General features: G+C 36.9%; 215 protein-coding genes, 2 pseudogenes and 2 riboswitches (1 of these 219 cut by a window edge). Of the genes and pseudogenes, 154 read left to right on the top strand and 63 right to left on the bottom strand.

The window, feature by feature from the left end:
- Positions 1-137: 137 nt before the first annotated feature.
- From NiCM35_RS13440 to NiCM35_RS13460, 5 genes are all read right to left on the bottom strand, one after another.
- On the bottom strand, positions 138-1,283 hold the full coding sequence (locus tag NiCM35_RS13440; RefSeq protein ID WP_095329412.1) for a fused response regulator/phosphatase: 1,146 nt from the start codon (positions 1,281-1,283) through the stop codon (positions 138-140).
- Between the two features lie 207 nt (positions 1,284-1,490).
- Positions 1,491-2,336, bottom strand: a complete 846-nt coding sequence (locus NiCM35_RS13445) for a hypothetical protein (protein WP_433779766.1) — start codon at positions 2,334-2,336, stop codon at positions 1,491-1,493.
- 313 nt (positions 2,337-2,649) lie between these two features.
- On the bottom strand, positions 2,650-3,633 hold the full coding sequence (gene guaC, locus NiCM35_RS13450) for a GMP reductase (RefSeq protein WP_095329414.1): 984 nt from the start codon (positions 3,631-3,633) through the stop codon (positions 2,650-2,652).
- 275 nt (positions 3,634-3,908) lie between these two features.
- Positions 3,909-4,559, bottom strand: coding sequence for an SIMPL domain-containing protein (locus tag NiCM35_RS13455; RefSeq protein WP_163188375.1), 651 nt, complete (start codon positions 4,557-4,559; stop codon positions 3,909-3,911).
- Between the two features lie 23 nt (positions 4,560-4,582).
- Complete coding sequence (locus NiCM35_RS13460; protein WP_235850236.1) at positions 4,583-5,020, bottom strand: MarR family winged helix-turn-helix transcriptional regulator; 438 nt, start codon at positions 5,018-5,020, stop codon at positions 4,583-4,585.
- A gap of 109 nt (positions 5,021-5,129) precedes the next feature.
- Here NiCM35_RS13460 and NiCM35_RS13465 point away from each other — a divergent pair, with 109 nt between their 5' ends.
- Positions 5,130-5,711 carry an NAD(P)H-dependent oxidoreductase gene (locus tag NiCM35_RS13465; RefSeq protein ID WP_095329417.1) on the top strand — a complete coding sequence of 194 codons (582 nt, stop codon included), beginning with the start codon at positions 5,130-5,132 and terminating at the stop codon, positions 5,709-5,711.
- Positions 5,712-6,226: 515 nt separating this feature from the next.
- Here NiCM35_RS13465 and NiCM35_RS13470 read toward each other — a convergent pair.
- From NiCM35_RS13470 to NiCM35_RS13485, 4 genes are all read right to left on the bottom strand, one after another.
- Positions 6,227-8,233, bottom strand: a complete 2,007-nt coding sequence (locus tag NiCM35_RS13470; protein ID WP_433779769.1) for a catalase — start codon at positions 8,231-8,233, stop codon at positions 6,227-6,229.
- Positions 8,234-8,361: 128 nt separating this feature from the next.
- A complete protein-coding gene (locus NiCM35_RS13475; RefSeq protein ID WP_095329418.1) occupies positions 8,362-9,801 on the bottom strand; it encodes an NAD(P)-binding domain-containing protein in 1,440 nt (479 codons plus the stop codon).
- 228 nt (positions 9,802-10,029) lie between these two features.
- Positions 10,030-10,482 carry a hypothetical protein gene (locus NiCM35_RS13480; RefSeq protein ID WP_095329419.1) on the bottom strand — a complete coding sequence of 151 codons (453 nt, stop codon included), beginning with the start codon at positions 10,480-10,482 and terminating at the stop codon, positions 10,030-10,032.
- Positions 10,479-11,237 carry a hypothetical protein gene (locus NiCM35_RS13485; RefSeq protein ID WP_095329420.1) on the bottom strand — a complete coding sequence of 253 codons (759 nt, stop codon included), beginning with the start codon at positions 11,235-11,237 and terminating at the stop codon, positions 10,479-10,481. The genes NiCM35_RS13480 and NiCM35_RS13485 overlap by 4 nt, the downstream gene beginning before the upstream one ends.
- A 460-nt stretch (positions 11,238-11,697) precedes the next feature.
- On the opposite strand from NiCM35_RS13485, the gene NiCM35_RS13490 reads away from it, so the two are divergent.
- Together NiCM35_RS13490 and NiCM35_RS13495 are read left to right on the top strand one after the other, a co-directional pair.
- Complete coding sequence (locus NiCM35_RS13490; RefSeq protein ID WP_095329421.1) at positions 11,698-12,141, top strand: hypothetical protein; 444 nt, start codon at positions 11,698-11,700, stop codon at positions 12,139-12,141.
- A complete protein-coding gene (locus NiCM35_RS13495; RefSeq protein WP_047940899.1) occupies positions 12,129-12,416 on the top strand; it encodes a YxcD family protein in 288 nt (95 codons plus the stop codon). The genes NiCM35_RS13490 and NiCM35_RS13495 overlap by 13 nt, the downstream gene beginning before the upstream one ends.
- A gap of 63 nt (positions 12,417-12,479) precedes the next feature.
- On the opposite strand, the gene NiCM35_RS13500 is transcribed toward NiCM35_RS13495, so the two are convergent.
- Both NiCM35_RS13500 and NiCM35_RS13505 read right to left on the bottom strand, forming a co-directional pair.
- Positions 12,480-13,517, bottom strand: coding sequence for a PTS sugar transporter subunit IIC (locus tag NiCM35_RS13500; RefSeq protein WP_095329422.1), 1,038 nt, complete (start codon positions 13,515-13,517; stop codon positions 12,480-12,482).
- 280 nt (positions 13,518-13,797) lie between these two features.
- Positions 13,798-15,258, bottom strand: a complete 1,461-nt coding sequence (locus NiCM35_RS13505; RefSeq protein WP_095329423.1) for a sugar porter family MFS transporter — start codon at positions 15,256-15,258, stop codon at positions 13,798-13,800.
- Between the two features lie 629 nt (positions 15,259-15,887).
- On the opposite strand from NiCM35_RS13505, the gene NiCM35_RS13510 reads away from it, so the two are divergent.
- The gene (locus NiCM35_RS13510; RefSeq protein WP_433779773.1) at positions 15,888-16,268 is read left to right on the top strand and encodes a hypothetical protein; all 381 of its coding nucleotides are present in this window, start codon (positions 15,888-15,890) and stop codon (positions 16,266-16,268) included.
- Positions 16,265-16,705: a hypothetical protein gene (locus NiCM35_RS13515; RefSeq protein WP_433779775.1), complete on the top strand. Its 441-nt coding sequence runs from the start codon at positions 16,265-16,267 to the stop codon at positions 16,703-16,705. The genes NiCM35_RS13510 and NiCM35_RS13515 overlap by 4 nt, the downstream gene beginning before the upstream one ends.
- 76 nt (positions 16,706-16,781) lie before the next feature.
- Here NiCM35_RS13515 and NiCM35_RS13520 read toward each other — a convergent pair whose 3' ends face one another.
- The 6 genes and pseudogenes from NiCM35_RS13520 to NiCM35_RS13545 form a co-directional block, all read right to left on the bottom strand.
- Positions 16,782-17,465 (bottom strand): rhamnogalacturonan acetylesterase, encoded by a 684-nt coding sequence (locus tag NiCM35_RS13520; protein WP_095329424.1) that lies wholly within the window; start codon positions 17,463-17,465, stop codon positions 16,782-16,784.
- A gap of 37 nt (positions 17,466-17,502) precedes the next feature.
- Positions 17,503-18,240 carry an alpha/beta hydrolase gene (locus NiCM35_RS13525; RefSeq protein WP_164464024.1) on the bottom strand — a complete coding sequence of 246 codons (738 nt, stop codon included), beginning with the start codon at positions 18,238-18,240 and terminating at the stop codon, positions 17,503-17,505.
- Positions 18,221-19,636, bottom strand: a complete 1,416-nt coding sequence (gene uxaC / locus NiCM35_RS13530) for a glucuronate isomerase (protein WP_095329426.1) — start codon at positions 19,634-19,636, stop codon at positions 18,221-18,223. Before uxaC ends, NiCM35_RS13525 begins: the two co-directional genes overlap by 20 nt.
- Positions 19,637-19,842: 206 nt before the next feature.
- Positions 19,843-21,321 (bottom strand): annotated as a pseudogene (locus tag NiCM35_RS13535) (UxaA family hydrolase); the annotation flags it as partial.
- Between the two features lie 36 nt (positions 21,322-21,357).
- Positions 21,358-22,770 (bottom strand): annotated as a pseudogene (locus NiCM35_RS13540) (tagaturonate reductase); the annotation flags it as partial.
- A 28-nt stretch (positions 22,771-22,798) separates the two neighbouring features.
- Complete coding sequence (locus tag NiCM35_RS13545; protein ID WP_433779778.1) at positions 22,799-23,806, bottom strand: LacI family DNA-binding transcriptional regulator; 1,008 nt, start codon at positions 23,804-23,806, stop codon at positions 22,799-22,801.
- Positions 23,807-24,063: 257 nt separating this feature from the next.
- Between NiCM35_RS13545 and NiCM35_RS13550 the strand changes: the two genes are divergently transcribed.
- Entirely contained in the window at positions 24,064-26,283 is a 2,220-nt protein-coding gene (locus NiCM35_RS13550; protein WP_433779780.1) for a helix-turn-helix domain-containing protein, read from the top strand.
- A gap of 189 nt (positions 26,284-26,472) precedes the next feature.
- Here NiCM35_RS13550 and NiCM35_RS13555 read toward each other — a convergent pair whose 3' ends face one another.
- Positions 26,473-27,360 carry a carbohydrate ABC transporter permease gene (locus NiCM35_RS13555; protein WP_123258549.1) on the bottom strand — a complete coding sequence of 296 codons (888 nt, stop codon included), beginning with the start codon at positions 27,358-27,360 and terminating at the stop codon, positions 26,473-26,475.
- A gap of 558 nt (positions 27,361-27,918) precedes the next feature.
- On the opposite strand from NiCM35_RS13555, the gene NiCM35_RS13560 reads away from it, so the two are divergent.
- The 9 genes from NiCM35_RS13560 (at position 27,919) to NiCM35_RS13600 (ending at position 37,530) form a co-directional block, all read left to right on the top strand.
- Entirely contained in the window at positions 27,919-28,848 is a 930-nt protein-coding gene (locus NiCM35_RS13560) for an ABC transporter permease (RefSeq protein WP_213084020.1), read from the top strand.
- Positions 28,849-28,872: 24 nt separating this feature from the next.
- Positions 28,873-29,520: a YesL family protein gene (locus tag NiCM35_RS13565; RefSeq protein ID WP_095329432.1), complete on the top strand. Its 648-nt coding sequence runs from the start codon at positions 28,873-28,875 to the stop codon at positions 29,518-29,520.
- A 134-nt stretch (positions 29,521-29,654) separates the two neighbouring features.
- Positions 29,655-31,151, top strand: coding sequence for an extracellular solute-binding protein (locus NiCM35_RS13570; RefSeq protein WP_433779783.1), 1,497 nt, complete (start codon positions 29,655-29,657; stop codon positions 31,149-31,151).
- A 141-nt stretch (positions 31,152-31,292) separates the two neighbouring features.
- Positions 31,293-32,414 carry a glycoside hydrolase family 88/105 protein gene (locus tag NiCM35_RS13575; RefSeq protein WP_433779784.1) on the top strand — a complete coding sequence of 374 codons (1,122 nt, stop codon included), beginning with the start codon at positions 31,293-31,295 and terminating at the stop codon, positions 32,412-32,414.
- A 12-nt stretch (positions 32,415-32,426) separates the two neighbouring features.
- Positions 32,427-33,758, top strand: a complete 1,332-nt coding sequence (locus tag NiCM35_RS13580; protein ID WP_095329434.1) for a glycoside hydrolase family 28 protein — start codon at positions 32,427-32,429, stop codon at positions 33,756-33,758.
- Positions 33,759-34,655 carry a dienelactone hydrolase family protein gene (locus NiCM35_RS13585; protein WP_433779785.1) on the top strand — a complete coding sequence of 299 codons (897 nt, stop codon included), beginning with the start codon at positions 33,759-33,761 and terminating at the stop codon, positions 34,653-34,655.
- The gene (locus tag NiCM35_RS13590; RefSeq protein ID WP_095329517.1) at positions 34,652-35,512 is read left to right on the top strand and encodes a pectinesterase family protein; all 861 of its coding nucleotides are present in this window, start codon (positions 34,652-34,654) and stop codon (positions 35,510-35,512) included. Before NiCM35_RS13585 ends, NiCM35_RS13590 begins: the two co-directional genes overlap by 4 nt.
- Positions 35,513-35,537: 25 nt before the next feature.
- Positions 35,538-36,005 (top strand): DUF4064 domain-containing protein, encoded by a 468-nt coding sequence (locus NiCM35_RS13595; protein WP_061796987.1) that lies wholly within the window; start codon positions 35,538-35,540, stop codon positions 36,003-36,005.
- Positions 35,962-37,530 (top strand): glycoside hydrolase family 43 protein, encoded by a 1,569-nt coding sequence (locus tag NiCM35_RS13600; RefSeq protein ID WP_433779787.1) that lies wholly within the window; start codon positions 35,962-35,964, stop codon positions 37,528-37,530. The genes NiCM35_RS13595 and NiCM35_RS13600 overlap by 44 nt, the downstream gene beginning before the upstream one ends.
- Before the next feature lie 200 nt (positions 37,531-37,730).
- Here NiCM35_RS13600 and NiCM35_RS13605 read toward each other — a convergent pair whose 3' ends face one another.
- The 3 genes from NiCM35_RS13605 to NiCM35_RS13615 are packed head-to-tail and all read right to left on the bottom strand — an operon-like array spanning position 37,731 to position 40,675.
- Entirely contained in the window at positions 37,731-38,603 is an 873-nt protein-coding gene (locus NiCM35_RS13605) for a glycine betaine ABC transporter substrate-binding protein (RefSeq protein ID WP_433779788.1), read from the bottom strand.
- 48 nt (positions 38,604-38,651) lie between these two features.
- Positions 38,652-39,482: an ABC transporter permease gene (locus NiCM35_RS13610; RefSeq protein ID WP_433779790.1), complete on the bottom strand. Its 831-nt coding sequence runs from the start codon at positions 39,480-39,482 to the stop codon at positions 38,652-38,654.
- Entirely contained in the window at positions 39,479-40,675 is a 1,197-nt protein-coding gene (locus NiCM35_RS13615) for a quaternary amine ABC transporter ATP-binding protein (RefSeq protein WP_163185075.1), read from the bottom strand. The genes NiCM35_RS13610 and NiCM35_RS13615 overlap by 4 nt, the downstream gene beginning before the upstream one ends.
- Positions 40,676-41,292: 617 nt before the next feature.
- On the opposite strand from NiCM35_RS13615, the gene NiCM35_RS13620 reads away from it, so the two are divergent.
- A complete protein-coding gene (locus NiCM35_RS13620; RefSeq protein ID WP_095329440.1) occupies positions 41,293-42,375 on the top strand; it encodes an NAD(P)/FAD-dependent oxidoreductase in 1,083 nt (360 codons plus the stop codon).
- Between the two features lie 97 nt (positions 42,376-42,472).
- Here the strand turns inward: NiCM35_RS13620 and NiCM35_RS13625 are convergent, their stop codons facing one another.
- Positions 42,473-43,021 (bottom strand): hypothetical protein, encoded by a 549-nt coding sequence (locus tag NiCM35_RS13625; RefSeq protein ID WP_433779793.1) that lies wholly within the window; start codon positions 43,019-43,021, stop codon positions 42,473-42,475.
- Between the two features lie 14 nt (positions 43,022-43,035).
- Positions 43,036-43,827: a hypothetical protein gene (locus NiCM35_RS13630; RefSeq protein ID WP_172859209.1), complete on the bottom strand. Its 792-nt coding sequence runs from the start codon at positions 43,825-43,827 to the stop codon at positions 43,036-43,038.
- 478 nt (positions 43,828-44,305) lie between these two features.
- On the opposite strand from NiCM35_RS13630, the gene NiCM35_RS13635 reads away from it, so the two are divergent.
- The 6 genes from NiCM35_RS13635 (at position 44,306) to NiCM35_RS13660 (ending at position 49,460) form a co-directional block, all read left to right on the top strand.
- Positions 44,306-45,478 (top strand): ABC transporter substrate-binding protein, encoded by a 1,173-nt coding sequence (locus tag NiCM35_RS13635; protein ID WP_095329442.1) that lies wholly within the window; start codon positions 44,306-44,308, stop codon positions 45,476-45,478.
- Between the two features lie 168 nt (positions 45,479-45,646).
- Entirely contained in the window at positions 45,647-46,522 is an 876-nt protein-coding gene (locus NiCM35_RS13640; RefSeq protein WP_047940874.1) for a branched-chain amino acid ABC transporter permease, read from the top strand.
- A 12-nt stretch (positions 46,523-46,534) separates the two neighbouring features.
- Positions 46,535-47,470, top strand: coding sequence for a branched-chain amino acid ABC transporter permease (locus NiCM35_RS13645; protein ID WP_433779796.1), 936 nt, complete (start codon positions 46,535-46,537; stop codon positions 47,468-47,470).
- The gene (locus NiCM35_RS13650; protein ID WP_123258541.1) at positions 47,463-48,245 is read left to right on the top strand and encodes an ABC transporter ATP-binding protein; all 783 of its coding nucleotides are present in this window, start codon (positions 47,463-47,465) and stop codon (positions 48,243-48,245) included. Before NiCM35_RS13645 ends, NiCM35_RS13650 begins: the two co-directional genes overlap by 8 nt.
- On the top strand, positions 48,245-48,952 hold the full coding sequence (locus NiCM35_RS13655; protein ID WP_061796971.1) for an ABC transporter ATP-binding protein: 708 nt from the start codon (positions 48,245-48,247) through the stop codon (positions 48,950-48,952). The genes NiCM35_RS13650 and NiCM35_RS13655 overlap by 1 nt, the downstream gene beginning before the upstream one ends.
- A gap of 181 nt (positions 48,953-49,133) precedes the next feature.
- Positions 49,134-49,460 carry an MGMT family protein gene (locus tag NiCM35_RS13660; RefSeq protein ID WP_123258540.1) on the top strand — a complete coding sequence of 109 codons (327 nt, stop codon included), beginning with the start codon at positions 49,134-49,136 and terminating at the stop codon, positions 49,458-49,460.
- Between the two features lie 85 nt (positions 49,461-49,545).
- On the opposite strand, the gene NiCM35_RS13665 is transcribed toward NiCM35_RS13660, so the two are convergent.
- Positions 49,546-50,496 (bottom strand): L-lactate dehydrogenase, encoded by a 951-nt coding sequence (locus NiCM35_RS13665; RefSeq protein ID WP_095329446.1) that lies wholly within the window; start codon positions 50,494-50,496, stop codon positions 49,546-49,548.
- Between the two features lie 358 nt (positions 50,497-50,854).
- Positions 50,855-50,954, top strand: a riboswitch (TPP riboswitch).
- 117 nt (positions 50,955-51,071) lie between these two features.
- Here NiCM35_RS13665 and tenA point away from each other — a divergent pair.
- From tenA to pgmB, 11 genes are all read left to right on the top strand, one after another.
- Entirely contained in the window at positions 51,072-51,758 is a 687-nt protein-coding gene (gene tenA / locus NiCM35_RS13670) for a thiaminase II (protein WP_095329447.1), read from the top strand.
- Entirely contained in the window at positions 51,755-52,351 is a 597-nt protein-coding gene (locus NiCM35_RS13675) for an ECF transporter S component (RefSeq protein WP_095329448.1), read from the top strand. Before tenA ends, NiCM35_RS13675 begins: the two co-directional genes overlap by 4 nt.
- A complete protein-coding gene (locus NiCM35_RS13680; protein ID WP_433779906.1) occupies positions 52,329-53,942 on the top strand; it encodes an ABC transporter ATP-binding protein in 1,614 nt (537 codons plus the stop codon). Before NiCM35_RS13675 ends, NiCM35_RS13680 begins: the two co-directional genes overlap by 23 nt.
- The gene (locus NiCM35_RS13685; protein WP_433779907.1) at positions 53,908-54,642 is read left to right on the top strand and encodes an energy-coupling factor transporter transmembrane component T family protein; all 735 of its coding nucleotides are present in this window, start codon (positions 53,908-53,910) and stop codon (positions 54,640-54,642) included. The genes NiCM35_RS13680 and NiCM35_RS13685 overlap by 35 nt, the downstream gene beginning before the upstream one ends.
- Before the next feature lie 278 nt (positions 54,643-54,920).
- Positions 54,921-56,354 carry a PTS system trehalose-specific EIIBC component gene (gene treP, locus NiCM35_RS13690; RefSeq protein WP_095329451.1) on the top strand — a complete coding sequence of 478 codons (1,434 nt, stop codon included), beginning with the start codon at positions 54,921-54,923 and terminating at the stop codon, positions 56,352-56,354.
- A gap of 316 nt (positions 56,355-56,670) precedes the next feature.
- Positions 56,671-57,930, top strand: a complete 1,260-nt coding sequence (locus NiCM35_RS13695; RefSeq protein WP_095329452.1) for an extracellular solute-binding protein — start codon at positions 56,671-56,673, stop codon at positions 57,928-57,930.
- 231 nt (positions 57,931-58,161) lie between these two features.
- Entirely contained in the window at positions 58,162-59,463 is a 1,302-nt protein-coding gene (locus tag NiCM35_RS13700) for a sugar ABC transporter permease (RefSeq protein WP_123258536.1), read from the top strand.
- Position 59,464: 1 nt separating this feature from the next.
- Complete coding sequence (locus tag NiCM35_RS13705) at positions 59,465-60,301, top strand: sugar ABC transporter permease (RefSeq protein WP_047940863.1); 837 nt, start codon at positions 59,465-59,467, stop codon at positions 60,299-60,301.
- Between the two features lie 108 nt (positions 60,302-60,409).
- Positions 60,410-61,282 carry a DUF1189 family protein gene (locus NiCM35_RS13710; RefSeq protein WP_123258535.1) on the top strand — a complete coding sequence of 291 codons (873 nt, stop codon included), beginning with the start codon at positions 60,410-60,412 and terminating at the stop codon, positions 61,280-61,282.
- Between the two features lie 12 nt (positions 61,283-61,294).
- Positions 61,295-63,571 carry a glycoside hydrolase family 65 protein gene (locus NiCM35_RS13715; protein WP_095329455.1) on the top strand — a complete coding sequence of 759 codons (2,277 nt, stop codon included), beginning with the start codon at positions 61,295-61,297 and terminating at the stop codon, positions 63,569-63,571.
- Between the two features lie 103 nt (positions 63,572-63,674).
- Positions 63,675-64,334 (top strand): beta-phosphoglucomutase, encoded by a 660-nt coding sequence (gene pgmB / locus NiCM35_RS13720; protein ID WP_095329456.1) that lies wholly within the window; start codon positions 63,675-63,677, stop codon positions 64,332-64,334.
- 276 nt (positions 64,335-64,610) lie between these two features.
- Here the strand turns inward: pgmB and NiCM35_RS13725 are convergent, their stop codons facing one another.
- A complete protein-coding gene (locus tag NiCM35_RS13725) occupies positions 64,611-66,380 on the bottom strand; it encodes an alpha-glycosidase (protein ID WP_433779802.1) in 1,770 nt (589 codons plus the stop codon).
- A 277-nt stretch (positions 66,381-66,657) separates the two neighbouring features.
- Here NiCM35_RS13725 and NiCM35_RS13730 point away from each other — a divergent pair, with 277 nt between their 5' ends.
- Positions 66,658-67,614 carry a LacI family DNA-binding transcriptional regulator gene (locus NiCM35_RS13730; protein ID WP_095329458.1) on the top strand — a complete coding sequence of 319 codons (957 nt, stop codon included), beginning with the start codon at positions 66,658-66,660 and terminating at the stop codon, positions 67,612-67,614.
- Positions 67,615-67,800: 186 nt separating this feature from the next.
- Here the strand turns inward: NiCM35_RS13730 and hxlB are convergent, their stop codons facing one another.
- The 7 genes from hxlB to NiCM35_RS13765 form a co-directional block, all read right to left on the bottom strand.
- Complete coding sequence (gene hxlB, locus NiCM35_RS13735; protein ID WP_095329459.1) at positions 67,801-68,349, bottom strand: 6-phospho-3-hexuloisomerase; 549 nt, start codon at positions 68,347-68,349, stop codon at positions 67,801-67,803.
- The gene (gene hxlA / locus NiCM35_RS13740; protein WP_095329460.1) at positions 68,342-68,959 is read right to left on the bottom strand and encodes a 3-hexulose-6-phosphate synthase; all 618 of its coding nucleotides are present in this window, start codon (positions 68,957-68,959) and stop codon (positions 68,342-68,344) included. The genes hxlB and hxlA overlap by 8 nt, the downstream gene beginning before the upstream one ends.
- Before the next feature lie 127 nt (positions 68,960-69,086).
- Positions 69,087-70,091 (bottom strand): LacI family DNA-binding transcriptional regulator, encoded by a 1,005-nt coding sequence (locus NiCM35_RS13745; protein WP_123258532.1) that lies wholly within the window; start codon positions 70,089-70,091, stop codon positions 69,087-69,089.
- Between the two features lie 92 nt (positions 70,092-70,183).
- Positions 70,184-71,464: an MFS transporter gene (locus NiCM35_RS13750; protein ID WP_095329462.1), complete on the bottom strand. Its 1,281-nt coding sequence runs from the start codon at positions 71,462-71,464 to the stop codon at positions 70,184-70,186.
- Positions 71,461-72,426, bottom strand: a complete 966-nt coding sequence (locus tag NiCM35_RS13755; protein WP_433779805.1) for a sugar kinase — start codon at positions 72,424-72,426, stop codon at positions 71,461-71,463. The genes NiCM35_RS13750 and NiCM35_RS13755 overlap by 4 nt, the downstream gene beginning before the upstream one ends.
- Positions 72,413-73,198, bottom strand: coding sequence for a hypothetical protein (locus tag NiCM35_RS13760; RefSeq protein WP_163185101.1), 786 nt, complete (start codon positions 73,196-73,198; stop codon positions 72,413-72,415). Before NiCM35_RS13760 ends, NiCM35_RS13755 begins: the two co-directional genes overlap by 14 nt.
- Positions 73,199-73,471: 273 nt before the next feature.
- A complete protein-coding gene (locus tag NiCM35_RS13765; protein WP_095329465.1) occupies positions 73,472-74,827 on the bottom strand; it encodes an MATE family efflux transporter in 1,356 nt (451 codons plus the stop codon).
- A gap of 299 nt (positions 74,828-75,126) precedes the next feature.
- On the opposite strand from NiCM35_RS13765, the gene NiCM35_RS13770 reads away from it, so the two are divergent.
- From NiCM35_RS13770 to NiCM35_RS13860, 19 genes are all read left to right on the top strand, one after another.
- Entirely contained in the window at positions 75,127-76,326 is a 1,200-nt protein-coding gene (locus tag NiCM35_RS13770) for an MFS transporter (protein ID WP_095329466.1), read from the top strand.
- 478 nt (positions 76,327-76,804) lie between these two features.
- Positions 76,805-77,824 carry a PTS sugar transporter subunit IIC gene (locus NiCM35_RS13775; RefSeq protein ID WP_095329467.1) on the top strand — a complete coding sequence of 340 codons (1,020 nt, stop codon included), beginning with the start codon at positions 76,805-76,807 and terminating at the stop codon, positions 77,822-77,824.
- 83 nt (positions 77,825-77,907) lie between these two features.
- A complete protein-coding gene (locus NiCM35_RS13780) occupies positions 77,908-79,431 on the top strand; it encodes a PucR family transcriptional regulator (RefSeq protein WP_123258528.1) in 1,524 nt (507 codons plus the stop codon).
- A 135-nt stretch (positions 79,432-79,566) separates the two neighbouring features.
- Positions 79,567-80,196: an aspartate/glutamate racemase family protein gene (locus NiCM35_RS13785; RefSeq protein WP_433779807.1), complete on the top strand. Its 630-nt coding sequence runs from the start codon at positions 79,567-79,569 to the stop codon at positions 80,194-80,196.
- A 221-nt stretch (positions 80,197-80,417) separates the two neighbouring features.
- Positions 80,418-82,043, top strand: coding sequence for an OPT/YSL family transporter (locus NiCM35_RS13790; protein WP_163185110.1), 1,626 nt, complete (start codon positions 80,418-80,420; stop codon positions 82,041-82,043).
- An 11-nt stretch (positions 82,044-82,054) separates the two neighbouring features.
- On the top strand, positions 82,055-83,110 hold the full coding sequence (locus NiCM35_RS13795; RefSeq protein ID WP_433779808.1) for an S-methyl thiohydantoin desulfurase family protein: 1,056 nt from the start codon (positions 82,055-82,057) through the stop codon (positions 83,108-83,110).
- An 18-nt stretch (positions 83,111-83,128) separates the two neighbouring features.
- Positions 83,129-84,079, top strand: coding sequence for a DUF1177 domain-containing protein (locus tag NiCM35_RS13800; RefSeq protein WP_095329472.1), 951 nt, complete (start codon positions 83,129-83,131; stop codon positions 84,077-84,079).
- Positions 84,080-84,162: 83 nt separating this feature from the next.
- Positions 84,163-84,831: an AroM family protein gene (locus tag NiCM35_RS13805; protein WP_123258525.1), complete on the top strand. Its 669-nt coding sequence runs from the start codon at positions 84,163-84,165 to the stop codon at positions 84,829-84,831.
- An 11-nt stretch (positions 84,832-84,842) separates the two neighbouring features.
- A complete protein-coding gene (locus NiCM35_RS13810) occupies positions 84,843-85,790 on the top strand; it encodes an aminopeptidase (protein WP_249877493.1) in 948 nt (315 codons plus the stop codon).
- A gap of 16 nt (positions 85,791-85,806) precedes the next feature.
- On the top strand, positions 85,807-86,667 hold the full coding sequence (locus NiCM35_RS13815; protein ID WP_123258524.1) for an NADPH-dependent oxidoreductase: 861 nt from the start codon (positions 85,807-85,809) through the stop codon (positions 86,665-86,667).
- Between the two features lie 14 nt (positions 86,668-86,681).
- Positions 86,682-87,215, top strand: coding sequence for a nitroreductase family protein (locus tag NiCM35_RS13820; RefSeq protein WP_433779811.1), 534 nt, complete (start codon positions 86,682-86,684; stop codon positions 87,213-87,215).
- Complete coding sequence (locus NiCM35_RS13825) at positions 87,196-87,501, top strand: DUF6092 family protein (protein WP_095329520.1); 306 nt, start codon at positions 87,196-87,198, stop codon at positions 87,499-87,501. Before NiCM35_RS13820 ends, NiCM35_RS13825 begins: the two co-directional genes overlap by 20 nt.
- Before the next feature lie 359 nt (positions 87,502-87,860).
- The gene (locus NiCM35_RS13830) at positions 87,861-89,219 is read left to right on the top strand and encodes an FAD-dependent oxidoreductase (RefSeq protein ID WP_095329477.1); all 1,359 of its coding nucleotides are present in this window, start codon (positions 87,861-87,863) and stop codon (positions 89,217-89,219) included.
- Positions 89,220-89,316: 97 nt separating this feature from the next.
- A complete protein-coding gene (locus NiCM35_RS13835) occupies positions 89,317-89,925 on the top strand; it encodes a DNA-3-methyladenine glycosylase (RefSeq protein WP_204259824.1) in 609 nt (202 codons plus the stop codon).
- Between the two features lie 99 nt (positions 89,926-90,024).
- Positions 90,025-91,938 (top strand): BglG family transcription antiterminator, encoded by a 1,914-nt coding sequence (locus tag NiCM35_RS13840; protein WP_123258522.1) that lies wholly within the window; start codon positions 90,025-90,027, stop codon positions 91,936-91,938.
- Positions 91,939-92,108: 170 nt separating this feature from the next.
- Positions 92,109-93,416, top strand: coding sequence for a PTS sugar transporter subunit IIC (locus tag NiCM35_RS13845; protein WP_095329480.1), 1,308 nt, complete (start codon positions 92,109-92,111; stop codon positions 93,414-93,416).
- A 167-nt stretch (positions 93,417-93,583) separates the two neighbouring features.
- Entirely contained in the window at positions 93,584-95,020 is a 1,437-nt protein-coding gene (locus tag NiCM35_RS13850) for a glycoside hydrolase family 1 protein (RefSeq protein ID WP_095329481.1), read from the top strand.
- A 15-nt stretch (positions 95,021-95,035) separates the two neighbouring features.
- Positions 95,036-95,356 (top strand): PTS sugar transporter subunit IIB, encoded by a 321-nt coding sequence (locus NiCM35_RS13855; protein WP_123258521.1) that lies wholly within the window; start codon positions 95,036-95,038, stop codon positions 95,354-95,356.
- Positions 95,357-95,373: 17 nt separating this feature from the next.
- Positions 95,374-95,709 carry a PTS sugar transporter subunit IIA gene (locus NiCM35_RS13860; protein ID WP_249879551.1) on the top strand — a complete coding sequence of 112 codons (336 nt, stop codon included), beginning with the start codon at positions 95,374-95,376 and terminating at the stop codon, positions 95,707-95,709.
- 251 nt (positions 95,710-95,960) lie between these two features.
- Here the strand turns inward: NiCM35_RS13860 and NiCM35_RS13865 are convergent, their stop codons facing one another.
- Entirely contained in the window at positions 95,961-96,932 is a 972-nt protein-coding gene (locus NiCM35_RS13865) for a bile acid:sodium symporter family protein (protein ID WP_123260261.1), read from the bottom strand.
- A gap of 371 nt (positions 96,933-97,303) precedes the next feature.
- Here NiCM35_RS13865 and NiCM35_RS13870 point away from each other — a divergent pair, with 371 nt between their 5' ends.
- The 4 genes from NiCM35_RS13870 to thiW all read left to right on the top strand — a co-directional run bounded on the left by NiCM35_RS13870 (position 97,304) and on the right by thiW (position 100,918).
- On the top strand, positions 97,304-98,071 hold the full coding sequence (locus NiCM35_RS13870; protein ID WP_095329485.1) for an ABC transporter ATP-binding protein: 768 nt from the start codon (positions 97,304-97,306) through the stop codon (positions 98,069-98,071).
- Between the two features lie 18 nt (positions 98,072-98,089).
- Entirely contained in the window at positions 98,090-98,908 is an 819-nt protein-coding gene (locus NiCM35_RS13875) for an ABC transporter permease (RefSeq protein WP_095329486.1), read from the top strand.
- A 190-nt stretch (positions 98,909-99,098) separates the two neighbouring features.
- Positions 99,099-100,094, top strand: coding sequence for an ABC transporter substrate-binding protein (locus tag NiCM35_RS13880; protein WP_235973207.1), 996 nt, complete (start codon positions 99,099-99,101; stop codon positions 100,092-100,094).
- A gap of 54 nt (positions 100,095-100,148) precedes the next feature.
- Positions 100,149-100,258, top strand: a riboswitch (TPP riboswitch).
- Between the two features lie 162 nt (positions 100,259-100,420).
- Entirely contained in the window at positions 100,421-100,918 is a 498-nt protein-coding gene (gene thiW / locus NiCM35_RS13885) for an energy coupling factor transporter S component ThiW (protein WP_047940833.1), read from the top strand.
- Between the two features lie 302 nt (positions 100,919-101,220).
- Here thiW and NiCM35_RS13890 read toward each other — a convergent pair whose 3' ends face one another.
- Positions 101,221-101,946: a GntR family transcriptional regulator gene (locus NiCM35_RS13890; RefSeq protein WP_371000312.1), complete on the bottom strand. Its 726-nt coding sequence runs from the start codon at positions 101,944-101,946 to the stop codon at positions 101,221-101,223.
- Between the two features lie 243 nt (positions 101,947-102,189).
- On the opposite strand from NiCM35_RS13890, the gene NiCM35_RS13895 reads away from it, so the two are divergent.
- From NiCM35_RS13895 to NiCM35_RS13935, 9 genes are all read left to right on the top strand, one after another.
- Positions 102,190-102,498: a PTS sugar transporter subunit IIB gene (locus NiCM35_RS13895; RefSeq protein ID WP_047940831.1), complete on the top strand. Its 309-nt coding sequence runs from the start codon at positions 102,190-102,192 to the stop codon at positions 102,496-102,498.
- A 4-nt stretch (positions 102,499-102,502) separates the two neighbouring features.
- Positions 102,503-103,861 carry a PTS sugar transporter subunit IIC gene (locus NiCM35_RS13900; protein WP_433779818.1) on the top strand — a complete coding sequence of 453 codons (1,359 nt, stop codon included), beginning with the start codon at positions 102,503-102,505 and terminating at the stop codon, positions 103,859-103,861.
- Positions 103,862-103,879: 18 nt separating this feature from the next.
- On the top strand, positions 103,880-104,224 hold the full coding sequence (locus NiCM35_RS13905; protein WP_047940829.1) for a PTS sugar transporter subunit IIA: 345 nt from the start codon (positions 103,880-103,882) through the stop codon (positions 104,222-104,224).
- The gene (locus NiCM35_RS13910; protein ID WP_123258517.1) at positions 104,221-105,558 is read left to right on the top strand and encodes a 6-phospho-beta-glucosidase; all 1,338 of its coding nucleotides are present in this window, start codon (positions 104,221-104,223) and stop codon (positions 105,556-105,558) included. The genes NiCM35_RS13905 and NiCM35_RS13910 overlap by 4 nt, the downstream gene beginning before the upstream one ends.
- Positions 105,559-105,606: 48 nt before the next feature.
- Positions 105,607-106,302: a chitin disaccharide deacetylase gene (gene chbG / locus NiCM35_RS13915; protein WP_095329490.1), complete on the top strand. Its 696-nt coding sequence runs from the start codon at positions 105,607-105,609 to the stop codon at positions 106,300-106,302.
- Positions 106,303-106,555: 253 nt separating this feature from the next.
- Positions 106,556-107,797, top strand: coding sequence for a PucR family transcriptional regulator (locus NiCM35_RS13920; RefSeq protein WP_095329491.1), 1,242 nt, complete (start codon positions 106,556-106,558; stop codon positions 107,795-107,797).
- Between the two features lie 162 nt (positions 107,798-107,959).
- Positions 107,960-109,096, top strand: a complete 1,137-nt coding sequence (ald, locus tag NiCM35_RS13925) for an alanine dehydrogenase (RefSeq protein ID WP_123258516.1) — start codon at positions 107,960-107,962, stop codon at positions 109,094-109,096.
- A gap of 289 nt (positions 109,097-109,385) precedes the next feature.
- Entirely contained in the window at positions 109,386-110,327 is a 942-nt protein-coding gene (locus NiCM35_RS13930) for an ABC transporter ATP-binding protein (RefSeq protein ID WP_095329493.1), read from the top strand.
- On the top strand, positions 110,324-111,310 hold the full coding sequence (locus NiCM35_RS13935) for an ABC transporter permease (protein WP_095329494.1): 987 nt from the start codon (positions 110,324-110,326) through the stop codon (positions 111,308-111,310). Before NiCM35_RS13930 ends, NiCM35_RS13935 begins: the two co-directional genes overlap by 4 nt.
- 276 nt (positions 111,311-111,586) lie before the next feature.
- Here the strand turns inward: NiCM35_RS13935 and NiCM35_RS13940 are convergent, their stop codons facing one another.
- Positions 111,587-111,724 (bottom strand): hypothetical protein, encoded by a 138-nt coding sequence (locus NiCM35_RS13940; RefSeq protein WP_162837571.1) that lies wholly within the window; start codon positions 111,722-111,724, stop codon positions 111,587-111,589.
- Positions 111,725-111,973: 249 nt separating this feature from the next.
- Between NiCM35_RS13940 and NiCM35_RS13945 the strand changes: the two genes are divergently transcribed.
- The 5 genes from NiCM35_RS13945 to NiCM35_RS13965 all read left to right on the top strand — a co-directional run bounded on the left by NiCM35_RS13945 (position 111,974) and on the right by NiCM35_RS13965 (position 116,475).
- Entirely contained in the window at positions 111,974-112,300 is a 327-nt protein-coding gene (locus NiCM35_RS13945) for a MerR family transcriptional regulator (protein WP_047940823.1), read from the top strand.
- Positions 112,301-112,587: 287 nt separating this feature from the next.
- Positions 112,588-113,352, top strand: coding sequence for a threonine/serine exporter family protein (locus NiCM35_RS13950; RefSeq protein WP_095329495.1), 765 nt, complete (start codon positions 112,588-112,590; stop codon positions 113,350-113,352).
- Between the two features lie 15 nt (positions 113,353-113,367).
- Complete coding sequence (locus tag NiCM35_RS13955) at positions 113,368-113,826, top strand: threonine/serine exporter family protein (RefSeq protein ID WP_095329496.1); 459 nt, start codon at positions 113,368-113,370, stop codon at positions 113,824-113,826.
- A 263-nt stretch (positions 113,827-114,089) separates the two neighbouring features.
- On the top strand, positions 114,090-115,421 hold the full coding sequence (locus NiCM35_RS13960; protein WP_095329497.1) for a 6-phospho-beta-glucosidase: 1,332 nt from the start codon (positions 114,090-114,092) through the stop codon (positions 115,419-115,421).
- A 151-nt stretch (positions 115,422-115,572) separates the two neighbouring features.
- Positions 115,573-116,475, top strand: a complete 903-nt coding sequence (locus tag NiCM35_RS13965; protein WP_095329498.1) for an NAD(P)/FAD-dependent oxidoreductase — start codon at positions 115,573-115,575, stop codon at positions 116,473-116,475.
- A gap of 57 nt (positions 116,476-116,532) precedes the next feature.
- Here NiCM35_RS13965 and NiCM35_RS13970 read toward each other — a convergent pair whose 3' ends face one another.
- Positions 116,533-117,255 (bottom strand): class I SAM-dependent methyltransferase, encoded by a 723-nt coding sequence (locus NiCM35_RS13970; protein WP_163185134.1) that lies wholly within the window; start codon positions 117,253-117,255, stop codon positions 116,533-116,535.
- 155 nt (positions 117,256-117,410) lie between these two features.
- Here NiCM35_RS13970 and ybaK point away from each other — a divergent pair, with 155 nt between their 5' ends.
- Positions 117,411-117,887: a Cys-tRNA(Pro) deacylase gene (gene ybaK, locus NiCM35_RS13975; protein WP_095329500.1), complete on the top strand. Its 477-nt coding sequence runs from the start codon at positions 117,411-117,413 to the stop codon at positions 117,885-117,887.
- 161 nt (positions 117,888-118,048) lie between these two features.
- Here the strand turns inward: ybaK and cydC are convergent, their stop codons facing one another.
- From cydC to NiCM35_RS13995, 4 genes are read right to left on the bottom strand one after another with little or no spacing between them, the layout of a single operon-like run.
- Positions 118,049-119,770 carry a thiol reductant ABC exporter subunit CydC gene (gene cydC, locus NiCM35_RS13980; protein WP_433779825.1) on the bottom strand — a complete coding sequence of 574 codons (1,722 nt, stop codon included), beginning with the start codon at positions 119,768-119,770 and terminating at the stop codon, positions 118,049-118,051.
- A 17-nt stretch (positions 119,771-119,787) separates the two neighbouring features.
- Positions 119,788-121,488, bottom strand: a complete 1,701-nt coding sequence (gene cydD, locus NiCM35_RS13985) for a thiol reductant ABC exporter subunit CydD (RefSeq protein WP_123258512.1) — start codon at positions 121,486-121,488, stop codon at positions 119,788-119,790.
- On the bottom strand, positions 121,488-122,504 hold the full coding sequence (gene cydB, locus NiCM35_RS13990) for a cytochrome d ubiquinol oxidase subunit II (RefSeq protein WP_123258511.1): 1,017 nt from the start codon (positions 122,502-122,504) through the stop codon (positions 121,488-121,490). The genes cydD and cydB overlap by 1 nt, the downstream gene beginning before the upstream one ends.
- Positions 122,497-123,900 carry a cytochrome ubiquinol oxidase subunit I gene (locus tag NiCM35_RS13995; RefSeq protein ID WP_123258510.1) on the bottom strand — a complete coding sequence of 468 codons (1,404 nt, stop codon included), beginning with the start codon at positions 123,898-123,900 and terminating at the stop codon, positions 122,497-122,499. Before NiCM35_RS13995 ends, cydB begins: the two co-directional genes overlap by 8 nt.
- A 262-nt stretch (positions 123,901-124,162) precedes the next feature.
- Between NiCM35_RS13995 and NiCM35_RS14000 the strand changes: the two genes are divergently transcribed.
- The 4 genes from NiCM35_RS14000 (at position 124,163) to NiCM35_RS14015 (ending at position 127,229) form a co-directional block, all read left to right on the top strand.
- Entirely contained in the window at positions 124,163-124,363 is a 201-nt protein-coding gene (locus NiCM35_RS14000) for a hypothetical protein (RefSeq protein ID WP_141231332.1), read from the top strand.
- 175 nt (positions 124,364-124,538) lie between these two features.
- Positions 124,539-125,393 carry a Cof-type HAD-IIB family hydrolase gene (locus NiCM35_RS14005; RefSeq protein WP_095329505.1) on the top strand — a complete coding sequence of 285 codons (855 nt, stop codon included), beginning with the start codon at positions 124,539-124,541 and terminating at the stop codon, positions 125,391-125,393.
- 183 nt (positions 125,394-125,576) lie between these two features.
- Positions 125,577-126,026 (top strand): SRPBCC family protein, encoded by a 450-nt coding sequence (locus NiCM35_RS14010; RefSeq protein WP_095329506.1) that lies wholly within the window; start codon positions 125,577-125,579, stop codon positions 126,024-126,026.
- 252 nt (positions 126,027-126,278) lie between these two features.
- Positions 126,279-127,229, top strand: coding sequence for an alpha/beta hydrolase (locus NiCM35_RS14015; RefSeq protein WP_123258509.1), 951 nt, complete (start codon positions 126,279-126,281; stop codon positions 127,227-127,229).
- A 299-nt stretch (positions 127,230-127,528) separates the two neighbouring features.
- Here the strand turns inward: NiCM35_RS14015 and bshB2 are convergent, their stop codons facing one another.
- From bshB2 to pdxK, 3 genes are all read right to left on the bottom strand, one after another.
- Positions 127,529-128,194: a bacillithiol biosynthesis deacetylase BshB2 gene (gene bshB2 / locus NiCM35_RS14020; protein ID WP_095329508.1), complete on the bottom strand. Its 666-nt coding sequence runs from the start codon at positions 128,192-128,194 to the stop codon at positions 127,529-127,531.
- Between the two features lie 49 nt (positions 128,195-128,243).
- A complete protein-coding gene (locus tag NiCM35_RS14025) occupies positions 128,244-128,591 on the bottom strand; it encodes a YojF family protein (RefSeq protein ID WP_095329509.1) in 348 nt (115 codons plus the stop codon).
- Between the two features lie 107 nt (positions 128,592-128,698).
- On the bottom strand, positions 128,699-129,520 hold the full coding sequence (pdxK, locus tag NiCM35_RS14030) for a pyridoxine/pyridoxal/pyridoxamine kinase (RefSeq protein WP_123258508.1): 822 nt from the start codon (positions 129,518-129,520) through the stop codon (positions 128,699-128,701).
- 290 nt (positions 129,521-129,810) lie between these two features.
- Here pdxK and NiCM35_RS14035 point away from each other — a divergent pair, with 290 nt between their 5' ends.
- From NiCM35_RS14035 to NiCM35_RS14045, 3 genes are read left to right on the top strand one after another with little or no spacing between them, the layout of a single operon-like run.
- A complete protein-coding gene (locus tag NiCM35_RS14035) occupies positions 129,811-130,272 on the top strand; it encodes a molybdenum cofactor biosynthesis protein MoaE (RefSeq protein ID WP_095329511.1) in 462 nt (153 codons plus the stop codon).
- A complete protein-coding gene (gene moaD / locus NiCM35_RS14040; protein WP_123258507.1) occupies positions 130,269-130,502 on the top strand; it encodes a molybdopterin converting factor subunit 1 in 234 nt (77 codons plus the stop codon). Before NiCM35_RS14035 ends, moaD begins: the two co-directional genes overlap by 4 nt.
- Before the next feature lie 17 nt (positions 130,503-130,519).
- The gene (locus tag NiCM35_RS14045) at positions 130,520-131,542 is read left to right on the top strand and encodes a MoeB/ThiF family adenylyltransferase (protein ID WP_123260272.1); all 1,023 of its coding nucleotides are present in this window, start codon (positions 130,520-130,522) and stop codon (positions 131,540-131,542) included.
- A gap of 316 nt (positions 131,543-131,858) precedes the next feature.
- Here the strand turns inward: NiCM35_RS14045 and NiCM35_RS14050 are convergent, their stop codons facing one another.
- Entirely contained in the window at positions 131,859-132,182 is a 324-nt protein-coding gene (locus NiCM35_RS14050) for a YflT domain-containing protein (protein ID WP_047940799.1), read from the bottom strand.
- Positions 132,183-132,378: 196 nt separating this feature from the next.
- Between NiCM35_RS14050 and NiCM35_RS14055 the strand changes: the two genes are divergently transcribed.
- From NiCM35_RS14055 to NiCM35_RS14075, 5 genes are all read left to right on the top strand, one after another.
- On the top strand, positions 132,379-133,128 hold the full coding sequence (locus NiCM35_RS14055; protein ID WP_123258505.1) for a DUF4230 domain-containing protein: 750 nt from the start codon (positions 132,379-132,381) through the stop codon (positions 133,126-133,128).
- 13 nt (positions 133,129-133,141) lie between these two features.
- A complete protein-coding gene (locus NiCM35_RS14060; protein ID WP_433779833.1) occupies positions 133,142-133,810 on the top strand; it encodes a uracil-DNA glycosylase in 669 nt (222 codons plus the stop codon).
- A 107-nt stretch (positions 133,811-133,917) separates the two neighbouring features.
- Positions 133,918-134,091 carry a uracil-DNA glycosylase gene (locus tag NiCM35_RS14065; RefSeq protein WP_095329523.1) on the top strand — a complete coding sequence of 58 codons (174 nt, stop codon included), beginning with the start codon at positions 133,918-133,920 and terminating at the stop codon, positions 134,089-134,091.
- 1 nt (position 134,092) lies between these two features.
- Entirely contained in the window at positions 134,093-134,383 is a 291-nt protein-coding gene (locus tag NiCM35_RS14070) for a YwdI family protein (RefSeq protein WP_123258504.1), read from the top strand.
- Positions 134,384-134,480: 97 nt separating this feature from the next.
- Positions 134,481-134,852: a DUF423 domain-containing protein gene (locus NiCM35_RS14075; RefSeq protein ID WP_095329525.1), complete on the top strand. Its 372-nt coding sequence runs from the start codon at positions 134,481-134,483 to the stop codon at positions 134,850-134,852.
- 147 nt (positions 134,853-134,999) lie between these two features.
- On the opposite strand, the gene gerQ is transcribed toward NiCM35_RS14075, so the two are convergent.
- The gene (gene gerQ / locus NiCM35_RS14080) at positions 135,000-135,473 is read right to left on the bottom strand and encodes a spore coat protein GerQ (RefSeq protein WP_095329526.1); all 474 of its coding nucleotides are present in this window, start codon (positions 135,471-135,473) and stop codon (positions 135,000-135,002) included.
- A 263-nt stretch (positions 135,474-135,736) separates the two neighbouring features.
- Positions 135,737-136,489: a hydrogen peroxide-dependent heme synthase gene (hemQ, locus tag NiCM35_RS14085; RefSeq protein ID WP_095329527.1), complete on the bottom strand. Its 753-nt coding sequence runs from the start codon at positions 136,487-136,489 to the stop codon at positions 135,737-135,739.
- Between the two features lie 347 nt (positions 136,490-136,836).
- Here hemQ and pta point away from each other — a divergent pair, with 347 nt between their 5' ends.
- A complete protein-coding gene (gene pta, locus NiCM35_RS14090; protein ID WP_095329528.1) occupies positions 136,837-137,814 on the top strand; it encodes a phosphate acetyltransferase in 978 nt (325 codons plus the stop codon).
- 324 nt (positions 137,815-138,138) lie between these two features.
- Positions 138,139-138,984: an octanoyl-[GcvH]:protein N-octanoyltransferase gene (gene lipL / locus NiCM35_RS14095; RefSeq protein ID WP_163185150.1), complete on the top strand. Its 846-nt coding sequence runs from the start codon at positions 138,139-138,141 to the stop codon at positions 138,982-138,984.
- Between the two features lie 323 nt (positions 138,985-139,307).
- Here lipL and NiCM35_RS14100 read toward each other — a convergent pair whose 3' ends face one another.
- Positions 139,308-140,129, bottom strand: coding sequence for an RsfA family transcriptional regulator (locus NiCM35_RS14100; RefSeq protein ID WP_095329530.1), 822 nt, complete (start codon positions 140,127-140,129; stop codon positions 139,308-139,310).
- A 204-nt stretch (positions 140,130-140,333) separates the two neighbouring features.
- Entirely contained in the window at positions 140,334-141,668 is a 1,335-nt protein-coding gene (locus tag NiCM35_RS14105; protein ID WP_341182498.1) for an MFS transporter, read from the bottom strand.
- Between the two features lie 278 nt (positions 141,669-141,946).
- Here NiCM35_RS14105 and NiCM35_RS14110 point away from each other — a divergent pair, with 278 nt between their 5' ends.
- From NiCM35_RS14110 to NiCM35_RS14120, 3 genes are all read left to right on the top strand, one after another.
- Positions 141,947-142,171, top strand: a complete 225-nt coding sequence (locus NiCM35_RS14110; protein WP_095329532.1) for a YuzB family protein — start codon at positions 141,947-141,949, stop codon at positions 142,169-142,171.
- A gap of 208 nt (positions 142,172-142,379) precedes the next feature.
- Positions 142,380-143,681 carry an HD domain-containing protein gene (locus NiCM35_RS14115; protein ID WP_095329533.1) on the top strand — a complete coding sequence of 434 codons (1,302 nt, stop codon included), beginning with the start codon at positions 142,380-142,382 and terminating at the stop codon, positions 143,679-143,681.
- Positions 143,682-143,722: 41 nt separating this feature from the next.
- Positions 143,723-144,229 (top strand): YwgA family protein, encoded by a 507-nt coding sequence (locus NiCM35_RS14120; protein ID WP_047940787.1) that lies wholly within the window; start codon positions 143,723-143,725, stop codon positions 144,227-144,229.
- A 57-nt stretch (positions 144,230-144,286) separates the two neighbouring features.
- Here NiCM35_RS14120 and thmT read toward each other — a convergent pair whose 3' ends face one another.
- Complete coding sequence (thmT, locus tag NiCM35_RS14125; RefSeq protein ID WP_095329534.1) at positions 144,287-144,472, bottom strand: 2-hydroxymuconate tautomerase; 186 nt, start codon at positions 144,470-144,472, stop codon at positions 144,287-144,289.
- A gap of 222 nt (positions 144,473-144,694) precedes the next feature.
- On the opposite strand from thmT, the gene NiCM35_RS14130 reads away from it, so the two are divergent.
- From NiCM35_RS14130 to NiCM35_RS14145, 4 genes are all read left to right on the top strand, one after another.
- Positions 144,695-145,333, top strand: coding sequence for a site-2 protease family protein (locus NiCM35_RS14130; RefSeq protein WP_095329535.1), 639 nt, complete (start codon positions 144,695-144,697; stop codon positions 145,331-145,333).
- Positions 145,334-145,436: 103 nt separating this feature from the next.
- Positions 145,437-145,946 carry a YwhD family protein gene (locus NiCM35_RS14135; RefSeq protein WP_095329536.1) on the top strand — a complete coding sequence of 170 codons (510 nt, stop codon included), beginning with the start codon at positions 145,437-145,439 and terminating at the stop codon, positions 145,944-145,946.
- 394 nt (positions 145,947-146,340) lie between these two features.
- Entirely contained in the window at positions 146,341-148,269 is a 1,929-nt protein-coding gene (locus NiCM35_RS14140; RefSeq protein WP_123260278.1) for an endonuclease MutS2, read from the top strand.
- On the top strand, positions 148,251-148,871 hold the full coding sequence (locus NiCM35_RS14145) for a hypothetical protein (RefSeq protein ID WP_433779841.1): 621 nt from the start codon (positions 148,251-148,253) through the stop codon (positions 148,869-148,871). Before NiCM35_RS14140 ends, NiCM35_RS14145 begins: the two co-directional genes overlap by 19 nt.
- Positions 148,872-149,063: 192 nt before the next feature.
- On the opposite strand, the gene NiCM35_RS14150 is transcribed toward NiCM35_RS14145, so the two are convergent.
- Positions 149,064-151,127 (bottom strand): transglycosylase domain-containing protein, encoded by a 2,064-nt coding sequence (locus NiCM35_RS14150; protein WP_095329538.1) that lies wholly within the window; start codon positions 151,125-151,127, stop codon positions 149,064-149,066.
- Between the two features lie 287 nt (positions 151,128-151,414).
- Here NiCM35_RS14150 and speE point away from each other — a divergent pair, with 287 nt between their 5' ends.
- The 5 genes from speE to argS all read left to right on the top strand — a co-directional run bounded on the left by speE (position 151,415) and on the right by argS (position 156,981).
- Positions 151,415-152,266 carry a spermidine synthase gene (gene speE / locus NiCM35_RS14155; protein ID WP_341161033.1) on the top strand — a complete coding sequence of 284 codons (852 nt, stop codon included), beginning with the start codon at positions 151,415-151,417 and terminating at the stop codon, positions 152,264-152,266.
- Between the two features lie 35 nt (positions 152,267-152,301).
- Positions 152,302-153,174, top strand: coding sequence for an agmatinase (gene speB / locus NiCM35_RS14160; protein ID WP_095329540.1), 873 nt, complete (start codon positions 152,302-152,304; stop codon positions 153,172-153,174).
- Positions 153,175-153,608: 434 nt separating this feature from the next.
- Entirely contained in the window at positions 153,609-154,709 is a 1,101-nt protein-coding gene (locus tag NiCM35_RS14165; RefSeq protein ID WP_095329541.1) for an SH3 domain-containing protein, read from the top strand.
- Positions 154,710-154,855: 146 nt separating this feature from the next.
- Positions 154,856-155,308, top strand: coding sequence for a YwiB family protein (locus tag NiCM35_RS14170; protein WP_235850238.1), 453 nt, complete (start codon positions 154,856-154,858; stop codon positions 155,306-155,308).
- Positions 155,309-155,310: 2 nt separating this feature from the next.
- Positions 155,311-156,981 carry an arginine--tRNA ligase gene (gene argS, locus NiCM35_RS14175; protein WP_123258498.1) on the top strand — a complete coding sequence of 557 codons (1,671 nt, stop codon included), beginning with the start codon at positions 155,311-155,313 and terminating at the stop codon, positions 156,979-156,981.
- Positions 156,982-157,250: 269 nt separating this feature from the next.
- Here argS and NiCM35_RS14180 read toward each other — a convergent pair whose 3' ends face one another.
- The 8 genes from NiCM35_RS14180 to NiCM35_RS14215 form a co-directional block, all read right to left on the bottom strand.
- Positions 157,251-158,633 carry a HAMP domain-containing histidine kinase gene (locus tag NiCM35_RS14180; RefSeq protein WP_433779845.1) on the bottom strand — a complete coding sequence of 461 codons (1,383 nt, stop codon included), beginning with the start codon at positions 158,631-158,633 and terminating at the stop codon, positions 157,251-157,253.
- Complete coding sequence (locus NiCM35_RS14185; RefSeq protein WP_095329545.1) at positions 158,624-159,286, bottom strand: response regulator transcription factor; 663 nt, start codon at positions 159,284-159,286, stop codon at positions 158,624-158,626. The genes NiCM35_RS14180 and NiCM35_RS14185 overlap by 10 nt, the downstream gene beginning before the upstream one ends.
- 17 nt (positions 159,287-159,303) lie before the next feature.
- Positions 159,304-160,068 (bottom strand): lantibiotic immunity ABC transporter MutG family permease subunit, encoded by a 765-nt coding sequence (locus NiCM35_RS14190; RefSeq protein ID WP_095329546.1) that lies wholly within the window; start codon positions 160,066-160,068, stop codon positions 159,304-159,306.
- Position 160,069: 1 nt separating this feature from the next.
- Positions 160,070-160,825, bottom strand: coding sequence for a lantibiotic immunity ABC transporter MutE/EpiE family permease subunit (locus NiCM35_RS14195; protein ID WP_095329547.1), 756 nt, complete (start codon positions 160,823-160,825; stop codon positions 160,070-160,072).
- Positions 160,822-161,538, bottom strand: a complete 717-nt coding sequence (locus NiCM35_RS14200; protein ID WP_095329548.1) for a lantibiotic protection ABC transporter ATP-binding protein — start codon at positions 161,536-161,538, stop codon at positions 160,822-160,824. Before NiCM35_RS14200 ends, NiCM35_RS14195 begins: the two co-directional genes overlap by 4 nt.
- 13 nt (positions 161,539-161,551) lie before the next feature.
- Entirely contained in the window at positions 161,552-162,046 is a 495-nt protein-coding gene (locus NiCM35_RS14205) for a NisI/SpaI family lantibiotic immunity lipoprotein (protein ID WP_095329549.1), read from the bottom strand.
- A 540-nt stretch (positions 162,047-162,586) separates the two neighbouring features.
- Complete coding sequence (locus NiCM35_RS14210) at positions 162,587-163,744, bottom strand: ABC transporter permease (protein ID WP_123260285.1); 1,158 nt, start codon at positions 163,742-163,744, stop codon at positions 162,587-162,589.
- A complete protein-coding gene (locus tag NiCM35_RS14215; protein WP_095329551.1) occupies positions 163,734-164,486 on the bottom strand; it encodes an ATP-binding cassette domain-containing protein in 753 nt (250 codons plus the stop codon). Before NiCM35_RS14215 ends, NiCM35_RS14210 begins: the two co-directional genes overlap by 11 nt.
- 234 nt (positions 164,487-164,720) lie before the next feature.
- On the opposite strand from NiCM35_RS14215, the gene NiCM35_RS14220 reads away from it, so the two are divergent.
- Positions 164,721-165,419: a LytR/AlgR family response regulator transcription factor gene (locus NiCM35_RS14220; protein WP_095329552.1), complete on the top strand. Its 699-nt coding sequence runs from the start codon at positions 164,721-164,723 to the stop codon at positions 165,417-165,419.
- 10 nt (positions 165,420-165,429) lie between these two features.
- Positions 165,430-166,428, top strand: coding sequence for a sensor histidine kinase (locus NiCM35_RS14225; protein WP_095329553.1), 999 nt, complete (start codon positions 165,430-165,432; stop codon positions 166,426-166,428).
- Between the two features lie 224 nt (positions 166,429-166,652).
- Here NiCM35_RS14225 and cls read toward each other — a convergent pair whose 3' ends face one another.
- Positions 166,653-167,855 (bottom strand): cardiolipin synthase, encoded by a 1,203-nt coding sequence (gene cls / locus NiCM35_RS14230; protein ID WP_433779849.1) that lies wholly within the window; start codon positions 167,853-167,855, stop codon positions 166,653-166,655.
- Positions 167,856-168,065: 210 nt separating this feature from the next.
- On the opposite strand from cls, the gene NiCM35_RS14235 reads away from it, so the two are divergent.
- From NiCM35_RS14235 to pyrG, 3 genes are all read left to right on the top strand, one after another.
- Positions 168,066-168,263, top strand: coding sequence for a hypothetical protein (locus NiCM35_RS14235; protein ID WP_095329555.1), 198 nt, complete (start codon positions 168,066-168,068; stop codon positions 168,261-168,263).
- A gap of 232 nt (positions 168,264-168,495) precedes the next feature.
- Positions 168,496-169,065 (top strand): DNA-directed RNA polymerase subunit delta, encoded by a 570-nt coding sequence (gene rpoE / locus NiCM35_RS14240; protein WP_095329556.1) that lies wholly within the window; start codon positions 168,496-168,498, stop codon positions 169,063-169,065.
- A gap of 242 nt (positions 169,066-169,307) precedes the next feature.
- Positions 169,308-170,912 carry a CTP synthase gene (pyrG, locus tag NiCM35_RS14245; RefSeq protein ID WP_095329558.1) on the top strand — a complete coding sequence of 535 codons (1,605 nt, stop codon included), beginning with the start codon at positions 169,308-169,310 and terminating at the stop codon, positions 170,910-170,912.
- A gap of 96 nt (positions 170,913-171,008) precedes the next feature.
- On the opposite strand, the gene NiCM35_RS14250 is transcribed toward pyrG, so the two are convergent.
- The gene (locus NiCM35_RS14250; RefSeq protein WP_163187503.1) at positions 171,009-171,539 is read right to left on the bottom strand and encodes a DUF2529 domain-containing protein; all 531 of its coding nucleotides are present in this window, start codon (positions 171,537-171,539) and stop codon (positions 171,009-171,011) included.
- Between the two features lie 193 nt (positions 171,540-171,732).
- Between NiCM35_RS14250 and NiCM35_RS14255 the strand changes: the two genes are divergently transcribed.
- The 9 genes from NiCM35_RS14255 to NiCM35_RS14295 all read left to right on the top strand — a co-directional run bounded on the left by NiCM35_RS14255 (position 171,733) and on the right by NiCM35_RS14295 (position 181,658).
- A complete protein-coding gene (locus NiCM35_RS14255; protein ID WP_095329560.1) occupies positions 171,733-172,095 on the top strand; it encodes a response regulator in 363 nt (120 codons plus the stop codon).
- Between the two features lie 413 nt (positions 172,096-172,508).
- Positions 172,509-173,366 (top strand): class II fructose-bisphosphate aldolase, encoded by an 858-nt coding sequence (locus NiCM35_RS14260; RefSeq protein ID WP_047940761.1) that lies wholly within the window; start codon positions 172,509-172,511, stop codon positions 173,364-173,366.
- Between the two features lie 525 nt (positions 173,367-173,891).
- Positions 173,892-175,178: a UDP-N-acetylglucosamine 1-carboxyvinyltransferase gene (murA, locus tag NiCM35_RS14265; RefSeq protein WP_095322022.1), complete on the top strand. Its 1,287-nt coding sequence runs from the start codon at positions 173,892-173,894 to the stop codon at positions 175,176-175,178.
- A gap of 744 nt (positions 175,179-175,922) precedes the next feature.
- Positions 175,923-177,197, top strand: a complete 1,275-nt coding sequence (rho, locus tag NiCM35_RS14270; RefSeq protein ID WP_095329561.1) for a transcription termination factor Rho — start codon at positions 175,923-175,925, stop codon at positions 177,195-177,197.
- A gap of 208 nt (positions 177,198-177,405) precedes the next feature.
- Positions 177,406-177,606, top strand: coding sequence for a 50S ribosomal protein L31 (gene rpmE, locus NiCM35_RS14275; protein ID WP_047940758.1), 201 nt, complete (start codon positions 177,406-177,408; stop codon positions 177,604-177,606).
- Between the two features lie 322 nt (positions 177,607-177,928).
- Complete coding sequence (locus NiCM35_RS14280) at positions 177,929-178,546, top strand: thymidine kinase (protein ID WP_047940757.1); 618 nt, start codon at positions 177,929-177,931, stop codon at positions 178,544-178,546.
- A gap of 250 nt (positions 178,547-178,796) precedes the next feature.
- Positions 178,797-179,183 carry a MerR family transcriptional regulator gene (locus NiCM35_RS14285; protein WP_433779855.1) on the top strand — a complete coding sequence of 129 codons (387 nt, stop codon included), beginning with the start codon at positions 178,797-178,799 and terminating at the stop codon, positions 179,181-179,183.
- Positions 179,184-179,222: 39 nt separating this feature from the next.
- A complete protein-coding gene (locus tag NiCM35_RS14290; protein ID WP_433779857.1) occupies positions 179,223-180,536 on the top strand; it encodes a hemolysin family protein in 1,314 nt (437 codons plus the stop codon).
- A gap of 60 nt (positions 180,537-180,596) precedes the next feature.
- Positions 180,597-181,658, top strand: a complete 1,062-nt coding sequence (locus NiCM35_RS14295) for a hemolysin family protein (protein ID WP_095329564.1) — start codon at positions 180,597-180,599, stop codon at positions 181,656-181,658.
- A 115-nt stretch (positions 181,659-181,773) separates the two neighbouring features.
- On the opposite strand, the gene NiCM35_RS14300 is transcribed toward NiCM35_RS14295, so the two are convergent.
- Positions 181,774-182,661, bottom strand: a complete 888-nt coding sequence (locus tag NiCM35_RS14300; protein WP_095329565.1) for an STAS domain-containing protein — start codon at positions 182,659-182,661, stop codon at positions 181,774-181,776.
- Between the two features lie 174 nt (positions 182,662-182,835).
- Here NiCM35_RS14300 and prfA point away from each other — a divergent pair, with 174 nt between their 5' ends.
- From prfA to NiCM35_RS14505, 41 genes are all read left to right on the top strand, one after another.
- Positions 182,836-183,909, top strand: a complete 1,074-nt coding sequence (gene prfA, locus NiCM35_RS14305; RefSeq protein ID WP_095329566.1) for a peptide chain release factor 1 — start codon at positions 182,836-182,838, stop codon at positions 183,907-183,909.
- Complete coding sequence (prmC, locus tag NiCM35_RS14310) at positions 183,902-184,765, top strand: peptide chain release factor N(5)-glutamine methyltransferase (protein ID WP_123258492.1); 864 nt, start codon at positions 183,902-183,904, stop codon at positions 184,763-184,765. The genes prfA and prmC overlap by 8 nt, the downstream gene beginning before the upstream one ends.
- Before the next feature lie 336 nt (positions 184,766-185,101).
- Positions 185,102-185,806, top strand: a complete 705-nt coding sequence (gene spoIIR, locus NiCM35_RS14315; RefSeq protein ID WP_095329568.1) for a stage II sporulation protein R — start codon at positions 185,102-185,104, stop codon at positions 185,804-185,806.
- A 211-nt stretch (positions 185,807-186,017) separates the two neighbouring features.
- Complete coding sequence (locus NiCM35_RS14320) at positions 186,018-186,947, top strand: metal ABC transporter solute-binding protein, Zn/Mn family (RefSeq protein WP_433779859.1); 930 nt, start codon at positions 186,018-186,020, stop codon at positions 186,945-186,947.
- Between the two features lie 2 nt (positions 186,948-186,949).
- Positions 186,950-187,684, top strand: coding sequence for a metal ABC transporter ATP-binding protein (locus NiCM35_RS14325; RefSeq protein WP_095329570.1), 735 nt, complete (start codon positions 186,950-186,952; stop codon positions 187,682-187,684).
- Positions 187,684-188,592, top strand: a complete 909-nt coding sequence (locus NiCM35_RS14330) for a metal ABC transporter permease (RefSeq protein ID WP_095329571.1) — start codon at positions 187,684-187,686, stop codon at positions 188,590-188,592. The genes NiCM35_RS14325 and NiCM35_RS14330 overlap by 1 nt, the downstream gene beginning before the upstream one ends.
- A complete protein-coding gene (locus tag NiCM35_RS14335) occupies positions 188,592-189,485 on the top strand; it encodes a metal ABC transporter permease (protein WP_095329572.1) in 894 nt (297 codons plus the stop codon). The genes NiCM35_RS14330 and NiCM35_RS14335 overlap by 1 nt, the downstream gene beginning before the upstream one ends.
- 301 nt (positions 189,486-189,786) lie before the next feature.
- On the top strand, positions 189,787-190,701 hold the full coding sequence (locus tag NiCM35_RS14340) for a proline dehydrogenase family protein (RefSeq protein WP_095329573.1): 915 nt from the start codon (positions 189,787-189,789) through the stop codon (positions 190,699-190,701).
- Positions 190,702-190,786: 85 nt separating this feature from the next.
- Positions 190,787-192,361, top strand: coding sequence for an L-glutamate gamma-semialdehyde dehydrogenase (gene pruA / locus NiCM35_RS14345; protein WP_123258490.1), 1,575 nt, complete (start codon positions 190,787-190,789; stop codon positions 192,359-192,361).
- A 277-nt stretch (positions 192,362-192,638) separates the two neighbouring features.
- Entirely contained in the window at positions 192,639-194,312 is a 1,674-nt protein-coding gene (locus tag NiCM35_RS14350; RefSeq protein ID WP_095329575.1) for a sigma-54 interaction domain-containing protein, read from the top strand.
- A 72-nt stretch (positions 194,313-194,384) separates the two neighbouring features.
- The gene (locus NiCM35_RS14355) at positions 194,385-194,840 is read left to right on the top strand and encodes a GNAT family N-acetyltransferase (protein ID WP_095329576.1); all 456 of its coding nucleotides are present in this window, start codon (positions 194,385-194,387) and stop codon (positions 194,838-194,840) included.
- A gap of 173 nt (positions 194,841-195,013) precedes the next feature.
- Positions 195,014-196,054, top strand: a complete 1,041-nt coding sequence (locus tag NiCM35_RS14360) for an L-threonylcarbamoyladenylate synthase (RefSeq protein WP_095329577.1) — start codon at positions 195,014-195,016, stop codon at positions 196,052-196,054.
- 103 nt (positions 196,055-196,157) lie between these two features.
- On the top strand, positions 196,158-196,712 hold the full coding sequence (locus NiCM35_RS14365; protein ID WP_095329578.1) for a manganese efflux pump MntP: 555 nt from the start codon (positions 196,158-196,160) through the stop codon (positions 196,710-196,712).
- Between the two features lie 245 nt (positions 196,713-196,957).
- Complete coding sequence (locus tag NiCM35_RS14370; protein WP_095329579.1) at positions 196,958-197,407, top strand: low molecular weight protein arginine phosphatase; 450 nt, start codon at positions 196,958-196,960, stop codon at positions 197,405-197,407.
- A 30-nt stretch (positions 197,408-197,437) separates the two neighbouring features.
- A complete protein-coding gene (locus NiCM35_RS14375) occupies positions 197,438-198,739 on the top strand; it encodes a methyl-accepting chemotaxis protein (RefSeq protein WP_172859365.1) in 1,302 nt (433 codons plus the stop codon).
- A gap of 80 nt (positions 198,740-198,819) precedes the next feature.
- A complete protein-coding gene (locus tag NiCM35_RS14380; protein WP_095329581.1) occupies positions 198,820-199,392 on the top strand; it encodes a TIGR01440 family protein in 573 nt (190 codons plus the stop codon).
- Positions 199,393-199,813: 421 nt separating this feature from the next.
- Entirely contained in the window at positions 199,814-201,055 is a 1,242-nt protein-coding gene (gene glyA, locus NiCM35_RS14385; RefSeq protein WP_433779865.1) for a serine hydroxymethyltransferase, read from the top strand.
- 230 nt (positions 201,056-201,285) lie between these two features.
- Positions 201,286-201,915, top strand: a complete 630-nt coding sequence (gene upp / locus NiCM35_RS14390; RefSeq protein WP_095329583.1) for a uracil phosphoribosyltransferase — start codon at positions 201,286-201,288, stop codon at positions 201,913-201,915.
- A 241-nt stretch (positions 201,916-202,156) separates the two neighbouring features.
- Complete coding sequence (locus NiCM35_RS14395) at positions 202,157-204,364, top strand: S8 family serine peptidase (RefSeq protein WP_235850239.1); 2,208 nt, start codon at positions 202,157-202,159, stop codon at positions 204,362-204,364.
- 320 nt (positions 204,365-204,684) lie between these two features.
- Positions 204,685-205,080: an ATP synthase subunit I gene (locus tag NiCM35_RS14400; protein WP_095329584.1), complete on the top strand. Its 396-nt coding sequence runs from the start codon at positions 204,685-204,687 to the stop codon at positions 205,078-205,080.
- 2 nt (positions 205,081-205,082) lie between these two features.
- A complete protein-coding gene (atpB, locus tag NiCM35_RS14405; RefSeq protein WP_163187495.1) occupies positions 205,083-205,796 on the top strand; it encodes a F0F1 ATP synthase subunit A in 714 nt (237 codons plus the stop codon).
- 66 nt (positions 205,797-205,862) lie between these two features.
- Positions 205,863-206,069 carry a F0F1 ATP synthase subunit C gene (gene atpE / locus NiCM35_RS14410; protein ID WP_016204791.1) on the top strand — a complete coding sequence of 69 codons (207 nt, stop codon included), beginning with the start codon at positions 205,863-205,865 and terminating at the stop codon, positions 206,067-206,069.
- Between the two features lie 232 nt (positions 206,070-206,301).
- A complete protein-coding gene (atpF, locus tag NiCM35_RS14415; protein WP_095329586.1) occupies positions 206,302-206,820 on the top strand; it encodes a F0F1 ATP synthase subunit B in 519 nt (172 codons plus the stop codon).
- On the top strand, positions 206,817-207,353 hold the full coding sequence (locus NiCM35_RS14420; protein ID WP_095329587.1) for a F0F1 ATP synthase subunit delta: 537 nt from the start codon (positions 206,817-206,819) through the stop codon (positions 207,351-207,353). The genes atpF and NiCM35_RS14420 overlap by 4 nt, the downstream gene beginning before the upstream one ends.
- A gap of 26 nt (positions 207,354-207,379) precedes the next feature.
- Positions 207,380-208,888 (top strand): F0F1 ATP synthase subunit alpha, encoded by a 1,509-nt coding sequence (gene atpA / locus NiCM35_RS14425; RefSeq protein WP_095329588.1) that lies wholly within the window; start codon positions 207,380-207,382, stop codon positions 208,886-208,888.
- A gap of 33 nt (positions 208,889-208,921) precedes the next feature.
- The gene (gene atpG / locus NiCM35_RS14430; RefSeq protein WP_095329589.1) at positions 208,922-209,782 is read left to right on the top strand and encodes an ATP synthase F1 subunit gamma; all 861 of its coding nucleotides are present in this window, start codon (positions 208,922-208,924) and stop codon (positions 209,780-209,782) included.
- A 72-nt stretch (positions 209,783-209,854) separates the two neighbouring features.
- Positions 209,855-211,270 (top strand): F0F1 ATP synthase subunit beta, encoded by a 1,416-nt coding sequence (gene atpD / locus NiCM35_RS14435; protein ID WP_095329590.1) that lies wholly within the window; start codon positions 209,855-209,857, stop codon positions 211,268-211,270.
- A gap of 20 nt (positions 211,271-211,290) precedes the next feature.
- On the top strand, positions 211,291-211,698 hold the full coding sequence (locus NiCM35_RS14440; protein ID WP_047940726.1) for a F0F1 ATP synthase subunit epsilon: 408 nt from the start codon (positions 211,291-211,293) through the stop codon (positions 211,696-211,698).
- Positions 211,699-212,009: 311 nt separating this feature from the next.
- On the top strand, positions 212,010-212,246 hold the full coding sequence (locus tag NiCM35_RS14445) for a DUF1146 family protein (RefSeq protein WP_095329591.1): 237 nt from the start codon (positions 212,010-212,012) through the stop codon (positions 212,244-212,246).
- Positions 212,247-212,448: 202 nt separating this feature from the next.
- Positions 212,449-213,198, top strand: coding sequence for a YwmB family TATA-box binding protein (locus NiCM35_RS14450; protein WP_433779870.1), 750 nt, complete (start codon positions 212,449-212,451; stop codon positions 213,196-213,198).
- A gap of 33 nt (positions 213,199-213,231) precedes the next feature.
- Positions 213,232-214,539 carry a UDP-N-acetylglucosamine 1-carboxyvinyltransferase gene (murA, locus tag NiCM35_RS14455; protein WP_123258487.1) on the top strand — a complete coding sequence of 436 codons (1,308 nt, stop codon included), beginning with the start codon at positions 213,232-213,234 and terminating at the stop codon, positions 214,537-214,539.
- Positions 214,540-214,889: 350 nt separating this feature from the next.
- On the top strand, positions 214,890-215,903 hold the full coding sequence (spoIID, locus tag NiCM35_RS14460; RefSeq protein WP_095329594.1) for a stage II sporulation protein D: 1,014 nt from the start codon (positions 214,890-214,892) through the stop codon (positions 215,901-215,903).
- Between the two features lie 415 nt (positions 215,904-216,318).
- The gene (locus NiCM35_RS14465) at positions 216,319-216,564 is read left to right on the top strand and encodes a hypothetical protein (RefSeq protein ID WP_433779872.1); all 246 of its coding nucleotides are present in this window, start codon (positions 216,319-216,321) and stop codon (positions 216,562-216,564) included.
- A gap of 196 nt (positions 216,565-216,760) precedes the next feature.
- On the top strand, positions 216,761-217,606 hold the full coding sequence (gene spoIIQ / locus NiCM35_RS14470) for a stage II sporulation protein SpoIIQ (RefSeq protein ID WP_095329596.1): 846 nt from the start codon (positions 216,761-216,763) through the stop codon (positions 217,604-217,606).
- A gap of 767 nt (positions 217,607-218,373) precedes the next feature.
- Positions 218,374-218,646: a sporulation transcriptional regulator SpoIIID gene (spoIIID, locus tag NiCM35_RS14475; RefSeq protein WP_016204804.1), complete on the top strand. Its 273-nt coding sequence runs from the start codon at positions 218,374-218,376 to the stop codon at positions 218,644-218,646.
- 684 nt (positions 218,647-219,330) lie between these two features.
- Positions 219,331-220,332, top strand: a complete 1,002-nt coding sequence (locus NiCM35_RS14480; RefSeq protein ID WP_095329597.1) for a rod shape-determining protein — start codon at positions 219,331-219,333, stop codon at positions 220,330-220,332.
- Positions 220,333-220,686: 354 nt separating this feature from the next.
- Entirely contained in the window at positions 220,687-221,499 is an 813-nt protein-coding gene (locus tag NiCM35_RS14485; RefSeq protein ID WP_095329598.1) for a flagellar hook-basal body protein, read from the top strand.
- 35 nt (positions 221,500-221,534) lie between these two features.
- Positions 221,535-222,362: a flagellar hook-basal body protein gene (locus NiCM35_RS14490; RefSeq protein WP_123258485.1), complete on the top strand. Its 828-nt coding sequence runs from the start codon at positions 221,535-221,537 to the stop codon at positions 222,360-222,362.
- A gap of 14 nt (positions 222,363-222,376) precedes the next feature.
- Positions 222,377-222,661 carry a DNA-directed RNA polymerase subunit beta gene (locus NiCM35_RS14495; RefSeq protein ID WP_095329600.1) on the top strand — a complete coding sequence of 95 codons (285 nt, stop codon included), beginning with the start codon at positions 222,377-222,379 and terminating at the stop codon, positions 222,659-222,661.
- 205 nt (positions 222,662-222,866) lie between these two features.
- Positions 222,867-223,304 carry a 3-hydroxyacyl-ACP dehydratase FabZ gene (gene fabZ / locus NiCM35_RS14500; RefSeq protein ID WP_047942697.1) on the top strand — a complete coding sequence of 146 codons (438 nt, stop codon included), beginning with the start codon at positions 222,867-222,869 and terminating at the stop codon, positions 223,302-223,304.
- 176 nt (positions 223,305-223,480) lie between these two features.
- Positions 223,481-223,786 (top strand): hypothetical protein, encoded by a 306-nt coding sequence (locus NiCM35_RS14505; protein WP_095329601.1) that lies wholly within the window; start codon positions 223,481-223,483, stop codon positions 223,784-223,786.
- A 62-nt stretch (positions 223,787-223,848) separates the two neighbouring features.
- Here the strand turns inward: NiCM35_RS14505 and NiCM35_RS14510 are convergent, their stop codons facing one another.
- A complete protein-coding gene (locus NiCM35_RS14510; RefSeq protein ID WP_433779876.1) occupies positions 223,849-224,283 on the bottom strand; it encodes a YwpF family protein in 435 nt (144 codons plus the stop codon).
- 512 nt (positions 224,284-224,795) lie between these two features.
- Between NiCM35_RS14510 and NiCM35_RS14515 the strand changes: the two genes are divergently transcribed.
- On the top strand, positions 224,796-228,590 hold the full coding sequence (locus NiCM35_RS14515; protein WP_433779878.1) for a S8 family serine peptidase: 3,795 nt from the start codon (positions 224,796-224,798) through the stop codon (positions 228,588-228,590).
- 157 nt (positions 228,591-228,747) lie between these two features.
- Here the strand turns inward: NiCM35_RS14515 and NiCM35_RS14520 are convergent, their stop codons facing one another.
- Positions 228,748-230,686: the 3' portion of a DEAD/DEAH box helicase gene (locus NiCM35_RS14520; RefSeq protein WP_095329602.1), read on the bottom strand. The gene runs 908 nt beyond the window's last position; the window shows 1,939 of its 2,847 coding nt (coding positions 909-2,847); its start codon lies beyond the right edge, outside the window — the gene reads right to left on this strand; it ends in the stop codon at positions 228,748-228,750.

A 230,686-nucleotide genomic window follows, 5' to 3' on the forward strand; every position in this document is an offset into this window, starting at 1 on the left:
GATAATAGAAGAATTAACACGAAAAAATAGAGAAAGGTGAATTTGAGTGGACTCAAATTCACCTTTCTCTTTATTAGAGGCTAGTTATGTCCCAGCCTCTTTTTTATTTATTTATGTAAATAATCAACAATACTATGTCAGTTACTTGCTTTTGCCTGGATCATTAAGACACACATATCATCTGGTTGATTAGACTGCTGTTCTTTTGTAAGTAAATAATCCATTACAGAACTAGTATGTTCCCATCTTTTGGAGGAAATAGAGCGGATTTGTTTTTCTGCCTCGAATTCACAAGGGCCTATCGCTTCCAATACTCCATCTGTATAAAGAATGATTTGGACATCTTTCTCAAAGGAAATCTCCTTTGTATTAATTTCCATTTCGTCAAAAAATCCTACTGCACAAGTACTTTGTTCTAAGGCAACAACATCATTTTCATCAACTAGCATATAGCCATAAGGGTGCCCAGCATTAACATACTTAACTGTCTTCTCCTTTGTGTCAATTACTAGATAAATAGCTGTAAAGTAAAAAGGCAGCCCTTCTTTATCATTTTTTAGTAAAGTCATATAGCGATTTAATTCTTTTATAACAAGGTCAGGCTCTACTAATTGTTTAACGGATTCTCTTAGGACAGAGGAGATAAACATGCATACTAAAGAGGCAGAAATGCCGTGCCCCATCATATCTAAAAGGATAATGGCATATTTATCTTCATCTATTTTATGCCAATAATACATATCACCTGCAAGGTTAAAAGAAGGCAGGTAAGAAACTTCAATATGCATATGCTCGTCTTGTAAAGGTGAGCTTAATAGGCTTCTTTGTACATGAGTGGCTAAGTCTAATTCATATTGAATCTTTTTTTCATGTTGGGTATGCCAATCCAGTTCGGCTTTTAATCGCAATGCAACGCGTATTCTTGCGAGGAGTTCAATTTTATTTAGAGGTTTTGTGATATAATCTACGCCGCCAATATCTAACGCTTCTGCGAGTTTATTTTTATCTTCTAATGCTGTGACAAAGATAATCTGAATATCTTTGAGATTTTCCACTTTTTTAATGCGTTTACAAGCTTCAATGCCATCAATCTCTGGCATCATAATATCAAGTAATATTAAGTCCACACTATTCCCTGTGGAGTTAGGAGCATCAAGTTGTAGATAATGAAATAATTCATTAGCTGAGGTTAGCGAGACGCAATCATCGTAACCAGCATTTTTAAGTATTTTTTCCATTACAAATAGATTGACAGTATTGTCATCTACTAAAAGAATAGTCATAATTCTTATAACTCCTTGTCTATTATGATGATAAGAAAACTTATGTATATCTTATTAATTAACAACCATCAATTATGTATAATAATAATTATAACGTTATTTATTAGATAATAATAATTATACGTCCTATATAAAGAGAAGAAATAATGGAGAAAAAATAAAAACATCGGAGCATATGTATTTTCTTTGCCTCGATGTTTTTATTTTTTAATTTTCTCTTAAAGTTAAATATCTCTTGGCTCGCATTGGATACACCCCTGCTGTAAGAAGCAGTGACCATGATGAATGTCCTTCTAAACGACCGATGGAACCATGAAGAATCAGCCCCAGAAATTTCTCTTCAATCGGAAAATTATTTACCTGAAATTGTTTCTTTGTGTGGAGATTAGAAAAATAAACGGTATCTCTTCTATCTATAGTGTTTATTTGAAAGAAATTATCCTCCACCTCTGTACATTTCTCTAGGAGCTGGCTAACTCTTGATAAATCTTTTTGATAATCCCAATCTGAAGCAAAAAATCGAGGATACATTTGTAGATATAATCTATTTAACAATTCCTCACATAACTTTAGCTCATGAAATGTCTGTTCATAAGAAGCTAACCTTTTTGTCCACATCGTTTTTTCCTTGTGATCCAGCCATATGGAAAAGTTTTTAAATTCAGATATAAAGTGCTGCATGCTATTACGTTCTTTGGAAATTTTTAAGGCATTGGGTAGGTGAATAAGGAGGAGTAACTCGATAAAAGATTTCTTACATTTATGCCAAGATGCAGGCATGTTATCTTCAAGATAGTCAGTGAGATAACTGGAGAATGTTCGAAGAAATTCATTGCGGAAATAATCAGTAGGATTTTCCTTTTTATATGCTATTAAATCATCTCCGTAATATTCATACAGTCCTCGATAACGCATATTAAATTGGGAGCTGATTTCTATTTTCTTTAGTATTTCACTTCTGCTTTGGGTGCCGGTAAGAGGAATCAGTTTAATTCTTGTTTCTGGAGATTTTTCTCGTTTGCGATGGTTTGTGTGGAAGGAAAAGCTCTTCATAAAAATACAATCAACCTTTCTTTTTCTATTTTATTTTTGGGGATACAGGAGGATTAATCTAGAGGTTAGTTATATTATACCTGGGATTTTAACCTATGTCACTCTCTTAATTGGCTGTTTTTGTAAAATCAGAGAGAGTGGGACAAATGAAAGTATAGAATGGATAAAGACGAACAGTCTTTAAGTTATTAGTGAAAAAGTGGAATGTCCTTCGCTCCTTTCCACTCCGTGTTTAATCAAAAAGCCCAAACACTTATACGAAAAATTTTACTAGCATCTCCGTAGAAGGTTTGGGGTTATTTATATGCTAATTTTAATACACTTTATCTCCATTAAAAATAGAGTTTTTTACGATAACATAATCTACATTGCGAATGGCATCTAATTTGTTTCCACCAGCATAAGAGATAGAGGATTGAAGATCTTGTTCCATTTCTGTTAACGTATCTTGCAAGTGACCTTTATGCTCTACATACATTTTTTTGCCTTCCACGTTTTTCTTTTCTCCCTTTTGAAACTCAGAAGCAGAACCGAAATACTCCTTATAAAGCTTTCCATCTTTTTCAATTGTTTCTCCTGGAGATTCTTCATGTCCAGCGAAAAGAGAGCCAATCATAACCATTGTTGCCCCAAAGCGAACGGATTTTGCAATATCCCCATGTGTGCGGATACCACCGTCTGCAATAATAGGTTTGCTTGCAGCTTTTGCACACCAACGCAATGCAGCTAACTGCCAGCCGCCTGTTCCAAAACCTGTTTTAATTTTGGTAATGCAAACTTTACCAGGGCCGATACCTACTTTCGTTGCATCTGCACCAGCATGTTCAAGCTCTCTTACTGCTTCAGGAGTTCCCACATTACCAGCAATAACGAAGCACTTTGGTAAGTGCTTTTTGATGTGTTTAATCATGGCAATGACTGCATTAGAATGACCATGAGCAATATCGATTGTAATAAATTCAGGAACCAAGTTTTCTTCTGCTAATTGTAATATAAAGTCGTACTCTTCCGTTTTTACCCCAACGCTGATAGAAGCAATTAATTCACGAGATTGCATATCACGGATAAAAGCCTTGCGCGTTTCTGGCTGGAAACGGTGCATAATATAGAAATAGCCATTTTCAGCTAAGTATACAGCGATTTTTTCGTCGATGATAGTTTGCATATTGGCAGGAACGACGGGAAGTTTAAATGTGTGACCGCCTAGTGTAACGGTTGTATCACATTCTGAACGACTATCCACAATACATTTAGCGGGAATTAATTGTATATCTTCGTAATCAAACACGTTATCCATTAAATACACTCCTAAATACGAATATTAAGGTCGGTTTGTTTAATAAACGTTCGACCATTAGGTACTTTACATTATTTTGATCAGGATGTCAAAGATTTTTCATATAATGGGGAAATTTTTATTGAAACGTTATCATTTTGAAGAGGATATATTACATAAAGGAATGGGACGAAAAAATGCCTTTTATCAGAAGATAGAAGGCATTTTCAAGTGTAAGGATCTGATTTATAACGGGAAATACAGCTCATAGCTAGGTGGGAGGGAGAGAAATGTGTTTAGTAAGAAAATTTGACCTCAACCGTAGCATCAATGGTTAGCTGTCCTGGTTCTAGATTAGTAGAAACTCCTCCAATCTCCGCAAATGACATTTTTGCTAATGGCATAGGAATACTAGAACCAGATGGGATTTCTATAACCTTTACAGGGATAGGATCGATGGTTATACGCAGAGTTTCAGCAATGGCTCTTGCCTTTGACAAAGCATCTTTAATTGCTCCTTGAAGTGCTCGTTCGTAATGTTCGGAACGATTGCTGACATCAAAGTGAATACTCATGACTTGATTAGCGCCATTTTGTACGGCTGTATCAATAACCGTACCTGCAAGCTGAATGGTTTCGACAAGAATAGCTAGCAGATGGGTTACTCTATAATTTTTGAATACTTGTTGATTTTCCACAAAGTCATATTGCGGAAAAATAGTATAGTCTATTGTTTGGATATTGGAGGAAGGAATGCCTAAACCTAAAATAGCTGTAATAACCTGTTGATGGAGACGGGCATTTTCTTGCTGTGCAGTTGTTACATTTTTCGATTCTGTATTAATACCAAGCGTTATTTTACAAATATTTGGTTCCAGCGACAATTTACTATTTCCATATACCGTTAAGCTTCTTTTAGGTGGTAAAAAGGAGGAGGGCTGGTACATGATTATTCACCTCTGTATATTTATTAAAAAAACACTTTGCCTTGTAATAATGCCATCGCAGTATTTATTTCCTCTAATTCTTCAGCAGAAAGGTGGTCTATTCGTTTCTTTAACTTATTTTCAATTTCAACAAAAACGTGATTCATTACCTTTTTTCCTTCATCTGAAAGCGACATATATTGTTTTCTGCGATCCTTTTCATTTGTAAATTTCCTAATTAGATTTTTTTCTGTTAATTTCTTTAATTCTCGGCTTGTATTTGGTAGTGATATTTGCAGACAGTTGCTGATTTCACTTAGGATAACGGGCTGATTAATGGAAACATATTCAAGAATACTATACTGAATGGGAGTTAAATCATTTGGTCTTAAATCATTGGTTAACGCATGCTTTAGTTGGTAAACAGAAGCAGTAAATGTTATAACTTTTTGAAAAAATTGCTCTTCGTTCAAAAAAATCACCTCAAAGGTAAGATAGCATAAAAAGTTATCAAATAACAATTATCAATTGATAACTAGTTTGTTAGATGGTAGTATAGTTATCAAATGACAACTATGTGGGAGGGGTTTTATGAACGTATTAATTGTCTTTACTCATCCAAACAAGGAAAGCTTAAATGGCGCCTTTTTGAAAAATGTAGTAAAAGGATGCAAGGAAAACGGCTTAATAAAAGATATACAGCTTTTAGATTTATATGAAGAAAATTTTAATCCTATCTTATATTTTGATGAAAAGAATAAAAGACGCCATATGCATAAAAATCCTGTTTTTGCTAAATATAGAGAGCTGTTATTATGGGCGGATAAAGTGGTCTTTATTTATCCAATTTGGTGGGGGAGGCCGCCAGCTATGTTACTTGGATACTTTGATCAAGTTTTCTCAGCTCATTTTGCCTATAAGAATACAGGTAAATATACAGCGAAGGGGTTATTAAAAGGAAAGTCGGTCATTTGTATCTCCACGATGAAAGGACCGAGAATGTATCCATTCTTCCTTTTACATAATGTTCATAAAAATCTCATGAAAAAAGCCGTATTTCAATTTGTAGGAATGAAGAAAGTAAAGTTTTTTGAATTTGGAAACATGGAAGCATCCGGACAAGCGAAAAAGCTAGAAAGGATTTATCGATACTTTAGAAAGATGAATAGTTGAACGGTGGAATTGATTCTATTTTATAAAAATAAGACAGCCTTTTTCTTCTAAAAGTTAGATAATCTATGGACTTGTCTACGGGATAAAAGGATGGTTTGCAACATGGAGAGCTTATAAATATAAAGATGGAGGGAAATAAAAAAGAGGGAGAGACATAAGTGCTTCAATCAAATATAACCACGAACAATTATACATACACACTAATAAATATTGGTATAATTGTTCGCGGTTTAATTAACTTTAAGAAAGAAGGTTTGGGGTGATCACCCGCAGTCTGAATACACTTCGCTTTCCATGGGGCGAGCGCCAAGCCTCCTCGTTCCTGCGGGTGTTTGGACTTTCTCGAGTCTATGTGTATTTAGTCTGCTCCGTTTTTTTCCTAGTAATTTTAGTTTGCTTAAAAATTAAATAATCTTTAAAAACGGAGTGAAATGGAATGAATTGGTTTCACCACTAAAGTAGAGATTGTTCATCTTTATCTATTAAAAATTTTGTTTTGTCCCAGTCGCTTTTTATTATATAGTTCTATTCCAGAATCGAGCTTCCGCTATACCTGTAATAAAGTCATTAATCGTATTTTTAGCAAGATCGAATATACCTGGTTCATGTATTGTTATGCGGCTCTTTTCTAATACCGCATAATTATTAAGGGAAATACCTAAAGGTTTATAATGATTAAAAGTCATTTCGATAAATTCAATAGCTTTCGTTTCCAGCTTCGTACTGGTGCTAATAAGTAGTGCAGCATCAAATAGGCTCGCATCAGCAGTATCGTATGTGTCCGTTACTTTTAATTCTCCGTCTATCGTACGCAGATTTTTATCCACGATGCTGAAATTCACTTTATTCGCTGCTAATGTTTGAACCCATTGAAGTAATTGGGCGTTGTCCGGCTCGCCGTTTAAAAGAATTGCTACACAACGAGTGTCAGGTTTCTTTATGGTATTCGCCATGCTTAAGGCTGGAGATTTCTTAGCTGACTTTACTTCTAGGTTTTCTTGAGGTAATGCTGCTCCAATGTTTTTGGCCACTTCTTCCGCAATACTGCGATCAATTCGATTAAGGAGAGCGACTGCATTGTTTTTCACCGCTTCTGATTTACACTTTCCAAGTTCAAAGCTAAAAGCATCTTTTAGATGTTGTTGTTCAAATGGTGCTAAGCTATTATAAAAAAGTTTAGCTTGTGAATAGAAATCAAGGAAACTTTCACTACGGCCTCTAACTTTTCTACCATCTACTTTTTCTTGGTAGTGTTCATAACCGCCTTGCTCAACAGATACTGGTTCTGGCTGATTATTATTCAAGGCATTCTTATGATAGCTTGTTTGTCCATGGTGGATGGTCATTTGATGCATACCATCCCGTTGGTTATTGTGAAAAGGACAAACTGGTTGGTTAATCGGAATTTGGTGGAAATTAGGTCCGCCAAGTCTAGACAATTGCGTATCTGTGTAAGAGAATAGACGTCCTTGTAATAATGGATCATTAGAAAAATCGATTCCTGGAACAACATGCCCAGGATGGAAAGCAACTTGTTCTGTTTCCGCAAAGAAATTATCGACATTTCGATTTAAGGTTAGCTTTCCAACGATTTTAACAGGAACCTCCTCTTCTGGCCATATTTTTGTAGGATCTAATATATCGAAATCAAAGGCAAATTCGTCTTCTTCAGGAATGAGTTGCAAACCGAGCTCCCATTCAGGATAGTCGCCCTTATCGATCGCCTCGTATAAGTCTTGGCGGTGGAAATCGGGATTTTTTCCAGCAGCCTTTTGTGCTTCATCCCAAACCTGTGAATGAATGCCGAGCTTTGGTTTCCAATGAAATTTAACAAAATGAGCTTGCCCCTCTTTATTTATAAGGCGGAAGGTATGTACTCCGAAACCTTCCATCATGCGGAGGCTACGCGGGATAGCACGATCGCTCATTGCCCACATCACCATATGGGCTGATTCATGATTTTGACCAATGAAGTCCCAAAATGTGTCATGTGCACTTGCTCCTTGTGGAATTTCATTATGTGGTTCAGGTTTTACAGCATGCACAAAATCAGGAAATTTAATGGCGTCTTGAATGAAGAAGACGGGAATGTTATTGCCAACTAAATCATAATTCCCTTCATCTGTATAGAATTTAACAGCAAATCCTCGTACGTCTCGAACGGTATCATTAGAACCTCTAGATCCTTGGACAGTAGAAAAACGAACAAATACAGGTGTAGTTTTATTTGTATCATTTAAGAAGTCAGCTTTCGTGTAGGCTTCAAGGGATTCATATAATTGAAATACGCCGTGTGCACCAACTCCTCGGGCGTGAACAATGCGCTCAGGAATTCGTTCATGGTCAAAGTGAGTCATTTTTTCTCGAAAGTGAAAGTCCTCCATTAAAGTGGGACCTCTTAATCCTGCCTTTAAAGAGAATTCATCTTCTGCCATTTTTAAGCCTTGATTGGTTGTTAACCCTGCATTTTGTTCATTATCAATGGTGTATTTTTTTAACTGGTCTATTTTTTTATTTTCCATTTCAATACCCCCTAAATGATAGTATGTATCAGTTATAATCGTTATTTTTAATTAATACCCAGCATCCTGTATTTAAAACACGGCAAAATAAACAAGCTAAGACTGCATAAAAGAGTCTTAGCTTGTTATTAAATAACTTTAGAGGGATCCTTTTGGTTCACAGGCCATTCTCCAGTGAATTCTTCTGTATCGTATTCAAAAAAATCTTTTAAATTCATGTCTCTATCATCGAGAAATAGTTCATCCGTAACGGCTTTAACAATACGGGGAATGCCATATCTCATGCCAGATAATGCAGAAGCAGATAAACCACAGCTAATAAGGGCAGCATAATTAAACGAGTATATACCGTGAAGCAATGCTTCTCCTTCTGTGTCACGGCTAATGAAAGAAAAGCCATAGCTTAAATAAGGATGTGCATCAAGCATAGGAGATGCTATTGCCTCCGGGGCTTTATAGCGATCTTTCCAACGGGCTATATGCTTTTCGATTAAACGTAGTTCTGGCCGCAGTTTGGGATCTGTTAATAAACCTGTGCTAATGATTAAGTAATCAAATAAAAACCTTCCCTTTGGTGTAGTTACTTCTGCTTGCTCTCCTTTTTGGGCTACTTTCAGCCAGGGAGAACCGAGATGCAAATGGAAACCAGGCCAGGAAGACGCTCGATTAAAAGTATCATTTGTTGGTGGTTGGTTATGCTGGAAAAAATGGGCCATGCCAGCATATTTTTCGTCATCTGCTAAGGCAGGAAAATGTTCAATCATTCCAGATGCTTCCATTTGCCTAATCGGATTAATGCGTTGCATTTTATGACGGCGAACATATACATGTGCTTGGGCTACCCCCTGTGATAAAGCGAAGTTGGCATTGTCAAATGCAGATGCACCTCCACCTAAAATGGCAATCTTTTTTCCTTTTAAGGAAGAGAAGTCGATGGATGAAGAAGTATGAGTATATAAAGAAGAAGGTAGATTGTCGGATATCATGGCTGGGACATGCCATTCCCCTCCACCTTGGATGCCGGTTGCTAGAATTATCTTTCGAGTGAGTAAGGAAGATGAAATAGTCCCCTTTCTTTTAATATGGAGTCGGTGTATCCCTTTTTCTAATGGTTCAATTAAAGTCAATTTAACTTCATTTTGAACAGGTAATTGCAGAATGTTACGATACCATCTCAGGTAATTCATCCATTCCCCACGAGGGATTTTGTCGATTTTTTCCCATCCTTCTCTACCAAATTGTGCCTCCCACCAGGATCGAAAGGTAAGAGAAGGGATACCAAGGTCGATGGAAGTTAAATGTTTAGGAGTACGTAAGGTAACCATACGAGCATAGGTTTTCCATGGTCCTTCCCATCCTTCTTTATTCTCATCGATAACAAGAATGTTCGATACTCTTTCGCGTAAAAGACCAAATGCAATCCCTAGGCCAGATTGTCCACCCCCAACGATGACTACATCGAAAACATGTCCCTCTGCGTGAATTTTTGGACGAACCCAGTTTTCTCCTCCGTAATTAAGATAAGCTAGATCTGTTTGTACACGTTTATTTAAGTCATCTAAGCTCATTTTACATTCCTTCCCCCTTTCACAATTGATGTAAGGATTCCTTACATTAACATACCATGCCAATATATTAACATGTTCTTTTGCATTTTGTATGGATAAAATATCTAAATTTTCTAAAATATTTTGGTCAATTCGTTTAAAAAAGATGTTCACCAAAAAAACGAATAGCAACAAAAGCTGAAAACCTTACTAATTAGATTTTTGGCTTTTGTTATTATTCGTTTCTTTTTATAATCTTTTTCTCATTCCAACGCTTAGTGCTTTATGTTTCCATAAAATCTCCTTAATTAATGGAGCAACTTCTTTTGTGCTTTGAATAAGCACAATGATTTCAGGCAAGCTTTGAGACAGCTTGTTCTTTTTCTTCCGATGGAAAAGATAATACAGAGAATAACCACAAAAAAAACCGATAATAGCAGCGAGAAGACCACTAAAAATAGGTCCTAAAATTAATTTAAAGCCAATACTAGCACCAATGACAGCCATACCTGTAGCAAAAGCAATACCAATTTCAAAAGAAGAAACATGGATATCGGCAGAAGCCTTTTTTTTCCTACTAATAGGAGGGAACTCATTCATATATAGGACCATCATTTCTTCTGGTGGAACACCTAGTGCTTCCATTTCAGAAAGTGCACGTTCAATTTCAATAGATGGCTGGAAAGTTCCGACAATAATCATCCCTTTACACCTCTTATGCTAAATTTGGAACCGACATATCTGTCTGTTAAGCGTTTTTGCTGTGATTCTTTTGCAAGAATATTATGTTGGACGCAGGTTATATAGGAATGATAAACGGCTCCACCTAATACGGAAGGCATAAAAAGTAGCCAATGTGGGTGTAATATAGCAGTAGAATAAGCAAAATCACCAGTAATGGTCAGAATTATAGCTTTATGTGCATGTGATAATAAAATATATATCCACCACCAGAATATTGCATAAAATCCTAAAAATATTCGGTGATTGTACAATTGGCCCAATCCAGGAAAGAAAAGTGAGTAGAAGACACCTAAAAGAGGGCTCTTATTTTGTAAATATTGTATTTCAAATGGGAATATCTCTACGCTGGCTAAATCAGGTGTGGATAATTCAATATACTTATTTAACTGTACAGCAGAGCGGTAACTATCGCCTATTGTTATTAAATAGATCACAATATATCCAATCATCCAATCTAAATGAATAACGGATCTTGCTAATTCTATTTCTCCACAAAAAGAGTAAACCATCGCTTCATTAATATTAGCACCTGTATTAATAATTACTTCTAAAACAGTCAGCAATGTTGCACGGGCATACTGATTAAGAAGATAATGTCCAAATCCAGGGAAAACAGCAGACCACCAAGCAACAATACTTGGCTTTTGATACATTAAATAGGTGATACCTGCTGTGCTATATTTTGCTTTTGGAAAGGTTAATGTTGCGCTCATTTACATACCTACTTACTAATTTTGGAATTATATATATAGGGTGTGAAAATAAGTTAATCCTATACATTGATTTACAAAAAATAGGAGGTTTAATTTTTAGTAGTTAGCGGAATCTCAGGAAACATGGGTGAAGAGGCTTACACCATATAAGTTGACTAGACAAGTTGTTTATATTAAAATGTATATATATTTAAAAATTGTATACTCCAAAGGGGAGTAGCTTACAGTTACGTCGTCAATACGCGATTAAATCGCCGGCTTAACTGGCAACGAGATGTTGTTTGCGAGACCTTTGCCGTTCTTGGTAAAGGGATAAATAGATAGAAATTTAGAAGCCTTTACCAAATCAATGGAAGGGCTTTTTATTTTTCTTGCAAATACTAAGGAAGCAAGGAGAATGATAAAGTCTATAAATTAGTATGTCAATTTCAAAACAATTTTTTAGGAGGAATAGAAAAACATGAAGAAAATTTTGTCAGCAATTCTCACGTTAGGTTTAGTTTTATCTCCAGTAAGTATAGTATTTCAAGACTCTGTAACAACAGTAGAAGCAAAGTCTTATAAATCTGGGAAACGAAGCTTCAATAACAACAATAATAGTAATACAAATTCATTTTTCCAAAAGAAAAATAATACAAATGATACGTCAAAATCTAATCAATCAACGACAGCGAAAAAATCTGGTGGCTTCTTCTCAGGTGGAGGCTTAATGAGAGGGTTAATGGTTGGAGGACTTGCCGGTCTGTTGTTTGGCAGCCTTTTCGCTAATATGGGAGCATTTGGGTCTATATTAGGGCTTTTCATTAATGTTCTTGCGATTGTATTAGTATTCAATTTAATTAAAAGGATATTTACTTTCTATCGAAACAAAAAAAGAGAGGAAGCAAATAATTGGAGAAATTAATCATTCCAGAACAGGATATTATCAATGCAATCTGCGTCTATGTAGCACGAAAAAAACAAGTGCGACCAGAGGAAGTAGAAGTAGAGCTAATGTATGATGATGATTATGGCTTTTCAGCAGAAGCATATGTACATGATCGAAAACAAGTCCTTATCACTCAAAATATGATTGAAGCACTCAGATTGTGGTTAGATGAATATTTAAATATGGACCCATATATGGGGTTGAAATTAGTGTTAGATGATGAAGAGGGCATTATCGCTATAGCAAAGTAGAGAAAAAAAGTAGAGGATACCAGGCTTTAAAGACTGGTATCCTCTACTTTTTCTGACTAAAATTTAATCAAAGTTTAATTTATAATCGTCTGATTTAATCATTTTTAATTTTTTTGAAAAAATATACAGTAGGAATACATTTAAAAGAAATGGAATAATTAAAAAGGTAGAAACCATAATCGTAATGTTTTTACTAGTCCAACCGCCATCAGCTAAGCGCATAAAATTCATAGGTCCGACTAATCCCGATAATCCAAAACCAGCACTATAAGGAGTTCCCTGTATATTTAAATAGCCAGCCAATCCACCCAACACAGCAGCGGTAATAATCATTGGAATAACAATCTTAGGTTTCATAAAGAAATTACCCATTTGTATTTTAGGGGATCCCAAAACATGTGCTAACGCAGTACCTAAAGAGTTTGCTTTATAGCTTGCAATAGCCAGCCCAATACCTGCTGCCACAATGCCAAGGTTTGCTGCTCCTGAGCCAACTCCTGACAGAGATATAACGGTTGCTACACCTACTGTTGAGATAGGCGAAAGAATAATTAAACAGAACAAGACAGCGATAATGATACCCATGAGAATTGGCTGTAAGTTTGTAACATTTTCGATTGCGATGCCAATTAATCCAGTACTAGATTTCATATATGGTAATAATAAGTACCCAGCCATTCCTGGGATTAATATACATAATGTTGGTAATAGAAGAATAGAATAGGCCTTCAAGCGGTCACCGATAAAACGGACAAATAATACCGCAAGCGCTGCGGTTATACCTGTGTTCAAAACAACTCCTATACCATTTAACGTAAATAACCCTTCCGCTGTTTTTTGCACAACACCACTACCAACCATTGCAGCAATACCGATACTAGCTGTCTGTATAGAGGATAGCTTAAAGGATATTCCTACCATTACACCAATAAGCACGGGCAATAAACTCATAATAAATGCAGTAATATCTAATACGTGCTGAAGCGGAGGAAAGAAAGGAATAAAGAGCTTTAAGATTTCACCAAGCAATGCATTTGGGATTAACGAGACAACAATTCCGATACTCATACCATTTAATAATTTACTGAAAAACTCTTTCACCTTAAACTCCCCATTTTCCTTGAATTTGGAGTTTATTATATGTAATAACTAGATAATCGTCAATGATTATTTTTAACGCTTCAACGCGAAAAAGTGCAAAAGTGAAAAAATGATTAGTGTTTTTTAATAAACTATATAAAATGAAATAAAATTATCTATTTTTTTATACAAATGTAAAATAAAATGTTTTAAAAAATGCAAAGTGTAAAAATAAGAAAGAGCTCCTCCTTTTCTAAGGGGAACTCTTTCATGAAATAATTGTATATTTCAATTCGTTTTTTTAAGAATGGAGTTGTTTTTCTCCAATAGTGGTTTTCTGAACACCACGGGAATTCTTATCAAAGTTTCGGAAATACTGTTCGAGCTGTTCTAATGTTTTTCCTTTTGTTTCTGGTAAGAATTTGCTAACAAATGTTATGGCAAATACTCCAAGTACGGCGAAAAGGAAGAATGAATTAGATAAGCCAATCTTATCGAGAAGAATCGGGAAAACTAAACCAATTATAAAGTTTGTTATCCATAAGCAAAATACGGAAACACCCATTCCTAATCCTCGAAGTTTTAATGGGAATATTTCTGCTAACATAAGCCAAGTTACTGGGGAGATGGCCCCTTGTTGAAATGCTAAGAAAGTAACCGTCATACTAAGTACAGCAATCGGTAGAATAGTTGTTCCGTTTAAAGTGAAGGAGAAAATCCCTATTAGTAGTAAGGTAGTTGTAGTACCGATTAGTCCGATAATTAACATTGGTTTTCTTCCTACACGTCCCAACAGCCAAATTCCGAGGAAAGTAGCCAATACAGAAATTACTCCATTGGCGATATTGGCAATGAGAGCGACCTCGGTAGAGAATCCAGTGCTTTCTAGTATTTGTGTTCCATAAAACATGATGGTATTTACCCCCGTGATTTGTTGAACGATGGCAATCCCAATACCAAGAAAGACAATTCTTCTAACCCAAGGAACAGCTAAATCTTTAAAGCCAACTTGTTCCACATGTGCTTCTGTTTCCACTGCTTTTTTTATTTGCTGTAGCTCTGCTTTTGCTCGTTTTTCTTTTCTAATATGCAATAATACACGAAAAGCATCTTTGAATCTGCCCTTTGATGCATACCATCTTGGGCTTTCAGGTACAACAAGCATTCCTATCCATAAGACAATAGCAGGTAAGGTGGCAATGACAAGCATATATCTCCAAGAGTTTCCTGCCCCATCCATTGTATTTCCAATAATAGCATTTGTAATGTAAGCAAGTAATTGACCACTAACGATCATTAGTTCATTTTGGGTTACCATTTGACCACGTTGTTCGGCAGGAGACATTTCTGCTAAGAAGGTAGGGACAGCAACTGATGCTCCTCCGACAGCGATACCGAGTAAGAAGCGGAAAGTAATCATGATGGGGACATTCGGTGCGAAAGTACATCCTAGTGTTGTAATCAGAAAAATAGCAGCTAAATATAAAATAACTTTTCTTCGTCCATAGCTATCCGCGAGTTTCCCACTGAACATCGCTCCGAATGCCGCTCCAAATAAGAGCGAGCTAGTAACAAGACCTTCAGTTACTGCATTGAGGTTTAGCTGATCTGGACGAGCCATATAGGGTAAGGCCCCATTAATAACACCAGTATCAAATCCAAAAAGAAGACCACCAAATGTAGAGATAATGGCAATGATTTTTAAATTATTTTTCTTATTTGTGTTGGTGTTCCTACTGTCAGGGTTTAATTGGTCACTCATAGTATTTACTTTCTCCTCCTCTTATAATAATGCTTTTTTATAGTGTTCATTATTATCGTTGTATTTGAAAGGTAAATCGAAGTTCATCTCCTTTGCTAGCTGGTCGTTCTATCCCTATTAAAATTAGAAATCTTGTACGGCGAAAGGCAATTATTTTACTTGCATAGTAAGAGGGATAAAAATTTTTCATTATTCTTTTATAAAACGTATATTGTTTTGGCTATGTAAGGGATAGGCTTACCAATACATTACCCCGATAAAAATTTTTGAAAACATCTTTACGTACAGGTGAATTTTTTTTCACTAGAGTTATTATCTTGCATTTTTATATAGTGCCGATGCTCAAATAAAAGAATAACAATAATGTGTGAGGGCCGCTCTTTTTAGGGAGGGCATTTATTTTAAGCCTATTTCTATAAGAAAGTAGTGAAATTTGGAAAGATTTTCGGTGGGAGGAATAGATTAGTTAGAAACTAGTGAAAGGGAGGTAATATCTTTACAAATTAGAAGAGAAATCAGCCAAAGCGGAGAGGGAATCAGCCAAAGAGGAGAGGAAATCAGCCAAAGCGGGGAGGGAATCAGCCAAAGCGGAGGGGGAATCAGCCAAAGCGGAGGGGGAATCAGCCAAAGTGAGGAGGAAATCAGCCAAAGCGGAGAGGAAATCAGCCAAAGCGGAGGGGGAATCAGCCAAAGCGAAGGGGGAATCAGCCAAAGCGGAGAGGGAATCAGCCAAAGCGGAGGGGGAATCAGCCAAAGCGGAGGGGGAATCAGCCAAAGCGGAGGGGGAATCAGCCAAAGCGGAGAGGGAATCAGCCAAAGCGGAGGGGGAATCAGCCAAAGCGGAGGGGGAATCAGCCAAAGTGAAGGGGGAATCAGCCAAAGCGAAGGGAGAATCAGCCAAAGCAAAGGGGGAATCAGCCAAAGCGAAGGGGGAATCAGCCAAAGCGGAGAGGGAATCAGCCAAAGCGGAGGGGGAATCAGCCAAAGAGGAGAGGAAACAGCCAAAGTGAGGAGGAAATCAGCCAAAGCGAAGGGAGAATCAGCCAAAGCGGAGGGGGAATCAGCCAAAGTGAGGAGGAAATCAGCCAAAGCGGAGAGGAAATCAGCCAAAGCGGAGAGGAAATCAGCCAAAGTGAGGAGGAAATCAGCCAAAGCGGAGAGGAAATCAGCCAAAGCGGAGAGGAAATCAGCCAAAGTGAGGAGGAAATCAGCCAAAGCGGAGAGGGAATCAGCCAAAGCGGAGAGGAAATCAGCCAAAGTGAGGAGGAAATCAGCCAAAGCGAAGGGGGAATCAGCCAAAGCGGAGAGGAAATCAGCCAAAGTGAGGAGGAAATCAGCCAAAGCGAAGGGAGAATCAGCCAAAGCGGAGGGGGAATCAGCCAAAGCGGAGAGGAAATCAGCCAAAGCGAAAGGGGAATCAGCCAAAACGGAGGAGGAAATCAGTTAAAGCAAGCAGGATCCCCGTTTAGATAGGGATCATCTGCTTTTTATTTAATGGTGTTAACATGAGGTTCCCTCTTGAACTAGTATTTTAAGAATCTTTTTAAAGGTAGGTCACTTTCTTTTATTGCATTACATATCAGCTTGGCGACCGCTTCAGCACCTTGATTATTGAAATGAGTATCATCTTTTACTCCAATTGGATAATTGCTAGATTCATAGGCTTCAAGATGGAGAAAAAAGTTCCTGGATAAGTCTGGGCCTAGGGATTGAAAAAAGTCTATTGATTTTTTATGAATATCTAGAAGTGCTACTTTGGAGGTTTTGGCGAGTTCCCTCATAGCTTGTGGGTATTCACCAAGAGACATATGATCAATAAGCTGATTTCTAAAATGCCTTCGAGAAACGGAAGTAAGTAATACTGGGTGTGCATTATGCTTATTGGCGGTATGAATAAATGTATGCAAGTTTGTTTGATAGTCTCCGTATGGATCTGTACCGCGAGCTGGGTCATCTTTTTGGTCGTTGTGTCCAAATTGAATAAAGAGATAATCCCCAGGATGAATTGCCTCCTCAATGGCAGATAGTCGTCCTTCGTTTATAAAAGATTTTGTGCTTCTACCATTGACGGCTCTATTATCAATAACAATTTGGTCTGTGAAAAAGGTGGAAAGTTTTTCTCCCCAACCAGTTTCTGGACGCTTATCTGGTGTTTTTTCTGCGGCAGTAGAATCACCTGCTATAAATATAGTTATCTTGTCTGGCATTATTCTCCCTCCCATATGCAGTTTAATGAAATGATTATTATGACAAAGTAGTTTTTAACCAAGCTTCTGCTAAGCTCAACCAGCGATGGACATAGGGAGATTCCTCTGCTAATGCCAGCCCATGTTTTCCAGAAGGAAAAATATGATATTCAAAAGGAATGTTAAATTTGGCTAAGCTTTCCGCTAACATGATGGTATTTTGAACAGGGACTGATTGATCATCAGCAGTGTGCCATATAAAGGTGGGCGGCATATTTTCATCGACCAAATGTTCAATCGAATAAGCTTCTACTAAATGGTTAGGCGGATTTTTTCCTAAAAAATGCTCTCGGCTTCCAGAATGCCCATAAGGCTCCGTGAAGGTAATAACTGGATAGCATAAGACTAGCGCATTCGCACGATTGTTTATTTTGGTGCAAGCAAGACTGGCTAGATGTCCACCAGCAGAAAAGCCAAGCACACCTATTTTATTTTCTAATAAATTCCAATCCTTGGCATTGTTTCGTAGTTGGCTAAATACTTCTTCTAGTTCCTTTATAATGCTTGCATGATTGATTGTTCCAACAGGATAATGGAGAATTCCAGCATGATAACCAATCGAATGAAGCCATTTTACAATTGGCTGCGCCTCTTTTTCTGATAAATGGTGGTACCCTCCACCTGGACAAACGAGAATGAAGGGTCTCTTTTTATTATCTAAAAGGGAGAGATGTAATGTCATATGCTGATTTTCTTTGGAAATTTGGTTATAGTTATCATTGATGATTTTCAACATATGAACGCTCAAATCCGAAATATTGTTTAGCATTATGGTAGCTAATGTCCTTAACTAAGCTTCCAAGCAAGTCCTCGTCCTCCGGTGCTTCGCCTCGTTCGACAATTTCCCCGATAAATTCACAGAGCACTCGGCGGAAATATTCATGCCTTGTGTACGAGAGAAAGCTTCGTGAGTCTGTTAGCATTCCGACAAAGGTGGAAAGGAGACCAGTGTCACTAAGAACTGTTAATTGATGGCGCATCCCAGCTCTTGTATCGTTATACCACCATCCTGAACCTAGCTGAAGCTTTCCAGGCGTGTGTTTTTGAAAAGACCCCATTAAAGTAGCTAAAACAAAGAAGTCATTAGGGTTAAGGGAATAAAGAATGGTTTTCGGTAATTTCCCCTCTTTTTCTGCACGATCTAACAGACGCTGCAAAGGTATGGTAAGAGGGAGATCATTCATCCCATCATATCCAGTATCAGGGCCTAATTGGTCAAACATTGCTGAATTTGTATTGCGATATGCATGGATATGAAGCTGCATTGTCCAATTATGCTCATGATAAAAACAGATTAAGCGAGTTAAGGTTTCTGTACGATATGCACTGATTTCATATGGGGATAATGCTTCATTTTTAAATCTTTTTTGAAAAATCGATTCCAGTGTTTTCTCATCTGCTTCTTCATAGGTTAAGATATCCAGTGCATGATCCGATAATTTTCCACCCATTTGGTGGAAATAATCTACACGTGCTTTAAGTGCCTCTATTAATCCTTGATAGGAATTGATCGTAACATGTGATTGTATACTTAGCTTTTCTACCCATTCGATAAATCCATCTTGGTCAATATTTAATGCTTTATCGGGACGGAAAGAGGGAAGTACTTGAAAATGTCGTTCTTCATTCTTTAAGCGTTCATGGTAATGCAAATCATCAGTCGGGTCATCGGTCGTACAAACTACTTTAACATTTGAATGGATAATTATATTGCGACGCTTAAAGTCAGCGGTAGCCAATTTCTCATTGGCTAAATCCCAAATAAGAGGGGCATTCTCCTCATTCAGTAATAAATCTATACCAAAGAAACGTTTTAGCTCTAAATGGGTCCATGTATATAAGGGATTACCAATTGTTTTAGGGACTGTACGCGCCCATGCTAAAAATTTGTCATAATCAGAGGCATCGCCAGTAATATGAGTCTCTGGAATTCCGTTTGCGCGCATTAATCGCCATTTATAGTGATCACCAGCTAACCAGGCTTCCGTAAGGTTTTTAAAATTTTTATTCTCATAAATTTCTTTCGGATCTAAGTGACAATGATAGTCGATAATAGGCATCTGCTTTGCATGGTCGTGAAATAGTTTTTGCGCGATATCATTTTTTAATAGAAATTGGTCATTTAGAAACATTAGAATCCCTCTTTCGTTATTTTTATAATTTTTGTTTAATATTGCTTTTATTGTCTCAGTGCTCGAAAACTCAACATAAGATCAAAAAAAGGTAACAGAGAGAGCGTTAGCATCACTGCTTTCAATGAATGCACTACAGGTTAACACTATGTTTCTATCAATCTTCTCCACCTTAGCCAAACGCTTTTCATAAACCAATCAATCTGTTATAAAGTAACTCCTGTTTTAAAAATAGCGATTTCGCGAACGCCATTTGCTTCGTTGCGTGTTTTTTCTCCACTTGCGACCGCTATTACTTTTCCAATAAATTCCTCTAATACTTCATTCATTGGTCGCTCTAGTAAAGGACCGGCATTAAAGTCCATCCAATGCTTTTTATGTTCATAAATAGTAGAATTGGTTGCTACTTTTACAGTTGGAACAAAACTGCCAAAAGGCGTTCCTCGGCCAGTTGTAAATAAAACTAAATGACAATCAGCAGCGGCAAGCGCAGAAGAAGCTACTAGATCATTGCCTGGTGCTTGCAATAGGCTTAGCCCTTTTTTGGAGATTTTCTCTCCATACTGCAGTACATCCACAACCGGTGCTGTTCCAGCCTTTTGTGTACAGCCTAATGATTTATCTTCTAGAGTGGTAATCCCTCCCGCCTTATTTCCTGGGGAAGGATTTTCATAAACAGGCTCCCCATAAGAATGAAAGTAGTGTTTAAAATCATTGATTAAATGGACGATATCTTCGAAAACCTTTTCATCTTCTGCTCTAGCCATGAGCATTTGTTCTGCTCCAAACATTTCGGGGACTTCTGTTAGAATAGTGCTGCCGCCCTGGGAAATTAAGAAGTCTGAAAATGCTCCTAATAGCGGATTAGCCGTAATTCCAGAGAAACCGTCGGAACCGCCACATTTTAGACCAACATTTAGCTCAGCAATCGGAATAGGTTCCCTATGATCATTTCTAGCAGCTTCATATATTTCTTCTAATAGTTCTAAGCCTGCTTCTATTTCGTTGCCTACCTCCTGTGCAACTAAGAATTTAACTCTATTTCCATCATAATCTCCTAGTAACTCTCTAAATTCAGCAACAACGTTATTTTCACATCCCAATCCAAAAACAAGTACTCCGCCAGCATTCGGATGATTCACAGCATCTATTAATATACTGCGAGTATTTTCATGGTCTTCTCCTAATTGGGAGCAGCCGTAGGGATGCTTCAAAATGGTAATATTATCGAATGTACCTAAGCCAGGATGGAGAGCTTCAAATTCTTTCAGCATATATTCTGCTGTTCCGTTTACACAACCCACGGTCGGAACAATATATAAGTCATTGCGAATTCCTACTTTTCCATTTGCCCGTCTGTATCCTTGGAAGGTAAGCTCCTTTTTAGGGTATTTTACTTGATGGATATCTTGCTCATACGTATATTCAAGTTCTCCATCTAAATTTGTTTTTACATTATGCGTATGAAGCCAATCCCCCCGCGTAATCTCCGTCAGCGTATGTCCGATAGGATAGCCATATTTGATCACATTGCTAGATTTTTGAATATCAGTTAAGGCTATTTTATGGCCTTGGGGAATATCAGCTTTAGCTGTGATCGAGATGCCATCAAGATAGACTGTTTCCGCTGCGTTAATTGGTCTTAGGGCAACCGCGACATTGTCTCGCTCATTTAATTTTAATAGGGAAGGAGGCTGCTTTTCATTATTTAGCTTTTGTAATACAGCTCGAGCACCGTCTTTTCTAAGCATATGGATATATGCAGTTACTTCTTCCACAAGGTTAGGAATAGAGGTTAAGTCAGTATCCCATAAATTTTTGTCATTCAAAATAGTAAAAGCGATAGTTTCGGGATTTTCCCATGCGTTTGAAAAGGCTTCAAGGACTTCATCGCTATCTTTTGGTTTATATTGTGTTCCCCTGTAGGTTAGAAATAAAGCAGCAAGAGAAGCAGTCATGTATGGAGGCAATTGCTGCTGTTTTTCTTGGTATTTAATTAGCAGCGGTAATAAGCGTGCTTTATATTTAGAAACACTGTTTAAAGCAATGGATGATAATTCATGGCGGATAAAGGGATTTTTAAAGCGTTCGATTATAGAGTTTGCATATGCCTTTAAGTCATCTAAAGGGAGAGGTAATAATGGTATAATTTCTTGCTGCATTAATTGATTAATAAAGACCGCAAAATCTGCATCTTTCATCACATCTTCCACAGTTTCAAGACCAGCAAGTAATCCAAGTGGGACCATCGCTGTATGTGGACCATTTAATAAGTGAACCTTTCGTTCTCGATATGGTGTCATATCATCGGTTACCAGTACATTCAATCCCGCCCTTTCGAGTGGAAATGATTCTTTTAATTCTTGTGGACCTTCAATGACCCATAATAAATAAGGCTCTGCTTTAACCATTAAGTTATCAATATAGCCATGTTCCTCATTAAGCAGATTTGCTGTATCACGTGGATAACCTGGAACAATGCGATCTACTAAGCTGCAGCAGAATATATTTTCAGCATGAATCCAGCTAATAAATTCCTCTTCTAAATTCCATAGACTTGCATATTGTAAGACAATTTCTTTAAGTTGATCACCGTTACGATCGATTAACTCACAAGGAATAATCGTAAATCCTGGTTTTTTTAGTTGAAAGCGCTTGAATAGTAGGGCAGTAAGTTTTCCAGGAAAACTAGTTGAAGGTTGATCGATAGAACAATCCCTTTCATCAAATTGTATTCCAGCTTCTGTAGTATTAGAAATAATAAAGGTCAATTCTTCTTGTTCTGCCAATTGTAAATAATTTTCCCAGTCTTCATAAGGATTAATTAATCGATTAGCAGTTGTAATAATTTCACTCGTCTGAACCATTTGACCTTGATAGAACCCCTCAAGCACGACTGTATAAAGATAATCTTGTTCTTCTAAGGTTGGTTTAGAAACATGCTTGGTCGGCTTCACTAACACAGCACTACCGTTGAATAAATGCTGGTTATTCATTTGCTGTAGTTGCCAATTAAGAAATCCTCTCATGAAATTGCCTGAGCCAAATTGAATGACTTTTTCTGGAAAAATAGACAAATTAGGTTTTAATTGCTTTGAAAGCTTTTCCACTATAGTTCCTCCTTTTTTGCACACGTTAACATTTTATGATAAAACAAAACAGTTATGACTGTTTTGTTGGATAACTAAGCGATTCTCTTTTAACTAAAAATGTGTCTACTAAGATTTGTGTCTCCTCTAAAGTGTCGCTATTCATTAACGCAATAAGCATTTGCATGCCAATTTCGCTGATTTTATCAATAGGCTTATGAATAGTGGTTAGGGCTGGGGTAGAGTATTGCGCAAAAGCTGTATCATCAAATCCAATGATTGAGATATCATGGGGCACTTTCCTCTCTTTCAAAAAACAAGCCTTTAATGCACCGATTGCCATATCATCGTTTGCGCAAAATACAAGACTAGGCGGCGTCGGCAGGTCTAGCAATTGCTTCATTTTTTCAAAGCCGCTTTCCATACTATAATCCCCATTGACCATAAATTCAGGCTGTATGGGAAGCTGATGCTTCGACAAGCTATTGATAAATCCTTGTTTTCTTTCAGCAGAGGAACGGTAAGAGCTTTTTCCATTGATGTACGCTAAGTCCTTATGACCAAGGCTAATTGCTTCATCGATGGCTTGTTCTACACCCTGTTGATCGTTTGCTGAAACATTTGGAATAGAAGGATCATCTAGTCTGCGATTTAGCACGACCAACGGTATGCCAGTTTGTTGTATATAGTAAATAAATGCATTGTCTGTGTCACTTTGACTTAGGACGATAATTCCGTCAAATCGTTTGGAAATGATTTTGTCAAAATGGACTAGAGTATCAATTCCATTTACTGCGATACTGTAGTTTTCATCTAGCACAGAATTTACACCTTTTATGACATCGACAAGAAAACTTGAACTGGTACCATGGCTGATACTAGAGAAAAAAACGCCAATTGTGTAAGATTTCTGGTTTACGAGACTTTTAGCATTAAAGTTTGGTACATAATGTAATTCTGTTGCGATTTTCTTAATTTTGTCTTTTGTCGCAGGTTTAATAAGGGGACTATCATTCAGCGCTCTTGACACAGTGGTGTGCGAAACGCCTGCAAGCTTTGCGATATCCTTAATGGTAACCATAGTTCCTCCTGATAATAATGTTAACGTTCACATTTTATAATTCTTCAGGCTTTTTGTCAATCGGACATTTGCTGCACACGTGAAAAAATCCACTCGCAAAAGATAGACTAGATATGCTATTATATGTATAATCTAATCCAGAATATAGAAAATAATCATTTGATACTAGATAAGAAAATGATTATTTTCCGTATTAAATGATTGAATAATATGATAACGCTTACAATAATGGTGAGGTAAGAGGAAATAAGGAGTGAGTGGATTTGAAGAAATTAAGGTTGTTTTACAAGTTATTTTTTCCCTTTTTCCTTTTAGGGATTAGTATTGTAGTTGGCTTTAGTGTATTTATCTATAACTCTACCTATCACTCCGTTGAAGAGGAATTTCTGAAAGATAAACAAAATTATACAAAACAAATTCTCAATAATGTAGAGCAAAAGGTGCGAACGATTGAATATGGATATACGGCATATAGTTCTACTGCAACCTTTGAGACGATTTTTAAGAAGCCGTTATCAGGAAAAGACTTTGATACATATCGTGATATAAAAAAAGAAATCAGTTATATAGAAATGATGGGGATAGAAGGAAGTCAACATAATCTGATCAGCTTAGCAGAAAATTGGGGAATAATTGACGGCTCTTTAAAGAAATTATCGGAAGAGGAAATAGCTGGGTATAAGGAAAAGTATGTGGAAGAGGCGACGCAAAGCTTATTTTGGAGACCTACAAGTATTGGAATTGAGATGATTATGACCTTGCCTGTTTATCAGCGGGATAAATTTGCTTTAGGGATATCTAATATTCCAAGAAGCAGCATTGATGAGATTGTTGATAATGAACAAGATAGTTTAGTAGAAATTTATAATAGTAAAAATGAATTATTATATTCAAGTAGAAAAAAGGAAAGGATATTGTCTCACGAGAATTATGAGAAAATGATAAATGAGGGGGAGAATATCAAAATAGTAGACACAGATGATAAAAAGTTTGTGTATGCTCAGTCAGACTATAATCGCTGGATTTATGTTGTACAGATTAATCCAAAAGAAATCTCTAATATGATTAATAATACAAGGATTGGTTTACTAATTGTCTCGACCTTATTGATTATTTTGGTCGGTATCATTTCCTATATGTTAGCAAATTCTTTTTCAAGACCTATCCGCAAATTACAGGAGAAATTAGCAATAGATCATCTAAGTGGGCAGAAGAATGAACTTTCCCTTGTTGCTGATTCTGTTGATAAGATTATTGGTCAGAATGAAACATTAATGGCTAGCTTAACCATGCAAAAACCACAACTTGAGACGCTGTTTGTCTTAAGCTTATTTAGAAATAGAATAACAACAAATGAAGCAAAGCACAGGTTAAAACAATTTGGCTATTTCTTTAATGATAGGCATCATTTTTACACAGGATTAATACAAATTGACAATATGGATAGCCAAAAAATTGTTGAGAAAGATTTATACTTATTGGCTTTAAATAATATTGTCGAAGAAATAGTCCCTGCTAAGGAAAGATTGATACCTATTGTATTAAATGATGAGATGCAAGCAACCATATTTATAACCGATGTAAATGATCATGATTCCAGTCGAAGAATTATGAAGTATTATGAGGAAATACAATCTGCGGCAAAGGAATATTTAAATATTACTATCAGCATAGGGAAAAGTCCGGTTTATCAAACATTAATTAGTAGCAAAAAGGCAGTTGATTTAGCAAAAGAAGCGCTGCATTATCGTGTAAATGTAGGACCAGAGTCCATCATTTTTTATGATGATATTGCTCCTCTCTTGAATGATGCTTCTATTTCTAAATATCCTGTAGAATTACAAAATGAACTTTTAAATACGATTCGCTCAGGTAATGAGGAGGAAGTGCAGGAGACAGTAGATACGTTAATTAACGAAATCTTCCGGATGAATAAAAATCCAGTCAGCTTAGAGGTGACACTTATTCGGTTAATTAATGAGATTATTCAACTTGGGCAGCTGTTAGGTGCAGAGGCGAAGATTTTTGATAGTATAAAGCCACTTTATTATGAAGCGATTAATGCCTATTATCCTGCTCGAATTAAACAAATGCTAATTGAGCATCTTATTACGCCAATTATTATCAGCACACAGGATAAAACAGATAAGGAGTTTCGGTCTTTATCTGATAAAATTGTTCAAATCATTCAGACAGAGTATGACCAGGAAATTTCTTTAGACATTATTGCTGACCGTCTTCATTATAATCCGAATTACTTAAGCAGCGTATTCAAGAAGGAATATGGAGAAAACTTTGTTGACTATCTAATGGGATTCCGACTGCAAAAAGCTAAATCCTTGCTCGAAGAAACAAATATACCGATTAAGGAGATTGCCGAAAAACTCCAATATCGAAATTCTCAAAACTTCATCCGCTTTTTTAAGAAAAAAGTCGGCATGACCCCAGGAGATTATCGGAAACAATATAATCATTAATTAAAAAGCGTGCAAGAAAGAGCTTAATCTTGCACGCTTTTTATGAACCGCAGAGCACATCCGGTATTTCTAAGATACCCTCTTAAACGGTAAGGGGCAAGCTGGATGAGAAATGGCACGCTTTTAAATGTATGAGGTTATAAGTTACTAGAATATCGTTTTTTTAAAGGCTCCTTTTTTTCAGTAACGTCACCCCTTTACAGAGCCTACTAATGCCCCTTTGACAAAATATTTTTGAACAAATGGGTACGCAATAAGCATTGGTACTGTTGCTATAACAATAACGGCCATCTTAATCGTTTGCGCAGGTGGAATAACGTCAACTGACGAACCTTCTGCTTGCATACCGCTTGAAACGATAACAATCTGTCGCAATAAAACTTGAATTGGCCATTTTGTAGAATCATTAATATAAAGAATAGCTGTCATATAAGTATTCCAATAGGTAACAGCATAAAACAAAGAAATGGTTGCAATTGATGGTAGTGCCAAAGGTAGCATAATCTTCCAAAAGACACCTAAATCCGTGCAGCCATCCATTTTAGCCGATTCTTCTAAACTATCCGGTAATGCTTGGAAAAAGTTTCTCATGATAATTAAATTAAACGCATTAATTGCTACAGGCAGTATCAAAGACCAATAAGAATCAATTAACCCAAAGGCTTTAACTACTAAGAAGGTAGGAATCATTCCACCGCTAAATAACATAGAGAATACAACAAGAAAGTTAAGAAATCCCCTTCCATGAAGATATTTACGTGATAAGCCATAGGCCATCAAAGAAGTTAGGACCATACTTACTAAAGTACCGACGCCAGTAACGCCAACCGATACTGCTAAAGATTTAAAAAGTGTGGGTGTAGAAAGAATATAACGGTATGCATCTAACGAAAAAGTTTCAGGAATTAGAATAAATCGTTTAGCTACAACCTCTTGTGTAGAAGCAAAGGAACTAGCTATAACATTTACAAAAGGCAGAAAACAAATTAAGGCGATAATGATTAAAATGGTTCCATTAATAATAGAAAAGACCTTTCCTCCTTTTGTTATTTTCCTATTTTTATGCGTTTTCTCCATATAGATCCTCCTTATTATTTTGTTTAGCTAGTTGCTTTACTGAAGATGTTTTAATTGCTCGGTTAAGACTGTTAAACGAGCAGCAAGCAAACGGAGAAAGGCCGGTTTAATAAAGGTGGTTCGCCTAAATCCACTTTGCTTTCCGCAGGTGCGTATCTGCGGATTCTCACACTTTAGAAGCCTTCGTAAAGTCAAGACTCTTTGTAGAAAACAGCGTAAGAAATAGATCTACTCTCTTACTATAAAGTTACTTTATCAAGAGAGGATAATTACGTATATAATCAATATTTCAGAAAAGGAAAACGCTTACCAAGTGCGTTTTTTTCGATTGAAAAGGCAGATAATCATTTGGACAAAATGGTAATCATTACATTGGGTGGGGAAGAGGAAACTATTGATATAACAAGGTTTTGTAAGCGTTATCAAATAATGATTATATACGTAATTATGCTTTTTCCATATGCTTAAAGTATGAATTGAACATCACATCATAAAGTAAGGGGGTAAATAATGGAAAGTATCATTAAGCCTAGTGATCAGACATTACCTGAGTTAACTATGAAGCAGCGTAAGAAGATTAGAAGACAAAAAACTTGGGCTAATATGAGAAAGAACAAACTTCTATATTTAATGATTTTCCCTGGCTTTCTCTATTTTATTATTTTCAAATATTTACCGATGGGCGGATTGATCATTGCTTTTCAAGATTATCAACCGTTTTTAGGAATTTTGGGCAGCCCATGGGTAGGGATGAAGCATTTTATTCGCTTATTTACAGAACCAACCTTTTTTATGCTTTTAAGTAATACACTTATTTTATTTGCTTTAAATATTTTCATTTTCTTTCCAATGCCGATCATCTTAGCGCTTATGCTAAATGAAGTCAAAAACAAATATTTTAAATCTGGTATCCAAACGTTAATTTATATCCCCCATTTTATGTCATGGGTAATTATTGTTTCCATTACATATGTCTTTTTAAATGTTGATGGTGGATTGATTAATGAAATGTTAGCAGCAATGGGCTTCAATAAAGTCAGTTTTTTAACTTCACCTGATTGGACGCGAACCGTTTATATTGCCCAAGTAATTTGGAAAGAACTAGGCTGGTCTACTATCATATATATTGCCGCTATTACAGCTGTAGATACTCAATTATACGAAGCAGCGGAAATGGATGGAGCAGGACGACTGCGCAAAACATGGCATGTAACATTACCGGCCATTCGACCAGTAATTATTACATTATTAATCTTAAAAATTGGCAGCACGTTAGATTTAGGATTTGAACACATGTATCTATTATTGAATTCATTAAATAGAAGTGTTGCAGAGATTTTTGACACCTATATTTATACTGCTGGTTTGAAGAATGGACAATTAAGTTTTAGTACTGCTGTTGGTTTATTTAAGGGATTAGTAGGATTAGTTTTAGTTATGCTTTCAAATAAGCTTGCCAAGAAGTTTGGTGAGGATGGGGTTTATTAAAGTTAGGGGAAAGCGAGGAATTGGATGTTAAAATCAGTGGAAAAAATAAATCACATTTTTATAACAATCTTAAACTTAGTTTATGTGAATTTCCTCTGGTGGCTCTTTACTTTATTAGGATTGGGGATATTTGGGGCAGGACCAGCAACCTATGCACTAGTTAGTATCATCCGACAGTGGATGAGGGGAAATACCAGTGTCCCTATCTTTTCTTCTTATTGGAAGTATTACAAAGAGTCCTTCAAGGAATCCATGGTTACTAGCTGGATTTATTTACTACTCGGCTATGTGTTAGTAATCGATTTACTCCATGTTACAAACTGGTATCTCAAAGTATGCTTGATGATCATATTCTCGTTATATTTCCTTTCTGCCGTTTATATTTATCCATTAATGGCTCATTATAACTGGAAGGGAATATTCTTTCGCATAAAGATGTCCTTTATCTTTGGTTTTTCTTGCTTGCAATATTCTCTATTATTGTTTGTTGTGATTGGAGCTACCTATTGGACAGCAATCACACTTTTTCCTGGGATTCTCACTTTCTTCGGTATTAGTTTCTTATTTTATATGATTACTTGGACAGCAAATCAAGTGTTTACTAGAATGGAATTACAAAATACAGAAGAAGTAGAAGATACAACTGTCTATCCTACGCTTAACGGACAATAAGACTTAACTTTCAGCTTATCCAATTCGGGGAAGATAGGTGGGAGAGCATCGATATAGACCCGAATGGTTCCACTAATCAGTGCGAACATTCATTGATGGAACTTCACTTTATCAAATTGTAAAGGAGCGTTTAAATGAAAAAACTATCAAAGTTAGCTAGTGTTAGTTTAGCAGGTATGTTGTTATTAGCAGGATGTAGTGGAGGAAAAGAACAATCATCTGGGACGTATGATGAAAATAGTAAGGCTGAAATTACATGGCTGAATATTCTACATACGGCATCTCCTCCAACAGATACTATTTTAGACAAAATTGAAGAGAAAACTAACGCTGAAATCAAATTTTCGTGGATTCCAGATGCTTCAAAGGAAGAAAGAATTAATACAGCTTTAGCATCTGATTCATTAGCAGATATTGTTACTTTAACCATTCTAGATAATTCCTCTGTCCGCAATGCATTGAAGTCTGGAATGTTTTGGAATGTAGAAGATTATTTAGATGAATTCCCTAATCTGAAGGAAATTTCACAAGATGTACGGGTTTCTGCTTCCATAGAAGGAAAGCTTTATGGCATTCCCTTCCAGAAGGATTTAGCTCGTAATGGTGTCGTTTTACGTAAAGACTGGCTTGATAATTTAGGCCTGAAAGTCCCGAAGACTGTTGATGAATTAATGGAAGTTTCGAAAGCGTTTACAGAAGGTGATCCTGATGGTAATGGGAAAAATGATACGACTGGATTTGTAGATAGGAACGATTTAATATATGGAGCCTTTAAAACATTAAGTTCTTATTTCGGTACACCTAATGTATGGGAAATGGATGAAAATGGAGACTTCATCCCGGAATTTGAAACGGATGGTTATGTAAAAACAATGGATTATATGAAGGAGCTGTATAGCAATGGCTGGATAAATAAAGACTTTGCCGTTACCGCAAAAACAGACCAGCAGCAAAGCTTTGCACAGGGAAAAGCAGGAATTTATATTGGCGCACTTTTCGATGCTAAAAACCTACAAACGATGGCTGCAGGCATCCAAGATAACATGGAATTAGCATTAGTGAACGATATGGTATCGGATTCAAATCCTGAGCGTGCCATTTGGGCTGCGAATAATGGAATTGGCGGATTATTGGCATTTCCGCGTTCCGAAGTAAAGGATGAAGCAGAATTAAATAGGATTCTCAAGTTTGTAAATGATTTACTAGATCCAGAAATTTACACATTAATGACATATGGTTTGGAAGATGTCCATTATAAACTAACAGATGATGGTGCATATGAAATTACCAATCAGGATTTATGGACACAGGAAGTGCAGCCATTTGCGGCTTCTAGACCAAAAGAGTCAGGCTATGATTTAAAAGATCCCAACCCTATTAAAGCATTAGCAGATGAGATGATTGCAGACAATGCGAATTATGCCGTGTTAAATCCTGCTTATTCTTTAGAATCTGCAACCAATACATCACAAGGATCGGAATTACAAAAGATTATTACTGATGCCACATACCAGTATATTTTAGGCGAAATAGATCTGGATGGTTTCAAACAAGCTGTAAAGACATGGGGAGATTCTGGCGGAAACACGATTAAAGAGGAATATAAAGCAGCATACGAACAAACGAAATAATTTTGAATAAAGGTGAGGGGAAAGCAGATTTCGGCTAGACACTCACCTTAAAAAATTTAAAAACAAGATTTTTATAAGGCAAGCAACAATCTTCATGAAGAGGCTTTATAAAGAATCTAAATAGGATGGGAGAATATAAGAATGGCAGAAATGAGTTGGTCAGAAAGAACAGCACAATCCATTATGGAAAGACTTCCACGATTATATGAAGATAGAGGCTATAACGGAAAATGGTCTTATGATTATGGAGTTGTTTTAAAAGGGTTTGAAAACCTTTGGAAACGAACAGGCAAGAAGAAATATTTGCATTTTATAAAAGAAAACCTCGATTATTTTGTGCAACCGGATGGAACGATTAAAGGATTTGAAGTATCAGAATTTAATATTGACCATATTAACAATGGAAAATTACTATTTCAACTTTTTAAACAAACGGGGGAGGAAAAGTATCGGCAAGCAGCCGATTTATTGAAATCCCAATTAGAGCTGCATCCAAGAACATCAGAAGGTGTTTTTTGGCATAAGCAAATTTATCCGTATCAAATTTGGCTGGATGGCTTATATATGGGGGCGCCATTCTATGCGCAATATCAAATGGAATATCGAGATGGAGAAGGTCTTGACGATATACTTCACCAATTCAAAATCAGTTATCAACACTTATTAGATGAAAAGACAGGGCTTCTTTATCATGCATGGGATGAGAAGAAAGTCCAGCCATGGGCTAATAAAGAGACAGGACTATCAGAGAATTTTTGGGGAAGAGCCATGGGATGGTATGTCATGGCATTAGTAGATACATTAGAAATTATTCCAAAGGATACACCTGATCGCCCTTTTTTAGAAAAAATTCTTAAGAATACATTGGCAGCATTACTAAACTATCAGGATAAGGAAAAGGGTGTTTGGTATCAGGTAGTCGATAAGCAAGGGGAAAAGGGAAATTATTTGGAGGCGTCTGCAAGCAGTATGTACGTATGTTCTATTGCAAAAGGGATACGGCTGGGAGTTCTAGAAAAACAAGAATGGCTGCATCCATTAAAGAAAAGCTGCCAAGGATTATTAGATGAATTTGTTTTACTGACAAAAGAGGGATGGGTCAATTTAAATAAAAATTGTCAGGTAGCAGGACTTGGCGGAGCTGACAAACGAGACGGAACTTATACCTATTATATTAGTGAACCAATTATTTGCAATGACCAAAAAGGCTTAGGGGCCTTTTTACAGGCATTAGTGGAAGTGGAGGAAGTCATTAACGAATAAGGAGATTATAAAATGAGCGATTATATTATCACTGAATTCGGTGCAGAGAATGATGGGAGTATATGTACAGAGTCGATTCAGAAGGCGATAGATAAGGCATATGAAAATGGAGGAGGCAGAATTGTTATCCCGCCAGGCGAGTTTTTGACAGGTGCGCTTTTTTTAAAGGATCATATTGAACTTCATTTAGCCGCAGGAGCAGTATTGAAATTCTCTAATCAGCAAGCAGACTATTTCGTTGTTACATCTAGATGGGAAGGTGTAGTTAGAGAAGTATATGCTTCATGCTTATACGCAGAAAATAGCCAGCATATTGCGATCACTGGCTTTGGAACCATTGACGGAAATGGAGAGAAATGGTGGCAACTTTTTCGAAATGAGCGAGAGAAGCTGCTTTATCCGCGGCCAAAATTGATTAGCCTAGATGGTTGTGAAAACATATCGATTAAAGATGTGACCTTAATAAATTCTCCAAGTTGGACGGTTAACCCCATATGCAGTAACAACATTACGATCGATAATATAAAAATCCATAATCCGCAAGATTCACCAAATACAGATGGCATTGATCCAGAATCCTGCATGAATGTTAGAATCAGTAACTGTCATATTGATGTAGGGGACGATTGTATTGCGATTAAGGCAGGAACAGAGGACACTGCAGAACGGATAGCTTGTGAAAATATAACGATTACAAATTGTACCATGGTTCATGGACATGGAGGAGTAGTGCTTGGCAGTGAAATGAGCGGAAATATCCGAAATGTCACCATAAGTAATTGCGTCTTTCAAGATACTGATCGTGGCATTCGGTTGAAGTCGAGACGAGGACGTGGGGGAGTAGTTGAAGACATTCGTGTAAGCAATATCGTAATGGAAGGTGTAATGTGTCCGTTCATTTTAAATTTATATTATTTCTGTGGGCCTAAAGGAAAGGACAAATACGTATGGGATAAAAATCCTTACCCAGTAACTAATGAGACTCCGATGTTTAGGCGCATTCATTTTGCCAATATAACGGCTAGGAATGTTCAGGCTGCAGCCGGATTTATTTACGGTTTAGCCGAGCAATATATATCAGAACTAACTTTTAACCAAGTGGATATTTCATTGGCGGTAGATGCGATTCCTGGAAAACCAGCAATGATGGCAGGCATAGAAGATATGAATAACCGGGGCTTTTATGTAGGCTTTGCAAAGGATATTTTATTTAACCGGGTGACGATTGAAAACCATGAAGGTCCAGCTTTTTTTCTAGAAAATTGTGAGGATATCGAGTTAATAAACTGTAAGTCTAAAAATACAAAGAAGGAAGAAGCGCTTTTAAAGGAAGTGAAGGCATAAGTGGAAAAACAGCGAAAAAGGCTAATCGAGTTATTAGGGGATTATCCACATGCAAAGGATAGGAAGGTGCAGCTAATAAGGAGAGAAGAGAAGGATAACTATGTATTAGAAAGCCTCATGCTGCAATTAAATGAGGAGGAATCCGTACCCGCTTATGTTGCTAAACCTCTAAACAAGGAAGGTCCACTGCCTATCGTCCTTTTTAATCATTCACATGGAGGGAATTTCGATCAAGGAAAAGAAGAGCTGTTAATAAGTAACAGTTATTTACAATCTCCCTCTTTTGTCGAGGCTATAACGACTTTAGGATATGCCATTGGATCCATTGATATGTGGGGATTTAATGAGCGGAAAGGTAAATTAGAGAGTGAATTAGTTAAAGAAATGTTATTAGATGGAAGATCGCTATGGGGGATGCGGATCTTTGATAATATTGCTTTTCTAGATTATCTTGTAGACCGGCCAGATATCGACCAAAACAGAGTAGCGACGATTGGAATGTCAATGGGAGGCCTTATGAGCTGGTGGATGGCAGCACTAGATGAGCGTATAAAAGTAACCGTAGATATAGCTGCACAGGTACATATAGAAACATTAAGGCAGAAACGGGGGCTAGATCATCATGGTTTTTATTATTATGTGCCAGGCTTTTTAAAGCAGTTTTCTACTTTAGCTGTACAATCGTTAATTGTCCCAAGACCGCGCTTGAGTCTTGTTGGAAAAGATGACCGCATGTGTCCGCTGGAAGGCGTAATACTGCTAGATGAGGAATTAGGAAAAATATATGGAAAATATGATGCAAAAAATCAGTGGAACAGCCAAATTGTAACTGGCGGTCATCAAGAGACAAAGGAAATGAGAAAGCAATGGGAAAACTTTTTGCAGAAACATTTATGAAAAATGAACTTCAATTTGTCATTGGGAAAGGCAATGATTGTGATTTTACGAGTATTCAAGAAGCCATTATGCATTGTTCCAATATCGAGAGACCTGTTACATTCATCATCCTAGGTGGAGATTACTATGAAAATATCCTTCTTTATCAATCAAATCGCAAGTTGTTTGGAATAGGGACGGTCAGAATTATTGGAAATAAATATGCACGGCAATTGGATGAGTTTGGTTGTGAAATTGGTACTTTTCAAACAGCGACTCTTTTTATCAATGGAGAGAATATCTGGATAGAAAATATCGAAATCATAAATAATTCGGGACCGGGAGAAATAGTGGGGCAAGCAGTTGCTTTATATAATGAAGGAAACAAAGTTAGCTTTAAAAATTGTTCCATAAAAGGGTACCAAGATACCGTTTGTCTCGGTCCATTGCCAGATGTACAAAAGGATGGAACTCCTTTTACAACTCCAGAAATAAAAAATAACTTTCAGAACAATATAACAACCTTTATCCATTGTTCTATTGAAGGAACCGTTGATTATATATTTGGTGGAGGAGAAGCAAAGTTTGAAGAATGTGAATTGAAATCTCTTAAACGGCCTAACAACCTGCCAGGATATATTACGGCAGCAAGTACTGCAACCGGGAAAAATGGCTTCCTATTTTCTCGTTGCTATTTAACAGCAGATAAGGATGTAACAAATGTCTTTTTAGGGCGGCCGTGGAGACCATACGCCAATGTAACCTTTTCTCAATGTAGAATAGGGACTCATATTCACTCGGATAAATGGGACGATTGGGGAAAGAAGGAGAATCGAGAAACAGTAACATTTCGGGAAATAGAAAATTACTACAGGTAGAGACTAGGAGAAGGGAACGAGGGAAATGAAACGGAAATGGGAAGTAATAATTGGGATGGCAGGAATGGTGTTATGTGTCCTATTTCTAGGAGGATTTTCACTAACAATGACCTCTATGGATACAGAAACATATAAAGAAACAGTGTTTCCTATTCTGCAGGAAGGTGTCTCTTTCGGTGAGATGCAGGATAGTTTAGAAGCCATGAATGTCTTAGCTATATGGTTCGGTATTACACTAGTACTTGTCCTAGCATTTGTTATAGTTGCGACAGCTTTCATCTGGAGAAATCGACATCCGAGATGGGCTGGAGTACTCTATCTCGTTGCTGGATTTTCAACATTGATAGGTACCCAGTTTATTGCTTTTCCTATCGCCTTTCTCTTTTTTTTAGCAGGAACGTTATGTTTGTTGCGAAAAGGAGTTAATGTGAGTCAGAAAGGAGAAGGTTATGTATCGAACCACTATAAAAAATCCTATTTTACGGGGGTTTAATCCAGATCCCAATATTTTAAGAGTAGATGACACTTATTATATTGCTGTTTCCTCTTTTGAATGGCTGCCAGGAGTACGAATCTATCAGTCTAATGATTTAGTAAATTGGGAACACGAAACAGATATTATTACGAATCAAGTTGATTTAAGAGGCAATCCACAAAATGGAAGCATATGGGCTCCGCAAATTAGTTATTCAGAGGGGCTGTTCTACCTAATTTATACAGATGTTAAAAGTACAAAAAGACCATTTAAGGATTGTCATAACTATTTGATTACCGCGCCAAATATAAATGGTCCTTGGTCAAGTCCTGTATATCTAAACAGCAGTGGATTTGACCCATCCTTATTTCATGATAAAGATGGACGTAAATGGCTGTTAAATGAAATTTGGGATTATCGCATGATAACAGGAAATAAATCAGCAGGTATTGTCATGCAGGAATATGATGCTAAGAATCAAGCGCTGATTGGATCCGTTTATAAACTATTTGATGGGACAGAATTAGCTAAAACGGAAGCTCCTCATCTCTATCAATATGGAGGCTATTATTACTTAATAACGGCAGAAGGAGGGACTGGGAAAGGGCATTCAGTAACTGTCTGCCGCTCAAAGGCAATAACAGGACCCTATGAATTAGATCCAGAATATCCTATGCTTACAGCTAGTGATAAACCTGAGTCATCGCTCCAATGCTCAGGACATGGAAGCATCGTGCAGACGCCCCTTGGAAATTGGTATATGGTTTATTTATGTACTAGACCATTACAAAATAAAGCCGCGATACTAGGAAGAGAAACAGCGATAGAAGAGGTTTATTGGACAGAGGACGGCTGGCTGCGCCTTTCATCTGGTACAAATGGTCCCAGTCTGGTGACTGAAATTATTACGCGCGAACAAGTAATTTTTCAAAACAATACTGATTTCGAGGATGACTTTGCTGGCCCTTTAAAAAAAGAGTGGAATACTTTACGTATTTTAGCAGATGACTCTTGGTGTGATTTAACAAGTAGATCTAATTATTTACGTATGTTTGCAGGGGAATCCATTCAGTCCATGTTCGAGCATCATATTCTTGCCATTCGTCAAAAGGACTTTCACTTTCAGGCCGAAACAAGCGTAGCATTCCATCCTACTACCTTTAATCAAATGGCTGGTCTCATGCTTTATTTAAATGATAGCAATTATCTATATGCTTACGTGACATTTGATGAAGAAAAAGGCCAAGTTCTTCGCTTTATGCGTTGTGAAGATGGGCAATTTCAACTAGATCCAGCCATCATCACTATTACTGCAGGAGAAGTGCAGCTAAAGGTTATTGGAAACGGAGCGAGAGGAACCTTTTACTTTCGTTCAGATGAAGAACATTCTTGGCAAGAAATAACCAGCAGCCAAGATATTCTATTTTTAGCAGGGGGATTTACCGGAAATTTCATTGGGATAGCAGTCCACGATATGGATAAAAAAGCAAGCACATACGCTGATTTCGCATACTTCCGTTATGAGGGATTAGATCATAATTGAGTGGATCTACTTCTGTCATTTCCCATAGGAATGTAATAACGAAGCGGATCGGTGCTAGCGCTGTGGATAGCAATTACCATCAATCCTCTGTCCAAAAATAAAAAAAGCCCGAACAATTATATGAAAATCGCATAAGTATCTCCATATAATTGTTCGGGCTTATATTGGTTGGAATATCGGTGTCCCAACCGCTTCATTATTTATTTCCCTAACATAGCATTCACTTTATCCTTATTATTATCGATCCATTCCTGTGCAACTTCTTCCTCATCAGCGCCATCTTCGATTTTAACAATCATTTCTTCAATATCCTCAACAGGCATGCTCCAGTGGCTGAGGAATTCATAAACCTCAGGGGATTTTTCTTTTAGACCATTATTTACGACTACGTGAACTTCTGATGTCTTAAAGAAACCTTTTGGATCTTTCAATACTTTTAAGTCATAATCAACAAACATTGGATGTGGGCGCCATCCTAAGAAAAGGACAGGATCGCCACTTTTGATAAACTTAGAGGCTTGTGCCAGCATGCCACCTTCACTAGAAGCAACATATTCTAAATCTAATCCATATTCTTCAATCATTTCCTTAGAAGTGACGGTCATTCCGGCACCTTCTTCAATACCGTACACTTTTCCGCCAAAGAGATCTTCTTTTCCTTTTAAATCTTCGATACTGTCAATGCCCTCTATGTTAGAGGGAATGACCCAGCCAAGCTCCCCTTCTTTATAGCTGACTGCTAAGTCTTCTAATTGATTTTTGTATCGACTCATATAATTTGCATGCATATCAGGCAGCCAAGCATCCATAAATACATCTAAGTCACCGCGGGAAAGTCCTGTATAAACGCCGCCTGCATCTGCATTTTTCTCCTTAACCGTATAGTCCATATCTTCTAATAATAGTTTAGCAACTTTTGTTGGCGGGATGGTACTAGTCCAAGGAGTAACACCGAAAGTAACAGTTTTAGAATCTCCTGACTCGCTACCTCCTGTATTTTGGTTTTGGGAGGAACAGCCAATTAAAAGAGTGAATAGTAAAAACATCAAAAAGCTAAGTTTTAATTTTTTCATAAATTCGTATACTTCCTTTCTCCTGTTAATTTGGTAGATTGTTTGTTTTTATGCTTTTTTTCCTAATCCCTGTGTTATTCGATCCAGGATGATGGCGAGAACAACAATTCCAAGTCCACCAGTAAGACCTAATCCAACATTTACACTAGAGATACCGGATAAAACAGTGCTTCCTAGTCCAGGAGAACCAATCATAGATGCAATAACAGCCATGGATAATGCCAACATAATCGTTTGGTTAATTCCAGCCATAATGGTTGGGATGGCATTAGGTAACTGAACTTTTACGAGCAACTGCCAAGAAGTAGAACCAAAAGCTTTAGCAGCTTCTACAATATCAGCGGGAACTTGTTTAATGGCTAAGCTTGTCATACGGACTGCTGGCGGAGTAGCAAAAACAAAGGTAGAGATAACTGCTGGGACTTCTCCTAAACCAAAGAGCAGGATAGCAGGGATTAAATACACAAAACTAGGTAGTGTTTGCATGAAATCAAGTAATGGTCGGATAATATGATCCAATGTTCGATTTTTAGCAGTGAATATTCCTAAAGGAACCCCAACAACAATAGAGAAAAAGGTTGCTACAATAACAATAGAGAGAGTTTGCATAGCGCCTGTCCATAGACCTACCGAACCTAAGTAAAGAGCACCAATAATGGTAAAAAGAGCTATTCCTTTTCCCGCAAGGCGCCAAGCTAAAAGAGCTAAAAGGATTGCTATTATTTCAGCAGGGATGAAGGTAAATAAATTGGTGACAGCATTTATGAATACGCTTAACACTCCGCTGAAGGAGTCGAAAAAGTCACCTAAAACTGGCAGCAGCCAATTGTCTACAAATTGATTTGTCCATTCTTCTAATGGAAAGAAGAAGTAGTTCATATGATAGCCTCCTTTTGTTCTTTTCCGAGAATCAGTCCAGACAATATAGAGACTCGAACGATGATTCCTAACAATCTATTATTTTCTGTAACGGCAATAGGGAATTTTGATTCTGCTGCAACCCCAATTAAATCGTTTAATGGGGTATCGTATGTAGTAGAATGGAAGTCGTGTTCTAATACGTCTTCAACCCACTTATTTTCCTTATAGGCATTAATGGCAGCATCAATAGTAAGAATGCCTTTTAACTGTTTATCCTTATCTACTACGAAGATACTGGATAGACCAGCTTCTTCCATTTTTCTTACGGCCATTCTCGGACCATCCTTCCAAGTGGTAATAAGATCGGGCTGTTTCATAATTTGACCAGCAACTAACACTTTCGAACGGTCAACATCTTCTACAAATGTCGATACATAGTCATTCGCTGGATTTTCTAAAATTTCTTCAGCTGTCCCTAACTGTACAATCAAGCCATTTTTCATAATGGCAATACGGTCACCGAGTTTAAGAGCCTCATCTAAGTCGTGAGTGATGAAAATAATTGTTTTTCCAAGCTTGTTTTGTAAACGGATGAGTTCATCTTGCATTTCTTTACGAATAAGAGGATCTAATGCACTGAATGCTTCATCCATTAGAAGGATATCACTATCATTTGCTAATGCTCTAGCAAGACCTACCCGTTGCTGCATCCCGCCACTAAGTTGATTAGGGAAACTTGCCTCATAGCCTTTTAGACCGACATCATGAATGGCTTTAAGAGCTTTTTTTGAACGATCACTCTGCGGATGTCCTTGGATTTCTAAACCATATTCAACATTTTCTTGCACGGTTCGATTTGGAAATAACGCAAAATTCTGAAAAACCATACTGAGCTTTTTACGTCGTATATCGATAAGTTCCTTTTTATTCATGGTAGTAATATTTTTCCCGTCAATTAGCACTTCACCTGAGGTTGGCTCAATCAGGCGGTTAATGAGACGTATAAGCGTAGATTTTCCACTGCCGGATAATCCCATTATGACAAAGAATTCTCCTTGTTTTACTTGGAAAGAAGCATTATCAACACCAATTGTCATTCCTGTTTCTTTCAGTATTTTTGTTTTATCTTCGCCAGCCTTTAGTCTTTTCAGCCCTTCTTTTGGGTTTCCCCCAAATATTTTTGTAAGATTTTTAACTTCAATTTTAGGCATTAATCACTTCTCCTTCTTTTTTATTTGGGAGAATTTCCGAATATGGATAAATAAATAGGAAATAAAAAATAAAACTGATTATTTATAGAGGAATAGTAGGAATTAAGCGAGTATTATGGCAATACTTTTAGTGGAACTTTGGGTGAAAATTAGTGTGATATAGTATTACTTGCTTGTTGTTACTCCCAGTATGGTAATGGGACTTATCCATATCCTTCTCCTGTAGAGTCCTTCTTATTATATAAAACAAATAAAAGACAGTGCAAACGTGAAAATATAGCATATACAGTTTATATCGTTCGTAAAGTTTTTTCTGATTAAATTAAATATACTGTATACTTATAAATACTACCTGATTCACTAAATAACTCAAGATTCTGCACTTTTAGTGTATAAAAAGAAACGTACGATCTAAAACCGGCAGTTAGTTCTATATTCTGAGTAGAGAGATTGTTTGATTTCACAAAATGTTGTTTAAAAGTTACTAGATAGGATTGAAAAAGTTCCAAAAACAAGGTAGTATGTAAATGAGAATGATAATCAATTTAACTAATAAACAGAATGAGTTAATCATATATAGATAGTATAAAACTTTCATTATAGGAGTGAGCGGGTTAATGGAGCATACAGAACTATTCGATGTGACGATAATTGGCGGCGGGCCAGCAGGTCTATATTCTGCTTTTTATAGTGGGCTTAGAGAAATGAAGACAAAAATTATTGAATTTTTACCACAGTTAGGCGGAAAGCTGCATTTATATCCAGAGAAAATGATCTGGGATGTTGGCGGCATCACTCCAATGCCAGGGGAAAGGTTGAGAGAACAGCTTGTCCAACAGGGGTTGACCTTTAACCCCGAAGTAGTGACAAATACGAAGATTCATTCTATCTCCAAAAATGAAGAAGGAATTTTCTTGCTGGAAACAGATTCAGGAGAAGTTCATTATTCCAAAACAGTCATTGTGGCAGTAGGAAGCGGAATCGTCACTCCACAAAAATTAAAAATTGAAGGTGCCGAAAGATTTGAAGTGGCAAACTTAAACTATACGGTAAAATCTTTAATGCATTTTAGAGATAAAGTGGTTGTTCTTTCTGGAGGAGGAAACTCTGCAGTGGACTGGGCTCTTGAACTAGAGCCGATAGCTAAGAAAGTGTATTTAACATGTAGAAAAGATACACTTGCTGGTCATGAGGCAAAAGCGAGAGAATTGCTAGAAAGCAATGTAGAGTGTTTGTTCCATACCTCTATTACTAAACTGATTGCGAATGAAAATCATGATCGTATTGATTCTGTTGAATTAACGAATACACAATCAGAAGAGGTTAAGACTTTGAAAGTAGATGAAGTAGTTATCAACCATGGCTATGAAATGGATTCGTCGCTTTTAAAAAATAGTAAATTAAAAATTGACATGCTTGAAGATTTTTACATAGCAGGTAATGTTAATAGTGAGACATCTGTGCCAGGAATATTTGCTGCTGGAGATATTCTAAAGCATGAAGGCAAAGTCCATTTAATTGCTGGTGCTTTTCAAGACGCTGCAAACGCAGTCAACAAAGCTAAATTGTATATCCAGCCAGAGGCAAGTAATAGCGCAATGGTCTCATCACATAATGAACTATTTGAAGAGAAGAATAAAGAATTAATAAAAAATATGATTCAATGCGATGATTGTTCAGTAATGAAAATCCGTGCTTAATTTCAATTGATCGTTACATGGTGCAATATTTTTAATAGCATAGACAAAAGAGCTATTGGAGAAGGCGGATTTCCGCTTATCCAGTAGCTCTTTTTTGTTAGATGAGAAATGGCTGCAAAGTAGCGAGTTTGTCTGATACCCGTGTTGCTTTGGCTGATAAATTTGAACTTTGTCTGATACCCGTGTTGCTTTGGCTGATAAATTTGAAATTTGGCTGATACCTGTGTTGTTTTGGCTGATAAGTTTGAACTTTGTCTGATACCCGTGTTGCTTTGTCTGATACCCGTGTTGCTTTGGCTGATAAGTTTGAATTTTGGCTGATACCCGTGTTGTTTTGGCTGATACCCCTGCTGCTTCGGCTGATAAATTTGAAATTTGGCTGATATCTGGGTTGTTTTGGCTGATAAATTTGAACTTTGGCTGATACCCGTGTTGCTTTGGCTGATAAGTTTGAATTTTGGCTGATACCCGTGTTGCTTTGGCTGATAAATTTGAACTTTGGCTGATATCCGGGTTGTTTTGGCTGAAAAAACCGAACTTTGGCTGATATCCAGGTTGTTTTGGCTGATAAAACTGAATTTTGGCTGATACCCACGTTGTTTTGGTATAAAAAATTAAGATTTAACCGAAATCCAGTTGTTTTCACTAAAGCAATACGAATTATTCTGTTGAGACAGTCATCATTAAAGCATTTATCGGTACTTCTCCTGTTTCTAAAGTATAAACAATATTTCCTTCTTCCCATCTCGCCATACTCTCAACTTTATCGGCATTTTCCGGATAATTTACTTCTATTCTTCCATTTTCTTGTGGGACTGGCAGAGCATTTTCCTCCAAATAATCTACCATTTTTCTTGCGATATCAGTAGTGTCTAACTTATCAGCAGAAATGGATTTAATTTGTACTACCCATCGTCCCTCTTTCCAAAGTAAATACGAACTTCCCGCTGCTCCTTCCTTCATTCCTGTAATTTTATGTCCTAAATCTACCTTCATTTCATCTGGAATAGAATCTAATGAAGTCTCGGGAAAAAGCTCCTCTTGGTTGTTTTTATCATGGAATGTTTCTGCTTTAAACGTAGCAAGCAAATTATCATTTGTGTCCAAAGATTTATCATTGATAGAGACAGGTTCTTGTGTTCGATAGAACGAAATAGAATATTGGTCTGTTTCATTTTTATTAATTTTAGCTCCAACATATTCGGAATCAGTGATTGGGAATTTCATCGGTAATTTATTACCTTGCATCTTGAGCATAGAGCGAATTTCTTTCATCTGTTCATTGTTTGATGGGGATTTCTCCGTAGTTTGTTCCGTCTTCATATTAGCTTGTCCAGCTGCGTCGGCTTTCTCCATTGTCGGCAGTTTTGATTGACTTTCTGCTGGTCCATTGGAGCAGCCACCAGCTATAAGTGAAAAGATAAAGAGTGAAGAAAATAGAATTTTTTTCATTCATCGTACTCCTTTCTATACCTTATTAATACTGTATATTCCCTAAAATAAGAAAAAAATGAGTTATATAAAAAATTTTTAAAAATTTATGGATGAATTTTTGAGAAGGAAAGTCGCGATTGTGTGAGAAAAAGTAACTTATATCCATGACAAATAGGGATGAATTATTAAGGGGACATGGGAACCTTTTTATTTTGGTAAAAATACTAACAAAAGTAAGAAGATTTATTTTATATTTGACAGAATTGTTAAAAAATATTTGAAATTTATTCCTTTAAACGTTAGAAATAGTAACGTTATGGTGAAGTTTGTCGGCTATTGATTATTTTTGTCTTGTTCGTTATGATTAATTTCGCAATATAAAAAAGATTAGAATAGTCTGACTAGTTAAATTAATGGATTTGATAAGCACTTATAATTAATAGGTAGTATTATTTTCTTTTTATTGTCAGAATAATCAAACAAAAGGAGGATTTGTATGAAGAAAAAATTAAGTCTTTTAATTACCGCTTCTACCTTAGTTGCTGGAATGTTGGCTGGGTGTAGTGCTGGTGGTAAAAATGCATCAAAAGAGGATGAATTTAAGGTTGGAGTGAACTTGGAGCTTTCTGGAGCTGTTGCATCATATGGACAATCATTAGAAAGCGGTATTGATTTAGCTATTAAAGAGATTAATGCAGATGGTGGAATAGATGGCAAGAAAATAGTTCCTGTTAAGGTAGATAATAAATCTGATTTAACGGAGGCAACTAATGGTGCATTGAAGCTAATCGACCAAGATAAGGTTTCGGCAATTATAGGGGCAGCTACAAGTGGTGATACAGTAGCACAAGTGCAAATAGCTAATGACAAGCAAACAGTCTTATTAACTCCATCGGGTACAGCACCAAACGTTACGGTTAATGAGGATGGAAAGCTAAATGAGTATGCATTCCGTACATCCTTTATTGATCCATTCCAAGGAAATGTGGCTGCAAATTTTGCTATCAATGATTTGAAAATTAAAAATGCTGCCATTTATGCGGATAGTGCAAGTGATTATGCAAAAGGATTAGCAGCAGCATTTAAAGAAACCTTTACAGCTGCTGGTGGAAAAATAGTTTCAGAAGAATCTTATGTTGCAAAGGATACAGATTTTAGCGCAACACTAACGAGAATTAAAGGGAAGAATCCAGAGTTTGTGTTTATTCCTGGCTATTATGAAGAAGTGGGCTTAATTATTAAGCAAGCGCGCGAAATGGGTATAACAGCTCCTTTTATGGGTGCTGATGGCTGGGATTCTCCAAAATTAATTGATTTAGCAGGAGCAGAGAACTTAAATAATACGTTTATTACAAACCACTATTCTTCGGAAGATCCAGATGAGAAAATTCAAAAGTTTGTTTCAGCATTTAAGGATGAATACGGAAAAAGCCCAGATGCATTTAATGCTTTAGGCTATGATTCTGTTTATCTATTAAAAGATGCTGCTGAAAGAGCAGGAAGTACTGATTCGGATAAGATTAAAGAAGAATTGGCAAAAACAAAAGATTTATCGCTGATTACTGGGATAGTGACAATCGATGAAAATCATAACCCAATCAAATCAGCAACAGTTTTAGAATATCAAGATGGAAAACAAGTATTTAAAACAAAGGTTGATCCAAAATAAGACTTGGTGGATGGGGAGGGTGAGCCTCCCTATTTTCCATGGAAGGAAAATTGGAGATAAAAGAATGATAGAGATAGAGAGTATAAACAAAAACGTTTTTTATAAGAATTAATTAGTAGTAGGCTATGTGAAAAAGTTATTGCTTAGCAAAAGGGAGTGAATAAATAGATGGAATGGATACAACAGCTAGTTAACGGCATTTCCTTGGGAAGTATATATGCTCTTATCGCCTTAGGATATACGATGGTATATGGAATTATTAAACTTATTAACTTTGCTCATGGCGATGTATTTATGGTGGGAGCATTTATTGGCTTTTATGCTATTACTGGTTGGGGACTTAGTTTTTTTCCAGCATTGATTGTTTCCATGATTGCTTGTGCTATCTTTGGAATTATCATTGAAAGAATTGCATATAAACGGTTGAGAAATGCGACAAGAATTGCTGCCCTCATTACAGCAATCGGGGTTTCTTTATTGATTGAGTATGTTTTTATTTATTTTAGAGGTGCGGGCTTAGAAACCTATCCAAGTGTTTTACCAACAAAGACATTTGATGTGTTTGGGGCACAAATTACAAGTAAGTCCCTAATTATTTTAGGAACGTCGGTTGGATTAATGTTGATTTTGCAATTTATCGTTCATAAAACGAAGACAGGAAAAGCAATGCGGGCGGTTTCTCATGATATAGACGCTGCAAGATTAATGGGGATTAATGTAGACCGGACTATTTCCGCTACTTTTGCCATTGGTTCTGCTTTAGCGGGAGCAGCAGGCGTTATTTTTGGCGCTTATTACACCAAAATTGAACCGCTAATGGGAGTTATTCCAGGATTAAAGGCATTCGTTGCCGCTGTTTTAGGGGGGATAGGAATTATTCCAGGCGCGATGATTGGCGGACTTATCTTAGGGGTAGTTGAAACGGTTGTTAGTGCTTTAGGTTTTTCTTTATGGAGAGATGCTGCGGCTTTTATTATTTTAATTTTGATTCTTATCTTTAAACCATCAGGCATTCTTGGTAAGAATACAAAAGAGAAAGTGTAGGTGACTGGAAGGGTGAAAAACTCAAAAGCTTTTTGGATATTCCTTATACTGTCCGAACTTATTTACGGCGTAATTCAGTTCCTGATGACTGGCGGCTGGATTGACACTTTATACAGCAATATGATTATTTTAATGGCTATCAATATTATGCTGGCAGTTAGCTTGCATCTTGTCATAGGAATTACCGGACAATTTTCAATTGGGCATGCTGGCTTTTTGGCGGTAGGGGCATACGTATCAGCAATTGCAACGATGAAGTTTCAAATGCCTTTTCCAATTGCTATTTTAGCTGGTGGAATTGTTGCCGCACTAGCTGGACTATTAGTTGGAATTCCAACCTTGCGATTAAGAGGCGATTATTTAGCCATCGCCACATTAGGATTTGCAGAAATTATTCGGATTTTCTTCTTAAATATTGATTATGTCGGTGGGGCAGCGGGAATGCAGATTACTCATTTGACTACTTGGACAAGTACGTTTATTTGTTTATTTATTACTATTCTAGTCATTGTTAATTTTACTAATTCAAGACATGGCCGTGCAGCCATTGCAATTAGGGAGAATGAAATTGCAGCAGATGCAATGGGAATTAACACAACTTATTATAAGGTTGCCGCTTTTGCATTAGGGTCTTTATTCGCTGGGGTAGCCGGTGCGCTTCAAGCTCATAACTTTTATATTATTAACCCAACTAACTTTGGATTTTTAAAGTCCTTTGACATTTTGATTTATGTGGTCCTTGGAGGATTAGGGAGTTTATCAGGATCTGTTATTGCAGCAAGCTTCTTGACTATTATTTCTACTTATCTTCAAGATTATCCAGAAACGAGAATGATTATATATAGCCTTGTTTTAGTAATCGTCATGCTCTATCGTCCAAAAGGATTAATGGGAACAAAGGAAATTACAGATTTGTTTAAACGCAAAGGAGGTAATTCTAATGACTAAGAAGGAACCTTTATTGCAAATGAAAAATGTCGGTATTTCTTTTGGAGGTTTAAAAGCAGTGTCCGCGATTGATGTAGAGCTGAATCAAGGAGAGCTAATTGGACTAATAGGCCCAAATGGAGCGGGGAAAACGACTACCTTTAACATGTTAACGGGTGTATATGCACCAACAGAAGGAGAAATTCTTTTTGACGGAAAAAGCTTAAAGGGTTTGCAGCCTTTTCAGGTAACACGCAGAGGGATTAGTAGAACCTTTCAAAATATACGTTTATTTGAAGAACTATCTGTTTTAGATAATGTAAAGGTAGCATACCATTCTTTGGCTAAGCACTCTATGCTAAGCAGTATTTTGCGGCTCCCTTCCCATTTTAAAGGGGAGAAAGAAATGGAGGAAAAATCAATAGAGTTTCTTAAGATTTTTCAACTCGACCGATATATGGAGGAAAAAGCGAAAAATCTTCCGTACGGCCAGCAGCGCCGCTTAGAGATAGCAAGAGCTTTAGCGGCAGGTCCTAAATTGCTGCTATTGGATGAACCTGCTGCAGGGATGAATCCCCAAGAAACACATGAACTGATGGAATTGATTGCTTTTATTCGCAAAAAGTTTCAGCTGACCATTTTACTTATAGAGCATGATATGCCTCTTGTTATGGGGATTTGTGAACGAATTTATGTTTTGGATCATGGGCAACTGATTGCAGAGGGTACACCTGAAGTGATTAGAAATCATCCAAAAGTAATCGAAGCTTATTTAGGAGAGGAGGTTGCTGAATAATGCTCCATATAAAGGATCTAAATGTATATTATGGAAATATTCAGGCGTTAAAGGGAGTAACGCTTGATATTAAGGAAGGAGAAATAGTAACGCTTATTGGTGCGAATGGTGCGGGGAAAAGTACATTATTAAAGACATTATCCGGTCTAATCAAGCCCAAAAAGGGTTCTATAGAATATTTAGGCAAGTCTATTGCAGGAAAGCCTGCACAATCGATTGTAAAGGCAGGTATGTCACATGTTCCAGAGGGAAGACGTGTCTTTTCTAATATGACTGTGGAGGAAAATCTTGAACTAGGTGCCTTTTTACGAAAAGATAAACAGGAAATTCAGAAGAATTTACAAAAGGTTTATGAGATTTTTCCGCGGTTATTTGAAAGAAAAAAACAATTAGCTGGTACTTTATCTGGTGGAGAACAACAAATGCTGGCAATGGGAAGAGCTATAATGGCAAAACCGAAATTGCTTCTTTTAGATGAGCCCTCCATGGGATTAGCACCGATTATTGTTCGTACCATCTTTCAGGTTATTCAAGAAATTAATGAAGAAGGAACGACGGTTTTATTAGTGGAGCAAAATGCCCATATGGCATTATCGATTGCACATAGAGGATATGTCATTGAAACAGGAAAAGTGGTTTTATCAGGATCTGCACAAGAATTACAGGAAAGTGATGAATTAAAGCAGGCTTATTTGGGTGGGCATTAATAGTAGATTTGGAAGAACTGGTTATTCACTGGAATAACAGTTCTTTTTTTATTTCTTGAAGAATCTCCCGGTTGAATCAACATTTCATCTATTTCTCTCTTGCTCTATCATAAATGACAGATACACTTTTTAAGTGGAAAAGAATTTTGTTAGAATAGTAGTAAATATAGGAGGAAAGATGATGACCCCTTTTACAAAAAAAGCAGTGGAGATTATTGCAGATATTCCAGAAGGAAAAGTAATGACCTATGGGCAGATAGCTGCTGTAGCTGGAAGTCCTCGGGCAGCAAGACAAGTTGTTAGAGTTCTTCATACCTTATCAGAAAAATACCAACTTCCTTGGCATAGAGTGCTTAATAGTAAAGGCTGTATTGGATTAAGCGGTGAACATGGCCAGCTTCAAAGAAGATTGCTAGAAGCAGAGGGAATTGTATTTCAACAAAACGGATCGATTAATTTAAGAGAATATGGATATGAACCGCTGAATTTTATCGATGAACGGATCTAGGAGTGATTAGTAGACTGCTGAAATCATAAAAAACATAGCAGTAAAAAAACCTATTGCTGCGTTCGCAATAGGCTTTTATCCCTTATTAATTTAGAGCTGATTTCATTGTTTGTTGTAAAATTTCGACAGAATGATTAAATTGTTCTGTTTCCTTTTCATTTAATTCTAGCTCCAGTACTTCACGGATTCCTTGGCGGTTAATAATGGCAGGTACGCCAATATAGATGTCTTTATGACCATATTCACCATCTAGGTATGCAGATACTGGTAAAATAGAGTTCTCATTGCCAAGAATAGCTTTTGTAATGCGGACAAGTGACATGCCAATTCCATAATAAGTAGCACCTTTGCGCTCAATAATATGATAAGCTGCATCGCGGACGTTAATGAAAAGTTCATCTAAGTCTTTTTGAGAGTATTTGTCATTTTTAGCAAGCTTTGTTTCAATGCTTTCTAATCCAATCGTTGTACTGCTCCATACAGGCAGTTCCGTATCTCCATGTTCACCGATAATAGCAGCATGGATGTTTCGTGTATCAACATCGAAATACTCACCTAGCATATAGCGGAAACGGGCAGAATCTAATGTGGTTCCAGAACCGATTACGCGTTCCTTCGGAAGTCCAGATTCTTTCCAAACCACATAAGTCAGAATATCAACAGGGTTTGTCGCAATTAAATAAATTCCATCAAAACCGCTAGCAGTAATTTCTTTTACAATACTTTTAAAAATAGCTGTATTTTTGGCAACTAAATCTAAACGAGTTTCTCCTGGCTTTTGAGGTAGACCAGCAGTAATGACAATTAAGTCAGCTTCTCCACAGTCTGAATAGTCGCCAGCCCATACTTTCGTTGGTGCTGGGGCAAATGGGATACCATGGTTTAAATCCATTGCTTCCCCTTCAGCTCTTTCTTTATTGACATCGATCAGAACAAGCTCTTCTGTAACGCCTTGATTAATTAATGAATAAGCATAGCTGCATCCTACGGCACCTGTACCAATTAAAACGACGCGGTTAATATTTTGCTGTTTCATTATTTTGCAACTCCCTTTTTCTAAATGAATAGATTAATAGTTTTTAGAGCTATTTATTACTAAATGGAGAACAAATTCGTTAATCATTTACTTTGCTGTTACTTTTCTCCATAATATCTTATCATTCTTTCTTTTGTAAAATGTTATTACTGTTTATATAGTGATTATACACTTAAACTTTGTGAAAAACATCACATGAATATGTCTATTTTGTGAAAGTTTCTAAAAGATCAACGGAAAATATATATTTAAGTTTCCCTTCTAATAGGAAGGATAAACAGAATAATCAAAAAGTATCAGTGAAAAATGATTGACAAAAATTATGTGTATTCGGTAATGTAGTAAGTAATTGAATAGGAAAATCCACTAGGGGAGCCTTTTTGGCTGAGACAAGATTACTTGGACCCTTTGAACCTGATCTAGTTCATACTAGCGTAGGAAAGTGGAGTCGGCCCATTGAATATTAGTGTTTTATTTATTCATTATAAAGCCACTCCATTTTTTGGAGTGGCTTTTTTGTATACAAAGTTACTCCATGTTTTCCTTTTCAATAAAAATTAAAGGAGGAAATGGACATGAGTTTTTCACAAGAATTACGTGCACAGGCAGAACCAATTTTTCAGGCAATTATGGAACATCCATTTGTACAAGGAATTGCTAAGGGGGATTTAAAGAAAGAGCAGCTTATACATTATGTGAAACAAGACTTTGAATATTTAAATGCTTTTATGAAAATTTATGGATTGGCGATTTCAAAAAGTACGAACAGACAAGACATCGAGCTATTTAATAACCAAATTTCCTTTGTGCTTCATAGTGAGATACACCCTCATAATAATTTTTGTGAGGTAGCAGGTGTTAAATATGAAGACCTACAAGGATTCCCAGTAGCTCCCGCTGCTCACCATTATATTCGCCATATGCTAACAGTTGCCCATCAAGGAGGAATTGCTGATATTATCGCAGTGCTTTTACCTTGTCCATGGACGTATGTAGAAATCGGGAAAAAACTTTTAGAAGAGGTAAACCCAGATAGTACCCATCCTTTTTATGACTGGATCCATTTTTATGGGGATGGTCCTATGACAGTTACTACTCCGCTTTGTCAGCGATTAGATGAACTTGCTGAAACCCTTAATGAAGAACAGAAGGAAAAGTTAAAGGAATACTTTTTATTAAGCTGTCAGCTAGAATATAAGTTTTGGGATATGGCATACCAGGTGGAGGAGTGGCCAGTAAAGACGTTTGAGGTGTCTATATGAACTGGAAAGTTAAAGAGGTTGTCTTACTAGTAGTGATTGCCGTAGCATGCGGTGTTCTCTATATGGGCTGGTCCACTTTATGGCTCCCTATTTCGGCACTTGTCGGCCCAGTTGGTGCTAACTTTATGTTTGGTATATGGGTGATAGCCAGTCCCATAGTTGCCTTTATTCTGCAGAAGCCAGGGGCTGCTTTAATTGCAGAGGTAGTAGCAGCTTCGGTCGAGCTCTTGATTGGCAGTCACTTTGGTTTATCAGCACTTTTAATCGGCGTATTCCAAGGAGTCGGGGCAGAAATAGCATTTGCGATTTTTCGTTATAAAAAATACCATGTTTCTGTCTTAATGTTATCTGGAGGATTGGCAGCTTGTGGCAGCATGCTATATAGCCTTCTAGCAAATGGTTTTTCTTATTATACGACAACGACACTTTTATTAACCTTTGTTATTCAAGTAATAAGTGGTCTTATTTTGGGTGGATTATTAGCAAAGGCAATTGTAGAGGGACTTGGAAAAACAGGAGTCTTAAATGGTTATGCGATTTCTAAAGTGAACCGAAAGAAGGAGAGTAATGATGAGTTCATTGTTAGGATGTAACCATCTGTCTGTGCGCTTCTTGGAGGATAGGGAACCTGTCCTCCAAGAAGTGACACTACATATTAATCAAGGAGAAAAAGTATTAATCCTAGGTCCAAGCGGAAGTGGAAAATCTACTATTCTATCTGTTTTAGCGGGCATTATTCCAGAACATATCGAAGCATATGTATCGGGAGAAGTGATTAGGAGAAAAGGCACAGGGGTTCTTTTCCAAAATCCTGATACCCAGTTTTGCATGCAGCATGTTGATGAAGAAATTGCTTTTAGTCTCGAAAATAGAAAAGTACCCAGGGAAGAAATGGATGCCATTATTTTTGAACTTCTTGAAAAGGTAGGACTAACAATAGAGCCGCATACTCCTATTGCAAATCTTTCAGGGGGAATGAAACAGCGTCTAGCACTGGCCTGCCTTTTAGCATTGGAGCCAGAGGTGCTTTTTTTAGATGAACCAACAGCACAGCTAGATCCGGCAGGTAGAAAAGAAGTCTTTGAGGTAATGAAAGATACTGCCGCTGGAGCTGGGCAAACAATGATAATGGTAGAGCATGTGTTAGATGGCTGTATCGAATGGATGGATCGTGTCATTCTTTTCAATAAAAAAGGGCAAATAATTGCTGATGGCGCCCCAGCTATGGTAGTTAAACAATATAAAGCGGAGATGCGAGAGGCAGGTATATGGCTTCCACAAGTTTTTCCATATAAGTGGGAGGATATAATCCAAAATGAAAATCATTCGAGAAGACGAGAATTAATAAAGGCATATGAAAGAAAAAGGACAATGGCTCTTGAAATAAAACCCGACCCTATTCTGGAAGTGAACAATTTAACAGCTGCTTACCTTAAAGAGAACATTTTAGAAAACATCGAGTTAACCGTAAATAAAGGAGAATGGATTGCTGTTATTGGTAATAACGGTGCGGGAAAAAGCACCTTTTTAAAGCTGATTGCTCATCTTAAAAAAAGCCAAAAAGGAGACATCTGCTTTCATGGCAAAGATCTGAAAAAGTGGAAAGACAGAGAGCTGTATCAGCACTTAGGATTTGTATTTCAAAACCCTGAGCTCCAATTTATTACTCAAACGGTTTTTGATGAAATATCATTCTCCGGTATTCAATATCAATGGGATAAAGCGGCTATTCATAAAAGAACGACAGAGCTTTTGCAGGAATTTGGATTAGAGTCTTATAAAAATCAACATCCTTTCACCCTTAGCTTTGGGCAGAAAAGAAGATTAAGTGTAGCTACGATGCTGTTATTAGATCAAGATATTCTTCTATTAGATGAACCTACCTTTGGGCAAGATGCAAAATCGTCGCATGATTTATTACAGGTTCTTGAAAAAAGAAAGAAAGAGGGAACTTCCATTATTATGGTTACACATGATATGGATATAGTGGATCAATATGCAGACAAAGTCGTTGTCCTACAACAAAAGAACCTAGTTTTTGCTGATCAGCCGTACTCGCTTTTCTCCAATCAAGAGCTTTGTAAAAGGCTAGCTATTATACCTCCTATTCATTATCAATTAATCGCTGATTTAAAGGAGGCGGAAGACAATCAAAAGCAACGAGTCTTATCTATCACAACTTAATCCAGCGATGAAATTAATGACCCATATCATACTAATGGTTATTTTAATGACGATTCAAAGCGCCTTTTCGACTGTAGCAATTTGGCTATATGTGTTAATACTCGGTTTAACATTGGGGGGATGGAAAGGGAAATTTCTTGGTAAAGTGCTTCTCCCATATTCTATTTTTTTTGTACTTACCTTTTGGATGTTAGCGGCATTTGGAAAAGGAGAAACAGTCGTTTGGAAGTGGGCTTGGTTTCAAGTAACTGAGGAAAGTATCAATAGTGGTTTGCTTATTGCCATGCGGATGCTGGCATTTGTGACTATCGGATTGCTTTTTACAACCACCACGAATTTATACGAATTAATGATGAGCCTTATCCATCAATGGAAATTATCTCCGAAATGGGCATATGGAATGATGGCTGGTTTTCGCTGTATACCGATGTTTCAATCAGATCTTGCCCAATTAAAGGAAGCCCATCGAATCCGAGGTTATAAACATAGCGGTACCTGGAAGGCTTTCCTCCGCTATGCAGTTCCCTTGTTAACACAGGCAATTCGCCGTTCCGAGCAAATGGCGATGGCAATGGAAGTAAGAGGATTTACAGGAGAAAAAGATAGGACATATTTTCGAAAAACTTCTATTACATTATTTGATTATTTATATTTTAGTATGATGATAGTTATTGCTATTTGTATTGCTGTATTTATATAGGTCTTGGCAGTTTAGATCCCACATTTATTCATATCTTCCGGAATGTACACGAAGGGAAATGAATAAATTGTAGGGATCTATTTTTATTAGGAAAATATGGACAAATAACGCCTTTCTCCCTAATCTCAAATATTTATTTTAATTGTATTGACACTACCTGTATATACAACTATAATGAAAACGTAATCAACACTTGTATATACATGTATTGATTATGCAATAGGAATTATAATCGATTTAATAAATACAGGATAGTATAGTCAAAAGGGGGAAGAACGATGGGGAAGTACACAGAACAGGCAAAAGAACTTCTTGAGCATGTTGGTGGAAGCGGAAACATTTCTGTGGTGACACACTGTGCGACAAGAATGCGCTTTGTTTTAAATGATCCATCTAAGGCTGATATTGACAGCATTGAAAAAATCAAGCTTGTAAAAGGAACGTTTACTCAAGCAGGCCAATTCCAAGTTATCATTGGCAATGAAGTTTCATCTTTTTACAATGAGTTTATCGCTATTGCGGGAGTAAGTGATACTTCTAAAGATGAAGCGAAAAAGGCAGCAAAGCAAAACATGAATTTTCTGCAAAGAATGATTGCCCATTTAGCAGATATCTTTACTCCGCTCATTCCAGCGATTGTTGTGGGAGGATTAATTCTTGGTTTCCGTAATGTTATAGGCGAAATTAAATTAGTGGAGGGCGGAACTAAAAAATTAGTAGAAGTGTCGCAGTTTTGGGCCGGAACAAATGATTTCTTATGGTTAATAGGAGAAGCGATATTCCACTTCTTGCCTGTCGGAATTACATGGGCAGTTGCAAGAAAGATGGGGGCTACTCCCATTCTTGGAATTGTATTAGGGATCACACTGGTGTCGCCGCAATTATTAAATGCTTATGCAGTAGCTGGAGCAGAAGAAATTCCATTTTGGGATTTTGGGTTTGCTCAAGTAGACATGATTGGGTATCAAGCTCAAGTAATTCCCGCTATTTTAGCAGGTCTATTACTTTCATTCCTAGAGTTACGTCTGCGTAAAATCATTCCAAATGCGATTTCGATGATTTTTGTGCCATTCCTTGCATTAGTACCAACTGTATTAATTGCCCATACCGTATTAGGCCCAATTGGATGGACAATTGGTTCTGCCATTTCCGATGTTGTCTATTCTGGACTAACTTCTTCGGTAGGATGGTTATTTGCGGCCATATTTGGCTTTGCTTATGCACCACTTGTTATTACAGGATTACATCATATGACAAATGCAATCGATTTACAATTAATGAGTGTATTTGACGGAACAAATCTATGGCCAATGATTGCTTTATCTAACATTGCCCAAGGATCAGCAGTATTAGCGATGATTTATTTAAATCGTAAAGACGAACAAGAAAAACAAGTATCCGTTCCAGCGGCAATCTCATGTTATTTAGGCGTTACAGAGCCAGCCATGTTTGGTATTAATTTAAAATATGGCTTCCCATTCTTAGCGGCCATGATTGGATCGATGGTGGCAGCAGTTATCTCAGTTGGATCAGGAGTTATGGCTCATTCTATTGGGGTAGGAGGATTGCCAGGATTTTTATCTATCAAAGCAGAACATATGCCTACATTTTTAATTGCAATGGTAATCGCAATTATTATCCCGTTTATTCTAACAATGGTTTTCTCTAAGCTTAATATGGGGAAAGTTTCTTTGAAAAGAGTAAGAGGATAAAGGTTAATAAAGTAAGAGTCGAACCAGTTCCCCTTGGGAGGATAGCTTCGACTCTTTTTTAGTTAACATTCTGTTATTTGTACATGGATGAAGAGGCTCTCTAATTTAATAAAAAAGGATCGGACAAAGGTAATCAAATTCTATTGGTCCATAGAAATATACATACTTTTACGGACATTACCCAATAATAGCGTAATTTATTCATTGTAATGTTTTTATGTTACATTCTGTTATCGGTAACACTGAGAAAGCGATTGCATTAAAACGGTTTCAAATCTACAATAAGAATGTGAGATAAATAAGGAGGGAAAATTTCATGAAGAGTTATAAAAAACTATTAATGTCAGGAGTAGCGTTACTTACTGCATTCTCTTTAACCGCTTGTGGCGGCAATGATACGAAAGAAAGCTCAAAAGGCGGATCTTCTGACGGAAAACAAACATTAACAGTGTCAGTAGATGGAGATGGGTATAAAAAATATATTGATAGTATCAAAGGCGATTTTGAATCTAAAAATAATGCTGAAGTAAAAGTTGTCGTAATGGCGATGACAGATCAAGCTGACGCATTAGCGCTAGATGGTCCTGCAGGCACTGGTCCAGATGTTTTTATCGCACCATATGACCGTGTTGGTTCAATGGGAAGTCAAGGGCATTTAGCTGAAGTAACAGCACAGCCTGAAGGAATTACAGAAACGGAAGAAAAACTAGTAACGTTTGATGGCAAACAATATGGAACACCATTTGTTATCGAAACTTTAGTAGGGTTCTATAATAAAGATTTAATTAAAGAAATGCCTAAAGATTTCTCAGAGGTAGAAGCATTAACAAAAGATAGCAAGTATGCGTTTGAAGCTGAGTCTGGCAAGAACACAGCTTTCTTAGCAAAATGGACGGACTTCTATTTTAGTTATGGATTAGTTGCTGGATATGGCGGATATGCATTTGGAAGTGAAGGAACAGATCCAACTGACATTGGGTTAAACAATCAAGGTACAATCGATGCCATTAAATATGCAAAGACTTGGTATGATCAATGGCCTAAAGGTATGCAGGACGTAACCGGTTCTGGTGATTTTATCACAGAAATGTTTACTACTGGGAAAACAGCTGTAATTATTGATGGCCCATGGATGGCAGCTACTTTTAAAGATGCTGGCGTTAATTATGGAGTTGGTGCAATCCCTACATTACCAAATGGTGAAAAATTCGCTGCATTTGGTGGAGGAAAAGCGTGGGTAGCTTCTTCTTATGCGAAAGATCCGGAATTAGCTGCAAAATGGTTAGAGTATGTTGGGAATGCTGATAATTCAACAAAATTCTTTGAAGCTACAAATGAAATTCCTGCAAACACAATTGCACGTAAAGCGGTACCAGCAGATAATGAATTAGCTCAAGCAGTTATTGCAAACTTTGAAAACGCTTCTCCAATGCCTAATATTCAACAAATGGCTGAAGTATGGGATGGCGGACAATATCTAATGTTTGATGCAGTTTCTGGTGCGAAAACACCTGAACAATCTGCAGAAGATACAGTGAAAAATATTAAAGAATCGATTGATCAAAAATATAAATAAGGTAGCTTAAAGGAAGGGAGATATTCCACTCCCTTTTAGTCGAAATTTCTAATTGTCATAACTGATAATTAGAAATTTCGTCTTTCCATAACGCAATCGTTTGCATTGAAAACACTTTCAAAAAGAGTTGGTTTATCAAAAGAAGTTGGGCGAGTGATGATTTCTTTTGGTAAATCAATAAATTACCATTATGCAACAATATGCAATTTTATAGAAAGGGGATAGCCCACAATGAGTCGAAATGAAACAAATCATAAAAAGAAAGCATCCCTGTTATCCATTATTCCTGGGTTAGGTCAGTTTTATAATAAACAAGCATTCAAAGGAATAGTATTTTTTGCTCTCTTCTTGGTTTTTGCAATAGAGATGGCATTAACTGGATTTCAGGCTTTGGAAGGCTTAATAACATTAGGAAGTATACCTCGTGATGATCACTCGTTATTCCTAATGATTAAAGGAACATTACAGTTAATTTTAACTGTTATCTTTCTCTTCTTCTATATACTAAACATTTATGATGCTCGTAAAATAGGGGCATTAAGAGATAGAGGAGAAAAAATCAATACGAAGACGGTTGATATATTGAAAAATCTTTGGGAGCAAGGATTCCCTTACATCTTTACATTCCCGTCTTATATTTTAATGGCTTTTATCATTATTTTTCCGGTATTAGTGACATTATTTATAGCATTTACAAACTATGATTTTCAACATATACCGCCATTTAAGCTGATTGATTGGATTGGTTTTGAGAACTTTACCAACATCTTTTTCTTAAGTTCTTATCGTGCAACATTTATGAAAATCCTTGTTTGGACATTAATTTGGACATTTGGGGCAACCACTTTACAAATCGTTCTTGGTGTTATTGCTGCTGTAGTGCTACATCAGAAGCATGTAAAAGGGAAAGCATTTTTCCGAATTCTTTTCTTATTGCCATGGGCTGTACCAGCATTTATTTCGATCATGGGATTCTCTAATATGTTTAATGACAGTATCGGTGCCATTAACGCACAAGTAATCCCATTGATCAATCATCTTCCATTCATTGATATACCGGCAATTTCTTGGAAGACAGATGCGACTTGGACAAAAACAGCACTTATTATGATTCAAGGCTGGCTTGGATTCCCATATATTTTTGTAATGGTAACAGGAGTATTGCAATCTATTTCAGATGATTTATATGAAGCAGCAAACCTTGATGGAGCAACTGCTTTGCAGCAATTCCGCAATATCACATTACCGATGATCCTTTTTGCAACAGCGCCAGTTATGATCACACAGTATACATTTAACTTTAACAACTTCTCTATCATCTACTTGTTTAATGAAGGTGGTCCAGGAAGTATTGGATGGAATGCAGGATCGACAGATATCCTCATTTCGTGGATTTATAAATTAACAACAGGGCAAGCACCGCAATATGCAGTTGCAGCAGCGGTAACATTGATTATTTCCGCAATTGTAATTGCAGTATCACTCATAACATTTAAGAAAACAAATGCTTTTGGCAATGAGGAGATGATGTAGGATGAGCATGAAAGCATCGCGACTTATCAATAGAATATTAACATATGGTTTTCTTGGAATCCTATCAATAGTAATCATTTACCCATTATTAGTAACGGCATCAAGTGCCTTTCAAGCTACTAATATGGCGGCATTTACATTGAAATTGGATGCAAACTGGGGACTTGATAATTTCCAAAGACTTTTTAGTGAAACGAATTATTTAAGCTGGTATAAAAATACGATTATTATTGCGGTTGCAGTAATGGTTGTGCAAGTAACATTGGTCACTCTTTCTGGATATGTATTCAGCCGCTATCGCTTTGTTGGAAGAAAATATAGCTTAATTTTCTTCCTTGTTATTCAAATGGTTCCAACAATGGCAGCATTAACTGCTTATTACGTACTAGCAACAGTACTTGGAGCAATTGATTCTTATTGGCTGCTGTCATTAATCTATATCGGTGGTGGTATCCCGATGAACGTATGGTTAATGAAAGGGTATTTTGATACCATACCGCGTGAATTTGACGAAAGTGCAAGAATTGATGGAGCAGGTCATTTAAGAATCTTTGTACAAATTAACTTACCATTAGTGCGCCCAATGCTTGCCGTTCAAGCTTTATGGGCATTTATGACACCATTTAATGATTTCTTATTATCTAAGTTTTTATTACGCTCCAACGAATTATTAACATTGGCTGTTGGATTACAAACATTAATTTCCAACCCGCGTGAACAAAAGGTAGCGCTATTTGCGGCAGGAGCGGTTCTCGCAGCATTACCAATTGTTGTCTTATTCTTCTTCCTGCAAAAGAACTTTGTATCTGGTTTAACTAGCGGCGGATCAAAAGGCTAATCGGTGACCAACTGAAGAAATGTTAGAGACGTCTGCTAGTAGTGGCGCGGACGTCTTAGGATAGAAAGAAAACAACAAAGAATTTTAAAGTAAGAGAGTGGGATTACAATGAAGAAGTCGGAACCATTTTTGATGCAATATTTCAAGTCTATTATTACACCGACAAATGTATTTAAGGGTAAGAATCTATTAACATGGCCGAAAATGATTTTCCTTTTTATTTTCTTAATTGCATGTATGATGATGCCAACCTCTATTCAAATGGCAAAACTAACAAATTTCCCATTTGAGTTTTTGTTTCCACAAACAGCTGAATTAATTACAGATGATTTTGCTAAGTCATTGTCTTCAAAACAAGTGAAAAACGGCAAGTTAGTGGGAATAGACAGTCAATATGCAGAAGAGACAGGCGGAAATGTGATTGCGATTGATAAGGACAATAAATATCAGATGACTGGAGAAGATCAGACAATTGGTATTAAAGGATATGCAAATGCCGTTGTTTTTAAAGAAGACTATGCTGTAATTGCCGAAGAAAATGGGTTTGGGTTTCAATTGTATTACCCAATGAATGAGGAGAAATATCCTTTCAAAATAGAAAACAAGGAAGATGTCCTGCAATATATCGGAACATTATGGTATGTACAGAACAAAGCTTACCTTCTGCCAATCCTGTTACTATTACTAGCAGGTGTTTATACAGCGATGAATGTAGTGCAATTTCTATTTATGTCACTCGTATTATGGCTGACAAAGAAATCCAATATTACCGATATAAGAACCTTTAAAGAGGCAGCAACCATTGTCCTGAATGCAGCAGGACTACCAACCATATTAGCTGTAATCTATGGATTTATTCAATTTGATGTTGCAACCTTCATCATGATACAAGGACTTGGAACGGTATTAATGATTGCATTTGCTTTTTTTAGAACAGGATTTAAAGAAAAAAGACTAAAGATAGATTCAGATAAAGCATAGGGAGAGAAGATTATGACAAATAAGCGTCTTTTCGAAATAAACAGCTGGAAATTAATATCAAATAAGTTGGAAAAAAAAGAAAAGCGACTGCAGGAAAGTCTAACCTCCATCGGAAATGGTTATATGGGGATGCGTGGTAACTTTGAAGAAGGATACTCAGGGGATTTCCATCAAGGTACGTATATTGCAGGTGTATGGTTTCCTGATAAAACAAGGGTTGGCTGGTGGAAAAATGGCTATCCTCAATATTTTGGCAAAGTGATCAATGCGCTGAACTTCATTGGTGTAGATATTTATGTAGACGGTACCAAAGTAGATTTGTATAAGGAAAACATTATTGATTTTCACCTAGAGCTCGATATGAAGGAAGGCGTTTTAAGAAGAAGCTTCATCCTCCAAAAAGGAGAAAGTCAAATCAAGTTTGAGTTTGAACGCTTTTTAAGTATTGTTGCAAAAGAAGTTTGTGCAATAGATATAAAGGTAACAACGCTAACAGGAGCGCATAAGATTGAATTGGTTCCATATTTAGATGGTGATGTGACTAATGAAGATTCCAACTATGAAGAAAAATTCTGGGAAGAGACTGGCAGAAAAGTAGAAGCTAATGCTGCCAATCTAATAATGAAAACGGTTGATAATCCTTTTGGAACACCAAGATTTGCAGTATCTGCTTCGATGGCAAATACCATTAATCATCTAGAAGTAACTTCTTACAATGAAAAGCCGATGTATGTTGCTAATGCATATAACAATAAGCTTAAACAAGGAGATACAATCCACCTCCAGAAATATGTGGCAGTTTCGACCTCTCGCGATTGGGAAGAAGAAAGATTAGGGGCTGTTTCTGACTTGTTAGCAAAACAAGCGAAAGAAAAAGGATATGATTCCTTAAAAGAAGAACATATTGCTGCATGGGCAGCCCGCTGGGAAAAGGCGGATGTTCAAATTGATGGGGATGAAGAAGCACAGCAGGGGATCCGATTCAATATTTTCCAATTATTCTCTACGTACTATGGGGACGATGCGCGTCTCAATGTAGGGCCAAAAGGTTTTACAGGAGAAAAATATGGTGGAGCAACCTACTGGGATACAGAAGCATATATCGTTCCAATGTATTTGGCAGTAGCAGAGCCTAAAGTAACAGAGCAGCTATTACGTTATCGTCGCCAACAGCTGCCAGGTGCGGAGCATAATGCCAAACAGCAGGGACTGAAAGGTGCATTATATCCGATGGTAACCTTCACAGGGGTAGAATGCCATAATGAGTGGGAGATTACCTTTGAAGAAATTCATCGTAACGGTGCCATTGCCCACGCCATTTTTAATTACACAACGTACACAGGTGACGAAACCTATGCACTAAATGAAGGATTAGATGTGTTAGTCGGAATCAGCCGCTTTTGGGCAGATCGCGTACATTATTCGAAAAAAAATGATCAATACATGATACATGGAGTAACAGGACCAAATGAATATGAGAATAACGTGAATAACAATTGGTATACGAATAAGATTGCGACGTGGACATTAAGATATACTTTAGAATTACTTGAAAAAACAACTTCAAAAAGAAAAATAGATTTAAATATTGGCAAAAGTGAATTAGCAAAATGGCAAGAAATCATTGACAAGATGTATTTCCCAGTAGATGAGGAATTTGGAATCTTTGTTCAGCACGATACATTCCTTGATAAAGACTTAAGAACCGTAGATACCCTTTTAAAAGAAGAGAGACCACTTAATCAAAATTGGTCTTGGGATAAAATCTTACGTTCTTGTTTCATTAAGCAGGCAGATGTTTTACAAGGGATGTATTTCTTAAATCATGAATTTAGCTTAGAAGAGAAAAAGCGCAACTTTGATTTTTATGAGCCAATGACTGTCCATGAATCAAGTCTTTCCCCTTGCGTCCATTCTATTTTAGCAGCAGAGATCGGGCTGGAGGAAAAGGCATATGAGATGTATCAGCGCACGGCAAGATTAGACCTTGATAATTATAATAACGATACAGAAGATGGATTGCATATAACTAGTATGTCAGGAAGCTGGCTGGCTATTGTCCATGGCTTTGCTGGAATGCGCACAGCAGCAGGAACTCTTTCCTTTGCACCATTTGTTCCGAAAGGATGGAATAGCTACACCTTTACAATCAATTATCGGAATCGATTAATTCGGGTCACAACGACTTCAGAGGAAGTGAAATTAGAACTTCTATCCGGGAGTTCGCTAAAGATGCAGTTATATGGAAAAGATATTTTACTAGAAAAAGAGTTTGTTGGAAAGAAATAACTAGTTAGAAGAAGGGAGCCGCTGATTGATTGTATTCTATTGCTAGAGAAGAGCGCTAGAATAAAGCAAGCACGGCTCCTTTTATATAGGGAGGCCAATTAATATGTTAAAAGGAATTATCTTTGATTTAGACGGTGTTATTACAGACACTGCAGAATATCATTATTTAGCGTGGAAGAAAACAGCTGAGGCCATTGGAGTTCCTTTTGATCGTGAGTTTAATGAAGAATTAAAAGGTGTTAGCCGCATGGACTCTTTATATAAAATACTAGATCATGGGGGAATTCGCGGGCAATTCTCTGAAGCGCAAGTGGAAGAGCTGGCACACGATAAAAATACCTATTATCAAGAGCTAATTAAAGAAATTACCCCTCATGATTTATTGCCAGGGATAAAAGACTTCTTGGTAGAATGCAAAGAAGCCGGCTTACAGCTTGGCCTTGCTTCTGCAAGTAAAAATGGTCCAGTGATATTAGATCGATTAGAAGTAACAAACTTTTTTGATACCATCGTCGATCCCGGAAAATTAAAAAAAGGGAAGCCTGATCCAGAAATCTTTGTAAAAGCAGCAGAGCAGCTGCAATTACAAGTGCGTGAATGTGTGGGAGTGGAAGATGCGGAAGCTGGCATTCAAGCAATAAAGGGAGCAAATATGTTTGCAGTTGGTGTTGGCACCCCTGACCGCATGAAATTAGCAGATTGGCAAGTCGGAAGTACCGCAGAAATAACCCTTGAACGGCTAAGAGAGAAATTAGGAGAATAATAGAGTGAGAGGGAATGGAGTGTATTGTATGCTCTGTTCTTTTTTATTGGCTGGGGAAAGTGCTGTTTTGGGGAGAGGGGATAAAAGTAGCATTCTAAGAGAGATGAAAGCCAGAAAAAGAGGGAGAGTCGGAAAAAGTGGCGTTCATGTGAGCGATAAAAGCCAGAAAAAATGATATTCAACACATATAAGTCCCAGCCAAGTTAATAACAATAACAAAAAGCGTATTCCCTTTGCATAGCGCAGAAGGAATCCGCTTTTTAAAAGAGGTTGGTGTTAGCTTTTCACCTTGAATTGTAAAATTGAAAACGCACCTGGAGACAATGTTAATTCTTTTTCTAGGTCCCAAATAATCTCTTTATCATGATAGAGATCTTGAACATTTTTATTATCGATATACTCAACGGGAATCGTGAAAGTTTGTTCTTGATCTGTGTTATTAATAGAGAAAATAATATGTTCCTCTTTGTATGTTTTTTGGTACATTGTAATATTATTATTATTGGAATCCAAGAAAATAAATGATCCTTTGTTACCAAATGCCGGATGGTTTTTACGAAGTGAAATTAATTTTTGAATATGGGCAAATAAGTCAAGATCTTGCTTCTCTTTTTCCCACACCATACACTTTCTGCAGCCTGGATCCTGTGTGCCATCCATCCCTATTTCATCGCCGTAGTAGATACAAGGTGTTCCTGTGAAAGATAAAAGGAATAAATAGAGTAGTTTCACTCTATCCTTTCGATTATTTGCAAGGGTCAAAATACGAGGCGTATCATGACTATCTAATAGATTAAAAGATACTTCATTAACACTATTTGGATACATATGAAGGACATTGGTAATCGTATGTTTGAATTCTGTCGAAGTAATCGAATCCTTCGCAAAGAAATTTACGGCACCTGTTGTGAACGGATAATTCATAACAGCATCAAACTGGTCTCCTTGCAACCAAGGCATAGAGTCATGCCATATTTCTCCGAGAATATACACATCGGGCTTCAATGCTTTCACCTCTGTGCGGAAATCTCTCCAAAATGGATGATCTACTTCATTGGCAACGTCCAGCCTCCAGCCATCGATGCCAAATTCTCTTACCCAATATCGGCCAACCTCTAATAAATATTCTTTTACTTCTGGATGGCTTGTGTTTAGCTTTGGCATAAACGGGGTAAAGGCAAAAGTATCATAGTTTGGAATTGGTGCTGTTTGAATTGGGAATTCACGAATATGGAACCAATCTTTATAGATAGATTCCTGCCCCTTCTCCATGACATCTTGCCATTGAGGGAAGAAATAGCCACTGTGATTAAAAACAGCATCTAACATAATCCGAATCCCATGATCATGAAGAACATCTACCATTTTTTGAAACGTCTGTTTATCGCCAAACTGGGGATCGATTTCCATATAGTCAATCGTATCGTATTTATGATTAGAGTAAGCTTTAAATATTGGAGTGAAATAAACACCATTAACTCCTAAATCAACTAAATGATCAACATGATCGATAACACCTTGAAAATCGCCACCAAAAAAATTGGTAGGGGTAGGCTCTGTACTTCCCCATTCGAGCGTATCAGCAGGATTAAGCATAGGATTCCCGTTGGCAAAACGTTCTGGGAAAATTTGATACCAAACCGTATCTCTTACCCAGTCGGGAGCATGAAAAGAATCCTCTTTATGCACAAAAGGGATACAAAAATAATAGGCAGTATCGTCTGTTGGAATTGCTTCATAAAATCCTTTTTCTGTATAGATAAGTGTCTCCTTTTCAGATGAAAGCTCAAATCCATAGCGTAAGCGTCGATACTCAGGCTTTATTTCAATAAACCAATAATCATAAAGCTCTGTGCTGCCACTTTTTTTCATGGGAGCTTTTTCGTATTGCCAAGATTGATTCACAAAAATGTAAGGGTCTCCAAAAATAAGCTGAACAGATTCCATTTCTGCTTTTTTTGTCTGGAGACGGATGTGGACTAGATCGTCTTTATAAATATAAGAAAAATTATTGCCAGGCCGATGATAAATCGCTTCTTTTAACATAAAATCTCCCTTTCTACGCAAGCGTTTGCATTATTAAAGAGTTGAGTATCTAGCAAAAAACAATTATAATATAAAAAGATAAAAGGAAAACGTTTGCACCCCTCTATTATCAACCCATTTTCGTTATTTATCAAGCATAATTATAAAAAAGTTTAGTTTAAATATAATAGTGAATAATTATTTGTTGTAGAATAAATGAAGTAGTATAATAAATCGCTTTCAATAATTAGTAATCTAATGAATAGAGAAATCTAAATTTAATACTGGGGGAGTTCCATTGGCAACACTTTCAGATGTGGCAAAAAAAGCAAATGTCTCAAAGATGACAGTTTCAAGAGTGTTAAATCATCCAGAGCAAGTAACAGATGAATTAAAACAGCTTGTATATAAAGCAATGGAAGAATTAAATTATGTTCCTAACTATGCGGCAAGAGCATTGGTTAATAATCGAACACAAGTGATTAAATTACTTATTTTAGAAGAAATGGACACGGTTGAACCTTATTATATGAATTTATTAACGGGAATGAGCAGGGAGCTGGATAAGAACCATTATTCCTTACAGCTAGTAACAAGGACATCACTTAATATAGGAAAGTGTGATGGCATCATTGTTACGGGTATGCGCGAATCTGACTATGCTTTTATTGAAAAATTAACAATTCCGGTTGTATTATTTGGAGAGAATTTGCATGGATTTGATTTTGTCGATGTGGATAACAAAAAAGGGACATATGTTACGACTAAACATATTTTAGACCAAGGATATAAGCAGCTAATTTTTATCGGAATTGATGAGAAAGAGCCTTTTGGGCAACTTCGCGAGGCAGGGTACCTAGATGCAATTTCAGAGAATGCTATAGAAGGAAAAATTATAAGAGTAGCAAATAGTTCAAGAGCAGCCGAGGCAAAGGTTTCTGAATTCCTATCAAAGAACGATGGTAAATTTGGGTTTGTTTGCGCCTCAGATCGCATTGCAACAGGAGTAATTCGTGCTATTCAGAAGAAGGGGAAAAGTGTGCCAGAAGACTACGCAGTAACTGGGTTTGATGGCGTCTTTCTAGATAGAATCTCCTCACCAAAAATTACCACAATTAAGCAGCCCTTAATGGAAATGGGAGAGGCTTGTGCACGCATGCTCCTAAAAAAAATTAATGAACGGAACAAAAATCAAGGCAAACATATTTTTGAGCCGAAGCTTATTGTTCGAGGATCGACTATTCTAGAAGAGTAGAGTGATTTAACCATTTTAGTAATTGTCAATTTGTGTTTTGGCGAGGATAAACAATAGCAGTGAAAATAAGAGGATTGTTCTTTTATGATAAAAACAGCCGATATGCTCTTCAAAAGAGGCACAAAATACCCGCTTAGGAGCACGTAAACTCAGTCACTCGCTTCTACGGGTATTTATCAAGCATTATTATTCCATATTGCTATGTCTCTTAAAGGCTTCCTCAAATCCAATCTCATTTAGCTCAGCAAAATTTAGACAAATGGTATCAAAGACAATATGGGCACACTGATCAAATAATGAGCCTAAGGGCTGGATAGACTTCATCTCATTTGCCTGCCGATATTTCGTGCTTGCCGGAATGCAGATTGTATGGGTTGCCTCTTCCACAAGTGGAGAGCTAGGGTCAGTAGTTAAGACTAACACAGTGCATCCTAGTTTATGAGCAGTTTCAGCTGTCCAAATAACAGACTTTGTTTTCCCAGAACCAGAAATCGCGACTAATATATCTTCAGAAGAAATAGAAGGAGTAATTGTCTCGCCCACTACATAAACGGTTGCTCCTAAATGCATTAATCTCATGGCAAAGGATTTGGCCATGAGCCCAGATCGTCCTTCTCCCACGACAAAAATTCTCCTTTTTTCTCTAATTAATGCTGCTGTATCAATTAATAAGTTCTCATCGACTTGTGACAAAACGTCTTGGATTTCCTGTTGAATAGCTGTAAGCTTACTCATTGGACAATACCTCCTGATTAAATTGTCTTGCCGCCTTTGCTGGATCGGCAGCCTTCGTAATAGCGGATCCGATAATGGCTATATCAATGCCGTTTGTTTGAAGCTGTGGGATGGAATCGATAGTAATTCCGCCTGCCGCTGCAATTGGGGTTAGATAGGCAGTGCCGGTTTCCCATTCGCTTTTCCCATTTAGTTCTTGCTCATCCTTACTTATATGGTAGCAAAAAATAGCATCCTTAATCGTGGCAAGTGATATCATTTGTTCTCTGGAAGTGTTTAATAAATCAATCATTACTTTTTTTTGCTTCTTTTTTGCTACTTCCATACATGTCTCAATGGTTACTTTTGGGGCTGTTCCCATAACCGTGATGATATCTGCCCCGGCAGCAAAGCTAATCTCTGCTTCATATTTCGCATTATCCATTGTTTTCGTGTCAGCAAGGATCTTTTTATGGGGAAATGCTTTTCTCATTTGGCGGACGCTGTCTATTCCAAATTCCTTGATTAGAGAGGTCCCAACTTCAATCCAGTCAATATCAGCTTCTACTAACTGGGCTATACGAATTGCTTCCGAAATAGTTAATCGGTCCAAAGCTAATTGAATGATCATTGTTAACCGTCCTTTCTTTCAATACTAAACCGGTTTATTTAAACAGTAAAAATTTTTAATAGAATAATGGAACAGTATAGAAGCGTCATTCTGCTCATATAGAAGGAACGCTTCTCCGATCGATTTTTTATATTTTCTTTATGGAGGATGGTCTAACAATTAATTCACAAGGATAAATAATTTTTTCTACTTTAAAATGTTCCTTGTTAACTTGTTTTAATAATATTTCCGTAGCCTTTTTTCCCATTTCAAAGGCAGGCTGTGCAATCATCGTCATTGGAGGATTGGAAAGATGTGCAAAAGGAAAATTATCAAAAACAATTAGGGATACATCTTCAGGAATACGCAGTTTCTTTTCCTGTAAAAATGCTAAAGTCTCTAAGAATACTAAATCATTACCTGCCAGGATAGCAGTGGGCGGGTTCTTTTTCTGAAATAGGTGATGTAATTCAGTTTTCACATTTTCTATTTCTGAGCTGATAATATAGTCTTCGCATATGTCTATAGAGTTTTCTAGCAATGCTTTCTTATAGCCTTCAATTCGTTCTTTTCTTGTTGAGATAGTTAATGGCTGTGTCAAAATAGCAATATTCTTGTGGCCATTTTCCAAAAATAATTTGATTGCATGATAGCTTGATTCTATATTTGTGGATAAAATAAAAGAAGCATTTATTTCCGGAATATCTCGATCCATAAAAACAACGGGATAATCTTCCTCTATCATTTTGGCATAAATATCGGTGTTTTGCCCTGTAGGAAAAATAATCAGACCATCTACCTGTTTGGCACGCAATGTTTCGATATATGTTCGTTCCTTTTTGGGATTGTTGTCAGCGTTGCAGATGATTGCCTGATAATCATGCTCGAAGCAGTAATCTTCAATAGAACGGCAGATTTCTGTCGAAAAACGATGAACAATATCGGCTACAATAATTCCAATCATAGAAGTTTTCTTTTGCTTAAGGCTGCGTGCAATATAATTGGGATGATAACCTAGTTGTTCAATGGCACTTTTGATTTTTTCCCTTGTGTCTTCTCCCATATATTCATAACGCTTGTTGATATATTGTGAAACGGTGCTTTTAGAAACACCTGCATATTTCGCTACATCCGCCATGGTTACTTTCGCCATTTGTTTTCCTCTCTCGCTACTTTAATAGATTCTTTTTCTAGTATAAAACAATCTATCGTTACAAGAAAGCGAAAGAGGAAAACGCTTAAAAATTACTCATGCAATGGTTGCTGTGCTAATTTTCCTATTACCTTCTTTTCCTTTTTTGTAGCAATAATTGTTAAAATAGCTGACAATAATAAGGAAATTGCCATGAAATTATAAGAAGCTCCAAAACCACCAGTTAAATCATTTAAATAGCCAACGATATAGGCTCCAGCAAAAGAGCCTAATGCTCCCATACTATTGATTAATGCCATTGCCCCACCAGAGACGTTTCTAGGAAGGATTTCTGGAATAATCGCAAAGAACGGACCATAAGGTGCATACATTGCTCCTCCTGCAATAGAAAGGAGAATAAAGGATAACCAGAAATTACTTGTGCCAATTAAATAGGAGCCGTAGAAGCAAATTGCCCCAATTAAGAGGAATGGATAGACAAATAGTTTGCGATTTTGAAATTTATCTGAGAAGTAAGAAACCGCTAACATTAACACACATGCTAATACATAAGGAATTGATGCGAGCCAGCCCGTTGTTACAATACTTGCATTTGGGGCTGAATTAATAATAGTAGGAAGCCACATCACAAAACCGTATACGCCAATGCTCCAAAGCGCATATTGAAGACTGAGCAGAATAACAGTCTTTGACTTAAATGCTTCACGATAGTCCTTAACTGGTTTAAGTTCCTTTTGTTCGTCCAGCAATGATTGATGAATGGCAGCCTTTTCGTCGCTGTTAAGCCATTTTGCATCTTTTGGATGATCATTGACGAGTTTCCACCATAAAAATGCCCAAATCACGGCAGGTAAACCTTCTAATATAAACATCCATCTCCAACCGAGTGATTCAAGAATATAACCAGATACAATACTCATCCATAAAACAGTTGCCGGATTTCCTAGAATGAGGAATGTATTTGCTCGAGAACGCTCTGCTTTTGTAAACCAATGACTTAGAAATACTAGCATCGCAGGCATAACAGCACTTTCTACTACCCCTAAGCTAAAGCGTATGACGAATAAAACGTTCACATTTGAAATAAGACCAGTAGCTGTTGCTAAGAAACCCCAAAGGATTAATGCCCAAAATACTAGCTTTTTTGCACTCTTATTCTCTGCGTAATGAGCACCTGGAATTTGAAAGAAGAAATAGCCTAAAAAGAATAATGCACCAAGTAGAGAAGAGGTAGCCGCAGTAATATTTAAATCCTCAGCTAAGCCGCCAGCAGCTCCAAAACTATAATTTGCTCTGTCTAAATAAGCTAAGCTATAAGTAATAAAAACAATCGGGATAAGACGAATCCATCTTTTTTTAGAAAGGGTATTCATATACGTACACTCCTTTGAGAATGATTGTTTATAAACTGCCTAAGTTCTTGTTTATCCGGGTAGCCAGTATTGTCACCCAGCGATTGTACAGCTAACGCGCCAATTGCATTTCCGCGCTGCACGGATTCCTCTACAGGAAGACCTGCTAAGAACCCACTTATTACTCCAACAGCAAAGCCGTCACCTGCACCAACTGTATCAATCACCTTTGCTACAGGGTAGCCATAGATGGTTCCTTCTTCTGTAGGGGATTTATAATAGGCACCTCGCGCGCCAAGTTTGATGATAACTAATTCTACGCCAGCGTCTAAATAATAGGAAGCAATATCGGCAGGCGTTTGATAGCCCGTTAGTTTGATGCCTTCCTCTACTCCTGGTAACACATAGTTCGCTTGTTTCGCGAAGAAATTGATGGTATCTACCATTTCCTTTTCTGAATTCCAAAGTTTTGGTCTCAAATTTGGATCGAAAGAAACCTTTTTACACTGCTTTTTAAAAAATGATAAAGCATGCTGAGCAAAGTCTCTAGTTTCCAAGGAAAGCGCTAATGGAATACCAGTCATATGCAGATGCTTTGCCTTCTGAAAATAATCTTCATCAAGATCAGCAATAGCTAGATGGCTTGCAGCAGAGCCTTTTCGGAAATATTGGACTTCTGGATCACCTTTGGTTACCCGTGATTTTAATTGAAATCCGGTTGGGAAATATGCATCTGTCATGATTTTTTCTACATCAACTTGATTCTTTTGGAGGTTTTCCATAATGAATTTTCCAAAGGCATCAGCACCAACTTTACTTACAAAGCTAGCTTTATATCCTAATTTAGCTAAGCCGATTGCTACATTTGTTTCCGCCCCTGCCAGTTCCATTGTATAATGCTGTACCTCATGTAGTGGGCCGCAAGAGTCGGCTATAAACATCGCCATGGCTTCGCCGAATGTAATGACATCAATTGAGTGCATGTAATTTTTCCCTCCTTTGATTTGAATGGACAATATCTATAAATTTATTAATCTCCACCATTGATCTCTCCAAGGAAAACTCCAATGCTCTCGGAATGGCAGCTGGAATCAAATGATCCATTTTTCGCCAATCAGCATTTGGGTCAAGTGGCAAGGGCTCGGTAAAAAAATGCTTGCCTTGTTTAAATACATGTTTTAAATGAAAATAAAAAATATAAGGCTGGAAAATTTGGAATGCTGCCAATGCATCTTCCTCCTGAATGGTCCAATTGCCTATATCAAATGTCATTTTGATTGGCATCCTTAAATTAGAAGCGTTTTCAAAAAAGGATGCTAACGGCTGGATTTTCCCCCCTTCCCTTGTTTGATCATTTTCCACTAATAATGAAAGAGAAGGGTAGTTGTGGATAATTTTCCATAAGTCGTGTAGATCTGATTTATTCTCCAGATAATGTCCCAAGGGTAGCTTAACCCATTTTGCTGAGAGAATCTCGCTCTCTTCCAAGATAGTATGAAGTGCTTGCTCATTTACAGCCCCAGCATTGTTCCAGATTGGAATAGGAGCAGAGTAAACGGTAAATAAGTTAGCTTGCTGGAGAATAGGCTGTATATGTTGTAAGGTTGTTAGCAACTCCTCTTCATGTAATAATTCTCTCCTAATTTCAATTCCGGAGGCATTTGATTTTTCAATAATTGAAATGGCTTGAAGTAAATCTTTCGTTGCTATTTTTTCATCAAAAAAGGAATTTAAAGGGATATATATAGTAGACATTTATATCTCACCTCTCATAAAACGATTTAGTAAACCGGTTTAGTGATATTATAAATGGAATGAAAGCGCTTTTCAATAATTAGGGAAAAAGTAGGAGAAGGGGATAATATGAATTATTGGGGGGATATTCGCGAAAAGAGGGAAGGTGTTCGTGAAAACACTTGAGAAATTCGCGAAAAAGAAGAGAAAATTCGCGAAAAACACTAATTATCAGCCAAACCAAAAAAAGGTCTATGTAAAACACTCTTTTACATAGACCTTTCCAAAATAGTTTTATGCAATCGAACGATTAACTTTCACTCGTTCCCAAGGTTTTGTCTTCCAGCGTCTGAAGGCAAATATTCCTCTAAACCATTCATCTATCCCTTGAGCCAACCAGATACCAAGAAGTCCCAACCCTAATGTAATTCCGAGAGCATAGCTCAACGTAACGGCAATTCCCCACATGGAGATAATACCAATAATGACAGGAAAGCGAACATCACCGGAGGACTTTAAGGAACTCATTAAGACAATATTCATTGCTCTTCCTGGTTCTGTAAAGACCACTGCCCAGAGAATAGGTAGCCCGATAGCAATAATTTCATAGTTATCTGTAAATAGCTCTAATATTGGCTGACCGATTAATGCCATTACAAGAGCTGCCGCTAATGAAACGACCATGGCCAGTCTAAGTGTTTTAATGCCTCGTTTCAATGCACGGTCAAACTGCTTCCCGCCGATATAACGTGCAACCAGGAGCTGAGTACCTTCAGCAATTGCTAATGTAAATAAGTAGCAGATCATGGAAATATTACTAATATATACTCTGGCTGCTAAGGAGGCATCTCCTAAAGAAGCAACCATTGCAGTAATCATAAGCTGAGAAAATTGATACGATAAATTTTCTCCCGCAGAAGGAATGCCGATATAGAGCATATCTCGAATATCTTGTTTATTGACTTTGATGAAATCCTTAATGGAAAAAGTTAAAGCAATTCTCTTATAAACAAGATAAAGCAAAACAAGTACAGCAAATGTACGGGCTATAACGATAGTCCAAGAAACACCAATGACACCTGTAATAGGTAAACCAAAAACACCAAGAATACTAATGGCATAACCGGTTACGCTAATTACATTCATCAAAACACTAACAATCATGGATTCTTTTGTAAAGCCGTGACTTCTTAATATGGCACTAAGTGCAAGTGAGAGAGATTCTAAGAAGAGGGACGCACCACATATACGAACAAATATTAATCCATATTCTAATACTTCACCGCGAATATCGAAAAGTTGTAATAAATGTTCACCGAAGATAACAACGAGGGCTGCAATAATTATTCCGAACCAGAAGTTTAAACCAACCGCAGAGCGTGCAAACCTTCTAGCAAGGTTAAGCTCATTAGCCCCAAGTTTTTGCCCAATTAGTATCATGGCAGCAATGGACGTTACATTAAAGACTAGAATAAAAATTCCCAGAAGCTGATTGGCAACTCCTACACCTGCAGCTGCGCTATCAGAATAATGGCTTAGCATTAAGGTAGCAGTTACTCCCATACCCATGTGTAAAGCAAGTTCAATAAACAGTGGCCAAGATATATTAAAAAGAGACTGATTTTGTATTTTATTTGTTGAAACACTCAACAGTTAAAACTCCCCTTTACATTTAAAAATAGAAAACATAACAATCATTTTATGCTTATTTGGAAGAAAGTAAAGGGAAAGATAACATTTTTTTTTAGAAATTTTTCAAAAATCTTGAATATAGTAGTAATTAACGCTTTTTTTGGAATTATTTATGAGGATAATCCATTATTTACCGCAATTTTTGCTAAAAATGTTTGAAATGTAATGAATAGTGTCATGACAAGTGTTATTATAATAGTTAGTTTTCATAATTACACCTATCAGTGGAAACCTAAGGGGAAAATGGGAGGATTACAATGAAAAAGGAAATATCTCAAAGAAAGATTCTTGGTATCGCAGGCTTAGGGTGGATGTTTGATGCGATGGATGTTGGAATGCTTTCATTTATTATTACTGCTCTCCAAGCAGATTGGGGTTTATCGGGCAAGGAGATGGGCTGGATTGGCAGTATGAATTCAATAGGAATGGCTGTCGGTGCACTTGTTTTTGGATTAATGGCAGATAGAATCGGAAGAAAACATGTATTTATGATTACATTATTACTCTTTTCTATTGGCAGCGGGCTCTCTGCCTTTACTACTTCCTTAACGATCTTTCTAATTCTACGTTTTTTCATTGGAATGGGACTTGGTGGGGAGCTGCCGGTAGCATCTACACTTGTTTCTGAAAGTGTTCCAAAGGAAAAACGAGGCAGAGTCGTTGTCTTACTTGAAAGTTTTTGGGCATTTGGCTGGTTACTCGCTGCAGTAATTTCCTACTTTGTTATCCCAAAATATGGCTGGCAGGCAGCACTTATCATAAGCGTTCTTCCAGCTTTTTACGCTATATATTTACGTTTGCATTTACCGGATTCACCGAAATTCTTAAAAGTAGAAAAAGAGAAAAAGCTGACAATTAAGGAAAGCCTGCAAGCTGTATGGTCGAAGGAAAATCGGAAGCAAACAGCAACCTTATGGATTTTATGGTTCTGTGTAGTCTTCTCTTATTATGGAATGTTTTTATGGCTTCCAAGTGTCATGGTATCTCAAGGATTTAGTATGATAAAAAGCTTTGAATATGTATTAATTATGACACTAGCACAATTACCGGGATATGCTTTGGCAGCCTATTTAATTGAAAAAGCAGGAAGAAAGTTTGTACTCGTGCTATTTTTAATTGGGACAGCAGGAAGTGCCTTTATGTTTGGGTTAGCGGGAAGCACAGCGATGCTTCTTACAGCAGGAATTCTTTTATCCTTCTTTAACTTAGGTGCATGGGGAGCTCTTTATGCCTATACACCAGAACAATACTCTACAAAGGTTCGAGGGACAGGTGCAGGAATGGCAGCTGCGATTGGAAGAGTTGGCGGAATCTTAGGACCATTATTAGTTCCTTATTTAACAGCACAAAATGTCTCCATTCCCTCTATTTTTACTATTTTTTGTATTGCTGTATTAATCGGGGCAGCAGTAGTTCTGTTTTTTGGAAAAGAAACAAAGAATACCGAAATTATTTAGAGTGGTTCGCCACTCTTTTTTTGTTAAATAATCTAACAAAACTTCAATTGAGTAAAAAAATCTACATATAGCCTTCATATTGATTTTATTTTTCTTGAATAATAATCACTTTTTACAGAAAGAAAAGAAGAAGATTGCATTCTGATTTTGATGATAGCGTTTTAATAAAAACTGAAATAAAAAAATTATTTACATATTCTGAATATTGATGATATTATAGCTACACACTATTAAACGGTTTAGGAGGAGCATAACATGAAGATCAAAACAAATACAGCACTGATTATTATACTCATATTATGCTCTTAGGATTAAATAATCCCTCTGTATTATAACGGGAATTGTTTAGTCCAGTTTTTGTTATTAAAAACAAGGCGCTAAACAGTTTGTAAGACTTGAAGGTGCCTATCCATTATTGGACAGGCTTTTTTGTTTTTATCTAGCTAATAATTATTTTTAAATAGAGGAGTAGAAAATGATGAAGACTAAAGAATATTTTATGGAACGAATGTATAAAGCCTCAGCAGGAATGTCAAATGCAGTCCTTGTAACGTTAGGAATGGGATTGTTGTTAGAATCGATCGGAAAAGCATTTGGCTGGGATGTCTTAGTTCAAATTGGCGGAGTGGCAAAGGTATTGTTAGCCCCGGCATTTGGAGCGGGAATTGCCTATCAGTTAGGTGGAAACACATTAGTTATTTTTAGTGCGATGGTTTGTAGTACGATTGGGGGGAACGCGCTGCATGCAACGGATGCTGGAATGGTGCTTGTTTCCGGACAACCAATCAGCGCAGTATTAGCAGCGGTAGTGGCAACATATGTTGGGAAGCGGGTTAACGGAAAAACAATTTTAGATATGGTGGCCATTCCAGCTGCAGCAATTTTAGTTGGAGGAATTGCTGGAGTAGGTTTGGCGGCAGTTACAACTCCGATGCTAGAATGGATTAGTGCCCAAATCACTTCATCGGTACAAGGCTCACCTTTAGTAGCGCCAATGGTTATCTCGTTAGTATGGAGCATCCTACTGATGACCCCAGCATCATCAGCAGCTTTAGCAATTGCATTACAAATGGATCCAGTATCAAGTGCGGCTGCATTAATCGGGTGTACGGTCCAATTTGTTGGATTTACTGCGATGTCTCTTCGTCAAAATGATTTAGGGGGATTTCTTGCACAATCGATCATTACACCAAAAGTACAATTCCCTAATTTGGTGAAAAATCCGCTGTTAATCATTCCACCTTTTGTAGCAGCCGTCATTTGTGCCCCGATTGCAACATTAGGATTCGGATTCACGGCAACGTATGAATTGGCTGGATTAGGATTGAATTCTTTAATTGCGCCAATCAGCATTATGGCCACTCAAGGCTTGCAGGGATTCTTAATTTATGTGGCAGTAGGTATGGTTCTTCCAATTGTGATTACCCTTCCTCTTTATTTCGTAATTCTTCGCGTAGGCTGGGCAAAAACTGGAGATTTGGCTATGAGGGTTCAGTAAAACTTATGAATGGAGGCTTCCGATAGATAGGAAGCCTCTTTTAATGAAAATGGATCAAAGATATTGTAGTGGAGGTGGTAAGAATGAATCAATCGGGCATTACAGTTAATGATTTATTACGACTCCCTGTTTTAAAGGAGGCAAAGGTGATAAGTGGGAGGGAAGGATTAAATAGAAACGTGCAAAATATTGATATTATGGAGGTTCCCGACATCGACGGCTGGTTAAGAGGGGGAGAGTTGCTGCTCACAACAGCTTATTCCATAAGACATGATCTTTCCTTATTAACAAAGCTTGTGGAGAAATTAGCGCAGGCAAATGCTGCAGCATTAGCAATAAAACCGGAAAGGTATTTACATGAAATGCCAAAAGAAATGATGGAGGTAAGTAATAAATATAACCTTCCCATTATTCAGCTTCCAGTTGGTGTGCCATACATTGATATTACAAATGCTGTCATGGAACAAATTGTGAATAAGCATGCTGCTTTACTGAGAAGGTCGGAAGAAATTTATAAGAAGTTAACGACATTGGTTCTTGAAAACAGTGGGATACAAACGGTTGCTGATAATGTATCACAAATGATAGAAGCACCTATTATTCTCTTAGATAAAGATGGTAAAAAAATTGTTTGCTCCCCAAAGGAAGGATGGATGAACGAATTTACGCATATAAAGCAGTGGGATATTACAGTAGATAAGGAGCGAGTTGGCAAATTTTTAATTGAAAAAGAACAGTTGGATGAAATGGATAAAATTTGTGTAGAACAGGCACGTCTAGTTTTTTCTTTAGAACTAATGAGAAGAAAAACAGCAATGGATACAGAGAATCATTTAAGAGGAAACTTTATTGAAGAACTGCTTGCAGGCATATTTCTCCCCCAAGAGGAAGTAGTGAATAAAGGAAGGCAACTTGGATTGGATCCTGAAATAATGTGGGAAATAATCGTGATGGAAAGTGCAACCCTTATGGAAGAAGGTTCATCATTGTTACATGATTTAAGCAGCATTATAGAATCCATTAATCTATCCCATGCTAATAAGATTTACACACAGAAACAAGGAAGCCGGCTTGTCATCCTATCAGCCGTTCCCTATCAACCAATTATAACAAAAGAAACAAATCAACTATGGATGGATAAATTACTCCCTCTTATCAAGAAATATACCGATTTTCAAGTAGGATTTGGCGGAAGAGCGCTATTATGGGAGATACATTTAAGCTATTTAGAAGCTAGAAATTCACTTTTAATTGGATCCAGTCTTAATAAAGGGAAAAGAATGTACCTTTATGAAGATATTGAGCTATTTAAATTATTACTAGACAGTTCCGACTATGTCAATATGGATCCAGTAATCGAAAGGAAAATAGGTAAGTTAATACAATATGATAAAGAAAATGACAGTGATCTTGTTAAAACACTCTTTTATTATTTGACTTTTAATGGCAGTTTAAAGGACACAGCAAATCAATTATATATTCATCGTAACTCAGTAAAATATCGCATGGATAGAATAAAAGAAATTGCAGATATTAAATTAGATACTTTCCAAGAGAAGGTTTTATACTATTGCTGTATATTCTTTCATAACTTTAAGGGTTCCTAAAACAGAGGGGTCTATTGTACTCGGAGCACAATAGATCCTTCTGTTTTTTGTTTTTTTAGGACATTGTGACAAAAAGACAGAAAAGTTAAAATAAAATATAAATATTCAGAAAATTTAAATTAGGAGAGTGGGGATATGATTGGTGTCATTCGTGTTTTTACAACGGAGAATAAAGCAGTCTTGGACCATCATGGCAAAATAATTACAGAATTGTTTGGATTGCCAACAGTAAATCAATGTATTCCAGATCAAGCGTTAGGCATTTATGATAATGCTTCAGAAAAAGAAGCAATCCCAAAAATCGTAGAGTTAGGAAAAAAGATGGAAAGGGAAGGAGCAAGGATACTTGCTATTAGCTGTGCGGCAGATCCTGGGATTGAAGAACTAAGAAAAGCGGTGTCTATCCCAGTAATAGGGGCGGGAAGTGCTGCTGCATTAACAGCTTTTTCTTTAGGAAAACCTGTTGGGATATTAGGGATAACTCAGGATGTTCCAGAAGTTATGAAGAAAATTTTAGGGGAGCTGTTGGTTGGCTTCAAAGTTCCAGAAGGTGTAGAAAATACGACTGATTTACTGAAAGAGGAAGGGAAGGCAAAGGGGCTAAAGGCTGCTAAAGATCTGTTAGATCAAGGAGCCAAGGTAATTGTGTTTGCTTGCACAGGTTTTTCAACAATTGGACTGGCAGACCAATTGCGTAATGAATTGAAAGTTCCCGTTATCGATGCAGTCGAAGCAGAAGGACAGTTTGCAGCACAGTTATACTGACCAAATAGTTCGTTTCTTTGTTTTAGTATTTTATGTTGTCATATGGACAAATAAAACTTTCATTATTTGCCAGATTTTATTTGTTACTAAATAAGCCTAACAAATTAATTGGCCTTATTTTTAATATTCTTTATTCAAACCATCAAATGTACCACTTAGTTGAGTATGACTCCACTCTTTAACATCAAAATGCTATTTAAAAATAATTTGGAGGCTAGTATATGAAACAAGTAGAACCAGTAAAAAAACACCCTCGTCTATTTGAACCTGTTTCCCTCATATTTACCATTATTACAGCAGTGTTTGGCGCCATTATCGGGATGCAAATTATCGTCTCTTTAGGAGTGACACCAAATACATCTATTATTGGTGCGCTTCTAGCAATGCTGATTGCTAGAATTCCAGTTACTATCTTTAAAAGGTATAAGTCTATTCATAGACAGAATTTAATGCAAACCTCTATATCTGCAGCAACTTTTGGGGCTGCAAATAGTTTATTAATTCCTATCGGTATTCCTTTTCTAATTGGGGAACCAGATTTGATTGTTCCGATGTTGATTGGAGCAGCATTGGCCATGTTTGCAGATGCTGCCATTTTATATAAACTATTTGACTCCAAGCTGTTTCCTGCATCAGGTACATGGGCACCAGGAGTAGCAACAGCACAAGCTATCGTTGCTGGTGATAAGGGAGGAAAACGGGCAGGGCTTCTTGGAATTGGAACACTTATTGGCGTTATCGGTTCGATTTTGCATATTCCGATGTCTGCCTTTGGGGTTGCTTTTATCGGTAACATTTGGGCTTTAACGATGTTTGGGATTGGCTTACTATTCCGACAATATTCTATTCCTGTTTTTGGTGTAGATGTAAACGCCCTTTACATTCCACATGGCATTATGATTGGTGCAGGAATTGTGGCGTTAGTCCAAGTTACGCTATTAATCTTTGGAAAAGATAAGAGAAAGCAAAAGGGAAAAAATCAAGAGGTAGCTGCAGCTATGGAAAATGATGTTGACGACTCGAATTATACAACACCTATTTCAGTAGCAAGAAAGACTTTAGGAATTGGCTTTATTGTTTATATTGCGATTGCTTTAATTATTGCTTTAACAGGCGGACTTATTACAGATATGTCATTTGGTATGTTGATTGGATTTCTGATTTTTGCCGCATTTGCTGCATTTGTTCATGAATTAATCGTTGGTATTGCTGCCATGCATTCAGGGTGGTTTCCGGCCTTTGCGGTTGCCTTTATTACCCTCCTTATCGGTATGATGATTGGTTTTCCGCCTTTAGCACTTGCTTTACTTGCAGGATTCAGTGCTGCAACAGGACCGGCCTTTGCAGATATGGGCTATGACTTTAAAACAGGCCATATTTTACGAGGAAATGGTGCTGATAAAGAATATGAAATAGATGGAAGAAAGCAACAATATATGACGTCATTAGTTGCCTTTGGAGTCGCATTGCTGACAGTGCTAATCACTTATAAAGGATATTTTGCCAATAACCTTGTTCCTCCAATAGACGCTGTCTATGTTTCTACGATTCAGGCAGGCACTTCAATGGAAGTCGCTCGGCAATTATTAATATGGGCTATTCCAGGTGCTATCTTACAAATACTTGGTGGTTCAAGCAGACAACTAGGAGTAATGTTTGCAACAGGTTTATTAATTTTAACTCCATATGCAGGCATTGCAGTATTGGTAGGGATTGCGATTCGATTAATGTGGGTGAAGAAAAAAGGAAAAGAAGCAGAGACGCCAATGAGTATTTTAGCTGCAGGGTTTATTGCTGGGGATGCACTGTATAGTTTCTTTAACTCTGTATTTAAATTAGGGAAATGAGGAGATGAAACGTGACAATAAAATTAGATGAACAAATCGTAGAATTTGCTGTATATGGTGGTGCCATACTAGGCGGCGGAGGAGGAGGAAAAATAGAAGATGGACTTCAAATAGGACGCCTTGCTTTAGAGGTTGGTCAGCCTATCTTAAAAACAGCAGAGGAAATGGCAGATGAAGACTTACTTGTAACGGTTTCGCTAGTTGGCGCTCCAGCTGCTAAAGAGCAGTACGTAAAGCCAGTTCATTATGTCAAAGCAATGGAGCTATTGGCAAGTAAGCTAGATAGACCACTTCAAGGAATTATTACCAATGAAAATGGAGCTGGCACTACAGTAAATGGCTGGTTTCAATCCGCTATGACAGGATTACCAGTAGTAGATCTGCCTTGTAATGGAAGAGCTCATCCAACTGGCACAATGGGGTCATTAAATTTAACAGAGATGCCTACTTATATTTCTTATCAAGCAGCCGTTGGCGGGAAAGGAGATAAGTATGTAGAAATGCTTATCACTGGTTCCCTTGATATAACAGCAAAAGCAGTTCGCCAATTGTCTGTTGATGCTGGCGGGTTAGTAGCAGTGGCAAGAAATCCTATAACAGTGGGATATGCAAAGCAAAACGGAGCGAATGGAGCCATATCGCAAGCAATTACAGTTGGCAAAGCCTTGCTGTCTAATAAAGGAGAATCTGCTATCGAAGCAGTTGTGTCTGAACTAGGAGGATCTGTAATCACAGAAGGAACAGTAACGGCATGTACTTTAGAAACAATAGGAGGTTTTGATGTAGGAAAAGTAACGATTGAGGATTGCTATGATATGACCTTTTGGAACGAGTATATGACAATTGAGAAAGATGGAGTGCGTTTTGGCACCTTTCCAGATCTTATTATGACATTGGATACAAAAACAGCTAGACCTATTGTAACCGCGGAAATGGCAAAAGGGCAGCAAGTAGCTGTTATAACCGTTCCTAAGGAAAAATTACGCTTAAGTAGTACGATGAGTAACCAAAAGTTAATCCAACCAATTGAAAAAATAATAAACAAAGAAATTCTAACTTATCTTTAAAAAGGAGAGATTGATAGAATGGTTTTAAAACAAACTTTAGTAGCTTTAGAAACGTTAGATAATGCATTTGTAACAGGGGAAATAGTTGCCGATTTATTTAAAGAATATCCAAATGTACAAACAGATGTTGTAAAAGTAACAGGGGAAAAAGGAAGCACAGATTTTATTAAGATTACCATACCGGGAGCAAAAGGGAAATCTGCTGGTGGCACCGTTCCGACATTGGGGATTATTGGGAGATTAGGAGGGATTGGTGCACGACCAAGCAGAATTGGGCTAGTATCTGATGCTGATGGTGCCGTAGCGGCAATTGCTTCTGCTTTGAAACTAGCTGATATGCAGGTAAAGGGAGATGTACTTGCTGGGGATGTGATTGTATCCACACATATTTGCCCAGATGCACCAACAAGACCACATGAACCAGTTGATTTTATGGATTCTCCAGTTGATATTTTAACAATGAATAAACATGAAGTAATTCCAGAAATGGACAGTATTATTTCAATTGATACCACAAAAGGAAATAGAGTGATTAATCATAAAGGGATTGCTCTTTCTCCAACAGTAAAAGAAGGTTACATTCTTCGAGTTAGTGAGGACTTACTAAGAATTATGGAAATGACGACAGGGAAATTTCCCGTCACCTTCCCTGTCACTTCACAAGATATAACGCCATATGGAAATGATTTATACCATATCAATTCTATTTTGCAGCCATCTGTGGCGACAGACGCACCAGTTATTGGCTTGGCAATAACTGCTCAATCAATCGTCCCAGGGTGTGGAACGGGAGCTAGTCATGAAACGGATATTGCAGATGCAGTTCGTTTTTCCATAGAGGTGGCAAAGGAAACAGCTAATGGTACTTGTGAGTTTTATGATAAAGATGAATTTAATAGAATAACAACCTTATATGGTTCCATGAAAGTCCTGCAAACAATGGGAAAAGCTGCTTCTCCTCAGTCTTAACCAAGTAATGCAGAGAGGGAGCATTGCTTCCTTTCTTTCCTTATAGTAGAGGAGAGAGTGACTTATAAAAAGGAGTTGTTTATATGAAAAAACTTGGAATGATTACAATTGGTCAAGCTCCAAGAACAGATGTTGCTCCAATTGTAGAGAAGTATGTAAACAAAGCGGAGCTTGTCCAAGTTGGAGTATTAGATGGGATGTCGAAAGATTATATTGAGACAAATCTATATCCTGAAGAAGGCGATTATGTTTTAACCTCTAGACTAGTAACAAATGAGTCGGTAGTTATGTCTCGCGAAAAAATAAAGCCAATTTTACAGGAGAAAATCTATTATTTAGAGAATATGGGAATAAGCCAAATATTGCTGTTGTGCACGGGTGTTTTTCCAGGGCTGCAAACAAGGAAAGCTTATTTAATTGAACCTGATCATATCATTCCCCCCACCATTAATGCGTTAGTAGGAAATAGAAGACTGGGAGTAATTGTTCCACTTAAGGAACAAATAAAGACGTCTCTTCCTAAATATGCCCCCTTAGGATTAAAACCTATTTTTAGTGTGGCATCACCATATAATATGAGTAGAGAGACCTTTAAGAATGCGGCTCAAGAATTAAAGAAGGAAGCAGATATAATTTTGTTGGATTGTATGGGGTATACAGAGAATGCTAGAGAGATGGTAGCCGAAATAGCTAATAAACCAGTCATTCTCTCCAATGCAATCATGGCAAAATTAGTATCAGAAATGATATAGGAGAGGGTAAAATGAATGAAAAAATGATAGAAACAAGCAAAAATGTTCTTGCTAACTGTTTAGGCATAAAAGAAGGAGAGTTATTTCTCGTTGTCACAGATGAAGCAAAGAGGGAAATAGCTGAATCCATATATGAAGCTGGCAAAGCGTTACGTGCTGAGACGATGTTTATTGTTATGCAGGACAGAGAAAAGTCGGGACAAGAGCCACCAGCAACTGTCGCAGCGGCCATGAAAGCAGCAGATGTGGCTGTTTGTGTAACGGCGCATTCCTTAACCCATACACAAGCTAGAAAAGAAGCAGTAGAGACAGGAACAAGGCTTGCGACAATGCCAGGAATAACAAAGGATATGTTCTTAGAAGGAGCCATTTCTGCAGATTATGAACAAGTGAGAATTCTTACGGAAGAAATAACAGACCAGCTTACAAAGGGAAAGCATGTCAAAATTGAAAAAGACGGTTATTGTTTAGCGTTGGATATTACAGAAAGAAAGGGCATCCCAAGTACGGGGATGTACTTATATCCAGGGGAATCAGGTAATCTGCCGTCTGGAGAAGCATATATAGCACCAGTAGAAGGAACTGCAACTGGCACAATTGTCGTGGATGGCTCTGTGGCTGGAATAGGAAAGCTAAGTAATCCACTTAAGCTTACAATAAAAGAAGGTCGCCTAGTCGAGGCAGAAGGAGAAGAAGGAGAGCAATTATTAAAGATATTAGGCAATGGGGAAGGCAGAATGCTCGCAGAATTTGGGATAGGAACAAATGATAAGGCAAGGATCACAGGTGTGGTATTAGAGGATGAAAAAGTATACGGGACCATTCATGTAGCTTTTGGAAGCAATGCCACGTTTGGTGGAATAGTTTCAGCAGGCGTTCATATAGATGGAGTTGTCACCCAACCTACCGTATATATAGATGATGCATTATTGATGGAGAAAGGCGTATTGATCAAATAGCAAGGTGGTGACATGAGTGAGGGAATATACAAAAAGGGAAACGAGAATTGAGTTAGAAGGCTTATCAAAAGAGGAGCATTTACTTAATGAAACGATCGAGGTACTTACTGCTCATGAATCAGTAAGGGCTTTTCAATCGAAAGATATTCCGGCCAATATTCTTCAAACGATTATAACTGCAGCTAGAAGTGCACCAACTTCTTCAAACTTGCAGGCGTATAGCATTATTGTAATAAAGGATGAAGAAAGGAGATCACGGTTAGCTACCCTTTCTGGCGAACAGTCATTTATCCATGAGGCACCTGTGTTTCTAGTTTTCTGTGCAGATATTTACCGTTTGAAATATGTGACAGAATCACAAGGATATTCTTTTTTAGCCAATACGCTAGAAATGTTTCTTCTTTCCTCAATGGACGCCACCCTCGCCCTGCAAAATGCAGTAGTGGCTTCGGAATCATTAGGGTTAGGTTGTGTACCTGTTGGTTCCATTCGTAACCATCCTGATGCGGTTGCAGAGGAACTCGGCCTCCCAGCAGGCGTATTTGCTGTTTCGGGATTATCGATCGGCTTTGAAAAAGAAGGAACAAGGCGAGGCGTAAAGCCGAGATTGCCAGAAAAAGTAATGGTTCATCAGGAAAAATATACAATAGAAAATCTTGACGAGCTGCTAGAACAATACGATCATACGATGATTTCTCGTAAAACCTACGATGGCCGTAGAGTCTCCTTAGCTGGAGAACCAGAAAAGCAGGGAAAGGACTATGGATGGAGAGAACATACTGCTAGAAGATGCACGAGACCAGAAACGATCGCTGCCTCAGCAAGTTTAAGAGAAAATTTGAAAAAAGTATTAGAAAGTAGAGGCTTTTCTTTTTAAAGGAGGAATGGATATTGGATGTACTGGAGGCAATAAAAACAAGAAGAAGTTCACGCGCATTCGCAGAACGTGGCGGATTACCTCTAGAAATAGTTGATTCAATTGCACAAAGTATTTTACATAGTCCGTCAGGGAGCAATGCTCAAGAATCTCATTTCCTCATAGTCCAGAACGAAGAACAGATAAAAAGAATAAAAAGATTTTCCCCTGGTCTATCAGGAGATCCCGAGGCTATTATTGTGTTGTGCTCCAACCCTGCAGAAGCCCTCCATAAAGGCGGAAAAGATTCGGAAGAAGTATTGCGTTTTGTAAATTTAGGAATAGCCGCTGCCTATATTCTTTTATCTACCCATTCATTAGGTATCGGAAATTGCCCAGTTAGATCCTTTCATAAAGAAGCCATTAAGAAATTGTTGGCGCTTCCACATGAGATGGAGCCAGAGCTTCTCATCAGTTTAGGCTATTCAAAAGAATCTCCAAGAAAGAAAAAAAACAGGGAAAAAGAGGAGGTAATTTCTTTTGACAGATATGGAAACACGCAAAAATGAGAAGCTAGTAGAACTTGTTAGAGATTATAGCGGCTATATTCTTACAAGTGCAAAAGGACTATATCGAGAGCCTGCTCATTACGGACCACTAAGAATGGTTGGTGCATTGGAACGTACCTTAGTCTTATTAACAGAACTTGGAATAGAGGATAAGGAAATGGAAGAAGCGTTATCCTTTATACGAAAAGAGGGCTGGCGTGCTTTATCAGATCCGTTGGGATATGAGGAAGCATTAGACCAATCGATTGATCAGCTAGTTGAGCTTACCGTGCAAAATAAGGCGTAGAAGCATTAAAAAGTGTTTTTGAGTTGGCAGATAATAGAGACTAGGAGAAGGTTTTTCAACCGAAGACAAACCCAACTAATGATAGCGAAAATACTATAGGTTGGGTTTTAATTCATTAAAAAAGAAAGATTGTTGCATTATCGGTAGACTGAATAAGAGGTTTTGCTTTCTATTTAACCCTGGAATAAATTTCCGCGTTTCCTTTTGTGAATTTAATCACAAAATACTTGCATTAAGAAATATTCGATGTATAATAAAGATGTGAACGCAATGTGAATTCTATCACAATATATGTGATTTTTTTCACTAATTAAGTGAAAGTTTTCACATTCAATCTATTACAAAAGGAGTTTTTATACATGAAAGTAGTTGTAATTGGATGTACACATGCTGGGACAGCAGCGGTCAAAACGTTAGCAAATGTAAATAAAAATATAGATATAACTGTTTATGAAAAAAATAATAATGTTTCCTTTTTATCTTGTGGAATTGCTTTATATGTTGGCGGTGTTGCCAAAGATGCGAGTCAGTTATTTTATTCTTCACCAGAAGAGTTAAAAGCGCTTGGCGCAACGATGCATATGGAGCATGAAGTCCTAGAAATTGATACAGAAAACAAGCAAGTACATGTGAAGGACTTACAAACAGGCAAAGAAAAGATTGATCCATATGATAAGTTAGTAATGACTACAGGCTCTTGGCCAATAATCCCACCAATTGAAGGAATTAATCTGGATAATATATTGCTTTCTAAAAACTATAATCAAGCAAATGAAATAATTGAGCGCTCTAAGAATGTAAGAAATGTTACCGTAATTGGAGCGGGATATATTGGTGTTGAGTTAGTAGAGGCATTCGCGCTTAATGGAAAAAATGTCACGTTAATTGATAGTGAGGACAGAATTCTAAATAAATATTTAGATAAAGAGTTTACAGATGTGGTTGAGGCAGAATTTGCGGAGCGTAACATTCACTTAGCTTTACAACAAACTGTAACAAAATTTGCAGGTGATGAACGAGGAAAAGTAACAAAGGTTTATACCACAAAAGGAGAATATGAAACAGATTTAGTTATCTTATGTGTGGGCTTTAGACCAAACACAAATCTGTTAAAAGGTAAAGTAGATCTCCTTCCTAATGGTGCTATTAAAATTAATGAATATATGCAGTCAAGTAATCCAGATATTTATGCAGCAGGTGACAGCTGTGCTGTTAATTATAATCCAACTGGAGAAAAAATGTATATCCCTCTTGCAACAAATGCTGTTCGAATGGGAACACTTGTCGGCTATAATATTGCTGGACGACCATTGAAATACATGGGAACACAAGGGACTTCTGGCTTGCATATTTTTGGCTTAAATATGGCATCTACCGGATTAACAGAAGTTACGGCTAAATTTAATAATATCCCTTATGAAGTGGCAGAAGTAATCGATAATGATCGCCCAGAATTTATGCCGACATTTCATGAAATTCGTTTAAAAGTACTTTTCCATCAAGAGACAAGAGAAATTTTGGGGGCACAATTAATTTCAAAAGCAGATGTTACGCAAATGATGAATACATTATCTGTATGTATTCAAACTAAAATGACGATTGACGAATTAGGATTTATCGATTTCTTCTTCCAACCGCATTTTAACAAACCGTGGAATACATTAAATCAAGCTGGATTGGCAGCTATAGCAAAACAAAAAGAACTTGTTAAGCACTAGGTGAAAAGGATCATCTCTTTTTATAAAGGGGTGATCCTTTCTTTTTTGGGGGAAAGAAACGTATACTAGAAGAAATATAATAGGAGAGAGACAAATGATTGATTATATAAACCAGTCAACAGAAGAAATAGCACAGTTACTTTTAGGAAAAAAGCTTATTCATAAAACGCCGGCATATACGTATAGTGGTTATATTGTAGAGACGGAAGCCTATGTTGGGATAGAAGATATGGCTTGTCATAGCTATGCAGGCAGACGCACGCCTCGATTGGAATCGATGTATAAGTCAGGTGGGACCATCTATATTTACACGATGCATACCCACCATATGTTAAACATTGTTACAAAAGAAGAGGGAAATCCTCAGGCTGTTCTTATCCGGGCGATTGAACCTTTTGAAGGAATAGAAGAGATGGAAAAAAACCGAAAAACAAATGGTATAAATGTATGCAATGGACCTGGGAAGCTAACAAAAGCAATGGAAATCACCAAGGCTTTAAATGGTGTCTTTATAAATGAAGAATCTTTATGGATTGTAGATGGGAAAGTACCATCCCAAATAATCGAGTCTCCGAGAATTGGGATTCCAAATAAGGAGGAATGGACGCTAAAACCATTACGATATTATGTAAAAGGGCACCCATACGTATCAGGAATGAAAAAAGGCGAGGTGCTGTCTGCTGCAGATTATTGGCATTATGGATAACGGATAATTTGTTTAGAAACCGCTTTCTAATAAAAGGCTGATAAGATATGATGGATATAACTAACATAGAAGGGAATTGGTTAAAAGGAGTGAGTGAAATTGTTACCAATAAGACAACAAAAGATACTGCATCAGCTTATGCAGTCAAAGTCTCCGCTTTCCAGTGATTACTTAGCAAATGCCCTGGATGTAACCACGCGAACAATTAGAAGTGATATGAAGGCATTGATCGATACATTAAAAGATAATGGAGCAGAAATAGTACTGACAAGAGGGAAGGGGTATGAATTAGTTATAGGAAATTATCATTATTTTAAACCATTTTTAACAAAAATAATGAATGAAAATAACGTAAGTACACCCCTTCCAACGGAACCTGAGGAAAGAGTCGACTATATTCTAAAACGTCTATTATTGGCGGAAGAATACTTGAAAATTGAACAGTTTGCTGAGGAGCTTTTTGTAAGTGAATCCTCTATTAAAAATGATCTGAAAGAAGTAAGAAGATTATTAAAAGACTTTAATTTAAATTTAGATAAGAAGCCAAACTATGGTTTAAAAATCATGGGACAAGAAGCTAAGCTGCGTTATTGTCTTGCGGCATATGTGTTTGACCAAGATGAAACAGATTGGATACTTCCAAATAAAAAACTAGAAGAAATAAGAAAAATTATTATCGAACAAGCCGAAAAGGCGTCTATTTTTTTATCAGATATTGGCGTAAATAATTTAGCAACACATATTGCGATTGCCTGTATTCGCATACAAAATGATAATTATGTTTCCATGCCTTTAAAGGAAATGGAGCCTCTTAAAGAAAAGAGAGAATTTGCGATTGCCAAACAGATTGTCTTTTTTCTAGAAAAAACGTTATATGTTACTTTTCCTGAATCTGAAATAGCCTATATAACCATCCATTTATTAGGTGCGAAAATGGTAGTTTACCAGTCTGATAGCAGAGAGAATATGTTAGAAATGATTGAGGAAGATATTCTAGCATTAACAAAAGCGATGCTCCAAGAAGTGGAGCAAGAATTGGATCTAGAAATAGCCTATGATGAAGAATTAATCTACGGGTTATGTCTGCACTTAAAGCCTGCTATCAATAGATATAAATATGATTTAACTATAAAGAATCCTCTTCTTGCTGAAATCAAGAAAAATTATCAAATGTCCTTTGACGCTGCTGTTATTATGGGGAAATACTTAAGCAAACATAAGAGGATGGACATTAATGAAGATGAAATAGGCTATTTGGCATTACATATTGGCGCAGCGCTCGAGCGAAAGAAAGCAAAAGGCAGTGTAAAAAGATGCTTGATTGTCTGTGCTACTGGGGTGGCAAGTGCTCAATTACTGTATCATAAGCTTCAGTCCACCTTTGGCAATAAACTTGAAATTGTAGGAACTGCTAATATGTTTACCATTGATAATTATGATCTAAGTACATTAGACTTCATTGTTAGTACCATTCCTATTAACAGGGAATTAACCATACCTGTTATTGATGTACATACTATTTTAAGAGAGGAAGACATTAGTAAATTAGAGCATATGGTTGTGGATAGAGTTGAAACTACCTTACAATATTTTTATCCTGACCTTGGATTTTTTCAACAAGAGTATCAAACGAAGGAGGAAGTATTAGCGTTTTTAGCAAGAGAAATTATACAGAAGGGGATTGCGCCAGATCATTTCTTTGAGTTAATCATGGAACGAGAAGAGATTGCTCCAACAAGCTATGGAAACTCCATAGCCATTCCTCATCCTCTAAAACCAATCACTGACAGTACTTTTTTATCTATTTGCACGTTAAAAAAACCAATTCAATGGGGCGAAAATAAAGTGCAGCTTATTTTCTTATTAAGTGTCCAAAAAAAGTACAAGAAAGATATTCAAAAGCTATATCAGCTGCTAGTCAAAATATCAGGAAATGCCTATATGGTGAATCAGCTATTAAAGGTAAAGTCCTTTGACGAATTCAAAGAATGTATTTTAGCTATTGGCCAATAGGAATTTATAGAAGGGAAGGAACTCCGGATTAGAGTTCCTTTTTTTGAGTCAGCCATTTCCAGTTTAACGTGGAAAATAAGTGTATGTAAATGTAAGCGCTTATCCAATAGAATGGAAAACAAGAAATGAATCATATCATTTCCATTTAAATTAGGAATGGAGGTTAATCAATGAGTTTTAAAGACAAAGCTACCGAGACCCTTGGAAATGTTGCTTACAAAATAACAAATCAGAAATATATTATGGCCATAAAAAAAGCTTTTGTGACGTTAATGCCTGTCATTATAACAGGAGCATTTGCCGTTTTAATCGCGAATATGGTGATGGGAACAGAGAGTGGTTTAGCCCATTTTAAAGCATTTGCCTTTTTGGCTGATTACCAGCCAATTATGAAAGCGATCCAATATGCTACCTTGAACTTCCTTACAATTGGGGCCGTTTTTCTTATTGGGATAGAGCTCGGACGGATCAATGGCCATCAGTCGTTATTCCCTGGAATATTAGCATTAATGTCCTATGTTTCTGTCGTTCCAACAACGCTAGAACTGCTTGTTAATGAGAAGAATCAATTAGTGGTTGATGTTTTAGCCAGGCAGTTTTCTGACCCAAAAAGTTTATTCCTCGGAATGATTATCGCCATTGTATCGGTTGAAATTTATTGCAAGTTATCGAAAGTAGATAAGCTGCAAATTAAGATGCCTGATAGTGTTCCGTCAAATGTTGCGACTTCGTTTTCAGCACTAATTCCTTCTATTTTAACTGTAACGATTGTTGCTACTTTTGGATTTCTTTTTTTCAAAGTTACAGGGATTTATTTATATGAAGCAGTATATAACATTGTACAAAGACCTTTAGAAAGTGTCATGCAAGGACTGCCAGGGATTTTGATTCTTATGTTTGTCGCCCAATTTTTCTGGGTGATTGGTATTCATGGAAATCAAATGGTAAAACCGATAAGAGAACCACTGCTGCTGGCATCTATTACTGTTAATATGACGGCATTCCAAGAGGGAAAGGAAATTCCTAATATTATCACAATGCCGTTTTGGGACGTGTATATGAATATTGGTGGTTCAGGAGTAACCATTGGTTTATTAATAGCGATCTTTATGGTATCTAAACGAGAAGAAATGAGAAGTATTGCAAAACTTTCCGCAGGACCAGGTGTGTTCAATATAAACGAGCCAGTTATCTTTGGATTACCAGTCATGTTAAATCCGGTTATGGCGATTCCCTTTATTATTACCCCGCTGATTACAGGGACAATCGGTTATATTGCTACAGTAACTGGCTTTGCTGCTAAGGCTGTTGTTATGGTTCCATGGACGACTCCGCCTATTATTAATGCATACCTATCTACGGCCGGAAGTATTGGAGCGGTTATTACCCAGATCATTTGTATTGTCGTATCTGTTCTAATTTACTTGCCATTTGTATTGATTGCCAATAAGGCTCCTGCTGTTCCGGAAGAAGAGTAATTTAATAGGGAAAGGGAGGGGGAGATAAATCTGACAATCGGATCGTATAGGAAAGAGGGGATGATTCCTCTTTTCTCCTATCCGACCAATACTTGTGAGGTGGTCTATGATGGATCATTAGGCAATGCAGTTAACAGCTACTTGTGAAGGGTAAGGAGGAAAAAATAATGGAACAAATGAAAGTTACTATTCCAGATCATTTTATTTTAGGAGCAGCATCATCTGCGTGGCAAACGGAAGGATGGGCTGGAAAGAAGGATTCACAAGATTCCTATATGGATATCTGGTATAAAAATAATAAAAATGTTTGGCACAATGGCTATGGACCAGGAATCGCTACAGACTTTTACCATCGATATAAAGAAGATATCAGCATAATGCAGGAAATTGGGTTAACGCATTACCGGACATCGATCAATTGGTCCCGTTTCTTGGTGGATTATGAAAACGCAGTGGTAGACGAGGAGTATGCTCGATATGTCGATAATGTTATTAATGAGCTGATAGATAAAGGTGTAGAGCCAATGATTTGCTTAGAGCATTATGAATTACCGGCTGCTCTTTTTGAAAAATATGGCGGTTGGAACGATAGACATGTTGTGGACTTATTCGTCAAATATGCAGAAAAAGTATTCGAGCGTTACGGTCGTAAAGTGAAGCACTGGTTTACTTTTAATGAACCAATTGTTGTGCAGACCCGTGTATATTTAGATGCAATACGTTATCCATTTGAGCAAAATACCCAAAAGTGGATGCAGTGGAATTATCATAAAGCACTTGCTACTGCTAAGGTTGTTGCCTTGTTTAAAGAAAAGCAGCTGCATGGAACAGGAGCTAAAATCGGGGTTGTTTTAAACCCAGAGGTAACATATGCGAGATCTTCGGCTCCGCATGACCAAGATGCTGCCCGCATTTATGATTTGTTTTTTAATCGAGTATTTCTAGATCCCTCGATTAAAGGAGAATATCCAGCAGAATTAATGGATCTTTTACACAAACACGATATTTTATTTGAACATACAGAAGAGGATTTAACGGTAATAAGAAATAATACCGTTGATTATGTGGGGATTAACTTATATTATCCTCATCGTGTAAAGGCAAGGACAACGGCATGGAACGAAAATACCCCTTTTCATCCGGCTTATTATTATGAAATGTTCGATATGCCAGGTAAGAAAATGAATCCATTCCGAGGCTGGGAAATCTATCCGCAGATTATGTTTGATATGGCAACTCGCTTGAAAGAGGATTATGGCAATATTGAGTGGTTTGTAGCCGAGAATGGAATGGGTGTGGAAAATGAGTTTAAGTATAAAGACGAAAGTGAAGTAATCCAAGATGATTATCGCATTGAGTTTATTAGCGAACATCTTAAATGGTTATTAAAGGCAGTCGAACAAGGTGCAAACTGTAAAGGATATATGCTCTGGGCATTTACGGACAATGTTTCGCCGATGAATGCTTTTAAAAATAGATATGGACTAGTTGAAATTAATTTAGAAGAAAATCGAAACCGAAAAATGAAAAAGTCAGCTTATTGGTATAAGGAAATCATTAAATCTCGAGAAATCACCGTAAAAAATGATGATTTTATTAAATAATAGGAGGAATGAAGAATGAAAAGAATAATATTAGCTTGTGCAGCAGGTATGTCTACTTCCATTGTAGTATCAAAAATGAAGGCAGCTATTAAGGCAAGAGGCGAAGAAATTGATGTTTATGCCATTCCAGAAGGAGCAATTGCTGATGAATTAGCAACTTCAAGCGAAGGGGTAATGGCCATTCTTCTAGGGCCACAAGTACGATTTATGAAACAGGCGGCAGAAAGTGCTGCGAAACCATTTGGAATTCCAGTGGATGTCATTGATACAAGATTATACGGTACAGCTAATGGAGAGAAAATACTAGATCATGCATTATCATTAGCTAAAAATTGACGAAGAGAATAGGGGTGGTGAAATTGAATACTTTAGAGGAAATGCAGACAGCAGCTTTTCAGATTATTTCATTCGCTGGAGAAGCAAGAAGTTGTTATGTAGAAGCTATTCAGATTGCAAGAAATGGAAAAATGGACGAAGCGAAGCAAAAAATAGAAGAAGGTGTTCAATTTTACAATGAAATTCATAAAGTCCATGCTTCTCTTATCCAAAGAGAAGCTGCTGGAGAACAACTGCCATTCTCCCTTATTCTCATGCATGCAGAAGATCAAATGCTCACAACCGAAACATTAAAGATTATGGCAAGTGAGATGATAGAAATGTGTGCCATGATTATAGAGAAAAAATCATAAAAATTAACACGAAGCAGACACATAGATTTTTATAGGATTAGCGAGCAGAAGAAGTCAAGACCTCAAAGGCTAAGTTGAGGAGACCGAAAGTCAGCAGCTTAGAAAGTGAAATGGATTTTAGTCTGCGGGTAATACTCACAAACTAATAAAAAACCAAACGATTGATAAGGAAAATATTAGTAGCATTTTCTATCAGTCGTTTGGGATTATCCTCGATTAGAATACTTAAAACCTCTTAATTTTCAAATGAATTAAGAAATTTTCCCTTCCTTTATTTTCCCTATTACAGGCTTTTCATAGACTAATTTAATGAAGTACCCATATAAAGCTGCTAGAATTTGTTGGAATAGCATGCCAATCACAACGGGAACTGCTACTGCTGGAGGGAAAAAGCTCACAGCGAGAACTGCTCCAGCACTAATATTTCTCATCCCGCCAGAATAGATCATTGCTATTGTTTCTTCTTTGCTTCGTTTGGTAACTACTCCTAATATCCACGCAAAAAAGTATCCGGATAATGCTATTACAAAAACAGTAAGCGCTACTTGGAGAAACTTTTTATCAATATTTCGTAAGTAAGGGGCTACTACAGAACTATTAATACTAACAACTAGTGCTAACCCAATTTTAGAAAAAGCGGATAGTGTGTGATTCCACTTTTTCGCCTTTTCCACTGAAAACTGATTGATCACCATACCGAAAATAGATGGCAGAACAATCATTCCAAGCAACCCCTTCATCATCCCCCAAACCTCAAGCTGTACCGTTTCTCCTACAAAAAGGTTCATACTTAATGGAACAAGGAACGGAGACAGTAAGGTGTCGAGCAAGATAATCGCAAGAGTAAGTGCAATGTTTCCTTTATAGAGGCTAACCCAGATAACACTCGTGATTCCAGTTGGAATAACAACAGCTAATGTTAGCCCTGTAATCGTGTAAGGGTCATTTTGGAAAAATAAGTGACCAATCCAAAATGCCCACAAAGGAGTAAGAATATGTAGAATAGCCAGTGTTAAAAGCAAAGAAAACGGATGGGTGATTGTATATTTCACTGATTTTAAGTTAGATGTCAAGCTCCCTATAAAAGTCATCACTGCAAAAATCCATGGAACTAAGAAAGAGACATGATGAAGGATATCTGATAGCAATACCCCAATTAGGACACTAATCGGGGTTAAAAGGGGCATCCACTTCCCAAGAAAAGCATTGATTTTTTCTAACATGTACAGGACTCCAGTTCTTGTAAAAATATAAGTTCATTTTAACATAGAAATGCTGTGGATAAGCTGTAGTTGCGAAAATTTTCAGAATATTGATTTCGGAATAGTCTCCTGTAAAGCCTTCATTTATTCGAATGAACTTTTTTCTATAATAATTACCCATTCGCCTAATTTTACATATAGTATAGCAAGAGTAAATTTAGAAGCATGGCATATTCATTGACAATAGGGAGTTTTAAAGGCTGTTGATCACTTTTTTTCTCTACACGAGACCATGTGAAGTGAACGATAATTCAGTTGAGTATAACAGGCACGAGAATTGGTCTATAAAAAACACCTTAAAAATATGAATATTTTAGAACGGAGGGCTGTAATTGTATAAATTAGAGGTTAAGGACAGTAGTAAGGTTTTTCGAAAAAATGGCAAGGAGTTTTTCGCATTAAAGGATACAAATTTACAGATTCCAGAAGGGAAATTTGTCAGTATTATCGGTCCAAGTGGATGTGGAAAATCAACGCTATTCAATATAATTGCAGGATTAATAAAACCATCAACAGGCCATGTCTTGTTAGACGGAAGGGACATTGTTGGAAAGAGTGGGCATGTTGGCTATATGCTTCAAAAAGACTTGCTCCTTCCGTGGAGAAATATTCTTCATAATGTGATTTTAGGATTGGAGGTAAAGGGTGTTCCTAAAAAGGAGGCGATCCAAAGAGCACTGCCTTTACTAGAGAGATATGGATTGGAAGGCTTTGAAAAACATTTTCCGGAAGAACTTTCTGGAGGAATGAGGCAGCGTGCAGCTTTGTTGCGAACATTGCTTTATGATCAAGATGTTATTTTACTGGATGAACCTTTTGGTGCTTTAGATGCACAAACACGCTTATTTATGCAGGAATGGCTTTTACAAATATGGGGAGATTTTAAGAAAACTATTTTGTTTATCACCCATGATATAGATGAAGCTATTTTTTTATCAGATGAGATATATATTTTGACGCCGAGACCAGGCACCATTAAGGAGAAGGTATCGATCCAATTACCAAGACCAAGAAATGAACAAACACTGCTAGACTCTAAATTTATTCAGTTAAAAGAATATGTACTACAAGCACTAAAATCAACAGAAGAAAAAGAATAGGGAGGGAGGAATGGAGATATGGAATCACAGGATAAAACGAAAGTTCTTTATATAGAGGATGATGAGGCCATTGCCAAAAGAAGAAAGAAATTCACCCGCATTGGACAATGGAGCTTTGGACTTATTTTTCTTCTTGCGTGGGAGCTGCTTTCTAAGTGGAAAATAATTGATTCGTATTATTGGAGCAGTCCGTTTACTATTTGGAAAACTGGTTATGTAGCTTGGACGGAAGGAACTTTATGGAGTGATCTATTATACACATCAGGAGCCACTATCTTTGGCTTTGGATTAGGTACCTTTTTTGGCGCTTTATTAGGTCTTTCCTTCTGGTGGTCGTATTATTATTCTCGTATATCTGAACCATATTTAATTGCCTTTAATGCAGTGCCGAAACTGGCTCTTGCTCCTGTCCTTGTTATTTTATTAGGAATAGGCTTTAGCTCCAAGGTAGTTCTTGCTTTTATGATGACCATCATTACAACAGCTCTTGCAGCATATAGCGGCGTAAAGGCAGTTGATAAAGATTTGGAAAAATTGATGTATTCCCTTGGCGCAAAGAGATGGCATGTCTTCACAAAGGTGGTGGTACCGACTACAATGCCATGGATTGTGAGTAGTTTAAAAATAAACATTGCTTTAGCTTTGGCAGGTACGATCGTTGGCGAATTTATTAGCTCTAGACAAGGGATTGGCAGAATGATTCTATATGCAGGACAAATTATGAATATCAATCTTGTTTGGGTGGGCGTAGCTGTGCTGTCTATTCTTTCGATTGTAATGTATTTTGCTACAGTATGGATAGAAAGGCTTCTTTTGCGAGGAAGAAATGTGGAATAGAATATTTTCCCCCTTGAAAAGAACATAAAGAGAAAAAATGTTCCATATATATGAAATAGAATATGTATTTCCATTATCCGCAATATACTTCTGGTTCATCTTCATTTTCTTATCTACTACTAAATTTCCCATTCTATTCATATATGAAAAAGGGGGCTTTACCTTGAAAAAGTGGAGGCTTTTTCTACTTATGTGTTTTAGTTTTGTCTTAATCCTTGCAGGATGTTCATCAAAAGAAGAAAAGGGAACGAAGGATGGGTTGCGGAAGATTGTTATTTCAGAGCCAGTTCATTTGATCGGCTATCTTCCACTGTATGTTGCCATAGAAGAAGGTTATTTTAAAGAAGAGGGATTGGAAGTAGAAGTGATTACGGCAACCGGAGGAGCACATGTTACGTCTGTTGTTAGCGGTGATGCCTGGGGCGTTATGGGCGGACCAGATTCTGTGCAAATGGCCAATTTAGGAAGTTCTGATCCGATTCAGTCAGTAGTAAACGTCGTTAACCGTGCTAATGTTTATTTGATGGGAAACTCAGATGAAACGATTGATAGTACAAACGATGAAGAGCTGGCAAATTACTTAAAAGGGAAAGTTATTGCAGCTGGGCGTTATGGTGGTAGTCCGAATCTTTTAACTAGATGGCTGTTAATGGAGCTAGGATTAGATCCGGAAAAAGATGTAAAGTTAGAAGAACCAGCTGATGCCAGTGCCGTAGTTTCTCTTGTAGAATCCGGAAATGCGGATATTGCTAATGGTGGAGAACCGCAAATCACAGAAGGAATGAAAAAGGGAGCATGGAAAGAGCCATTCTACAGTTTTGCTAGTTTGGGAGACTACCCTTATTCTGTTGTCAGTGTAAAAAAATCTACGATTGAGAAAGAACCGAAAGTTGTGGAGAGCTTTGTAAAAGCAGTTTTAAAAGGACTTAAGAAAGTGGATGAAGACCCAGACCTAGCCATGAAAGTGTTAAAAGCAGAATTTCCAACTACATCGGATGAGATTTTACAAGCATCCTTGGATCGTGCTTATGCTGATGAATTATGGAGCAAGGATGGTTACATCTCAGAGGAAGCTGTTGCAAAACCAATGGATGTTGTCGAGAAAACGGGTGTCTATACGGAAGGCTATAAATACGAAGAATTAATCGATATGCAGTTTGTGGATAAATTGTCCAAGAAACAATGAGAATAATTCTTTGCGTCCTAAATGAAATAAGTTAAAATGAAGGTATAAGCATATATGGACTACTAGGGGTGCCAGTTGGTGGCTGAGAGAAAAACAAATTCGTTTTTTAACCCTAACGACCTGATCTGGATCATACCAGCGTAGGGAAGTAGCGGATTCACTCTATTTCTTTTGACTTTAGCAGTCAGGTCTATTTAGATCTGGCTTTTTTAGTTTGTAAAAAGCTGTCGTGTAATTGCCCTGTAAGCCTTATGGGTCTACGAGTCAATAGAAGGTTTGCTTAGTCTCCATGCTTAAAACTATTTTGAGTGGAGGAAATAATTACGATGAAAAGAATTAAATTATTGGTGATTATGGCCATGTTTACGGCAATTGGGACATATGGCTCAACCTTAGTATGGTTTCCGGCAGGTATTGCCAAGGCATATCCTGTTCAGCATGCTTTAAATGTAATAGCGGGAGCAATACTTGGACCGGTTCCAGCAGTTATCATCGCTTTTGCTACTTCCTTGTTAAGAAACCTATTAGGAACGGGATCCTTATTAGCATTTCCAGGAAGTATGATTGGCGCACTTTTGGCAGGCTATCTATTTCATAAAACAGCTAAGCCAATCTTTGCAGCTTTAGGTGAATTTATTGGAACAGGCGTCATCGCCTCCTTAGTGGCAGTACCATATGCATCGTTTTTCTTAGGGACAAAAACGGGTGCTCTCTTTTATTTGCCATCCTTTGCTGTTAGCAGTTTTGCAGGATCCATCATTGGTGTCATCTTAGTAAGTCGTTTAGTAAAAATAAAATCAATTCAAATGTTAACTCAAAATTAGCAGCATAATAGATGAAGGACCGGTTAGAACATGCTTATGGGATAACCGGTCTTTTTGTGGATAAATATACTAATTTTGTGGATGGTATGTGGATAACGCAGGTGATTTTTATTGTATTTGTGGAAAACCAAGTAGGAATCAGGTGATATTTAGTAGGAGAAAAGATGTTCTGTGGATTTATTGTGGAAAACTAGGCGAGGGAGAAGGCTAGGAAAGGGAAGTTAGAATGAAGAGAATAGAGGAAAAACAGTTGGAACAAAAAAGGATATTTGTTATTACAAATATCCTTTTGATTGCCTTCTTCAATAATTCCGCTCAATAACAAAGTGTGCTCTGTCTCCTCGGAAAATAGTTTTGGAGTATTCAATGGCAGTTTCATCTTCTGCATAAGCAAAGGTTTCAAGTAGAAAGCAAGGGGATCCTGCAGGAATTTCCAATTTCTTAGAAATAGTGTCATCTGCTAAAACTAATTCTAAGTGCTCTATTGTTTTGCGGATTTTAATATTATACTTCGTTTCCAACATCTTGTATAAAGATTTTTCGCAAGCAGCGCTATCTAATCCTGGTGCCTTGTGCCAAGGCAGATAAGAGATTTCATATTGTAGTGGAGCATCATTTACATAACGCATGCGTTCTAAGCAGTTAACGGGATCCCCTATATTTTGGTTGAATTGCTTAGCTAGAAAATCGGTCGCTTCAATAACCTTCAGCTGAAGCACCTTGATAGAAGGGGCTTTCCCTTGCAAAGTAATTTGTTCAGAGAATTGCTCTACTGTACTAGTTAAAGATTGTTTGATTTTATTTTCGGCTACAAAGGTACCTTTTCCTTGTACTCGATAAACATAGCCCTCAACTGTTAGTTGTTGAAGGGCTGTGCGAATCGTTGTTCTGCTGACACCGAATGTGTTACAAAATTCAGCTTCGGTTGGTAATTTAGTATTTGGTTGATATTCGCCGCTTTTAATCATGTCGATAATGGACTCTTTTACAATCGAGTGTAGCGCAGCATCTTTGTTCGTTTCTTCCACAATCGTTTCCCTCCATATTGTCCCTAAATATAGAATATCTTTTCTATTCCTAATAAGCAAATAAATAACAAATTTGTAGTAACAAATAAATTTGTATTGAAATATGTCATATTTGTTATTACAATATGAATATAAGATATTACTACTTTCCGAAGAAGGGTGGCTGATAAAAAGACGTACGAAAGGAAACATTTTTTAGAATGAAATATCGGAATAATCTATCAATTAAAAGGGGATGGAATAGTGAATATTTTACTATGTTGTTCAGCCGGAATGTCTACAAGTTTATTAGTTTCAAAGATGGAGCAAAGTGCCAGAAACCAAGGGATAGACTGCAAGATTTGGGCAATAGCAGCCTCAGAAGTGAACAACGAGATAGAGAAAGCTGATGTTATTTTGTTAGGTCCTCAAGTACGATTTCTATTACCACAAGTAAAAAAAGCCGGCGACCAAAGAGGAATTCCAGTTGCAACAATTAATCCACAGGACTATGGATTATGTAATGGTGAAAAAGTGTTAGAACATGCCACAGCTTTAATAAAGGGGGAATAAAGAGATGATGGGATTTATTGAAAAATATATTATGCCTTTTGCATTAAAGCTTGGTAATCAAAGACATTTGCTTGCTATCAGGAATACGTTAATTGGAATGATTGCTATTACCATTGTAGGTTCATTTGCTGTACTTTTTAATAATCTAGGTCAAATTATTCCCCCTTATGGAAAAATGATGGAAGCAATATTCGGAGCTAACTGGTCGACTTTGGGTGGGGACATATGGTTTGGAACATTTGCTTTTCTTTCTGTATTTGCAGTCTTTGGGATTTCCTATAAATTAGCTAGATCCTATGGGGATGAAGGGTTTGAAGCAATGCTTATTTCTGCTGCATGTTTCTTTTTACTTTTGCCCCAAACAGCAAGTGTCACGTTACCAATAGATGAAGCTGCTACTGAAACAGTTGCAGGTGGAGTCTGGGGGCTAGTATCTGTCAATTACTTCAATGCCACTGCCCTTTTTACTGCTATTATCGTAGCGATAATCGCCACAGAAATTTTCTTGCGTTTATCGAAAATCAAGGCTTTAATCATCAAAATGCCAGATGGAGTACCGCCAGCTGTTTCTAAATCCTTTGCAAAATTAGTACCAGGTATGGGAACTATTTTTCTAGTTGGCGTGTTTGGCGTTATCTTCAGAATGATAACAGATGGAAAAGTTCTAAATGATTGGTTAAATACGGTTATTGTCTCTCCATTAACAAATGCAGTTGATTCTCTTCCATTTGCAGTATTAATTGTTTTATTAGTGCATTTATTCTGGATGGTTGGACTTCATGGTCCAAACATATTAGGTGGGATTACGACACCATTATTTGAAAAAACAGGAGCAGAAAACATTGATTTAGCGCAATCAGGAATTCAAGCATTAGGAGAATATCATATATTAGCTGGATCCTTCCTAGATGCATTTGTTTACTTGGGCGGATCAGGTGCTACTTTAGGATTAATTATTGCGATGATAATTGCAGGGAGAAAACGGTATAAACAAATGATTGGTCTTGGCGGGGCGCCTGGGGTATTCCAAATTAATGAACCAATCCTTTTTGGTTTGCCAATCGTCTTAAACCCTATTTGGTTTATTCCATTTGTAATTGGGCCAGTTATTACAACTGTCATTTCTTATCTTGCTGTGCAGTATGGCATCGTTCCACCGGTAACGGCTAAGATTCCATGGGTTACACCACCGATAATTGGCGGGTACTTAGCGACGGGGGGAAGCTTTTGGGGAGCTGGTTTGGCAGCATTAAATTTAGTGATATCAACAGTTGTTTATTTACCATTTGTTTATGCACAAGTAAAAATTGATTCCAAAAATAAAACAGAGCTTACGAAAGATTCGGATTCAGTTAGTCTCTAAAGGAAGAAGGGTGCAAACATGAATAAGGAAGAATTATACCAACTCTCCTTTCAGCTGATATTACATAGTGGAAATGCGAGAAGCTTTGCGATGGAAGCAATTCAAGACGCGAAAAAAAAGGATTTTGCTGAAGCCAAAAAGAAGATAACAGAGTCGGAAGCAGAACTATCGGAGGCTCATAAAATCCAGACCAAATTACTCCATCTTGAAGCCGGCGGAGATCAATTTATGATTCCGATTATTCTTATTCATGCACAGGATCACTTAATGAATGCAATGACATTGAAGGATCTTGCGGTTGAAATAATTGATTTACGGCAGGAGTGTATGCAACAGACAACGAGAAAGGGGTCGGTAGAATGAGTCGCGGTTTAAAAATTGTAACTATTGGAGGTGGCTCAAGCTATACACCGGAACTAATAGAAGGCTTTATTAAATATCATAACGAGTTACCAGTTAAAGAAATTTGGCTGGTAGATATTGAGGAAGGAAAGGAAAAGTTAGAAATTGTTGGGGAGCTTGCGCGTAGAATGGTAAAGAAAGCGGGAGTTTCTATTGATATTTTCCTTACGCTGGATCGAAAAAAGGCTCTGGAGGGAGCGGATTTTGTTACAACACAATTACGAGTCGGTCAGCTCGCTGCAAGAGCACTTGATGAAAAAATCCCTTTGAAGTATGGAGTCATCGGACAGGAAACAAATGGACCTGGGGGGTTATTTAAAGCTTTTCGAACTATTCCGGTTATTTTGGAAATAGCGAAAGAAATGGAGGAGCTTTGTCCGAATGCCTGGCTCATAAATTTTACAAATCCAGCTGGAATGGTAACAGAAGCAGTTCTTCGCCACAGTCGTATCACAAAAGTTGCTGGCTTGTGTAATGTGCCAATCGGGATGGAACGGGGGGTTGCTGATTTACTAGCAGTTGATCCTGCCAGAGTGAGAATTGATTTTGCAGGGTTAAATCATATGGTTTACGGGCTAGACGTTTATATAGATGGTAAAAGTGTAAAGGAACAGGTCATTAAGTTAATCACAGATCCGAAAAAGGCTATTACGATGCAAAATATTCACGCGATGGGCTGGGAACCTTCGTTTTTAAGAGGATTGAATTTATTTCCTTGCCCTTATCACAACTATTATTATAAAACAGGAGATGTGCTCGCTCAGGAATTAAAGGAAGCAGAAAAGGGGGAAACGCGAGCAGAGGTTGTACAGAAGTTAGAAGAGGGTTTGTTTGAATTATATAAAGATCCAGAATTAGCGATTAAGCCTCCTCAGTTAGAAAAGCGCGGAGGAGCTTACTATAGTGACGCTGCTGTACGTTTAATTTGCTCCATTTATACAGATAAATGTGATATTCAAGCGGTGAATACTGCTAATCATGGTGCCATTACAGGAATTCCATATGAATCAGCGGTAGAAGTAAGCTGTATAATTACAAAGGATGGTCCCAAGCCAATAACAGTGGGAGAACTTCCAGTAGCAGTTCAAGGATTAGTAACCCAAATCAAGTCCTTTGAAAGGGTAGCGATAGAAGCAGCTATTTCCGGTGACTATGATAAGGCATTGCTTGCTATGACCATTAATCCCCTTGTCCCAAGCGATCGAATTGCTAAACTGATCCTAGATGAGATGCTTGAAGCACATAAGGAATATTTACCACAGTTTTTCACGGAAAAGGAAAGTATTCGTATGTAAAAAGCGGAGTTATGCTGAATGTGACTAGCTTTAAAAGGAGACGAATCCATGACAAAAATAATCATTAATGCAGATGATTTTGGTTTTAGCCGAGGAGTTAATTATGGAATTGTTGATTCCCATCTTAAGGGAATTGTTACTTCCGCAACCATGATGATGAATGCAACAGCAACAAAGCATGCCATCACTTTAGCAAAGGAGACACCTTCTTTAAAAGTTGGTGTCCATCTTGTATTAACATGGGGAAGGCCACTTTTACATGATGTTCCAACACTTGTAGATGAGTCTGGTAATTTTAAAAAGCAGCCTTTTGTATATGGCGATCCAGAATCTATAAGCTTAGATGATTTAGAAAGAGAATGGACCGCACAAATTGAAAAGTGCTTAAATGCCGGCCTTGCCCCTTCCCATTTAGATAGTCATCATCATATGCATGGAATAAAAGAATTTTATCCGGTAATTAAAAAGCTTTCGGAAAAATATAAATTACCTGTAAGAAATGGAGGCACTCATTTTACGGATATTCCAACATTAACAGATGTTTTTCTTGATGATTTCTATGGTGAGGGAATTACAGAGAATTATTTTGAAAAATTAGGAGAGCGTGTGAAACCTGGAACAAGCATTGAAGTAATGACCCATCCTGCTTATATAGATGAGACATTAATGCAGGAATCATCCTATAATATGCAAAGGATAAAAGAAACAAGGATATTAATGGAAGCAAGCCTAAAAAACGGCTGATTTAATCCTGCGTGACAGACCTTTCAAAGGAGTAAATTCTTTTGAAAGGTTTTTTGTTGAAGAAAAGGTAAAAGGGAACCAACCCATCTTAGGTTTTACTGGCGAGAACAAGCAAACGAGAAGTGATACCGTTTTGGCCGAAAGAATATAATCTTCTAAAGATTCTTATTGTTGAAAGCGTTATAAACGAGATAAAATAAAGATATAACAAGATTGAACGATTTTAGTAAGCGTTTTGGAGAGGAGTAGATGGATGACAGCTGAGCCGCGAAACCCGTTTAGAAGGGATATGTATGATTCCCTTGAAAGTTTTGTAGATCATGTTAGTGAATTATTAGGATGTCCGATTACGTTGGAGGATCCTCATCATCGTGTGCTAGTATACAGCAGTCATGACGAAGAAACGGATATGGTCAGAATCTCTACCATAATTAGCCGCAGGGTTCCGGAGAGGGTAATCAATCGTTTATGGAAGGATGGGGTGATTCCGCAGCTTCTTCAAAGTAAAAAGCCAATTCGAATTAAAGAGAAAAAGGAAATCGGCCTTGGAAATCGGGTGGCAGTTTCCATTTGGAGAGGGGAGGAGGTAATCGGATATATTTGGGCCATTGAAATGGGTACCTCTCTAACAGAAGAAAAGATGGGGTTTTTAGAGAACGCGGCATCAGTAGCGCGTCATTTATTGTCACGCTTTGCTACAAGCAAAACTCCTACTTTACAGGACAATCAAGAATTTTTTTGGAGAATGTTAACTGGGTATGTGAAAGAGACAGATATAGACGAAAAATTAAAGGAAATGGGAATGTCTGCAGCAGCTTGCTTTACGGTGATGATTTTTCCGTTTTCTAAAATGATTACAAAGGAAATAGAAAAGCATATCCTCTATCTATTAAAGGTATCCCAAGATGTAAAAATTTCTTTCTCCACTATTGAAGATAACGAATTAATTATTTTGGCAACTCCCCTTGAGGATAACGGGGACTCTATTGCTTGTTATAAAAAATTCATTAAAAGTTTTCAACAAAACCTAGAAGAAAGATTTTCTATTAAAGAAGTAAGGGGTTCCTTTGGAGGGATTTACAAACAGCATCGAGATATACCAAAGAGTTTCAGAGAAGCGAGGACTGTTTTAGAGGTACGTGAGAAATTCCCTCAGGAAGCAGGGGCATTCGTTCACTACCAAGAGTTAGGTATCTATCAGTTTTTAGATATCCTTTTAGAAAAACGAAGACAAGATGGATCGGAAAATGTTGCCATTCGAAATCTAAAAAAATATGATTCAACCCATCATACAGAATTATTAGCAACACTAGAGGCTTACTTAGATGAAAGTGAAAATATTCAAAAGACAGCTGCGCGTTTGCACATCCATCCTAATACGCTTACTTATCGTTTAAAGCGGATGGTAGAAATCATGGAAGTGGATTTGTCGGTTCCTAGTCAAAAATTTATGATCTACTTAGATTTAAAATTAATGCATTGGCAGAAAGAATAGAAATAGGATTAGAAACCTTTCCTCTTTTCCCTTTGTGTTTTTTCACAAATGAGCGATTTTTGTTTCATTAATTTTAACAAAGATAATTTTCTGAATTCGTCCTATTATAATATTAACACAACTAACAATTAATGTTAGTTTTTATCACAAGGGGGAATTCTCATGATTATTGGTATCCCAAAGGAAATTAAAAACAATGAAAATAGGGTCGCAATTACTCCTTCCGGTGTGTCTTATTTAAAGAATGGCGGTCACGAAATTTTAGTAGAACAAAATGCAGGAATCGGCAGTGGCTTTACAGATGAAGAATATACGGCGGCGGGTGCGCAGATAATCGACTCAGCTGCTCGAGTATGGAATACAGCAGAAATGATTATAAAAGTAAAAGAACCGCTCGCTTCAGAATACCAATATTTCCGTAAAGGACTTATTTTATTTACGTACTTACATTTAGCGGCAGAACAGGAACTAGCAAAGGCGTTAACAGAGAATGGTGTGACTGGAATCGCTTATGAAACAATTGAAGTAAATGGTAAATTACCATTATTGACACCAATGAGTGAGGTTGCAGGAAGAATGGCTGTTCAAATTGGTGCTCAGTTCTTAGAAAAGCCTCATGGAGGAAAGGGAATCTTATTAGCAGGTGTCCCTGGTGTCAAAAAAGGGAATGTAACCATCATTGGCGGTGGAGTTGTGGGAATGAATGCAGCGAAAATTGCCATTGGCCTAGGGGCGAATGTAACGCTGTTAGACTTAAATCCAGAAAGATTAAGAGAGTTAGATAATCAATTTGGTGCAAGCCTAAGTACTGTTATTTCTAACCCAGTAAACATTGAAGAAGCTGTGGTGAATGCAGATTTGGTGATTGGTGCTGTATTAATTCCAGGTGCAAAGGCACCGAAGCTAGTAACAGAAGCGATGGTGAAGAAGATGGCTCCAGGTTCTGTTATTGTGGATGTGGCAATTGATCAAGGCGGGATTTTTGAAACAGTAGATCATATCACTACCCATGATAATCCTACCTATGTGAAGCATGGAGTTGTGCATTATGCTGTAGCAAATATGCCTGGTGCTGTTCCGAGAACATCTACGATTGCCTTAACAAATGTAACAATGCCATATGCACTTCAAATTGCTAATCTAGGCGCAGTAGCGGCAATTGAAACGAATTACGCTATTAAACAAGGTGTAAATACTTTTGCTGGAAAAATCACCTCTGCTCCAGTAGCAAAAGATCTTGGTTATGAGTATAAATCAGTTCAAGAACTTATTAACAATTTATCTACAACCACTGTTTAAACATACAAGTTCTATAGGAATATCCATAGCCGTTCCCTCTGAATAAATCAAAGGCGAGCGGTTTTTTATTTATTTTTCCTAAGAGTTATAGCGGATTTGGTCTGCTCCCACTAGAAAAAATATGTAATCAGCCAGCGTGTTGTCAGTATGGAGAAAAAAATTTCCAAAAAAGTTTATTTAATTGAAACTTTTCCTAAAAAAAAACCGTATTAGTATACGGAAAGTGAAGGAATACATCTTGTGGGTAGACGGAACTACTTAAGAGCAATTATATAGAAGGGAGAAAAAAATGAGCTTAAATGCATTAGAGGTCACAAATCTCACTAAGAGAATTAAAGGCAGAAACATTGTTGATAATGTTAGTTTTTCTGTGGAAAAAGGGGAGATATTCGGATTATTAGGTCCTAACGGAGCGGGGAAAACAACGATTATCCGCATGATTGTTAACCTAATAAATAGAACGAATGGAAAAGTAATCATCGATAGCTATAATGTGGATGATAATTTTTCAGAAGCGATGAGCAGCTTAGGTGCGATTGTAGAAAATCCTGAGTTCTATAAATATATGAGTGGATATAAGAATTTAAAGCATTATGCAAGAATGGCTAAGGAGCCAATTTCAGAAGAACGCTTTAATGAAGTTATTAAACTAGTAGGATTAGAAAATGCCATTCATCAAAAAGTGAAGACCTATTCGCTTGGTATGAGGCAGCGTCTTGGAGTTGCTCAGGCGTTATTACATAAACCAGCACTTCTTATTCTAGATGAACCTACAAATGGTTTAGACCCCCAAGGGATTCGCGAATTTCGTGATTATTTGCATTTATTAGCGAGTGAAGGGATTTCTGTTTTAGTATCCTCTCACCTTTTATCGGAAATGCAATTAATGTGTCATCGATTTGCGATTATTGAAAAGGGAAAATTAATTCATATTTCTAATATGGACGAAACAGTTTCGGATGAAGAAGTAAGTGTAAGGGAAGTAACGTTTGAATTAGACTCGCCCGAAAAAGCAGTTGAACTCCTTCGTAATAGTGAATATGAAGTCGCGGAAAGTTCCGTGAAAGGCAGAGAGTTGATGGCGAAGCTGCCTAAAGAAACGATTCCTCTTGTTAATAAATTGTTTGTCGAGAACAATGTTGCTGTATACGGCATTTATGTTGTAAAAGCTACATTAGAGGATCGCTTCTTAGAAATAACCAATCAGAAGAGAGAGGAGGAAACAAAATGATTGGATTAGTACAAAATGAACTTATAAAGATTTGGGAAAAGAAAAACAGCTGGATATTTCCCATCATTCTCTTATTTGCCCTTATTGGCGGAAGTTTCTTGGAAACGAAGATAACTCCCCAATATAAAGGAGATGACTGGCGTGCAAAAGTACAAGCAGAAATAAATGAACTGGAACAGAAACTGCCTACAGCTGAAACAGAAGATACTTTAATGAAAAGTGGAAAAGATTTTGATTGGGATGATACGAAAGAATCGATTGAAACGAAAATCCAAGATTATCAAAATAATTTAAAGCAGGACGTCAGTCCGTATTCAAATACTTGGTCCAATATGAATGGAATAGTTATTGGAATGAAATCTCTAGTAACTTTATTTGTGGTAATTATATGTGCGGGTAGCGTTTCCTCGGAATTCTCAGATGGAACCATTAAGCAATTGTTGATTCGACCATATAAGCGTTGGGCAATCCTACTATCTAAATATATTGCTTTATTGATATATACTGCCATATTAATTGCGTTCTTAATGGGTGTTGGCTATTTAGTAAGTATTGTATTTTTCGGAGTTGGAAATTTTGAAGATAAAGTGCTTGTTTTTGGGACAGTTGACCAAATTGTAGCAAGTGGTGGACCGTTCTTTTTGAAAAGCATCCTATATTATTTACCGGGATTATTGTTTGTATTAACTTTATCCTTTATGCTATCGACATTATTCAAAAATCAAGCAATCGCAGTGGGAGTTGGGGTATTTATATTGTTTGTTTCCTCAACAATTGGTCAACTTATTCAATCGTTAGCTGAAAAGTATGCCTGGCTAAAACTGTTAGTGTTCCCACACTTAGACCAAACGGTTTTCTTGTTTAAAGATAAAATAATCGAAACAATAACCATGCCGATGTCTCTAGGTATCTTATTTATCTACTATGCGATAATCATGATCATCACTTTTTGGTTTTTCAAAAAGAAAGATGTTAGTATTTAATGATCACAACCATCTGTTAGTTCCCCATTTTATTGGGGACTTAACGGATGGTTTTTTTGTTAGATTATTAAAAGAAATAGACAATCACTTGCGATTGTAGGTAAATTCTTATAAAATGATGTTAAGTTTATTAACAATAAAGTAATATGATTTGTTTCTTTGAAAGTTAATGAATGATAGAGTCACTGTTTATAAACAAAAAAGGAATCCATCAATCGTTTTTGATTGGGAATTCCTCTATATAACAACATGAATTGTAAAGGTTATACAGTTTGTTTAGCTATTCTGAACAATTCGAAGAAGTTCATGGGCGTGTTCACCCGCAACTTCTGCTAAGTGTTCCCAAATTTCGTCTCTCAAAAGATCAAGTTCCACAATCTTTTTAGCTAAATCGACTGCTTCTTTGGTTATCATCTAAGAAGGCTCCTCTCCATTTACAAAAAATAATACCTATTACCTATTCCTTGGCTGGAAAATAAGAAATAGTTTATACATTTAGCATTTTAACGAAAAGTAAAGAAAAAATCATTAAAAATGTAAGGAAATCTTACCTATTTTTTAATTTTATGTTAGGAAATATAACAAAAGGTGTTCTGTTTTATCTGAAAAGTATTATAATTAGGATAAATGAGAATACTACTTTACTTCATGAGGTGAGATGTAATGGATCATGAACCGTCCTATAAGAAAAGAAAGGTCATTACTATTGGTGTTGTAAGTGAACTAACTGGATTAACGGAAAGACAAATTCGATATTATGAACAGCGAAAATTAATTTTTCCGGAGAGACCAGAAAGAGGAAATAGAAAATATTCATTCTCTGATGTAGAAAGACTGATTGAGATTGCTAATAAACGAGAAGAAGGAGTTCGGACACATGAAATTAGACAAGAGATTATGAAAAAAAACAAGGAAGAAGAAGAGCGGAAAGTCAAAAAGCAAATGCTCCGTGGTCAAATCAATGCGAGATTTGGCATTCAGAACGATTAATAAAAAACACTATATGTTATTTTTTTAGTCCATTTGATGTCATAATGGACTTTTTATTTTGGAAAAAATTTTTTTCACTCTTCTGTTTTGTTAATAAAAATTCCTCTATTTTATTTTCCCTTCAATTATTGATAAAATAGCCATATTTCATATAAACTGTAATTTGTTGCTTATGATAAAAATAGCTTTTTTAAATGACTAATAAAGAATGCTAAAAGTACTAATGAGATGAAACTTCTTGTGGATGATTTTGAGAGTACCTATACTGTTCTAGTTGGAGAGATAGTATGACATATATATCAGTGGAAAAAACATATGACATTATGGAGATCTGCATATTAGCAGGAAGTATTATGCTGCAAAATGGAGCGGAGACCCATCGAGTAGAAGATACGATGACAAGAATTGCAACTGCTTATGGTGTGACCGATTCTGACTGCTTTGTTACCCCAACAGGCATTATTTTATCATTAGAAGGGGAAGAACCGACAAAGACGAAATTAAATCGGATTATTGAGCGGACAACTAATTTAGAAAAGGTAGCTCGTGTAAATGATATTTCTCGTAAAATAAGTACAGGAACAGTAAGTATGAAGGAAGCGTACCATTTATTGAAAGATGTGGAAGATGAAAAATGTACGTATTCGGATTCCTTTCAAGTCATCGCAGCTGCCATTGCAAGTGGTTGTTTTTTAATCATGTTCAATGGAGTTTGGGGAGATTTTATCCCTGCCTTGCTAGCTGGTGGTTTAGGCTTTTTGTGTTCCTTGTATTTTCACAAAGCTTTGCAAATAAAGTTTTTTGCTGAGTTATCGGCAGCCTTTGTTATTGGGCTAGTGGCTTTTTTCTCTGTTTCCATTGGCTTTGGACAAGAGGTGGATAAGATTATTATCGGCTCTGTAATGCCGCTTGTACCAGGTTTGCTTATTACAAATGCAGTGCGGGATCTAATAGCAGGTCATTTAGTATCTGGTATTTCAAAAGGAGCAGAGGCTTTTTTAACAGCTACAGCAATTGGTTCAGGGATCGCCGTTGCATTTTTTATTTTTTAAGGAGAGGAATAAGTAATGAATGAATTTTTAGCACAGGCAATAACTAGCTTTGTTGCAACGTTTGGCTTTGGAATTATTTTTCATATTCCTCGGAAATTATTAATCCAATGTGGATTTGCAGGGACAATTGGATGGATGGCATATTGGACAATTGTTCATTTTCATCAAAATGAAGTAATTGCGGCCTTGTCTGGCTCTTTTCTTGTCGCCGTCATAAGTCAAGTGTTCGCCAGAATATATAAATCACCAGTTATTATATTTAGTGTCGCTGGGATCATTCCTTTAGTTCCGGGGGGAGCTGCTTATAATGCGATGCGTAATTTTGTCGAGAATAATTATTATGTAGCGGTAAGCTTAGCAGCAAAGGTCTGCTTAATTTCAGGATCTATTGCAATGGGTCTAATGTTATCGGAAGTAATTAATCAATTAATATTCCGGGCAAGCACTCGGAAAAAGTCACTTGATAAAGGGTAAAAGCTCTTTATCAAGTTTTTTTATAAGCAAATAGAGCAAAGGAATTCTATTGTTTTTTTAGAGGGGGCAGTATTCCTTGTGGAACAGCATGTTTTTCTTTTGGAACACGTTCCAATATGTGTGAAAAAAACCTATTTCCCAGCATCCTATTTACTCGGGACTAGTTAGACGTTAAGGTTGTAAGTGAAGAGATATTCGTTTGATTTTTATCGGTAATTTTGTAAGGGATTGCAGAAATAAACGGAAAAGGAAGGCGATCTATTATGGGAAAAGGGATTAAAATTGTTACTATTGGCGGTGGGTCAAGCTACACACCTGAATTAGTGGAAGGATTTATTAAGCGATATGATTCATTACCTGTGCGGGAACTTTGGTTAGTAGATATTCCTGAAGGACAAGAAAAGCTTAATATTGTTGGAAATCTAGCGAAGAGAATGGTGAAGAAAGCAGGTTTACCAATTGAAATTCACTTAACTCTAGATCGAAGAGAAGCGCTTAAGGATGCTGATTTTGTTACAACTCAATTTCGAGTTGGTTTACTAGCTGCACGTGCAAAAGATGAAAGAATTCCTCTAAAGTATAATGTGATTGGACAAGAAACGAATGGTCCAGGAGGACTGTTTAAAGGATTAAGAACCATTCCTATCATTTTAGATATTGTAAAGGATATGGAAGAGCTTTGTCCAAACGCTTGGCTCATTAACTTTACAAACCCAGCTGGAATGGTGACAGAAGCTGTTCTTCGTCATAGTAATTGGAAAAAGATTGTCGGGTTATGTAATGTACCGATTTCTATCCAAATGGGTATCGCTAAGCTATTAGAAGTAGAATCTAGTCGTGTACACGTTGATTTTGCTGGCTTGAACCATATGGTATTCGGGTTAAATGTATACTTAGATGGGGAGAACATTACACCAGAATTTTTAGAGAAAATGTCGAAGCATAAAAGTGATACGATGAGGAATATTGCTGCTATTGACTGGGAGCCAGACTTTATAAAAGCATTAGGAGTTATTCCATGTGGGTATCACCGTTATTATTATAAGCAATCAGAAATGCTGCAAAATGAGCTGGAAGAAGCAGCAGAACAAGGTACACGTGCTGAAGTCGTTCAGCAATTAGAAAAAGAGCTGTTTGAACTTTATAAAGATGAAAACTTAGACATAAAACCGCCGCAGCTAGAAAAAAGAGGTGGCGCTTATTATAGTGATGCAGCTTGCAGCTTAATTGATTCTATGTACAATGACAGAAGAGATATTCAGCCTGTCAATACAATAAATAATGGAGCTATTGCAAGCATTCCAGATGAATCAGCGGTAGAAATTAGCAGTATTATCACAAAGGATGGTCCAAAACCGATTGCAATCGGCGATTTACCTGTTGCAGTTCGCGGACTTGTTCAACAAATTAAGTCCTTTGAAAGAGTGGCAGCAGAAGCGGCAGTTACCGGGAATTATCATACAGCATTATTAGCTATGACGATTAATCCGTTGTTGCCGTCAGACAAAGTGGCAAAACAAATTTTGGATGAAATGCTAGAAGCACATAAAGAACACTTACCGCAATTCTTTAAAGAAGAAGTAGTATCTTCATAAGATAGGATTAAATGGCTATGTATTCGGGAATCCCGTAATACATAGCCATTTTTTAATTTTGCCCATTTCGGACAGTATTTTGGAAGAATAAGAATAGTTTCCACGTAAAAACTAAAGAAACAGGATTGACTAAAAGAAAGAAGGGAAAAAGATGGCCGAAGTTCTTGATTGCATTATTATAGGCGGTGGCATAGCAGGATTGCAGGCAGCGATTCAATTAGGAAGATATAATCATGATGTGCTTATTATTGATGCAGAGGATGGTCGATCTACGATATGTAAAAGCTATCATAATATTTTAGGATATCCTGATGGAATCAGCGGCTCAGAATTGCGGAGCTTAGGAAGGAAGCAGGCAGAAAACCTTGGGGTAGAGTTTCTGAAGAGTACTGTTACTTCTTTAAAGAAGGAAGAGGGGCATTTTACGGCAGCAACGGCAAAAGGCTTGTTTCAATCTCGGAAAATTTTGCTTGCAACAGGTGTCATGGATAATATTCCTCCATTTACAGAATTGTATCCTTGTCTTGGAATCAGTGTTTATTTATGCCCGGATTGTGATGGATATGAAGTAAAGGATAAAAAAACAATAGTGATTGGAAATGGAAGTGTCGGGGCAAATATGGCCCTTACTTTGTTGTATTGGACAAGTGATATTACGTATATTAATCATGGTGGGGAGGCTATTTGCGAAAAGCTGGGAAGACAATTAAGTGATAGTGGAATTTCCGTTTTTACAGAGAGAATAGATCGTGTATTAGCAGATGATTCCCAAATCAAAGGGTATGTATTGGGAAATGGGAAGATGCTCGAGACGAGTCATAGTTTTATTGCATTTGGCGGGAATAAAGTAAAGTCAGATTTGGCAGTGCCTTTAGGGGTCGAGATAATGGAAAATAATCATATAATCGTAAATGCGCGTACGAAAATGACCAATATAGATGGGGTTTGGGCAGCGGGTGATGTTGTGGCTCATTCGGAGCAGGTTACAATCGCAATGGGAGAAGGATCGCAAGCAGCTATATGGATTCATAAAGCTTTACTAAAGGACAGCTGAAAATAAAAAAGGAGGTTACTCAAATGGATGCTAATCTTTTTGAGTAACCTCCTTTTTTTACAAACTAGCTCTATAGACTCGATAACCGATTATATCACCATAGGTATAAAGAATATAGGAATGGTCCATCAATTTACCTTCTAATTGGACATTCGTTGGTACGGTTCTATCAATTGCTTCATCTTCTTTTTCCATTCCCGTCATCATATGGGAAAAAACAGAGTGCCCAAGTTTTATTTCTACTTTGGGAAAACCAGCTTCCGTCATTAAATATATCCATTCTTTTTCTGTATAAACCTTTTCAATTCCATATACTTCACACATATTCTGTTGTTCTATTGCATGGAGACTTCTTTCTGCCGTCATTTCTAACAATAGTAGGATGCCGCCTGGTTTGAGTACTCTTTTAATTTCGGCAAGGGAGTTTTTGCAATTAGTGAAAATTAGTACAGATTCTATTAAAATGATGTCAAAGCTGTTGGAAGGAAAGGGCATCTTCTCTAGGCTTCCTTGCACTAATTGGATCGACAGCTTTTCTTTTTTAAATCGTTCTTTTGCTCTTTTCACCATTGTAGGATGATAATCAATACTTGTAACAGCACAAGGATAGTTCTTTTTTATATAAGCTGATGTTTGGCCTGTGCCGCAGCCGCCATCAAGTAATGTTGTATGGCTCGTAATTTTTTCTTGTTCCAATAAAAACTTTGTTAATGTTAATCCACCTGGATGTGCACCGCTCACCCCGAAATAGGCAAGGGCATCTTGATAGGTCGGTTTCATTTTATTCCTCCCAGCAAGTCGATTTCTACTTTCCATACTATATGAAGAATATGATGCTTTGGTTCTGCAATAATTAATACTCATTTTGGGTGGCGATATGATATGGTTTAATTAGAGAAAATTTACCAGCGTTAGGAAAGGAAGTGTATATAGCTATGGCTATTACCAAAACAAATGCAATGCGAATTTTGGATGCCGAAAAGATTCCCTACAGTGTACATACCTATGAAAATAAGGATGGAAAAATCGATGGTATATCCGTTGCGGGTAAGATTGGTAAAGAAACCGAAATGGTGTATAAAACACTTGTGGTGAAAGATACGGGGAATGGAATTTATGTATTTGTTATCCCTGTTGAAGCAGAGCTTGATTTAAAAAAGGCAGCAAAAGTAGTCAATGCAAAAAAGCTAGAAATGATTGCCGTAAAGGATATTCAAAAAACAACTGGTTATATTCGGGGTGGCTGTTCGCCAATCGGCATGAAGAAAAAATATGAGACAATCCTGGATGAGAGTGTGAACAAACAATCCTCAATTATTGTTAGTGGAGGGAAGATTGGTGTTCAAATTGAAATGGAAGTTAACAATTTAATCCAAGTAACAGAAGCAAAAGTAGAAGATGTTATTCATTAAATTTTTAAGAGCAGGGCAGGCTGTTCAACATGTCTTAGTAAAGAGGTATCCTCAAAGGCTCTTTTGCGAAAACCGAAGAGTGAAAAGGTAACAGAGGAAGAACCGAAACAAATAAAACATTAAGGCGGCCTTCTTTAATGAAGACTCGCCTATTATCGGATTTATTCTGGATGATCTAATGCATATAATTGCTGGTAGCGGCTGCTTGTAGCTAGCAGTTCTTGATGGCTTCCTCTCAGAACGATCTCTCCTTGATCCATAAAGATAATTTCATCCATCTCTTCTACACCTACAAGATGATGGGTAATCCAGATGATTGTTTTTCCTTCCAATGTTGTAAAGATTGTTTCAAGCAATGCTTTTTCTGTTTTTGGGTCAAGACTGGCATTTGGTTCATCCATAATAACAATAGGAGTCTTTTGGAGCAATATTCTGGCTAGTGCTACTCTTTGTCTCTCTCCGCCAGAAAAACGTTGGCCAGTTTCCTCCATAAAAGTATCCAACCCATTTGGCAAGGAGGAAATTAACTCCTCTAATTGAGCCGCTTTAATCGCTTTTATTAGTTCTTCATCGGATGCTTCTTCTACCCCTAGTAAAATATTATTTCGTAAGGTTGTTGCAAAGAGGTGAGGTGTTTGATTGAGCACAGATATAATCGAAGAAGTCTCTGCATGAAACGAAGCAGATGTCTCTCCATTATAAGTGACTCTTCCTGTTGTTGGCTGGATTACTCCTTGAATCAATTTCAGTAAGGTTGATTTACCAGCACCGCTTCTACCGATAATGGCAATCTTTTTCCCCTGTGGAATATCTAAACTTACATTAGATAGGGATAAAGTTTGTTCTTTCTCATACTGATAAGAAATTTGATCAACTTGAATATTGACTATATCGGTGTCCAAGATCGGACGAACTCTTTCGTTTTTTTGTTCAGGAACATTTAGTTTGTTAAGTCTAGCTAGCGAGTCTTGATAGGCTGGCAGTTTTTCAAATGCATCAGAAACGACTAGAAAAGCGTCCAAGATTGGTAAGGCAACTAGAATAATAGCAGCAATTAATGTAACAGGAATAGCGCCATCGATATATTGCTTACTAGACCAGAAAACGAGAGAAAGGATAATCAATGCCGCAACTGCTTGGGAAGCAAAGTTGCGCCACCGAGTAAATTGAACAAGTTTATAGTTGATTTGCGCAACAATCGCTTCCTCTTTTTCATATTCCTCTATAAAGCTTTTCGACCGACCGCTGATAACCCAGTCGCTAATACCTAAAATACTATCCGTTAATTTTTGATATAGCCCGTTTCTTTTTTGTTTAAATTCTCTTTGGTTTTCGCGCATGAGCACTAAAGAAAGAATAGGAAAGACGAATAATAATAGGCCTAAATAAATTGCCATGAGAATGGCGAAAGGAATATCTAATATTCCAATAGCACATACCACTAAAATATATAAAACAGAGGTTGCAAAGGTAGGGAAAATGGTCCGTAAATATATATTTTGCAGTTTCTCAATGTCATCAGAAAGAATCCCGAGCATGTCGCCAACTTTAAATCTGCTCTTTAAAAACAAAGCTTGTGGTTCTAAAATTTGATATAGCTTTATCCGCATTTTCGATAAAATGCGCAGAACTGTATGATGACCAGCCAATTTTTCTAAATAGCTAAAAACAGCCCGACTAATACCAAAGGTTCTCACGCCAACAATTGGTACATAAACCATTAATATATTTTCGACTGGGATGGCTGATTTAGAAATAAGATAGCCAGAAGTAAAGGTAAGCATCGCAGCTGTAAGTAAAGCTAGGACACTCAAGAAAAGAATTAAGACAATTCGGCCACTATTTGCTTTCAGAAATGGAGAAATCCATTTGTTTTCATTCATTTTTAGAGTCATCCTCCTTACTGTTGTAATAGCTTATAATAAAAGCCCTTTGCTGCGACTAGCTCTTCATGTGTGCCTGTTTCTACGATGGTGCCTTGATCCATGACAATAATCGAATCCATCTCTTTCATCCAATGAAGACGATGAGTTGCCAGGAATACTAATTTCTCATTAAATAAAGGAAGCATCATTTCTTTTAATTCAAACTCCGTTTCAATATCTAAATGGGAAGTTGGCTCATCTAACAGCATGATTTTTCGATTGGTTAAGAATGCACGTGCCAAAGCAATTCTTTGTTCCTGCCCGCCACTTAAATTTCTTCCTCCATCTCCTAATATTTCATCTAGACCATTAGGAAAAGTGGTGTAAATGTCGTATAGCCCAGTTGCTTTTAATGCTTGGATAATTTCCTCGTCGGTAGCATCTGGATGATAAAAGGCAATATTTTCTCGTAACGTCATGCTAAATATATAAGGAGCTTGCGGGATATACGTAGTCAGCTGTCTCCATTCCTCTGTCATAAGGCTAGGTAAAGAAACACCATTTACAGAAATACTCCCCGCGCAATGCTGAGAAAACCCGCTTAGGAGGTCAATAAGCGTAGACTTCCCCGCGCCACTTTCACCGACAACACCAATTTTTTTATAACCATCAATCGTAAAGGAAAGGTTTTTTAAGGTTGCCTTTTCCTTTGGATGATGCTGAAAGGTAACATGGTCAAACGTTAAGAAAAGATTATTACCTAAAGAAATAGACTGTCCTGTCATTTTGGTAGATTTTTGGGTTTGGATAATCGTTTGGATTGCATCCCCAGCTTCTTTTCCGTCTAATGTTGCGTGATAATCAGCTCCGACCATTCGAACAGGCAGGAAAAATTCTGGTGCTAAAATAAGAATCATTAAGGCAGGTAATAAAACTAAATCACCGTTTATTAAGCGTAATCCTAAGTTTACTGCTACCACTGCAACAGAAAGCGAGGTAAAGAAGTCTAAAGAAAAGGAGGATAAGAATGCTAATCGTAATGTTTTCATCGTTGCCCCGCGATATTGTTCACTTACTTTTTCGATATTTCCGCTATGCTGTTTGCTTCTTCCTAGAAACTTCAGTGTTTCTAGTCCTCTTAAAGAATCCAAAAAGTGATTAGATAAGATTTTGTAGGTGGCAAGCTGCCGATTCATTTGGCTGCTAGCTGCCATGCCCACAAGTATTAGAAATCCGATTAAAATCGGCGTTGTAACTGTTAAGATTACACCCGATAGCCAATCATTCCAATATACATATAGAATAATCATGCCTGGAACTATTCCGGTAGCCAGCATTCTTGGTAGAAAAAGCTCCAAATATGTTTTATATTGGCTAATCCCTTCAAGGACAAGTGTAGCAATGTTTCCACTTCCTTGTTTCTTGGTGAACTTAGGACCTAATTCAAATAATTTTTGCATTAACTGAAGACGAAGCTCTTTACTCGTTTTTTCAGCAAATGCGGTAGCGATATTTTGTTGGATAGTGTGTAAAAAATGCCGCCCTAAAAAAGCTAATAAGAACAATATGATCTTTACATATTGTTCTTGATAGGCCTCTCCGTTATATAAAGAGGCTATTATTTCTGCAAGCCATTTGGCCTGCAGAATAATAGCAGCTCCTTCCACAATGGTTAATATTCCTATAGTTGCGAGAATCGGCTTGATCCCAGTAAGTTTTAAAAGATTTTTATCCATTAGTATTCTAAATGGGACTTCTCAGTAATACGTTTCCGGAACACAATATAGCTCCATATCTGATAGCCAAGAACAAATGGCAGAAGCGTTAGGGCTACAATTGTCATCACTTTTAAAGAATAGTGACCGGAAGCTGCGTTGTGAATGGTTAAACTAAATGCATCACTTATTGAGCTAACCATTACTCTAGGGAATAAGCCGATGAAAATGGAAGCAAAGGATAAGGTGATAACGGCACCAGTCATCCCGAAAGCCCATCCATCCATTTTTCGAGAGATAAAGAATCCGCCAACGACAAAAGCAATAACCCCTAATGAGAAGATAAAGGAAAGGATTAAGCCGCGTTCTTGGAAAATATCTGTTTTAATATAGGTTAATGCAGAAAATAACGTTAATAAGATACCTAGTAAAGGCAAAAGCTTTTGTGCTAAATTTCTTGCTCTTTCTCGTAAGTCACCAACGGTACGTAAGGTAGTAAATACTAGTCCGTGTACAAGGCAAAGGACTAATACTGTAAGCCCTCCTGTTAATGTATAGTAGTTTACAACATCAAAGAAGCCAGCTTTTAATTCCATATTTTTATCGATTGGCAGTCCTTGCATAAAGCAAGCAAAAACAACGCCAAATAATAAAGGTGGAAGAAAGCTTCCTAAGAAAATACAAAGATCCCATGCCTTTTTCCATGCAGGGTGGCTATCTTTTGCACGGAATTCAAATCCTGTTGCCCGAACGATTAATGCTAATAAAACAACTACAAGCGGTGTATAAAATCCGCTGAACATCGTAGCATACCAATGAGGGAAAGCGGCGAACATGGCGCCCCCTGCAGTAATTAACCACACTTCATTTGCATCCCAGTAAGGACCAATAGAATTAATGAGTATTCGTTTTTCCATATCATTTCTTGCTAAAAGCTTTGTTGACATTCCAACCCCAAAATCAAAACCTTCTAAAAAGAAGAATCCAATAAATAAAACAGCGACTAAGATAAACCAAAGAACATTTAACTCAAGCATGGAAACCCTCCTTCGCAAACGGGTCATTCGTTACTTTTGTATCTTCTTTTTCCATCAAATATGGCCCTTTTTTAATAACTTTTACATATAAGTAAACCATGATAGCACCTAGAATCGCGTAGATGGTACAAAAGGCAATGATAGAGAATAATACTTGCCCGGCTGAAACACTTGGGGAAATACTATCTGCTGTTGTCATTAATCCAAAAACGGTCCATGGCTGTCTGCCAATTTCTGTCATAATCCATCCAGAGGTATTAGCGATAAATGGCAGGGAAATTCCTGCTACCATGAAACGGTAGAACCATTTATTAGGTTTAGTAACTAATTTCTTTTTCCAAGCCAGAAATACGCCATATATCCCAAGGAGAATCATTGCTACTCCTGCTGCAACCATAATGCGGAAACTCCAGAATGTTGTTTTAACTGGAGGAATATAATTGCCATCCCCATATTTCTGCACATACTCTGCTTGCAGGTCATTCATCCCTTTTACGCTGCCATCTAATGTGTTGTAAGAGAGGATGCTTAGTAGATAAGGGATTTTTACTTCTCCGCTATTTTGTTTGTTTTCAACATCAATATTGGCAAAAACGGTCCATGGTGCTGGATCTTCGCTTTCATCCCATAGTCCTTCACTAGCAGCCATTTTCATTGGTTGTGTTTCTACTAAAAATTGCGCTTGGGCATGACCAGCAACAAGTGTTAGAAAAGTAGCACTTAATGCAACGGTAATACCGATTTGAAAAGATTTTTTAAAGAAATCCACATCTTTTTTGCCTAGCAATTTAACAGCACTAATTCCACACACTAAAAATGCGCCAGTAGCTAGTGCTCCAAATACAGTATGAGGGAACTCAACAAGAACTTGGCCGTTTGTAATAAGTGCAAAAAAATCATTCATTTCAGCGCGGCCATTATTAATCTCAAATCCAACTGGGCGCTGCATAAAGCTGTTTGCTGCTAAAATCCAGAAAGCGGAAATGGTTGTTCCAAATGCGGTAAGCCAAATACATGCTAAATGTACTTTTTTTGATAAACGATCCCAGCCGAATATCCAAAGTCCGATAAAGGTGCTTTCCATAAAGAAAGCGAGCAATGCCTCAATCGCAAGTGGTGCCCCAAATACATCACCAACAAAGCGAGAATAGTTAGACCAGTTCATACCAAACTGGAATTCTTGAAGAATCCCTGTAACAATACCAATAACAAAATTGATTAAAAATAATTTGCCCCAAAACTTTGCCATTTTTTTATATTCTTCATTCCCAGTTTTCACATAAAAAGATTCCATGATTGCGATAATAAATACTAAACCAATAGAAATGGGAACGAATAAAAAGTGGAATATGGTCGTTGAAGCAAATTGTAAACGCGATAGAAAAATCATATCCATGAATTTCTCCTCCTTTTTTGTATTTTGAACAGATTTGTGAATCTTCCAGTTCGCTAAAGCGATAAAAATCATTGCATAAGATGAAATTCAATTAGATTTAATTGAGGTAGTAGGATAAAAAAGCTTGTTAAAAGTGCTATTCCTTGATGTTCATCCTATGTAATTTATTGATGGAAAAAGTCGATAAACATTGATATAAAAGGTTTTTAACAAAGTTGATTTTTCCGATCGTCTCCTTTTGGTAAATGATAGGTATATCATAATGAAATTTCGTCTGTTTGCGGTAAAGTTCACTCATTGTTTGAAAAATGTTCACATATCCGTTCACAGAAAAGACAAAATAGAAGATGGTTTAGGAAGAAAGCTGAGAAGGGAAAGAGGACAGCAGGGATATTTCATTAGTGGGTTAGTGAAGGTATTAGATAAGAAGCGCCGCAAGAAAAGAGTGGAAAGCCGCAAGTAAAGGCATTCCTATTCCTAACCTGTGCTCCTGCATATAAAGCAAGCAGATAAATAATTTACAAAAAGACAAGCATCTCTTAAAGTTCTCTTCCTTTTGCTGCTTGTTCTTTCATGTTATGATGATAAAGGAATTAGAAAATTTTGATGAAGCTGAATAAATTATTGAGGGTGTTTAGATGATTAAATGCATAGCAATTGATATGGATGGGACGTTGTTAACATCCACACAAGAAATTACGAAAGAAAATCGAGAAGCAATTAAAGAAGCACAAGATAAAGGAGTAGAGGTAGTAATTGCTACTGGTCGTGCTTATGAAGAAGCAGGAGACCTTTTAAAAGAGGCAGGTATTATTACACCGATGATTTGTGCAAATGGAGCAGAAATTAGAACGAATGAGCATATTATCGTCGATACAAATCCATTAAGTAAAGATCTAGCCAGACAAATGGCTGAAATTTTACATAAATATCAAGTGTATTATGAAGTTTATACTAATAGAGGGACGTATACGCTTGATAAAACAGTAGCAAGATCACTGATTATGGATATTTTTACAGTAAGTGGCCATGTGAAAGATATGGAAGAGATTAAAAAAGCGGCTGAGGAACGACTTAAGGAAATTCATCAATTAGATAGTTATGAAGAATTATTTGAGGATGATGACCAGGTTATTTATAAATTATTAGCATTCCATTTTGATCCCATTGTTTTAGGTAATGTTAGAGAAGAGTTGACTAAGCTTGAAGGAGCAGCAATCAGTGCTTCCGGTAAGGAGAACTTAGAAATTACTTCTGTTGATGCCCAAAAAGGGATTGCGCTTGAGAAATTTGTGAAAGCTCGTGACATTTCTCTTTCTGACACGATGGCAATTGGGGATAATTATAATGATGTTTCCATGTTTCAAATGGCCGGCAGAGCAGTAGCAATGGGAAATGCGGTGGAAGATATTCAACGCCAATGCCACTTTGTGACAGGAACAAATGAAGAAAGTGGAGTTGCTCAAGCAATTAGAAAAGCATTAGAAGAATAATATAGTCAAAAAAGGTAGATGAACATGGATAAGTTCATCTACCTTTCTTTGTAAACTTCTATAGGTTTTAATCCGCAAAGAAAAATTCCATTTCTTCCACTAGAAATCAATTATTCAATTAGTCATTTATCCGTTATAATAGTAATAATAAACCTAAAAAGATAGATCCTATTGAGGTGGAAAATGGCTGATTTTCATGCAAGTGTTATTATTTGTGAGCCCATTGAAGAGGTTTTTGCGTATTTTGCTGACATGGCAAATGCTTCCGCGTATATGAATAAAGTAATATCGGCAGAGAAGTTGACAGAAGAGCCAATTGGCGTTGGCACAAAATATAAAGAAATAAGAAATGTTCGTGGAAATAGAGTGTATGCAGAAATAGAATATCTTACATTTGATAAAAATAAGGCATTTACTAGAAGAAGTAGCTCCAATGGACTGATGGTTGACTATGCTTATCGCTTTTCGGAAATTCCTGAAGGCACACAAGTAGAGTTTGAAGGCACTGTACATGTTAAGGGACTAAAAATGCTGCTTATGCGCAAGTTTCTTGTCAAAATGGTGAAATCTGAAGATAATGATCATGTGCAGAATGCGAAAGAAGTATTAGAAGAAAGAGTAGAAAATTTATAAAATATATCTTTTTGATGAAATGCTGAGGAAAAAGACTTTTCCTCAGCATTTTTAATAAAAAATAAATTGACTTTGAATGAGGAAATAGTTATCATGAAATTAAATTGTGCACAACCTAATTTGCGGGCAGCAGATTAAACTAACTACTTATACTCTTTATGTAAAGGAACAGAAAACATAGGAGCAAAAAATTTTAATCTAATAAGTTGTGCGCAATTAAATTTTAGAAAATTAAAAAAGGAGTAATTTGCTATGAATAACAAAAATGAAATTGTATTAGAAGAAGCGGCTAAAAAATTTACAGAAGACACAGCTGATCCCCCATATTTATTTGAGTTGGAGCCAGCAGAAGGAAGAGTAGCAGTAGATGAAGTGCAATCTAGTGAAATAGATAAATTACCAGTGATAGAAAACGAATTTTTTATTAAAGGTGGACCGACCAATCAAGTATCAATTAAAATTGTTCGTCCAGAGAACAGCTCTACAACTAAATTGCCAGTGATTTTATATACACATGGTGCAGGATGGGTATTCGGTAATGCACATACACATGATCGCCTAATTCGTGAATTAGCAGTAGGTTCGAACGCTGCCGTGGTATTCACCAATTATAGCCTTTCTCCAGAAGTAAGATATCCGGTTGCGATTGAAGAAATATATACGGTGTTAGAATGGATTGCAGCAAAAGGAGAAGAGTATGCCTTTGATATTAATAAAATTTCTGTAGCAGGTGACAGTGTGGGAGGAAATATGTCCGCAGCTATCACATTAATGGCAAAAGAACGCAAAGGTCCTGCTATTCAAAAACAGCTACTATTTTACCCTGTTACAGACGCATCCTTTGAAACAGATTCTTATAAACAATTTGCAGAAGGGTACTTTTTAAGAAGAGATGGTATGCAATGGTTCTGGGATCAATATACTGTTGATCCAAAAGTAAGAGCAGAAATTACAGCATCTCCTTTAAGAGCAACAAAAGATCAATTAGTTGGGCTACCAGATGCTTTAATCATTACAGCTGAGGCAGATGTGTTAAGAGATGAAGGAGAAGCTTATGCGAATAAACTTCGTGAAGCGGGAGTAAAGGTAACCTCTGTTCGTTTTGGTGGAATCATTCATGATTTTGTTATGCTAAATGCATTGGCGCACACTGAGGCAGCAAAAGGAGCGCTTCTACTTGCAAATGCTTGGCTGAAAGCTTAATTTAGGCGATTATTCTTTAATAAAAATCATACAGGGACAAAACAAAATAGATAATGGGAAAAGATGAACAATATCTAATATAGCGATTTAATAACGATTGCTTTCACAACTTTGGGTATTTAGGTAAATAAAAACCCAAGAGGCGAAAGCAATTCGTTCTGTTACTCTACAGACAAACAATGTACTAGGGAAAAAGAAGGGGCTAAGGCGTCTCTTTTCTCGCAGAAGCAGATGTTACCACAAACCTTTTTATATTCGCAATACGTATGCCCCTATCACTTTCCCTGGTTTTTTTAAAATTAAAATTTATATGTCCAATATTTTTCCGTATACAGTCGAGCTAAAACTTCTGGATCCTGATTCTTTATTCCTTCTTGCAATACTGCCACATATTGTTGTGTTTGAGAAAGATGGGCTGCAATCGTTTTGATTTTCTGGTCTGCAAAATTTTCCACATCAATTTCAATATCTGGCTGTCCAAGATCTTCCTCTGTGTTCTTGGAAAACGCTACACAATAAAGTTTTGGTCGTTTAGAAGCTTCTCTCTTTGCGATGGCTTTTACAACAGCTGCTCCTGTAGCATCGTGGTCCGGATGCACAGAATAACCTGGATAAAAAGTAATTACTAAGGAAGGATTTAATTCATCTAGTAATGCTGTAAATTCATCGACTAATATTTCCTCTTTTAGGAATTCGATTGTTTTATCACGATAGCCGAGCATACGGAGATCTTCTAGTCCCATTGCTCTTGCTGCTTCCTCTAATTCATTCCTGCGAATTTCTGGCAAGGATTCTCTTGTTGCAAATGGTGGGTTTCCTAAGTTTCTTCCCATTTGTCCAAGGGTTAAGCAAGCGTAAGTAACTGGAACTCCTTCGTGTAAAAATTTTGAAATGGTTCCAGATACGCCGAATGCTTCATCATCGGGGTGAGGAAAAATAACTAATACTTGTCTTTCTGTTTCCATCTGAGTTCCTCCTTTCATGTAATGAAAAAAAGTATGTTCCATTAATTGTTTATTCAAATGGTGTTTCGCTTATTTCTAAGGCTACTGCTAATTTTCCAGTAAAGTCTAAGCCTGCCAATAATAATCTATTTTTATCGTCAATTTCATAGTGGGTAATACCTTCAGCATAAATCCAGCCTATTGCTGTTTTTAAGCCAATTCGATAAGGGCCGTTTCCTGTAATTTTGCCATATTCATAAGTTAGCTGGGCGTTACGGATATAGGCGCCTGAATTGAAGAAGGTTTCATCATTATGGTTGGCATAAGCGCCATTTGTTGTTTCTAAGTGGATATAGATTTCCTTTCCACTAAAACGGTCGATTTCGTTTTGCACTTTTTCCAGTTGTACAAATTCCACAGAATATCCCTCCTTGCTAATAGTTTATTTAAATAATAAAAAATGGTAAGGGCATACTCTCCTTTTATAATAGCATGGCAAAAGGAGAATATATTGAACTGCTGTTTTTATTTTGCACTGAGCTTTTCTTTTTCGTTACGATATGCTCCATGCATAGTTGGTCCTACATACTCGTTTAATTTAAAACCATTGCGGATAGCTGCTGTAATAAAATCTTTTGCTGTTTGAACAGCTTCCTCTACGGTAGCACCTTTAGCTAGTTCAGCTGTAATAGCAGCCGAGTTTGTGCAGCCTGCCCCATGAGTATACGTTGTATCTATTAGTTCGCTCTCAAAGAGAGTAAATTCTTTTCCATCGTACAGAAGATCAATTGCTTTTTCATGTCCTAACTTACTGCCGCCTTTGATGAGAACATATTTAGGTCCAAGTTCGTGAATTTTAACTGCCGCTTCTTTTAGATCCTCTACTGTTTTAATTGGTTTATCAGTTTGTGCAAGCTGCCAAGCTTCAAAAAGGTTTGGTGTTACTACAGTTGCTCTTGGAACAAGCAATTCACGTAGGGCATCAGCTGTTTCTGGATGAAGAACTTCATCTTCGCCCTTACAAATCATGACAGGATCAATCACAACATTTTTGATATTATTTTCATCAATTAGCTTTGCCGCTGCTTCAATGATTTCAACAGATCCAAGCATTCCTGTTTTCATAGCATCAATTCCCACAGATAACACGGTTTCTAATTGTGCGTTAACTGTATTAATATTCTGTGGAAATACGTTATGGTGCCAATGATTTTTAGGGTCCATTGTTACAATCGTTGTTAAAGCAGTCATACCATAAACACCTAGTTCTTGGAATGTCTTTAAGTCTGCTTGAATACCTGCACCACCGCTTGTGTCAGAACCTGCTAAAGTTAGTACTTTCTTCATTTGTTACGCCTCCTATGTAATGGCTATTATTTCAGCGAAAAGTAATTTTGTTTGATTGAATAATTGTAGACCATTTTAATTAATCATACAACTTTTCAGCACCCTTTGCTTAGTCTGCTTTACAAGATGATTTTGCATACCAATGATAAAAAATATGGAAAAGAGCAAAGAGTAGTAAGAGAATTCTGTCTTTGTTTATGGTAACCTTTAAATATAATCTTTCCGTTTGAAAGAAAAATAGAAAAATCGATAAGAAAAAAAGGTAAGAGTAGATCGAGAGAGGAATTCATATGAGATTTGAAATAACGGACCGTCCAATTAATTTGCAAGAGGTTATTGATAAGGTTGTAAGAAGAAATGCAGGTGCGATTACTACTTTTATTGGTACGGTAAGGGAAATGACTGCTGGAAAAAAAACATTATTTTTAACATATGAGGCATATGTGCCGATGGCTGCGAAAAAACTTGCGCAAATAGGGGAAGAGGTAAAGGAGAAGTGGGGAGACATTGATATTGCAATTACTCATCGAATCGGCAAGCTGGAAATCAGTGATGTAGCGGTAGTGATAGCAGTTTCGACTCCTCATCGAAAGGATGCTTATGAGGCCAATCAATATGCGATAGAAAGAATAAAAGAAATCGTGCCAATTTGGAAGAGGGAACATTGGGAATCTGGTGAAGAGTGGATTGGGAACCAGAAAGGAACGAAAAGGTATGAAGATGGCACACCAAGTGAGGAGGAATTAAATTGATCCAATTACTTTTCTTTGCTGGAGTGAAAGAAATAATAGGAAAAGAGGCAATGGAATTGGAATGGCAAGGGCAGACGATTGCACAGCTTAAGGAATATTTATTAAATGCATTTCCTTCGCTGTCTCTTCAAGGAGTAATGGTTGCGGTAAACGAGGAATTTGCATTGGAAGAAGATACAGTGGAAGAAAACGATACAATTGCCTTTATTCCACCTGTTAGCGGGGGATGAGGAAGGAGTAGTTACAAATGGATCAAAGCAGATATTCACGCCAAGTTTTGTTTTCCTCTATTGGAAAAGAAGGGCAGAGAATAATTGGCAGGAAGCATGTATTAATTATTGGTGCAGGTGCATTAGGGTCTTCCGTTGCAGAGATGTTATGCAGAAGCGGTATCGGAAGCTTAACCATTATAGATAGAGATTATGTCGAAAAAAGCAACCTGCAGCGGCAGCAGCTATATACAGAAAAGGATGCTGATGAGAAAATACCAAAAGCATTTGCCGCCGAAAATAGACTAAAGGAAATTAATAGAGACTGCACAGTGAAAGGAATAATTGGTGAGGCAACGGCTGCGCTATTAGAACAGTTAGTTGAGAATATCGACTTAATAATAGATGCTACTGATAATATGGAAATAAGAATGATAGTAAATGATATGGCTGTTAAGCATAGAATTCCCTGGATTTATGGGGCCTGTGTCGGGAGTTCGGGGATGAGCTACACAATAATACCAGGTGAGACACCTTGTCTTCATTGCTTATTGAAAACAATGCCTATGACTGGTTTAACTTGTGATACGGTTGGAATTATTGCGCCAGCTGTACAGATGGTCGTTTCTCATCAAGTAACAGAGGCGTTGAAGCTTTTAATAGAAGACAAAGCTGCTTTGCGCGGAACTTTTTTAACGTTTGATTTATGGAATAATGAATATCACAATGTGAAAGTAAGCCGTGCGAAGAGAAGTGATTGTCCTACATGTGGTGAAAAACGGACATATCCTTTTCTCGAAAAGGAGAATCAGACAAGGGTAGCTGTATTATGTGGAAGAGAAACGGTCCAAATTCGCCCCTCTATTCCAAAAAATATTCCTTTTCAACGATTAACTGAAAGCTTTCAAAAGAAAGGCTACAAAGTTCGACAAAATCCTTTCCTCCTATCTGTTCAGCTAGAAAGGAACAGAGTAGTATTTTTTAAGGATGGGAGAGCGTTAATTCATGAAACAAATGATGCTGTCTATGCAAAGAAGCTCTATGACCAATTATTAGGATAATAAAAAAATCCTGCTAGAAGAAAGCGGGATTTCAGACTGTCGACAAACTCCTAATTCAGTAATTAGGAGTTTGTCTTAGTTTATACATATACATTCTTTTAAATAAGAGTTGATTTCCGTTGCAGGGGTTCGCTTTCCGTGGGGCTCGCGCTGAGCCGCTTCGCCCTAAAGGCCTGCAGGGTCTCAGACTGTCTCGCAGATCCCACAGGAGTCTCACCCCTTCCACTCCAATCAATGCATAATAATTCCTTTTGCATTTCCTAAATTCCTTTTGTCAACAAGCTGAAATCCCGCTAGAAGAAAGCGGGATTTCTTTTTATTCTTGTGAACCAACGATTACTAATTTACCTGTATCTAATACTTCCTCGTATTTGGCCGCTTCTGCATCTGTTAAGCCAACTGATTGTAATTTAGAACGCAATTCATCTCCTCTTTTTCGGAAAACGTTGCTGATAGAATCAAGTAAACCTTGCTCCTTCATCGATACATTTCCAGTTTCCGTTGCATTTGTTAAATCCTCAGAACGGTCTTTATCGTGAGCAAAAATGTAAATATTCTCTTTTTTGTAGCCTTGATTTTCTAATGCATTAATAATATTTGTTGCTTGTACACCGTTTTCTACTACTTCTACTTTATACATAATGATAGCCTCCTAAAATAGTGGAATTTATCTATGTTTTTTATATAGCCTCTTAAAATGGTAATGAAACAATTTTTTCGTTGGTAATTTTTTCATAGTCTGCGATTTGGGAAATACTACATAGACAAATATCCCCACAATCGACAAATTTCCCTATATAATAGAAGGAGACAATAATAGGATCAGGAGGGGTTAAATGGTAAGTAAAAAAGAAAAAGAACGAATCAACCGGGAGTTAAGTGCAGGGAAAAGGGAACAGGCAAGTACAGCAATGGAGTTAAATAACAGAAGGGGAATTCGCTTTCCTTTTTTTGGTTTATATAGACTAAGGAATCGGTTAAATAAAAAAATCATGCTTTTTTTAAGTGTGTTAATCATACTTTTGATAGCCGGAATAGTAGGTTTGTGGAAAGTAGCCTTTCCGAAAGAGTCTGTTCTAAAAACAACAGCTTATCTAGAACAGATGAAAGATTTATCCACTTTAGCCACCTCTCAAGCTTTTGTAAAAACAATTCTAGAAAAAGAGGATAATGAAATTTTTGGTAAGGAAATTGAAACGGATTTCCCTGGAACAAAAAGAAAAATATTGTTAGTTGTACCAGGGACACTAACAGCTGGTGTAGACTTATCACGAGTTACGGAAAATCAATTAAAAGTAAATGAGGATGAGAAAAGCATCCATATCGAGTTACCAAAGGCAGATTTTCTTCAGGATCCTTCCATTGATTTTGACAATGTAGAAACATATTCTGTTGCAGGCATTTTTAGAGGAGATGTAAAGTGGGAAGAAGCATATAGTTTAATGGATGAAGCAAAGGAAACGATGAAGGAAGAGGCTGTAGACCAGGGGATTTTAGTGAAAGCAGAGGAAAATGCTCAAAAAACATTGAAGGAATTCTATGGAAGACTAGGCTATACGCTTGAAGTCAGCTTTGCAGGAGAATAAAGGAGGAGATAGTATGGCAGCATCATGGGAGCAATTATTGGAACAGGAGCGTCAGAAGGAGTATTTTATCCAATTGGAAACCTTCTTAGAAACAGAATACAGAGAATCTACTATTTATCCTAAAAGAGAAGATATTTTTAATAGTTTAACCTATACTCCTTATGACAGAGTAAAGGTTGTTATTTTGGGACAGGACCCTTATCATGGCCCGAATCAAGCTCATGGCTTAAGCTTTTCCGTTAAGCCAGAAGTAAAAGTTCCGCCATCTTTAAAAAACATTTATAAAGAGCTTCACGCTGATCTTGGCTGTTCTATTCCGAACCATGGCTATTTAAAAAGCTGGGCAGACCAAGGAGTGCTTCTATTAAATACCGTTTTAACAGTGAGAGCGGGACAAGCAAATTCTCATCGTGGAAAAGGATGGGAAGTATTTACAGACAAAGTAATAAAGATGTTGAATGACAGAGAAGAACCAGTTATTTTTGTGCTATGGGGAAATCCAGCTCAAAAAAAGCTTGCTATTATTGATCAAGAAAAGCATGGCACCATTTTATCGACACATCCAAGTCCACTTTCTGCTCACCGTGGTTTTCTAGGAAGCAGACCATTCTCTACTATAAATAGGATGCTTGAAAATAATGGACAGTCCCCGATCAATTGGTGTATAGATGATTTTTTGTGAAAAGAAGAATATAATAAAGGAAATATATATGAGGGTCATTTCTATTAGATAAATAGAAGTATCTACTCATCATGTATTTCCTTCTAAGGGATTAGAAGGGGTTTGGAATGGAAAAGAAGAAGGTTAATTGTTATAAATGCAAATTCTACTATGTTACATGGGATAGTCAGTTCCCTAAAGGGTGCAAGGCATTCCAATTTAAAGGCAGAATGATGCCATCTGTCGAGGTAAAAAGAGCATCTGGACAAGAATGCCTGCGATTTCAGGCAAAGGAGGGATGAAGTGAATATATCAATCCAGCAATTATTAGCTAAAATAGAGGATCAGCTGACAGAAGCAAAAGCAAGCAATTCTGACGCAAGAATAAGAGAAAGAGTTTACGCAATTAAATCCTTATGTGAATTGGTTTTAGAACAGGAAAGAAAAGAAGGCATAACCTATCAGCAACCCGTTCAGCAACCATCCTTCCAAGCTGTTCAAGCACCAATAAGCATTCCAAAACAAACTATACAAACACAAACAAATAAAATAAAAATGGACGAAGGAAATGGCGATTCCTTATTTGATTTTTAAGCATACTTGTTTTACGATCGTAAATAAAAGGGGTAAGCAATATCCAAACTATTTACATAGATTCTGTTAGCAAAAAGCCTTAAAAAAGGAGATAAAAATGAAAGCTTTCATTATTATTGGAGCAATTAATGCATTATTATCCGTCGCTTTAGGAGCGTTTGGTGCCCATGGCTTAGAGGGGAAAATCACAAATAAATACCTTGAAGTATGGAAAACTGGCGTTACCTACCAAATGTTTCATAGTACTGGTTTAATTCTAATCGGTTTACTCTTAGGGAAGTTTCCAGAAAGCGGTTTGTTAAACTGGGCAGGCTGGCTGATGTTCATTGGGATTATCCTCTTTGCAGGAAGCCTATACATATTGGCTGTTACCCAAATAAAAGTATTAGGCGCTATCACACCACTTGGCGGAGTAGCGTTTATAGTAGCGTGGCTCTTAGTGATTATTGCTGCATGGAAATGGATGTAATAAGAGTATATTAAAAAGGATAGGTGAGCAGATCATAATGTTCATCCTATTCTTTTTTGTCTCTATAAAAAGAGAAACATTATTAATCTTAATAAAGAACAAAAAAAGTACATCACTAAATGAGTGATGCACGGGAAGGCTTTTTGGTTATCTAGGCGGGGATGTTGCTAACCCTGGCATGCCAGCGGCAAAAGGATATTCATACTCTATTTCTTCATCAAATGTAACATAATCGATATAGAGCATTAGAATTAAATAGCGAATTCCAGATTGTGGATCACTTAAGATAACATGATCTCGCCCTGCTGCTTCAATAATTCCCTTGAAGATTTTGGCATTCCATTCTCTATTGTTTTCAAATGTTGCATAGACAGTAGCAATTTTCCCTTTGTTAAGGCGTAAAATATTCTCGATATAGGATGCTTCTATTGGCAACTGTCCTGGTAATGTAGTAGGTGTAGCAGGCGGTGTTGGTGTTGGTGCCTGTGTAGGCATAGGCATTCCTTGCTGTATTGGTACTTGTTGTTGAAACCCTTGCTGATTTCCATAGGTAGGAATTTGCCCAGAAAAATTCCTATATCCTTGTGGATAACCATAGTTCCCATAATTTGACTGACTCATTTTCATCCCTCCATTATCTTCTATCCACTCTTCACTACATACTTCCGCCATTCGAAGTTGACCATAAATTTTAGAAAGTAGACGGTGAATGTTGTTTCATTCATAGGTCATCGCTCACTATTTCATCCTATGAGAAAAAGGAATAAGTTATGACAAGGAGAGTTGAATTTTATATTTAAATTAATGAGAAAATTTTATAAAAAAAATGAAGAACTCCTAAATCATCTATCAGCTAGATTCTTTAGGGAATTCTCCATATTGTGTTAGTTTACATGTAAATATTTAGTGATTGCTTCTTGTTTTAGAAGGGTTCCTACAAAGAAAGAACCAAATTCACCATAACGGGCGCTTACTTCATCAAAACGCATTTCATATACTAACTTTTTAAATTGAAGAACATCGTCTGAGAATAGGGTTACTCCCCATTCATAGTCATCGAAACCAACAGATCCTGTTATAATCTGTTTTACTTTCCCTGCATATTGGCGGCCAATCATGCCATGGCTGTGCATTAGGCTTCTACGATCTTCCATAGGTAGCATATACCAGTTATCTTCTCCTTGACGACGTTTATCCATCGGATAGAAGCACACATAGCTGGATTCTGGTAGGATTGGGTATAGTCTAGATTTTACATATGGGTTCTCATATGGATCTTTATCGGAATCGGAAGGCAGGTAATTGCTTAATTCTACAACAGAAACATAGGAATGAGCTGGAACCGTAAACTCAGCTAATTTGGTTTTATTAAATTCTGTTTCTAATTGCTGTAATTCTTCCATAGTGGGACGGAGAATCATCATCATGAAGTCCGCTTTTTGCCCAACAATTGTATATAATGCATGGCTGCCGCTATTATTTTCTTGAACAGTGTTCCATTTTTCCAATAGACCTAGGAATTCAGTGATAGCTTCTTGTCTTTCTTCGTCAGGTAACATTTTCCAGGTAGTCCAATCTACTGTCCGGAAATCATGAAGACAATACCAGCCATCTAATGTTTTTGCTGCTTCACTCATTTATATGTTCACTCCTTATTAATAACGTTAATACGATTTTAACTATATCATAGTTTCTCCAGATTTTAGTGGAATAACCCTTAGGATAATTGTGAACTTATTGTGACTTCTAAAAAATGGAAGTTTCAGTTTGGTCAAAAGAGTATAAGGAAGATAAATATAGGGAAATATCACATTGTATAAATAGAACTACAACCAATGTTTTTTCTTCTCCATCTTCTTCTGAGTGAGATGAGTAGATCTTGCTTTATATGGGATAAAAATAGAAGAAAGTAAGGAAAATTTCTTGAAATTTTATGATGGTAGAGTATCCTATTAAGTGTACATAAAAAGGAGGAAGAAAATTAATGAGTGATTTATTTACAGGTTTAAAGGAAAAAGTAACTGGTCAAAACGTAAAAATCGTTTTTCCAGAAGCTTTAGATGAGCGAATTTTAAAAGCTGCTGGTCGTTTAGCAGAAGATAAAGTGTTAATCCCTGTTTTAATTGGTGACATAGAAGAAATTCAAACAAAAGCAGACAATCTTGGTGTTTCATTAGAAAACGCAGAAATTTATGATCCAAAGAAATATGCTCAGTTTGATGCACTAGTTGCTTCTTTTGTGGAAAGACGTAAAGGAAAAGTAACGGAAGAAGATGCTCGTAAAATTCTTTTAGATGAAAACTATTTTGGAACAATGCTTGTATATGCTAATCAAGCAAATGGTTTAGTAAGTGGCGCTATTCACTCAACAGCAGATACAGTTCGTCCAGCTTTACAAATCATTAAAACAAAACAAGGTGTGAAAAAGACATCTGGTGTATTTATCATGGTGCGCGAAGATGAGAAATATGTATTCGCGGATTGTGCAATCAATATTACTCCAGATAGCCAAGATCTTGCTGAAATCGCTGTGGAAAGTGCGAAAACAGCAAGAATGTTTGACATTGATCCACGTGTTGCAATGTTAAGCTTCTCTACAAAAGGCTCTGCAAAATCACCAGAAACAGAAAAAGTAGAAGGTGCATTAGCAGAAGCTAAATTAAGAGATCCATTATTAGTAATCGATGGTGAATTCCAGTTTGATGCTGCATTTGTTCCATCTGTAGCAAAACAAAAAGCTCCAGATTCTCCAATTCAAGGTGATGCAAATGTATTTGTATTCCCTAGCCTTGAAGCTGGTAATATTGGCTATAAGATTGCCCAAAGACTAGGTAACTTTGAAGCAGTAGGACCAATCCTTCAAGGATTAAATGCTCCTGTAAACGATCTTTCTCGTGGATGTAACGAAGAAGATGTTTATAAATTAGCTCTAATTACAGCTGGTCAAAGCTTAACAAAATAAATTTAAAAGCAGGCGTCTCCTTAGAATGGGAGGCGTCTTTTTTGTTTATGTCATCTACCTTTTATCTTATCCCTCTCATAAAATTTTCAAGTTATACAACATATGGGTAGTATCTGTCCCGGATTAAAGAAAAAGTAATTAGAGCGAATGAATGAAGCAGATTTAAGTTTATTCCTAAAAAAGGATGCAAAAAAATATCAAAAAAGAGAGGATTACTTTTGAAATAGCTATAAATTCGTTATAATAAATCATTGTGATGAATAAAGAGGACTAAATTTTTTTAAAATAGAATAGATAGTTGGTATAAACAGAAGGAGCTAAGTGATGGTTGGCAATACTAGTTTATTAAAACAAGAAAAATGGAGAATTATTGATCAGTCTACAACAGGTTTACATGTATCCGCGCTTACATCTTTTGGTATGGATGATACCTTATGTTCTTCCGTGGGAAGCGGGATGGCACCAGCTACGGCCAGAACATGGGTGCATGATCGGACAATTGTATTAGGAATTCAAGATACGAGATTACCACATTTGAAAGAGGCATTAACTTTTTTAAAGGAGCAGGGATACCACTATATTGTTCGTAATTCAGGTGGTCTAGCTGTCGTATTAGATAAGGACGTGTTAAATATATCACTTATTCTCCCAGAGCAGGAGAAACGAATTGATATTAACAGTGGTTATGATACGATGTTTGAATTGATTAAATATATGTTCCGTGAGTATGGAAAAACGATTGAAGCAAAAGAGATTGTTGGTTCCTATTGCCCTGGCAGCTATGACTTAAGTATTGATGGAAAAAAATTCGCTGGAATTTCCCAGAGACGCTTAAGAAACGGAGTTGCTGTGCAAATTTATCTTTGCGTAAATGGAAGTGGACAGGATAGAGCAGGGATCATCAAACAATTTTATTCTTCTGGTCTACAAGGAGAGACGACAAAGTTTGAGTATCCCGAGATAGACCCTGAAGTAATGGCATCCTTAGCAGAATTGTTAGGAGTATCTTTAACAGTTGATCAAGTTATGACCAAATTGTTACTAGCTTTAAAGGATCATGCAGAATTTTTATTTGCAGATCAATTACAAGGAGAAGAGCTTTCGCTATTTGAATCTTATTATGATCGGGTTGTGGAAAGAAACGAGAAAATCATGCAGCCATTTCGCTAAAACCAAAAAGAGGATAAGGAAGGGGGTTTCAAGTAAAGAAAATCCCTTTTCTTATCCTCTATTTATAATCGAGAAATGTGCTGCCAACTATTAATCCTCTCTCTTTTTAATAAATTTGGACCGCTACAGGTAGATTAGATAATGGCTTCACAACCTCTCCCTACGATAAGTCAACATCGACTCACTGGCGTTCGCCGTGTATCCTTTATCTCAGTCGAAGCCCTTCGACGTATAGGATGTACTAGTGTCGACGTTGCCACAGGACGTGGCGTTTTTAGTCGACCAGTTTGTACGCTGATGAGCAAGGCGCTTCCGCTTTTTAGTTACTCTGCGACTTTTTCGAGGTTTCCGTTTCGGTCCATTTTAAATTTGGTTGGGCGCTCGTCTTCTTCTAGGAGGACGAGTTTTCGGGCTCTGTTCATAATTTTCATCAGTGTCTCGTAATCTTCTTGCATGGTTTCTGAGTTGTTTTCGATTTGATGGAGCTTGTCTTCTAATTCCTTGTTTCGACTTTTAATGGAAGTCATTTCTCTTTTTAATCTTTCATTCTCGCTTTTTAAGATTTCCATCTGGATGGTAGCATTTCGGAAATTTTGTAAGTAGGAAAGAACCATGTCGAAATTTAGTGTGCCAGCTTGGCTATGATTTACAGATGAATAGACAGGTGCTTGTTTCGCTTCATACGCTGGTAATGGCTGCTCATCTTCTTCTGATTGATAGTTTGCAAGCTCTTCTTCTTGTGGACTATTAACATTTGTATCTAATGTTTCTGCTGTAATGAATGTTTCCATAGCATCTAAATCCATAGAACCCATTTCTAAGCTAGTGGATACAGTAAGTGCTTCGAAATCATCCACTGTTGGCACAGGTGGTGAATATAATAGCTTTTTCTTGCCGCCTTGATCTTTTCCTAACATCCGTTGTCGTTGCTTTCGTTGTTTTTTTGCAAGCTGAAGTGCTTTTTCATATTGATGGCGAACGACTGCATTCCAGCGGAATCCACAGGCTGCCGAAGTTCTGTTTAGTTTATCCCCAACTTCTTCAAAGGCATTTAACTGTGTGCTCCCTTCTCGTACATGTCTTAAAACTGTTTCTGCTAATAATAGGTCATTTTCTTCTGACCATGCATCTTGTCTAACTTTCATTGATAACTCAACTCCCAACTTAATCACGATAAATAAATATTTCTAGTCCCATCTTTTCCAGAAACTTGGATGTTTATACAAAAGAAATACAAGGATAGTAGATTTTTTTATAGAATTGAAAAAAGGGAAATTAGCGGATAAAGAGGATTAAAAAAACAGCCGGCGATAAACCGACTGTTTTTGGAACAAAGAAGATGGGAATCTCTATACATTTTTTTCAACTAAAGCTTCTTCGTTTCGAATGAAGAATGCAGAAAGAAAAGCAAATATGCTAACAATAAATCCAAATAGGAAGAGATGGTGAATACCATCCATAAAGGTTGTACCACTATTTAGCAATGATCCCATAATCGTTACGCCAATAGCTGTTCCCATGTTTCGGCAAAACATAAAGAAAGAGGTGGAAATTCCCTTTTCATGGTTTCCAACTAGTGCCTGGGCACCAATCACACCTACTGTACTTAGTAAGCCGAAGGCAAGACCTTGTACGACCATAAGAATAAATACGTACCAGAAGCCATTTGATTCATTTAATAATACTAATAATATTCCTGAAAGCAGCAATAGGGAATTTCCAATAATTAATAGAATGCGATAGCCATATTTTAATATCCATTTCCCTGCAGGAACAGACATGGCCATCCATCCAACTGATAGGCCAAGGAGAGAAACCCCACTCCATAATACAGACAGCCCTGCCTGATTTTGGAGGAATAATGGAATATAGCTCGATGTTCCAAATAAGGCCAATGTTCCAACAAATCCATTAATAAACATCCAAGTGATCGTCTTATTTTTGAAAATGGATAATGGAACAATAGGAGATGTTTGTCTTTTTTCAAAGAAATAAAAGGTGATTAACAGAAGGACACCTATTATAGCATAAAGATAAAGGTAGCTTTCAAGGACTGTAACTAGTAATAAACAAGTTATTCCGATTCCAAATAGCATTGCTCCGATGTAATCCACCTGTGCCTTTTTAGCTTGATAAACTTCTTTATATGGAATTAAAGTTAGGAGTGCAATAATGCATACTGGTAAATTGATATAAAAAATCCATCTCCAACTCATAAATTCTACAAAGAGAGAACCAAGAGTAGGGGCTAATATGGCGGATAAAGCCCACATGCCAGTAAATAACGCTTGGATTTTCCCTCGCTTTTCAATAGAAAAAAGATCCCCAGCAATGATTGCAGGAAATGGCATCATGAATCCAGCTCCCATCCCTTGCAATGCTCTAAAAATAACTAATTGAGTCATAGTGGATGAGATTCCGCATAGCAGGGAACCAATTAAAAAGACAATAATTCCAAAAGCAAACAGCTTTTTTCTTCCAAATAAATCGGAAAGTCTTCCTGCAATTGGTGATAGAATTGTGCTTGCTATCATATAAGCAGCAAAAGACCAAGCGTATAATTCCGTACCGCCAAGTTCTTCTGCAATAATTGGCATAGTTGTATTCATAATAGTCGTATCAATAGAGGCAATAAGCATCGCAAGAACAATGCTGCACATTACTAATATTCTACTTTTGTTCATTGTATAACCTCCCTATATTCAAGAGAAAATTATAACCCATATTGCTTAATTAATATAGAGAAGCGAGCTAGTTTACAAAAATTATTGTTATAGTAGTGGGGGAATAATACTGTTGGACTAGTGGATTTTCTCCACAAATTCGTCACTATTTTACAATCTTTTGCATCTTGCATTGCTAGTGGAGAAGGGGTAAAATACCATATAGTAATAAGTGAGAATGTTGTCGAATAAATTTTCGATAACGTAATTGGAGAGCATGTATAGAAAGGGTTGTCCAAATGGCAAACGAATTTCGTGTTTGCGACGATTGTCAGGCAGTGAATTTAAAAACGTTAATACCCCGTTTAAAGCAAATTGATCCAGATGCTAAAATTGATATAGGCTGTCAATCCTATTGCGGTCCTGGTCGTAAAAAAACATTTGCTTTTGTCAATAATCGTCCACTAGCTGCATTAACAGAAGAAGAGTTAATGGATAAGATCAATGCGAAGCTGAAAAAATAATCTTCGTATAAAACAACAATGAAAATGAACAGAGCCTTAGTAAAACAGAGGAGTTTCCACTGGATAGTTATTTTATGGAGAAAGCCATGATTCTTTTCCCTTTTAAAATGCCTACACGGAACCCTCTTTTTCTATCTTTAGAATATGGAATTACTCTAATTACTAGAATGAATAAAAAATAGCCAATGAATGAAAGAGAGTGAGAAAGATGCCATATTCGACGGATAAGCTAAATGAAGAGAAAGTATTTAAAGATCCAGTCCATCGCTATATTCATGTTCGCGACAGAGTGATATGGGACTTGATTGGAACAAAAGAATTTCAGCGACTGAGAAGAATTAAACAGCTGGGCACGACTTATCTTACCTTTCATGGTGCAGAACATAGCAGGTTTAATCACTCTCTAGGAGTATATGAAATTGTTAGAAGAATCATTGACGATGTTTTTGAAGGCCGAGAAGAATGGAACAATGACCAAAGGTTGCTTTCTTTATGTGCCGCTCTCTTACATGATTTAGGCCATGGCCCTTTTTCTCATTCTTTTGAAAAAGTGTTTGATCTTGATCATGAAGAATTTACACGCAGAATTATCTTAGGAAAAACAGAAGTTAATAAGGTTTTGACAAAAGTAGAGAAGGACTTCCCTAAAAAGGTTGCCGAAATAATTGCCAAAACCTCCAAGGAAAAACTAGTAGTTAGTTTAATTTCCAGTCAGATAGATGCAGACCGAATGGATTATTTGCTAAGAGATGCATATTTTACAGGGGTTAGCTACGGGAATTTCGATATGGAACGAATTTTGCGCGTAATGCGTCCGCGTGAAGATCAGGCTGTTATTAAAAAAAGCGGAATGCACGCGGTAGAAGACTATATTATGAGCCGTTATCAAATGTACTGGCAGGTCTATTTCCATCCAGTGACAAGAAGTGCGGAAGTAATTCTTACGAAAATTCTACATAGAGCGAAATATTTACACGAGCAATTCTACTCTTTTAAATATCACCCTATTCATTTTTACTCAATTTTTGAAGACGAAACATCGTTAGAAGACTACTTAAAATTGGATGAGGCTATTATTCTCTACTATTTTCAGATGTGGCAAGAAGAAGATGATGCCGTTTTGAAGGATCTCTGCCGCAGGTTTATGAACCGAAATCTTTTTAAGTATGTGGAGTTTGATCCAGCTAAAGAATATAAAAAGCTTCAAGAATTATCTGGTTTATTCCAAAAAGTAGGTTTGGATCCGGAGTATTATTTAGTTGTCGATTCTTCGTCAGATCTTCCCTATGATTTTTATCGACCTGGAGAAGAGGAAGAGCGATTACCGATTCATCTATTGATGAAAAACGGAGAAATTAGAGAGCTTTCCAGAGAATCAGAAATTGTTGATAGTATTTCTGGAAAAAGAAGAACCGATCACAAGTTATATTTTCCTAAGGATATTTTAAAGGATGACAGTTCCAAAGGGGAAATAAAAAAACAAATTCGTCAATTGTTGGATATTCAATAGATGTATGTCTTAGGATTAAATGGAGTAGGAGATGACCCAATTTGTTAAAAGATCATGCCAAAGTAATGAAAGCAATTGCTGCTTCGGGCGAAATTATTGGAAGAAAAAAGCTGCAAAAAATGATATATATCGCAAAAAAGCTCGATTTTCCATTTCATGAAAAATATCAGTTTCACTTTTTCGGTCCCTATTCAGAAGAACTAACCTTGCGAATAGAAGAATTATGCAATATGGGTTTTTTGAATGAAGTAAAAGAGAAAAAGGGAGGATATTTCCAATATCGATATACTTTAACCGATAATGGAAAGGAATTTTTGGACCTTAATGAGGTGGAAATGCCTGATTTGTCTCCTTGTCTAGAAGATATGAATGGCCAGAATTCTCGCTTCCTTGAGCTTGTGTCAACCGTTCTTTTCTTTGATAGCCTTCCAAAGGAAGAAGTGAAGGAAAAAGTATTCACATTAAAGGCCAAACAAAAATATACGGAAGAAGAAATAGAGATTGCCTATGCGTATATTGAAAGCTTAAGAGAGAAAAGAAATCATTAAAAAAGGTCCTGCCGTGCAACGATTTGATTTGCTGGGCGGGACCTTTTTGAACTGCTTTTACTGATCGCTTAGGCGTTTGCCTGCAACAGCATAATGGTTTGTAGGCATTTCTTCAATAAAGACTACTACTTTTTCCTTTGATGCGCCTGTTGTCTCCACAACTGCTTCTGTTACTTTCTCTACTAAATTTTTCTTTTGCTCCTCCGTTCTACCTTCTAACATTTTTACAGTGACATATGGCATTTGTTCAAATCCTCCTTAGTTTTGATTGTAGTTTTTCATATTTCTTGGAAAAGTGCAAGTTTCTAATCAGCGTATATGCATGTAAATAGAGTCTTATGAAGAGGCCAACAAAAGAAAATTTTCCTTTCCAATTTAATATCATGTATAATTTTAAAAGGAAACATTACTAGATAGAGAATATTCATTTTCCATAGAAACTGTGTATAGAGGGGAGCTAATCATTTGTTATTTTCGCAAAATTTGGCGGATTTGCCATATATTATTATTTCCATTGTAATAGGTTTTACCTTCCATGAATTCGCACATGCATTTGTAGCCTATAAATTTGGAGATCCCACGGCGCAAAAGCAAGGAAGGTTAACGCTAAATCCAATCGCTCATATTGATCTCATAGGGGCAATTTTTATCTTAATCGCAGGATTCGGATGGGCGAAGCCAGTACCGGTTAATCGTCATTATTTTAAGCGGCCAAAATTAGCTGGAGTATTGGTGACTTTAGCAGGTCCTGTCAGTAACTTAATATTAGCTTTTCTTGGTTTTATCATTCTTGCAATATTAATAAAGTTACAAGTACCAATGGGAAGTAATTTTGATTTATATCCGTTTTTTGAAATTTTTGTTTATATGAACTTATTACTATTTGCTTTTAATTTGCTTCCTTTGCCCCCTTTAGATGGTTACCGAATTATTGAAGATCTGGTTTCCTCACGAGTCAGAGCAGCGATGTCCAAGTATGAAGTTTATGGATCTATTTTATTTATTGTATTAATTGTTACAGGTTTATCAAGCTATACGATATTCCCTTGGATTGAAGTGATACGATACTTTTTTCTGTCGCTGTTTAATCAATTGTTATTTTGATTTTACAGAGGATAAAAGTCGGTTTTATATATACGACTAATAAAAATCGTCAAGCTATACCAATCCGCGATCGTTTATAATAAATCGCAAAAGGAGTATGAAAATGGAAGAAAAAAAGAAGAAAACAATAGGCTTTAATATTATTAAAAATGACCCAACCGATGGGCATAAAGGCTTTGGAATTGGCAGTCTTAGTTTAGAAAATGTATCTCCTGTTATTATTGATGTAGAAGAGGGAGAAGCGATCGTTGATATCGGCGCCATGCATGCAAGAAGTGCAGTGGAACGTGGCATCAAATTTTTGAAAACAAAGGAAGAGGTTCCTAATGGCAAGCCTTACTGGTTAGTTTGGGTGACAATTGACCGTAAGCCTGAAGGTCCTTATTATGCTGGTGTAACAGCATGTGAAATGACTGTAGACCGTTCTATTCGAAGAGGTTATAAGTCTCTTCCAGAGCATGTGAATAAGATGGATAAAAGTATGAAAAGACATATTATGGTCGATCATATGGATGAGAAGTCTAAAAAGGTACTGGCAGATTTTCTGAAAAAACATGATCAGCGCCTATGGGATAACTCTGTAGAACAGCTGAAACAAGACTTGTTAGGATAATTTTTTGAAAATGTTGACAAATGAGCGAGGAAATCGATAAACTGAAAGAGAAATTATAATAAATAGCCCTTTTAAAGGAGATTGTTTTATGAGTGTGAGTGTTCTTAACTAACCGTTAATTATATACGGCCTTGAATTTTGTTAAAAAACTGGGGATATACCGGTTTATTTAGCATGGGAATTTCAAGGAAGGTTAAGAATAAGCCTCATAGCAAGCAATAGATGATAAAAAGCTATGGCATATTTGTCATAGTTTTTATTTTTTTATTGTAAAGGATCTCCTACTCCGCTTCTTAAAGTGGATAGGTCTACCCAAAAAGCTAGTGTGAGTGTTTGTTCACGCTGGCTTTTTCTATTTTTAAGGGCTATTGGAAGAAAAATAGGAGGAATTAAAATGAATCAACAGGCATTTGAAGTATTAGGTTTTTATAAAATTTTAGAAGAGATAGAATCCTATGCCAAAACAAATTTAGCGAAAGAGACAATACGAAAACTGCGGCCGCTGCAGGATAAAAGAAAAATGGAGCAGTCAATCAAGGAAATAGAAGAGGCGATGAAAATCATAGAAATATCTAGTAGTGTGCCGATTCATACACTTGATGAAATGTCTATTTATTTAAGCCAAGCAAAAAAAGGGATTTATATTCGGGCAGATCAATTTCCGTTTGTTATTTCCTTTTTGGAACATTGTACAAAGCTTAAACAATTTATGCGGGATAAAGAATATGCGGCACCAAATGTCTCGCTTTATGTTCAATCCATTCCTGATGTTAGCGAGCTTACAGAGGAAATAGCAAGATGTATTAGACATAGTAATGTGGATGATTATGCTTCAAGTGATTTAGCCTATTTAAGAAGACAGCTGTCCATCCTGACAGATAGAGTAAAAGAAAAAGCGAGCCAATTAGTGAAATCCAAAAAATATGCGAGTTATCTTCAGGACAAAATTGTTTCGGAACGTAACGGTCATTTGACACTCTCTGTAAAAAGAGAATATCGAACAAAAATCCAAGGTAGCGTACTGGATACATCCGCATCTGGAGCAACTGTATTTATTGAGCCAATCGAACTTGCTGACATGCAAGCAGAAATCGAAACCATGAAGCTAGCAGAAGAATCTGAAGTAGAAAGAATTCTATATGAATTAACGGAGAAGCTTTTGGCTGAGGAAGAGGCTATTAATTTAGCGATAGAAACGATGCACTATTATGATGTTTTATTTGCGAAAGCAAAATATAGCCGAGTGATTGCTGCAAAGCCGCCTTTCTTATCAGAAGATTATACGATTTATTTAAAAGAGGCTCGGCACCCAATGCTTGGAGACAAAGCAGTTCCTTTAACTCTTTCATTTGGAGAAGAGCATCGTGCCCTTGTTATTACAGGACCAAATACAGGTGGGAAAACAGTCACATTAAAGACAATTGGTTTATTAACAATGATGGCTCAATCTGGTTTACTAATTCCGGCGAAGGCAGGGAGTAAAATCGCTATTTTTCAACATATATTTGTGGATATAGGCGACGGACAAAGCATTGAACAAAATTTAAGTACGTTTAGCTCCAGATTAGTGAATATAATTGATATCTTAAGAACAACCAATGATCGCTCCCTTGTATTACTTGATGAGCTGGGATCAGGGACTGATCCGGGAGAAGGGATGGCGCTTGCTATTGTCATTTTAGAACAGCTTTATCAAAAAGGAGCAACCTTATTTGCGACCACACATTATAGCGAGATGAAAGAATTTGCAGATCAAACAGAAGGTTTTTTAAATGGAACAATGGAATTTGATATCAATACATTGCGACCAACATATAAGCTATTACTGGGACAAAGCGGAAGAAGCCAGGCGTTTGAAATTGCAAGCAAATTAGGCTTGCACCCTAAGCTCATCGAAAAAGCGCATCAGATAACGTATAAAACATATCGGAATTTCCATCATGACCAGAATTTAAAGGAGCTGGATTTTCAGCAGCAAATTGTAGTCAATAAGTACGCGCGAAAGTCAGTTGAGAAAAAAATGATTAATCCCACTCCATCCCGGGAGCCTATTTTTGAGAAAGGGGATAATGTGATTCTTACAGAAACGGATGAAATGGGAATTGTTTATCAAGGTCCTGATGTACAAGGAAGATATATAGTCCAGGTTCGGCAGGAAAAAAGAACCGTGAACCAAAAACGATTAAAGCTCTATATAAAAGGAACAGAGCTATATCCAGAAGATTATGATTTCGATATTATTTTTAAATCGAAAGAATATCGGAAAATAAACAAGCAGCAAAAAAGAAAGCATGTAGAAGATGTGTGGTTGGAGGAGGAATAGGAGCAAGAACCGTTGTCTATGCCATCTGGGGAAAAGGAAGTAAGAGGAAAGATAATAGAGAGAGACCCCCGTTCCCGTTTGGAGGGAGAAGAGAGAGAAAAGGGAACAGAGAGAGAGCCTCTGTTCCCGTTTGGAGGAAGAAGAGAGAGAAAAGGGAACAGAGAGAGAGCCTCCGTTCCCGTTTGGAGGAAGAAGAGAGAGAAAAGGGAACAGAGAGAGAGCCTCCGTTCCCGTTTGAAGAAAGAAGAGAGGAAAAAGGGAGCAGAGAAAGGCCCTTCGTTCCCGTTTGGAGGAAGAAGAGAGAGAAAAGGGAACAGAGAAAGGCTCTCCGTTCCCGTTTGGAGGAAGAAGAGAGGGAAAAGGGAGCAGAGAAAGGCTCTCCGTTCCCGTTTGGAGGGAGAAGAGAGAGAAAAGGGAACAGAGAGAGAGCCTTCGTTCCCGTTTGGAGGAAGAAGAGAGAGAAAAGGGAACAGAGAAAGGCCCTCCGTTCCCGTTTGAAGGAAGAAGAGAAAGAAAAGGGAACAGAGAGAGGCCCTCCGTTCCCGTTTGGAGGAAGAAGAGAGGGAAAAGGGAACAGAGAGAGATCCTCCGTTTCCGTTTGAAGGAAGAAGAGAGGGAAAAGGGAACAGAGAGAGGCCCTCCGTTCCCGTTTGGAGGGAGAAGAGAGAGAAAAGGGAACAGAGAAAGGCTCTCTGGTACCATTTAGAGGAAGAAGAGAGCTTTACCCTGTCGCACCTAAACAAAAAAGCATACTTCCCACAAAATAGCTGGTAGTATGCTTTATCAAGTTTATCCTACCAAGGTAAAATTCGTTTATACCATGGTACTTTTTCTTTTCCTTTTTCCTTATTTGCTGGTTTTTCGCTAGAATCTTCTTTTGGTAAATCAGCACAATATTCTGTTGGTACAGTGTCTTTGGTAAAATACATCATTCTTTTTGTATTACATGCAGCTGATGCGAGTTTGCCGCTCTTAGGATCGATATAAACGCCAACAGTACCTTTGGTAGGTGTAAATCCTTTGATCGGCTCCTTTTTTAAACTTTGTTCCATGAACTGAACCCAAACTTTCTTTGCATATGTTTTATCAGCTGCTAAAGTTATAGGCTCTCCTTGATCATAGCCTGTCCAAACAGCGGATACTAGCTGTGGAGTATAACCAATCATCCAACTATCTGATTCAGTGGAGCCAGATTTTCCTGCATAAATTCTTGTGATGTCGTCTTTAATAGTACTTCCCGTTACCGAGGCATAGCCATTGAGAGTAGGGTCAAACATGCCTGTCATCATTTGATTCATCACCAACGTTAAATCCGTATCTAAAATCTTTTCTGGTTTTGGCTTATGTTCATAGAGTAATTGCCCATCATTTGTCTCAATTTTTGTAATGAAAACAGGAGATACCCTATTTCCTCCGTTGGCAAATATACTATAGGCATTTGCCATATCAATCACACGAACATTGGAAGTTCCAAGAGCGAGAGATGGAACCTCTTGTAAATCGGTTGTAATGCCGAATTTCTTTCCTGTTTTCACTAATGTATCTTGCCCTAAAAAAAGATGGGTTTTAACAGCATAAACATTATCAGAGACAGCTAGTGCCTGTGCCATGGTAATATTTCCATCGGCATATTGATTGTTAAAATTATGCGGGGTATATGGATCTCTCCCATCATCAAAGCGAAAGGTTGTTTGTTCGCTGCTCATCATCGTAGCAGGTGTAAATCCATGTTCAAGTGCTGCATAATACAATAAAGGCTTAATCGTTGAACCAGGTTGCCGAGTTGCTTGAATTGCTCTGTTGAATGGGCTTTCCTCATAATCTTTTCCGCCTACCATTGCCTTAACATTGCCTGTAGTTGGATCCATAGCAACAAAGCCAATCTGTATATTACTAGACTTATTTATCGTCTGATTAATCGTTTCCTCTGCTATTTTTTGCTGCTCTGTGTTTAAGGTTGTATACACTCTTAATCCACCTAATTGAATCGTTTTATCATCTAAATGAAGCTGGTTTTTCAGAATGTTTTTTACAGTATCTTGAAAATAAGGTGCTGTTTCCACACTAGCATTTGGAAATTTTCCTACTAACGATAGTTTTTCCTTTGCTGCTAACTTTTTATCTTCCTCTGTTATATATCCATTTTCAATTAAGGAATTTAGGATGATGCCCTGTCTTTTCTTCGCATTCTCCATCGATGAAAAAGGAGAATAAATACTAGGTCCCTTCGGAATACCAGCAAGCATGGTTGCTTCTCCTAAAGTTAGTTCGGAGGCCTTTTTTCCAAAGTAATATTGGCTTGCCGCCTCTGCTCCATATGCTCCATGACCATAATAAATAGTGTTGATGTAGCCTTCTAGTATTTCATCCTTTGTATAGAATATTTCTAATCGAAGGGTGTAAAAGGCCTCTGCAATTTTTCGCTTCCACGTCTTTTCATGCTCTAAAAATAAGTTTCGGGCATATTGCTGGGTTATTGTGCTCGCCCCTTGAACTTTTGCCATTGCTTTTATGTCGGCTAAAATAGCACCGCCAATTCGTTTATAGTCAAAGCCGTGATGGGAATAAAAATTTTTATCTTCAATAGAAACAGTAGCGTCTACTAAATAGGGACTAATATCATCAATGGACACCCAATACCTTTTCTGTCCATTGCTGCTTTCGCCAATAATGCTGCCATCATCTGAATAGTAGATTGTTGACTGAGAAACAGCAAGTGGTGGAGGGCCTAGTGTACGAGCATATACATATATACCGATAAAAATGATGCTGGCGGTTATCATGAAAAGAAGCCCTAATATAATCAATAGACGTAAATACTTGCCAGAGTTTTTAAGTTTATTTACAATGACCTCCAAAACATGACACCTCCTAAATAGAAACTTCTTTGTTCTTTTATCACATTAAATGAAAGGTAAATAGATAAAACTAGTATGTGGTAAACATTGGCGTTTTAAACATTTTTATCATGGAATATAAAAAAAATCTTTGCATTTTAACGAATATCCACTATACTTTTTTCGTGTTTGTTATTTGTTTGATTGGGAAGTATAAAAAGAAGATTGTACTCACAAGAAATGAAGAAATAAGGAACTTTTAGCATATAAGAAACTTTATACCAATCAAATGAATGGAGGATATGTCAATGGGAATTTGGTTTACAGAGAAGCAGACCGACGATTTTGGAATCACGATGAAAATCAAGCGTACATTACATACAGAACAAACACCATTTCAAAAGTTAGATATGGTAGAAACGGAAGAATGGGGAAATATGCTATTATTGGATGATATGGTGATGACTTCTGTTAGAGATGAGTTTGTTTACCACGAAATGGTAGCCCATATTCCACTGTTTACACATCCCAACCCTGAGTATGTTCTAGTTGTTGGCGGTGGGGACGGCGGAGTTATTCGAGAAGTTTTAAAGCATCCTAGTGTCAAAAAAGCGACGCTTGTTGATATCGATGGTAAAGTAATTGAATATAGTAAGAAATTTCTACCAGAAATAGCAGGTAAGCTGGATGATCCACGAGTAGATGTACAAGTAGGCGATGGGTTTATGCATATTGCCAAAAGCGAGCACGAATACGATGTCATTATGGTCGATTCAACAGAACCAGTGGGTCCAGCTGTTAATCTGTTTACTAAAGGCTTTTATGCAGGAATAGCGAAAGCGTTAAAGGACGATGGACTTTTTGTTGCTCAAAGTGATAATCCTTGGTTTAAGGGAGAGCTCATTCGTTCCGTGCAAAGAGATGTAAAGGAAATATTCCCGATCACCAGATTATATATCGCCAATATTCCGACGTATCCAAGTGGCATGTGGGCATTTACAATTGGATCTAAACAGTATGATCCATTAAATGTTCCAGAAAGTCGATTCCATTCGATAGAGACAAAATATTATACGAAAGAGTTACACAAAGCAGCCTTCATCTTACCAAAGTTTGTTCAAGATCTCTGTGAAGGGGATAGCAACAAAGCAAGTGAATGATTGGACTGTCTTTGAATAAAAAGGAGAGATGACCAATGCGTTTTGATGAATCATATTCAGGAAATGTATTTATTAAAAGTTTTCCAAATTATGAAGAAAGCCAAGTAGTATTGTATGGTATGCCAATGGACTGGACCGTTAGCTTCCGTCCGGGCTCCCGTTTTGGCCCAGCAAGAATTCGAGAGGTTTCTGTAGGGTTAGAAGAGTACAGTCCTTATTTGGATAGAGAGCTTGATGAAGTAAAATACTTTGACGCAGGAGATATTCCTTTGCCATTTGGAAATCCGCAACGCAGCTTAGATATGATTGAAGAATTTGTGGACAAAGTATTAGATGATAATAAATTTCCGCTTGGAATGGGAGGAGAGCATTTAGTATCTTGGGGCGTGTTCCAAGCAATGTATAAAAAATATCCAGATTTAGCTATCATACATATGGATGCCCATACAGATCTTCGCGATGAATACGAAGGAGAGCCATTATCTCACTCCACACCGATCAAAAAAGCAGCCAATTTAATTGGTCCAAAAAATGTTTATTCTTTTGGGATTCGTTCTGGAATGAAAGAAGAGTTTCAGTGGGCAAAAGAAGTAGGGATGCATATTTCTAAGTTTGAGGTGCTAGAGCCATTAAAAGAAATCTTGCCAACACTTGCAGGCAGACCTGTATATGTAACTATCGATATTGATGTATTAGATCCTGCGCATGCCCCTGGAACAGGTACGGTGGATGCAGGGGGGATTACTTCAAAAGAATTATTAGCATCCATTCATGAAATAGCACGTTCGAATGTTCAGGTAGTTGGAGCAGATTTAGTTGAAGTAGCGCCAATTTACGATCCATCTGAACAAACAGCGAATACAGCAAGTAAATTAATTCGTGAAATGATTTTAGGGTTTGTAAAATAATATAATTTTGATAAGTGGGGACATAGTTCCAGCTAGAAATAAAGCCAAACAATTGTACCAAAGATTTCATATGGTTGTTTGGCTTTATTATTACTGGTTAGTGGTTTTCCTCCGTAACTGGATGCACTTTACTTACCATCGGAAAAATGGATAAATATGTTAAAATATAGAAAGTGAGAAGTTAATCTATTTAGTAGACGCTTTAAAATTCAACCATTAACTTTAGAAAAAGGCTACTATCAATTTTTACTAGATAAGTGCCGTTTGGCAAGAAAATTCCCCTCGAGATTGGAATGGCAATGAAAATATTGTAGCTTTGTAATGTAGATATTAAGAAACTGAAATAGTGTTCTGCTAGACTACATATGGAGCATTTTGCGCATGCTTGTCCATGAAAAAAAGAAGCTTGATTATACATAGGGAGAAGGATGGAAATGGGAAAAAGGATTTTTGTTCTATTAGTAGGAGTAATGGTTTTATTTGCTGGCTTTCATTCGGTAAATACGGCTCAAGCTGCTAGTAAAAAAACGAAATATGTGACAGCAAGCACTCTTAATATAAGAAGCGGGGCAGGTACTTCTTATAAAATAGTGACAACCGTTAAGAAAAATCAGGCTGTAACAGTAACCCAGACAAAAGGTTCTTGGGATAAAGTGACAGTTGGAAAGAAAACCGGCTGGGCCTCTAATAAATATTTAACGACAAAAAAGCCAGCAGCAAAAGCTACGACATCTACAAAAACGATGTATGTTACAGCAAGTACGTTAAATGTAAGAAGTGGTGCAGGAACTAACTATAAAGTAGTTACGACAGTCAAAAAAAATCAATCTTTAAAAGTATCTCAAACAAAGGGATCTTGGAGCAAGGTAACGGTGGGCAGTAAGACAGGCTGGGCATCAAGTAAATACCTAACAACCAAAAAACCCGCATCACCAAAAAATTTAGCAGCAGGCCTAAAAACAGTAGGAAAAAATAAACAATTGATCCTTGTTACTTCAAATGGCTATAATACATCCTCTGCTGATATTCGTACCTTTGAAAAAAATAAAAAGGGTGAATGGATTCCAGTTTTAACGACAACTGGACATATTGGGAAATACGGCTTTACCTCAAATATGAATGAAGGCGGAAAAAAATCACCCATTGGTAAGTTTACGATCGGAACAGCGTTTGGTACACAAAAAAACCCTGGGACAAAATTACCTTATCGAAAAATAACCAAAGATGATGTATGGGTAGATGATCCGAAATCCAAGCTATATAATACTTGGCAGTCGAAAAAGAAAACAAAAGGTCAATGGAAAAGTGCTGAAAATATGAATGTGCCGGCATATAAATATGGATTTGTTATTGACTATAATACAAAGCGAATTCCTAATAAAGGAAGCGCAATCTTCTTCCATATTGCAAATAGTTATACACTAGGCTGTACAGCAACGACAGAGGCAAATGTTGTGAAAATTTTAAAATGGCTAGATCCATCTAAAAACCCTGTGATTATCCAAACACCAATCAAGGAACTAAGCAATTATTAAAGCGAAAACCTACAGATTATACTGTAGGTTTTTTTACACATGCAGGGTTCTGTCAAGAGAGAATATCTTCGTTCTTTTGCGAACCATCTTGCACTTCCCCTTTAAAAAATTTATACTTATAAAGTTACACAGTAAATGAAAAGGAAGTGTTGTCGTTGTCTCAACCATCAGGGCAACAGGTGCCTGTAAAATTACACGTTACAACACATATATATAATGGGAAAAATAAAGAAAGTATTGAGTGGATTGGGTTTGGTCAATACTTAGAAAAAGATACTAGTAAATATATAAAATATGAAGAAATCATAGAAGAAGGAACCATTAAAACAATTATTAAAATTACAGAAAAGGAAGGACTAATCCTTCGAAGTGGAGCGGTCAAAATGCGCCTTCCTTTTCTTATTAATAAACAAAAGATCGGCAGCTATGAAAGTCCATACGGTGTATTTCAGCTAGTTACCGATACAAAGAGACTTGCGCTAGAAGTGGAACAGCAAGCAACCACAGGTTCATTAGATATTTTATATGATTTAAAGATGCAAGGCAGCAATAATGGAACCTATCATATGACTATTTCATTTAAGGAGGAGACAGAGTAAGAATGAATATTGTAGATCAAATAAAGGACAAGCTAAAGGAAGAAATTAAACAAAGCGTCATAAAAGCTGGATTAGCAGCAGAAGAACAAATTCCAGAGGTAATCTTGGAATTGCCAAAAGATAAAGCCCATGGTGATTATTCAACGAATATGGCGATGCAATTAGCGAGAGTTGCCAAAAAAGCGCCAAGAATGATTGCGGAGGCTATTATTGAGAATTTCGATCAAACGAAAGCTTCTATTAAAAAAGTAGAAATAGCAGGTCCAGGTTTTATCAATTTTTATATGGATAACAGCTATCTAACGGATTTAATTCCAACCATCCTTCAAGCGGGAGAGCAATATGGACAAACTACAGTTGGAAATAATGAAAAAGTACAAGTAGAGTTTGTTTCAGCTAACCCAACTGGCGACCTTCACTTAGGTCATGCGCGTGGAGCAGCTGTAGGAGATTCTCTTTGCAATATCTTAGACAAAGCTGGCTATGAGGTATCAAGAGAATACTATATTAATGATGCTGGTAACCAAATTAATAACTTGGCATTATCTGTAGAAGCGCGTTATTTCCAAGCGTTAGGAATGGAAAAAGAAATGCCGCAAGATGGCTATCATGGGGAAGACATTATCGGAATCGGGAAAAAGTTAGCAGAAGAATATGGGGATAAGTATGTCCATGTTTCAGAACAGGAACGTTTTGACTTTTTCCGTGAATACGGACTGAAGTATGAAATGGCTAAACTGAAACAGGATTTAGAAGATTTCCGTGTAAAATTTGATGTGTGGTTCTCCGAAACATCTCTTTATCAAAACGGAAAGATTGATATAGCGTTAAACAAGTTAAAGGAGAATGGCTATATTTTTGAACAAGATGGAGCGACATGGTTACGTTCTACTGATTTTGAAGATGATAAAGACCGTGTGCTTATTAAAAATGACGGATCTTATACGTACTTATTGCCAGACATCGCTTATCATAAGGATAAATTAGATAGAGGCTTTGAAAAGCTTATCAATATTTGGGGTGCAGATCATCATGGTTATATTCCTCGTATGAAAGCTGCAATCCAAGCATTAGGATATAACAAAGAAGCATTAGAAGTGGAAATTATTCAGCTTGTTCACTTATACAAAAATGGCGAAAAAATGAAGATGAGTAAGCGTACAGGAAAAGCTGTAACAATGAGAGACTTAGTAGAAGAAGTAGGTCTAGATGCAACTCGTTATTTCTTTGCTATGAGAAGTGCAGATACGCATTTAGATTTTGACTTAGATCTAGCTGTATCCCAATCGAATGAAAACCCAGTATATTATGCACAATATGCCCATGCTCGTATCTCTAGTATCCTTCGACAAGGAAAAGAACAAGGAATCGAGCCGAAGGACGAGCTAAATGCTGCACTAATTACGGCGGAAAAGGAATTTGATCTATTAAAGAAATTAGGAGAATTCCCGCAAGCAGTAGGAGAAGCGGCATTAAAGAGAATGCCACACCGTATTACGAATTATATTTACGACTTGGCATCTACTTTCCATAGCTTCTATAATGCTGAAAAAGTATTAGATGCAGACAACTTAGAAAGAACAAAAGCACGTTTAGCATTAATCCAAGCAACGCAAATCACATTAAGAAACGCCTTGGCGCTTATTGGCGTATCTGCACCAGAAAAAATGTAATAAATCAAAAAGAGGAAAGCGGAAATAGACGCTTTCCTCTTTTTAATAAGTTGTTTCTTCAACATTTGCAGGGCTTCCGATTTCTCCTTTTCTTTTTTCTATTACTATAATACTCTTCAGTCTTTGTAAGATAATATAAGAAATAAATAAAGAGATGATGAAACTGAATATTATATTAGCATTGCTGTCAGCTTCGATCATCATCAGCATTTTCATTTGCCTTTATATAGCGCGAAGCATTATAACCCACGTCCAGATAGGGCGTGGGTTTAATGATTTCTATATAAGGGTATTTTCACTCGCACTTCTCCGCCACCCTCTATCGTGTTTCCAAGAGTCAGTTCTCCATTATGGAGATTCACAGCATTTTTTGCGAAGGTCAACCCCATTCCATAATGACCTTTAGACTGACGGGCCTTGTCATCCATGTAAAAAAGTTCTGTTGCTTTTTTTAGCCCGCTTTCCGAAAATCCATTTCCTGTGTCTTTTACAAAAAAGTAAAGAGTATCAGAATCGCATTCCGCATGCACCGAGACAGTCCCATCTTCCGGTGTATAATCAACCGCATTTGTTAAAATATTCAATAACGCCCTATGTAACAGCTGCCAGTCTATTTCCGCCTCTTTCTTGAGATTTTCTTTTTTAAATGAAATAGTTATTTTTTTATTCCCTTTATAGGCGGATATATCTTTCTGCAGAGTTTCTGTCAGCTTATCTATAAAGGCTTCCTCCAAATGAATAGTTAAGGACTCCTCTGTTTTCGAAAGATAAATCAGCTGAGAAATATATTGTTCAATTTGATTTCCTGCTCCAAGAATATACTTTGTATACTCAGCTTGTTCTTCGTTTTGAATAGACAAACTGAGTAATTCAGCATTTCCCTTAATAATGGTAATCGGGATTTTGATATCATGTGCCAAAGCACCAATTTGCTCTTTCTTATTTTTTTCTAACCGCCACTGAGCCTCGAGTGATGACCGAAGAGCATCTCTCATTTCAATTAAGGAGTCAATTACATCGTCAAATTCCTTAATATGTGTAAATTCGGGGGTAAACTGCAAATTTTGCTCTTTTATATATCGAGTAATTACATTCAGTGTTTCAAAATGTATTCTTAATCTATTAGCAAAGTACGTTGTTATAATAGAAATGTCTATAATGAGCAAGACTATCAAAATACTGATACTCGTTAATTCATAATTAGGAAGGTATTTTCTTAATAAAGGTGAGCTAAAATCTGCCCGTAATGAATATTGCAAAATACAATACTCATTTTTTCTTTCTATAACCAAATATCCTTTTTGTTTATAATTAACATACGGTTTTTTTTCAATCTTCTTTTTTACCAGTTTCAGATCTTTTACTTTAATAGTTCCAGCTGTTTTTTGTTTTGTTTCTTTATCAAGGAGGGCAAATGACATCGTATCGGGAATCATATCAGCAGTTATTTTATCTACATGTTCCAGCTTCGGCATAAGTTTCTCTGCTTCTCGTTCATTATAATTTGCTGGATGTGAGAAGCCCATATTCATAGCGATGGTATTCATAAATAAATAGAGTAAAGCAAGTACAATCAAACTAATACATAACGCAGCTATATACTTTATCAGTTCTCTAAGAAGTGTTTTTTGGCCTTTATGATTTATTCCCATTTGTACCCAAAGCCCCATACCGTTTTGATAGGGTCTGCATTATGCTCGTTACATTTTCTGCGAATCGTTCTGATAAACTCCGTAATTGTTGAATACAAGGCATTCCCCTCTAATCCATATATCTCTTCGTAAATTTGTTCTCTTGAAAAAGTTCTCCCTTTATGTTGAGCTAAAAATTCAAATATTTTATATTCATTTTTTGTTAAGTTAAGTTTTTGGTTATTGATAAATACTTCTTTACTATCAAAATGAAATAAAAAACCAGAGATGACTCTTTTCGATTGATGTTTGTCTCTCCGTTCCCTTCTTAAGTGAGCATTAACTCTAGCACTAAGCTCCCTAACGCCGAAGGGCTTTGTAATATAATCATCTCCGCCAGTAATGAGGCCATTGATTATCGCTTCCTCTTCGGTTTTAGCTGTGAGGAATAATATGGGACAATCCACCAAAGGGCGTATCTGTTTACATAGCTCAAAACCGTCAATGTCCGGCATCATAACATCAAGCAAAATTAAATCATATCCTTGAAATAAATCAGGCGGCTGGCCTTTAACACGATCTAAAGTGTCGACTTTATGCTGGTCACGGCGCAAAATGTTTTGTATCAGTGCAAGAATATCTTTTTCATCATCGACAGCAAGGATTTTTGCCATTTCCCGTCCTCCTCATGCTATTCAAATGTTTTTCTGCCTTCCCATCTGTTAAACCATATTAGACCGGCAATGATTATACAGATTGTACCAAAAATCACAATGAATACTCCTGAATTTATTTCATGCATTAATAAAGAATAATTATCTTTTTCTATAAAATGGAGAACCCCATTTAAACCTGATAGTCTAATACTCCAAGCCCAAGGATTATATTTCCATATCGCATCTCCTAATCCAGTATTCATGAGAGCTGTCATAAGCAGGCCTGCTCCGCCTATCAGGACAGAAGCACCCATTCCAAACATACAGCTGATAAAAAAATAAATAACATATAGAATGACACTACCTACAACCAGCCAGGCAGCACCTGTTATAAAAATATCATAAGACAAATCCGGCACATTTAAAATAAATGTTAATCCCATTATATAAAGGAAAAGCGCTATGCCAATTGAGCAAAGTTCCATGAGAAGAAGCATTAACATTTTACTGGCATAAGCAATAATTTTTGGAGATGTGCCTCCCAGCAACACTTGAAATTTTCCAGCCTGTTCTTCTAAAGATGCGGTCATGCCGCATAAGACCCCTATGAGCAACGGCAATGCAATAGCAATAGCTTCCATAAAAGATTTATACAAGTGAAATTGGCTTTGGTCTCTTCCATAATAATACAGGATTAATACAACTGAACAAACTATAGGGATAATGAAATGCAGCCACATAAAGGAGGTGTGCCTGTTTTTTTGAAAATCAGCTTGTAAACACCTCAAAAGCAGTCTCACTTTACATCGCCCCTTGCTTTTTTATTCTATAATCAATGGAAGAAGCAAACGAACGGCTGGTCAAAAACGCCATTATCAAAAATAATAGTACAGAAATCAATATAGCAGGAGGGACGACCATCCAACTCAACAAAGGATTATTTTTTTCAAGCAACAGACCGTTAGGGTGAATACCTATTGTTGGACACATCATTCGAATTGGCCAGCTCCAAGGAATAAACCACCAAAAAGAGCGAGATGCCGGCATTATACCCAGAATAAATGTTCCTATGAGATTCAACATTACCGCTATCGTAAGACCCCACTTTTTGGCCACAAATAAACAAAGTGGAACCTGCCAAAGGCTTGTTACCCAAAGCAATAAACTTGCGGCAACTGTAGAAAGCGTAACAATGGTAAAATCAGCTATAACGAATCCCATGAGTAACATAAACACTAAAAATACAATTTGAGATAATAACGAATAAATCATAATAATGACAATCTTAGAATACCATAATCTCCCCAAATCAATAGGCAATGAATATGTGCCAGTATAATTAGAGGCTTTTTTTTCTTTTTGATGAGATAATGAACAAAGTAAAGCAATCATCACCGGCATAAAAATAATAGACCACCAGTTAAAAGTACCGGAAACAAAAAATTGATTGTTCATTAAAAAAGAAAAACCTATATTAAGGAGCGGTACAAAGATTATCATTTTTCTAGAAAAAGTCCGCTTAAACTTCAGGTTTTCGGCCTTCATATAATTTATCATTTTTTTACACCCTCTTTTTCACGGCTTGCCTTTACAACTTCCATAAACAAATGCTCTAAATCATCAATTTTATTTATTTCGCCCTGGTATCCAAGGTGACCGCCGATGATAATCCCAATATGATCTGCTATTTGTTCGACTTCTGAAAGGATATGACTAGATAAAATAACGGTTATTCCTTCTTGAGGAAAAGAGCGGATAAGGTCTCTGAGCTCCTGAATACCGATTGGATCAAGCCCGTTCGTAGGTTCATCAAGAATTAATAATTTAGGATGATTTAATAAAGCAATAGCGATTCCCAGTCGCTGCCTCATCCCCATAGAAAACTGGCCTGCTCTTTTCTTACCAGCATGCTGCATATCTACAGTTTTTAGCACACTGTGTATCCGCTCCTCAGATAGGCCCAGCAACGTGGCATGTACTTTTACATTTTCAAATGCTGTTAAATTATCGTAAAGGGGCGGAGCTTCTATTAAAGATCCAATATTTTGCAAATCAGAACGTTTCCATTTATGTCCGTCGAAGAAAACCTCACCAGAAGTCTTCCGTAAAATTCCTGTCAAAATTTTTAGTGTTGTTGATTTCCCAGCTCCATTTGGTCCAAGTAGACCATAAATACTGTTTTTCTGAACAGTTAGTGAAACATCTGAAACAGCTGTTTCTTTGCCAAACTTTTTTGTAAGACTTTTGGTTTCTAATAAGGCTGTACTCATGTCACACCCTCCCTTATTCCTTTTCATTCTTAATCAAAACTGCCCGATAATACTCACGATTAAACTCTACAATGATTTCATCTTCGGCATTGGAATCCTCGTTTGCACTGTAAACCTTCCCATAGCGTAAAGGTTTTTTCTCTTTGATTTCATCAGGGTCTAGAGAGAGATACGGTTCTTTCAGTTCTTCTTCTGACCATCTCTTTCCATCGCTATCTACAAAGAAAGTTTTGCCTATTGCCCCTATGACTTTTCCTTTTTTGTCTTCATCAACTTTTTCTTTCAGCTGATAAAGTTTTTCGTTGTAGACCACTTGATCGAGTTTTCCCTTATCAATCAACCTCTCCATTGTTTCAGCTGTTTCGTTTTCGTTACCCTCAGTAAAATGCATTGTTTTTTTTGTTTCTTCCATTGTTTTATCTTTAAACTTTGTTAATGATTGACATGCAGATAACATAAATAAAACAATAATACAGCCTGAAATGTTTATACATCTTTTTAAAAACATATACATCACCTCAATCTTATGACTTTTCCCCCTGTGCGTGTCTATGTGGGATGTTGATTATTTTAGAATACTTTTATCAAAATTTAATCAAGATACATTTCTAACTGGAAACTAAAAACATTTGGGCTACTGGCAATACGATCAACTTGTCCAATAAATAATCTTTAAGGTTATACAATTTTAATTCTTTAAAACAAAAATTATGTGGAGTGAATAACTGATATTCAAGATTTTCTTTCCTGCACTGCCTGTTTCCAAAGTATAAAAAATTCCTGCTGTCCAATTTTCAAGAAATAAAATAGAAAAGTGACTGGAATCGTCAAATAAGGGCAGTGAGACTTTGGATTCGATGACATCAAAAACGTAATTAAAAGTATAGAAAATAGATTTTTTAGGAACGGAAGGGGGAGGAAGTGCCTGTAGAAGAGAAACAGGGAATGTATATTTATAAACTAAGACAAACCCCTAATTACTGAATTAGGAGTTTGTCGACAGTCTGGAGTTCCTTTGTATATCTTATCAAAGGAACATTCATGCTGCTTAATTAATAACCCATTTATCCTTCAAAAATAGCATTCTGCCAATCAAAAATGAAATAATGATAAAGACTAAATTAGATCCTAGGGTAAGAAGCAAATGCTGATAGATTATTTCCCCGAATATTAACTCCTTTAAAGTGCTAAATACATTAACAAAAGGAATAATAAAATGGTTAGTAGTTAATTCATTTATTCCAGTAGTTGATAAGAGCATCATTGGAAAAATAGTCAGAAGCAGTATCGGCGTGCTATAACTTTGAGCCTCTTTAATTGTTTTACCAATAATACTAGTAATCATAAGCAAGGAAGCAATTAACATAGAGTAAATAATCGTCATAACCAAAGCAAAAACGATAATTAATGCAAAATTATTATGCACAGGAACAGCATTTTTTAAATTTTCCGTAAAAAAGGCAATTTCAAGCACAACTACCAGCAAAGTGATCAAACCAGTTAAAACCCCGATAGTAGTGATTGTTAACCATTTAGAAATAACTAAAGTTGAACGCTTTACGGGAGTCATTAATAATGCCTCCATTGTTTTCTTTTCTTTTTCTCCTGCAAACAGATCTGCAGCGGCAGGAGAAGCGCCGATTCCTAAAGCTAATGATAGGATTAATGGAATAAGCATAGCGACTAAATTAATGGTTGGGTCCTCTGCAGAAATTTCTTGCTGTTCAATAGAGAAAGGCTGCACAACCGTACTTTCGACACCTGCTTCATTTAACCGTTCTGTTACCACCGTCTTTTCGTATTCATTTAATGCATTCATAACAATTGAAAGTAATGTAGAAGATTTTTCACTAAAAGAATCTCCAATGAGAACGATATTGGTATTTTCTCCTTTGCTGAGTTTTTCGCTAAAATCATTCTCTATCAGAATGGCAGCTTGTGCATCTCCGTCTTTTACCATTTTTTCGGGATTATCAGCATCTACTAATTCAATGTTTGTATAAACAGCTAAATTTGCTTGCATCTCTTCATTTATATTTGTTGGAATGGCTAATTGGTAGGTGTCTCCTTCATCACTAGATACTAACTTTTCATAAAAGAGGGTTAAGCCTGTCATCATAATAATCGGTAAGAAAACGGTAAGTAATAATGTTCGTCTATCACGAAATGAATCCTTTAATTCTTTCAAAAATAATTTAAATAGCATATGTGTTTCCTCCTCTAACTAATTTGCTCATAAAGATGTAGTTTAGGTCCTTGCTGCCTTCCGCTTTGTATAAATCGTCAAGCTTTCCATGATAGACAAGCTCTCCTTTATGTATCATTGCAACGCTATCACATAGCATCGCAACTTCCTCCATAATGTGGCTGGAAAATAAAATGGTTTTCCCTTCTCTTTTTAATTGATGAACAAGCTGACGGAATACATTTGAAGCAGTAATATCCAAGCCTGTTGTAGGTTCATCAAAAAGAATAATTTCGGGGTCATGAATAATCGTTCGGGCAATCGCCACTTTTTGTCTCATTCCTTTAGAGAATCCGCCAACTTTTCGATCTAAATAATCTCGCATCCCAAACATTCTTGAAAGCTCATCGATTCTAACCTTTGTTTCATGTTTTCCTAATCCATATAGATTGGCAAAGTACTCTAGATTCTCTCTTGCAGTTAATCGCTCATAAAGACCAGTTTCTCCACCGAATAGAACACCAATTTTTTGTTTAATTTCATTGGGGTTTTTCTTTGTATCATATTGATCAACCGTTATAGTTCCTTCTGTTGGTTGGATAAGGGTGGCAATAGAACGTAGAAGCGTTGTCTTGCCTGCTCCATTCTCTCCAAGTAAAGCAATGGTTTCTCCTTTTTGTATGGAAAATGACACGTGTTTAAGGGCTGTTACAGAAGTTTTTTTATCTTGAAATTTTTTAGTTACCGTTTGAATCGTTATCATACTCTTTCACCTCGTATTGGTTTCGTTACATTTATCATAATTGGAGAGCCTCTTTTTTTCTGCCATTATGTCACGAAAATGGCTTATCATGTCGTGAAAAGGGAAGATGTCGCATATAGGAATACTTGTGGGGATGGAAAATGCGGTGAAACCCATCCGAACGTAGAGAAATCATGGTAAAATAAAAAGGGTAATTTCTGTCAGTATTTGTGGGGATGAAGGGAGAAAGAAGAGTTGAGAGTTGGTTTAGTAGATGACCGTATGATTGATCTAGATAAATTAATAGGCATTGTTTCCGGTATTCCTGATGTTGAGATTATCTTCTCAACGATATCGGCGGAAGAAGCTTATACGGAAATAAAAAAAGAAAGCATTGATTTATTAATTGCGGATATTGAAATGCCAGGTTTATCGGGATATGAATTAGCGGACATTATTCATTCTCATGCTTTGAATATTTTGGTCATTTTTGTAACAGGTACTAGTGGCTATGCTGTTCATGCCTTTGAACTGAATGTCCATGACTATATTATGAAGCCTTATAATAAGGAGCGTCTTACTCAATCGGTACAGCGAGCGTTAGAAAAGACAAAGTCTACAGAGATTGCAGGAAGACTTTATATTAAACAAAAGAGTGAAATTCACATTATCCAAAAGAAGGATATTGTTTTTATTGAACGATCCGGAAGGTCAACAACCATTTATACTAAAGCCGAAGCGATCAAAACATATCAAACGCTAAATGAATTAGAGGGAGAGCTGAGAGAAAGAGATTTTATACGCTCCCATCGATCTTTTATTATAAACATTCATTATGTTAAAAATTTTTCTCTTTATGCAAAGAACTCTTATGCTGTAGCATTCGAAGGATTAGAGGAAAAGGCAATGATTACAAAGGAAAAAGTAGATTTTCTTCAGGAAAATTACTTTTAAAGAGGTATATATGATTAATAATAACCATTTTTATTGGCTGCTTATTGCTGTTTATAGCACCATACATAGCAAAAGAGTAATCGACCACGTAAGTTTTTCGGTGCAAGCATATTGGATCTTTGCATTCTTTGTGGGGATATGCTTTGTTCTTTCGAAATATTTACATGCAGATAAAGCTGTTATTAATTCCAGAATAGAAGTTCTCTTTTGGCTTGTACAATCATTGGTTTTGCTTTTGCATATTCAAGTTGCATTCACATACTGGAATATATTATTCCTTCTGTTGTTCGTACTAATCGAAATAGTGCGGTTTATGATTGGAGCAAAAATTTTTTCACTGCAACAGGCAAAAGAGTCCTATGAGAAGGAGATAAGCCAATATAATGAACTTTTTCAAGTAGTGCGCAGCGAAAGACATGATTTTCTAAAGCATATTTCAGCAGTGCATTTTATGCTGGAAAAAGAGGGTTCCTCCCATGCTAAATCTTATTTAGACGAATTGGTAGAAGGATATGAAGAAACAAATCTATCTATAAAAGGGGAAAGTGGATCTGTAGCTTCTGTCTTACATAGAGTTTATAAGCAGGCGGTCCAGGAAAATATCACGCTAAAATATGATTTTGATATCCCTTTATCAACGTTGCCGATGAAAGAAAAGGATATCGTCGGTTTAGTAGGGAATTTATTGTCTAATAGCTTAGAAGCAAGTCGAGAATGGCAGCAAAAGTATCGACGAGAGCCCCATATTATTATTCGGCTCTCCAAAAGAAGTGGGCTTTACTTACTGACATGCAAAAATGACTGCTTGCCTATTCCAGTTTCCATCTTAGACTCTTTATATAAGAAATTTGGTAAGTCGACGAAGAAGGGGAAAGAACGTGGATATGGAACAAGAATCATCCTTGATATCGTGAAGAAGCATCATGGCTATCTTGATTACACCTATAAGGAGGAATCATTTTTTGTCAAAATAAAAATACCAGTCATAAAAAACAGCAACGATGATTAATTGGATATTGGTTGCAAATCCGAAGCAGCTTAGGTGTAGCACCATGAAAAGTCCGTCTGCGGGAAATACCTACAAGTAATTCTTTTTTTAATAAAGACCCAAACAGTCACAAGATGTTTTATTACTTCTTCGTATAATTGTTTGGGTTTATGTTTGTTGGAATACTTATGTCCTGGGCATGTCTATGCAAATCGTCTAGGATAGTTCCGTAATCGCTAATCCATTTATAGAAATGGAGCGAAAAGGCGGGCTATCCATTCTTTTAGCTTACTTCTGATTGTGATAGTATCTAAACCTTCAAGCGATAACTCCTTTGCCTGCTGTAAATCTTCTGTTGTAATCTTGTTCATTCTTTCTATAAAGCCTTGGTCGTAGATACAACAATTTAACTCATGATTTAAAAAGATGCTCCGTCTATCAAAGTTGGCTGAACCAATAATAATAATTTCATTATCAATGTTAATTAATTTACCATGAAAAAAACCATTCATATACTGATAAACACTTGCTCCATGTGCAATCAATGTACGTAAATATGGAAAGGAGGCCTCTTTGACTAACAAGTGATCTGCCTTATCAGGTATAAGGATGGTAATGGAAATATTTCTATGTAATGCTCTTAGTAACTCCTTTGTTATTTGTTTACTAGGTATAAAATAAGGAGTGGTAATTAGAAGAGAACTTTTGCAGTTTTTTATGACATGACAGACTATTTCCTCTAAATAAACCCCTTGTGTAGGAATTATTTGATGTCTAGATTCTCCCTTTTTTTGCAGGGGAAAATATACACGATTTTGCAGTAAATTTATCTTAGAAGCTTTTAACCAATCCATTAAAAATTCTCGTTGTAAGTCATCGACCCCTTCACCAATCAATTTAAGATGATAGTCACGCCAAGGGCTCAATTTATAATTAGCATGAATATAATCCTTGCCAATATTAAAGCCCCCCATAAAACCAACCTTACCATCGATAATAGCAATTTTTCGGTGGTTTCTAACCTGCAAGGAATAAAAAAGATAAGGGAAAATTGGAAGCTGACAAAATGCAAACTGAACGCCGGCCTTTTTTAATTTTGCCCTAACCTTTTTTCTTATTTTATAACTTCCTAACCAATCTAAAATAAGTCGCACTTCCACTCCTTCATGTGCTTTTGTTTTTAAAAGATTGAGAAACTCGTTGGAAATACTGTCTGTTTTAATAGTATAGAAAAGAATATGGACATGTTCAGCAGCCTCTTCAATTGCTTGAAAAAGGGCTGGGAATAGTTCTGTACCGTCCGAGTAAATGTGAATGTCACTATATCTAAAAGGATGATTTTTTCGATTGATTTTTTTTTGCTGAGCTCTCTTTCCTAATTGAAAGTCCAGGTAAAGAAGGAAAATAAGTATGGCAATAATGCTTAGGATAATCAGGAATGTCTTCATTCATAATGCCCTCCTTAGAAGGATAGTATTGCCGATATTCCCTTCTTTTCATACCTTGCTTGGTCATGTCCGTAAGAGATTGCTATTCACCAAAAATACAATAGATAATGGAAGAGAGAAGAAAAAATAGCGTTTAGACTTGCGTGCCCCTTGATAGAATCGTTATCCTAGAAGTAAGAATATTCTACATTTAGTTGGGGTGGATTAACAGTGCGGAAATTATGGATATGGCTGGGAATGCCTGTATATATAGTGGTGTTTTCTTTCCTTTATAAGCACCAATTAGGTTCCATTGGCTTCTTTCTTTTATCCCTTCTGTTTTTTAAACTAGCTAAGAATAAACACTCAAAAATAACGGGAAAAGAGAAGGAAAACTTTTATTTTGAAGAAAAGTTAAATAAACCTTAACTAGAACTAGCATATTCACCTAAAATTTGTTTATAATGGAGAATATGTATTTTTACTATTTTAGTTAGAGTTCTTTTCAAAAGGCTTTAAAATAGGTTAGAGGATTTATTGCAGAATGGTCAACAAAAGCATAAAAAAATAATAAACTCCCGAAAAGTGAAACTTCCACCTGAATTTCGGTTCGAGCTTTCAGGAAAGGGATAAGAGTAGATAAGAAAGGAAGTGCGAAAGAATGAGTATTGATAAATACACTCAAGAAGAACTAAAAGAAATGTCGCTAATTGATGTAGCACATGAAATTATGAATGGTGGTAAAACACCTTATGCATTTAATGAACTAATGGATCAAGTAGCAAAATTAGTTGGGTTAAGTGAAGAAGAGGTTAATGAAAAAATAGCACAATTATATACAGATGTTAATATTGATGGTCGCTTCTTATCATTAGGAGACAATCGTTGGGGACTTCGTTTATGGTACCCTGTAGATAAATCAGAAGAAGATGTCGTAACAGTTACAAAACCGAAGAAGAAGAAAGCGAAAAAAGCTGTTGATGATGACTTCGATGATTTTGATAGCCTTGATGAGGATGACGATTTTGATGACTTTGATGCTGATCTAGATGACGAAGAGCTTCTAGATGAGGATGAGGATTTAGATGAAGAAGATGATGATCTATTAGATGACGATTTGTCGGAAGAAGATGATGATTTCGATGAAGATTATGAAATCGATGACGATGAGCTAGATGAGGATGAAGAGGAAGAAGACGACGAATTTGATGACGAGGATGAGGATAAATAATCTCCTAGTCTTGACATTTATAGTCGTTGCTAGTAAAATCTTTTTTGGGCTCCTTAAAAAGAGGAACGAACTTAAATTCGCTAAATATAGCGCTCCCTTACTTTTAGAAAGTAAGTGGAGCGCTTTTTATTTTTTAGTAAAGAAAGTAAATAGCAATCGTTTCATACCCCTCTAAAAAAATTAGTTAATTCGTCTTAAATAAAGAGGAATTGGAGCAAACTTAAATCAAGGGGGATAATATAATGACAAAATATATTTTTGTAACAGGTGGAGTAGTATCTTCACTCGGAAAAGGTATTACAGCAGCATCACTAGGACGCTTGCTGAAAAATCGTGGTGTAAGTGTAACGATTCAAAAGTTTGACCCGTATATCAATGTGGATCCTGGTACAATGAGTCCATATCAGCATGGAGAAGTGTTTGTAACAGATGATGGCGCAGAAACAGACTTAGACTTAGGTCACTATGAGCGTTTTATTGATATCAATTTAACGAAATATAACAATGTGACAACAGGAAAAATCTATTCTACTGTATTAAGAAAAGAACGTAGAGGAGATTATCTTGGTGGAACAGTGCAAGTAATTCCGCACATTACAAATGAAATCAAAGAACGTGTATTTAGAGCTGGTCGTGAAACAAATGCAGATGTAGTAATTACAGAAATTGGCGGAACGGTTGGAGACATTGAATCTTTACCATTCTTAGAAGCTATTCGTCAAATTAAAAGTGATATTGGTCGTGACAATGTTATGTACATTCATTGTACATTGGTACCATACATCAAAGCTGCAGGGGAAATGAAAACTAAACCAACACAACATAGTGTAAAAGAGCTACGCAGCTTAGGAATTCAGCCAAATGTGATTGTAGTAAGAACAGAAAAACCTATTTCTGAAGATATGAAGGATAAAATTGCTTTATTCTGTGATATAGACAATAAATCTGTTATTGAATGTCGTGATGCAGATACACTTTATACTATTCCGTTAGCTCTTCAAGAGCAAAATCTTGATCAAATCGTATGTGACCATTTAAAGCTTAAATGCCAAGAAGCAGATATGACAGAATGGATTGAACTAGTAGATCGCGTTCGTCATCTTTCTAAAACAACAAAAATTGCCCTTGTTGGTAAATATGTTGAATTACAAGATGCTTATATATCTGTAGTAGAAGCATTAAAGCACGCTGGGTATGCATATGATGCTGACATTGAGATCGATTGGATTAATGCAGAGCAGGTAACGAAAGAAAACGTGCAAGAAATATTACAAGATGCAGATGGAATTCTCGTACCAGGTGGATTCGGAGACCGTGGTGTGGAAGGAAAAATTCTTGCAACGCAATATGCACGCGAACAGAAGGTTCCTTTCTTTGGGATTTGCTTAGGTATGCAGGTAGCATCTATCGAATTTGCTCGTAATGTTTTAGGGTGGAATGATGCTCATTCTTCTGAAATTAACGAAGCAACAACACATCCAGTTATTGACCTTCTGCCAGAACAGAAGGATGTGGAAGATTTAGGTGGAACACTTCGCTTAGGTTTATATCCATGTAAATTAAAAGAAGATACAAGAGCGTATGAAGCATATCAAGACGAGGTAATCTATGAGAGACATCGTCATCGTTATGAGTTCAATAATCAATATCGTCAAGAGATGGAAAATGCAGGATTTGTATTCTCAGGAACTAGCCCAGATGGCCGTTTAGTGGAAATTGTTGAATTAAAAGATCATCCTTGGTTTGTTGCTTCTCAATTCCACCCAGAATTTATCTCGAGACCAACTCGCCCGCAACCTCTTTTCCGTGAGTTTGTCGGTGCATCTATCCGCTTAGCAGAAAAATAAAATTTTGGCGAACTTAAAAAAAGAGGCTATTCCATTTATTTGGAAAAGCCTCTTTTTGTAATGTTTTCTAACGTTTAGTGTAATAGTAATTCTCTTTTATAAATCATATTCTTTCAAAATTTCATCAGTGGTAAATTTAATGCCATGATAAATAAAAAGAGCAGCAATTAACGATGGATAGCCATATCGCTTTCCTTCATCGTCAGGCAATAAGCCTTTAGAAAGTCTTAAGTCGATAGAAACATCTGCAAAGTCAACCAGTGATTCAATATCAGGATTGGTAATAGAACAGATGGAAATAAAGGGAACTTGAGCATCGTATAGTTGTTTAGCAAATGTGTTTATTTCTTCCTCTTCATTTGTTCGAGCAAAAAGAATAAACCGATCGTTTGAGGTAATAGATTCAAGCGATGCATTTGCCCATTTTTCTGTATTTAGCATCGGCTCCATCCCAGTTGTAGCCTCTGCTATCACTCCTGCCATTTCATTTGTTGCATAGATATAAACCTTTCCGTCACTGACAATGGCTTGGGCTAATAGTCTTGAGCTGTCTTCGATTGCTTCCTCTTCTTTCTCATGCAATCTTTTAAATAACCCACTTAGTTGAGTGGAAAACATTTTAAGCAAGTGGAAAACCTCCATTTTATTAAATTAAAACAGTAATTTGCTTCATATAGTAGATAATTATAATTAAATTGAAGGAAAAGGTAAAATTTAAGGGGATTAGCAGGAAAAGTCGAGTAAATAGTAGAAAAAGATAAAGTATGATAAAAACGAGAGAATACATACATATAACTTGAGTTAGAAGGGAAGGTTCCTTATGAAAGGGAAAATATTAATTGTTGATGATCAATTCGGCATTAGAATCCTTTTGAATGAAGTTTTTCAAAAGGAAGGATATAAGACATTCCAAGCTGCAAATGGAAATCAGGCGTTAGAAATTGTGACAAGAGAATCACCTGATTTAGTGCTGCTTGATATGAAAATTCCAGGAATGGATGGAATTGAAATATTAAAACGAATGAAAAAGCTTAATCAGGATATTCGTGTGATTATCATGACAGCTTATGGAGAACTAGATATGATTCAAGAAGCGAAGGACCTCGGTGCCCTAACGCATTTTGCTAAACCGTTTGATATTGATGATCTGAGAGAGGCTGTTAAGAAGTACATTAATTATTAATCGCCATATTTTATACATATTTATTAGCCAGCCAGTTCCTATATGTTTTCCCTTAACCCGAAAAATGTAGTTTCTGTTTTGAAGCTATTGGTTTTCGAAAACTAGATCTGTGATATTTTTTACTAAGCCATCATGGACCATATTTTCAATACCTATTCTATAGTTTATAAGTGGATTTAGAATTAAAGTGCTTTCATTCGACAAAAAGTCTACTAATTTGTGACAAAATAGAAAAAAAAGCTTGAACGATAGCATTTCTTGATTTATTTTGGTATGATTACAATTGAGTTTTTAAATGGAATGATTCGTTTTGTTTTACTTGAGGTATTATATACATATTCAACTTTCCTTTGGGAAATTTAATAAAGATTCTCTTGTAAAAAAGAACGATCATTAAATAAGGAGGAAGAAATATGCCTTTAGTTTCAATGAAAGACATGTTAAACAAAGCAAAAGCAGAAGGCTATGCTGTTGGTCAATTTAACTTAAATAATCTTGAGTTTACTCAAGCAATTCTTCAAGCTGCAGAAGAAGAAAAATCTCCAGTTATTCTTGGAGTTTCTGAAGGTGCAGGCCGCTATATGGGTGGCTTCAAAACTGTTGTAAAAATGGTTGAAGGTTTAATGGAAGACTATAACATCACAGTTCCTGTTGCTATTCATTTAGATCACGGTTCAAGTTTCGAAAAATGTAAAGAAGCAATCGATGCTGGCTTTACATCTGTAATGATCGATGCTTCTCACCATCCATTTGATGAGAACGTTGAAATTACTTCTAAAGTAGTAGAATATGCACATGCTAAAGGTGTTTCTGTAGAAGCAGAACTTGGTACTGTTGGTGGACAAGAAGATGACGTTGTAGCTGAAGGTGTAATTTATGCTGATGCTAACGAATGTGTTGAACTTGTTAAACGTACTGGCATTGACACTTTAGCTCCTGCTTTAGGATCTGTTCACGGTCCTTACAAAGGTGAGCCTAACTTAGGTTTCAAAGAAATGGAAGAAATCGGTAACTTAACTGGTTTACCATTAGTATTACACGGTGGTACTGGTATCCCAACTAAAGATATCACAAAAGCTATTTCTTTAGGAACAGCTAAAATCAACGTTAACACTGAAAACCAAATTGCTTCTGCAAAAGCAGTTCGCGAAACATTAGCTGCTAAACCAGAAGAATACGATCCACGTAAATACTTAGGACCTGCTCGTGATGCGATTAAAGCAACTGTAATCGGCAAAATCAAAGAATTTGGTTCTTCTAATAAAGCATAATTTTATTTGTAGGAAAGAGAGGATATCTTTTTAGGGGCAGACCCTTAAAGGATATCCTTTTTTTTATGGCATTCTTCAAAAAAAGCTGTTTTTGGAAGGGGGGAAAGGTAATATCTTCAAATAATTGCGTAGGTAAATATTTCGAAAATAACTTCCCTATTTATATTCCAAAAGGTTACTAGCAATCATCAATAGCGAGCGGTTTCAGTTGATTTGTGAATTACCAAGGGATATCATGACTTGTTTATGGAAAAAGCGTATATGAAAGTGGAAGATTATAGTAAAAGAAAGTTATCGATGAATTGGTTCCAAGTATCAGGACTCCTTATATAGGTAATACTAAAAATGTTTGTACTTTGTTAACACAATAGAACGTAAAGTTCATACATATATACTTTTCCATTGAGTCTTAATATTTGGTATAATAAGTAACAGTAATTCAAACAAGATTCTACATCCAAGCCTCATCTTGATTAACTTATAGCAGAATTCGTACTTTTGCATTGGCTTAGAAGGGAGCTAGAAATGGAAAAACTTATGATTGCAGGTGGATCACCTTTAAAAGGAACGGTTAGAGTGAGTGGTGCAAAAAATAGTGCAGTGGCACTTATTCCAGCAACCATTTTAGCTGAATCTCCCGTTACAATTGAGGGACTGCCTGACATTTCAGATGTTCAGATATTAAAAGAGATTATGGAAGAGTTAGGTGGAACGGTATCTATATCAGAGTCTGATATAACAATTGATCCCTCTTCTATGATTTCTATGCCTATGCCGAATGGGAAGGTAAAAAAATTGCGTGCTTCTTATTATTTAATGGGAGCCATGCTAGGACGATTTAAAAAGGCGGTAATTGGCTTACCTGGTGGCTGTCATCTAGGACCAAGACCGATAGATCAGCATATTAAAGGATTTGAAGCACTTGGTGCACAGGTTACAAATGAACAAGGAGCCATTTATCTTCGGGCAGATGAGTTAAGGGGAGCAAGAATTTACTTAGATGTAGTAAGCGTAGGGGCAACAATTAATATTATGCTTGCAGCAGTACGAGCAAAAGGGAAAACCATCATTGAAAATGCAGCTAAAGAACCGGAAATTATTGATGTGGCAACACTTTTAACCAATATGGGAGCGAAAATAAAAGGTGCAGGGACTGATGTGATTCGGATTGAAGGGGTAGATCATCTTCATGGTTGCCGTCATACTATTATTCCGGATCGTATCGAGGCAGGTACGTATATTATTATTGGAGCAGCGGTTGGAGATGGTGTGCTTGTGGATAATGTAATCCCCCAACATTTAGAGTCTTTAATTGCGAAATTAAGAGAGATGGGAGTCTCGATAGAATCAAGTGATGAACAAGTGTTTATCAGCTCCAATAATTCTTTGAAACCAGTAGATATAAAAACACTTGTATATCCTGGGTTTCCAACAGATCTTCAGCAGCCATTCACATCCCTTTTAACAAAGACAAATGGTACAAGTATGGTTACAGATACAATTTACGGTGCTAGATTTAAACATATTGATGAGCTGCGTCGAATGAATGCCACAATAAAAGTAGAGGGACGATCTGCCATTATTAATGGTCCAGTTCATTTGCAAGGTGCCAAAGTAAAAGCAAGTGACTTACGTGCTGGTGCCTCCTTAGTAATAGCAGGGCTAATGGCAGATGGAGTGACAGAAATTACAGGTCTTGAGCATATTGATAGAGGGTACAGCCATATAGTAGAAAAACTTACTGGTTTAGGGGCGACAATATGGCGAGAAAAGATGACCGAAGAGGAATATGAACAAATAAATAATGGCTAATCAATTGTGAACTAGTACAGCGCCGTGTTATTCGAATCATGTGTTGAACCTTTTTCTATTTATTAGCCAATATAGGATAGCAGGGGGAGGAAGTTCCCTCTGTTCTAAATTCATTAATAACTTTTTGGAAAAAGAAAATAAGTCTAGATAAATTATTTATACGTATTTTAAAAGCAGATTTTTGCTACTAAAGGCATGTAGGGACCATCCTTTTAAATTTGTTTATGAAAGAATAAATGTCCTCCAATACGGGAATATTCATTAAGCTTCCTCCATACCTTCCTTTTCGAAAGACCCTAAAAAAGAAGGATGAAAAACGAAACTTCATCCATATTCTGCTTCCATTATGGAGTGAACAAGTGTTGGTAAAAAAATTCTTGTTGCACATTTTTCGTAGATGGAGGTAAAATAGAGATTGCTTTTAATTGATTCTCGTCGAAGCTAATAGAAACATGAAGGATAAAATAAAAACTCCTCTTAAGATAAATTTATATTCAAATCACGGCTCCTTCCGCTTTATTGAAAGACAGCCATTCTTATGAAAAAGTTATAAGAAAATGAAAGTATACGATTTATCGATAGCTGGAGAAGAAGCAGGATTCTTCTTTTCCATCCTTCACTTTAATTATTTCTCGCATCAAAATTTCTCTTCAAAAAAGCTTTCGCCTCAAATAGAAGAATAACCTTCCCACATTTCGAAATAAATGGTAGGGATAACTGAAAATATAAAAGAGTGGTGTAAAAATGGGATTAAATATATCTAGTTTAGAAAATATGAAATTAAAAGAGCTGTATGAATTAGCTCGCGAATATAAAGTTGCCTATTACAGTAAGTTAACAAAAAAGGAACTGATTTTTTCCATCTTAAAAGCAAGAGCAGAGCAAGAAGGCTATTTCTTCATGGAAGGCGTTCTAGAGATTATTCAGTCAGAAGGATTTGGCTTCTTAAGACCGATTAATTATTCTCCAAGTTCACAAGATATTTATATCTCAGCATCTCAAATTAGAAGATTTGATTTGAGAAATGGAGATAAAGTTTCAGGGAAAGTTCGCCCGCCTAAAGAAAACGAAAGATACTTTGGCTTACTTCAAGTAGAAGCTGTTAACGGAGACGATCCAGAGTCAGCGAAAGAAAGAGTTCATTTTCCAGCCTTAACACCTCTATACCCGAATCGTCAAATACATTTAGAAACAACACAGAGAAATGTATCTACTAGAATAATGGATGTGTTAGCTCCTGTTGGCTTTGGACAACGTGGTCTGATTGTAGCTCCTCCTAAAGCAGGTAAGACAATGCTGATTAAGGAAATAGCAAATAGTATTACAACAAATCATCCAGAGGCAGAGCTGATTGTTTTACTCATTGATGAAAGACCTGAAGAAGTAACAGATATTGAAAGATCTGTAAGTGGAGACGTTGTTAGCTCAACATTTGATGAAGTTCCCGAAAATCATATTAAAGTTGCTGAATTAGTATTAGAAAGAGCAATGCGTCTTGTGGAACATAAACGTGATGTTATTATCTTGATGGATAGTATCACAAGATTAGCACGTGCATATAACCTAGTTATTCCTCCAAGTGGAAGAACTTTATCGGGAGGAATTGATCCAGGGGCATTCCATAGACCAAAACGATTCTTCGGTGCTGCACGTAATATCGAAGAAGGCGGTTCTTTAACGATATTGGCTACAGCATTAGTTGATACTGGTTCACGTATGGACGATGTTATTTATGAAGAATTTAAAGGAACAGGTAATATGGAGCTTCATTTAGATCGTGCATTAGCAGAAAGAAGAATATTCCCTGCTATTGATATTAGACGCTCTGGAACACGGAAAGAAGAACTATTGATTCCTAAAGAACATTTAGACAAGCTATGGGCTATTCGTAAGTCAATGTCTGATTCACCAGACTTTGCTGAAAAGTTCTTAAGAAAATTAAGACAAACGAAAAGCAATGAGGATTTCTTTGCGATCCTTGGTGAACAAATGAAAGCAGGAACTGCTAAACGTTCCTAAATATATAGAAGTGATTTTAAATAGTTTATTTCTATGATGGAAAGCTTTCAGTATTTTTCAATATTTGGTAATTAATGCATGGTTAATAGTGTTGCAAAACAAGAATGTACTTGTTATAATATAATCAATGTGTTTTACAATTACAGTGTCTAAGCACTGTTTTAGAACTCTGTTTCGAAAGTTGCAGGGCGGAAGGAGATGAAAAGGAATGAAAACAGGAATTCATCCAACTTATAACGAAATTACGGTGAAATGTGCTTGTGGTAACGAGTTCAAAACTGGTTCTGTTAAAAAAGAAATCAAAGTTGAAACTTGTTCTGAGTGCCATCCGTTCTATACTGGACGTCAAAAATTTGCTGAAGCTGGCGGACGTGTTGATCGCTTCAACAAAAAATACGGTCTTAAGTAATATGGAATATCAAGAACAGGCAAGAAGTTACTTCTCCTTGCCTGTTTTTTATTTGGACTGATAGTAGGATTTTTAAGAATGAAAGTCATGATATAACTTTTATTCTTAAGTATCTTATGTTATTTTTTCTTCTATTTTTCACTCGAGATGCTAGGGAAAAATGATATTTGAAGTGAATCTATTATTTCCATTAGCATGGATAGCTGTTAAAGTATGTAAGAGAGAATATGGATAGTGATTTTCATATCTTGACTATTAATTAGAAAAATATAAATAGAGTAATGGAAGAGACAAGTTGTTTTATCTAGGAAGGAGCGGTTTCATGTATGTAATGAAACATCATGGATGGGTAGAAGTTATTTGCGGAAGTATGTTTTCAGGAAAATCAGAAGAACTCATCCGTCGTGTAAGAAGAGCGCAATTTGCTAAGCAGAAGTTTATAGTGTTTAAACCAAGTATCGATAATCGCTATAGTGAGAAATCTGTCGTTTCCCATAATGGAACTGCAACTAATGCGATTCCTATTAGTAAATCAGCCGACATTTTTGAATATGTTACTTCCGATATAGAGATAGTTGCAATAGATGAAGTGCAGTTTTTTGATGATGAAATTATTGGAGTTATACAACATTTGGCAAATAGTGGCCATCGAGTGATTTGTGCCGGTTTAGATCAGGACTTTAGAGGCGAGCCATTTGGAAAAATGCCAGAATTAATGGCGATCGCAGAATTAGTGACGAAGCTTCAGGCAGTTTGTGCCGTTTGCGGTTCTCCAGCAAGCAGAACACAAAGGTTGATTAATGGTGCCCCAGCTAACTACGAAGATCCTGTAATTTTAGTAGGTGCTTCTGAATCTTATGAACCAAGATGCCGCCATCATCATGAAGTACCTAGAAGTACAGAGAAAGCAAATAAAGATAATACCTCAACGGCTTTATAAGAAAAAGCTCTTGTTAGGAATGGTTGGTCCTTCTTAACGGGAGCTTTTTTTATTGTTTATAAAAAAGCTCGAAAAGCCGTACAAAACCGTAGAATTGATAAAACTCATGGAAGTCATTCGCTATACTTAGTTAAATTCAGTAACAACGTGAATGATAAACCATAACGTAATACTGTACGGATTTTTTTTTTCATGTTACTATATAATTAACTTATAAACAGAAAGGGGTTTTTTCATTGGGAAGGCGTTATTGCGTATTGGCCAAGTGGCGAAATTAAGCGGATTATCTACAAGAACGATTGATTATTATACAAGTAATAAATTGCTTCCGGTGACGCGATCTGATTCCAATTATCGCCTGTATTCCGAAGATGTTCTCTATACATTGGAACGAATAAAACTTTTGAAAAAACAACGTATGTCGATTGGAGAAATACGAAATGTTATTCATTCAATGGAAGACCAAGAAATTGAACCAATAATGGATGAGGTACAGGAAGAAATTGCCTGTTTGCATAAAAAACTGGCCTCTTTGGAAGAACGATTGAAAGATGCGCCGCAGGAAGAGAAAAAGAAAGTGTATCGTACACTTGAAACAAAATTATTAGACGTAATGAAATTACTGTCTTTAATGTAACCATTCCTGGAGGTGAATCCCTCGAAACGAGGGAAATAATTGGACATAATAATGATAATCAATTTATTTTTACTGGTGCTATTATTAGCGCTAACAGCTTTCTTTGTTGGTGCTGAATTTGCTGTTGTTAAAATTCGTATGACAAGAGTTGATCAGTTAATAGCAGAAGGAAATAAGAAGGCCATTATGGCGAAGAAAGTAGCAAGTGAGTTAGATTACTATCTTTCTGCCTGTCAATTAGGTATTACCGTAACAGCGCTTGGTCTTGGTGCTTTAGGAAAACCGGCAATTGAGCAACTATTGTATCCAATCTTTAATTTACTGAATGCTTCTCCCTCTGTTGCTTCAGTTGCTTCCTATGCTATTGCTTTTGCATTGGTAACTTTCTTGCATGTGGTGGTAGGAGAAATGGCTCCGAAAACACTTGCTATTCAATTCGCTGAGAAATTAACCTTGTTGCTGGCACCGCCATTATATTGGTTTGGTAAGGTAATGAAACCTTTTATATGGGCATTGAATGGTTCGGCACAAGTAGTACTTCGTTTAATGGGGATTAAACCTGCTAAGCACGAACAGGCTTATTCAGAAGAAGAATTGAAAATAGTAATGACACAGAGTTATCAAGGTGGAGAAATTGACCAAACAGAGCTTGAGTATATGGAAAATGTATTCTCCTTTGATGAAAGAGTAGCGAAGGATATTATGGTTCCTAGAACAGAGTTGGTAACACTAAATAAAGATATGTCCTATGAAGAGATTGTAAAAGTCTTGGATGAGCATAATTATACGCGTTATCCTGTAACAGAGGATGGAGATAAAGATCATATTATTGGTGTGGTGAATGTAAAGAAAATGCTGACACAGATGGCTTGGGGAAGAAATCGTCAATTAGACGAATTCGTTCGCGACCTTCCTGTTGTGTTAGAAGTAACAAGATTGCAGGATGCTCTGTTAAAAATGCAGCAGGAGCGAGTGCATATGTTATTGGTTATTGATGAGTATGGTGGTACCTCTGGTATATTGGCAATGGAAGATATATTAGAGGAACTTGTTGGAGAAATCCGTGATGAGTTTGATGCAGATGAAGTGGCGGACATCCGGGAGTCAGGGAAAGATAAATATTTCATTAATGGCCGTGTATTGCTAGATGAACTAGAAGAACGTTTTGGTATTCCATTTGAAGAAAGGGAAGAACTTGATACTATTGCCGGTTGGATTCAATATCAGCTATTAGATACAGCGAAAATTGGGGATCAAGTAGAACAAGGGGACCGGTTATGGACAGTGACCGATATGGATAATTATCAAATCAAAGAGGTTAGCCTTATACAAAACGCTTTTAAAACAATCTAGATGTCAAAACTGCTTTATCGATAACTCATGGAGGTGAATCCCTTTAAAAGAGGGAAATAATTGGACAGTATAATACTATTGAATTTGTTTTTAGTAGCAGTATTTATTATGTTAACGGCGTTTTTCGTTGGGGCGGAATTTGCTATTTTAAAAGTAAGAACGTCACGATTGGATCAGCTTATTGCCGAGGGGAATAAAAAGGCAATTACTGCAAAGAAAGTAGCGCATGACCTGGATTATTATTTATCTGCCTGTCAGCTTGGAATTACCATTACGGCATTGGTTTTAGGAGCATTAGGAGAACCGACAGTAGAAAAAATTCTTCATCCTTTATTTGAGAGGTTTGATGTGCCTAATGCTTTATCAACAGTACTCTCCTATGCAATTGCTTTATCTGTTGTTTCTTTTTTACATGTTGTAGTCGGAGAATTAGCTCCAAAGACATTGGCTATTCAATATGCTGAAAAAATGACGTTGATGCTTGCTCCTGGTTTATATTGGTTTGGGCGGATTACAAAGCCGATTATCCATGCTTTAAATGGATCATCAAGAGCGATCCTCGGTTGGTTTGGTATCAAACCAACTGGACATGAAATAGCCCATTCGGAAGAGGAATTAAAGTTGATTGTGACTCAAAGTTACGAGAGTGGCGAAATCAATCAAACAGAATTAGCTTATTTAAAGAATATTTTTGCTTTCGATAATCGAATTCTCAAAGAAATTATGATTCCGAGAGAACAAATTGTAAATGTAGAAATAGAAATGTCACTGGAAGAGATGCTGACAGTCTTGGATAAACAAGAATACACTCGTTATCCTGTTACAAAGAATGGTACAAAGCTAGTAGGGTATGTAAATACAAAAGAGATGCTAACAAATGTGGTAGCGGGAAGAGAAACAAAAATGGAAGAATTTATTCATGAGATGCCTATTTTTCTTCAAACGTCGCCTATTAAAAATGTTCTTCTTAAAATGCAGCAAGAGAGAGTGCATATGGCTCTAGTGAAAAATGAAAGAGGCGTAATTGTAGGTCTTGTTACAATGGAGGATATTCTAGAAGAAATTGTTGGCGAGATACGTGATGAATTTGTAGGAGAAGAGATTCTGAATAAAGGATTCTAATTTCGAATTTACTAGTTCAATAGAAAAAGAGTAAAAACTCTGCTAAATCATTTATTGTTACGCAGGAAATCAATTTCCTGAGTGGTGTAAACAATTTAGCGGAGTTTTTTATGGTTTATGCTTTGCGAAAAGGCAGTGCATTTATGCTGGAGGCTGCGACTTCTAAAGATTTTCCCTGTAAAGATAGCGCTTGTTTGAGCGTACTAAATGTGGAAACCTTTCCTAATTTAATTCCCAAGGCAGCAATCATTTGAGCAGTATCAGGACTGAGTCCAGAAATAGTAGACTCGATACCAATAAAAGAAAGTATTTTTGTTAGTTTCATTAACTCATGCAAAACCATTGTATCAATGGAAGAAATACCTGATAAATCAATGAACAAATGCTCAATGCCTTCCTCTTTGCAGCGTACAGGAACGGTTTCTAATATTAGTTTTGCCCGTAGGCTATCAATGTCACCGATTAGGGGAAGAACACCAATCGATTCAGTAATTGGGATAACAGGAACACTTAATTGTTGGATAAGCTCCTCCTGCGAGTGGATTTTTTCTTTTGTAAAAGCATGATACATACTGGTAAATTGATTTGTCAATTGATCAAAAGTAGATTGATATTTAGAGCTCCATTGTAAAACTAAGGCTGTTGAAACCTCTTTATGCTCCAGGATAAACTGTTCAATTGTATTCCATATTGCTTTTCTGGTGATGCTTAATGCCTCTAATACTTCATGAACTGGCGTTGCTAGTTCTACCCTGCTTTTAGCAACCTCATTTGCCCATACTTCTAGGTTATTAGCAAAGATGCTTTCATCCTCTAGAAATGCACTGATGACAGTCTGAATGGTAAAAGCATGCTGTTTTTTTAGCAATTTTTCAACAGCAGGGGAGGAGTTTTTTGAATAAATAGAGCCTGGTTCTCCATCTTTAATAGCAAACCAAGTTTTCGTAATAGAGGGTGCCTTGTCCATCACATATTCATAAATGGAATGGTTTGTTAGGGACATAGTTCATTTCCTCTCTTTTTAGTGTTATATCTATTATAATAGATAATAAAAAAATTGGCTTTACATTCTTCTGTTTATTTAACTAATACGCTATTTTTCATAAGAATTGGTTTTGACGAGGAAAATAGCCTATAATATAATGAGTACGTTATGGATAAAAACGAGGTGAATAGTGTGTTTGATCGTCTTCAAGCTGTAGAGGATCGTTATGACAAGCTTAATGAATTATTAAGTGATCCTGAAATTGTGAATGATACAAAAAAACTGCGTGACTATTCGAAAGAACAATCGGATATTCAAGAAACAGTAGAAGTTTATCGTGAATATAAAGAAGTAAAAGAACAGCATTTAGAAGCTAAAGCAATGCTGGAAGAAAAGCTAGACCCTGAAATGCGTGAAATGGTAAAAGAGGAATTGGATGAAACGGCTGCACGTATTGAAGAGCTAGAAGCACGTTTAAAAATATTATTAATTCCTAAAGATCCTAATGACGATAAAAACGTTATTATGGAAATAAGAGGTGCTGCTGGAGGGGATGAAGCTGCTTTATTTGCAGGAGATCTTTTCCGTATGTACAGCCGTTTTGCGGAGGCGCAAGGATGGAAGATGGAAGTCATTGATGCGAGCTCAACGGGTGTTGGCGGCTACAAAGAAATCATCTTTATGATTAACGGAAAAGGGGCATACAGCAAATTAAAGTTTGAAAATGGGGCCCACCGTGTACAACGTGTGCCGGAAACGGAATCTGGCGGACGTATCCATACGTCTACTGCAACAGTTGCTTGTTTGCCTGAAGCAGAAGAAGTAGAGATTGAAATCCATGAAAAAGATATACGCGTAGATACATTTGCTTCTAGTGGTCCTGGAGGGCAAAGTGTTAATACAACGATGTCTGCTGTCCGTTTAACGCATCTTCCAACAGGTACAGTCGTTTCCTGTCAGGATGAAAAATCACAGATAAAAAATAAAGAAAAAGCAATGAAAGTATTACGTGCGCGTGTTTATGATAAATTCCAGCAAGAAGCACAAGCAGAATATGATCAACAACGTAAATCTGCAGTTGGAACAGGGGATCGCTCTGAACGTATTCGTACGTATAATTTCCCGCAAAACCGTGTGACTGACCATCGTATCGGATTAACTATTCAAAAGTTAGACCAGATTCTTCAAGGGAAAATGGATGATATAATCGATGCCCTCATTTTTGAAGAACAATCTAGTCGTTTGGAAAGTGCTTCTGATGTGTAAGGTATTCGAGGCCCTCAAATGGGCTTCTTCTTATTTAAAGGAGCATAATAGAGAAGAATATGCAGCGGAGTTATTATTAAGGCATTCTTTACAAGTGAGTAGATCTGAATTGCTTATAAAATTTCGTGAAGACATAGATGAAGAACAATTTAAGGATTTCCAAAAGTTAGTCTCCTTACATGCTGAAGGACAACCAGTCCAATATATTATTGGTCAAGAAGACTTTTATGGCAGAGCTTTTAAGGTGAATAAGGAAGTGCTCATTCCTCGACCAGAAACGGAAGAGCTTGTACAATCCGCACTTACGCGGATAGATAGACTGTTTGGAGAAGGTGCGGACTTAAAGCTAATAGATGTGGGGACAGGAAGTGGTGCAATTGCTGTGACTATGAAGTTAGAATGTCCATCCTTGCAGGTGATAGCTAGTGATCTTTATGAAGTTTCTTTAGCTGTTGCAAAGCAGAATGCTGCGAATTTAGGGGCAGAGCCAATAGATTTTGTACAAGGAGATTTATTACAGCCTTTTATTGCTCAAGGGAAGAGCTTTGATGTTGTACTATCCAATCCTCCCTATATACCAGAAAGGGATGTTGTGACGATGTCTGACGTTGTAACTGAGCACGAGCCGCATAGAGCACTGTTCGCTGGAGAGGATGGACTCCTTTTATATAAAAGGCTATGTGAAGAACTACCTCAAGTCGTCAAGGAAAAAGCTATTATCGGCTTCGAAGTAGGCGCAGGCCAGAGCGATGCTGTTGCAAAGCTTTTAGAAGCCGCCTTCCCTCAGGCAAAAGTAGAAGTTCAATATGATATCAATGGCAAAGATCGCATGGTATTTGCAGAAGTGGGCTTTTGATTTGTGGGATGCTGGCAGTAGAAAAGGCATATGCTATACACGGTTATACGGTGTATAGCATATGCCTTTTTTATTTGGGGATGAGCCGTTGTTAAAGAAAGAGAGGTTGAGTCGCAAGAAAGAGGGGTGGAATTGCAAGTAGAAGTGTGAAAATCGTAAGAAAGAGAGAGGAGGTCGCAAGTAAAAGTGTGGGAATCGCAAGAAAAAGCAGCAGAACCGCAAGATAGATGAGGGCAAATTCCAAATCTACAAAAATTACTCTAAAAAAATGAAATTTACTAGTTTAAGATTCTATTAATCTGCCCACACTGTGTTAGTGAAGGGGCGGTGCTAAAGATGAAAAATAAACCGATGGCAACTATTTATTTATTTGTACTTATTTTATCTACAATGATGAGTTTATATATTCCCAAAAATGAAGTGACAGCTAATAATGAAGTAATTATTCCAAACGATGCGATTCGTCTAAGAATATTAGCGAATAGTGATAAGGAAGATGATCAGGAGTTAAAAAGAAAAGTAAGAGATGCTGTAAATGAGGAAATTACAAACTGGGTTTCCGAATTAACTTCTAAAGAAGTGGCTAAAGACTTATTGAAGGAAAAGTTACCAGAGATTCAACAGATTGCAGAAAGAGTAGTAGAAGATGAAAATGCCAACCAAGCCGTAAATGTTACGTTTGATAAAGTAGATTTTCCAACAAAGCTTTATGGGGAGTTCTTATATCCAGCTGGTCAATATGATGCCATTCTAATTACTTTAGGAGAAGGTGAAGGGGCCAATTGGTGGTGTGTTCTTTTCCCACCATTATGCTTCTTGGATTTCTCTAATGGAGTTGCGGTAAGTGATGGATTTGAGGAAGGGGAAGCTGAGAAGAAAGAAGGAAAGGCAGATAAACCAGATAAACCAGCAAAGGAAGAAAAGAAAGAACAAACTAAAGCGGAAGAGAAACAAGATCCTGTATTTGTAGAAGGAGAAAAAGAAGAGGAAGTAGAAGTGAAATTCTTTCTTGTGGAGTTATGGGAGAAGATATTTGGATAACAAAATAGTTTTTAAGAGAGATGCTGTTAATAAAGGCATCTTTTTTATTGAATGTTAGTAAAGTTACTTAAAAAAATTTACCTAATTATGATTAAATCATTGACATTTTTCGGATAGTTAAGTATTTTGTATATAAACATAAAAGTTTCCTTGAGGAAACAAATTGTCCAATGGGTATATTTGTTGAGATAAAGAAAAGGAGGAATAAATAATGTGGAAATTGATACTAACAGGATTGCTAATGTCGTTTGTTTTTCTAACAGGATGTTCAGCTGAATCAACGGGATCTAAAGAAGATGGTAAGCTTACGATTGTTACTACAATTGCGCAAATTGCAGAGCCTATGTCGGTTATTGGCGGCGACAAAGTAGAGGTGCAAAGCTTAATGGGACCTGGAGTGGATCCACATTTGTATACAGCGACACAAGGAGATATCCAGAAAATGGATGGGGCGGATATCGTTTTTTATAGCGGGTTGCATCTAGAGGCCAACATGGTAAAGGTTTTTGCAGAAATCAGCAAAACAAAACCAGTTCTTGCGATCGGGGATGTTATTGCAGAGGAGAAGCTTTTGAAGGATGAAGAAGGAGCGATTGATCCCCATATTTGGTTTGATGTTGATTTGTGGAAAGAGGCACTTGATGCTGCAACAACCGAGTTAAAGAAAGCATCACCTGATAATAGTGACTATTTTGAACAAAATAAACAGGAATATTTTGCGAAATTAGATTCGTTAAAAGAAGAAGCAAAAACACAAATGGAATCATTGCCTGAAGATAAGCGGGTATTAGTTACAGCACATGATGCATTTGGTTATTTTGGAAGAATGCTAGATATAGAGGTTGTTGGTTTACAAGGTTTAAGTACGGAAGCTGAAATTGGGTTATCGGATATAGAGGATACTATTGCATTACTAGTAGAGCATCAAGTTCCAGCAGTTTTTGTTGAAAGCAGCATTAACCCAGCCTCCGTCAATGCGGTTGTGGAAGGAGCAAAAAAACAAGGGCTTGATATAGAATTTGGAGGAGAATTATTCTCTGATGCTATGGGCGATGCGAAATCGAAAGAAGGAACATATATTGGGATGTATGAACATAATGTTGCAACCATCTATCAAGCATTGAGCAGAGGAGTGGAATAAAGATGGAAACAATACTTACAGTGGAAAATGTGTCCGCTGCTTATCGAAAAAATGAAGTGTTATCTGATGTTAGTTTTCAAGTGGAGAAGGGAACTCTGACGAGTATCGTCGGACCAAATGGGGCTGGAAAATCCACTTTGTTAAAAGTAATATTAGAGCTTCACCATGCTATTAGTGGAGAGGTGAATTTTTTCGGTGAAACCTATCAAACAGCAAAATCGAGAATTGGGTATGTGCCCCAGCGTGGTTCGGTAGACTGGGACTTTCCAACAAATGCTCTCGATGTAGTTACAATGGGCTTATATGGGAAAATAGGGTTGCTCAAGTGGCCGAAGAAAGAGCATAAACAAAAGGCGATGGCAGCTTTAAAAGAAATGAAGATGGAAGACTATGCAGATCGTCAAATTAGTCAGTTATCAGGTGGCCAGCAGCAGCGCGTGTTTCTTGCGCGCGCGCTTGCGCAAGATGCTGATCTATACTTCTTAGATGAACCGCTTGCCGGAGTAGATGCGACAACGGAAAAGGCGATTATGGAAACCTTAAAGATGCTGAAGGAGCGAGGTAAAACAGTCATGGTCGTCCACCATGATTTGCAGACAGTTGAAGAATATTTTGACCATGTTCTCTTATTAAATAAAACGGTCATTGCCCATGGTCCTACAAGTGAGACTTTTACAAAAGAAAATATTAGGAAAGCGTATGGTGGTACATTGCACTGGATGGGAGAGAAGAGATAATGTTTAGTATTCTATCTTATAATGCGCAATCTGTATTATTCAGTACGTTCTTATTAGGAATGGCAGCAGGTGTTATTGGAAGCTTCGCTTATTGGAAGAGACAAAGTTTAATGAGTGATGCTCTTTCTCATGCTGCGTTACCAGGAGTGGTATTAGGGTTTATACTACTGGGAGAAAAAAATCTCTTTGTTATGATAATTGGAGCAGCGATTACCGCTTTATTAGGTGCATTTCTTATTCAGTGGATCAGAAGCTCCAGTCGTGTGAAAGAAGATGCAGCCATGGGAATTGTGTTATCTGTTTTCTTCGGCTTAGGGATTATGCTGTTATCATTTGCTAATCGAATGCCTGGCGGTAATCAGAGCGGGCTGGATAGTTTTATATTTGGGCAAGCGGCATCCATGGTATCAAGAGATGTCTGGACTATGATGATGGTGGCTATTATTGTACTTTTCTTAACAGTAATTCTTTTTAAAGAATGGAAAATCTTTTTGTTCGACCCAAGCTTTGCAAAAGGAATAGGTATATCCATAACTGGGATGAATGCACTCTACATGGCAATTCTTGTTTTAGTTATTGTGGTTGGTATTCAAGCGGTCGGCGTCATATTAATGGCAGCCTTATTAATAATTCCAAGTGTAAGTGCTAGATATTGGACAGAATCCTTTAAAGTGATGGTGATTCTTTCCGCCTTGTTTGGAGGAGCCTCCGGAATGATGGGGACATTTTTAAGCACAATTGGAAAAGGATGGCCAACTGGTCCGTTTATCGTAGTAACCGCAGCTGCTATTTTCTTTATCTCCTTATTTTTAGGAAGTAAAAAAGGATTGGCTGTTGTCTTTTTTCAACAGAAAAGACAAAGGAAGGGCATGGAGTTAGTAAAAATGACGAGGGAGGTAGAACAATAATGAGCTATACTGGTTGGATATTGTTGACTGCCTCATTAGTAGGACTAAGTTGTGGTTTAATTGGCGTTTTGTTGATTTTAAGAAGAATGGCAATGATGGCTGATGCTATTAGTCATACCGTGTTATTGGGGATAGTGTGTGCTTATTTAATAACACGAGAATTAACAGGAATTCATATGTTAATTGGAGCGGTTATTGCTGGACTTGTTACTGCGGTTGTCATTCAGTGGCTGCATACACACGGAGTTCAGCAAGAAGCTTCGATTGGAATTGTCTTTACTACACTATTTGCGATAGGGGTCATTTTAATTGCAACAAAAGTAGGTAATGCTCATTTAGATGTGAAACATACGTTGATGGGGGAAATTACTTTCATTCCATGGGAAAGAGTAGAAGTTCCGATTTTAGGAAGGGTTCCAGAGGCAGTAGTATTACTAAGCGCCGTGCTATTTGTAGTTCTATTGGTCATTATAGCATTCTATAAAGAATGGAAAATTACTTCATTTGATCCAGCACTTGCAGCAAGTCTGGGCATTCCTGTTATCTTTATGCATTATTTATTTATGTCTTTAGTATCCTTAACAACAGTGGCTGCTTTTGATGCTGTCGGTGCCATTATGGTAGTAGCGATGCTTATTACTCCAGCGGCCGCCGCTTATTTATGGACAGATCGATTATCCTTTCTTTTTCTGTTAAGCAGTGGGTTTGGGATTCTAGCGGCGTTTATTGGCTATTATATGGCGGTATGGTTAGATACCTCTATTTCAGGGGCGATGGCTTTTTCTACAGGCATCATTTTTATGATAAGCTTCCTTTGCTCTCCTAAATATGGAGTATTAGCAAAAAGAATGACAAGAAGAAAACACAACGCGAGAACATACAAAATTAGTTAAGAGATTGTCTATGAAGTACGCTTTTAAAAGAGGGGTTAGAACCTTCTTTTAAAAGCGTACTAGTCGGACAGTCTTTTTTATGTGATCGTCAGCCTCATTAATCACTTCTTATACTCTCCCCTCTAAATTTTAAGCCGCAATCAAAAGAAAAAATTATGCGCTTCCAGTATTTTAATAATAAAAATTAATCAGAAAATTATAGATTTCAAAGCTGGTATTATTGTATAATCGAAATATGAATTATACACAAATGTACAGTGTTTAAATTTTAAACAAAAGTGTTCAAAAGGGGAGCTTGATAATGGAAGTTGCATTGAGAAATATGTTTCAGTCATTAGCTAAGAATAAGTCCGCCAATAAACTAGCTCGCAAATATGGTTTACGCTTTGGAGCGAAACGATTCGTTTCTGGTGAAACGATAGCAGAAGCAATTTCAAAAGTCAGCGAATTAAACAAATCTGGTAGAGTGGTTACGCTTGATCATTTAGGAGAGTTTGTCTACACGAAAGAAGAAGCCGATGAATCAACGAGAATGTCTTTAAAAACACTAGATGAGATTCATGCATCTGGCGTTCACTCCCATTTATCAGTCAAAATGACATCACTGGGGTTGGATATTGATAAGGATTTATGCTTGAATAACATGCGGAAAATTGTTTCTAGAGCCAGCCAATACGGAAACTTTGTCCGCATTGATATGGAAGACTACGCTCATTGCCAAGTAACCATTGATATTTATGAAGAGCTCCGCAAGGAATATGATAATGTTGGTTTGGTCATTCAAGCCTATTTGTATCGAACAGAAGAAGATATGAAACGTTTGAATGAATTAAATGCAAATCTGCGTTTGGTAAAGGGAGCTTATAAAGAGCCACCGGATGTTGCCTTTCCAGAGAAAAAGGATGTAGACGAAAATTACAAAAAAATTATTGAAATGCATATGCTGAATGGAAACTACACAGCTGTTGCCAGCCATGATGAAAAAATAATCCAATTCACTAAAGAGCTTGCCGCAAATCAGGGGATTGCTAAAGACAAGTTTGAATTTCAAATGCTGTATGGAATATGTGAGGATTTGCAAAATAAGCTAGTGAGAGAAGGGTACAAAGTAAGAGTGTATGTGCCATACGGAAAAGATTGGTTCGGCTATTTTATGAGAAGATTGGCAGAAAGACCAGCAAACGTTTGGTTTATTTTGAAAAACTTATTTAAGTAAGTCGATTGAATCGAGCTCCCCTTTTTATATATTAAGTTTGCAAGACTTAGGATGAAAAAATATAAACAAAAAAGGAGAAATAAAGATGACGAATTTGACAAGTATCCCACCGTATAAAAATGAACCGTTTACCGATTTTACTCAAATCGAGAATCAGCATGCAATGGAAGCGGCTATTCAAAAAGTAAAAAGGGAATTAGGAAAAACATTCCCTCTTGTAATTGGCAAAGCCAAAATAATGACAGAAGAAAAAACGGTATCGATTAATCCGGCGAATGTGGATGAAGTCATCGGAGAAGTAAGTAAAGGGAATAAAGAGTATGCGGAAAAGGCTATGCAGGAAGCCTTGCATACGTTTGAGACATGGAAGAAAGTAAAACCAGCTGAGCGTGCTGAATATTTGTTTAAAGCTGCACAATTAATGAGGGAAAGAAAACATGAGTTTTCCGCATACTTAATCTTAGAGTCAGGGAAGAACTGGGTTGAAGCAGATGCAGATACTGCGGAAGCAATTGACTTCCTTGAGTTTTACGGGAGAGAAATGATTCGTTTAAGTGAGACATCGATCCATCAACCGCTGTACCCGACAGCTGGTGAAGTAGATAATAAGATTACCTATATTCCGCTTGGGGTTGGAATTGTTATTTCTCCATTTAACTTCCCGCTTGCTATTATGGCAGGGACAACAGTTGCTGGAGTCGTATCGGGGAATACTGTTATCTTAAAGCCGTCCGATAATACACCAGTTATTGCCGCTAAGTTTGTGGAATTAATGGAAGAAGTGGGTTTACCATCAGGTGTTATTAATTATCTTCCTGGCGATAGCTTGGAAGTAGGAGAATATTTAGTGGAGCATCCCAAAACAAGATTCATTTCCTTCACTGGATCTCGTGCTGTAGGCTGTCGTATCTATGAGCGTGCGTCTGTTGTACAGCCGGGCCAAATATGGTTAAAGCGAATTGTAGCCGAAATGGGTGGGAAAGATGGCATTGTAGTCGATGAAACAGCAGATCTTGATGCAGCAGCAGAAGCGATTGTGGCAGCGGCATTTGGTTTTCAAGGTCAAAAATGTTCTGCCGGATCTAGAGCAATGATTGTGGAATCTGTGTACGATAAAGTAGTAGAAAAGGTACTAACACGAACAAAAAATCTAGCTATTGGCCTACCAGAGACTAATGCAGCAGTAGGGCCAGTAATTGATGAAAAAGCATTAAACAAAATACTAGGCTATATTGAAATTGGAAAAAACGAAGGGAAACTAGCAATAGGCGGGTCGCGTGCAGAAGGAAATGGCTACTATATTGAACCAACCATTTTTATCGATGTTCCTGCAGATGCTCGCATTATGAAAGAGGAAATTTTTGGTCCAGTTCTTGCAATTTGTAAGGTACCTGATTGGAAAAAAGGTATTGAAGTATACAACGATACCGAATATGGCTTGACTGGCTCCTTTTTTTCTTCTCAAGAAGATCGAATCGAGTATGCATTAGAAAATCAGCATTGCGGCAATTTGTATATTAATAAGAAATGTACTGGTGCATTAGTAGGGGTGCATCCATTCGGGGGCTTTAATATGTCTGGAACGGACTCCAAAGCAGGAGGATTCGATTATCTGCTGCTTTTCACACAAGCGAAACTAAGCACAAAAAAAGTAGTGTAATCAGTGTAATTGCTAGCTCTAGCTGGCTTTTGGAAAAGTGCTAGCAAGCAGTGTTAAATCCATAGTCGAAAATAAATCAACTTTATCAAGCTGACTCTATTAGGAACACAAGAATATTACTAGAAGGAAGTAGTACCTTCTGCATTTTAATCATTCGAGTGTAGTCCTATTAGAGCCAGCTTTTTTCTATAGCATAAATCGCATCCATTTTCCCTTATTGGAAAAAACGGTTATTTAGTGATAAATTAACAATAATAAGGAAAGAAAGGATAAAGATATGTTTACAGATTCACAAATGAAGATTGAAACTTCATTTACCATCCTCTCAGACAACGAAAAAATTAGCACGCTAACAGAGGTGTTAGCAGATTATTCCTACGTTATTATTGAAAGTGAGCAGCTATTTACGATTGGAAATGAAGAGCAATACCTTTTAGCAGCTGTAAGGAATAATCAAACAATAAAAGATTGGCTAGAAGTAAGTAATATATTACCTTCAGAGGTAATTGCTGTACAGGATATAAAGAGAGAAAATCTAAGTTGGTTAAGACCAGTCATTATAAAGACACAAAATGAATTTCAAGGGATTGTAACTGCAGCAGCAAGAATCCAAGCTTTACAAAAGGAAAATAAATATCTCGCTACTTATTTTGAAACACTTGCAGAGACAATGAATGATGCTGTAACAGCAGTAGATAGTGATGGAACCGTTTTTTACTGGAATAGTGTAGCAGAAGATACCTATCAAATTACAAAAGCAGCGATTATCGGCAAAAAAATTGGCGAGCATTTTGAAACAGATTCGATTCAATTGCATCGTATTTTAAAAGAAGGCAATCCGATTAGAGGAACGTATCATCGCCCAAATGAACATACACATGTGTTAATTAATGCTTCACCTGTTCTTGTAGATAATAAAATAATCGGTGGCATTTCAACAGAACATGATATTACGAAGCTAATACACCTAAATCAAGAATTAGATTCGACTACCTCTATATATGTACAAAAAGATGAGCCTTTTTCTTCTATTTTATCAAGCAGCAAAGAAGTGAAAAGAGCGGTTGAAATGGCACAAAAAATAGCCTCGGCTGAAATACCTGTTCTTATATCTGGAGAAACAGGTACCGGAAAAGAACAGCTAGCGCAAGCGATTCACTATGGGGGATCGAAAAGAAAGAATCAGTTTTTATCGTTAAATTGTTCCACTGTTCCAAAAGATTTGGTGGAGATGGAACTGTTTGGATATCAGAAAATGACTTTTAATGCAGGAGATCCAGAAGAAATAGAAGGAAAGATAGAACAGGCTGAGTCAGGGACACTCTTTATCGAAGAAGTAGATAAAATGCCTTTAGCCGTTCAGGAAAAACTTTTGCACTATATGACAGAGCGATCCTTTACTAGGGTTGGTGGGGAGCAGCAGAAAAAGCCAGCAACAAGACTTATTTTATCTTCTACCCAGCCTCTAGGAGAGTTAGTAAGAAAAGGGGAATTTAACGAAAAGCTTTATTACCAAATTAGCGTTGTCCATATTGAAATTCCTCCCCTCCGCAACCGAAAAGAAGATATACCGCATTTAGTTAATAGTTTTATAAAGATGTACAATGAAAAATATCAGAAAAACATAATAAAAATAAATGAACAAGCAATGCATATTGTATGTTCATACGATTGGCCAGGTAATATAAAAGAGTTGAAGAATGTGATAGAGCATAGTGTATTAGTATGTGAGGGGAATAGAGAATTAACGCTTGAACATATCCCGGCAGAAATTGTGGAAAAGTATAAGGTTTCTATTCGGGGTGAAAGAGGGAATAGGGAAGATAACGAAATGGAACGAATAGAAGAAGCGCTCAAAAAAACCTATGGAAATAAGAGTGCTGCAGCAACATTGCTAGGAATATCAAGAGGAACGCTATATAACAAAATAAAAGAATTTGGCCTTAAGTAAGAAATCTCGCATTTTTTCCTCCATCATTTCATAGTAATAGATTAAATACTAGATGGTGAGGGGATGAGGAAGATGCATATCATTCGACAAGCAGAAATAGGAGATTTAGAAAGAATTGCTGCTTTTTTAACAAATGCAGAAGTGACAGTAGAAGGGTTGCAAGAATGGCTGGACTACTTTTTGCTTATGGAAGCGGAAGCTGATCAAACTCTGATAGGCACAATTGGAATAGAACCTTTTGGGAAAACAGGATTACTGCGTTCGATGGTTCTTTCTAAAGGAAATGTGGAAGATATATTGTTTTTAATACAGCAAGCGTTAAAATTAGCGAAGGATAAAGACCTGGATGCTATCTATTGTAAGGTTCATAATCCGCATTCCATGCAATTATTTCGTTTATTAGGATTTCAAGCGATAGAAGAAGAAAACATTCCAGCAGCAATGAAAGAGTCGAATACTGTAAAAAACGTTTACACTGTTGATAAGTCACATTTTATGTATATTCCGATGAATATTGTGGATAAATAGCAAAAGTTATCCACTTTTCAGGGGTGTTTATTCACAATTTGTGGACAAGTCAGATTTTTATCCCCATTTAAGAAGAAACTTGTCCTTTTTCACAAATGGTGGTATTGTCGAAAAATGAGGAATAAGAAGCGATTTAGAGAAATTGATATTAGAATGGAAAAAGGTGGATTTGAATGAAGACAAATTATTGGTCAGTGGATAAAAATGTGGATAAAGAGGAAAGTTATTCACAAATAAAACAAGCTGCTGATCTTTTAAGAAAAAATGAGGTGGTTGCGTTTCCGACAGAAACGGTTTATGGCCTTGGGGGAAATGCAAAAGAAGATTCCGCCATTTCAAAAATATTTGCTGCTAAAGGAAGACCGTCTGACAATCCGCTTATCATCCATATTGCAAAACGAGAGCAATTAGATGAATTAGTTGAAAAAGTGCCGGAGACAGCGGAGAAATTAATGGATGCCTTCTGGCCGGGACCACTTACGATTATTTTCGAAAAGAAAAATGGGGTGTTATCGGAGTTGTCGACTGCTGGTCTTTCTACAGTAGGGATTCGAATGCCTAATCACCCTGTTGCATTACAGATTATTGAGCAATCAGCCCTGCCCATTGCAGCTCCAAGTGCTAACCGTTCTGGGAAACCGAGTCCTACGAAAGCAATTCATGTGAAAGAAGATTTAGATACATACATTGCCGGAATAGTGGATGGTGGTTCCACAGGAGTAGGTGTAGAGTCTACTGTTGTGGATTGTACGGATGAGAAAGTAATGATTCTCCGCCCAGGAGGCATTACAAAAGAACAACTAGAAAGTGTTGTTGGCGAAGTGAAAGTTGATCAGGCGCTGACTGATACGGAAATAAAACCAAAGTCACCTGGCATGAAATATACTCATTACGCTCCCAATGCGCCATTGTTTTTAGTCGATGGTTCTAAGGAGAAAATTCAATTACTAATAGAAGAAGAAAAACAAAAGGGACATAGAGTCGGTGTCTTAACTACAGAGGAAAATAAAGTATTCTATCAAGCTGATTTTATTTATGCTTGTGGTGAGCGACAGGATCTATCTACGGTAGCCGCTGATCTATATGATGGTTTGCGAAGCTTTGATCATCAGCAAGTGGATATTATTTTCGGAGAAATTTTTCCGACAGAGGGTGTTGGACAAGCTGTTATGAACAGACTGATGAAAGCTGCTTCCCACCAAGTAATAAAATAGTATTTAAATCAGAAGTTAGCTCTTAAATTATTTGCAGATTCTTACTTCTAAAAGAACTTGGACGTGCATAATCTCTAATGAGCAAGTCCAAGGGGGCCAAAAAATGTCTGCAGTCGTAGGAGAACTTTTTACACTTATTTTAATGGCATTTGCTTTAGGAATGGATGCATTTTCGGTTGGGCTAGGGATGGGGATGTTTCAATTAAGATTAAAGCAAATCGCAAAAATCGGTTTTATAATTGGGGTTTTTCATGTAATAATGCCTTTGCTGGGGATGATTACAGGGAAGTTTCTTTCGGAAAATTTTAGTGAAATAGCCGGATATATAGGTGGAGCACTTCTGGTTATATTAGGAATTCAAATGATTTGGACAGGATTTAAAGAAGTGGAGACAAGTCGCATTACGCCGGCTGGTCTCGGCTTGCTTCTATTTGCGGTTAGTGTTAGTTTGGACAGCTTCTCCGTTGGTTTAAGTCTAGGAATATATCAGGCAAGAACAGTAGTGGTTCTGCTTTGCTTTGGAATTAGTGCGATGGTGCTGACGTGGTTAGGCTTACTAATTGGAAGAAAAGTACAGGGTTGGTTAGGCTCCTATGGAGAAATGCTTGGAGGAGGAATCCTTCTTATTTTTGGAATCAAGCTGCTTATTAGTTTATAGTAGTTCTAGATACGGAGAAGTGGCTTTCATCTTTTGGTGAAAGCCATTTCGCGTTCGTTTGTTTAGAAAATATAGAGTGAAAAGACAATTTTTTAGGTAGTGTAAAATACTAACAATTAATAAATGCTAAAAATATACTAGTTTTAACCGATAATAAACGAGTATTTGCACCGTCTTCTTTGTAGGTTAAATAGAATTTTTAGGTAAAATGGTCTATAATAGAACCATATAAAGGAGGATAAATGATGATTCGCATATTGTTTGTTTGTACAGGTAACACGTGCAGAAGTCCAATGGCAGAAGCTATTTTAAAGCATAAATTTTCTGCTGATGTCGAAGTCAAATCCGCTGGAGTCTATGCGGTAGATGGTAGTGCTGCATCTTTGCAGGCGCAGGAGGTTCTTTCTGAAAAGGGAATCCAGCATAACCATTTTTCCACAATGGTCACAAAAGAGTTAATAGACTGGGCGAATTATATATTCACTATGACAAAAGGACATAAAAATATGCTTGTGTCAGCATATCCATCCTCCATTGAGAAAACGTTTACGATAAAAGAATATGCAGAGGATGACCTGAATGGGGATGTGAGTGATCCTTTTGGAGGGACTGTTTCGATGTATCGAGACACATATGAAGAATTAGAAATCTTGATAGATAAAATAATGGAAAAAATAACAAAAAGTGAGTGGTAAGGTGTTTCTTATTCATGAGGGGGAAAAAGAGTGGGAACAAAGGGGCAGTATAAGTTTAGTTTACGAAAGAAATTGGCGCTATTTATTACGATTCTTGCGATTATTACGTATTCAACAAGTGCTTTTTTTATGTATATTCTCTATCCAGTCATTGAAAGCAAAATCGCCATTAGTTCCGTTATTTTTAATATTGTCACCTTAGTATTAGGTATATTTTGGTCTGGTTTTTTGGGCTTTTTGGCGGCGGGGTTTATTATTAAACCGTTAAAGCGATTGGAACAAAGTGCATTAAAAGCCGCACATGGAGATATAAGCCAAGATGCGGAAGTTTCAAAATCAGATGATGAAATTAAATCTTTAGGTTTAGCCTTTAATCATATGCTTTTTAATTTACGCGACATGGTTCAAAGTATTGAAAATAATTTTAACAAAACAAACGAAACAGTAAAACGGATTTCTGCTGAATCGGATAATGCACTGGAGCAAACATTAGCAATTTCTAATTCGGTTGGAGAAATTGCTGGGGGGGCTGAAATGTCTGCACAAAGTGTACAAGCATCAGCAGAGTCTGTGGAAGAATCAATGAATATCGCTCTTAGTGTGGAAAAAAAAGCGAATATGTCCAAATCTATTTCCGGACAAATGTCTGAAAAGTTAATAGAGACAAATACAGTAGTTCGTTCCTTGGTGGATGGGATGATGGAGTTGGCAGTAGAAAATACGCATTCCTTAAAGTCTGTGCAAAATTTAGAAATTCACTCTAAAGAAATTGAAGAAGTGTTAAAGCTTGTTGGAGAAATTGCCTCACAGACGAATTTATTAGCATTAAATGCTTCTATTGAAGCTGCACGAGCTGGAGAACATGGTGCTGGCTTTAGCGTGGTTGCTGAAGAAGTAAGAAGACTTGCTGATGAGAGTGGTAAAGCAGTAGAAGGAATTGCGGAGATTATCCGTAATATGCAGACAGAAGTTAAAAATGTCGTCACGCAAATTACAAACCAAGTCGAGAATGCCCAAGAAAAAGCGGAAACAGGGAAGAAAACGAATTTAATTTTCAATGAAATGAATGAAACTACAAATAAAATGATAGATGCAACAGCTGATATAACCGAATTGATTCATAAGCAAAAACAGCAAATTTATGAAACAACTCAGCAATCGCAAGAAGTTGCAGCGATTGCGGAAGAAACGGCTGCCGGAGCACAACAGGTAACGAATATTGCGGATAATCAAACGGCACTTATTCGCAAGGTGGATGGATTAGCATTGGAATTACAAGCGCATGCAGAAGAATTGCAGCAAACCATTTGTCGTTTTCAAATTAAAGAATAGTATACTTGTACTCCCTATATCTTTGTGCAATGATGGTTATAGTATAAGAAATGTAGGTAACTTGAAGAGGGGTGTTTGAATTGAATGAGGAAACACTTAAGCTAAAGGAGCAGTTACAAACGATTCTAACGGAATATCAAGAACAGGCACAGCTGAAAGAACAGCAATTATTTGTGATTGGCTGCAGTACAAGTGAAGTTATCGGCCAAAAGATTGGTACCGCGGGAACGGTAGATGTCGCTTCCTTAATTTTTGAAGAATGCCAAAAATTTCAGCAGCAAGCAGGGATTTCGCTTGCTTTTCAATGCTGTGAACATTTAAACCGAGCTTTGGTAGTCGAAAGAAAAGTAATGTTAGCAAGGAACTTACCGGAAGTTTCTGTTGTACCGGTGCGTCATGCCGGTGGAGCTATGGCCACTTTTGCTTTTCAGCAGATGGAAGATCCGGTGGTCGTAGAGTTTATTCAGGCAGATGGCGGAATCGATATTGGCGACACCTTTATTGGTATGCACTTAAAGCATGTTGCTGTACCAATCAGAACCTCGCTGAAGGAACTAGGAAATGCTCATGTCACACTGGCGAAATCCCGTCCTAAATTAATTGGTGGTCCAAGAGCTGTATATGAGAACACAAAAGAAAATCTTTCTTGTTAATGAAAAACCAATGAAATTCCTGCATGCTTTTTAGGGATTTTGTTGGTTTCTTGTTTTTATGCACTGGCGTTGAAATTAAGAAGAGAGAGAAAAAAGATAATAGAGACTCCGACACCTCCGCTCACCTATATCCTATTCCCCTGAGTACTATCGCTAAATAATAATTTTTTGCTAAGAAAACCACCCAATGATAATAAAAAAATTAATATTTTAACACAGGTTCATTTTATTGAAATAGTAGAAAAATAATTTTTTTTGTATCTTTTAAAAAAAATAACGAAAATACTTTAAAAAAACCGAACGAAAAGTGTATAAATCATTTGATAATTCGTAAATTTGCTCTTTCCTTTTAAAATATATACATGATAGAATAGAGGCAGATTTACGGTGGAAAAGAGAGAATAGTCGGGAGGAAATACATATGAAGCATTTAGCGGAGCAAGATGAACTGGTTTTTAAAGCAATACAACAAGAATTAGGACGCCAAAGAGCGAAGATTGAATTGATTGCATCAGAAAACTTTGTTAGTGAAGCGGTAATGGAAGCGCAAGGATCTGTATTAACTAATAAATATGCAGAAGGTTATCCTGCTAAACGTTATTATGGTGGATGTGAATATGTAGATATTGTCGAGGATATTGCTCGTGATCGTGCGAAGGAAATCTTCGGTGCGGAACATGTAAACGTACAACCGCATTCAGGTGCGCAAGCAAATATGGCTGTTTATTTTACCATTTTAGAGCATGGAGATACTGTGTTAGGAATGAATTTGTCACACGGTGGGCATTTAACACACGGTAGCCCTGTTAATTTTAGTGGTGTTCAATATAATTTCGTGGAGTATGGTGTGGATAAAGAAACACATTATATTAACTACGAAGATGTTCGTGAAAAAGCGTTGGCTCATAAACCAAAATTAATCGTAGCTGGAGCAAGTGCATATCCACGTGAAATCGATTTTGCGAAATTCCGTGAAATTGCTGATGAGGTTGGAGCATACTTAATGGTGGATATGGCTCATATAGCTGGTTTGGTTGCTGCAGGCTTACATCAAAATCCAGTTCCTTATGCTGATTTTGTTACTACTACAACACATAAAACTTTACGTGGGCCACGTGGAGGAATGATTCTATGCAAAGAGGAATATGCCAAGAAGATTGATAAATCTATTTTTCCAGGAATTCAAGGTGGTCCGTTGATGCATGTAATTGCAGCAAAGGCTGTTGCCTTCGGGGAAGCATTGCAAGCTGATTTTAAAGATTATGCAGAGAATATTATTGCAAATGCAAAGAGGTTAGCAAGTGGTCTGCAAAAAGAAGGATTAAACTTAGTGTCGAACGGTACGGATAATCATTTATTATTAGTTGACCTTCAATCATTGGGTTTATCTGGAAAAGTGGCAGAGCATGTATTGGATGAAGTGGGGATTACTGTAAATAAAAACACAATTCCTTATGATCCAGCAAGTCCTTTTGTGACAAGTGGAATCCGCATTGGAACAGCAGCGGTAACATCTCGTGGCTTTAGTTTAGAGGACATGGATGAAATAGCATCTATTATTGGGTTTACACTTAAAAACCATGAAGACGCTGAGAAGTTAGCAGAAGCTGCCAAAAGAGTAACAGCATTAACAAGTGAATTTGAATTGTACAAGGAACTATAAGAGGAAGAGAACAATCGATAAGGCGCATAGCGGCTTATTGACTGTTCTCTTTTTTTAAGACGATTTTTTTCTAGGTTTTCGGAAAAACTATCATAGAAAATTCAAATTTAGAAAAGAATTTCAGTTGATTCAGAAATACTTTTTCTGTAGAATAAATAGAAGTGTGTTAACGAAGTATCCTGTCGAAAAAAGCGGATATTTATACTAATGAAGGAACGGAGTGAATAGTTGTGGCAAAAGTATATGTATTTGATCACCCATTAATTCAGCATAAACTTACATACATCAGAGAAAAACAAACAGGTACGAAGGAATTTAGGGAGTTAGTAGACGAAGTGGCTACTTTAATGGCTTTTGAAATTACTCGTGATATGCCATTAGAAGAAATTGAAATTGATACACCGGTCGCAAGAACAAAATCAAAAGTTCTTTCAGGTAAAAAACTGGGTATCGTTCCTATCCTGCGTGCTGGTATCGGAATGGTGGATGGGGTTCTAAAATTAATCCCTGCTGCGAAAGTTGGACATATTGGATTATATCGTGATCCTAAAACATTAAAGCCAGTGGAATACTATGTTAAGTTACCTTCGGATGTCGAAGAAAGAGATTTTATTGTTGTAGACCCAATGCTTGCTACTGGTGGTTCTGCAATTGAAGCAATTCACTCTTTAAAAAATAGAGGCGGAAAAAATATTAAATTTATGTGCTTAATCGCAGCTCCTGAAGGGGTAGAGGCATTAAAAGAGGCACACCCAGATGTAGATATCTACATTGCGGCACTAGATGAAAAATTAAATGAAAAAGGTTATATTATACCAGGTCTAGGAGACGCTGGAGACCGATTATTTGGTACAAAATAATACCGTTGGAAGAAATGCTCAGAGCAACATAGCTCTGGGTATTTTTTTATTCTGCTCATCTAAAAAGTCTTCTTAGGAAAAGAATCTTTATAAATTTGAGAGTCTTTTGCTTTCCTCAATAGTTGAATATTCATTTGTGATAAATGTCACATCTGGATTGCGATGTGTATTTTTGCCAATACATAAAAACACAACTTGCGGTCAAAATAAAAAGCATAAAGATTTGCAGGGGGCGGTAATAATGCTACAAAAAACACTCGGAATTCTCCTCTTTATACCACTATTACTATCACATTTAACAATGGCAGCATCTTTAAAAACTCCAAATCTTCCCTCGCAAAATTCCAATGAAGTTCAAATTGCTATTGTGCATACAAAGAAGAATTATGCCGAACAAGAAATCGATCGGCTGCTTAGCCGATATCCTGATTTAAAAAGAAGATATATTTTTACAGAGGTATTCAGTGGTTTTTCTGTGGAAGGACCGGTATATGAACTTGAAAAATTAAAACAAAGCGAAAGCGTGAACCAAGTCTCAAAGGTTCAGACTTATATGGCAGAAGCAGAAGACCCAGTTGAAATAATAGGAGCAGATGAAATTAGGAATTACTTAGGCAAGTCATTAGATCATATTAGTGGCAAAGGAATAAAAATAGGGGTCATCGATACAGGGATAGATTATCAACATCCTGATTTAGCCAAAAATTATCGGGGTGGCTATGATTTCGTGGATAAGGACAAGGACCCGATGGAAACAAAAGGGTTAGGAAATAAAGATACTTTTCATGGAACTCATGTTGCTGGAATTATTGCAGCAAACGGAAAAATCAAAGGAGTTGCTCCGAACGCAACAATTTATGCCTATAGAGCATTAGGTCCAGGTGGTTCTGGAACAACAGAACAAATATTAGCAGCAATCGATAGAGCTGTCAGAGATAAAGTTGATATTATCAATTTATCATTAGGCAGTGATGTGAACGGCCCAGATTTGCCAATTAGTCTGGCTTTAAATGAAGTCGTTAAGAAGGGGATAATTGCGGTTGCAGCAGCTGGAAACGCTGGCCCGGCCGAATGGACAGTTGGCTCTCCAGGAACAGCAGCTAAAGCCATTTCCGTTGGCGCTACCACGCCAAATATCCATACTCCTTTTTTCACCATAAATGATAAGAAAATTGCCTTAACAAATATGGAGAACAGTAAAGAATGGAAGGGGATGGCATCTATTCCATTAGCAAGCGGTGGAATAGGAAAGAAGCAGCAGTTAACGAATGCAAAAGGAAAGTTAGTATTAATAGAAAGAGGAGAATTGACATTTACTGAAAAAGTGCAGAATGCCTATGAGGCTGGGGCGGTCGGGGTATTAATATTTAATAACTTGCCCGGAGCATTTCAAGGAATGCTAGAAAAAGAAGTCCCTATACCAGTAGCAGGAATTACAAAGGAGGAAGGAGAATTTATAAAGAAGACTATTCAAAAAAAGAAAATATATGTAACCATCGAAAAAAAGTGGGAAAAGGATATACTGGCAGATTTTAGCTCGCGTGGACCTGTTACAAGTACATGGGAAATTAAACCAGATGTTCTCGCGCCTGGAGTTGTGATAAATAGCACAGTTCCAGATGGATATATGGCTTTACAGGGAACAAGTATGGCAGCTCCGTTTGTTGCTGGAGCCTGTGCGTTATTGTTGGAAGTGCATCCTGACTGGGGTCCGGAAGAAGTAAAAGCGGCTTTAATGAATACCGCAAAGTCAGTCAAAAATAGACAAAATGTGACATATAAAGTGTATGAGCAGGGAGCGGGTCGAATTCAAGTTGACCAAGCCGTAGATGCCAATATTTTAATTATGCCAGGTAGTATTCGTTTCGGAAAATATAAATTAGTAAAAGAAAAGAATCAATATAAAGCGTATATCACTATTAAAAATGCAGGGAAAAGAAAGGAAAAAATATCTTTTGATTTTCCCAAAGGAAAGCGCGGGATTAGCTGGAAACTTCCTCTTTCTTTTACAATAAAACCAGGAGAAAAGAAAAATATTCCAATAATAATGAATATCGATGATAACCTTTTCAATAGGAAACTGCAAGATGGTATAATTAGAGTGAGGGCAGGCGGAAAATTAATTGAATTACCCTATTTATATGTATTGGAAGAACCAGATTATCCAAGAATTATGGGATTCGATTTTCACAAGAAAAATGGAGAAAGCTGTTATGAATATGAGACCTATTTGCCGACTGGTGCTGAAGAATTTGGAATTGCTCTTTTTAGAGAAGATACATTACAATTTGTCCGGTTTCTAGATTGGAAAAAAGAAGTAAAAAGAGGTCGGTTAAAAGGTGAATTTGCCCTAACAAAAGTAGAAGAAGCAGGGACATATCGAATGAAAATATTTGCCAAAAAAGCTGGGAAGGAGGACATGCTTGAAAAAATTCTAAAAATAAAATAAGCTATAAGAAAGAGATTGTTAAATGGTGAGCAATGAATTTTTTTTTTGTATTTAAATGCATTGACATTGACAATACCCTATTGTATGCTTACAAGGGGTATGAATAGGTTTTCACCCGCGGAGTATCAAGATTTTAACACTAGTATAGTGTTAATAGAGTTAAGGGGCAAGCGATATAATCGCTTCGTTTATCGGTTGAAAAGGAAAGATAAACATATGGTATAATGCCCGAAATGATACAAAAGGAATGTGCTTTTTCTCTGCTTCGCTTTATTTTCGCGGGTTTAGAGTGATGCCCTGAAAATAAGGAGGATAGAGAATTGGAACAATTGTTTGAGATTTATATGAGGGTTAAGAAATACCTTTATTTCTTTTTATCATTTTGTGCATTTGCTTGGGCGCTCACCCCCTATCAATCTGTTTTTCTTGGTCTATTCGTCGGGACAAGTGCCAGTGTATTCAATCTCACCTTACTGGTTAGAAGAGCAAAGGTCTTTGATAAAGCCATTGAAGAACAAGGAAAGGTTTATGGCTTAGGAACCATTTCCCGAATGGCTACAGCAGTAATAGTTTGCTTAATTGCCGTAGAATATCCACAAAAAGTTCACTTAATAAGTGTTGTAATTGGATTGATGACAGCTTATATTGTCATTATGGCAGATTATTTAGTGCGTTATTTTATTTTACATAAGAATGGTGAGAAAAGAGGTGAGTAATATTGCATCATGAAGCACCTACCAAAGTGTTTTTAGGATTAACTTTTAACCTATCTAATGTTTTGATGATTGTTGTATCAAGTTTAATTGTTTTTTTAATTGCGTTTTTTCTCACTCGGAATCTTCAAATGAAGCCGACCGGCAGACAAAATTTGATGGAGTGGATTATGGACTTTGTCCGTAATATTATTAAAAATAACATGGATTGGAAAGACGGAGGAAGGTTTCATGTTTTAGGAATCACTCTTCTAATGTATATCTTTATTTCCAATATGTTAGGTTTACCTTTTGCTATTACAGTAGACCATCAGCTTTGGTGGAAATCGCCAACTGCAGACCCTGGTGTAACGTTAACGCTGGCAATTATGGTAGTCGGTTTAACTCATTACTACGGTGTCAAAATGCGTGGTACAAAAGGGTACTTTAAAGAGTTTGTCCAACCAGTAGGATTTTTATTACCATTGAAAATAGTAGAGGAATTTTCAAACACACTCACACTGGGTCTTCGTTTATACGGAAACATTTATGCAGGTGAGGTACTACTAAACTTACTAGTAAATGGTTTAGCGAAAGCCAATTATATTGGAACAGTAGCGGCCTTCCCATTAACAATGGTATGGCAGGGATTCTCCATTTTTATCGGAAGTATCCAAGCATTTATTTTCACTTTATTAACAATGGTTTATATGGCTCATAAAGTAAGTCAAGACCATTAATATATATACCCAGTTCAGAATATGGACAAACTTTATAATAATTACAATTTAGGGAGGATTTTAATAATGGGTTCATTAGCAGCAGCAATTGCAATTGGTTTAGCAGCACTAGGTGCAGGTTTAGGTAACGGATTAATCGTTTCTCGTACAGTAGAAGGGATTGCTCGTCAGCCAGAAGCAAGAGGTATGCTTCAATCAACAATGTTCATCGGGGTTGCATTCGTAGAGGCGATTCCTATCATGGCGGTTGTTATCGCATTTATGGTTCTTTAATAGAATAAGAATAATATTATTCCAGTTATGGCGAAGATCATTCGATAAGAACCTTCGCCATTCCTTTATTTAAAATCAACAATTCACATGAAAAACATGTGAAAAGCGTATTTCGATAGCTAACAAATTGTTCCTATTATTTTATAAATAAGCATATTCACCTTTTTTCCATAAGCGAATAAAGGTTTCCTGTATGTGATACAAAACACTATCTGAAAGGAGTGAATCAAGCGTGTTCACAAATGGATTAGTATTAGGTGCCGTAATGAATTTTGCGGGCGGTGATGTAATCGTTCAATTACTATCTTTCTTATTATTACTGTGGGCAATCAAAAAATTTGCATGGGGTCCTTTAATGAAAATGATGAAGGATCGTGAGGAATTTGTTGCAAATGAAATAGATAATGCAGAGAAAAGCAGACAAGAAGCTGCCAAACTATTAGAAGAACAAAGAGCATTATTAAAAGAAGCACGTAATGACGCACAAGAATTAATTGATAAAGCAAAACAACAAGCAGATGCTCAAAGAGAAACAATCATTGATGATGCAAGAAAAGATGCAGAGCGAATCAAAAATTCTGCTCTAGTAGAAATTGAACAGCAAAAAGAAAAAGCTGTTGCAACAATTCGCGATCAGGTCACTTCTCTTTCTGTTTTAATCGCTTCTAAAGTGATTGAAAAAGAATTAAATGAACAAGATCAAGAAAAGTTAATTCATGATTACATTCAAGAGGTAGGCGAGAAACGATGATGGATACAGGTGTTGCAAAGCGTTATGCTTTAGCCCTTTTCCAAATCGCCAAAGAAAACGGACAGATCGATCAGCTAGATGAAGAAGTACGAGTAGTAAGATCATTAGTCACTTCTTCACCTGATATTCATACATTTCTACAATCTCCTAATATTGCATTAGAAAAGAAAAAAGAAATGGTGAAAGTGGCATTTGCTTCTGCGAGTGAGTATATACAAAACCTTTTAATGCTATTGATTGATCGTCATCGTGAAGAGATGATTACTAGTATATGTGATCAATTTATTGCACTAGTTAATGAAGCAAAAGGGATTGCAGATGCAAAAGTATATTCCATCAAACCGTTAACTATGGATGAGAAAAGAGCTATTTCAGCTACATTCGCTGCAAAAGTGGGGAAAATATCGCTAAATATTGAAAATATCATTGATTCTAACCTATTAGGCGGAATTAAGGTGAGAATCGGTAATCAAATATATGATGGTAGTCTTCAAGGGAAGCTGAACCGTCTACAACGACAATTATTAGGATAGTAATTCTTTAGATAGGGGTGAAACGCATGAGCATCAAAGCGGAAGAAATCAGTGCTCTTATAAAAAAGCAAATTGAAAGTTACCAATCGGAAGTTCAAGTAAGTGAAGTTGGTACTGTAATTAATATTGGTGATGGTATTGCTCGTGTACATGGCCTAGATAACTGTATGGCTGGAGAGCTTGTTGAATTTTCTAATGGAGTAATGGGCTTAGCTCAAAACCTAGAAGAAAGCAATGTCGGTATCATTATTCTTGGACCTTATACAGATATTCGTGAAGGTGATGAAGTTCGTCGTACCGGAAGAATCATGGAAGTCCCAGTAGGAGATGCGCTGATTGGACGCGTAGTAAACCCTCTTGGTCAACCAGTTGATGGACTAGGTGCAATTAACACTACCAAGACTCGTCCAATTGAGTATTTAGCACCTGGTGTAATGGATCGTAAATCAGTAAGTGAGCCACTTCAAACAGGAATTAAGGCCATTGATGCACTAGTGCCGATCGGTCGTGGACAACGTGAGTTAATCATTGGTGACCGTCAAACAGGTAAAACATCTGTAGCGATCGATACGATTCTAAACCAAGCAGACCAAGATATGGTTTGTATTTATGTTGCGATTGGACAAAAGGAATCAACAGTACGTAACGCTGTAGAAACATTACGTAAAAATGGTGCATTAGATTACACAATCGTTGTAACAGCATCTGCTTCTCAACCAGCACCACTTCTATACTTAGCTCCATATGCTGGTGTAGCAATGGGTGAAGAGTTTATGTATAACGGTAAACACGTTTTAATCGTATATGATGATTTAACAAAACAAGCATCTGCTTATCGTGAACTGTCCCTATTACTTCGTCGTCCTCCAGGTCGTGAAGCATATCCAGGGGATGTATTCTACTTGCATTCACGTCTACTTGAGCGTGCCGCTAAATTGAGTGATGCAAAAGGTGGAGGGTCAATTACGGCTCTACCATTTATTGAAACACAGGCAGGAGATGTTTCTGCTTATATTCCAACAAACGTAATTTCGATTACAGATGGACAAATTTTCTTACAATCTGATCTATTTTTCTCCGGCGTACGTCCAGCGATTAATGCAGGTTTATCTGTTTCTCGTGTTGGTGGTTCTGCCCAAATCAAAGCAATGAAAAAGGTTGCTGGAACATTACGTCTTGACCTTGCATCATTCCGTGAGCTAGAGTCATTCGCTCAATTTGGATCTGATTTAGATAAAGCGACACAAGATAAATTAAATCGTGGTGCTCGTACAGTAGAAGTATTGAAACAAGATCTTAATAAGCCATTAAAAGTTGAAAAACAAGTTGCAATTCTATATGCACTTACACGTGGTCATTTAGATGATATTCCTGTAGTGGATATTAAACGTTTCGAAGAAGAATTCTTAAATTGGTTAGATCATAATCATACAAATGTGGTAGAACATATTGTTAAAACTAAGGATCTTCCATCTGATGATGATATGAACGCAGCAATTAACGACTTCAAAAAAACGTTTGTAGCTTCTGAATAAGAAGGCAAACTTATAGATTGGTGGTGAGAATCTTTGGCATCTTTACGTGATATAAAAGCTCGTATTGACTCAACAAAAAAGACTAGCCAAATTACGAAAGCCATGCAGATGGTGTATTCGGCGAAAATGAATAGAGCGGTTATTAATGTAAAAGCATTTATTCCGTATATGTCTAAAATGGAAGAAGTGACACATTCTGTGGCTCTAGGCAGCTCAGGTGTTAGCCATCCAATGCTTCAAACACGCCCTGTTAAAAAAACAGGATATCTGGTTATTACTTCTGAACGTGGATTAGCAGGAGCATACAACAGTAACGTACTAAGAAAGCTAAATCAAACAATTAAAGAACGTCATCAATCAAAAGATGAATATGCCATAATTGTTATTGGTAGAATCGGTCGAGACTTTCTATTAAAGCAAGGACATAATGTCATTTTGGATGTAGTGGGAATTCCTGATTTACCAGATTTCCTAGATATTAGAGATGTAACAAGCAAAGCAGTAGGTATGTATGATGATGGTACTTTTGATGAACTTTATGTTTACTATAGTCATTATGTAAGTGCTATTCAGCAGGATGTGATAGAGAAGAAGGTTCTTCCGTTAACGGAAATGGATGCTTCTAATAAGACATTAACATCCTATGAATTTGAGCCATCAGCAGAAGAAATTCTCGATGTTCTATTACCACAGTATGCAGAAAGTCTACTTTATGGTGCTCTGCTTGATAGTAAAGCTAGTGAGCATTCTGCACGTATGACAGCGATGAAGAATTCTACTGATAATGCGAAAGAATTAATAGACAATTTAAGTTTACAGTATAACCGTGCAAGACAAGCAGCGATTACACAAGAGATTACGGAAATCGTTGGTGGAGCTGCAGCGTTAGAATAACGATATAAATAAGTTCTGCTAGACTTAATGTTTTAGCAGAACCTGCTTTAAGAAAGTTTAGGAGGGAAATTAATGAGCACAGGACGAGTTCTTCAAGTTATGGGACCAGTTGTTGACGTGAAGTTCGATGGAGGAAGTCTACCTGACCTTAACAACGCATTACGCATTGTTCAAGGTCCAAATAGTTCTTCTAACATAGAATTAACCCTTGAAGTGGCCCTTCATTTAGGTGATAACACAGTTCGGGCTATTGCAATGTCTTCTACAGATGGCGTTACAAGAGGCGCAGAGGTATTAGATACTGGAAAATCTATTTCCGTACCTGTTGGGGATGTAACACTAGGTCGTGTATTTAATGTATTAGGAGAAACAATCGATTTAGATTCAGAAATTCCAGCAAGTGCAAGACGTGATTCTATTCACAGAGAAGCTCCTAAGTTTGAGCAATTATCAACCCAAGTAGAAATTTTAGAAACTGGTATTAAAGTGGTAGACTTATTAGCGCCGTATATTAAAGGTGGGAAAATTGGTCTATTTGGTGGAGCCGGTGTAGGTAAAACAGTTTTAATTCAGGAATTAATCAACAATATCGCGCAAGAACATGGTGGTATTTCTGTTTTTGCTGGTGTTGGGGAACGTACTCGTGAAGGAAATGACCTTTATCATGAAATGACGGATTCAGGCGTTATTAAGAAAACAGCGATGGTATTCGGACAAATGAATGAGCCGCCAGGTGCTCGTATGCGTGTTGCCTTAACAGGATTAACGATGGCTGAATATTTCCGTGATGAACAAGGACAAGATGTTCTTTTCTTCATCGATAATATTTTCCGCTTTACTCAAGCTGGTTCTGAGGTTTCCGCGTTGCTTGGCCGTATGCCATCAGCGGTTGGTTACCAGCCAACATTAGCAACTGAAATGGGTAAATTACAAGAACGTATCACATCAACAAATGTAGGTTCTGTAACTTCTATCCAAGCAATCTATGTACCAGCGGATGACTACACAGATCCAGCTCCAGCTACAACGTTTGCTCACTTGGATGCAACAACAAACCTTGAGCGTAAATTAACAGAGATGGGTATTTACCCAGCGGTAGATCCACTTGCTTCTACTTCTCGTGCCCTTTCTCCTGAAATAGTTGGGGAAGAACATTACAATGTAGCGAGAAATGTGCAATCTACACTACAGCGTTATAGAGAGCTTCAAGATATCATCAGTATCTTAGGAATGGATGAGCTAAGCGATGAAGATAAATTAGTTGTTCACCGTGCAAGAAGAATTCAATTCTTCTTATCTCAAAACTTCCACGTTGCAGAACAATTTACAGGTCAAAAAGGTTCTTACGTACCTGTAAAAGAAACGGTAAAAGGATTTAAAGATATTCTTGATGGTAAATATGATCACCTTCCAGAAGATGCATTCCGTTTAGTTGGTCGTATTGAAGAAGCAATCGAAAAAGCTAAATCTATGGGTGTAGAAGTATAAAATAATCAGGAGGGGTAGTAATGAAGACGATTAAAGTCAATGTAGTAACTCCTGATGGCCCGGTGCATGAATCAGATGTAGAAATGGTGATCGCAAAAGCAGAAAGTGGAGAACTTGGAATTTTAGCAGGCCATATTCCAATGGTTGCTCCACTTAAAATAGGAGCTGTTCATTTGAAAAATGGTTCAGATTCTGAATATATAGCGGTGAATGGTGGAATATTAGAAGTTCGCCCAGATCAGGTGACAGTACTTGCTCAATCTGCTGAATTAGCGGAAGAAATTGATTATGATCGTGCCTTACGTGCTAAGGAGCGCGCTGAACAAAGATTACATGCTCAAAAATCAGAACATGTGGACTTTAGACGTGCAGAACTTGCTCTTCAACGTGCAATGAATCGTATATCCATTGTTGAGAAAAAATACTAAAAAAGTCCCTAAGGGGACTTTTTTTAGTGGGTTAGATCTAAAGGAAAGATATAGAGCGGTAAAGTAGATGTCCTATTATTTTAAAAATTATTGGGCAGTTAAATAAGTGACACTAAGAGTAAAGCTAACACTCCGGATTGGGCATAAAAATGCAACAAACAGTCAGCATGGAGTAGAGAAACCCACTCTGGATGAATGTTTACATTTTTTAAGATGAAAAAAATAAAAAAATAATAACACAAAGTGAAACCTTTTTATAAGTCAATACGTCAAATAATAGTTGAAACAGAAGGGATAGATGGGAGGAAAAAATGGTAGAAGCTTTTGGACAACAGGCATTACTGAGTATTTTGATACATATCGTTTTTATCGCTCTTTCGTGGTGGGCATTACAGTCACTAAATTTTGAGAAATTCCTTCGTAAAAACAGAGTTTTTCAAGCACGAGTATTATATGTATTATTAGCCATTATAATGGGATCGGTTGTCAGTAATTTTTTACTCGACTATTTAGTTTGGTCTCAACAATTACCATTAATATTGAAGTAATTACCAAAATAAGAAATAATTAATTACAAAGATAGGTCTTCATACATGTTTTCATTCGTTCGTTTTTTAAGTAAAATTCATTTTGTGTGCTTAAATAGTTTGTTCATTGATTAACGTTTTATTCATGTCAAAAAGTGACGATTAATCATTAGTATGCAATTCTTCTCCTTGGAAACAATGGTAGTATGGGGGAGGAATAACAATGAAAATAAATAAAACGTTAATTATAATAACAATATTAATTGGTTTGGCTTATCTTACAATTGGGAATAACATCACTATCGCGAGAACGAAGTCTGACTTAATAACTATAAATGAAATTTTACAAAAACAAGAAAATGTAACGATTAATGAATGGTCTCTGCATGCAAGAGAAAGACTGGAAAATGTTACAAGCATTGAAGATGCAAAAGCATATCAGTCGGAGTTAAAAACAGTTTTCCCAAATGGTGATTGGGTGGAAACGAAAAATCATCAGAGCTGGCAAGCAAAGATGGTCTTGAAATCCAGTGGCCAAACAGAAGAAAGTATAATCTTAACCACTTCTTTAACAACTGATAACGTCCAATCATATATTATGTATGAGGTGAGAGGAAAGAAGTTAGCGGACAAAGAAATGAAAAGGTTAGATATGGAAATTAATAAAAAAATTTCTGACATATTTCGAGGAAAACCAACAATTTTCTCTTGTATTAAAGGCGAATTCAGTGATAAGATGAATGAGACTTTGCCTTATAAAGTTAACCATTTGCTAGATGCATTTCAGGCAAAAAAAGTAGAGGCGTTGGAAGAGGATGATTTTATATCCACCTCCGCATATACGCCGTTATTTGAAGAACGAATTGATAATAGCGAAAAGGAAATGAATGTACAAATAGGACTAAGAACACAAGATATGGGAGGAAAAACTACCTTCGTAGTTGGCACACCCATCATAACGATTGAATATTAATATAGAGATATTGGACGCGGAGGGGAATAGACTTTGGATAAAATCATCGTCCGCGGCGGAAAAAGGTTGAATGGAACGGTTAAAGTAGAAGGCGCAAAAAATGCCGTTTTGCCTGTGATCGCCGCTACATTATTAGCAAGTGATGGAAAAAGTATAATTAAATCAGTTCCGACTCTTTCAGATGTATATACGATTAATGAAGTATTGCGATATTTAAATGCAGAAGTACATTTTGAAAACGGAGAAGTAACTGTAGATGCATCAAGCGATTTAAGCGTAGAAGCGCCATTTGAGTACGTAAGAAAAATGCGCGCATCTGTTTTAGTAATGGGTTCTTTGTTAGCAAGAAATGGTCATGCAAGAGTAGCATTACCTGGTGGTTGTGCAATTGGATCAAGACCAATTGATCAACATCTAAAAGGTTTCGAAGCAATGGGAGCAAAGGTTCAGGTTGGTAATGGATTTATCGAAGCTTCCGTAGATGGACGTTTAAAAGGTGCGAAAATCTATCTTGATTTCCCAAGTGTTGGTGCTACGGAAAATATCATGATGGCTGCTTCTTTAGCAGAAGGTACGACTATTATTGAAAACGTGGCAAAAGAACCGGAAATTGTTGACTTAGCAAACTTTCTAAATAAAATGGGCGCAACAGTAAGAGGGGCAGGTACAGGAACTATTCGTATTGAAGGTGTAGAAGTGCTGCATGGTACAGAACATACGATTATTCCGGATAGAATTGAAGCAGGCACATTCTTAATTGCTGCTGCTATTACGAATGGAAATGTCCTTGTACAGGGTGCTGTTCCAGAACATTTATCATCCTTGATTGCCAAAATGGAAGAAATGGGTGTTGTTTTCAAAGAAGAAGAAGACGGTATCCGTGTGATTAGTGCAGAAAATTTAAAAGCTGTAGATATCAAAACAATGCCTCATCCAGGATTTCCAACAGATATGCAATCTCAAATGATGGCATTACTTCTTCGTGCAAAGGGAACTAGCATGATTACAGAAACTGTTTTTGAAAACCGTTTTATGCATGTAGAAGAATTTAGACGTATGAATGGCGACGTGAAAATTGAAGGTCGTTCTGTTGTTATGAATGGACCAACTAATCTTCAAGGCGCAGAAGTAGCTGCTACTGATTTACGTGCTGCAGCTGCCTTAATATTGTCTGGACTTGTTGCAGACGGTATTACACGCGTTACAGAGCTTAAGCATTTAGATCGTGGCTATGTTAATTTCCACGAAAAATTAGCTGCATTAGGCGCTGATATTGAAAGAATTACTGAAGAAAGCGAATTAACGTTAACAGCAAGCTATGTTGCAGATTTAAATGCATAATATATTAAGCAAACTTTATTTATCGATTTCATTCCGATAGATAAAGTTTGTTTTTTTGTGGGTAAAATTATACATAATATGAAAAATATTTTAGAAGTTCAATGAAGGCTCAAATTGTGTTTAGGTATGTGCCATAATTTTTATTAAAAGGCTGTTATATAATAGAGGGAAATGCAGAAGATGTTTAAATAACAGGATTGCTAAAATAGTATGCAAAACCGAAATATTTAGAACCATAAATTAAGGGTATTTCTCTAGAAAAAAGAAGGAATAAAAGCTTGTCCATTCCCATAAGAATGTTTTAGAGACAGTTAAGAAGGTCTTATTTCTATCTTATGGAGGCTTTATTCATGATTAAAATCAAACCTTTCATCGTACTAGGAGTCATTCTGTTTGTTATTACTTTACTTGTTCCTACCATCCTTGTTCTCCCCTCTATTCAGGATAAAAAGGAAGAGGTAAAGAGTCATATACCACCTGCAGAAAAGCCAGAGCCTGCTATTGAAGTAGCTGTATATCGTGAAAATAAACAAGAAGTAGAGAAATTAGACTTAGAAGAATATGTAGTTGGAGTTGTTGCATCAGAAATGCCAGCGAAATTTGAAAAAGAAGCATTAAAAGCACAAGCCTTAACAGCTAGAACATATATTGTAAAAAGAATGATGAATCAAGAGAAAACAAATCTGCCAGAGGGAGCTTTAGTTGGCGATACAATTAACTATCAAGTGTATAATAATCGCGATGAATTAAAGAAAATTTGGGAAAACGATGGGTTGGACTGGAAAAAGAATATGGCTAAGATAGAAGAGGCTGTAGCGGCTACAAAGGGGCAAATTTTAACGTATGAGGGTACTCCTATTGATGCCACCTTTTTTTCTACAAGCAACGGATACACGGAAAATTCAGATGATGTCTGGGCTAATTCGATCTCTTATTTACAAAGTGTGAAAAGCCCCTGGGATGTCAATTCGCCGAAATTTAAAGGGGAAGTGACCATACCAGTAAAGGACTTGGAGAAGAGCTTAGGCGTTACGCTGACAGCCGATAGGGAAGTATTAGAAGACGTTAAATATACAAAAGGAAAACGGATTGCAAGTGCCAAGATTAATGGAAAAAAAATATCAGGAACAGACATTAGAGAAAAGTTAAAATTAAAATCAACGGACTTTACAATGGAACGAAAGGGAAATACCGTTTATATTACTACAAAAGGATACGGTCACGGTGTCGGCATGAGCCAATATGGGGCAAACGGAATGGCCGCAAATGGGAAAAACTACAAGGAAATCGTAAAATACTATTATAAAGGGGTAGATGTAACAGCATCTGATGATATGCTAGCGAAATATACAGCCCAGAAATAAGAAAATCAGCCAAAGTAGCGGGAGAATCAGCCAAAGCGGCGGAGGAATCAGCCAAAGTAGCGGAGGAATCAGCCAAAGTAGCGGAGGAATCAGCCAAAGTAGCGGAGGAATCAGCCAAAGTAGCGGAGGAATCAGCCAAAGTAGCGGAGGAATCAGCCAAAGCAGCGGGAGAATCAGCCAAAGCGGCGGGAGAATCAGCCAAAGTGGCGGAGAATCAGCCAAAGTAGCGGAGGAATCAGCCAAAGCAGCGGAGGAATCAGCCAAAGTAGCGGAGGAATCAGCCAAAGCAGCGGGGAAATCAGCCAAAGGAGCTGGAGAATCAGCCAAAGCAGCGGAGGAATCAGCCAAAGTAGCGGAGGAATCAGCCAAAGTAGCGGAGGAATCAGCCAAAGCGGCGGAGAAATCAGCAAAAGTAGTGGGAGAATCAGCCAAAGCAGCGGAGAAATCAGCCAAAGTGGCGGGGAAATCAGCCAAAGTAGCGGAGGAATCAGCCAAAGTGGCGGGGAAATCAGCCAAAGTAGCGGAGGAATCAGCCAAAGTGGCGGGGAAATCAGCCAAAGCGGCGGAGAAATCAGCCAAAGCGGCGGAGGAATCAGCCAAAGCAGCGGAGGAATCAGCCAAAGCATTAATTACAGATTCATCTTACAGCTTAATCCCATAACTTCCCCACTTTAAAAAGCAAGTCTTCTTCAAAAAGGCTTGCTTTTTTGCGTTCTTCATTCAGCTAATAATTAAAATTTTCGTTTCTATGTATAAACTCTAGAACTTTGTCGAAAAATAAGTCCAAAAAATTTTTTTAGCATGTAGGTATATATTTATCATTATCTGTTCAGAATGATTGCTGAGGTGATGATAAAATGAGAGAGGAAGAAAACAAACGTACTTCTCCAAAGTCAAAAGTAAAAAGCTTTTTTAAAAAGCGTTGGGCATTTCCAGCCATTTATATCGCAAGTGCAGCTATTATTCTAACAGGTGTCCTTTGGTATCAAAATAGCGCATCAGAAACAGATAAGTATAAATATGATAACGCTGATATGCCAACAAAACAAACAGATGAACCTGCAGAACCAGTTGCAAAAGAATTTGAGAACTTTGCATGGCCAGTAGTTGATGAAGAGTCTTTCATTACACAAAAAGAGTTCTATGATAATACGGCTAGTAAAGAAAAACAAGCTGAATCCTTAGTATTCTACAATAATCAATATCAGCCAAACACAGGTATTGATTTGAAAATGGAAGATGACAGCGAATTTGAAGTAGTAGCTGCTCTAAGTGGAACCGTTACAAAAGTTGCGGAGGATTCTCTATTAGGGAATACAATTGAAATTGATCATGACAATGGGATTAAAACATATTATCAATCTGTGAAGGATTTCCAAGTGGAAGAAGGCGCTGAAGTCAAGAAAGGCCAACCATTAGCAACTGCTGGAAAAAGTAAGTTGAATCAAGAAGCAGGTGTTCATGTACACTTTGAAGTAAGAAAAGATAATGTAGCTGTGAACCCTATTGATTATTTTGGTAAACCGTTAAGTGCTTTACAAAGTGATGATACTTCTGGTGCTACTTCTGAAAACGGATCAGCAGTAGAAGAATCAAGCAATTCCGATGAAGAAATGCCGACAGATAACAATTTAAAAAATGGAACAAACGCTAATCAGGATGAAGATTCAGAAGGATCTACATCCACAGATCCGAACGCTTAATTACTAGAGGTTGCTATAAGTAGTTTTTACAAAGCATAAAATAATATTATGCGAGTGATAGCTGCTTTATGGCAACCTTTATGTATTCTCGAAAGAAGTATTTTATGGATGGGAAATGTCGAAAATAATAAGAAATAGAAAAAATTCTCATCTAGACATCTCTATTTATATCCTCGAATAGTCCACTAAAGGCAAGAAAAATAATGACTCAAAATATTAATAAGCAAAAAGTATTAGTATAATTTAACTATAAGTTAGAGACGCAAATGAAAAATTGTCACTTACGAGCGGAAAATGACAAATTTCTCGGGAAATATTTAACCTCCAAACAGTGAAAACGATAGATATTTCACCAAAAATAACAGATGTAAAACCGTACATCAGCAATTTCCTCTTTGCAAAATATAATTCCTATCAATTGTTTCACATAAGACTTAGCCATTTAATTCAAAAAAAACAAGTAAATATAGAAAAAAACAGATAAACCTTGTCCCTATTCATATTTTTCTGCATAAAGTCTTACCCAAGCTAATAAAATGTTACAAACCTTACAAAGCGGAAGTTTGGAGTGAGGGGTCGTTTGAAGACAGTGGATATGTAGTTGAGGACATGTTTAATCCCTATAACAACAGAAAGGTTTTAACTTTCTGCCGCATGAAGAAAAGTATTATGCAGGAAAGGAAACGTGCGGGATGAAGAATTTCGATGAAGCGAAAAGCGAGTCTCATTTCACACTTCTCACATCCAATTTAGGGAGGGCGAGTGGTGTGCACGATTACATCAAAGAGAGAACTATCAAGATTGGAAAGTATATCGTGGAGACGAGAAAAACGGTTCGCGTAATAGCGAAGGAGTTTGGCGTATCCAAAAGTACAGTCCATAAAGATTTAACAGAAAGACTTCCTGAAATTAACCCAGATTTAGCAAATGAAGTGAAAGAGATCCTTGATTATCATAAATCTATTCGACATCTACGCGGTGGGGAAGCAACAAAAATGAAGTATAAAAAGGAAGAGCTTGAAGGGGAAACTGTACAGTAAGAAATTCCAGGGTAATTCTTTATTATGACGACATTAATTATATAGAAAAAGTATCGATAGGAAGTTACCCTGGAAATATTTAAAACAGAAAGGGAAGTTTAGAAAAATGGAGTTTCAACAGTCTATCGGTGGAGGTGCCTCCATCGATAGAGAAAAAGAATGAGTATAAAAAGCAACTCATTTTGGAATGCTGATAAAGGGTACATAATAGCTTTAAGGACCTTGGAAGCAATGTCCTTTTTCTTTTTTGAAAAAAAGAGGATTATTTTGTGAAAAAAAACTCATTTTTTTTACAAAAAGTTACTTATTTCGTTATCTTATGATAAAATAAAAAATTAGAGTGGTTTAAATAGATAGAGAAAAAAACATACAAATTTTAACCTGAAAACATACATAATTCACTTTACAAAAGAATGAAAATGGTTGATTTAATATAGAGCGATAAGAAAGACATATTTAAGCGATGTAAATATTTAGTGGCATTTAAAAAGGTGCTATAACTGTGTGAATGAAAGGTATTCTTAGGAATGTTTTTCATTTAACTACATTTAATGAAACTTAAATATGAGGATGTCGTTACATATAGTGTGGAAGCCAGCTCTTTGTCTCTATAAGGAAAATGAAATTATAAAATGAACAAACGAAAAAAATGGAAAAGCTAAAGGCGAAGGAGGAGCATATATAATGTTTGCTAGAGATATTGGTATCGATTTAGGAACAGCAAATGTTCTCATTCATGTAAAAGGAAAAGGGATTGTATTAAATGAGCCTTCTGTTGTGGCATTAGATCGCAATACAGGCAGAGTATTAGCGGTAGGAGAAGAAGCTCGTCGTATGGTCGGACGTACGCCAGGAAATATTGTTGCTATTCGCCCATTAAAGGACGGTGTTATCGCTGATTTTGATGTAACAGAAGCGATGCTAAAGCATTTCATTAATAAATTGAACGTAAAAGGATTTCTTTCAAAGCCAAGAATTCTTATTTGTTGTCCTACAAATATTACTAGTGTGGAACAAAAAGCAATTAAAGAAGCAGCGGAAAAAAGCGGTGGAAAGAAAATCTATTTAGAAGAAGAACCAAAGGTTGCAGCGATCGGTGCAGGAATGGATATTTTCCAACCAAGTGGAAATATGGTTGTTGATATTGGTGGCGGTACTACAGATGTAGCAGTGTTATCAATGGGTGATATCGTTACTTCTTCTAGTATTAAAATGGCTGGAGATAAATTTGATAATGAAATTCTACAATATATTAAACGAAGATATAAGCTGTTAATTGGAGAACGGACGGCAGAGAATATAAAAATTAATATTGGAACTGTTTTTCCAGGTTCTCGAAAAGAAGAAATGGATATTCGCGGTCGTGACATGGTTTCTGGTCTTCCAAGAACCATTACGGTACATTCAGAGGAAATTGAGCAAGCATTAAGAGAGTCCGTATCTATTATTGTACAAGCTGCTAAAAGTGTCTTAGAAAGAACACCGCCTGAGCTTTCTGCTGATATCATTGATCGTGGAGTTATCTTAACTGGTGGTGGAGCATTGCTGCACGGGATTGACTTACTATTAGCGGATGAGTTGAAGGTTCCCGTATTAGTAGCTGAAAATCCAATGGATTGTGTAGCAATCGGGACAGGAATAATGTTAGATAATATTGATCGTCTTCCCAAAAGAAAATTAGGCTAAAAAATGGGGGGTGCATAAACAAGTGAAAAATACTTGTTTATGCATAGGAAAATGAAATCTATTTAGTTCATACCCGTTTGAATAAGTCTTAAACATAAAAAATCGGAATGGAAAAATTTCTTTTTCTTTTTCCGATTTTTTATTTTGCCATTTCTGTTTTTCTCAGTGGCGATAAGATTCTTCCTCCTTTATCTTCCAGTAGATTGTTCTTGTGAATAGCCGATATAATAAATGATAAATATAATGAACATTTTTAGACTTTTTTCAACAAAATTTAATGTAATCTTTTGATATTTTTTTTATAATAGAATATATATGCTTGAATCGAAATCTTTGTATAGATAGGAGACAGTTATGTTTAAAGGGTTCTATACAGCAGCTTCTGGTATGCTTGCTCAGCAACGCAAAACCGAAATGCTTTCTAATAATATGGCCAATAGTACGACACCGGGTTTTAAGGCAGACAAATCATCCATGAGAGCTTTTCCTGAATTATTACAGCAAAGTGTTAGGAAAAATGCGGTTGGTGCGATAGAAAAGCAGCAAGTAGGCTATTTAGCAACAGGAGTCTATATGCAAGAAGCAATACCGAAGTTTACTCAGGGTGATCTTAATCAAACAGGATTAAAGACAGATTTAGCGATCTTAAACGCGAATGTTCCAGGGAATGGAACAAATGCTGGCGGCGGATTATTTTTTACAGTACAAAATGATAATGGAGTTGCCTATTCAAGAAACGGAAATTTTACATTAGATGGCCAAGGGTATTTAACTACTTCTAGTGGTGCTTACGTTTTAGATGAAAATAACGAACGAATTCAGCTTACAAGCACGGATTTTTCTGTTACATCTGATGGAGTGCTTACAAGTAGTAATGGAGAAGCGTATCGTCTTGGAATAAGTTATACAGATTCACCAGAACAACTCGTAAAAGAGGGTGATGGTTTGTATCGAGCACAAGATGGAGCCACTTTACAAAGTGCATATGCAAATAACCAAGTTACCTTTCAAATCAATCAAGGCTTTTTAGAGAATTCTAATGTTGATACAGCGCAGACAATGACAGATATGATGACTGCTTATCGAGCATTTGAAGCTAATCAGAAAATATTGCAGGCTTATGATAAGAGTATGGATCAAGCCGCAAATGAAATTGGTAAGCTATAAGAATGATTTAGATAGTAGTAAAGGGGGGAATCGCTATGAATAGAACGATGATAACGGCTAGTAATACTTTAACACAGCTGCAAAAGCAAATGGATCTTATTAGTAATAATATGGCTAATGTAGATACTACAGGCTATAAAAGACAAAATGGGACGTTTACAGATATGCTTTATCAGCAATTTAATAATCAAAAGGATGAAACACAAGAAGTCAACCGTCAGACGCCAAACGGAATTAGGCAAGGCGTAGGCGCTAAAATGGCTCAAACACAATTAGTGATGACACAAGGAACGATTAAAGCAACTGATCGCGTTTTAGATACAGCACTGACGAAAGAAGGACAATTATACAGAGTATTGGTGCAAGACGGAGGAACTTCCGAAATGCGTTATACGAGAGATGGAGCGATGTATTTATCACCTGTATCTAATAATGAGAACATGCTGGTTACGAAAGAAGGCCATGCTATCCTTGATGAGAATAATAACCCAATTTTATTAAATAATAATGTTAAAGAATATGCTTTTTCGCCAACCGGATCTTTAACAGTTAAATTGGATAATGGCGGTCAGGAAACCTTTAATCTTGGCATATCGTATGCTAATAATCCACAAAGCCTTGAAAAAACAGGGGAGAACTTATATCGACTCTCTGACACTGCTGATGAAAATCAAGTGATGGTTGATTTGAATGGCGGCAGAAGAAATGAAATCGCAATGAAACAGAATGCATTAGAACAATCTAATGTGGATATAAGCAAAGAAATGGTCAATCTGATTGCTACACAGCGCTCCTATCAATTTCAGTCCAGATCCATCTCTTTAGCAGATCAGATGATGGGATTAGTGAATGGAATACGTTAAAAAGGAGAAAAGTGATGGCATTAAATAGCAGTAGTCAAGAAATGGTTAAGACAAGAGAACAGGTTAAAGAAGATCAAAAAGAGAAGAATAATCCAGAAGAGAAAACTTCTCCTAAGCAGAAGATTAGAGTTCGTCTGTTTCCTATATGGCTACGTATTGTTGTCATTCTTTTAGTACTGGCTGTAAGTGTTCTAGCTGGAGCCGTTGTCGGTTATAGTGTTATGGGAAACGGAAAAGCAACGGATACCTTTAAAAAAGAAACCTGGACGCATATTGTCAATTTAATAAATGAAGAGTAATTAAGAGAGGAATTTGTAAAAATAATTACAGATTCCTTTTTTGGTGATGTGCTGGAATGATCAAGTTAATGTAATAACTGTTCAGGATGTTAGCTAAAATAACTATTTTGAAAAACATCTTAAAAAAGGAAGGGATATCCCTTCCTTTTTCATAGCTTTTTTTAGTACAATATAATATAACCACATATTAGTAGGAGGTCACAAAATGTTAGATATTAATCAAATTAAAGAAATTATTCCGCATCGATATCCATTTTTATTAGTAGATAGAATTTTAGAAGTGGAAGAAGGTAAAAAAGCTGTAGGAATCAAAAATGTATCGGCAAATGAAGAATATTTTAATGGTCATTTCCCTGAATACCCAGTTATGCCAGGTGTATTAATTGTAGAAGCTTTAGCACAAGTAGGAGCGGTTGCCATGTTGATCAAGGAAGAGAATAAAGGAAGATTAGCTTTCTTTGCTGGAGTGGATAACTGTCGCTTTAAAAAGCAAGTGTTTCCTGGGGATCAGCTGCGATTAGAAGTAGAAATGACGAGATTACGTGGCAACTTTGGAAAGGGAAAATGTGTAGCCACTGTTGATGGAGAAATTGCATGTGAAGCAGAAATTATGTTTGCTCTTGGAGATAAGAAAGAAGCATAAAAAGGTAGAAAGAAGAGGTGTCTGTATAACGAGGAGCTTCTTCTTTTTTTCATTCAAACATTGTTTATTATTGGAATTGAATATTAAGGCGTAATAATTTTCTTTTCTTGGATAACCTAATAACTGACCAAATAATTGGTCATGAATGATACTTATCAAGAAAAGGGGTATAACGAATGACTAAATGGATGAAGTTATTAGGAGTTTCAGCATTATCTGCTATGCTGTTAACTGCTTGTGGTAACAATGATGATAATCAAAGTCCTCCACCGGATGATGATACCACAGTCGAAGATAAAGATCTAGATACGAATGACGTTGTTCCAGACAGAGGTACTGATTTGGATAATGACAACGAATCAGATGTACCAGATGAAAATAGAGATGATGATCTAGATCCAACAAAGGATGATAATGATCCTGGTGAAGACATGATCGAAGATAAAGATGATATGAATGACAAAGACGATTTAGATCGATAAAAAGTCTATTTGTTCAGAATCTCAAGGTTATTTTGGACCTTGAGATTCGTCTATTCTATAACCTACAACTTCTTCTCCAAAAACGTTTGTGGTTTACTTTGCATTAGCTCAGTAAATTTATTCGATAGCTTTTTCCCTTCATAGCCTTCTTCGATTAGATATTGGAGCAATAGCTCTGCATAGTCTTTTCTGTCTCTTTTTAATGTTCCTTCTAATAGAATGCTTGCTTTATCGCCAAAATTTTGGATAGAAAGAATGGTTACTTCAAAAGGAGCGGGATCATTTTCTTTTTTTGAAATAACAGCTTGAACAAGCAACTCTTCCTTCTTCTGAAATGCTTTATCAAGAAAAGCAATAGCAGCTAATTCTGTATAAACTTCAATTAGCCAATGATTAAAATCATCTTCTTTATTTATAATCAATCCATCAATCAATTTAATCGGTATTAGCTTTTCCTTCGTCAGGATCTGTAAGGAAATTAATTTAAACGTTTTCACAATAATCCCTCCCCAGGCAAATTCTTCATTTCTTTTATTATACCTTACCTTCATGAATTATCTAAGCTCTCGAATGCTCTGATTGAAAAATAAGTGAATATAATTTTATTTCGTATAGTACAAAAATGTTTTCCCTGCTCCATCTGAAAACAATCTCTTTAAAAATTATATTAATAAAAGTTTGTTTAATATTGTTCACTATTTATTCGACCATTCTTTCTGAAATGAAAGTGTTTTATCATTTTGCTAACATTTCCTTCTTAAAAGTAGCTTCTATTACAGCTGTACCACTATTTTCTATAAGGTGATTATATCCTGAAATTGGCAGAAAAGCAGAATAACGTCAACTCTTGCCGAAAAAAGAATAAAAATGCGATATTAACTGACTAAATTACTAGCATATCAAGCAAGAGACAGTACTTTCGTCCCTTAAAAAATATAAGAATATTATGATATTTTTATATAGTTCGATATATTCCGAAAATAAAGAAGGATTAGAGGGGAGTTTTAACGTGAAACTTAGAAAAGTATTTTTTCTAGTTATTATGCTCTTTATGCTATTTTCCAATAGTGTATTGGCAGCAACTGTACCTGATAAGGAAATAAGTAAAAAAGGAGAAGAAAACAAGCAAAATATCCAAACCATAAAGGCGGACGAGCTAGAGACTGCTTATAAAAAAACCGATACGGTCCGGGTAGTGGTAGAGATGAACACGGAGCCGACGGTGCAATATGCTCAAGCACAGGCAAAGCAAGTAAAAGAATTGCCTAAATCAACAAAAGAAAAATTAAAGAGTGAGAAGTTAGCAGAGCAGAAAACAGTAAAAGAAAAAGTAAAAGCAAAAAAAGTAAAATTTAAGGAATTAGAGAATTTCACCACTATTTTTAATGGTTTTAGTGGAGAAATGAAGTACGGGGATATTGAAAAAATCGAAGAACTTCCAGAGGTAGCAAAAGTACATATTGCCACAGCTTATGAAAGACCAGAAGAAGAAGCAGACATGATATATAGTAAAGAACTTGTACAAGCTCAAGATGCTTGGCGAGATTATGGTTTTAAAGGGGAAGGAATGATTGTTGGTGTAATTGATACCGGCATTGACCCGAATCATAAGGACATGGTGCTTTCTGATGAAACAGAAGAGGAATTAAGCAAAGCAGAAATTGCCCAATTTAAAAAGGAAAATGGGCTGCAAGGCAAATTTTATAGCGAAAAGGTTCCATACGGATATAACTATATGGATGAAAATGATATTATCCAAGATATCGCTGAAGGGGCAAGCATGCATGGGATGCACGTCGCAGGTACTGTTGGCGCAAATGGCGATGAAGACAATAATGGGATTAAAGGAGTTGCGCCAGAGGCACAGCTTTTAGCCTTAAAGGTTTTCGGAAATGATCCAACTGTTTCTACTACTTGGGGAGATATTTATATTAAAGCTATTGATGATGCGATCGTATTAGGTGCAGATGTCCTTAACATGAGTTTAGGATCTCCAGCAGGCTTTGTTGCGGCTGATGCACCAGAGCAGCAAGCTGTAGAGCGTGCTGTGGAAAATGGAATAATGATGTCTATTTCGGCTGGAAACTCCGCCCACTTTGGAAATGGCTTTGCCAATCCATCTAGCTCTAATCCTGATATTGGCGTATCTGGTTCACCAGGTGTCGCCTATGATAGTTTACAAGTTGCATCTATTGAAAATAGTTTTATAGATATTGATGCACTTTCCTATCAATATGATGGTCAAACGGAACAAGCTGGATTCCTGTCAGCAAGCAGTGTTCATCCGAATTCAGTTGCGGAAAAAACATTTAAAATTGTTTATGCTGGATTAGGAACACCAGAGGAATTAGCCGCAGTTGATGTGAAGGATAACTATGCGCTCATCCAAAGAGGCGAAATCGGCTTCGTGGATAAAGCAATCAATGCACAGAAGGCAGGGGCAGCTGGTGTAATTATTTATAATAATACAGATGGCTTTGTTAGCATGGCAACAGATGCAAGCATTAAGATTCCTCAACTATTCTTATTAAAAACAGATGGGGATAAATTAGCAGCAGCTCTTCAAAGTGGTGAAAATATCTCGATTACATTTGATGGAAAAAAAATAACTTCCGCTAATCCAGAAGCAGGAAAAATGAGTAGCTTTTCCTCATGGGGCCTAACGAATAACTTAGATTTTAAACCAGAAATCACAGCGCCAGGCGGCCAAATCTATTCTACTTTAGAAAATAATCAATATGGGATGAAGAGTGGAACGTCGATGGCAGCCCCACATGTTTCAGGAGGTTCTGCCCTCGTATTAGAACGTGTAGATAATGAATTCGATGTATCAGGCTTTGATCGAGTAAACATTGCCAAAAATCTTTTAATGAACACTGCTAAACCGGTGACAGATATTGGAACAGTAAACAGTGCATTTGACTGGGAAGTACCATATTCTCCACGCCGTCAAGGAGCTGGATTAATGCAGCTGCATGCAGCGTTACAATCACCTGTAATTGTAACGGAGAAGAAGACGAAAGAAGGGAAAGTAGCCTTAAAAGAAGTAGGAAACACCTTTACTTTTACTCTAGAAGCGAAAAATTATAGTGATAAGAAGGTTAAGTATGATGTGGCTGCAAATATTCAAACAGACTTTGCAGCTTACGGAGAGCTAGGCTATACTGCTGACCTATTAGAAGCACAGAAGATTTTGGATGCAAAGATAAAAGTAAATGATAAGGATGGAACAACGATCAGCATTCCTGCCAATAAAAGCAAAAAAATTAAAGTATCTGTTGATTTAACAAATGCAAAAGTAATTGATCCTTCTCAAACAGGCAGTTGGGAAACGCCTGTAGCGATTGATCGCGTATTTGAAAACGGCTATTTTGTGGAAGGGTATGTAACATTAACAGATCCACAGGAAAAAAATGCAACATTAACCGTGCCATATGTTGGCTTTAAAGGTGACTGGAACAAAGCCCCAATTTTAGATGGGATGAAATATGATGAAACATCTTTCTATGGTATGGCTGGAGCGGTGACAAAAGAAGGAGAAGACTTCCTATACCTTGGATATGATCCGATTACAAGTAAGTTTATAAAAGAAGGAATTGCTATTTCTCCAAATAATGATGGAGTCCAAGAAGAAATTATTCCGATTCTATCATTTTTAAGAAATGCAAAGAAAGTTCAATTCTCCATTGTTGATAGTAAGGGAAAAACCGTAAGAACATTACGTACACAAGAAGAAATTAGAAAGAATTTCTATGATGGCGGCAAAGGAACAAAATATGTTCTTGATTCCAATTGGGCTTGGGATGGAAAAGTGAATGGAAAGCTAGTGGAAGGGCAATATTTCTACCGCGTTAGTGCAACTCTTGACTATAAAGGTGCAAAGCCACAGATAGTAGATATTCCAGTTATTGTTGATACAGTAAGTCCAACAGTTGAAGTGGATTTAGCAGAAGGTAATAAAGTATTGGAAATTGCTGCATCTGATGATGAAAATGGCTCTGGCATCTCTTATTTAGATATTTTAGTAGATGGAAAATCGGTTGTAACTACTCCAGTCAGCGGTGAAATAACTGAATTTACTTTGCCGAATGAAGTAAAAACAGGTACATCTGTAACAGTTGTTGCATATGATTATGCTGGCAATAAACAGGAAGCAAATGTGGTTGCAGAAGAAGAGAAGAAGGATACAACAATTCCTGTAATCTCTTTAACGACTCCAGAAGCTTTAGAGGTGTATGGAGAAAAGGAAGTAGCGTTTAGTGGAACAATCAAGGATGATTCGGACCTTAAAGAATTTACGATTGGCGGACAAAAAGTAGATGCTGATTATAATAAGGAGAAAGAAGAATATACCTTTAATACAGTTATTCCTTATGAAAATGGCGTGCATTCTGTTGAAATCAAAGCAACAGACAGTGCTGATAATACAGCAGTCTTTAAACGAAGCTTTATCGTTGATGCAGAGGCGCCCGTCATCTCTTTCAAAGGGCTTTCTGGCAATCGAATTGTAAATAGCAATGGCAAAAATCCAACTGTGCATGTAACAGTAAAGGATAATTTTGATGATATTCAATTAGCTCTAAATGGAAGTGAGCTTTACTATCAGACATTTAAAGAGCCGTATGCTATGAGAAGTCTAGAAAAAACAGTCAAGAAAGTGGAATTAGACTTAGAAAATGGCTTAAATGAATTTGAATTCACAGCAACCGATTTAGCTGGCCATAAAACAACGAAAACTGTTTATTTCTATAAGATGACTAAACAAGAAAAACGAAAAGATATTAAAGTTCCAGAGGATAAATAAACAAACAGATCTATAAAAGAAGACGAGTAACGGGTTGGGACATAAATAGTTCAATCAAAGATAAACCCCGCCAAGGATACCGAGTAAATTGTATCCTTGGTGGGGTTTTTATTCATGTCTTCTGTCATTATCCATTTGGTTGTGCTCTGCTTGCACCCTATAAGGCTGCTGGGTTTTCATTCAATGACACCAAATCCTTTAATTCATCTGTTGTTAACTCTGTCATCCAATTTTCGTTTTGGATAATTTGGTCATTTAGTGATTGTTTCTTTTCCAGCATCGCATCAATTTTTTCCTCTAATGTTCCTGTACAAATAAGCTTATGAACATGAACAAAACGAGTCTGGCCAATGCGGTATGCACGATCTGTCGCCTGATTTTCTACAGCAGGATTCCACCAGCGATCATAATGAATAACATGGTTGGCAGCTGTTAAATTTAATCCTGTTCCCCCAGCTTTTAAGGAAAGGAGGAAAATCGGAAATTCTCCAGCTTGAAATTGCTCAATTAAGCGATCACGTTGTTGCTTGGACATACTACCATTTAAGAATGGAACGTCGATGCTGAACTTTTTCTTCATCATTTCCTGAATCATATGTCCCATTTCAATATATTGTGTGAAAATAAGGCAGCTTTCACCTCTCTCTAAAATGGTATCGGTCAGTTCTGCCAATTTCTCCATTTTTACTGATCGATCAATTAGGCTAGTAGGTGCTTGCTCTTTTAAATAAAGGGCAGGATGATTGCAGAGCTGCTTCAATTTGCTTAACATCTGCAAGACAAGGCCTTTCCGCTCAAATCCAGAGAGCTGCTCAATTTGGACAAATGTATCGGTAACTAATTGTTCATACAAGGCAGCCTGCTCCGTTGTTAAAGGACAATATTCCTTTTGCTCCAGTTTATCAGGGAGATTTAAGGCCACCTCTTCATCCTTTTTCGTTCTTCTTAACAAGAATGGACGAATAAGTGTCTGCAATTGCTGGATTTGTTCGGTTTTATTTTCCTTTTCAATCGGAATGACAAAGCGCTTTTGAAATTGTCCGAGACTACCTAAATAACCGTGATTGGTAAAATCAAAAATAGACCAAAGCTCATTGAGACGATTTTCCATCGGTGTTCCAGAGAGTGCAATATAATGTGCTCCCTTTAATTTTCTCACAGCTCTTGATTGCTTTGTCTGCGCATTCTTGATATTTTGTGCTTCATCAATTGCAATGGTACTCCATGTGAGCTCTTCGAAGTTTTGCTTATCGATATGTGTTAATCCATAAGAGGTTAAGACTACATCTGATTCGTGTGCTCTTTTAGAAAAGGCCTCATCCTTTAAGCGATTAGCTCCATAATGGAGATATACATTTAAATCAGGTGCGAATCGCTCTAACTCTTTTTGCCAGTTGCCGAGGACAGAAGTAGGACAAATGATAAGAGCAGGAGTCGTTAGTTCCGCTTCTATTTCTTTCACTTTTAATAAATAAGAAATAAGCTGAACTGTTTTTCCTAGTCCCATATCGTCTGCTAAAATGGCGCCAAAACCATACTTTCTTAAGAAGAGAAGCCAGCTCATTCCAAGTACTTGATATGCACGCAAATCGCCTAAAAAGCTGTGCGGAACGTCTTCTAATGGTAGATTCTTTACTTCTTTTAATTGATGAATCATCGTTCGCCATTGTCTATTTAGTTCGATTTGGATTTTGGCAAATGTTTTCGGATTCTCTAGCTCATCATTCTGCTGTTCTTCTGCTTGCATTAACTCTTGTTCAATAATATCGCGGACATGTAAACCTTCTTTTTCAGCTTTTTTCATTAAATCTTGAATTTGGCGAATAAAAGCAGGATCTAATTTAATCCAACGGCCTTTAATAAAGACAAGACGGCGTTTTTCCTCCACTAATTTATTGAATTCATCTTCAGAGAGGGTGACGCCATTCATAGAAAAGCGCCAATTATAGTCCAGCATTGCCTGCAGGCCGACAAAGGATGGACGATGACTTGCACTCGAAACCTTTGCTTTCACTTTCAAATTGGCTGACTTCATTGCTTGCCACCAAGAAGGAAGAAGAATATCCACTCCAAGGGCAAGGAATGTTTCACTAGCT

It is taken from the genome of Niallia sp. M35, assembly GCF_050971705.1.
GTDB lineage: Bacteria > Bacillota > Bacilli > Bacillales > Cytobacillaceae > Niallia > Niallia circulans_A.

What these genes read in the sequence shown, in the direction of transcription:
- NiCM35_RS13440 (WP_095329412.1), bottom strand. Translation starts at nt 1,283, where the DNA reads ATGACTATTCTTTTAGTAGATGACAATACTGTCAATCTATTTGTAATG.
- NiCM35_RS13445 (WP_433779766.1), bottom strand. Translation starts at nt 2,336, where the DNA reads ATGAAGAGCTTTTCCTTCCACACAAACCATCGCAAACGAGAAAAATCT.
- guaC (WP_095329414.1), bottom strand. Translation starts at nt 3,633, where the DNA reads ATGGATAACGTGTTTGATTACGAAGATATACAATTAATTCCCGCTAAA.
- NiCM35_RS13455 (WP_163188375.1), bottom strand. Translation starts at nt 4,559, where the DNA reads ATGTACCAGCCCTCCTCCTTTTTACCACCTAAAAGAAGCTTAACGGTA.
- NiCM35_RS13465 (WP_095329417.1), top strand. Translation starts at nt 5,130, where the DNA reads ATGAACGTATTAATTGTCTTTACTCATCCAAACAAGGAAAGCTTAAAT.
- NiCM35_RS13470 (WP_433779769.1), bottom strand. Translation starts at nt 8,233, where the DNA reads ATGGAAAATAAAAAAATAGACCAGTTAAAAAAATACACCATTGATAAT.
- NiCM35_RS13475 (WP_095329418.1), bottom strand. Translation starts at nt 9,801, where the DNA reads ATGAGCTTAGATGACTTAAATAAACGTGTACAAACAGATCTAGCTTAT.
- NiCM35_RS13480 (WP_095329419.1), bottom strand. Translation starts at nt 10,482, where the DNA reads ATGATTATTGTCGGAACTTTCCAGCCATCTATTGAAATTGAACGTGCA.
- NiCM35_RS13485 (WP_095329420.1), bottom strand. Translation starts at nt 11,237, where the DNA reads ATGAGCGCAACATTAACCTTTCCAAAAGCAAAATATAGCACAGCAGGT.
- NiCM35_RS13490 (WP_095329421.1), top strand. Translation starts at nt 11,698, where the DNA reads ATGAAGAAAATTTTGTCAGCAATTCTCACGTTAGGTTTAGTTTTATCT.
- NiCM35_RS13505 (WP_095329423.1), bottom strand. Translation starts at nt 15,258, where the DNA reads ATGAGTGACCAATTAAACCCTGACAGTAGGAACACCAACACAAATAAG.
- NiCM35_RS13520 (WP_095329424.1), bottom strand. Translation starts at nt 17,465, where the DNA reads ATGCCAGACAAGATAACTATATTTATAGCAGGTGATTCTACTGCCGCA.
- NiCM35_RS13525 (WP_164464024.1), bottom strand. Translation starts at nt 18,240, where the DNA reads ATGTTGAAAATCATCAATGATAACTATAACCAAATTTCCAAAGAAAAT.
- uxaC (WP_095329426.1), bottom strand. Translation starts at nt 19,636, where the DNA reads ATGTTTCTAAATGACCAATTTCTATTAAAAAATGATATCGCGCAAAAA.
- NiCM35_RS13545 (WP_433779778.1), bottom strand. Translation starts at nt 23,806, where the DNA reads ATGGTTACCATTAAGGATATCGCAAAGCTTGCAGGCGTTTCGCACACC.
- NiCM35_RS13555 (WP_123258549.1), bottom strand. Translation starts at nt 27,360, where the DNA reads ATGGAGAAAACGCATAAAAATAGGAAAATAACAAAAGGAGGAAAGGTC.
- NiCM35_RS13560 (WP_213084020.1), top strand. Translation starts at nt 27,919, where the DNA reads ATGAAGCAGCGTAAGAAGATTAGAAGACAAAAAACTTGGGCTAATATG.
- NiCM35_RS13565 (WP_095329432.1), top strand. Translation starts at nt 28,873, where the DNA reads ATGTTAAAATCAGTGGAAAAAATAAATCACATTTTTATAACAATCTTA.
- NiCM35_RS13570 (WP_433779783.1), top strand. Translation starts at nt 29,655, where the DNA reads ATGAAAAAACTATCAAAGTTAGCTAGTGTTAGTTTAGCAGGTATGTTG.
- NiCM35_RS13575 (WP_433779784.1), top strand. Translation starts at nt 31,293, where the DNA reads ATGGCAGAAATGAGTTGGTCAGAAAGAACAGCACAATCCATTATGGAA.
- NiCM35_RS13580 (WP_095329434.1), top strand. Translation starts at nt 32,427, where the DNA reads ATGAGCGATTATATTATCACTGAATTCGGTGCAGAGAATGATGGGAGT.
- NiCM35_RS13590 (WP_095329517.1), top strand. Translation starts at nt 34,652, where the DNA reads ATGAAAAATGAACTTCAATTTGTCATTGGGAAAGGCAATGATTGTGAT.
- NiCM35_RS13595 (WP_061796987.1), top strand. Translation starts at nt 35,538, where the DNA reads ATGAAACGGAAATGGGAAGTAATAATTGGGATGGCAGGAATGGTGTTA.
- NiCM35_RS13600 (WP_433779787.1), top strand. Translation starts at nt 35,962, where the DNA reads ATGTATCGAACCACTATAAAAAATCCTATTTTACGGGGGTTTAATCCA.
- NiCM35_RS13605 (WP_433779788.1), bottom strand. Translation starts at nt 38,603, where the DNA reads ATGAAAAAATTAAAACTTAGCTTTTTGATGTTTTTACTATTCACTCTT.
- NiCM35_RS13610 (WP_433779790.1), bottom strand. Translation starts at nt 39,482, where the DNA reads ATGAACTACTTCTTCTTTCCATTAGAAGAATGGACAAATCAATTTGTA.
- NiCM35_RS13615 (WP_163185075.1), bottom strand. Translation starts at nt 40,675, where the DNA reads ATGCCTAAAATTGAAGTTAAAAATCTTACAAAAATATTTGGGGGAAAC.
- NiCM35_RS13620 (WP_095329440.1), top strand. Translation starts at nt 41,293, where the DNA reads ATGGAGCATACAGAACTATTCGATGTGACGATAATTGGCGGCGGGCCA.
- NiCM35_RS13630 (WP_172859209.1), bottom strand. Translation starts at nt 43,827, where the DNA reads ATGAAAAAAATTCTATTTTCTTCACTCTTTATCTTTTCACTTATAGCT.
- NiCM35_RS13635 (WP_095329442.1), top strand. Translation starts at nt 44,306, where the DNA reads ATGAAGAAAAAATTAAGTCTTTTAATTACCGCTTCTACCTTAGTTGCT.
- NiCM35_RS13640 (WP_047940874.1), top strand. Translation starts at nt 45,647, where the DNA reads ATGGAATGGATACAACAGCTAGTTAACGGCATTTCCTTGGGAAGTATA.
- NiCM35_RS13650 (WP_123258541.1), top strand. Translation starts at nt 47,463, where the DNA reads ATGACTAAGAAGGAACCTTTATTGCAAATGAAAAATGTCGGTATTTCT.
- NiCM35_RS13655 (WP_061796971.1), top strand. Translation starts at nt 48,245, where the DNA reads ATGCTCCATATAAAGGATCTAAATGTATATTATGGAAATATTCAGGCG.
- NiCM35_RS13660 (WP_123258540.1), top strand. Translation starts at nt 49,134, where the DNA reads ATGACCCCTTTTACAAAAAAAGCAGTGGAGATTATTGCAGATATTCCA.
- NiCM35_RS13665 (WP_095329446.1), bottom strand. Translation starts at nt 50,496, where the DNA reads ATGAAACAGCAAAATATTAACCGCGTCGTTTTAATTGGTACAGGTGCC.
- tenA (WP_095329447.1), top strand. Translation starts at nt 51,072, where the DNA reads ATGAGTTTTTCACAAGAATTACGTGCACAGGCAGAACCAATTTTTCAG.
- NiCM35_RS13675 (WP_095329448.1), top strand. Translation starts at nt 51,755, where the DNA reads ATGAACTGGAAAGTTAAAGAGGTTGTCTTACTAGTAGTGATTGCCGTA.
- NiCM35_RS13680 (WP_433779906.1), top strand. Translation starts at nt 52,329, where the DNA reads ATGAGTTCATTGTTAGGATGTAACCATCTGTCTGTGCGCTTCTTGGAG.
- treP (WP_095329451.1), top strand. Translation starts at nt 54,921, where the DNA reads ATGGGGAAGTACACAGAACAGGCAAAAGAACTTCTTGAGCATGTTGGT.
- NiCM35_RS13695 (WP_095329452.1), top strand. Translation starts at nt 56,671, where the DNA reads ATGAAGAGTTATAAAAAACTATTAATGTCAGGAGTAGCGTTACTTACT.
- NiCM35_RS13700 (WP_123258536.1), top strand. Translation starts at nt 58,162, where the DNA reads ATGAGTCGAAATGAAACAAATCATAAAAAGAAAGCATCCCTGTTATCC.
- NiCM35_RS13705 (WP_047940863.1), top strand. Translation starts at nt 59,465, where the DNA reads ATGAGCATGAAAGCATCGCGACTTATCAATAGAATATTAACATATGGT.
- NiCM35_RS13710 (WP_123258535.1), top strand. Translation starts at nt 60,410, where the DNA reads ATGAAGAAGTCGGAACCATTTTTGATGCAATATTTCAAGTCTATTATT.
- NiCM35_RS13715 (WP_095329455.1), top strand. Translation starts at nt 61,295, where the DNA reads ATGACAAATAAGCGTCTTTTCGAAATAAACAGCTGGAAATTAATATCA.
- pgmB (WP_095329456.1), top strand. Translation starts at nt 63,675, where the DNA reads ATGTTAAAAGGAATTATCTTTGATTTAGACGGTGTTATTACAGACACT.
- NiCM35_RS13725 (WP_433779802.1), bottom strand. Translation starts at nt 66,380, where the DNA reads ATGTTAAAAGAAGCGATTTATCATCGGCCTGGCAATAATTTTTCTTAT.
- hxlB (WP_095329459.1), bottom strand. Translation starts at nt 68,349, where the DNA reads ATGAGTAAGCTTACAGCTATTCAACAGGAAATCCAAGACGTTTTGTCA.
- hxlA (WP_095329460.1), bottom strand. Translation starts at nt 68,959, where the DNA reads ATGATCATTCAATTAGCTTTGGACCGATTAACTATTTCGGAAGCAATT.
- NiCM35_RS13745 (WP_123258532.1), bottom strand. Translation starts at nt 70,091, where the DNA reads ATGGCGAAAGTAACCATGGCGGATGTAGCGAAATATGCAGGTGTTTCT.
- NiCM35_RS13750 (WP_095329462.1), bottom strand. Translation starts at nt 71,464, where the DNA reads ATGAATACCCTTTCTAAAAAAAGATGGATTCGTCTTATCCCGATTGTT.
- NiCM35_RS13755 (WP_433779805.1), bottom strand. Translation starts at nt 72,426, where the DNA reads ATGCACTCAATTGATGTCATTACATTCGGCGAAGCCATGGCGATGTTT.
- NiCM35_RS13760 (WP_163185101.1), bottom strand. Translation starts at nt 73,198, where the DNA reads ATGTCTACTATATATATCCCTTTAAATTCCTTTTTTGATGAAAAAATA.
- NiCM35_RS13770 (WP_095329466.1), top strand. Translation starts at nt 75,127, where the DNA reads ATGAAAAAGGAAATATCTCAAAGAAAGATTCTTGGTATCGCAGGCTTA.
- NiCM35_RS13775 (WP_095329467.1), top strand. Translation starts at nt 76,805, where the DNA reads ATGAAGACTAAAGAATATTTTATGGAACGAATGTATAAAGCCTCAGCA.
- NiCM35_RS13780 (WP_123258528.1), top strand. Translation starts at nt 77,908, where the DNA reads ATGAATCAATCGGGCATTACAGTTAATGATTTATTACGACTCCCTGTT.
- NiCM35_RS13785 (WP_433779807.1), top strand. Translation starts at nt 79,567, where the DNA reads ATGATTGGTGTCATTCGTGTTTTTACAACGGAGAATAAAGCAGTCTTG.
- NiCM35_RS13790 (WP_163185110.1), top strand. Translation starts at nt 80,418, where the DNA reads ATGAAACAAGTAGAACCAGTAAAAAAACACCCTCGTCTATTTGAACCT.
- NiCM35_RS13800 (WP_095329472.1), top strand. Translation starts at nt 83,129, where the DNA reads ATGGTTTTAAAACAAACTTTAGTAGCTTTAGAAACGTTAGATAATGCA.
- NiCM35_RS13805 (WP_123258525.1), top strand. Translation starts at nt 84,163, where the DNA reads ATGAAAAAACTTGGAATGATTACAATTGGTCAAGCTCCAAGAACAGAT.
- NiCM35_RS13810 (WP_249877493.1), top strand. Translation starts at nt 84,843, where the DNA reads ATGAATGAAAAAATGATAGAAACAAGCAAAAATGTTCTTGCTAACTGT.
- NiCM35_RS13825 (WP_095329520.1), top strand. Translation starts at nt 87,196, where the DNA reads ATGGAAACACGCAAAAATGAGAAGCTAGTAGAACTTGTTAGAGATTAT.
- NiCM35_RS13830 (WP_095329477.1), top strand. Translation starts at nt 87,861, where the DNA reads ATGAAAGTAGTTGTAATTGGATGTACACATGCTGGGACAGCAGCGGTC.
- NiCM35_RS13845 (WP_095329480.1), top strand. Translation starts at nt 92,109, where the DNA reads ATGAGTTTTAAAGACAAAGCTACCGAGACCCTTGGAAATGTTGCTTAC.
- NiCM35_RS13850 (WP_095329481.1), top strand. Translation starts at nt 93,584, where the DNA reads ATGGAACAAATGAAAGTTACTATTCCAGATCATTTTATTTTAGGAGCA.
- NiCM35_RS13855 (WP_123258521.1), top strand. Translation starts at nt 95,036, where the DNA reads ATGAAAAGAATAATATTAGCTTGTGCAGCAGGTATGTCTACTTCCATT.
- NiCM35_RS13865 (WP_123260261.1), bottom strand. Translation starts at nt 96,932, where the DNA reads ATGTTAGAAAAAATCAATGCTTTTCTTGGGAAGTGGATGCCCCTTTTA.
- NiCM35_RS13875 (WP_095329486.1), top strand. Translation starts at nt 98,090, where the DNA reads ATGGAATCACAGGATAAAACGAAAGTTCTTTATATAGAGGATGATGAG.
- NiCM35_RS13880 (WP_235973207.1), top strand. Translation starts at nt 99,099, where the DNA reads ATGTGTTTTAGTTTTGTCTTAATCCTTGCAGGATGTTCATCAAAAGAA.
- thiW (WP_047940833.1), top strand. Translation starts at nt 100,421, where the DNA reads ATGAAAAGAATTAAATTATTGGTGATTATGGCCATGTTTACGGCAATT.
- NiCM35_RS13900 (WP_433779818.1), top strand. Translation starts at nt 102,503, where the DNA reads ATGATGGGATTTATTGAAAAATATATTATGCCTTTTGCATTAAAGCTT.
- NiCM35_RS13905 (WP_047940829.1), top strand. Translation starts at nt 103,880, where the DNA reads ATGAATAAGGAAGAATTATACCAACTCTCCTTTCAGCTGATATTACAT.
- NiCM35_RS13910 (WP_123258517.1), top strand. Translation starts at nt 104,221, where the DNA reads ATGAGTCGCGGTTTAAAAATTGTAACTATTGGAGGTGGCTCAAGCTAT.
- chbG (WP_095329490.1), top strand. Translation starts at nt 105,607, where the DNA reads ATGACAAAAATAATCATTAATGCAGATGATTTTGGTTTTAGCCGAGGA.
- NiCM35_RS13920 (WP_095329491.1), top strand. Translation starts at nt 106,556, where the DNA reads ATGACAGCTGAGCCGCGAAACCCGTTTAGAAGGGATATGTATGATTCC.
- ald (WP_123258516.1), top strand. Translation starts at nt 107,960, where the DNA reads ATGATTATTGGTATCCCAAAGGAAATTAAAAACAATGAAAATAGGGTC.
- NiCM35_RS13930 (WP_095329493.1), top strand. Translation starts at nt 109,386, where the DNA reads ATGAGCTTAAATGCATTAGAGGTCACAAATCTCACTAAGAGAATTAAA.
- NiCM35_RS13935 (WP_095329494.1), top strand. Translation starts at nt 110,324, where the DNA reads ATGATTGGATTAGTACAAAATGAACTTATAAAGATTTGGGAAAAGAAA.
- NiCM35_RS13940 (WP_162837571.1), bottom strand. Translation starts at nt 111,724, where the DNA reads ATGATAACCAAAGAAGCAGTCGATTTAGCTAAAAAGATTGTGGAACTT.
- NiCM35_RS13945 (WP_047940823.1), top strand. Translation starts at nt 111,974, where the DNA reads ATGGATCATGAACCGTCCTATAAGAAAAGAAAGGTCATTACTATTGGT.
- NiCM35_RS13950 (WP_095329495.1), top strand. Translation starts at nt 112,588, where the DNA reads ATGACATATATATCAGTGGAAAAAACATATGACATTATGGAGATCTGC.
- NiCM35_RS13955 (WP_095329496.1), top strand. Translation starts at nt 113,368, where the DNA reads ATGAATGAATTTTTAGCACAGGCAATAACTAGCTTTGTTGCAACGTTT.
- NiCM35_RS13960 (WP_095329497.1), top strand. Translation starts at nt 114,090, where the DNA reads ATGGGAAAAGGGATTAAAATTGTTACTATTGGCGGTGGGTCAAGCTAC.
- NiCM35_RS13965 (WP_095329498.1), top strand. Translation starts at nt 115,573, where the DNA reads ATGGCCGAAGTTCTTGATTGCATTATTATAGGCGGTGGCATAGCAGGA.
- NiCM35_RS13970 (WP_163185134.1), bottom strand. Translation starts at nt 117,255, where the DNA reads ATGAAACCGACCTATCAAGATGCCCTTGCCTATTTCGGGGTGAGCGGT.
- ybaK (WP_095329500.1), top strand. Translation starts at nt 117,411, where the DNA reads ATGGCTATTACCAAAACAAATGCAATGCGAATTTTGGATGCCGAAAAG.
- cydC (WP_433779825.1), bottom strand. Translation starts at nt 119,770, where the DNA reads ATGAATGAAAACAAATGGATTTCTCCATTTCTGAAAGCAAATAGTGGC.
- cydD (WP_123258512.1), bottom strand. Translation starts at nt 121,488, where the DNA reads ATGGATAAAAATCTTTTAAAACTTACTGGGATCAAGCCGATTCTCGCA.
- cydB (WP_123258511.1), bottom strand. Translation starts at nt 122,504, where the DNA reads ATGCTTGAGTTAAATGTTCTTTGGTTTATCTTAGTCGCTGTTTTATTT.
- NiCM35_RS13995 (WP_123258510.1), bottom strand. Translation starts at nt 123,900, where the DNA reads ATGGATATGATTTTTCTATCGCGTTTACAATTTGCTTCAACGACCATA.
- NiCM35_RS14000 (WP_141231332.1), top strand. Translation starts at nt 124,163, where the DNA reads ATGAAATTTCGTCTGTTTGCGGTAAAGTTCACTCATTGTTTGAAAAAT.
- NiCM35_RS14005 (WP_095329505.1), top strand. Translation starts at nt 124,539, where the DNA reads ATGATTAAATGCATAGCAATTGATATGGATGGGACGTTGTTAACATCC.
- NiCM35_RS14010 (WP_095329506.1), top strand. Translation starts at nt 125,577, where the DNA reads ATGGCTGATTTTCATGCAAGTGTTATTATTTGTGAGCCCATTGAAGAG.
- NiCM35_RS14015 (WP_123258509.1), top strand. Translation starts at nt 126,279, where the DNA reads ATGAATAACAAAAATGAAATTGTATTAGAAGAAGCGGCTAAAAAATTT.
- bshB2 (WP_095329508.1), bottom strand. Translation starts at nt 128,194, where the DNA reads ATGGAAACAGAAAGACAAGTATTAGTTATTTTTCCTCACCCCGATGAT.
- pdxK (WP_123258508.1), bottom strand. Translation starts at nt 129,520, where the DNA reads ATGAAGAAAGTACTAACTTTAGCAGGTTCTGACACAAGCGGTGGTGCA.
- NiCM35_RS14035 (WP_095329511.1), top strand. Translation starts at nt 129,811, where the DNA reads ATGAGATTTGAAATAACGGACCGTCCAATTAATTTGCAAGAGGTTATT.
- NiCM35_RS14045 (WP_123260272.1), top strand. Translation starts at nt 130,520, where the DNA reads ATGGATCAAAGCAGATATTCACGCCAAGTTTTGTTTTCCTCTATTGGA.
- NiCM35_RS14050 (WP_047940799.1), bottom strand. Translation starts at nt 132,182, where the DNA reads ATGTATAAAGTAGAAGTAGTAGAAAACGGTGTACAAGCAACAAATATT.
- NiCM35_RS14055 (WP_123258505.1), top strand. Translation starts at nt 132,379, where the DNA reads ATGGTAAGTAAAAAAGAAAAAGAACGAATCAACCGGGAGTTAAGTGCA.
- NiCM35_RS14060 (WP_433779833.1), top strand. Translation starts at nt 133,142, where the DNA reads ATGGCAGCATCATGGGAGCAATTATTGGAACAGGAGCGTCAGAAGGAG.
- NiCM35_RS14065 (WP_095329523.1), top strand. Translation starts at nt 133,918, where the DNA reads ATGGAAAAGAAGAAGGTTAATTGTTATAAATGCAAATTCTACTATGTT.
- NiCM35_RS14075 (WP_095329525.1), top strand. Translation starts at nt 134,481, where the DNA reads ATGAAAGCTTTCATTATTATTGGAGCAATTAATGCATTATTATCCGTC.
- gerQ (WP_095329526.1), bottom strand. Translation starts at nt 135,473, where the DNA reads ATGAGTCAGTCAAATTATGGGAACTATGGTTATCCACAAGGATATAGG.
- hemQ (WP_095329527.1), bottom strand. Translation starts at nt 136,489, where the DNA reads ATGAGTGAAGCAGCAAAAACATTAGATGGCTGGTATTGTCTTCATGAT.
- pta (WP_095329528.1), top strand. Translation starts at nt 136,837, where the DNA reads ATGAGTGATTTATTTACAGGTTTAAAGGAAAAAGTAACTGGTCAAAAC.
- lipL (WP_163185150.1), top strand. Translation starts at nt 138,139, where the DNA reads ATGGTTGGCAATACTAGTTTATTAAAACAAGAAAAATGGAGAATTATT.
- NiCM35_RS14100 (WP_095329530.1), bottom strand. Translation starts at nt 140,129, where the DNA reads ATGAAAGTTAGACAAGATGCATGGTCAGAAGAAAATGACCTATTATTA.
- NiCM35_RS14105 (WP_341182498.1), bottom strand. Translation starts at nt 141,668, where the DNA reads ATGAACAAAAGTAGAATATTAGTAATGTGCAGCATTGTTCTTGCGATG.
- NiCM35_RS14110 (WP_095329532.1), top strand. Translation starts at nt 141,947, where the DNA reads ATGGCAAACGAATTTCGTGTTTGCGACGATTGTCAGGCAGTGAATTTA.
- NiCM35_RS14115 (WP_095329533.1), top strand. Translation starts at nt 142,380, where the DNA reads ATGCCATATTCGACGGATAAGCTAAATGAAGAGAAAGTATTTAAAGAT.
- thmT (WP_095329534.1), bottom strand. Translation starts at nt 144,472, where the DNA reads ATGCCATATGTCACTGTAAAAATGTTAGAAGGTAGAACGGAGGAGCAA.
- NiCM35_RS14135 (WP_095329536.1), top strand. Translation starts at nt 145,437, where the DNA reads ATGGAAGAAAAAAAGAAGAAAACAATAGGCTTTAATATTATTAAAAAT.
- NiCM35_RS14140 (WP_123260278.1), top strand. Translation starts at nt 146,341, where the DNA reads ATGAATCAACAGGCATTTGAAGTATTAGGTTTTTATAAAATTTTAGAA.
- speE (WP_341161033.1), top strand. Translation starts at nt 151,415, where the DNA reads ATGGGAATTTGGTTTACAGAGAAGCAGACCGACGATTTTGGAATCACG.
- speB (WP_095329540.1), top strand. Translation starts at nt 152,302, where the DNA reads ATGCGTTTTGATGAATCATATTCAGGAAATGTATTTATTAAAAGTTTT.
- NiCM35_RS14165 (WP_095329541.1), top strand. Translation starts at nt 153,609, where the DNA reads ATGGGAAAAAGGATTTTTGTTCTATTAGTAGGAGTAATGGTTTTATTT.
- argS (WP_123258498.1), top strand. Translation starts at nt 155,311, where the DNA reads ATGAATATTGTAGATCAAATAAAGGACAAGCTAAAGGAAGAAATTAAA.
- NiCM35_RS14180 (WP_433779845.1), bottom strand. Translation starts at nt 158,633, where the DNA reads ATGGGAATAAATCATAAAGGCCAAAAAACACTTCTTAGAGAACTGATA.
- NiCM35_RS14185 (WP_095329545.1), bottom strand. Translation starts at nt 159,286, where the DNA reads ATGGCAAAAATCCTTGCTGTCGATGATGAAAAAGATATTCTTGCACTG.
- NiCM35_RS14195 (WP_095329547.1), bottom strand. Translation starts at nt 160,825, where the DNA reads ATGATAAATTATATGAAGGCCGAAAACCTGAAGTTTAAGCGGACTTTT.
- NiCM35_RS14200 (WP_095329548.1), bottom strand. Translation starts at nt 161,538, where the DNA reads ATGAGTACAGCCTTATTAGAAACCAAAAGTCTTACAAAAAAGTTTGGC.
- NiCM35_RS14205 (WP_095329549.1), bottom strand. Translation starts at nt 162,046, where the DNA reads ATGTTTTTAAAAAGATGTATAAACATTTCAGGCTGTATTATTGTTTTA.
- NiCM35_RS14210 (WP_123260285.1), bottom strand. Translation starts at nt 163,744, where the DNA reads ATGCTATTTAAATTATTTTTGAAAGAATTAAAGGATTCATTTCGTGAT.
- NiCM35_RS14215 (WP_095329551.1), bottom strand. Translation starts at nt 164,486, where the DNA reads ATGATAACGATTCAAACGGTAACTAAAAAATTTCAAGATAAAAAAACT.
- NiCM35_RS14225 (WP_095329553.1), top strand. Translation starts at nt 165,430, where the DNA reads ATGATTAATAATAACCATTTTTATTGGCTGCTTATTGCTGTTTATAGC.
- cls (WP_433779849.1), bottom strand. Translation starts at nt 167,855, where the DNA reads ATGAAGACATTCCTGATTATCCTAAGCATTATTGCCATACTTATTTTC.
- rpoE (WP_095329556.1), top strand. Translation starts at nt 168,496, where the DNA reads ATGAGTATTGATAAATACACTCAAGAAGAACTAAAAGAAATGTCGCTA.
- pyrG (WP_095329558.1), top strand. Translation starts at nt 169,308, where the DNA reads ATGACAAAATATATTTTTGTAACAGGTGGAGTAGTATCTTCACTCGGA.
- NiCM35_RS14255 (WP_095329560.1), top strand. Translation starts at nt 171,733, where the DNA reads ATGAAAGGGAAAATATTAATTGTTGATGATCAATTCGGCATTAGAATC.
- NiCM35_RS14260 (WP_047940761.1), top strand. Translation starts at nt 172,509, where the DNA reads ATGCCTTTAGTTTCAATGAAAGACATGTTAAACAAAGCAAAAGCAGAA.
- murA (WP_095322022.1), top strand. Translation starts at nt 173,892, where the DNA reads ATGGAAAAACTTATGATTGCAGGTGGATCACCTTTAAAAGGAACGGTT.
- rho (WP_095329561.1), top strand. Translation starts at nt 175,923, where the DNA reads ATGGGATTAAATATATCTAGTTTAGAAAATATGAAATTAAAAGAGCTG.
- rpmE (WP_047940758.1), top strand. Translation starts at nt 177,406, where the DNA reads ATGAAAACAGGAATTCATCCAACTTATAACGAAATTACGGTGAAATGT.
- NiCM35_RS14280 (WP_047940757.1), top strand. Translation starts at nt 177,929, where the DNA reads ATGTATGTAATGAAACATCATGGATGGGTAGAAGTTATTTGCGGAAGT.
- NiCM35_RS14300 (WP_095329565.1), bottom strand. Translation starts at nt 182,661, where the DNA reads ATGTCCCTAACAAACCATTCCATTTATGAATATGTGATGGACAAGGCA.
- prmC (WP_123258492.1), top strand. Translation starts at nt 183,902, where the DNA reads ATGTGTAAGGTATTCGAGGCCCTCAAATGGGCTTCTTCTTATTTAAAG.
- spoIIR (WP_095329568.1), top strand. Translation starts at nt 185,102, where the DNA reads ATGAAAAATAAACCGATGGCAACTATTTATTTATTTGTACTTATTTTA.
- NiCM35_RS14320 (WP_433779859.1), top strand. Translation starts at nt 186,018, where the DNA reads ATGTGGAAATTGATACTAACAGGATTGCTAATGTCGTTTGTTTTTCTA.
- NiCM35_RS14325 (WP_095329570.1), top strand. Translation starts at nt 186,950, where the DNA reads ATGGAAACAATACTTACAGTGGAAAATGTGTCCGCTGCTTATCGAAAA.
- NiCM35_RS14330 (WP_095329571.1), top strand. Translation starts at nt 187,684, where the DNA reads ATGTTTAGTATTCTATCTTATAATGCGCAATCTGTATTATTCAGTACG.
- NiCM35_RS14335 (WP_095329572.1), top strand. Translation starts at nt 188,592, where the DNA reads ATGAGCTATACTGGTTGGATATTGTTGACTGCCTCATTAGTAGGACTA.
- NiCM35_RS14340 (WP_095329573.1), top strand. Translation starts at nt 189,787, where the DNA reads ATGGAAGTTGCATTGAGAAATATGTTTCAGTCATTAGCTAAGAATAAG.
- pruA (WP_123258490.1), top strand. Translation starts at nt 190,787, where the DNA reads ATGACGAATTTGACAAGTATCCCACCGTATAAAAATGAACCGTTTACC.
- NiCM35_RS14350 (WP_095329575.1), top strand. Translation starts at nt 192,639, where the DNA reads ATGTTTACAGATTCACAAATGAAGATTGAAACTTCATTTACCATCCTC.
- NiCM35_RS14355 (WP_095329576.1), top strand. Translation starts at nt 194,385, where the DNA reads ATGCATATCATTCGACAAGCAGAAATAGGAGATTTAGAAAGAATTGCT.
- NiCM35_RS14360 (WP_095329577.1), top strand. Translation starts at nt 195,014, where the DNA reads ATGAAGACAAATTATTGGTCAGTGGATAAAAATGTGGATAAAGAGGAA.
- NiCM35_RS14365 (WP_095329578.1), top strand. Translation starts at nt 196,158, where the DNA reads ATGTCTGCAGTCGTAGGAGAACTTTTTACACTTATTTTAATGGCATTT.
- NiCM35_RS14370 (WP_095329579.1), top strand. Translation starts at nt 196,958, where the DNA reads ATGATTCGCATATTGTTTGTTTGTACAGGTAACACGTGCAGAAGTCCA.
- glyA (WP_433779865.1), top strand. Translation starts at nt 199,814, where the DNA reads ATGAAGCATTTAGCGGAGCAAGATGAACTGGTTTTTAAAGCAATACAA.
- NiCM35_RS14395 (WP_235850239.1), top strand. Translation starts at nt 202,157, where the DNA reads ATGCTACAAAAAACACTCGGAATTCTCCTCTTTATACCACTATTACTA.
- atpE (WP_016204791.1), top strand. Translation starts at nt 205,863, where the DNA reads ATGGGTTCATTAGCAGCAGCAATTGCAATTGGTTTAGCAGCACTAGGT.
- NiCM35_RS14420 (WP_095329587.1), top strand. Translation starts at nt 206,817, where the DNA reads ATGATGGATACAGGTGTTGCAAAGCGTTATGCTTTAGCCCTTTTCCAA.
- atpA (WP_095329588.1), top strand. Translation starts at nt 207,380, where the DNA reads ATGAGCATCAAAGCGGAAGAAATCAGTGCTCTTATAAAAAAGCAAATT.
- atpD (WP_095329590.1), top strand. Translation starts at nt 209,855, where the DNA reads ATGAGCACAGGACGAGTTCTTCAAGTTATGGGACCAGTTGTTGACGTG.
- NiCM35_RS14440 (WP_047940726.1), top strand. Translation starts at nt 211,291, where the DNA reads ATGAAGACGATTAAAGTCAATGTAGTAACTCCTGATGGCCCGGTGCAT.
- NiCM35_RS14445 (WP_095329591.1), top strand. Translation starts at nt 212,010, where the DNA reads ATGGTAGAAGCTTTTGGACAACAGGCATTACTGAGTATTTTGATACAT.
- NiCM35_RS14450 (WP_433779870.1), top strand. Translation starts at nt 212,449, where the DNA reads ATGAAAATAAATAAAACGTTAATTATAATAACAATATTAATTGGTTTG.
- spoIID (WP_095329594.1), top strand. Translation starts at nt 214,890, where the DNA reads ATGATTAAAATCAAACCTTTCATCGTACTAGGAGTCATTCTGTTTGTT.
- spoIIQ (WP_095329596.1), top strand. Translation starts at nt 216,761, where the DNA reads ATGAGAGAGGAAGAAAACAAACGTACTTCTCCAAAGTCAAAAGTAAAA.
- NiCM35_RS14480 (WP_095329597.1), top strand. Translation starts at nt 219,331, where the DNA reads ATGTTTGCTAGAGATATTGGTATCGATTTAGGAACAGCAAATGTTCTC.
- NiCM35_RS14485 (WP_095329598.1), top strand. Translation starts at nt 220,687, where the DNA reads ATGTTTAAAGGGTTCTATACAGCAGCTTCTGGTATGCTTGCTCAGCAA.
- NiCM35_RS14490 (WP_123258485.1), top strand. Translation starts at nt 221,535, where the DNA reads ATGAATAGAACGATGATAACGGCTAGTAATACTTTAACACAGCTGCAA.
- NiCM35_RS14495 (WP_095329600.1), top strand. Translation starts at nt 222,377, where the DNA reads ATGGCATTAAATAGCAGTAGTCAAGAAATGGTTAAGACAAGAGAACAG.
- fabZ (WP_047942697.1), top strand. Translation starts at nt 222,867, where the DNA reads ATGTTAGATATTAATCAAATTAAAGAAATTATTCCGCATCGATATCCA.
- NiCM35_RS14505 (WP_095329601.1), top strand. Translation starts at nt 223,481, where the DNA reads ATGACTAAATGGATGAAGTTATTAGGAGTTTCAGCATTATCTGCTATG.